The sequence below is a fragment of the Mycobacterium sp. NTMscope_Eco_3 genome, from assembly GCF_976985685.1.
Window position 1 is genome coordinate 3,883,864 of sequence record NZ_CDRJYZ010000001.1, and the last position, 229,158, is coordinate 4,113,021.

At 67.2% G+C, this 229,158-nt stretch carries 210 protein-coding genes, 2 tRNA genes, 1 other RNA gene and 3 pseudogenes (2 of these 216 cut by a window edge); 105 read left to right on the forward strand and 111 right to left on the reverse strand.

The features are described 5' to 3' along the window. Both AC0KTM_RS17825 and nrdF read right to left on the reverse strand, forming a co-directional pair. Positions 1-270, reverse strand: partial view of a DUF3349 domain-containing protein gene (locus AC0KTM_RS17825; protein ID WP_225326589.1) — the 5' portion only. Its footprint begins 81 nt before the window's first position; the window shows 270 of its 351 coding nt (coding positions 1-270); it begins with the start codon at positions 268-270; the stop codon falls past the left edge of the window. A 132-nt stretch (positions 271-402) separates the two neighbouring features. Further along, the gene (gene nrdF / locus AC0KTM_RS17830) at positions 403-1,377 is read right to left on the reverse strand and encodes a class 1b ribonucleoside-diphosphate reductase subunit beta (RefSeq protein ID WP_225326518.1); all 975 of its coding nucleotides are present in this window, start codon (positions 1,375-1,377) and stop codon (positions 403-405) included. Positions 1,378-1,586: 209 nt separating this feature from the next. Here nrdF and AC0KTM_RS17835 point away from each other — a divergent pair, with 209 nt between their 5' ends. Further along, positions 1,587-2,033 carry an SRPBCC family protein gene (locus tag AC0KTM_RS17835; protein WP_238956564.1) on the forward strand — a complete coding sequence of 149 codons (447 nt, stop codon included), beginning with the start codon at positions 1,587-1,589 and terminating at the stop codon, positions 2,031-2,033. Beyond that, positions 2,017-2,553 carry a TetR family transcriptional regulator gene (locus tag AC0KTM_RS17840; RefSeq protein WP_238956565.1) on the forward strand — a complete coding sequence of 179 codons (537 nt, stop codon included), beginning with the start codon at positions 2,017-2,019 and terminating at the stop codon, positions 2,551-2,553. The genes AC0KTM_RS17835 and AC0KTM_RS17840 overlap by 17 nt, the downstream gene beginning before the upstream one ends. 14 nt (positions 2,554-2,567) lie before the next feature. Here AC0KTM_RS17840 and AC0KTM_RS17845 read toward each other — a convergent pair whose 3' ends face one another. The 4 genes from AC0KTM_RS17845 to AC0KTM_RS17860 form a co-directional block, all read right to left on the reverse strand. Next, positions 2,568-3,026, reverse strand: a complete 459-nt coding sequence (locus tag AC0KTM_RS17845) for a universal stress protein (RefSeq protein ID WP_225326515.1) — start codon at positions 3,024-3,026, stop codon at positions 2,568-2,570. A 52-nt stretch (positions 3,027-3,078) separates the two neighbouring features. Next, positions 3,079-4,632 carry a flavin-containing monooxygenase gene (locus AC0KTM_RS17850; protein WP_238956566.1) on the reverse strand — a complete coding sequence of 518 codons (1,554 nt, stop codon included), beginning with the start codon at positions 4,630-4,632 and terminating at the stop codon, positions 3,079-3,081. A 152-nt stretch (positions 4,633-4,784) separates the two neighbouring features. Beyond that, positions 4,785-5,513: a TetR/AcrR family transcriptional regulator gene (locus AC0KTM_RS17855; RefSeq protein ID WP_255640590.1), complete on the reverse strand. Its 729-nt coding sequence runs from the start codon at positions 5,511-5,513 to the stop codon at positions 4,785-4,787. A 73-nt stretch (positions 5,514-5,586) separates the two neighbouring features. Then, the gene (locus AC0KTM_RS17860) at positions 5,587-6,417 is read right to left on the reverse strand and encodes a DUF6597 domain-containing transcriptional factor (RefSeq protein ID WP_472416290.1); all 831 of its coding nucleotides are present in this window, start codon (positions 6,415-6,417) and stop codon (positions 5,587-5,589) included. Positions 6,418-6,444: 27 nt separating this feature from the next. On the opposite strand from AC0KTM_RS17860, the gene AC0KTM_RS17865 reads away from it, so the two are divergent. Continuing rightward, complete coding sequence (locus tag AC0KTM_RS17865; protein ID WP_238956567.1) at positions 6,445-6,912, forward strand: VOC family protein; 468 nt, start codon at positions 6,445-6,447, stop codon at positions 6,910-6,912. A 27-nt stretch (positions 6,913-6,939) separates the two neighbouring features. Here the strand turns inward: AC0KTM_RS17865 and nrdE are convergent, their stop codons facing one another. From nrdE to AC0KTM_RS17885, 4 genes are all read right to left on the reverse strand, one after another. After that, positions 6,940-9,057, reverse strand: a complete 2,118-nt coding sequence (gene nrdE / locus AC0KTM_RS17870; RefSeq protein ID WP_472417500.1) for a class 1b ribonucleoside-diphosphate reductase subunit alpha — start codon at positions 9,055-9,057, stop codon at positions 6,940-6,942. Between the two features lie 17 nt (positions 9,058-9,074). Next, positions 9,075-9,518, reverse strand: coding sequence for a class Ib ribonucleoside-diphosphate reductase assembly flavoprotein NrdI (nrdI, locus tag AC0KTM_RS17875; RefSeq protein ID WP_225326510.1), 444 nt, complete (start codon positions 9,516-9,518; stop codon positions 9,075-9,077). Between the two features lie 32 nt (positions 9,519-9,550). Further along, the gene (locus AC0KTM_RS17880) at positions 9,551-9,790 is read right to left on the reverse strand and encodes a redoxin NrdH (RefSeq protein ID WP_064936759.1); all 240 of its coding nucleotides are present in this window, start codon (positions 9,788-9,790) and stop codon (positions 9,551-9,553) included. Positions 9,791-10,316: 526 nt separating this feature from the next. Beyond that, the gene (locus AC0KTM_RS17885) at positions 10,317-10,871 is read right to left on the reverse strand and encodes an NAD(P)H-dependent oxidoreductase (protein ID WP_225341130.1); all 555 of its coding nucleotides are present in this window, start codon (positions 10,869-10,871) and stop codon (positions 10,317-10,319) included. A gap of 92 nt (positions 10,872-10,963) precedes the next feature. Here AC0KTM_RS17885 and AC0KTM_RS17890 point away from each other — a divergent pair, with 92 nt between their 5' ends. Both AC0KTM_RS17890 and AC0KTM_RS17895 read left to right on the forward strand, forming a co-directional pair. Further along, positions 10,964-11,578: a TetR/AcrR family transcriptional regulator gene (locus tag AC0KTM_RS17890; protein ID WP_225326508.1), complete on the forward strand. Its 615-nt coding sequence runs from the start codon at positions 10,964-10,966 to the stop codon at positions 11,576-11,578. Positions 11,579-11,586: 8 nt separating this feature from the next. Further along, complete coding sequence (locus AC0KTM_RS17895; RefSeq protein WP_472417502.1) at positions 11,587-12,630, forward strand: DNA polymerase IV; 1,044 nt, start codon at positions 11,587-11,589, stop codon at positions 12,628-12,630. Here the strand turns inward: AC0KTM_RS17895 and AC0KTM_RS17900 are convergent. Together AC0KTM_RS17900 and AC0KTM_RS17905 are read right to left on the reverse strand one after the other, a co-directional pair. Beyond that, a complete protein-coding gene (locus AC0KTM_RS17900) occupies positions 12,565-13,506 on the reverse strand; it encodes an SDR family oxidoreductase (RefSeq protein ID WP_225326507.1) in 942 nt (313 codons plus the stop codon). The genes AC0KTM_RS17895 and AC0KTM_RS17900 overlap by 66 nt on opposite strands. Before the next feature lie 37 nt (positions 13,507-13,543). Further along, complete coding sequence (locus AC0KTM_RS17905) at positions 13,544-14,179, reverse strand: TetR/AcrR family transcriptional regulator (protein WP_225326506.1); 636 nt, start codon at positions 14,177-14,179, stop codon at positions 13,544-13,546. 114 nt (positions 14,180-14,293) lie between these two features. On the opposite strand from AC0KTM_RS17905, the gene AC0KTM_RS17910 reads away from it, so the two are divergent. Further along, positions 14,294-15,772 carry a cytochrome P450 gene (locus AC0KTM_RS17910; protein WP_225326505.1) on the forward strand — a complete coding sequence of 493 codons (1,479 nt, stop codon included), beginning with the start codon at positions 14,294-14,296 and terminating at the stop codon, positions 15,770-15,772. A gap of 115 nt (positions 15,773-15,887) precedes the next feature. On the opposite strand, the gene AC0KTM_RS17915 is transcribed toward AC0KTM_RS17910, so the two are convergent. Then, complete coding sequence (locus AC0KTM_RS17915) at positions 15,888-16,382, reverse strand: 2-isopropylmalate synthase (protein ID WP_225326504.1); 495 nt, start codon at positions 16,380-16,382, stop codon at positions 15,888-15,890. Between the two features lie 295 nt (positions 16,383-16,677). On the opposite strand from AC0KTM_RS17915, the gene AC0KTM_RS17920 reads away from it, so the two are divergent. After that, positions 16,678-16,866, forward strand: a complete 189-nt coding sequence (locus AC0KTM_RS17920; RefSeq protein WP_225326503.1) for a hypothetical protein — start codon at positions 16,678-16,680, stop codon at positions 16,864-16,866. Between the two features lie 369 nt (positions 16,867-17,235). Continuing rightward, entirely contained in the window at positions 17,236-17,442 is a 207-nt protein-coding gene (locus tag AC0KTM_RS17925) for a hypothetical protein (protein ID WP_225326502.1), read from the forward strand. Positions 17,443-17,491: 49 nt separating this feature from the next. On the opposite strand, the gene AC0KTM_RS17930 is transcribed toward AC0KTM_RS17925, so the two are convergent. The 3 genes from AC0KTM_RS17930 to AC0KTM_RS17940 all read right to left on the reverse strand — a co-directional run bounded on the left by AC0KTM_RS17930 (position 17,492) and on the right by AC0KTM_RS17940 (position 21,286). Further along, the gene (locus tag AC0KTM_RS17930) at positions 17,492-18,484 is read right to left on the reverse strand and encodes an anti-sigma factor RsbA family regulatory protein (protein ID WP_472416292.1); all 993 of its coding nucleotides are present in this window, start codon (positions 18,482-18,484) and stop codon (positions 17,492-17,494) included. A 131-nt stretch (positions 18,485-18,615) separates the two neighbouring features. Next, entirely contained in the window at positions 18,616-20,070 is a 1,455-nt protein-coding gene (locus tag AC0KTM_RS17935; protein WP_472416294.1) for a FadR/GntR family transcriptional regulator, read from the reverse strand. A gap of 22 nt (positions 20,071-20,092) precedes the next feature. Next, positions 20,093-21,286, reverse strand: a complete 1,194-nt coding sequence (locus tag AC0KTM_RS17940) for a thiolase family protein (protein ID WP_472416296.1) — start codon at positions 21,284-21,286, stop codon at positions 20,093-20,095. Positions 21,287-21,348: 62 nt separating this feature from the next. Here AC0KTM_RS17940 and AC0KTM_RS17945 point away from each other — a divergent pair, with 62 nt between their 5' ends. Beyond that, positions 21,349-21,684 carry a Zn-ribbon domain-containing OB-fold protein gene (locus AC0KTM_RS17945; protein WP_238956570.1) on the forward strand — a complete coding sequence of 112 codons (336 nt, stop codon included), beginning with the start codon at positions 21,349-21,351 and terminating at the stop codon, positions 21,682-21,684. Between the two features lie 12 nt (positions 21,685-21,696). Here the strand turns inward: AC0KTM_RS17945 and AC0KTM_RS17950 are convergent, their stop codons facing one another. Next, positions 21,697-23,874 (reverse strand): acyl-CoA dehydrogenase, encoded by a 2,178-nt coding sequence (locus tag AC0KTM_RS17950; RefSeq protein WP_238956571.1) that lies wholly within the window; start codon positions 23,872-23,874, stop codon positions 21,697-21,699. Between the two features lie 167 nt (positions 23,875-24,041). Next, entirely contained in the window at positions 24,042-24,809 is a 768-nt protein-coding gene (locus tag AC0KTM_RS17955; protein ID WP_225326497.1) for an SDR family NAD(P)-dependent oxidoreductase, read from the reverse strand. A gap of 113 nt (positions 24,810-24,922) precedes the next feature. Between AC0KTM_RS17955 and AC0KTM_RS17960 the strand changes: the two genes are divergently transcribed. The 3 genes from AC0KTM_RS17960 to AC0KTM_RS17970 all read left to right on the forward strand — a co-directional run bounded on the left by AC0KTM_RS17960 (position 24,923) and on the right by AC0KTM_RS17970 (position 28,735). After that, positions 24,923-26,452, forward strand: coding sequence for an ATP-dependent DNA ligase (locus AC0KTM_RS17960; RefSeq protein WP_472416298.1), 1,530 nt, complete (start codon positions 24,923-24,925; stop codon positions 26,450-26,452). Positions 26,453-26,531: 79 nt separating this feature from the next. Further along, complete coding sequence (locus tag AC0KTM_RS17965) at positions 26,532-28,058, forward strand: Hsp70 family protein (protein ID WP_472416300.1); 1,527 nt, start codon at positions 26,532-26,534, stop codon at positions 28,056-28,058. 14 nt (positions 28,059-28,072) lie between these two features. Next, positions 28,073-28,735 (forward strand): nitroreductase family protein, encoded by a 663-nt coding sequence (locus tag AC0KTM_RS17970; protein ID WP_472417504.1) that lies wholly within the window; start codon positions 28,073-28,075, stop codon positions 28,733-28,735. A 3-nt stretch (positions 28,736-28,738) separates the two neighbouring features. On the opposite strand, the gene AC0KTM_RS17975 is transcribed toward AC0KTM_RS17970, so the two are convergent. Beyond that, positions 28,739-29,704 carry an LLM class F420-dependent oxidoreductase gene (locus AC0KTM_RS17975; protein WP_225326494.1) on the reverse strand — a complete coding sequence of 322 codons (966 nt, stop codon included), beginning with the start codon at positions 29,702-29,704 and terminating at the stop codon, positions 28,739-28,741. Positions 29,705-29,976: 272 nt separating this feature from the next. Between AC0KTM_RS17975 and AC0KTM_RS17980 the strand changes: the two genes are divergently transcribed. Genes AC0KTM_RS17980 through AC0KTM_RS17995 form a run of 4 tightly spaced genes read left to right on the forward strand, consistent with a single transcriptional unit; the run spans position 29,977 to position 34,402 of the window. Further along, positions 29,977-31,185, forward strand: a complete 1,209-nt coding sequence (locus AC0KTM_RS17980; protein WP_225326585.1) for an acetyl-CoA C-acetyltransferase — start codon at positions 29,977-29,979, stop codon at positions 31,183-31,185. Beyond that, entirely contained in the window at positions 31,182-31,964 is a 783-nt protein-coding gene (locus AC0KTM_RS17985) for an enoyl-CoA hydratase/isomerase family protein (RefSeq protein WP_225326493.1), read from the forward strand. Before AC0KTM_RS17980 ends, AC0KTM_RS17985 begins: the two co-directional genes overlap by 4 nt. Further along, complete coding sequence (locus tag AC0KTM_RS17990) at positions 31,961-33,106, forward strand: CaiB/BaiF CoA transferase family protein (protein ID WP_225326492.1); 1,146 nt, start codon at positions 31,961-31,963, stop codon at positions 33,104-33,106. The genes AC0KTM_RS17985 and AC0KTM_RS17990 overlap by 4 nt, the downstream gene beginning before the upstream one ends. Continuing rightward, entirely contained in the window at positions 33,107-34,402 is a 1,296-nt protein-coding gene (locus tag AC0KTM_RS17995) for an acyl-CoA dehydrogenase family protein (RefSeq protein WP_225326491.1), read from the forward strand. On the opposite strand, the gene AC0KTM_RS18000 is transcribed toward AC0KTM_RS17995, so the two are convergent. Then, positions 34,399-35,073, reverse strand: coding sequence for an MspA family porin (locus AC0KTM_RS18000; protein WP_225326490.1), 675 nt, complete (start codon positions 35,071-35,073; stop codon positions 34,399-34,401). The genes AC0KTM_RS17995 and AC0KTM_RS18000 overlap by 4 nt on opposite strands. A 242-nt stretch (positions 35,074-35,315) precedes the next feature. Here AC0KTM_RS18000 and AC0KTM_RS18005 point away from each other — a divergent pair, with 242 nt between their 5' ends. Next, entirely contained in the window at positions 35,316-35,510 is a 195-nt protein-coding gene (locus AC0KTM_RS18005; protein ID WP_225326489.1) for a hypothetical protein, read from the forward strand. 12 nt (positions 35,511-35,522) lie between these two features. Here AC0KTM_RS18005 and AC0KTM_RS18010 read toward each other — a convergent pair whose 3' ends face one another. The 4 genes from AC0KTM_RS18010 to AC0KTM_RS18025 form a co-directional block, all read right to left on the reverse strand. After that, positions 35,523-36,482, reverse strand: a complete 960-nt coding sequence (locus tag AC0KTM_RS18010) for a phosphotransferase family protein (protein WP_472416303.1) — start codon at positions 36,480-36,482, stop codon at positions 35,523-35,525. Further along, positions 36,482-37,279: an SDR family NAD(P)-dependent oxidoreductase gene (locus AC0KTM_RS18015; RefSeq protein WP_225326487.1), complete on the reverse strand. Its 798-nt coding sequence runs from the start codon at positions 37,277-37,279 to the stop codon at positions 36,482-36,484. The genes AC0KTM_RS18010 and AC0KTM_RS18015 overlap by 1 nt, the downstream gene beginning before the upstream one ends. 61 nt (positions 37,280-37,340) lie before the next feature. After that, positions 37,341-37,781: a DoxX family protein gene (locus tag AC0KTM_RS18020; protein ID WP_225326486.1), complete on the reverse strand. Its 441-nt coding sequence runs from the start codon at positions 37,779-37,781 to the stop codon at positions 37,341-37,343. Further along, positions 37,778-38,785 carry an alpha/beta fold hydrolase gene (locus AC0KTM_RS18025; RefSeq protein ID WP_225326485.1) on the reverse strand — a complete coding sequence of 336 codons (1,008 nt, stop codon included), beginning with the start codon at positions 38,783-38,785 and terminating at the stop codon, positions 37,778-37,780. Before AC0KTM_RS18025 ends, AC0KTM_RS18020 begins: the two co-directional genes overlap by 4 nt. Position 38,786: 1 nt before the next feature. Between AC0KTM_RS18025 and AC0KTM_RS18030 the strand changes: the two genes are divergently transcribed. The 7 genes and pseudogenes from AC0KTM_RS18030 (at position 38,787) to AC0KTM_RS18060 (ending at position 46,873) form a co-directional block, all read left to right on the forward strand. Next, complete coding sequence (locus tag AC0KTM_RS18030) at positions 38,787-39,110, forward strand: DMT family transporter (RefSeq protein ID WP_225326584.1); 324 nt, start codon at positions 38,787-38,789, stop codon at positions 39,108-39,110. Positions 39,111-39,154: 44 nt separating this feature from the next. Further along, positions 39,155-39,808, forward strand: a pseudogene (locus tag AC0KTM_RS18035) (hypothetical protein); the annotation flags it as partial. 16 nt (positions 39,809-39,824) lie between these two features. Next, positions 39,825-40,010: a hypothetical protein gene (locus AC0KTM_RS18040; RefSeq protein ID WP_225326484.1), complete on the forward strand. Its 186-nt coding sequence runs from the start codon at positions 39,825-39,827 to the stop codon at positions 40,008-40,010. 70 nt (positions 40,011-40,080) lie between these two features. Then, positions 40,081-40,506: a hypothetical protein gene (locus tag AC0KTM_RS18045; protein WP_225326483.1), complete on the forward strand. Its 426-nt coding sequence runs from the start codon at positions 40,081-40,083 to the stop codon at positions 40,504-40,506. Between the two features lie 192 nt (positions 40,507-40,698). Further along, positions 40,699-41,097, forward strand: coding sequence for an MmpS family transport accessory protein (locus AC0KTM_RS18050; protein WP_225326582.1), 399 nt, complete (start codon positions 40,699-40,701; stop codon positions 41,095-41,097). Continuing rightward, on the forward strand, positions 41,094-43,922 hold the full coding sequence (locus tag AC0KTM_RS18055; RefSeq protein WP_225326482.1) for an MMPL/RND family transporter: 2,829 nt from the start codon (positions 41,094-41,096) through the stop codon (positions 43,920-43,922). The genes AC0KTM_RS18050 and AC0KTM_RS18055 overlap by 4 nt, the downstream gene beginning before the upstream one ends. A gap of 143 nt (positions 43,923-44,065) precedes the next feature. Beyond that, positions 44,066-46,873, forward strand: a complete 2,808-nt coding sequence (locus AC0KTM_RS18060; protein WP_308011530.1) for a DUF2232 domain-containing protein — start codon at positions 44,066-44,068, stop codon at positions 46,871-46,873. Positions 46,874-46,885: 12 nt separating this feature from the next. Here the strand turns inward: AC0KTM_RS18060 and eno are convergent, their stop codons facing one another. The 11 genes from eno to AC0KTM_RS18115 form a co-directional block, all read right to left on the reverse strand. Further along, on the reverse strand, positions 46,886-48,169 hold the full coding sequence (gene eno / locus AC0KTM_RS18065; protein WP_472416305.1) for a phosphopyruvate hydratase: 1,284 nt from the start codon (positions 48,167-48,169) through the stop codon (positions 46,886-46,888). A 193-nt stretch (positions 48,170-48,362) separates the two neighbouring features. After that, on the reverse strand, positions 48,363-48,914 hold the full coding sequence (locus AC0KTM_RS18070; RefSeq protein WP_225326480.1) for a carboxymuconolactone decarboxylase family protein: 552 nt from the start codon (positions 48,912-48,914) through the stop codon (positions 48,363-48,365). Then, positions 48,911-49,756, reverse strand: coding sequence for a TauD/TfdA dioxygenase family protein (locus AC0KTM_RS18075; RefSeq protein ID WP_225326479.1), 846 nt, complete (start codon positions 49,754-49,756; stop codon positions 48,911-48,913). The genes AC0KTM_RS18070 and AC0KTM_RS18075 overlap by 4 nt, the downstream gene beginning before the upstream one ends. 27 nt (positions 49,757-49,783) lie before the next feature. Next, complete coding sequence (locus AC0KTM_RS18080) at positions 49,784-50,122, reverse strand: hypothetical protein (RefSeq protein ID WP_225326478.1); 339 nt, start codon at positions 50,120-50,122, stop codon at positions 49,784-49,786. Continuing rightward, complete coding sequence (locus AC0KTM_RS18085) at positions 50,119-51,381, reverse strand: aromatic ring-hydroxylating oxygenase subunit alpha (protein ID WP_225326477.1); 1,263 nt, start codon at positions 51,379-51,381, stop codon at positions 50,119-50,121. The genes AC0KTM_RS18080 and AC0KTM_RS18085 overlap by 4 nt, the downstream gene beginning before the upstream one ends. Positions 51,382-51,395: 14 nt before the next feature. Continuing rightward, positions 51,396-52,139, reverse strand: coding sequence for an SDR family NAD(P)-dependent oxidoreductase (locus AC0KTM_RS18090; RefSeq protein ID WP_225326580.1), 744 nt, complete (start codon positions 52,137-52,139; stop codon positions 51,396-51,398). Positions 52,140-52,171: 32 nt separating this feature from the next. Beyond that, a complete protein-coding gene (locus AC0KTM_RS18095; RefSeq protein WP_472417506.1) occupies positions 52,172-53,248 on the reverse strand; it encodes a 2Fe-2S iron-sulfur cluster-binding protein in 1,077 nt (358 codons plus the stop codon). A 117-nt stretch (positions 53,249-53,365) separates the two neighbouring features. Then, complete coding sequence (locus AC0KTM_RS18100) at positions 53,366-53,818, reverse strand: MarR family winged helix-turn-helix transcriptional regulator (RefSeq protein WP_225326475.1); 453 nt, start codon at positions 53,816-53,818, stop codon at positions 53,366-53,368. A gap of 11 nt (positions 53,819-53,829) precedes the next feature. After that, entirely contained in the window at positions 53,830-55,083 is a 1,254-nt protein-coding gene (locus AC0KTM_RS18105) for a metal-dependent hydrolase family protein (RefSeq protein ID WP_472416307.1), read from the reverse strand. Next, positions 55,080-55,418 carry a hypothetical protein gene (locus AC0KTM_RS18110; protein ID WP_225326473.1) on the reverse strand — a complete coding sequence of 113 codons (339 nt, stop codon included), beginning with the start codon at positions 55,416-55,418 and terminating at the stop codon, positions 55,080-55,082. The genes AC0KTM_RS18105 and AC0KTM_RS18110 overlap by 4 nt, the downstream gene beginning before the upstream one ends. Beyond that, positions 55,415-56,683, reverse strand: coding sequence for an aromatic ring-hydroxylating oxygenase subunit alpha (locus AC0KTM_RS18115; RefSeq protein ID WP_225326472.1), 1,269 nt, complete (start codon positions 56,681-56,683; stop codon positions 55,415-55,417). Before AC0KTM_RS18115 ends, AC0KTM_RS18110 begins: the two co-directional genes overlap by 4 nt. A gap of 186 nt (positions 56,684-56,869) precedes the next feature. Between AC0KTM_RS18115 and AC0KTM_RS18120 the strand changes: the two genes are divergently transcribed. After that, positions 56,870-58,315, forward strand: a complete 1,446-nt coding sequence (locus AC0KTM_RS18120) for an aldehyde dehydrogenase (RefSeq protein WP_472416309.1) — start codon at positions 56,870-56,872, stop codon at positions 58,313-58,315. A gap of 44 nt (positions 58,316-58,359) precedes the next feature. Here AC0KTM_RS18120 and AC0KTM_RS18125 read toward each other — a convergent pair whose 3' ends face one another. Further along, positions 58,360-58,593, reverse strand: a complete 234-nt coding sequence (locus AC0KTM_RS18125; RefSeq protein WP_225326470.1) for a hypothetical protein — start codon at positions 58,591-58,593, stop codon at positions 58,360-58,362. A gap of 210 nt (positions 58,594-58,803) precedes the next feature. Here AC0KTM_RS18125 and AC0KTM_RS18130 point away from each other — a divergent pair, with 210 nt between their 5' ends. Both AC0KTM_RS18130 and AC0KTM_RS18135 read left to right on the forward strand, forming a co-directional pair. Beyond that, positions 58,804-60,438, forward strand: a complete 1,635-nt coding sequence (locus AC0KTM_RS18130) for a fatty acyl-AMP ligase (protein WP_225326469.1) — start codon at positions 58,804-58,806, stop codon at positions 60,436-60,438. A 168-nt stretch (positions 60,439-60,606) separates the two neighbouring features. Further along, the gene (locus tag AC0KTM_RS18135; protein WP_225326468.1) at positions 60,607-61,047 is read left to right on the forward strand and encodes a DUF5994 family protein; all 441 of its coding nucleotides are present in this window, start codon (positions 60,607-60,609) and stop codon (positions 61,045-61,047) included. Here the strand turns inward: AC0KTM_RS18135 and AC0KTM_RS18140 are convergent. From AC0KTM_RS18140 to AC0KTM_RS18150, 3 genes are all read right to left on the reverse strand, one after another. Beyond that, a complete protein-coding gene (locus AC0KTM_RS18140; protein WP_225326579.1) occupies positions 61,044-61,238 on the reverse strand; it encodes a long chain fatty acid-CoA synthetase Faa4p in 195 nt (64 codons plus the stop codon). The genes AC0KTM_RS18135 and AC0KTM_RS18140 overlap by 4 nt on opposite strands. Before the next feature lie 205 nt (positions 61,239-61,443). Continuing rightward, positions 61,444-61,821 (reverse strand): type II toxin-antitoxin system death-on-curing family toxin, encoded by a 378-nt coding sequence (locus tag AC0KTM_RS18145; protein WP_472416311.1) that lies wholly within the window; start codon positions 61,819-61,821, stop codon positions 61,444-61,446. After that, entirely contained in the window at positions 61,818-62,024 is a 207-nt protein-coding gene (locus AC0KTM_RS18150) for a hypothetical protein (protein ID WP_026071253.1), read from the reverse strand. Before AC0KTM_RS18150 ends, AC0KTM_RS18145 begins: the two co-directional genes overlap by 4 nt. Before the next feature lie 102 nt (positions 62,025-62,126). Between AC0KTM_RS18150 and AC0KTM_RS18155 the strand changes: the two genes are divergently transcribed. Further along, positions 62,127-62,342, forward strand: a complete 216-nt coding sequence (locus AC0KTM_RS18155) for a hypothetical protein (RefSeq protein ID WP_009954684.1) — start codon at positions 62,127-62,129, stop codon at positions 62,340-62,342. A 41-nt stretch (positions 62,343-62,383) separates the two neighbouring features. On the opposite strand, the gene AC0KTM_RS18160 is transcribed toward AC0KTM_RS18155, so the two are convergent. From AC0KTM_RS18160 to pgm, 3 genes are all read right to left on the reverse strand, one after another. Next, positions 62,384-62,456 (reverse strand) — tRNA-Ala (locus AC0KTM_RS18160). A gap of 40 nt (positions 62,457-62,496) precedes the next feature. Then, entirely contained in the window at positions 62,497-63,699 is a 1,203-nt protein-coding gene (locus tag AC0KTM_RS18165) for an MFS transporter (RefSeq protein ID WP_308011529.1), read from the reverse strand. A gap of 71 nt (positions 63,700-63,770) precedes the next feature. Beyond that, a complete protein-coding gene (gene pgm, locus AC0KTM_RS18170) occupies positions 63,771-65,402 on the reverse strand; it encodes a phosphoglucomutase (alpha-D-glucose-1,6-bisphosphate-dependent) (protein ID WP_472416313.1) in 1,632 nt (543 codons plus the stop codon). Positions 65,403-65,504: 102 nt separating this feature from the next. Between pgm and crcB (AC0KTM_RS18175) the strand changes: the two genes are divergently transcribed. After that, entirely contained in the window at positions 65,505-65,903 is a 399-nt protein-coding gene (gene crcB, locus AC0KTM_RS18175; protein WP_225326464.1) for a fluoride efflux transporter CrcB, read from the forward strand. Then, positions 65,900-66,283 carry a fluoride efflux transporter CrcB gene (gene crcB, locus AC0KTM_RS18180; RefSeq protein WP_472416315.1) on the forward strand — a complete coding sequence of 128 codons (384 nt, stop codon included), beginning with the start codon at positions 65,900-65,902 and terminating at the stop codon, positions 66,281-66,283. The genes crcB (AC0KTM_RS18175) and crcB (AC0KTM_RS18180) overlap by 4 nt, the downstream gene beginning before the upstream one ends. On the opposite strand, the gene AC0KTM_RS18185 is transcribed toward crcB (AC0KTM_RS18180), so the two are convergent. Genes AC0KTM_RS18185 through AC0KTM_RS18195 form a run of 3 tightly spaced genes read right to left on the reverse strand, consistent with a single transcriptional unit; the run spans position 66,284 to position 68,172 of the window. Beyond that, positions 66,284-66,901 (reverse strand): GNAT family N-acetyltransferase, encoded by a 618-nt coding sequence (locus AC0KTM_RS18185; RefSeq protein WP_225326462.1) that lies wholly within the window; start codon positions 66,899-66,901, stop codon positions 66,284-66,286. A 40-nt stretch (positions 66,902-66,941) separates the two neighbouring features. Next, entirely contained in the window at positions 66,942-67,811 is an 870-nt protein-coding gene (locus AC0KTM_RS18190) for an LLM class F420-dependent oxidoreductase (RefSeq protein WP_225326461.1), read from the reverse strand. Between the two features lie 31 nt (positions 67,812-67,842). Further along, complete coding sequence (locus tag AC0KTM_RS18195) at positions 67,843-68,172, reverse strand: DUF488 domain-containing protein (protein ID WP_238956582.1); 330 nt, start codon at positions 68,170-68,172, stop codon at positions 67,843-67,845. A gap of 82 nt (positions 68,173-68,254) precedes the next feature. Between AC0KTM_RS18195 and AC0KTM_RS18200 the strand changes: the two genes are divergently transcribed. Further along, positions 68,255-69,529 (forward strand): HNH endonuclease, encoded by a 1,275-nt coding sequence (locus tag AC0KTM_RS18200; RefSeq protein ID WP_225326459.1) that lies wholly within the window; start codon positions 68,255-68,257, stop codon positions 69,527-69,529. Positions 69,530-69,532: 3 nt separating this feature from the next. On the opposite strand, the gene AC0KTM_RS18205 is transcribed toward AC0KTM_RS18200, so the two are convergent. After that, positions 69,533-70,453, reverse strand: a complete 921-nt coding sequence (locus AC0KTM_RS18205) for an HpcH/HpaI aldolase/citrate lyase family protein (RefSeq protein ID WP_238956583.1) — start codon at positions 70,451-70,453, stop codon at positions 69,533-69,535. A gap of 339 nt (positions 70,454-70,792) precedes the next feature. Between AC0KTM_RS18205 and AC0KTM_RS18210 the strand changes: the two genes are divergently transcribed. The 3 genes from AC0KTM_RS18210 (at position 70,793) to AC0KTM_RS18220 (ending at position 73,354) form a co-directional block, all read left to right on the forward strand. Then, positions 70,793-71,065: a WGxxGxxG family protein gene (locus tag AC0KTM_RS18210; RefSeq protein WP_225326457.1), complete on the forward strand. Its 273-nt coding sequence runs from the start codon at positions 70,793-70,795 to the stop codon at positions 71,063-71,065. A gap of 238 nt (positions 71,066-71,303) precedes the next feature. Further along, positions 71,304-71,870, forward strand: a complete 567-nt coding sequence (locus tag AC0KTM_RS18215; RefSeq protein ID WP_225326456.1) for a hemerythrin domain-containing protein — start codon at positions 71,304-71,306, stop codon at positions 71,868-71,870. 20 nt (positions 71,871-71,890) lie between these two features. Further along, complete coding sequence (locus AC0KTM_RS18220) at positions 71,891-73,354, forward strand: protein adenylyltransferase SelO (protein WP_238956584.1); 1,464 nt, start codon at positions 71,891-71,893, stop codon at positions 73,352-73,354. Between the two features lie 2 nt (positions 73,355-73,356). Here the strand turns inward: AC0KTM_RS18220 and AC0KTM_RS18225 are convergent, their stop codons facing one another. The 4 genes from AC0KTM_RS18225 to AC0KTM_RS18240 are packed head-to-tail and all read right to left on the reverse strand — an operon-like array spanning position 73,357 to position 75,564. Continuing rightward, a complete protein-coding gene (locus AC0KTM_RS18225; protein WP_472416317.1) occupies positions 73,357-74,184 on the reverse strand; it encodes an LLM class F420-dependent oxidoreductase in 828 nt (275 codons plus the stop codon). A 39-nt stretch (positions 74,185-74,223) separates the two neighbouring features. Beyond that, complete coding sequence (locus AC0KTM_RS18230) at positions 74,224-74,622, reverse strand: DUF4267 domain-containing protein (protein WP_238956586.1); 399 nt, start codon at positions 74,620-74,622, stop codon at positions 74,224-74,226. Positions 74,623-74,680: 58 nt separating this feature from the next. Continuing rightward, on the reverse strand, positions 74,681-74,953 hold the full coding sequence (locus AC0KTM_RS18235) for a hypothetical protein (RefSeq protein WP_238956587.1): 273 nt from the start codon (positions 74,951-74,953) through the stop codon (positions 74,681-74,683). 14 nt (positions 74,954-74,967) lie between these two features. Continuing rightward, on the reverse strand, positions 74,968-75,564 hold the full coding sequence (locus AC0KTM_RS18240; protein WP_238956588.1) for a TetR/AcrR family transcriptional regulator: 597 nt from the start codon (positions 75,562-75,564) through the stop codon (positions 74,968-74,970). A 97-nt stretch (positions 75,565-75,661) separates the two neighbouring features. Here AC0KTM_RS18240 and AC0KTM_RS18245 point away from each other — a divergent pair, with 97 nt between their 5' ends. Next, positions 75,662-76,666 (forward strand): oxygenase MpaB family protein, encoded by a 1,005-nt coding sequence (locus AC0KTM_RS18245; RefSeq protein ID WP_238956589.1) that lies wholly within the window; start codon positions 75,662-75,664, stop codon positions 76,664-76,666. Here AC0KTM_RS18245 and AC0KTM_RS18250 read toward each other — a convergent pair. Next, on the reverse strand, positions 76,647-76,991 hold the full coding sequence (locus AC0KTM_RS18250; protein ID WP_225326449.1) for a DUF732 domain-containing protein: 345 nt from the start codon (positions 76,989-76,991) through the stop codon (positions 76,647-76,649). The genes AC0KTM_RS18245 and AC0KTM_RS18250 overlap by 20 nt on opposite strands. A 105-nt stretch (positions 76,992-77,096) precedes the next feature. On the opposite strand from AC0KTM_RS18250, the gene AC0KTM_RS18255 reads away from it, so the two are divergent. The 4 genes from AC0KTM_RS18255 (at position 77,097) to AC0KTM_RS18270 (ending at position 80,472) form a co-directional block, all read left to right on the forward strand. Further along, positions 77,097-78,554: a phospholipase D-like domain-containing protein gene (locus AC0KTM_RS18255; protein ID WP_238956590.1), complete on the forward strand. Its 1,458-nt coding sequence runs from the start codon at positions 77,097-77,099 to the stop codon at positions 78,552-78,554. A gap of 80 nt (positions 78,555-78,634) precedes the next feature. Then, positions 78,635-79,498: a phytanoyl-CoA dioxygenase family protein gene (locus tag AC0KTM_RS18260; RefSeq protein ID WP_225326447.1), complete on the forward strand. Its 864-nt coding sequence runs from the start codon at positions 78,635-78,637 to the stop codon at positions 79,496-79,498. Positions 79,499-79,551: 53 nt separating this feature from the next. Then, entirely contained in the window at positions 79,552-80,058 is a 507-nt protein-coding gene (locus tag AC0KTM_RS18265; RefSeq protein WP_238956591.1) for a DUF2505 domain-containing protein, read from the forward strand. Between the two features lie 33 nt (positions 80,059-80,091). After that, complete coding sequence (locus AC0KTM_RS18270; protein ID WP_238956592.1) at positions 80,092-80,472, forward strand: DUF732 domain-containing protein; 381 nt, start codon at positions 80,092-80,094, stop codon at positions 80,470-80,472. A 16-nt stretch (positions 80,473-80,488) separates the two neighbouring features. Here AC0KTM_RS18270 and AC0KTM_RS18275 read toward each other — a convergent pair whose 3' ends face one another. From AC0KTM_RS18275 to AC0KTM_RS18310, 8 genes are all read right to left on the reverse strand, one after another. Beyond that, entirely contained in the window at positions 80,489-80,821 is a 333-nt protein-coding gene (locus tag AC0KTM_RS18275; RefSeq protein ID WP_308011528.1) for a hypothetical protein, read from the reverse strand. A gap of 58 nt (positions 80,822-80,879) precedes the next feature. Beyond that, positions 80,880-82,592: a TNT domain-containing protein gene (locus AC0KTM_RS18280; RefSeq protein ID WP_238956593.1), complete on the reverse strand. Its 1,713-nt coding sequence runs from the start codon at positions 82,590-82,592 to the stop codon at positions 80,880-80,882. Between the two features lie 9 nt (positions 82,593-82,601). Continuing rightward, the gene (locus tag AC0KTM_RS18285; protein WP_225326442.1) at positions 82,602-82,904 is read right to left on the reverse strand and encodes an RNA 2'-phosphotransferase; all 303 of its coding nucleotides are present in this window, start codon (positions 82,902-82,904) and stop codon (positions 82,602-82,604) included. Positions 82,905-82,984: 80 nt separating this feature from the next. Next, positions 82,985-84,505: an adenylate/guanylate cyclase domain-containing protein gene (locus AC0KTM_RS18290; protein WP_238956594.1), complete on the reverse strand. Its 1,521-nt coding sequence runs from the start codon at positions 84,503-84,505 to the stop codon at positions 82,985-82,987. Positions 84,506-84,558: 53 nt separating this feature from the next. Next, positions 84,559-85,416, reverse strand: a complete 858-nt coding sequence (locus AC0KTM_RS18295) for a TIGR03619 family F420-dependent LLM class oxidoreductase (RefSeq protein WP_472416319.1) — start codon at positions 85,414-85,416, stop codon at positions 84,559-84,561. Further along, entirely contained in the window at positions 85,413-86,243 is an 831-nt protein-coding gene (locus tag AC0KTM_RS18300; protein WP_472416321.1) for a TauD/TfdA dioxygenase family protein, read from the reverse strand. The genes AC0KTM_RS18295 and AC0KTM_RS18300 overlap by 4 nt, the downstream gene beginning before the upstream one ends. A 3-nt stretch (positions 86,244-86,246) precedes the next feature. Beyond that, positions 86,247-86,570, reverse strand: a complete 324-nt coding sequence (locus tag AC0KTM_RS18305; protein ID WP_225326438.1) for a hypothetical protein — start codon at positions 86,568-86,570, stop codon at positions 86,247-86,249. Continuing rightward, positions 86,567-87,850 carry an aromatic ring-hydroxylating oxygenase subunit alpha gene (locus tag AC0KTM_RS18310; RefSeq protein WP_225326437.1) on the reverse strand — a complete coding sequence of 428 codons (1,284 nt, stop codon included), beginning with the start codon at positions 87,848-87,850 and terminating at the stop codon, positions 86,567-86,569. Before AC0KTM_RS18310 ends, AC0KTM_RS18305 begins: the two co-directional genes overlap by 4 nt. A 96-nt stretch (positions 87,851-87,946) precedes the next feature. Between AC0KTM_RS18310 and AC0KTM_RS18315 the strand changes: the two genes are divergently transcribed. Then, the gene (locus AC0KTM_RS18315; protein WP_225326436.1) at positions 87,947-88,867 is read left to right on the forward strand and encodes a LysR family transcriptional regulator; all 921 of its coding nucleotides are present in this window, start codon (positions 87,947-87,949) and stop codon (positions 88,865-88,867) included. 76 nt (positions 88,868-88,943) lie between these two features. Then, positions 88,944-91,499: an ATP-binding cassette domain-containing protein gene (locus AC0KTM_RS18320; protein WP_472416323.1), complete on the forward strand. Its 2,556-nt coding sequence runs from the start codon at positions 88,944-88,946 to the stop codon at positions 91,497-91,499. 7 nt (positions 91,500-91,506) lie between these two features. Here the strand turns inward: AC0KTM_RS18320 and AC0KTM_RS18325 are convergent, their stop codons facing one another. Together AC0KTM_RS18325 and AC0KTM_RS18330 are read right to left on the reverse strand one after the other, a co-directional pair. Continuing rightward, positions 91,507-94,629, reverse strand: a complete 3,123-nt coding sequence (locus AC0KTM_RS18325; protein WP_472416325.1) for a Kelch repeat-containing protein — start codon at positions 94,627-94,629, stop codon at positions 91,507-91,509. Between the two features lie 132 nt (positions 94,630-94,761). After that, positions 94,762-96,939 carry an acyltransferase family protein gene (locus AC0KTM_RS18330; protein WP_472416327.1) on the reverse strand — a complete coding sequence of 726 codons (2,178 nt, stop codon included), beginning with the start codon at positions 96,937-96,939 and terminating at the stop codon, positions 94,762-94,764. A gap of 316 nt (positions 96,940-97,255) precedes the next feature. Between AC0KTM_RS18330 and AC0KTM_RS18335 the strand changes: the two are divergent. From AC0KTM_RS18335 to AC0KTM_RS18345, 3 genes and pseudogenes are all read left to right on the forward strand, one after another. Further along, positions 97,256-97,563, forward strand: a pseudogene (locus AC0KTM_RS18335) (nitroreductase/quinone reductase family protein). A gap of 117 nt (positions 97,564-97,680) precedes the next feature. Then, positions 97,681-98,142 carry a DUF1942 domain-containing protein gene (locus AC0KTM_RS18340; RefSeq protein ID WP_472416329.1) on the forward strand — a complete coding sequence of 154 codons (462 nt, stop codon included), beginning with the start codon at positions 97,681-97,683 and terminating at the stop codon, positions 98,140-98,142. Between the two features lie 145 nt (positions 98,143-98,287). Continuing rightward, complete coding sequence (locus AC0KTM_RS18345; protein ID WP_472416331.1) at positions 98,288-98,746, forward strand: GAF domain-containing protein; 459 nt, start codon at positions 98,288-98,290, stop codon at positions 98,744-98,746. 116 nt (positions 98,747-98,862) lie between these two features. Here AC0KTM_RS18345 and ssrA read toward each other — a convergent pair. The 11 genes from ssrA to prfB form a co-directional block, all read right to left on the reverse strand. Next, positions 98,863-99,230: a transfer-messenger RNA gene (gene ssrA, locus AC0KTM_RS18350) on the reverse strand. An 88-nt stretch (positions 99,231-99,318) separates the two neighbouring features. Further along, positions 99,319-100,113 (reverse strand): maleylpyruvate isomerase family mycothiol-dependent enzyme, encoded by a 795-nt coding sequence (locus AC0KTM_RS18355; protein WP_472417509.1) that lies wholly within the window; start codon positions 100,111-100,113, stop codon positions 99,319-99,321. Then, positions 99,999-101,222 carry a tetratricopeptide repeat protein gene (locus AC0KTM_RS18360; RefSeq protein WP_472416333.1) on the reverse strand — a complete coding sequence of 408 codons (1,224 nt, stop codon included), beginning with the start codon at positions 101,220-101,222 and terminating at the stop codon, positions 99,999-100,001. Before AC0KTM_RS18360 ends, AC0KTM_RS18355 begins: the two co-directional genes overlap by 115 nt. A gap of 6 nt (positions 101,223-101,228) precedes the next feature. Beyond that, positions 101,229-102,476 (reverse strand): AAA family ATPase, encoded by a 1,248-nt coding sequence (locus AC0KTM_RS18365; protein WP_225326429.1) that lies wholly within the window; start codon positions 102,474-102,476, stop codon positions 101,229-101,231. 61 nt (positions 102,477-102,537) lie between these two features. Continuing rightward, the gene (locus AC0KTM_RS18370; protein WP_238957357.1) at positions 102,538-103,281 is read right to left on the reverse strand and encodes a DMT family transporter; all 744 of its coding nucleotides are present in this window, start codon (positions 103,279-103,281) and stop codon (positions 102,538-102,540) included. A gap of 95 nt (positions 103,282-103,376) precedes the next feature. Further along, positions 103,377-103,886, reverse strand: a complete 510-nt coding sequence (gene smpB / locus AC0KTM_RS18375; RefSeq protein WP_225326428.1) for an SsrA-binding protein SmpB — start codon at positions 103,884-103,886, stop codon at positions 103,377-103,379. Between the two features lie 2 nt (positions 103,887-103,888). Further along, complete coding sequence (gene ftsX / locus AC0KTM_RS18380; RefSeq protein ID WP_225326427.1) at positions 103,889-104,782, reverse strand: permease-like cell division protein FtsX; 894 nt, start codon at positions 104,780-104,782, stop codon at positions 103,889-103,891. Then, positions 104,783-105,472 (reverse strand): cell division ATP-binding protein FtsE, encoded by a 690-nt coding sequence (gene ftsE / locus AC0KTM_RS18385; RefSeq protein WP_225326576.1) that lies wholly within the window; start codon positions 105,470-105,472, stop codon positions 104,783-104,785. A 43-nt stretch (positions 105,473-105,515) separates the two neighbouring features. Next, complete coding sequence (locus AC0KTM_RS18390) at positions 105,516-106,004, reverse strand: hypothetical protein (RefSeq protein ID WP_225326426.1); 489 nt, start codon at positions 106,002-106,004, stop codon at positions 105,516-105,518. Then, on the reverse strand, positions 106,001-106,987 hold the full coding sequence (locus tag AC0KTM_RS18395; RefSeq protein ID WP_225326425.1) for a mechanosensitive ion channel family protein: 987 nt from the start codon (positions 106,985-106,987) through the stop codon (positions 106,001-106,003). Before AC0KTM_RS18395 ends, AC0KTM_RS18390 begins: the two co-directional genes overlap by 4 nt. Continuing rightward, positions 106,977-108,089 (reverse strand): peptide chain release factor 2, encoded by a 1,113-nt coding sequence (gene prfB, locus AC0KTM_RS18400; protein ID WP_225326424.1) that lies wholly within the window; start codon positions 108,087-108,089, stop codon positions 106,977-106,979. The genes AC0KTM_RS18395 and prfB overlap by 11 nt, the downstream gene beginning before the upstream one ends. Positions 108,090-108,250: 161 nt before the next feature. On the opposite strand from prfB, the gene AC0KTM_RS18405 reads away from it, so the two are divergent. The 7 genes from AC0KTM_RS18405 to AC0KTM_RS18435 all read left to right on the forward strand — a co-directional run bounded on the left by AC0KTM_RS18405 (position 108,251) and on the right by AC0KTM_RS18435 (position 117,262). Continuing rightward, positions 108,251-109,618, forward strand: a complete 1,368-nt coding sequence (locus tag AC0KTM_RS18405) for an FAD-dependent oxidoreductase (RefSeq protein WP_225326423.1) — start codon at positions 108,251-108,253, stop codon at positions 109,616-109,618. A gap of 47 nt (positions 109,619-109,665) precedes the next feature. Beyond that, positions 109,666-110,082 carry a pyridoxamine 5'-phosphate oxidase family protein gene (locus AC0KTM_RS18410; RefSeq protein WP_238956601.1) on the forward strand — a complete coding sequence of 139 codons (417 nt, stop codon included), beginning with the start codon at positions 109,666-109,668 and terminating at the stop codon, positions 110,080-110,082. Positions 110,083-110,753: 671 nt separating this feature from the next. After that, on the forward strand, positions 110,754-113,075 hold the full coding sequence (locus AC0KTM_RS18415) for a nitric-oxide reductase large subunit (RefSeq protein ID WP_472416336.1): 2,322 nt from the start codon (positions 110,754-110,756) through the stop codon (positions 113,073-113,075). Between the two features lie 3 nt (positions 113,076-113,078). Next, positions 113,079-113,705: a hypothetical protein gene (locus AC0KTM_RS18420; protein ID WP_225326420.1), complete on the forward strand. Its 627-nt coding sequence runs from the start codon at positions 113,079-113,081 to the stop codon at positions 113,703-113,705. Then, entirely contained in the window at positions 113,702-114,499 is a 798-nt protein-coding gene (locus AC0KTM_RS18425) for a slipin family protein (RefSeq protein WP_238956604.1), read from the forward strand. The genes AC0KTM_RS18420 and AC0KTM_RS18425 overlap by 4 nt, the downstream gene beginning before the upstream one ends. A gap of 450 nt (positions 114,500-114,949) precedes the next feature. Then, the gene (locus AC0KTM_RS18430; protein ID WP_225326418.1) at positions 114,950-116,125 is read left to right on the forward strand and encodes a PPE family protein; all 1,176 of its coding nucleotides are present in this window, start codon (positions 114,950-114,952) and stop codon (positions 116,123-116,125) included. 48 nt (positions 116,126-116,173) lie between these two features. After that, positions 116,174-117,262: a PPE family protein gene (locus AC0KTM_RS18435; protein WP_225326417.1), complete on the forward strand. Its 1,089-nt coding sequence runs from the start codon at positions 116,174-116,176 to the stop codon at positions 117,260-117,262. A 7-nt stretch (positions 117,263-117,269) separates the two neighbouring features. Here the strand turns inward: AC0KTM_RS18435 and AC0KTM_RS18440 are convergent, their stop codons facing one another. Then, positions 117,270-117,617, reverse strand: coding sequence for a hypothetical protein (locus tag AC0KTM_RS18440; protein ID WP_225326416.1), 348 nt, complete (start codon positions 117,615-117,617; stop codon positions 117,270-117,272). Between the two features lie 33 nt (positions 117,618-117,650). Between AC0KTM_RS18440 and hisN the strand changes: the two genes are divergently transcribed. The 29 genes from hisN (at position 117,651) to nuoN (ending at position 148,416) form a co-directional block, all read left to right on the forward strand. Continuing rightward, positions 117,651-118,433 carry a histidinol-phosphatase gene (hisN, locus tag AC0KTM_RS18445; RefSeq protein ID WP_225326415.1) on the forward strand — a complete coding sequence of 261 codons (783 nt, stop codon included), beginning with the start codon at positions 117,651-117,653 and terminating at the stop codon, positions 118,431-118,433. Between the two features lie 81 nt (positions 118,434-118,514). Then, the gene (locus AC0KTM_RS18450) at positions 118,515-119,912 is read left to right on the forward strand and encodes an acyl-CoA dehydrogenase family protein (RefSeq protein ID WP_225326414.1); all 1,398 of its coding nucleotides are present in this window, start codon (positions 118,515-118,517) and stop codon (positions 119,910-119,912) included. Positions 119,913-119,954: 42 nt separating this feature from the next. Further along, on the forward strand, positions 119,955-121,160 hold the full coding sequence (locus AC0KTM_RS18455) for an acyl-CoA dehydrogenase family protein (RefSeq protein WP_225326413.1): 1,206 nt from the start codon (positions 119,955-119,957) through the stop codon (positions 121,158-121,160). 54 nt (positions 121,161-121,214) lie between these two features. Then, positions 121,215-122,213, forward strand: a complete 999-nt coding sequence (locus tag AC0KTM_RS18460) for an acrylyl-CoA reductase family protein (protein ID WP_472416338.1) — start codon at positions 121,215-121,217, stop codon at positions 122,211-122,213. Between the two features lie 22 nt (positions 122,214-122,235). After that, entirely contained in the window at positions 122,236-123,207 is a 972-nt protein-coding gene (locus AC0KTM_RS18465; protein ID WP_225326411.1) for an NADPH:quinone oxidoreductase family protein, read from the forward strand. A 153-nt stretch (positions 123,208-123,360) separates the two neighbouring features. After that, positions 123,361-124,455, forward strand: a complete 1,095-nt coding sequence (locus AC0KTM_RS18470) for a homogentisate 1,2-dioxygenase (RefSeq protein ID WP_238956609.1) — start codon at positions 123,361-123,363, stop codon at positions 124,453-124,455. Further along, positions 124,455-125,642, forward strand: coding sequence for an alpha/beta hydrolase family protein (locus tag AC0KTM_RS18475; RefSeq protein WP_225326409.1), 1,188 nt, complete (start codon positions 124,455-124,457; stop codon positions 125,640-125,642). Before AC0KTM_RS18470 ends, AC0KTM_RS18475 begins: the two co-directional genes overlap by 1 nt. A 74-nt stretch (positions 125,643-125,716) precedes the next feature. Continuing rightward, positions 125,717-126,922: a CaiB/BaiF CoA transferase family protein gene (locus tag AC0KTM_RS18480; RefSeq protein ID WP_472417511.1), complete on the forward strand. Its 1,206-nt coding sequence runs from the start codon at positions 125,717-125,719 to the stop codon at positions 126,920-126,922. Then, positions 126,919-127,827: a hydroxymethylglutaryl-CoA lyase gene (locus tag AC0KTM_RS18485; RefSeq protein WP_472416340.1), complete on the forward strand. Its 909-nt coding sequence runs from the start codon at positions 126,919-126,921 to the stop codon at positions 127,825-127,827. Before AC0KTM_RS18480 ends, AC0KTM_RS18485 begins: the two co-directional genes overlap by 4 nt. A 14-nt stretch (positions 127,828-127,841) precedes the next feature. Next, positions 127,842-128,465 (forward strand): TetR/AcrR family transcriptional regulator, encoded by a 624-nt coding sequence (locus AC0KTM_RS18490; protein WP_225326407.1) that lies wholly within the window; start codon positions 127,842-127,844, stop codon positions 128,463-128,465. Positions 128,466-128,475: 10 nt separating this feature from the next. Beyond that, positions 128,476-129,714 (forward strand): acyl-CoA dehydrogenase family protein, encoded by a 1,239-nt coding sequence (locus tag AC0KTM_RS18495; RefSeq protein WP_238956612.1) that lies wholly within the window; start codon positions 128,476-128,478, stop codon positions 129,712-129,714. Next, a complete protein-coding gene (locus tag AC0KTM_RS18500) occupies positions 129,711-131,096 on the forward strand; it encodes a phosphotransferase family protein (RefSeq protein ID WP_472416342.1) in 1,386 nt (461 codons plus the stop codon). The genes AC0KTM_RS18495 and AC0KTM_RS18500 overlap by 4 nt, the downstream gene beginning before the upstream one ends. A gap of 10 nt (positions 131,097-131,106) precedes the next feature. Next, positions 131,107-131,520, forward strand: coding sequence for a nuclear transport factor 2 family protein (locus AC0KTM_RS18505; RefSeq protein ID WP_225326404.1), 414 nt, complete (start codon positions 131,107-131,109; stop codon positions 131,518-131,520). A gap of 32 nt (positions 131,521-131,552) precedes the next feature. After that, positions 131,553-132,089, forward strand: a complete 537-nt coding sequence (locus tag AC0KTM_RS18510; RefSeq protein ID WP_225326403.1) for a YceI family protein — start codon at positions 131,553-131,555, stop codon at positions 132,087-132,089. 53 nt (positions 132,090-132,142) lie between these two features. Further along, positions 132,143-132,556, forward strand: coding sequence for an Rv3143 family two-component system response regulator (locus tag AC0KTM_RS18515; RefSeq protein WP_225326402.1), 414 nt, complete (start codon positions 132,143-132,145; stop codon positions 132,554-132,556). 306 nt (positions 132,557-132,862) lie between these two features. Continuing rightward, positions 132,863-133,240: an NADH-quinone oxidoreductase subunit A gene (locus tag AC0KTM_RS18520; protein ID WP_225326574.1), complete on the forward strand. Its 378-nt coding sequence runs from the start codon at positions 132,863-132,865 to the stop codon at positions 133,238-133,240. Between the two features lie 8 nt (positions 133,241-133,248). Beyond that, complete coding sequence (locus tag AC0KTM_RS18525; RefSeq protein ID WP_225326401.1) at positions 133,249-133,803, forward strand: NuoB/complex I 20 kDa subunit family protein; 555 nt, start codon at positions 133,249-133,251, stop codon at positions 133,801-133,803. Continuing rightward, the gene (locus tag AC0KTM_RS18530; RefSeq protein WP_225326400.1) at positions 133,800-134,507 is read left to right on the forward strand and encodes an NADH-quinone oxidoreductase subunit C; all 708 of its coding nucleotides are present in this window, start codon (positions 133,800-133,802) and stop codon (positions 134,505-134,507) included. Before AC0KTM_RS18525 ends, AC0KTM_RS18530 begins: the two co-directional genes overlap by 4 nt. Further along, complete coding sequence (nuoD, locus tag AC0KTM_RS18535; RefSeq protein WP_225326399.1) at positions 134,507-135,832, forward strand: NADH dehydrogenase (quinone) subunit D; 1,326 nt, start codon at positions 134,507-134,509, stop codon at positions 135,830-135,832. The genes AC0KTM_RS18530 and nuoD overlap by 1 nt, the downstream gene beginning before the upstream one ends. Continuing rightward, on the forward strand, positions 135,829-136,587 hold the full coding sequence (gene nuoE / locus AC0KTM_RS18540) for an NADH-quinone oxidoreductase subunit NuoE (RefSeq protein WP_225326398.1): 759 nt from the start codon (positions 135,829-135,831) through the stop codon (positions 136,585-136,587). Before nuoD ends, nuoE begins: the two co-directional genes overlap by 4 nt. After that, positions 136,584-137,924, forward strand: a complete 1,341-nt coding sequence (gene nuoF / locus AC0KTM_RS18545; RefSeq protein ID WP_472416345.1) for an NADH-quinone oxidoreductase subunit NuoF — start codon at positions 136,584-136,586, stop codon at positions 137,922-137,924. The genes nuoE and nuoF overlap by 4 nt, the downstream gene beginning before the upstream one ends. Before the next feature lie 7 nt (positions 137,925-137,931). Beyond that, positions 137,932-140,349, forward strand: coding sequence for an NADH-quinone oxidoreductase subunit G (locus tag AC0KTM_RS18550; protein WP_472416347.1), 2,418 nt, complete (start codon positions 137,932-137,934; stop codon positions 140,347-140,349). An 8-nt stretch (positions 140,350-140,357) separates the two neighbouring features. Continuing rightward, the gene (nuoH, locus tag AC0KTM_RS18555) at positions 140,358-141,629 is read left to right on the forward strand and encodes an NADH-quinone oxidoreductase subunit NuoH (RefSeq protein ID WP_472417513.1); all 1,272 of its coding nucleotides are present in this window, start codon (positions 140,358-140,360) and stop codon (positions 141,627-141,629) included. Beyond that, on the forward strand, positions 141,622-142,167 hold the full coding sequence (nuoI, locus tag AC0KTM_RS18560; protein WP_225326395.1) for an NADH-quinone oxidoreductase subunit NuoI: 546 nt from the start codon (positions 141,622-141,624) through the stop codon (positions 142,165-142,167). The genes nuoH and nuoI overlap by 8 nt, the downstream gene beginning before the upstream one ends. Further along, positions 142,164-142,988 (forward strand): NADH-quinone oxidoreductase subunit J, encoded by an 825-nt coding sequence (locus AC0KTM_RS18565; RefSeq protein WP_472416349.1) that lies wholly within the window; start codon positions 142,164-142,166, stop codon positions 142,986-142,988. Before nuoI ends, AC0KTM_RS18565 begins: the two co-directional genes overlap by 4 nt. Further along, on the forward strand, positions 142,985-143,284 hold the full coding sequence (gene nuoK / locus AC0KTM_RS18570) for an NADH-quinone oxidoreductase subunit NuoK (RefSeq protein ID WP_008259456.1): 300 nt from the start codon (positions 142,985-142,987) through the stop codon (positions 143,282-143,284). The genes AC0KTM_RS18565 and nuoK overlap by 4 nt, the downstream gene beginning before the upstream one ends. A 10-nt stretch (positions 143,285-143,294) precedes the next feature. After that, entirely contained in the window at positions 143,295-145,190 is a 1,896-nt protein-coding gene (gene nuoL, locus AC0KTM_RS18575) for an NADH-quinone oxidoreductase subunit L (protein ID WP_472416351.1), read from the forward strand. Between the two features lie 5 nt (positions 145,191-145,195). Then, positions 145,196-146,830 carry an NADH-quinone oxidoreductase subunit M gene (locus AC0KTM_RS18580; protein WP_238957361.1) on the forward strand — a complete coding sequence of 545 codons (1,635 nt, stop codon included), beginning with the start codon at positions 145,196-145,198 and terminating at the stop codon, positions 146,828-146,830. After that, positions 146,827-148,416, forward strand: a complete 1,590-nt coding sequence (nuoN, locus tag AC0KTM_RS18585; protein ID WP_238956619.1) for an NADH-quinone oxidoreductase subunit NuoN — start codon at positions 146,827-146,829, stop codon at positions 148,414-148,416. Before AC0KTM_RS18580 ends, nuoN begins: the two co-directional genes overlap by 4 nt. Before the next feature lie 19 nt (positions 148,417-148,435). Here the strand turns inward: nuoN and AC0KTM_RS18590 are convergent, their stop codons facing one another. From AC0KTM_RS18590 to AC0KTM_RS18620, 7 genes are all read right to left on the reverse strand, one after another. Further along, entirely contained in the window at positions 148,436-148,903 is a 468-nt protein-coding gene (locus tag AC0KTM_RS18590; protein WP_238956620.1) for a hypothetical protein, read from the reverse strand. After that, positions 148,896-150,158: a DUF58 domain-containing protein gene (locus AC0KTM_RS18595; RefSeq protein WP_238956621.1), complete on the reverse strand. Its 1,263-nt coding sequence runs from the start codon at positions 150,156-150,158 to the stop codon at positions 148,896-148,898. The genes AC0KTM_RS18590 and AC0KTM_RS18595 overlap by 8 nt, the downstream gene beginning before the upstream one ends. 7 nt (positions 150,159-150,165) lie before the next feature. Then, positions 150,166-151,143 (reverse strand): AAA family ATPase, encoded by a 978-nt coding sequence (locus tag AC0KTM_RS18600; RefSeq protein ID WP_225326389.1) that lies wholly within the window; start codon positions 151,141-151,143, stop codon positions 150,166-150,168. 19 nt (positions 151,144-151,162) lie between these two features. Beyond that, positions 151,163-151,645, reverse strand: a complete 483-nt coding sequence (locus AC0KTM_RS18605; RefSeq protein WP_225326388.1) for a hypothetical protein — start codon at positions 151,643-151,645, stop codon at positions 151,163-151,165. Further along, entirely contained in the window at positions 151,642-152,589 is a 948-nt protein-coding gene (locus AC0KTM_RS18610; RefSeq protein WP_472416354.1) for a DUF4129 domain-containing protein, read from the reverse strand. Before AC0KTM_RS18610 ends, AC0KTM_RS18605 begins: the two co-directional genes overlap by 4 nt. Before the next feature lie 157 nt (positions 152,590-152,746). Beyond that, complete coding sequence (locus AC0KTM_RS18615; RefSeq protein WP_472416355.1) at positions 152,747-153,613, reverse strand: SDR family NAD(P)-dependent oxidoreductase; 867 nt, start codon at positions 153,611-153,613, stop codon at positions 152,747-152,749. Then, positions 153,610-154,212: a TetR/AcrR family transcriptional regulator gene (locus tag AC0KTM_RS18620; RefSeq protein ID WP_225326385.1), complete on the reverse strand. Its 603-nt coding sequence runs from the start codon at positions 154,210-154,212 to the stop codon at positions 153,610-153,612. Before AC0KTM_RS18620 ends, AC0KTM_RS18615 begins: the two co-directional genes overlap by 4 nt. Before the next feature lie 59 nt (positions 154,213-154,271). Here AC0KTM_RS18620 and AC0KTM_RS18625 point away from each other — a divergent pair, with 59 nt between their 5' ends. From AC0KTM_RS18625 to AC0KTM_RS18635, 3 genes are all read left to right on the forward strand, one after another. Then, positions 154,272-155,408: a phosphotransferase family protein gene (locus AC0KTM_RS18625; RefSeq protein WP_238956624.1), complete on the forward strand. Its 1,137-nt coding sequence runs from the start codon at positions 154,272-154,274 to the stop codon at positions 155,406-155,408. Next, positions 155,409-156,524, forward strand: a complete 1,116-nt coding sequence (locus tag AC0KTM_RS18630) for an Rv3169 family protein (RefSeq protein ID WP_238956625.1) — start codon at positions 155,409-155,411, stop codon at positions 156,522-156,524. A gap of 118 nt (positions 156,525-156,642) precedes the next feature. Next, a complete protein-coding gene (locus AC0KTM_RS18635) occupies positions 156,643-157,989 on the forward strand; it encodes a flavin monoamine oxidase family protein (protein ID WP_225326382.1) in 1,347 nt (448 codons plus the stop codon). Here the strand turns inward: AC0KTM_RS18635 and AC0KTM_RS18640 are convergent. Continuing rightward, positions 157,984-158,949, reverse strand: coding sequence for an alpha/beta fold hydrolase (locus AC0KTM_RS18640; RefSeq protein WP_225326381.1), 966 nt, complete (start codon positions 158,947-158,949; stop codon positions 157,984-157,986). The genes AC0KTM_RS18635 and AC0KTM_RS18640 overlap by 6 nt on opposite strands. 119 nt (positions 158,950-159,068) lie before the next feature. On the opposite strand from AC0KTM_RS18640, the gene AC0KTM_RS18645 reads away from it, so the two are divergent. Continuing rightward, positions 159,069-160,424, forward strand: coding sequence for a flavin monoamine oxidase family protein (locus AC0KTM_RS18645; protein WP_238956626.1), 1,356 nt, complete (start codon positions 159,069-159,071; stop codon positions 160,422-160,424). 11 nt (positions 160,425-160,435) lie between these two features. Here the strand turns inward: AC0KTM_RS18645 and AC0KTM_RS18650 are convergent, their stop codons facing one another. From AC0KTM_RS18650 to AC0KTM_RS18660, 3 genes are all read right to left on the reverse strand, one after another. Then, positions 160,436-161,527, reverse strand: a complete 1,092-nt coding sequence (locus tag AC0KTM_RS18650; RefSeq protein ID WP_472416357.1) for a helix-turn-helix domain-containing protein — start codon at positions 161,525-161,527, stop codon at positions 160,436-160,438. After that, on the reverse strand, positions 161,524-162,711 hold the full coding sequence (locus AC0KTM_RS18655) for a glycosyltransferase (RefSeq protein WP_472416359.1): 1,188 nt from the start codon (positions 162,709-162,711) through the stop codon (positions 161,524-161,526). The genes AC0KTM_RS18650 and AC0KTM_RS18655 overlap by 4 nt, the downstream gene beginning before the upstream one ends. 145 nt (positions 162,712-162,856) lie before the next feature. Continuing rightward, on the reverse strand, positions 162,857-163,615 hold the full coding sequence (locus AC0KTM_RS18660; protein WP_472416361.1) for an STAS domain-containing protein: 759 nt from the start codon (positions 163,613-163,615) through the stop codon (positions 162,857-162,859). A 216-nt stretch (positions 163,616-163,831) separates the two neighbouring features. Here AC0KTM_RS18660 and AC0KTM_RS18665 point away from each other — a divergent pair, with 216 nt between their 5' ends. Together AC0KTM_RS18665 and AC0KTM_RS18670 are read left to right on the forward strand one after the other, a co-directional pair. After that, entirely contained in the window at positions 163,832-165,937 is a 2,106-nt protein-coding gene (locus tag AC0KTM_RS18665) for a catalase (RefSeq protein WP_238956630.1), read from the forward strand. A gap of 72 nt (positions 165,938-166,009) precedes the next feature. Continuing rightward, the gene (locus AC0KTM_RS18670) at positions 166,010-166,267 is read left to right on the forward strand and encodes a DUF7218 family protein (RefSeq protein WP_008259505.1); all 258 of its coding nucleotides are present in this window, start codon (positions 166,010-166,012) and stop codon (positions 166,265-166,267) included. Here the strand turns inward: AC0KTM_RS18670 and AC0KTM_RS18675 are convergent. After that, positions 166,261-166,839 (reverse strand): nucleotidyltransferase family protein, encoded by a 579-nt coding sequence (locus tag AC0KTM_RS18675; RefSeq protein ID WP_225326375.1) that lies wholly within the window; start codon positions 166,837-166,839, stop codon positions 166,261-166,263. The two genes, AC0KTM_RS18670 and AC0KTM_RS18675, sit on opposite strands and share 7 nt — an antisense overlap. A gap of 186 nt (positions 166,840-167,025) precedes the next feature. Here AC0KTM_RS18675 and AC0KTM_RS18680 point away from each other — a divergent pair, with 186 nt between their 5' ends. The 3 genes from AC0KTM_RS18680 (at position 167,026) to AC0KTM_RS18690 (ending at position 169,593) form a co-directional block, all read left to right on the forward strand. Beyond that, positions 167,026-167,979, forward strand: a complete 954-nt coding sequence (locus tag AC0KTM_RS18680) for an acyl-CoA dehydrogenase family protein (RefSeq protein WP_472416364.1) — start codon at positions 167,026-167,028, stop codon at positions 167,977-167,979. Beyond that, the gene (locus tag AC0KTM_RS18685; protein WP_472416366.1) at positions 167,976-168,758 is read left to right on the forward strand and encodes a PIG-L deacetylase family protein; all 783 of its coding nucleotides are present in this window, start codon (positions 167,976-167,978) and stop codon (positions 168,756-168,758) included. The genes AC0KTM_RS18680 and AC0KTM_RS18685 overlap by 4 nt, the downstream gene beginning before the upstream one ends. Positions 168,759-168,828: 70 nt before the next feature. Beyond that, positions 168,829-169,593 (forward strand): endonuclease/exonuclease/phosphatase family protein, encoded by a 765-nt coding sequence (locus AC0KTM_RS18690; RefSeq protein WP_238956635.1) that lies wholly within the window; start codon positions 168,829-168,831, stop codon positions 169,591-169,593. Positions 169,594-169,642: 49 nt separating this feature from the next. On the opposite strand, the gene mbp1 is transcribed toward AC0KTM_RS18690, so the two are convergent. Beyond that, positions 169,643-169,879, reverse strand: coding sequence for a microaggregate-binding protein 1 (gene mbp1 / locus AC0KTM_RS18695; RefSeq protein ID WP_225326371.1), 237 nt, complete (start codon positions 169,877-169,879; stop codon positions 169,643-169,645). Between the two features lie 177 nt (positions 169,880-170,056). Between mbp1 and AC0KTM_RS18700 the strand changes: the two genes are divergently transcribed. The 4 genes from AC0KTM_RS18700 (at position 170,057) to AC0KTM_RS18715 (ending at position 174,810) form a co-directional block, all read left to right on the forward strand. Then, positions 170,057-170,863, forward strand: a complete 807-nt coding sequence (locus AC0KTM_RS18700; protein ID WP_238956636.1) for an SDR family oxidoreductase — start codon at positions 170,057-170,059, stop codon at positions 170,861-170,863. A 336-nt stretch (positions 170,864-171,199) separates the two neighbouring features. Then, the gene (locus AC0KTM_RS18705) at positions 171,200-171,598 is read left to right on the forward strand and encodes a heme-binding protein (protein WP_225326369.1); all 399 of its coding nucleotides are present in this window, start codon (positions 171,200-171,202) and stop codon (positions 171,596-171,598) included. A gap of 141 nt (positions 171,599-171,739) precedes the next feature. Then, positions 171,740-172,795, forward strand: a complete 1,056-nt coding sequence (locus tag AC0KTM_RS18710) for a DNA topoisomerase IB (protein WP_472416368.1) — start codon at positions 171,740-171,742, stop codon at positions 172,793-172,795. A 221-nt stretch (positions 172,796-173,016) separates the two neighbouring features. After that, positions 173,017-174,810 carry a thiamine pyrophosphate-requiring protein gene (locus AC0KTM_RS18715; protein WP_225326367.1) on the forward strand — a complete coding sequence of 598 codons (1,794 nt, stop codon included), beginning with the start codon at positions 173,017-173,019 and terminating at the stop codon, positions 174,808-174,810. A 20-nt stretch (positions 174,811-174,830) separates the two neighbouring features. Here the strand turns inward: AC0KTM_RS18715 and AC0KTM_RS18720 are convergent, their stop codons facing one another. Both AC0KTM_RS18720 and AC0KTM_RS18725 read right to left on the reverse strand, forming a co-directional pair. Then, the gene (locus tag AC0KTM_RS18720) at positions 174,831-175,490 is read right to left on the reverse strand and encodes a UdgX family uracil-DNA binding protein (protein WP_225326366.1); all 660 of its coding nucleotides are present in this window, start codon (positions 175,488-175,490) and stop codon (positions 174,831-174,833) included. Between the two features lie 67 nt (positions 175,491-175,557). Beyond that, on the reverse strand, positions 175,558-176,118 hold the full coding sequence (locus tag AC0KTM_RS18725) for a hemerythrin domain-containing protein (protein ID WP_225326365.1): 561 nt from the start codon (positions 176,116-176,118) through the stop codon (positions 175,558-175,560). A gap of 215 nt (positions 176,119-176,333) precedes the next feature. Between AC0KTM_RS18725 and AC0KTM_RS18730 the strand changes: the two genes are divergently transcribed. Next, positions 176,334-177,362 carry a sensor domain-containing protein gene (locus AC0KTM_RS18730; protein WP_238956638.1) on the forward strand — a complete coding sequence of 343 codons (1,029 nt, stop codon included), beginning with the start codon at positions 176,334-176,336 and terminating at the stop codon, positions 177,360-177,362. Positions 177,363-177,402: 40 nt separating this feature from the next. After that, positions 177,403-178,374, forward strand: coding sequence for an aldo/keto reductase (locus tag AC0KTM_RS18735; RefSeq protein WP_238956639.1), 972 nt, complete (start codon positions 177,403-177,405; stop codon positions 178,372-178,374). A 9-nt stretch (positions 178,375-178,383) separates the two neighbouring features. Here the strand turns inward: AC0KTM_RS18735 and AC0KTM_RS18740 are convergent, their stop codons facing one another. The 5 genes from AC0KTM_RS18740 to AC0KTM_RS18760 all read right to left on the reverse strand — a co-directional run bounded on the left by AC0KTM_RS18740 (position 178,384) and on the right by AC0KTM_RS18760 (position 185,300). Continuing rightward, positions 178,384-179,151, reverse strand: a complete 768-nt coding sequence (locus tag AC0KTM_RS18740; protein ID WP_225326571.1) for an SDR family oxidoreductase — start codon at positions 179,149-179,151, stop codon at positions 178,384-178,386. A gap of 92 nt (positions 179,152-179,243) precedes the next feature. Next, on the reverse strand, positions 179,244-181,037 hold the full coding sequence (locus AC0KTM_RS18745; RefSeq protein WP_308011527.1) for a sensor domain-containing diguanylate cyclase: 1,794 nt from the start codon (positions 181,035-181,037) through the stop codon (positions 179,244-179,246). Positions 181,038-181,101: 64 nt separating this feature from the next. After that, positions 181,102-183,252 carry a glycogen debranching protein GlgX gene (glgX, locus tag AC0KTM_RS18750; protein WP_472416370.1) on the reverse strand — a complete coding sequence of 717 codons (2,151 nt, stop codon included), beginning with the start codon at positions 183,250-183,252 and terminating at the stop codon, positions 181,102-181,104. A gap of 92 nt (positions 183,253-183,344) precedes the next feature. After that, positions 183,345-184,526, reverse strand: coding sequence for a zinc-dependent alcohol dehydrogenase (locus AC0KTM_RS18755; RefSeq protein WP_238956642.1), 1,182 nt, complete (start codon positions 184,524-184,526; stop codon positions 183,345-183,347). Positions 184,527-184,592: 66 nt separating this feature from the next. Next, positions 184,593-185,300, reverse strand: a complete 708-nt coding sequence (locus tag AC0KTM_RS18760) for a GAF and ANTAR domain-containing protein (protein WP_238956643.1) — start codon at positions 185,298-185,300, stop codon at positions 184,593-184,595. Between the two features lie 308 nt (positions 185,301-185,608). On the opposite strand from AC0KTM_RS18760, the gene AC0KTM_RS18765 reads away from it, so the two are divergent. Beyond that, entirely contained in the window at positions 185,609-186,919 is a 1,311-nt protein-coding gene (locus AC0KTM_RS18765; protein WP_472416372.1) for an NAD(P)/FAD-dependent oxidoreductase, read from the forward strand. A 2-nt stretch (positions 186,920-186,921) separates the two neighbouring features. Here the strand turns inward: AC0KTM_RS18765 and AC0KTM_RS18770 are convergent, their stop codons facing one another. Together AC0KTM_RS18770 and AC0KTM_RS18775 are read right to left on the reverse strand one after the other, a co-directional pair. Next, positions 186,922-187,458, reverse strand: coding sequence for a DUF1360 domain-containing protein (locus AC0KTM_RS18770; RefSeq protein WP_225326357.1), 537 nt, complete (start codon positions 187,456-187,458; stop codon positions 186,922-186,924). An 85-nt stretch (positions 187,459-187,543) separates the two neighbouring features. Continuing rightward, the gene (locus AC0KTM_RS18775) at positions 187,544-187,927 is read right to left on the reverse strand and encodes a MerR family transcriptional regulator (protein WP_225326356.1); all 384 of its coding nucleotides are present in this window, start codon (positions 187,925-187,927) and stop codon (positions 187,544-187,546) included. A gap of 141 nt (positions 187,928-188,068) precedes the next feature. On the opposite strand from AC0KTM_RS18775, the gene AC0KTM_RS18780 reads away from it, so the two are divergent. The 4 genes from AC0KTM_RS18780 (at position 188,069) to AC0KTM_RS18795 (ending at position 191,263) form a co-directional block, all read left to right on the forward strand. Continuing rightward, the gene (locus tag AC0KTM_RS18780; protein WP_225326355.1) at positions 188,069-188,518 is read left to right on the forward strand and encodes an Hsp20/alpha crystallin family protein; all 450 of its coding nucleotides are present in this window, start codon (positions 188,069-188,071) and stop codon (positions 188,516-188,518) included. 101 nt (positions 188,519-188,619) lie between these two features. After that, positions 188,620-189,309 (forward strand): PAS and ANTAR domain-containing protein, encoded by a 690-nt coding sequence (locus tag AC0KTM_RS18785; protein ID WP_225326354.1) that lies wholly within the window; start codon positions 188,620-188,622, stop codon positions 189,307-189,309. A gap of 138 nt (positions 189,310-189,447) precedes the next feature. Beyond that, on the forward strand, positions 189,448-190,605 hold the full coding sequence (gene macS / locus AC0KTM_RS18790) for a MacS family sensor histidine kinase (RefSeq protein ID WP_225326353.1): 1,158 nt from the start codon (positions 189,448-189,450) through the stop codon (positions 190,603-190,605). Continuing rightward, positions 190,598-191,263 (forward strand): response regulator, encoded by a 666-nt coding sequence (locus tag AC0KTM_RS18795; RefSeq protein WP_238956647.1) that lies wholly within the window; start codon positions 190,598-190,600, stop codon positions 191,261-191,263. The genes macS and AC0KTM_RS18795 overlap by 8 nt, the downstream gene beginning before the upstream one ends. Here AC0KTM_RS18795 and AC0KTM_RS18800 read toward each other — a convergent pair. The 3 genes and pseudogenes from AC0KTM_RS18800 to AC0KTM_RS18810 form a co-directional block, all read right to left on the reverse strand. Next, positions 191,227-192,575, reverse strand: a pseudogene (locus AC0KTM_RS18800) (acyltransferase family protein). The gene AC0KTM_RS18795 and the pseudogene AC0KTM_RS18800 sit on opposite strands and share 37 nt — an antisense overlap. A gap of 127 nt (positions 192,576-192,702) precedes the next feature. Then, positions 192,703-192,993: a YiaA/YiaB family inner membrane protein gene (locus tag AC0KTM_RS18805; RefSeq protein WP_225326350.1), complete on the reverse strand. Its 291-nt coding sequence runs from the start codon at positions 192,991-192,993 to the stop codon at positions 192,703-192,705. A gap of 48 nt (positions 192,994-193,041) precedes the next feature. Next, positions 193,042-194,322 carry a hypothetical protein gene (locus tag AC0KTM_RS18810; protein ID WP_472416375.1) on the reverse strand — a complete coding sequence of 427 codons (1,281 nt, stop codon included), beginning with the start codon at positions 194,320-194,322 and terminating at the stop codon, positions 193,042-193,044. 95 nt (positions 194,323-194,417) lie between these two features. Here AC0KTM_RS18810 and AC0KTM_RS18815 point away from each other — a divergent pair, with 95 nt between their 5' ends. After that, entirely contained in the window at positions 194,418-195,476 is a 1,059-nt protein-coding gene (locus tag AC0KTM_RS18815) for a hypothetical protein (RefSeq protein WP_238956649.1), read from the forward strand. 14 nt (positions 195,477-195,490) lie between these two features. Here the strand turns inward: AC0KTM_RS18815 and AC0KTM_RS18820 are convergent, their stop codons facing one another. The 5 genes from AC0KTM_RS18820 to AC0KTM_RS18840 form a co-directional block, all read right to left on the reverse strand. Beyond that, entirely contained in the window at positions 195,491-196,567 is a 1,077-nt protein-coding gene (locus tag AC0KTM_RS18820; RefSeq protein ID WP_472416377.1) for a PDR/VanB family oxidoreductase, read from the reverse strand. An 8-nt stretch (positions 196,568-196,575) separates the two neighbouring features. Then, entirely contained in the window at positions 196,576-197,499 is a 924-nt protein-coding gene (locus tag AC0KTM_RS18825; RefSeq protein ID WP_472416379.1) for an alpha/beta fold hydrolase, read from the reverse strand. A gap of 17 nt (positions 197,500-197,516) precedes the next feature. Further along, positions 197,517-198,425, reverse strand: coding sequence for a metal-dependent hydrolase (locus AC0KTM_RS18830; RefSeq protein WP_225326570.1), 909 nt, complete (start codon positions 198,423-198,425; stop codon positions 197,517-197,519). Positions 198,426-198,445: 20 nt separating this feature from the next. Then, the gene (locus AC0KTM_RS18835; protein WP_225326345.1) at positions 198,446-201,694 is read right to left on the reverse strand and encodes a thioester reductase domain-containing protein; all 3,249 of its coding nucleotides are present in this window, start codon (positions 201,692-201,694) and stop codon (positions 198,446-198,448) included. 441 nt (positions 201,695-202,135) lie between these two features. Further along, positions 202,136-203,167, reverse strand: coding sequence for a diacylglycerol/lipid kinase family protein (locus AC0KTM_RS18840; RefSeq protein ID WP_225326344.1), 1,032 nt, complete (start codon positions 203,165-203,167; stop codon positions 202,136-202,138). 186 nt (positions 203,168-203,353) lie between these two features. Between AC0KTM_RS18840 and AC0KTM_RS18845 the strand changes: the two genes are divergently transcribed. Beyond that, positions 203,354-204,235 (forward strand): oxidoreductase, encoded by an 882-nt coding sequence (locus AC0KTM_RS18845; protein WP_225326343.1) that lies wholly within the window; start codon positions 203,354-203,356, stop codon positions 204,233-204,235. Between the two features lie 105 nt (positions 204,236-204,340). Beyond that, positions 204,341-205,261, forward strand: coding sequence for a DMT family transporter (locus tag AC0KTM_RS18850; protein ID WP_225326342.1), 921 nt, complete (start codon positions 204,341-204,343; stop codon positions 205,259-205,261). Between the two features lie 12 nt (positions 205,262-205,273). On the opposite strand, the gene AC0KTM_RS18855 is transcribed toward AC0KTM_RS18850, so the two are convergent. The 5 genes from AC0KTM_RS18855 to AC0KTM_RS18875 form a co-directional block, all read right to left on the reverse strand. Beyond that, positions 205,274-220,516 (reverse strand): amino acid adenylation domain-containing protein, encoded by a 15,243-nt coding sequence (locus AC0KTM_RS18855; protein WP_472416382.1) that lies wholly within the window; start codon positions 220,514-220,516, stop codon positions 205,274-205,276. Continuing rightward, positions 220,516-222,063, reverse strand: a complete 1,548-nt coding sequence (locus AC0KTM_RS18860) for a DHA2 family efflux MFS transporter permease subunit (RefSeq protein WP_225326341.1) — start codon at positions 222,061-222,063, stop codon at positions 220,516-220,518. The genes AC0KTM_RS18855 and AC0KTM_RS18860 overlap by 1 nt, the downstream gene beginning before the upstream one ends. 26 nt (positions 222,064-222,089) lie before the next feature. After that, the gene (locus AC0KTM_RS18865; RefSeq protein WP_225326340.1) at positions 222,090-223,028 is read right to left on the reverse strand and encodes a methionyl-tRNA formyltransferase; all 939 of its coding nucleotides are present in this window, start codon (positions 223,026-223,028) and stop codon (positions 222,090-222,092) included. A gap of 213 nt (positions 223,029-223,241) precedes the next feature. After that, a complete protein-coding gene (locus tag AC0KTM_RS18870) occupies positions 223,242-224,549 on the reverse strand; it encodes an MCE family protein (RefSeq protein WP_472416384.1) in 1,308 nt (435 codons plus the stop codon). Between the two features lie 323 nt (positions 224,550-224,872). Further along, positions 224,873-226,165, reverse strand: a complete 1,293-nt coding sequence (locus AC0KTM_RS18875; protein ID WP_238956654.1) for an MCE family protein — start codon at positions 226,163-226,165, stop codon at positions 224,873-224,875. Between the two features lie 307 nt (positions 226,166-226,472). On the opposite strand from AC0KTM_RS18875, the gene AC0KTM_RS18880 reads away from it, so the two are divergent. Together AC0KTM_RS18880 and AC0KTM_RS18885 are read left to right on the forward strand one after the other, a co-directional pair. After that, positions 226,473-227,009, forward strand: a complete 537-nt coding sequence (locus AC0KTM_RS18880) for a hypothetical protein (RefSeq protein ID WP_225326338.1) — start codon at positions 226,473-226,475, stop codon at positions 227,007-227,009. Between the two features lie 20 nt (positions 227,010-227,029). Continuing rightward, complete coding sequence (locus AC0KTM_RS18885; protein ID WP_225326337.1) at positions 227,030-227,518, forward strand: glutathione peroxidase; 489 nt, start codon at positions 227,030-227,032, stop codon at positions 227,516-227,518. 11 nt (positions 227,519-227,529) lie between these two features. Here the strand turns inward: AC0KTM_RS18885 and AC0KTM_RS18890 are convergent, their stop codons facing one another. The 3 genes from AC0KTM_RS18890 to AC0KTM_RS18900 all read right to left on the reverse strand — a co-directional run. Then, positions 227,530-228,309, reverse strand: coding sequence for an RsiV family protein (locus AC0KTM_RS18890; RefSeq protein ID WP_225326336.1), 780 nt, complete (start codon positions 228,307-228,309; stop codon positions 227,530-227,532). A gap of 164 nt (positions 228,310-228,473) precedes the next feature. After that, positions 228,474-228,550 (reverse strand) — tRNA-Met (locus AC0KTM_RS18895). Positions 228,551-228,623: 73 nt separating this feature from the next. Beyond that, on the reverse strand, positions 228,624-229,158 hold the 3' portion of the coding sequence (locus AC0KTM_RS18900) for a cupin domain-containing protein (protein ID WP_225326335.1). The gene runs 2 nt beyond the window's last position; only the last 535 of its 537 coding nucleotides appear in the window; its start codon straddles the right edge of the window (only 1 of its three bases is visible, at position 229,158); the stop codon is at positions 228,624-228,626.

Here is a 229,158-nt window from a genome sequence, read left to right on the forward strand (position 1 = left end):
GCCCGCCAGCGGCCAACCCGCGGCGGCCAGCCGGGCCGCCACCCGCGCGATGTTCTCCGGACCGGCGTCGTAGTGGGTCATGTCGGAGATGAAATCGGCGATCACGTCGCGGTTGATCTCGTCGCCCGGCTTGGTTTCCTCGTCAATCGCGTCGACGACTTCCTTGATCTGGTCCTCGGTCAGGGGCGTGCTGCGCAGCAGCTCCAACAGCGGGACGCGATCGGGTCCGGGGACGCCGTCGGGGTAGCCGCATTGCAGCCACTGGATCACCGAACGGAAAAAAGCGGCCGTAGAGGATGGGGTAATCGCCACGCCCACCAGTGTCCCGGCTATTCGGTCGCCGGCGCCACCGGGCCGCCGCGCCCCGGCCACAATTCACGCGGCGTTCACAAACCGCTCAGCTCAGAAGTCCCAGTCCTCGTCCTCGGTGACGACGGCCTTGCCGATCACGTACGACGAGCCCGAACCGGAGAAGAAGTCGTGGTTCTCGTCGGCGTTGGGTGAGAGCGCCGAGAGGATCGCCGGGTTCACGTCCGTCTCGTCGCGCGGGAACAGCGCCTCGTAGCCGAGGTTCATCAGCGCCTTGTTGGCGTTGTAGCGCAGGAACTTCTTGACGTCCTCGGTGAGCCCGACCTCGTCGTAGAGGTCCTGGGTGTATTCCACCTCGTTGTCGTAGAGCTCGAAGAGCAATTCGTAGGTGTAGTCCTTGAGCTCCTGCTTGCGTGCGTCGTCGACCAGCGCCAGGCCGCGCTGGTACTTGTAGCCGATGTAGTAGCCGTGGACGGCCTCGTCGCGGATGATCAGCCGGATCATGTCGGCGGTGTTGGTCAGCTTGGCCCGGCTCGACCAGTACATCGGCAGGTAGAAGCCGGAGTAGAAGAGGAAGCTCTCCAGCAGCGTGGAGGCGACCTTGCGCTTGAGCGGTTCGTCGCCCTTGTAGTACTGCATGACGATCTCGGCCTTGCGCTGCAGGTTGGGGTTCTCCTCCGACCAGCGGAACGCGTCGTCGATCTCGGCCGTCGAGCACAGCGTGGAGAAGATGTTGCTGTAGCTGCGCGCGTGCACCGACTCCATGAACGCGATGTTGGTGTAGACGGCCTCCTCGTGCGGGGTCAGCGCGTCGGGAATGAGGCTGACCGCCCCGACCGTGCCCTGGATGGTGTCCAGCAACGTCAGGCCGGTGAACACCCGCATGGTCATCTGCTTTTCGTGGGCGGTCAGGGTGCCCCACGACGGCAGGTCGTTGGACACCGGCACCTTCTCGGGCAACCAGAAGTTGCCGGTGAGCCGGTCCCACACCTCCGCGTCCTTTTCGTCCTGCAGCCGGTTCCAGTTGATCGCCGAAACGCGGTCAATCAGCTTCATGTTCTCGGTCACCAGAACCCCGCTTCACACGCCGTTTTGCCTGAGGGACGTCAGGCTCCAGACACTACCCCTGGGGTACGACAACCGAGCGCAACACAAGAAGTTGTGTTTGTGCGTGTCGCGGACGCCCGCGGGCCGCCGGATTTACTTCCTTCTCCAGTATGCGCGCGTCGGCCGGCGCGGCGTGGGCAAAACCGGGCACAAGATGTACCATTTGGTACATGATTACCGAAGACAGCGTCGAGATCGACGCGCCGGCGCACCTGGTATGGAAGGTCTTCAGCGACGTCGAGCGCTGGCCCGAATGGACGGCGTCGGTGACGTCGCTGGCCGCGGTGGACGGGCCCGGCCTCGCCGTCGGCGGGCGGTTCGCGATCAAACAGCCACGCATGTCGAAGTTGGTGTGGACGATCACCGAACTCGACCCGGGGACGTCCTGGACGTGGGTGCAGCGCGCTCCCGGCGCGACGGCCAGCGCCCGCCACGACGTGATCCCCCAGCCGGGCGGGGGCACCCTGGTGCGCCAGCGCATCGACCAGAACGGCGTGCTCGGCGCCCTCGTCGGACGGCTCATGCGATCGATGACCCAGCGATACCTCAAACTCGAGGCCGAAGGCCTCAAGGCCCGCTCCGAGCAACTCAGCCGCGCCGATGGCGCGCACCCCTGACACCGAGCGGCGCCGCCAACTCCTCGATGCCCTCGTCACCGAGTTCGCCGCCGGTGGCATCGGCGACCGGTCGCTGCGCGCGGTGGCCGACGCGGTCGGCACGAGCCACCGAATGTTGTTGCACCACTTCGGTTCTCGTGAAGACATGCTTGTGGCGATCGTCGAGGAGGTCGAGCGCCGCCAGATGGGGCTGCTGGCCGAACTGCCCACCGACCCGGCCGAGAGCTTCGCCGCCATGTGGGCAGATCTCCGTCGGCCCGAACTGCGACAGTTCGAGCGTCTCTTCTTCGAGTGTTACGCCCGCGCCGCCCAGGGCGAAAAGCCTTTTGCCGCAATGGTTCCCGGCGCCGTCGACGGGTGGCTGGAAGAGGCCGCGACCGTCGCCGGCGCCGCGTCCGACCCCGCCCTGGCCAGGTTGGGATTGGCCGTAATCCGCGGCCTGCTACTGGATCTCGTGGCCACCGACGACGCCGCCGGCGTCGACGCGGCCGCGCGCGCCTTCACGGAGCTGCTCAACTGATTCGAAGCGATGGTTCAGTTGGCGGTGTGGACGATCAGGACATCGGTCTTGACCCTGCGGGAGACCTCGGACGGGACCGATCCCAGCAGCCGCCCGGCGACGCTGTTGAGCCCGACGTTGCCCACCACCATCAGGTCGGCGCCGACCTCCTCGGCCAGCTGCACCAGCACGTTGATCGGGGCACCCACGATCGACCGCTCCTCCACGTTCCTGGCCCCCGCTTGGTGCGCCCGTTCCTTGGCGTTCTGCAGGATCGCGTAGTACGGGGCCTCCCCAACCGTCCGATAGTCCTGGCCGTGGTCGCTCCCCGGCGGGATGGCGTAGCGGCCGCGTTCCTGGGGGACGGGGAGATGCGCCGTCACAACGATCAGTTTCGCGCCGTGATCCGCGGCGATCGCCGCTGCGCGATCCACCGCGCGCAGCGACGAGTCCGAGCCATCGGTGCCGACCACGACGGTCTGATAGGCGCTCATTTCCCTGAAACTGTAACGCCGGGCGGCGGCCAAAACCCCCAAACGGTGTGGTTCAACTTCGCACGGGGGCCGCGTGCCTGCCCGTGCTGACGCCGTAGAACTGGTATTCCGCAGGCTTGACCGAGCGGGTCGCCCGCCAGTACTCCCAGGTGTAGCCGCCCCACAGCACGGTGTTCTTGCCGTGCTCGTCCAGATACCAGCTGCTGCAGCCGCCGCTGTTCCACACCGACGGGCCCAGCCTGCGCTGCAGCTCGTCGTTGAACGCGTCCTGGGCGGCGCGGGTCGGGGCGAGCGCCTGCGCGCCCAGCTTGTCGCAGGTGGCGATCGCGTCGGCGACGTAACGGATTTGGGACTCGATCATGAACACCACCGAGTTGTGCCCCAGCCCGGTGTTGGGGCCCAGCAGAAAGAACAGGTTGGGCACATCGGCGACGGTGATCCCGCGGTGGGCGCCGATGCCCTCGCGATTCCAGCGGTCCACCAGATCCTCGCCGTGCAGGCCCTTGATCTGGACGTAGGTGTAGGAGTCGGTGACGTGAAAACCGGTGGCGTACACGATGACATCGGCTTTCCGGTGCGTGCCGTCGACGGTGACGATGCCGTCGGACGTGATCCGCGAAATGTGGTCGGTGACCAGTTCGGTCTTCGGGTCGGCCACCGCCCCGTAATAGGTGGAGGAGTTCAGGATTCGCTTGCACCCGACGCGGTAGTTGGGAATCAGCTTGCGGCGCAACTCCCGATCCTTGACCGATCGACGAATGTTGTACTTGCAGTACGCCTCGATGAACTTGAGCAGGTTGGGCCGCTTGGTCATTCCGAAGGCCAGCGCCTCCTGGCCCCAGTAGATGGCCAGTCGCACCAGCGCCCGCAGGCCGGGCACGTTCTCCATGGCGCGGCGCACCGCCGGCGGGATCTCGGGGTTCGAGCGCGGCACCACCCACGGCGGGGTGCGTTGGTAGAGCTGAAGTTCGGCGACCTGCCCGACGATCTCCGGCACGATCTGGATCGCGCTGGCGCCGGTCCCGATCACCGCCACCCGCTTGCCGGTCAGGTCGATGCTGTGGTCCCACTCCGCGGAATGGAAAGCGGCACCGGCGAATTCGTCGCGACCCTCGATGTCGGGCATGGACGGGATGTGCAGCGCGCCGGCACCCGAAATCAGGAACTGCGCGACGTATTCACGCCCGTCGGCGGTGAACACGTGCCAGCGGTGCTCCTCATCGTCCCAGTGCGCCCGGTCCACCAACGAGTTGAACTCCATGTAGCGGCGCAGCCCGTACTTCTCCGTGACCCCCTTGAGGTAGTCCCAGATCTCGGGCTGATAGGAGAACGGGTTCTTCCAGTCCGGCTTGGGCTCGAACGAAAACGAATACAGGTGCGACGGGATGTCGCAGGCGCACCCGGGATAGCTGTTGTCACGCCAGGTGCCGCCGATGTCGTCGGCCTTTTCCAGGATGACGAAGCCCACCCCCTGCTTCTGCAGCGCGATGGCCATCCCCAGGCCGGAGAACCCGGTCCCGATGATGACGGCGCGGGTGTGGACGGGCTTCGGGGCCTTGGCCGCGGGGACGGGTGCGGTCTCGGTGTGTGTCACGACGTCGGTCACGGTCGATCGGTCTTTCTCGTCGGGCCAGTCTCGGGTCGGCGCTCGCTGGCATCCTCGGCCGTAGCCGCCCCGCTGGCGCAGATACCCAGTACCCAGGGTATCGGTTGGGACGAGTGTTGACGATCGCCAGGGCGATGTCAACGTGCCAAAGGTCAGCCCGCGGCGCGGTTGGCCGGGACCACGCTGTGGATCGGCTGGTCAGGGTCCATGCGGATGCCGAGCGCCTCGGCGGTGCCGACGATGACCCCCATCATGATCGTCGTGAGGTGGGCCACGAATTGCTCGCGCGGCATGCGAAGAGGGCTGTCGGGGTCGGGACCCAGCCACCACTCGGTGGCCGACGCGGCCGAGCCGAACGCCGCATGCCCGGCCAGCTCGACGGCCGCGTGGTCCAGCTCCATCTCGCGGAGCTCGTTGTCGAACATGTCGGCCACGGCCAGGGTGATACCTCGGCCCTCGTTGAGGATCTGTGGGCTTGCCGCGGAACGGCCCTGGATGAAGACCCGCAGCACGTTGGGGTGCTTGTCGACCAGGTTGGCGTACTCCTCGACGGCGCGCCGGATCACCTCGCGAGCCGAGTCGGTCTTCAGGTCGATGGATGGAAAGATCGCCGTCCACAACATGTCGCGCAGCCGCTCCCCGATCGCCTGGAACAGGTCGGACTTGTCGTGAAAATGCCGGTAGATCTTCGGTTTGGCGGTGCCGGCCTCTTCGGCGATTTCCCGCACGGACAGTTCGGGTCCGAGCCGGTCGATGGCGCGGAACGCCGCGTCGACGATGTCGCTGCGCACTTTCTTGCGGTGCTCGCGCCAGCGTTCGCTGCGCGCGTCGACCTTGGCCCCCGGCTTGGCGGCCGGGTGGGGCCTAGAGGGTCGAGGCATTCTCACCACGAAACGCACTTTACCCCGTCGCGGCTTCTGACCTGGGCAGACTGGCGGGACGAGGACACCGCGGTTAACGGTGCCGCTGGGCGTACTCCCCGGGGCTGCAGCCGAGCATCGACCGGAACTCGTTGGTGAAGTGCGCCTGGTCGTACCAGCCGAGGCGGACGGCCAGCTCGGCGAAGTCGACGCGACGATCGCTCTCGATCGCCAACGCAGCTTGCTGCAGGCGGTAACGGCACAGCACCCATTTGACCGGCACACCGACGTAGCGCCGGAACACGCGCTGAGTGGTTCGCGCGCTCCACGGCGAGCAAGTCATCACTTGTTCCACGCGGTGCAAAGCGTCGTCGTCGTGCATCCGCCGTAGCAGCGCCGTGAGGGCCTCGTAGGTCGGGTCGGAGACCGTTGCGGCGCCGATCGCCGTGTCCAGTTGCGCGGCGGCGAGCTCGATGTCGTCATCGAAAAGCATTGGACCGCTGAACAAGTCATCGTCGACTCGAACGATTCGGCCGGTCAGCGCAGCCGCGTCGCGTCCGAATCGGGCGGCGAACCCGCCGGCGCGGAAACGCGCACCGACAACCGCACCGCGCCCCGACAACGTGATGGTGAAGACCCTCTCGACGACACCGTGTACCAGGGTGGCGGGCAAAGCGAATCCATGGCGCGGGGAGTCGGTGCCCCACTCGTGGCTGAGGTTGATCGACGGGAAAGTGATCACTTGGCTTTCACGCGGCGGCTGGCCGGTCAGATCCCAGCACACCGACCAAAAATGCTCGACGAATTTGGCGGCGGCCTCCGACGGCGCTTGGCGACGGAGGTCGAACGCCGTTGCGCTCCCCGCGCGCCCGACCACGCCCGGCTGTGGACCAATCGCCTGTGGCGCGTTTTTCCAAGCCTGCACATCACGAATCTAGCCAAGCTGGTTGCCATGACTGAGCAACCGATTCCCGAGGGCTACACGAGTTTGACCCCGTTCTTGGTCGTCGATGGCGCCGAAGCCGCCATCAACTTTTACGTCGACGTCTTCGGTGCGACACTCGTCGAGAAGATGGCCGGGCCGAATGACACGATCGCGCACGCGGAGCTGGACTTCGGCCACGGCAGGTTGCAACTGGCCGATCCCAACCCCGGCTATCACCTCGAAGCCCCCGGCCGGACAGAATCGGTGACCCATTCGATGGCGTTGTACTGCACCGACGTCGACGACGTGTTGGCGCGGGCCCAGAGGGCGGGCGCGACGGTACGCGAGGCGGCCCAGACCTTCGTCACCGGCGACCGGTTCGGCTCAATCGTCGACCCCTTCGGGCACCGCTGGTCGATCATGACGAGGGTCGAAGACATCGATGCCGCCGAGCGCGAACACCGGCTTGCCGGCTGGGGCGCCGACAACCTCTAAAGCACTCCCCGAGAGTGCGTCGGTGCCCTACAGCATGCAGGACACGCAGCCCTCGACCTCTGTTCCCTCCAACGCCAGCTGGCGCAAGCGGATGTAGTACAGCGTCTTGATTCCCTTGCGCCAGGCGTAGATCTGCGCCTTGTTCACGTCGCGGGTGGTGGCGGTGTCCTTGAAGAACAGCGTCAGCGACAGTCCCTGATCCACGTGCTGCGTCGCCGCGGCGTAGGTGTCGATGATCTTCTCGTAGCCGATCTCGTAGGCGTCCTGGTAGTACTCCAGGTTGTCGTTGGTCAGATACGGCGCCGGGTAGTAGACGCGGCCGATCTTGCCTTCCTTGCGGATCTCGATCTTGCTCGCCACCGGATGGATCGAGCTGGTCGAGTGGTTGATGTAGCTGATCGACCCCGTCGGCGGGACGGCCTGCACGTTCTGGTTGTAGATGCCGTGCGTCTGCACCGACTCCTTCAGCCGCCGCCAATCGTCTTGCGTCGGAATGCGAATGCCCGCCTCGGCGAAGATCTCCCGGACCCGCGGGGTGGCCGGCTCCCACACCTGTTCGGTGTACTTGTCGAAGAACTCACCCGAGGCGTACTTCGACTTCTCGAAGCCACCGAACTTGCTTCCCCGTTCGATCGCAATGCGATTCGACGCGCGCAGCGCGTGGTAGAGCACGGTGTAGAAGTAGATGTTGGTGAAGTCGACGCCCTCTTCTGAGCCATAGTGGATGCGCTCGCGGGCCAGGTAGCCGTGCAGGTTCATCTGGCCGAGCCCGATTGCGTGGGACTCGTTGTTGCCCTGCTCGATTGAGGGCACCGAGGTGATGTGCGTCTGATCGCTCACCGCCGTCAGCGCGCGGATCGCCACCTCGATGGTCTGCGCGAAGTCGGGCGAGTCCATCGTCTTGGCGATGTTCAGCGACCCCAGGTTGCACGAAATGTCCTTGCCCACTTTGGCATACGACAAGTCGTCGTTGAACACCGACGGCGTGGAGACCTGCAGGATCTCCGAGCACAGGTTCGAGTGGGTGATCTTGCCGTCGATCGGGTTGGCCCGGTTCACCGTGTCCTCGAACATGATGTACGGGTAGCCGGATTCGAACTGCAGCTCGGCCAGCGTCTGGAAGAACTCGCGCGCTTTGATTTTGGTCTTGCGAATGCGGGCATCGTCGACCATCTCGTAGTACTTCTCGGTGACCGAGATGTCGGCGAACGGCAGACCGTAGACACGCTCGACGTCATACGGCGAGAACAGGTACATGTCCTCGTTCTTCTTGGCCAGCTCGAAGGTGATGTCCGGGATCACCACGCCCAGGCTCAGCGTCTTGATGCGGATCTTCTCGTCGGCGTTCTCGCGCTTGGTGTCCAGGAACCGGTAGATGTCCGGGTGGTGCGCGTGCAGGTACACCGCGCCCGCGCCCTGGCGGGCACCGAGCTGGTTGGCGTAGGAGAACGAGTCCTCGAGCAGCTTCATGATCGGGATGACGCCCGAGGACTGGTTCTCGATGTTCTTGATCGGGGCGCCGTGCTCGCGAATGTTGCTCAGCAGCAACGCAACTCCCCCGCCACGCTTGGACAGCTGCAGCGCGGAGTTGATCGATCGCCCGATGGACTCCATGTTGTCTTCGATGCGCAGCAGAAAGCAGCTCACCGGTTCCCCGCGCTGCTTTTTGCCCGAGTTCAAAAACGTCGGGGTGGCCGGCTGGAAACGGCCGTCGATGATCTCGTCGACGAGCTTTTCGGCCAGGATGGTGTCACCGGAGGCCAGCGTCAGCGCCACCATGACGACGCGGTCCTCGAAGCGCTCGAGGTAACGCTTCCCGTCGAACGTCTTCAGTGTGTAGGAGGTGTAGTACTTGAACGCCCCCAGGAACGTCGGGAAACGGAACTTCTTGGCGTAGGCCCGGTCCAGCAGCGTCTTGACGAAGTTGCGACTGTACTGGTCGAGGACCTCGCGCTCGTAATAGTTCTCCTTGATCAGGTAGTCGAGCTTCTCGTCCTGATTGTGGAAGAACACCGTGTTCTGGTTGACGTGCTGCAGGAAGTACTGGTGCGCGGCCTCGCGGTCCTTGTCGAACTGGATCTTGCCGTCCGCGTCGTACAGATTCAGCATCGCGTTGAGCGCGTGATAGTCCGTCTCCCCCGGCAACGCGTGGGCTCCGGTGGTTACAGGCTCTGCAGCGACGGTTGTTGACACGTCTGTTCCTTCCAGAAATCGGCTAAGCCCGCGCGGACGGCATCCACGTCGTCCTGGGTTCCCATTAGTTCGAAGCGGTAGAGGTACGGAACGCCGCACTTGCGCGAGATCACGTCACCCGCGTAGGCGAATTCGGCGCCGAAGTTGTTGTTGCCCGCGGCGATGACGCCGCGGATCAACGAACGGTTGTGTTCATTGTTCAAAAAGGCGATGACCTGTTTGGGGACATAGCCGCCGGCGTTGAGGTCAGGAGTCGCCCGGCCGCCGCCGTAGGTGGGCAGCACCAGGACGTAGGGCTGGTCCACCTCGATACGGCCGTGCAGCGGTATCCGCGTGGCGGGAATCCCCAGCTTCTCCACGAAGCGGTGGGTGTTCTCCGACACGGAGGAGAAATAGACCAGGTTGCGCCCCATGGTGCCGCAACCTCCTTACCTAACGTCTTGCCTTACGCGCTGAGTTCCACCGCGGCGAGCGCCTTGATGCGATCGGGCCGGAATCCCGACCAGTGGTCGTTGCCCGCCACCACGACGGGAGCCTGCAGGTAGCCCAGCGCCATCACGTAATCACGCGCCTCGGAGTCCAACGTGATGTCGACCTTGTCGTAGACGATGCCCTGCTTGTCCAGCGCCTTGTAGGTGGCGCTGCACTGCACGCATGCCGGCTTGGTGTACACGGTGATGCTCATAGAATGCCGCTCCTTTGCGGAAGAGGGGGACCCAATGGACTGGCAACTACTTTTGGACTGCGTCTTTGCTAGGTTCAGCGATCCGGCAGGCGCCCAGATTCCCGTCGTGCGGCGACCAGTGCCGAAGACCTGTCTTCGACCACTTCGCGCCGATTTCGGGGGTTCACCGAGCCTGGCTGGCTTGGCGATCCTGGGATCCGCCGGTGCATCGAAACACTACACCTAGTGGCTGACAAGATGTCGAGATACAAGATGTTCTGAATAACATTTCTGAAATTCCCTGGTCGTAAGGCCTGTGTCGAACAAATTCAGACACCCGCCCCGGCGTGTCGCAGATCACACGCCGAGACGAAGGCGCCTCCGTGTATGGGTATAGCAGCGGCCACCGACAACCCGGTTTCGCCCCGCCGCCCGCGGCGCGCACACCGACAGCTAGCAAAGCCGCCAGACGACGCTGGCGGCTTTGGCTATTCGGCAACGACAACCTCGCTGGTCGCCTCCCGGCCGGCTTGTCGACTTCGGCCAATCAGCCGGCTTCGGCGGCGAGCTTGCCCACCACATCGCGCACGTTCGCCGAGAGCTCGGCATCCTCGGCGGGGGCCCTGCCTTCCAGCGTGGTGAACGGCACGGACAGTTTGATCGACTCGACGACCCGCGCGCCGGCGATGCCGAAGGACTTGCGGGTCTCGTCGTGCGCCCACACCCCGCCGTACCGGCCGAAGGATCCCCCGATGACCGCCAGCGGCTTGCCTTTCAGCGCGCCGTCGCCAAAGGGGCGCGACAGCCAGTCGATCGCGTTCTTGACGACCGCCGGAATGCTGCCGTTGTACTCGGGGGTGACCACCAGAGCGGCGTCGGCGTCGGCCGCCGCGGCGCGCAACGCGGCCACCGGAGCCAGCGGCGGCGCGTCGGCGTTCATCGCGTCGTCGATCTCCTCGTTGTAGAACGGCAGGTCACCGAGCCCTTCGAAGAGCGTGACGGTGACGCCGTCGGTGGCGACGGCCCGCGCCAATTCGGCGATCTGACGGTTGATCGACGCCGCCCGCAGGCTTCCCACTAACGCCAAGATTGTGATTGCCACTTCTCGCAGTTCCCTTCGGTCGTTGGTATACATCCTCGCACGACCTAAACGGACTGTGGTCCGATTTATTCCGTGAGCGTTAAAGTGCAGGGGTGAGCGACGTCGAACGGTCGGGCGAGCTGCCCGTGTGCATCCCGCAGCTGCCGGCGCGGGAGCGCGGCGACGCCGTGCGCAACCGCGCGCTGCTGCTGGATGCGGCGCGCCGCCTGGTCGCCGAGCGCGGGGCCGACGCCGTCACCATGGACGACGTCGCCGCGGCCGCCGGCGTCGGCAAGGGCACGCTGTTCCGCCGGTTCGGCAGCCGGGCCGGCCTGATGATGGTGCTGCTCGACGAGGACGAACGGGCCAGCCAGGAGGCGTTCCTGTTCGGTCCGCCGCCGCTGGGGCCGGATGCCCCGCCGTTGGATCGGCTCGTGGCCTTCGGCCGGGAACGGATGTGCTTCGCCCACACCCACCGCGCGCTGCTGTCCGCGGCCAACCGCGACCCGCGGACTCGTCACGCGCCGGCGGCCGCCGTCCTGCGCAGGCACGTGCGCGTGGTGCTGGCCTCGGCGAAGACCACCGGCGACCTCGATGCCCAGACCGACGCATTGCTCGCGTTGCTGGACGTGGATTACGTCGAGCATCAGCTGACCGAGCGCGGTCACACCCTGGCGACGTTGGGCGACGCGTGGGAAAGCCTGGCGCGCAAGCTCTGCGGGCGGTGAACGCCGGAATGCCCACCGCGGCACGGGATTGGGTCCTGCACGTGGACCTCGATCAGTTCCTGGCCTCGGTCGAGTTGCGCCGTCGCCCCGAGCTGGCCGGGCTGCCCGTCATCGTCGGCGGCAACGGCGATCCGAGCGAACCGCGCAAGGTCGTCACCTGCGCCTCCTACGAGGCCCGGGAATTGGGTGTCCGCGCGGGCATGCCGCTACGCGCCGCCGCCCGCCGCTGCCCCGAGGCGACCTTCCTCCCCTCGGACCCCGCCGCGTACGACGCGGCATCGGGGCAAGTGATGGGCCTGCTGCGGGATCTGGGACATCCGGTGGAGGTGTGGGGCTGGGACGAGGCCTACGTCGCGGTCCACGCCGAGGACCCCACCGAGGCGGCACAACGCATCCGCAGCGTCATCTCCTCGGAAACCGGGCTGTCCTGCTCGGTGGGCATCAGCGACAACAAGCAGCGCGCCAAGGTCGCCACCGGTTTTGCCAAGCCGGACGGCATCTTCGTGCTCACCGATGCGAATTGGATGACGCTGATGGCCGACCGTCCGGTCGACGCGCTGTGGGGCGTGGGTCCCAAGACGGCGAAAAAGCTTGCGGACCTTGAGATCACGACGGTGTGGCAACTGGCCGGCAGCGACGCCGAGTTGTTGACGGCCACGTTCGGGGCGCGCACCGGGCTGTGGCTGCTCCTGCTGGCCAAGGGCGGCGGCGACAGCCACGTCAGCGCCGAGCCGTGGGTGCCGCGCTCGCGCAGCCACGTCGTCACCTTTCCCCGCGACCTCACCGATCGCGCCGAAATGGACGCGGCCGTAACGGGTTTGGCCGAGCAAGCGCTGGACGACGTGCTGGCCGAAGCGCGGGTGGTGACGCGGGTGGCGGTTACCGTGCGGACCGCAACCTTCTACACCCGCACCAAGATTCGCAAACTCGACGCGCCCACCACCGATCGCGACACGATCGTCGCCGCGGCGTTGCGCGTCCTGGATTTATTCTCCCTCGACCGGCCGGTCCGCTTGCTCGGGGTGCGGCTGGAGTTGCTCATGCCGGACTAGCGGCGCCGGGTTGGGCGGGGCGGGCCGCAGCGCGCGGGTGAAGATCACGTTCACCTGGCGCATCGCGACGCTATAGGGCCACCACGCAAGCCTTTTGAACGCGTAGAGCGCCCGGATGTCGGCCGAGGTGTAGATCAGGTATCGGTTCTTGGTGACCCCGGCCAGGATCTTCTCGGCGGCCTTCTCCGGCGACACGGCGTGGCCGGCGAATCGCCGTATCCAGCGGGCGACGTTGGGGTCCTCGCGGTCCACGCCGGCGATCTCCACGGTCCCTACCAGCGGCGTGTTCACCGCGCCGGGAACCACGACCGACACCCCGATGCGGTGGCGGGCCAGGTCGAAGCGCAGCACCTCCGAGACGCCGCGCAGTCCGTACTTGCTGGCGCTGTAGGCGGCGTGCCAGGGCAAAGCGACCAGCCCGGCCGCCGAGGACACGTTGACCAGATGGCCGCCCCGCTTGGCCGCCACCATCGGCGGCACGAAGGTCTCGATGACGTGGATCGGACCCATCAGGTTGATGGCGACCATCTTGCTCCACTGCTGGTGGGTCAGCCGGTCGACGGTGCCCCAGGCTGATACGCCGGCGATGTTGAGCACCAGGTCCATGGGCGGATGCGCGGCGTGGATGTCCGCGCCGAACGCGGCCACCTGGTCGTAGTCGGCGATGTCCAGCGACCGATGCTCGGGGACCTCCGCGCCCAGGGCGCGGGCGTCGGCCACGGTCAATTCCAGACCCTCGGAGTCGCGGTCGGTCAGATAGAGCTCGGCGCCATGGGCGGCGAGCCGCAACGCCGTGGCGCGGCCGATGCCGCTGGCCGCCCCGGTGACAAAGCACCGCTTCCCCGCGAAATACCGCCCGGATGCCTTCTTCGCCATGGCGCTGACGATACCGCCGGTACCACCCAGACCGGCTCTAGGGACGACCGGCCCACAGCGCGTGCAGCCACAACTGCTCGAGCACGCGTACCCGTCGGTCACGATCGCTGTCGGATCCGGTCAGAATCGGGTCGCCGGTCAACACCAGCGCGGTGGTACCGGTCAGGGTGCGGATCAGCGTCGGAAGATCGTCGCTGATCGGTCGGGCGGTCCCGGCCTTCATCTCGGCCTCGACGATGGCGACGATCTGCGCCAGCACCACCTCGAATTGCTGGTCGAGCAGATCGCGGATCTCGACGTCGGTGTGGCGGGCCTCGTTGCAGGCGGTCACCACCGGATCGTTGTGCTCGTAGACGGCGGCGGCGCTGCCGACCATCCGTTTGGCGAACTCCTCGGGCGACTCGCCCGCCTGGCGCGGCGCGAAGTACTGCGTGAGTTCCTCGAGCTCTTCGGTGGCCTCGGCCATCAGCTGTGCCAGCACCGCGTACTTGGAGTCGAAATAGAAGTAGAAGCCGGATCGGGCCACCCCGGCCCGCAGGCTGATCGTGCTGACCGACAACTCGGCGAACGGCTTTTCCTGCAGCAGTTCGCGCACGGCCTCCACGATCGCCTGGCGTTGCTTGTCGCCACGCCGACGTGCGCCCGGCTCCGGATTGGCGGGGTGGCTGCTCACTCCCTGACCTTGCACCACGCCGCGTAAAAAGCAAACTTGACAGCCGTCAAGTTTTTCAGCGAAGGTATTAAACAGTGACCGCTGTCACCCCGAGGGCACGCTAAAGGAGCGTCTATGACCGCCACCATCAGCACTCCGCACTACCTGCTGGATCAGGCGCGGCGCCGATTCACCCCGACGCTCAACACCATCCCGGGCATGGGGGCGATCGAGAAGCGTCTGCTCGCCCACGAATGGGACACCAAAGTCCTGGCGGAACCGCCCGCCGGCAGCGACCTCAAGCCCGTGATGGGCGATGCCGGGCTCCCGATCCTCGGCCACATCATCGAACTGTTCCGCGGCGGCCCGGACTATGCGTTGTACCTCTACCGCAACAAGGGTCCGCTGATCTACCTGGACTCGCCGATCATGCCCGCGGTCACGGCGCTGGGGCCCGACGCCACCCAGGCCGTGTTCTCCAACCGCAACAAGGACTTCTCGCAGAAGGGTTGGCACCCGGTGATCGGGCCGTTCTTCAACCGCGGGCTGATGATGCTGGACTTCGACGAGCACATGTACCACCGGCGGATCATGCAGGAGGCGTTCACCCGTAGCCGCCTGACCGGTTACGTCGAGCACATCGACCGCGTCGCGACCGACATCGTCGCCAGCTGGCCGACCAACGATGCGCGATTCCTGTTCCACCCGGCGATGAAGGAACTCACCCTCGACATCGCGTCCTTGGTGTTCATGGGGCACGAGCCGGGGTCCGACCACGACCTCGTCACCAAGGTCAACCAGGCGTTCACCACCACGACCCGGGCCGGTGGGGCGATCATCCGGCAGCCGATCCCGCCGTTCAAGTGGTGGCGCGGTCTGCGCGCCCGCCAGCTGCTCGAGGACTACTTCAATGAGCGCGTCAAGGAGCGCCGCAACGCCACCGGCAACGACATGCTCACGGTGTTGTGCCACACCGAGGACGACGACGGCAACAGCTTCACCGACGAAGACATCGTCAACCACATGATCTTCTTGATGATGGCCGCCCACGACACCTCCACGTCGACGACCACCACGATGGTCTACAACATGGCCGCCAACCCGGAGTGGCAGGAGCGGGCGCGCGAGGAGTCGGCCCGGCTTGGTGACGGGCCACTCGACATCGAGTCGCTGGAGAAGCTGGAAACGCTCGAACTGATCATGAACGAGTCGCTGCGCATGGTGACGCCACTGCCGTTCAACATGCGGATGGCGGTGCGCGACACCGAGCTGCTGGGCCATTACATCCCGGCCGGAACCAACATCACCATCTGGCCCGGCATGAATCACCGGCTGCCCGAATTGTGGACGGAGCCAGACAAATTCGATCCCGAGCGGTTCGCCGAGCCACGCTCGGAGCACAAGAATCACCGCTACGCCTTCGCGCCGTTCGGCGGCGGTGCGCACAAGTGCATCGGCATGGTGTTCGGTCAGCTGGAGGTCAAGACCGTGGTGCACCGGCTGCTGCGCCGCTACCGCGTCGAGCTGGCCCGGCCGGGTTACCAGCCGCGCTGGGACTACGGCGGCATGCCGATTCCGATGGACGGCATGCCGATCGTGCTGCGCCCGCTGTAGAACGTCCTCGACGGCGTGCCACCTTCACCGCCGTCGCGGTAGAGGCCGGGTTTCATTTGCGCTACCACCGGCGCTAGCGCAAATGAAACTCACCTTTTGTTGATAGCGCGCGGCATCAGTCGACCGCGAGCAGCCTGTTGGCGCAGGCGATCACCGCGCGCAGCGCCGACTGCGTCGGATCGTCCGAGAGGCCCATCGCCCACTCGGCGCGGGCACCGTTGCTGCCGCGGATGAAAGTGGCTGTGCCGGTGGGTGATTGCATCTGATGGAACTTCACGATTTCGACGGTGACTCCGCGCTCGTGCAGCATCGCGGTCAGGGCCGCAATCGGGCCGCCGGCGGCGGCGGTTGCCGTGCTGATGCGATCGCCCAGGGCGATCACCGCCCGGAAGTTGCGCGCCTGCGGGCCAGGTCTCGAGGCGTCGGTGCACTCCCATTGGCCTAGCCGCAGGGGTCCGGTGCCGCGTCCGTAGGCCGCGACGAATGCCTCCCAGGGCATGGCATCGGCCTGCTCTCGCAGACCGCGGGGCAACGAGACGCCGAAGCGATTGCCAAACCACGCGGTGGCCCGGTCGAGATGTTGGAGCTGATTCCGCTCGGGAAAAGTCATGGTGCCGGTCTTCTCTAGTCAGCTGGTGCGACCGACGGCAGTAGCTTCCGACCCACAGCGGGGGGTCGGTCCGGTTCAGACCCCGCTGCGGGTGCTAGCTACTACGAAACGCGCGAGAAGACGCATGAGCGACGACAATAGACCCCTTCGCGCCGCTCCTGCAACTCCCATACGACCGTACAAAAAAATATAGAAAATAGATCGGATTTTTTGGTTTACGTGCGTACAACAACGGTTATTGAACACGTGTGGTGCAGACATCGGGCCATGCGCCCCTCACACGAAAGGCACGATCATGAAGGCGGAAGGCACCAAGAAGACCCTCAAAACTGCCGTCGCGGCCGTCGGGCTGGCCGCGGTGTTAGCCGTACCGGGATGCGCGACGACGGTCACCGGCGGCGCCGGAGGCTCGGGCCTCATCGGCGGAGCCGGCGGGTCCGGTGTGGGCGGCATCGGCGGACTCATAGGAAGCCTCGGCCTTTAAGCCTTTTGACAAGCGGCCCCGCTGGGCCGCTGCATTGTCGGCGGCATCCAGCGGTCGCTTGCATTTCGTCCGGATATCCCGGATGACACACTAATTCGCGACCGACTTCGTACTACTCGCACGTCACAACTGCGACGCGAATTAATGGCGTCCAATCGACATATTCTGCCATTAATCGATGGCGGTCGCGGTGTGGCTTCGCCCCCAATGACGTTGTGGCGCTGCGCTATTGACATGATCCCGGGCACGATAGCCGGGACCTTTCTACGAAACAAATTAACTCTTTACGTACGTCTAATAACCGTTATAACATCCGTTCTGCAGCGCGGTGTACGCGCCGTCACACCTCCCGCGAGAAAGGATCCCGTTGTGAACTCAATGAAGACAAAGAAGGCCATTAAAGCCGCCGCGGCGACCGCCGGATTTGTCGTGGTGTTGTTCGCGCCTACCGGGTGCTTGGTGACGGGGACCACCGCCGGGGTCGGCGGCGGCACTACCGGCGGCACGCTCGGCGGCACCCTCGGAGGAACGGTCGGCGGGATCATCGGCGGGATCACCGGGGGCCTCGGCCTGTAACCGATGACGACAAGCGACCCGCTGGATCCCCTTGCCGGCGGGTCGCTTGTTACCCCGCCGGACTGGCCGCCGACTCGAAGCGCAGATACGCCTGAATCGTCGTACCGGTCCTCGTGGTGTGCGTGCGCACCAAATCCGAAATGGCGTTGACCAAGTACAGGCCGCGGCTGGCGGGGCCGCACGGACCCGGGTCGAGGCGGCCCACCAGCGGATCGTCGAGCTGTCCGGTGTCGCGGGCCTCGCACACCAGATATCCGTCGTCTTTCCAGAAGGCCAACCGGCAGGCGCCCCCGGTGTACATCAGGCTATTGGTGGCCAACTCGGTGGCGACCAACTGCAGATCCTCGATGCACTCCTGGGAAAGCCCCATCCACCCCGCATAGTCGACGGCGAACGAGCGGGCGGGCCGAAGATCCGCTGACTTCCTCACCATGTAGGTGACGGCGCCGGGATTCGCGGCCAACGGCTGGTTGCAACGCTGCAGCACTTCGTTCGGCGCGTAGTCCGGGCTGCGATGCAGCGCACCGCTTTTCCACAACAACGGGTGCGTCGCCCGCGCGTCCGCGAGGACCCCGTCGTCGATCACGCTCGCGTCGTAGAGGCACAGACTTGTCGCCGGGTATGCGTCCATCGCCGTGTTGACCAGCGCTTCGTGCTCGATGCAGGCGACGAACTCCTCCTCGGTGCGGCCCGGCCACGCGAGCTGGCTGACGATCCGCACCCGCCGATCCGGGTGCTCGTCGATGAACGCGCCCTCCATCGCCATGAACCGGCTCGGGTTCCGGGCGGCCTCGGTGACGTCGGTCATATACACGTCGGCGGGCAACGCCTCGCCGTCGTACAACTCGCCCTGCAGCAGGGCCAGGGTCTCGGGAGGCACGGCGAGCAGCACCGCCTCGCCTGACGCCAAACCGTCGCCGACGAAGCGGCCCACCAAGTCCAAAAACTCCTGCTGAGAGTGATAAATCAGTGCGGAGTGGACGAAACCGTATTGTCTGGTTTCGGTATCCGCCGTCACTTCAGCGCTCTCGCTTTCGATCACTTGCGCCAACCCCCTGCTGGATCGGCTGTCGCCCATCCCCCCTTCCAGTACCCAAGACGGGCCTTCGCTATGCCGCGCAACAGATCACATTTGCGCGCACACCTGCGGGGGGGCGACATCGGGCGGCGCGATCACAGCCACCAGGAGGCGGCGGCATCGAGGTGACGGCGGAGGCGATAGCAGGCGACGCTCTCGTCGGCGGCCTCCACCGCCTCGACAATGCGCAAGTGAGCGTGGTGCACGGCCAGCACGTCCGACCAGGTGGGCAGCGCCTGCCCGGTGCTCGACCAATGCCGGCGGAACAACTCGACGATGATCCGGAGGAACAGGTCGAGCAGCGCGTTGCCGGCTAGCTGCGCCAACCCGACGTGAAAATTGAACTCCTCCGCGATCGCCCGCCGGACGTCGTCAGGCGTCGGCTGCGCGGCGTCCGGCAGCCGTGACCGATGCGTGGCGAGGAATGCCGCCACCTCGGGCTCGTCGAGCCGCTTGGCGACCTTGGCGACGTTGTCGATCTCGATGGCGTCGCGGACGCCCCGTAGGTCTTCGCGGCTCGGGTCGCGGTACTGCAGGTACAAAGCGATCGTGTCGATGCTGGCCTGGGCAGCGGGTTCGGCGATGACGAGTCCGCCGCCGGGTCCGCGGCGCATGTGGGCGATCGAGTGGTATTCGAGCAGGCGCACCGCCTCGCGGAACACCGCGCGGCTCACCCGGTAGCGCTCCAGCAGGGCCGCCTCGGTGCCGAAGACCGACCCGACGTGCCAGCCGCTGGCGGCGATGTCGTCGCCGATGGTGACGGCCAGCATCTCGGCCAGCTTGCCGCGGGGCACCTCGGAATCGAGACGCCGCCGCCTACGCCCGCGGACCCTGTCGCCGGGATGGTGCCGTTGCAGCCAGCCCGTCACCGCCTCGACGTGTCGCTCGGACAGCGTCTTGGCGCGCGCGGAATCACCGGCCGTGACGGCGGCGACGATCTTGGCGTGGTGGGCGTGCAGGTGGTCGACCGCCTCGATGGCCTCGGTCGCCGAGTCCGTTCGCGACGCCAGGGCATAGCGCGTGGTGAGGCGCATCAGGACGTCGATAAACAGTTGCAGCACCGGGTTTTTCGATTGCTCGGCCAGCGCGATGTGGAACTCGTCGCGCGGCGCCGGTAATCCCGGCTTCCACTTTTCCTCGGCCTGCAACACCGCCCGCAGCCGCGCGATGCCGGCTTCGTCGATGCGCTCGGCGGCGAGCGAGGCCGCCAGCGGCTCGAGCACCAGACGCGCGTTGAGCAGATCGTCCAGCGTCGTGCCCAGGTATTCGAGATAGATGACGACGGCGCGGGTGGCGGGTCCGGCGTCGGGCTCGCAGATGTACAAGCCCCCGTTGGGGCCGCGGCGCATCCGGGCGACCTGGTGGTGCTCGACCAGGCGAATGGCCTCGCGCAGCACCGATCGGCTCACGCCGAAACGCTGTTGCAGGGCGAGTTCGGATCCCAGCGATTCGCCGACGGCCCAGCCGCGGCGGACGATGTCCGCCTCGATGTCCCGGGCGAGGATCGACGCCAGTTTGTCCGCGTGGCCGGCTTTCGGGTCCTCACTCATCTGAGCTCAATCACGCTGTGGCTCAACAGGTCAGCAGCATGCACCCCGCGACGGGCCCACCGCCGACGGAAACCACGCCGACTTCCGGGCGGCGGGCGACCTGCCGCTCCCCCGCATCGCCGCGCAACTGCAGGCACCCTTCGTGCAACGCCCAGTAGCCGTGCATGCGCCCCGCCGAGAGTTGGCCGCCGTAGGTGTTCAACGGCAACTTGCCGTCGCGGGCGATCCGCTCGCCGCCTTCGACGAAGGGTCCGGCCTCGCCGTCCCCACAGACGCCGAGGGCCTCCAGCCATGCCAGCGTGAGATAGGTGAATCCGTCGTACAACTGGGCGACCTCGAGATCGGCCGGCCGCAACTGCGTCCGCGACCACATCTGCGCCGCGGCATCCGACATCGCCATCTTCGGGTAGTCGTCGCGGTGAAACCAGCCACCGGCGCCGTCGGACCCACCGATCGCCTCCACTTTCACCGCGCGGTGCGGACAGTCGGCGGCGTATTCGGCATGGGACACCACCACCGCGATCGACCCGTCGATCGGGACGTCGCAGTCCAGCAGGCCTAGCGGGGTGGATACCAGCCGCGCTCCCAGGTAGTCGGCCATCGTCATCGGGTCGCGGTACACCGCAAGGGGATTCAGCGCGGCGTTGCGCCTGCCGTTGAGGGCTACCCACCCGAGCTGCTCCTTGGTGGTCCCGTACAGCTCCATGTGGCGACGGCAATTGAGCGCCAGCCAGTTGGCGGCCGAATAGGCCTGCGCCGCAACCAGATCGTTGACGTCGTCCATCGCGCCGACGGCGGGCTTCGGCTCGCCTTCGGGTGTCTCGAACATCCGCGCCAAGGGAGGGGCGGGAGCGTTCTTCTCCTGCTTGACCGGGACGGTGCCGCCGAGCATTTGAATCGTCCGGTACACCACCACGTGCCGGGCGCGGCGTTCGGCGACCGCGCGGCAGGCCGACATCACGGGCGACAGCAGTCCGCCGGTGCCGAACCCGGACCCGCAATCCGCTGCCTCGATCCGCAGTTGGGCGTTGACGTCCTCAGCGGGTGTGTCGCCCAGCGTGGCGATGCCGTCGATGTCGGTCGCGGTTAATCCCGCGTCCTCGATGGCCGCGCGCACCGCCTCCATGGTCAGGTCCAGGCCCGGGATGCCGGTGCGGCGGCCGATCCGTGAGATCCCGATGCCGGACAAGATCGCGTCTTTTTCGAAATGCGTCATGTACACCGCCCGTCAGACCACACCGTCGCCGCGTCGAATCAATTGAGTGTACTGTATTCGTCGTGTCAGACGGGGCGCTGCTCATCGAGTACTGCGACGACTGCGCGCGCTGGGTCCATCCGGCGAGCGGCGAATGCCGCGAGTGCGGGGCCTCGTTGGTCGCGCGCGCGGTGTCCGGGCGCGGCACGGTGTTCACCTACACGGTCAACCACCACCCGTACAACCCGGAGATCCCCACCCCCTACGTCATCGCCATCGTGGAGCTGGCCGAACAGAGTGGCCTGCGGGTGGCGGCCAATATCGTTGGCTGCGAACCCGATTCGGTGACCTGCGGGATGCCGGTCGCCCTCCGGGCGGAGCGGAGCGGCGCCGGTGCGCCGCAGTTCGCGCCGGTTTGATATCAGCGCAGGCTAGTTGATCAGCGGGTCGCGCGGCATGCCGAGGATCCGCTCGGCGATCTGATTGCGGGTCACCTCCGAGGTGCCGCCGGCGATCGCCATGCCGCGGGCTCCCATCATGAGCCGGCCGGCCAGGGCGCCGGGCCCGTCGAGCAGTGTGACCTCGGGACCCAGTAGCGCCGCCATGATCGCGGCGCCTTCCACCATGTGCTCGGCCAGCTTCAGCTTGGTGACGTTGCCCTCGGGGCCCGGGCCCGTCCCCTCGACGCTGCGCGCGGCGCGCCGTAGGTTCAGCAGGCGCAGCGCGGTCTCGCCGGCGAGATAGTTCCCGACCCGAACGTGCCCGCCCGCCAACCGATCCGGTCGTTCCTGGGTCAGCTGCACCAGTTGCGCGGCCAGCCCCTCGTAGAACGACCCGCTGCCACCGATGCTGACCCGCTCGTTGCCCAGCGTGGCGCGGGCGACCGTCCAGCCGGAGTTGGGCTCCCCGACAACGTCCTCGTCGGGCACGAACAGGTCATTGAAGAAGACCTCGTTGAAGTCCGAGCCACCGGTGATCTGTCGCAGCGGCCGCACCTCCACCTCGGGCGCTTTCATGTCGACGATCACCGTGGTGATGCCGGCGTGCTTGGGGGCGTCGGGGTCGGTGCGCACGGTGGCCAGGCCGCGCGCGCAGTAGTGCGCACCGCTGGTCCACACCTTCTGGCCGTTGATCTTCCAGCCACCGTCGACCCGAGTGGCGCGCGTCTTGATGGACGCCGCGTCCGAGCCGGCGTCGGGCTCGGAGAACAGCTGGCACCAGATTTCGTCCTTGCGCAGCGCCTTCTCCACGAATCGTTCGATCTGCCAAGGCGTTCCGTGCTGGATGAGGGTCAGGATCACCCAGCCGGTGATTCCGTAGTCGGGCCGCTTGATACCGGCCGCGCGGAACTCCTCCTCGATGACCAGTTGCTCGACGGCGTCGGCCGCGCGTCCCCATGGCTTGGGCCAGTGCGGCATCACGTAGCCGGTCTCGATCAGCTTGTCGCGCTGGGCGTCCTTGTCCAGGGCGGCGATCTCGGCGGCGTCGGCGCGCACGCCGGCGCGGAGCTCTTCGGCTTCGGGCGGCAGGTCGAGGCTGTTTTCGCGGACGGCGCCGGCGGCGGTGCGCTCGAAGACGTCGGCCGCCGGCGCGTCACCACCGAACAGCGCCGTGGTCACGACGGCACGCCGCAGGTGCAGGTGCGCGTCGTGTTCCCAGGTGAAGCCGATGCCGCCGTGCACCTGGATGTTGAGTTCGGCGTTGCGGACGTAAGCCGGGAACGCCAGCGCCGCGGCCGTCGCGGCGATCAGGCGGAACTGCGTTTCGTCCTCCGAGGTGTCCTCGCCGGCCGCGCGGGCGGCGTCCCAGACGGCGGCGATCCCGGACTCCGCACCGACCAGCATGTTGGCGCAGTGATGTTTGACCGCTTGGAATGTGGCGATGGTGCGCCCGAATTGCTGGCGCACCTTGGCGTAGTCGACGGCCGCATCGACGCAGTCGGACGCACCGCCCACCGCCTCGGCGGCCAGCAGGGTTCGCGCCCGGGCCAGCGCCGATTGCCGCGCTCCCGACAAGATGTCGCCGTCGGCCACCCGCACGTCCTGCAGGCGAACCCGCCCGGATCGCCGTGTCGGATCGAAGTTTTCCGGCACCTCGACCGAAACGCCGTCGCGGTCGCGCTCGAGCACGAGCACGTCGTCGCCGGCGGCGATCATCAGCAGCTCGGCGAGCCCGGCTCCCAACACGATTCCGGCCTCACCGGTCGCGACGCCGTTGTCGATCCGCACCTCGCCGCTTAGGCCAACGCCCGCGGTGACCGTTCCGTCGATCAGGCCGGGCAGGAGTCGCGACTTCTGTTCGGCCGCACCGTCTTTGGCGATCACCGCCGACGCGATCACCGTCGGCACGAAGGGCCCGGGCGCTACCGCGCGACCGAGTTCTTCGATCACCACCACCAGTTCGGGCAGCCCGTAGCCGGAGCCGCCGTACTCTTCGTCGACGTGCAGGCCGAGCCAGCCCAATTCGACCAGGTTCTGCCAGAATCCGGGCCGGGGCTCGTCGGTGGCGTCGAGCAGCGACCGCGCCGCCCAGCGCGCCTTCTGCGCGGTCAAGAACCCGCGAGCCACCTCGGCGAGTTCACGATGGTCGTCGGTTAATGCGATACCCATGAGGGCCCTCCTCGCGCCGCATGCCAGCCGGGTGATTGCCCCGCTCCCCCTCGGACCGCTGCGCGGCCCCGCGGAGCTGAAGCTGGGTGCCTGCCCCGCTTCGAGGGGAAGCGGGGCGGCTGGCTAAAGAGTGTACTTAATGCGGGGAGGGCCCCGGCGGGGGGCGTCTACTTGGGCGCGAACCGCTGCCCGGCGTCCAGCCGCAGGCACTGGCCGTTGAGCATCGGGTTGTCCACGATGGCGGCCACCAGCTTGGCGTACTCCTCGGGACGGCCCAGACGCTTCGGGAAGGCCGCGTCCTTGGTCAGCGCCGCCGCGAATTCATCCGGGATGCCCTGGGTCAGGCCCGTCGCGAACAGGCTCGGGGCGATCCCCAGCACCCGGATGCCCACCGAACCCAGGTCACGGGCCATGGTCAGGCACATGCCGGCGATCCCCGCCTTGGCGGCGGTGTAGGCGACCTGCCCGATCTGGCCTTCGAAGGCCGCGATCGACGCGGTGTTGATGATGACGCCGCGCTCCCCGGTGTCGGGGTCTTCGGGCTCGTTCTTCGCCATGTGCGCGGCGGCCAGCCGGCTGATGTTGAAGGTGGCGATGAGGTTGAGGTCGATCACCGACTGGAAGGATTCGAGGTCGTGCGGGCCGGACTTGGTCAGCGTCCGCTTGGCGATACCGCCACCGGCGGTGGTGATCACGACATGCAGCCCGCCGAGCTTGTCGACCGCGGACTGCAGGGTCTCCTCGGTGCCGGTGAAGTCGGTGACGTCGACGGGGTAGAAGGTGCCGCCGATGCCGTCGGCCACCGTCTTACCGTCGGAGCCTTCGCGGTCGAGCACCGCGACATCCGCGCCGCGATCGTGCAGCAGCTCGGCGCTGGCCCGACCCATTCCCGACGCGCCGCCGATGACGACGACCTTCTTCCCTTTGATCTCCATCCGGACCTCCCATTTGTAGGCTTGTCAGAATCCATGCAATCTGTAACGTTACGTAGGCACGCTAGCGTGTCCGCTCCGGACGCTTGTCACCGAGCCATGCCAAGCTGGCAACCGTGCTCCTCCTCGACGTGGCTAAGGCGTCAACCGACGTCGGAAGCACGTCGTCGCGGCTGAGAAAAGTCGCCCATATCGCCGACCTGCTGGCGCGGGCCGCACCCGATGCCGCCCTGGTCGCGATTGTCGTGTCCTGGCTGTCCGGCGAGTTGCGGCAACGCCAGATCGGGGTCGGTTGGGCGGCGTTGCGTTCGCGCCCGCCGCCGGCCGGTAACGCCACGCTGACCGTGTGCGGCGTCGACGCCACCTTCTCCGAGATCGGCGCCGTGTCCGGCAAGGGCGCGCAGGCTCGCCGGGCCGCGCTCCTGGCCGCGTTGTTCGCCGCCGCCACCGAAACCGAGCAGACGTTTCTGCTGCGGCTGCTCGGCGGCGAACTGCGCCAGGGCGCGCTGGCCGGAATCATGGCCGACGCCGTGGCCAAGGCCGCCGGGCTCCCCGCCCCCGCGGTGCAGCGGGCCGCGATGCTGGGCGGCGACCTGCCCGCGGTCGCCGCGGCGGCCCTGTCCGGCGAACCCGCCGCCTTGGAGGCCTTCACCCTGCGGGTCGGCCGGCCGGTCGGCCCCATGCTGGCGCAGACCGCGCCCAGCGTGGCCGAGGCGATCGGACGCCACGGCGGGCGGGCGATTTTCGAAGCCAAGCTGGACGGGGCGCGAGTACAGATTCACCGCGCGGGCGACCAGGTCACCGTCTACACCCGAAGCCTCGACGATGTCACCGCCCGGCTTCCCGAGGTGGTAGAGGCGACGCTGGCGCTGCCGGTGGACGACCTCATCGCCGACGGCGAGGCGATCGCGCTGCGGCCGGACAACCGGCCGCAGCGCTTCCAGGTCACCGCCTCCCGGTTCGGCCGCTCGGTCGATGTCGCCGCGGCCGTTGCCGCGCAACCACTTTCGGTGTTCTTCTTCGACATCCTGCACCGCGACGGCGTTGACCTGCTCGACGCGCCGACCACCGACCGGCTGGCCGCCCTCGACGCGCTGGTGCCGCCCGCGCAGCGGGTCGATCGGCTGCTCACGTCCGACCCCGTGGAGGCGGGCGCCTTCCTGGACGCGACGCTGGCCGCCGGCCACGAAGGCGTGATGGCCAAGGCGCCGGGCGCTCCGTATCAGGCCGGTCGTCGCGGGGCGGGGTGGCTGAAGGTCAAGCCGGTGCACACCCTGGATCTGGTGGTGCTCGCCGTGGAGTGGGGGTCGGGGCGCCGCCGCGGCAAGCTCTCCAATATCCATCTGGGCGCCCGTGACCCGGCCACGGGCGAATTCATCATGGTGGGAAAGACTTTCAAGGGCATGACCGACGCCATGTTGGACTGGCAGACGGCCCGGTTCAGCGAACTGGCGATCGGCGGGACGGACGGCTACGTCGTGCACGTAAGACCCGAGCAGGTGGTCGAGGTGGCCCTGGACGGCGTGCAGAAATCGTCGCGCTACCCCGGTGGGCTGGCGCTGCGGTTCGCCCGCGTGGTGCGGTACCGCGACGACAAGAGCCCCGCCGAGGCCGACACCATCGACGCCGTGCGCGCGCTGTACTAGACGGGAGCTTCTACAGGCGCTGGACGCGCCGAACGAAAAGGTCGTGCCCAAGCCCGCGGCGCGGTTCTAAACTTGCGCGATGAGAGTCGGCATCGACTTTGGCACCACCCACACCGTCGTCGCGGCCGTCGACCGAGGCAACTATCCCGTCGTCTCCTTCGATGGCGTGGACGCGTGGCCGTCGATCATCGCGGCCAATGCCGACGGCGAGTTGCGCTACGGCGCCGACGCCGCCGCCGTTCGGCACGATCCGGGGTGGTCGGTGCTGCGCTCGTTCAAGCGTCTGCTCAACGACGCCGGCCCGCAGACCGAGGTCAGCCTGGCCGGCCGCGACTACCGCCTCGCCGATCTGCTCACCGGCTTCCTGGCCCAGCTCAAAACCGACCTGCAGCGGCACTCCAACGCCACCCTGTCCACCGGCGAACCGATCGAAGCCGCGATCAGCGTGCCGGCCAACGCCTCGAGCGCCCAGCGCCTCCTCACCCTGGATGCCTACGTCGCCGCGGGCTTCCGCGTCGTCGCCCTGCTCAACGAGCCGTCCGCGGCCAGCCTGGAATACGCCCATCGGTACCGCTCCACCATCACCGCCAAACGCGAACACGTCCTCATCTACGACCTCGGCGGCGGCACGTTCGACGCCTCGCTGCTCAAGATGACCGGGCACGCGAACGAGGTCGTCATCAGCGAGGGCATCCAGCGCCTGGGCGGTGACGACTTCGACGAGGCGATCGTCGAGCTGGTGCTGGCCGGCGCCGGCCTGCCCAGCATCGACGCCGCCACACGCGACCTGCTCGCCGAGGAATGCGCCACCCGCAAGGAGGCGGTCGGGCCGCAGACGCGACGCTTCCTGGTGGACCTCTCCCCCGTCGATCGTCCCCCGTTCTCCTGCCCCATCGACGACGTCTACACGGTGTGTGCGCCGCTGGTCGATCAGACGATGGAGCTGCTCGACCGGGTCCTGCGTGACCCGGCCGGCGGCCGCAAGGACGTGGACCTCTCGGAGGTGGCGGGCATCTACGTCGTCGGGGGCGCGGGCGGTTTCCCGCTGGTGTCGCGGATGCTGCGCAACACTTTCGGCGAGAAGCGGGTCAAGCGCTCCCCGCACCCCTTCGCCGCCACGGCCATCGGCCTTGCCGTCTTCCTCGACAAGGAATCGGGTTTCGCGCTCTCCGAACGCTTTTCGAGAAACTTCGGCGTCTTCCGGGAGGCCGAAGCCGGCGCCGGGGTCGTCTTCGACCCGATCGTGTCCAAGGACGTCTCGCTCCCGGACGACGGCCGATCCCCGCTGGTGGTGAAGCGCAGATATCGCGCGGCGCACAACATCGGGCACTTCCGGTTCGTGGAATGCAGCCGCCTGGTCAACGGGCGGCCCGACGGCGACGTCACGCCGTATGACCCGGTGCTGTTTCCGTTCGACCCGGCCCTGCGCGACCGGGACGACCTTGGGCGTCAGCCGGTCGGCCGCTGGTCGGAGGGGCGGGACGGCCCCGACGTCGAGGAGCGCTACGTCATCGCCCCCAGCGGGGCGGTGGAAGTGACGCTGACGACGCACCCGGCCGGGTTCGAGCGCACCTTCCGCCTGGAGCGGTGCGCGTCGGCGAGTTGATGAGCCACCCCGGCATGCACCTGTACGACGTGATGCGAACGACGTTCGCCGCAAGGGAATTCACCGACGATCCGCTGCCCGACGAGGTGCTGGAGCGCATCTTCGACAACGCCCGCTTCGCTCCCAGCGGCGGCAACCGGCAGGGCGCCCACGTCACCGTGGTCCGCGACGCAGCGGTGCGGCGCCGGCTGGCCGAACTCGGGATGCCCGCCGCACGCCGTTACTTCGCGCAGCTGCAGGCGGGGGAAAACCCCTGGAACTCAATCCATCCCAGCAGGGTGCCGCAAGACGTCATCGACGAGACGCAGATCCCCGACACGTTCGTCGCGCCGATCGCGAAAGCGCCTGTAGTCCTGGTGGTTTCGGTGGATCTGTCCGTCGTCGCCGCCCTCGATCAAGGCCTGGACCGCGTGGGCATCGCCGGCGGGGCCTCGGTTTATCCCCTGATTTGGAACATCTTGCTCGCCGCGCGCAGCGAGGGCTACGGCGGCACCATCACGACGATGGCCATCGCGGCCGAAGACGACGTCCGCGGGCTGCTGGGGATCCCCGATCAACACGCGGTCGCGGCGGTGGTGCCGCTCGGCAAACCGGTGCGGCAGCTGAGGAAGCTGCGGCGCCGGCCGGTCGCGGAGTTCATCACCCGTGATCGATTCGACGGCCCGCCGTTCGGCTGAGGTTTAGCCGGTTTCGCCGCGCAGCTCGGGCAACACGGCTTGCTGCCATGCCGCGAAGAACCCGTCCATGTCGGGGCCGATCTGCTGCACGTAGATCTCGTCGATGTCGGCGTCGATGTACTGGCGCACCTGCGCGATGTGCTTCTCGGGATCCGGGCCGCAGGCGACGCTCTCGGCGACCGTCTCCGGTGGCACCAGCGACATGAGGGCGGCAAAATCCTTGGGCCGCGGCAGGATCTGGGAGGTCTGGCCGGGCAACCCCTCATTGCCCCACAACCGATGCGCCGTCTTCAGCGCGGCATCGGGGTCATGATCCCAGCAGACCTTGGTGCCCGCCTGCACCGGCTTGTCGCCGCCGCCGGCCTCCCGGAATTGCTTGACCAGCTCGCCGTCGGGCATGGCGATGCTGTACCCGTCGCCGATGCGCGCGGCCAGCTCCACGGCCTGGGGCCCGAACGCGGAGACGTAGATCGGTACCGGCTGCTCGGGCCTCGTATAGACCCGCGCTTCCTGCACCTCGTAATGCTTTCCGTGGTGACTCACCTCGCCACCCTGGTGCAGCTTGCGGATGACGTCGACCGCCTCCTCCAGCATCTCGAGGCGCACACCGGCGGACGGCCATGGATCGCCCAGAATGTGCTCGTTGAGGGCCTCACCGCTGCCCACTCCCAGCACGAAGCGCCCTTCGAGTTGCACCGCCGCGGTCGCCGACGCCTGCGCAATGATCGCCGGGTGGATCCGCACGGTCGGGCAGGTGACGGCGGTGCTGACGGGAAGCGACGTCGCCTCCGACAGGGCACCGATCACTCCCCACACGAACGGGCTTTGGCCCTGCTCGTCGTTCCAGGGGTGATAGTGGTCAGAGATCCACAGCGCGTCGAAGCCGGCGTCCTCGGCACGCTTGGCCTGGTCGATGAGCTCCTTGGGGCCGAATTGCTCGCAGCTGAGAAAGTATCCGATCGTGGTCATGGCGCCCGGCTACCCGCTAAACGCCCGCTTATGCACGCCGATGCGTCGCGTCGCGAATAGCGCCGCGGCCCAAGGGCTTTACGCTCGCGGCGGCGCTGGCGCAACATCCGCCTCTTGGTCACGCCCCGCCACGACAGTGCCGATTGCCCGCGCCCTCGCGAAAATAGCTTCGCCAATTCGGAGAAGGTGGTTCTCCACACCCGAGAGACGAATTACGATCGCTGGTGACCTGAGCCGACCCACGACGATCGGAGTCCGCCATCGACGCCTGGATTCTCGACGCGGTACGCACGCCCCGCGGGCGGGGCCGCCCGGACGGTGGACTGCACGCGGTTCACCCGCAGGCCCTGTTCGCCCGCTGCCTCACCGCGTTGGCGGAACGGGCCGACTTCGATCCGGTCGACGTCGATGACGTGATCGCCGGGAACGGCATCCTCAGCGGGGACCACGGCGACGACATCGCCCGCCTGTCGGTCCTGTTGGCGGGCTGGCCGGAGGCCGTGCCGGGGATGACGTTGAGCCGGTTCTGCGGGTCGGGCCAGCAGGCCGTCACCGTCGCGGCGTCGGGCATCGCCGCCGGCAGTGAGGATTTGGTGATCGCCGGCGGCGTCGAGTCGATGTCGCGGTGGGGGGTGACGGCCGGAGTCCCGACGATCGACGGCAACAACCCCGATCTTCGTGCGGCGTACCCGACCGTCCCGCAAGGCATTTCGGCCGATCTGATCGCCACGCTGGAGGGATTCGGCCGCGAGGTCGTCGACGCCTACGCCGCGCAGAGCCAGAGCCGCGCCGCGGTGGCCATCGAGGAGCGGCGCTTCGATCGTTCCCTGGTCGACGTGACCACCCCCGACGGCCGCGTGGAGCGCGACGAGCACCCCCGCCCGGGCACCACCGCCGAGACGCTGTCGCGCCTCAAGCCGGCCTTCGAGGCGATGGGAACCGCCCGCGCCGACGGCGAGCAACGCACGTTCGACGAGATCTGCCTCGAGCGCTATCCCGGCCTCGACCACATCGAACACGTGCACCACGCGGGCAATTCGTCCGGCGTGGTCGACGGCGCCGCCGCCGTGCTCCTCGCCTCCTCCAACTGGATGCACACCCACCGGGCGACCCCGCGGGCGCAGATCCGGGCCACGGCGGCCATCGGCAGCGAACCGATCATCATGCTCACCGCGCCCGCCCCCGCGGCCCAGCGATGCCTGGAACGCGCCGGCATGACCGCGGCCGACATCGATCTGTGGGAGATCAACGAGGCCTTCGCCGCGGTCCCGCTCAAGACGATGCGCGATCTCGACATCGATCCCGACGTGGTCAACGTCAACGGCGGCGCGATCGCCCTCGGTCACCCGATCGGCGCCACCGGCGCCATGCTGATCGGCACGGTTCTCGATGAACTTGAACGTCGCGATCTGACAACGGGACTGGTGACCATGTGCACCGGCGGCGGGATGGGCACGGCGACGATCATCGAGCGGGTGTGACCATGCCCGCCACGCTGGAACTCGACCGGCCCGCCGACGGTGTCGCCGTCCTGCGTCTGAATCGCCCGCAGCGGCTCAACGCCATCAACGAGGCGATGCAGACCGAATTGCGTGCTCTCCTCGCGGATTTGGCCGGCGACGCCGCGGTGCGCGCCGTGGTGCTGACCGGCGCCGGACGCGGGTTTTGCGCGGGCATCGACGTGCGCGACTTCGGGCCGTCGATGCCCGAGGCCACCGCGCCGGCGCTGGAGCGGATGCGCTTCCAGGAGAGGATGGCCGCCCTCGCCGAGGCGGTGCGTGCCGTGCCGCAGCCCGTCATCGCCGCCGTCAACGGGCCCTGTGTCGGTGCGGGCCTGGCGCTGTGCCTGGCCGCGGACATCCGAATCTGCTCGGCCGCCGCTACTTTCGGCAATGCCGCGATCCTGCTGGGGCTCTCGGGCGCCGAGATGGGCATGAGCTATCACCTGCCGCGCATCGTCGGCACCAGCGTGGCCGCCGATTGGATGCTCACCGGCCGCACGGTGTCGGCCGCCGAAGCCGATCGGCGCGGGCTGGTCAGCGAGGTCGTCGAGCCAAACGCACTGGCCGGCCGCGCGGTGGAGTTGGCCTCGTTGATCGCAGGCCACGCCCCGCTCGGAGCGCAACTGACCAAGCGAGCCCTGCAGGTCAACACCGACGCCGCGAGCTTCGAGTCGGCGCTGGAACTGGAGAACCGCAATCAGGTGATCACTCACGCGACCGACGAGGCGGCCGAACGCCGCAAGAAGTGGTCCTCATGACCGGACCCCTGCGCGGCGTCCGCATCGTCATGATGGGCGGTCTGGGGCCGGCACCGTTTTGCGGAATGCTGTTGGGCGACTTGGGCGCCGACGTCATCCGCGTCGACGCCCTGGCCGGCGTCGACGGCCCGCTGCCGATCGACTACACGGTCCGCCGCGGCCAGCGGTCACTGGCCGCCGACGTGAAGGATCCCCGTGGCCGGGACCTGGTTCACCGTTTGGCCGCCGGCGCCGACGCCTTCGTCGACGTGTACCGCCCGGGAGTGGCCGAACGCCTGGGCATCGGGCCGGACGCGCTGACCGAGCGCAACCCGCGCCTGGTCTACGCCCGCATGACCGGGTACGGGCAAGACGGCCCGCTGGCCGGTCACGCCGGTCACGACATCAACTACCTGGCCCTCACGGGCGCGTTGCACGCCATCGGCACCGCCGAATCGCCGGTCCCGCCGCTGAATCTGATCGGCGACTATGGCGGCGGCGGAATGCTTTTGGCGGTCGGCTTGCTCAGCGCGATCCTCGAGGCGCGCGAGTCCGGTGTGGGTCAGGTGCTCGACGTGGCGATGGTCGACGGCGTGGCGGCGCTGTTGGCGCCCTACTTCGGCATGCTGCCGGCCGGCACCTGGCGCGACGAACGCGAAGCCAACCTGCTCGACGGCGCCGCGCACTTCTACGGCGTCTACGCCACGGCCGACGGCGGTCACGTCGCCGTCGGCGCCATGGAGCCGAAGTTCTACGCCGAACTGTGCGATCGCCTCGGCGTCACCGTGCCCCATGACGACGACGCGCCGGCCGCCTGGGCCGCGCACCGCGCCACGCTGGCCGCCCGTTTCGCCGAGAAACCCCGCGACGAGTGGGAGCGGATCCTCGACACGCCGGGATGCTGTGCAACGCCGGTGCTTTCGCTGTCCGAGGCGCCGCGGCATCCGCACCACGTCGCGCGGCAGACCTTCGTCGAACTCGACGGCATCACCCAGCCCGCCCCGGCGCCGCGCTTCTCCCGCACGCGCCCGGCTACGCCGTCGGCCCCCGCGCTGCCGGGCGACCATACGCAAGCGCTGCTGCGCGAGGCCGGATTGGACACGCACACCATCGCCGAACTCGTCGACTCCGGCGTGGTGGCACAGAGCAAGAGGAGACGCTGAATGTCGTGGGACTTCTCCACCGACCCGGAATGGGCCGAGCAACTGGAATGGGTCGAAGGCTTCGTCCGTGAAGAATGCGAGCCGATCGACCTGATTGTCAAGGAGTCTCACGACCTGGGCGATCCGGTGCGCCAGGCGCTGATCCCGCCGCTGCAGGAGATCGTCAAGGAGCGCGGGCTGTGGGCCACGCACCTCGGCCCGCACCTGGGCGGTCCGGGCTACGGCCAGGTGAAACTCGCGCTGCTCAACGAGATTCTCGGGCGTTCGGAATGCGCGCCGATCGTCTTCGGCTCACAAGCGCCCGACTCCGGCAACAGCGAAATCCTGGCGCACTACGGCACACCCGAGCTCAAGGCGCGCTACCTCGAGCCGCTGCTGGACAACCGCATCATTTCCTGTTTCTCGATGACCGAGCCGCAGGGCGGCGCCGACCCGAAGGTGTTTCGCACCACCGCGGTGCAAGACGGTGATCACTGGATCATCAACGGGGAGAAGTGGTTCTCGTCGTTCGCCTCCATGGCGTCATTCCTCATCGTGATGGCGATGACCGACCCCGACGCGCCGCCGTACGAGCGCTACTCGATGTTCGTCGTTCCCGGAGACACCCCCGGCATCAACGTGCTGCGCGACGTGGGACTGGGCTACCAGCCCCCGGGCGGCGGACGCGAGGGTTATGTTCGTTACGAAAACGTGCGCGTCCCAGCCGATCACATGTTGGGCCCGCGCGGCGGGGCCTTCGTCGTCGCGCAGACCCGCCTGGGCGGCGGGCGCATTCACCACGCGATGCGCACCGTGGGGTTGGTCCGCCGCATCTTCGACATGATCTGCGAGCGCGCGGCGTCGCGCTACACCCAGGGCGAGGTGCTGGCCAACAAGCAACTCGTGCAGGAGATGGTCGCGGACTCGTGGATGGAGATCGAGGCCTTCCGGCTGCTGACCCTGCAAACCGCTTGGAAGATCGATCAATTCAACGACTACAAGGCCGTCCGGGCCGACATCTCGGCGGTCAAGGCGATGATGCAGAAGGTGCTGCACGACGTCTCCTCGCGGGCGCTCCAGTTGCACGGGTCGCTGGGCACCACCCACGAGATGCCCTTCGTGCAGTACCTGGTGGAGTCGTTCGTGCTCGGGCTGGCCGACGGTCCGACCGAGGTGCACAAGGTCACGCTGGCCCGGCTGTTGCTGAAGGACCGCAAGCCCGCGCCCGACCTGTTTCCCTCCGAGCATTTGCTGCGGCTGCGCGCGGCGGCGGAGGCGAAGTTCGCCGACAAGCTAGCGGGTATCCCCCGCGGCTAAACCGCTTTCGTGACGCCCACGTAGGACAGCACCACGTCGGAGAGGTCGGTCTGGCGGGTCAACACCGCATAGGAGCGGATGAACGACTGGCCCACACAGCCGTCGATCTTGACGTGGAAATTGCTGATCATCACCCAGGGATTCGCGCCCCTGAACTGCTTCTTGATCACCGGCACCACGATCACCAGCCCGGGCTTGAGTCCCACGCTCATCGCGCCGTTGATGGGCGTCGAGACGAATGGCAGCAGGGCCGGCAGCGTGCCGGTGGTGTCGAAGGTCGGGGTGACACCCGGGATGATGCCGGCGCCGCCCTCCATGATCACACCGTTGGAGGTGCTCATGTCGATCCCGCAGCCGATCTGGTAGCCCACCTCGAGGACGCCGTGGGGCTCTTCGGATCCTCCTCTGAGCGAACCGACGAAGATGCCACCGGACACGTATTCGCGCGACGAGATCGCGGTGGTCAACGGTGCCACGGGAACCTGCATTTCGTCCCGTGCGCCCACTCCCAGGGTCCACCCGTCAGGGGTGTTGAGGATCGCGGGGGGATTCGAGGGCACCACGCCCCCGCCCGGGGCCGCCGCGTCGGGAGGAGCGGGGCCCAGTTGGGGTTCGGAATCGGCCGCGGGCGCCGCGATCACCGAGATGGCGAGGCAAACGGCGATAGCCATGGCACGACGGACGACGCTGGCTACCGGCCTCACGGACGAAACCGTACGCAGGGTCCGGTTCGGGACACGAAATTTGCTGGCCGGCAATCCACATTTGTTGCTCGTTCGTGACTGTTATGCAATGTAGAATCGGCAGTAGCGTCTCGACAATCTCCAGTATTCGCCTGAATGACGGAGAGGTGGCGATGATTTCTCGCAGGTGCGCTCGCCTACTGGTCGCGGGTTCAATGACCCTTGCAGCGTTGACCGGCGGCACCGGCACGGCGCTCGCTTCTCCGGACCCCGGCCAGCAGCCCGACATCCCGGCGATCGACGAATGGCCGATCCAGTTCCCGACCACGTTGACGAACCCGTTCGACGATGATGAAAACGAACTGTCGACCACCGGCGGCGGTGTCGGAATGGTCTGCCAAAATCTCGGGGCCCACTGCGGCTGATCAGCTACCCCGTCAGTCCAGCACCGAGTCTGCGCGCGCCAGCAACCGCGGCAAAGTGGCTGCCATCGCTTCCAATTCGGCCCGCGGCGATCGCCTTCGGCGATTGTGCTTGACGATCAGCGACCATGTCGCCACCGATTTGTAGCACGCCAACGCGGTGAACCAGCCCAAATCGGGGACCTCGCAACCTAACTCGCGCCGATAGAGCTCGGCGAGTTCGGCGGTCGGCGGCGCCGTGCCGTCCGGCACCGGAACCCTGCGGTAGGTGTCCGGGTCGCAGTTGATCAGGAACCAGCCCGCATCGATGCGCGGATCGCCGATCGACCAGATCTCCCAATCGATGACCGCGTTGACCCGCGTCCCGGTGGCGAGCAGATTGCCCAGCCGAAAGTCGCCGTGTACCACGCGGGGCGCCATCGCGCCTGGCGCGCAATCCAATAGGGCGTCGCGCACCGTCGGCCAGCCGGGCGCCAGCGCCGGGTCGACGGTGCGCAGCGTGTCGGACCAGCGGTGGACTTCGACGACCGGGTCGACGACGGGTTCATCGCCCAGCCCGAGCTCGTTCGGCGAAAGGCGGTGCAGCGCGGCCATGGCCCGGCACGCATTCCGGTACCGGTCAGTCAGGCCGTCCAAGGGCGTGCATCCGTCGAAGAGTGGTTCGACACAGTCGCCGTCGACCCGGGACATGACATATAGCGGCGGCGCGTCCGGGGGATTTCCCGGGTCCTCCCGCAGCACGTCGGGAACCGGAACACTGGTCGCGGCAAGGGCTTTGAGGACGCGCGCCTGGCGCAGCACGTCGCGATGTGCGACGGGTTCCACGCCCGGCGGAGCGACCTTGACCACCACGCGCCTGCCATCCAGGTCGCCGCCGAACGTCAGGCTCGAGGCGCCCCCGGACAGTGGGGCGACGTCCGTGACGCCCGCATCGGCGAGGCGAGCGCGCAGTTCCGCCAGATCGAGCTCGGCCATCAACCCGCCGGTGCGGTCCAGCCGACTTCGGCGAGGAAGGGCTGGGTGTGGGCGATGCGCCCGGTCAGGGTCTTGGGATCGCCCGTGCACAACCGGAACGCGGTTTCGGTGATCAGGGCGATGTCTTCAGTGTCGGTCTTGGCCAGGTCGAGGGTGCCGGCGCCGGGGGTGGCGACGGGGTTGGACGGGGCGGCGGCGTTGACGGCGATCCCGTCGTCGTACAGCTCTGCCGCAAGGCTTTTCGTCAACCGATTGAGCGCGGCCTTGGCCGTCCCGTAGATGCCGAAGCCTGCGGTCCGGTCGAACTCGGAGAACGGCGGTCCGGCCGGCAGGTCGCCGCCCACCGAGGTGAGGTTCAGGATCCAGCCGCGCCCGCGCTCGCGCATCGCGGGGATGGCCAGCTGGCACAGATGCAGCGGGCCGAGCACGTGCATCTCCATCATCAGCCGGGCGCGCCGCTCGGGAAACCCGTCGAGGGGCCGCAGGAAGGTCACGGCGGCGTTGTTCACCAGCATGTCCGGTGCGCCGACGGCGCCGGCCACCTCGGCGAAAAGCCGTTCGCGGTCCTCGGCTTGGGACAGATCCGCTTGCACCGCAATGGCTTTCCCGCCGGCGGCCACGATCTCGTCGCGCGTCTGGCTCAGCGAGCCTTGGTATTTGGGGTCGGGGTCCATCGTGCGGGCGGTCAGCGCCACCGTGGCTCCGCGTTCGGCCAGCCGCGCGGCAATCGCCTTGCCCAGGCCCCGGCTGCTTCCGGTGACGAGAGCCACCATCCCGTCACAGCGCCGCACGCTCATCGTCGACCTCCTCCGCAGCCGCCCAGCGTCGGAAACGGCTTCTCCGTATCAGAGAATGCCATTATCGCCGGGTGAGGGGAAGCCTCCTGCCGCGCAGCGCGTCGATCGAATAGGCGCCCCCGCCGGTGAACACCAGCAGGAAGAACGCGAAGCAGAAGAGGATCGACAGCGCTCCGCCGTTGCCACCCGGTGGGTCGGCGACGGGCCAGAGGGCCAGGGGCTGATGGATCCAGAAGTAGGCGACCGCCATTTCCCCCGACGCGATGAACGCGGCGGTGCGCGTGAACATCCCGGCGGCGACGAGCAGACCGGCGACGATCTCGATCAGTCCGGCATACCAGCCGGGCCAGGACCCGAACTCCACGACGACCGGCGAGTGGACGGGCCAATTGAGGAGGCTCCTCGACCCGTAGGCGGCGAAGAGCAGACCGTAGACGAGGCGAAACGCGCTCAGCACGGCCGGAGCGTGACGGGCCAGGCGGCGGTCGAGGCCCTTCGTCACGATCCGCACACCACGGTCGCGGTCCAGTCCAGCAGTCGCCGCCACAGCCGGTGTCTGCTCGACGCCATGTTGTGGCAGTGCGCGCTGTCGGCCAACACCACGGTGGTGATGTCGGGGCAACTCCGGTACAGGCCCGCCTCGGCGCGGGGATCCGGTGAGACATCGACGACGCCGAAACCGAGAAGCACCGGGACATCGATCCGCGCCGCGTGCTCCGACACGACACCGGGGATCATCGCCGTGCCGAACACCCGCGGCACGACGGACTTGGCGGTGACGGAGTCGGCGGCGACGACGGCCGCGGGAACGTCGTCGAGGTGAAACCAGCTCTGCAGATGCTCGCGGGGGCCCTCGAAATACGGCTGCGGCAAGGCGGCGAGGATCTCCTGGGCGAGCTCGGCGCGCCCTTGCGGGGACCCGGCGCGGGCGATGAACGCCGCATCCAGGTTCAGCGGCGCGACGTGCTGATTGGTGCATCCGAGAATCGCCATGCCGGAGTAGCTGGGGTACAGCGCTTGCTGGGTGAGGGCGAGGTATCCGCCCAGCGAATGCGCCACGGCCACCGGCGGCGCGTGGACGCCGATGGTGTCAGGCAGAGCGCGGACGGCACGGGCCAGCGCGGCGGCGATGTCGGCGAAATCGAAATCACGGACCGGTTGTGAGCTTGCGCCGGTGCCCAAGGGATCGATCGTCACGACCGCGTAGCCGTCCTCGGTGGCGAATTCGGCGAAGCTGTACCCGTCATGGCCGGGAATGTCGAGGTCCCAGTACTCGCGGCTGTAGGTGCCCCCCGGCAAGCAGACGAGCACCGCGGTCGTCGCGCGTGTGCGCGCGGGGTAATAGGTCGCCGCCAGAGCTGCCCGTTCGCCGATCGCGTCGCTGACGTCAAGGCTCAACACGTGAGCGGGAAACGCCATCGCACGCAACTCCTTTCCGAACGGCCGCCGCGCCAGGGTGATCAGTCTGTCAGGTTCGCCTTGCGCGCGGCTAGCGTTGTCGGGCATGTTGACCTACCTGTACCTGCTCGGCGCGATCTTCGCGGAAGTGGTGGCGACCAGCCTGCTCAAGAGCACCGAAGGTTTCTCCCGACTCTGGCCGACCGTGGTGTGCCTGACCGGTTACGCCATCTCGTTCGCGCTGTTGGCGGTGTCGATTTCGCGCGGCATGCAGACCGACGTCGCCTACGCGTTGTGGTCGGCCATCGGCACGGCGCTCATCGTGCTGATCGCCGTGCTGTTCCTGGGATCGTCGCTGTCGCCGACCAAGGTCGTCGGTGTCGGTCTGATCATCGCCGGCGTCGTCACGCTGAATTTGAGTGGCGCCCACTGAGGGCGGCAGCCAAGATCGGCCCAACGACTCGTGGCAGGAGAACAGTGATATTCCGATTCCGTGGCCTTGTCCTCGTCCCGTTGACCGTGGCGCTGGCAATGCTGCTCGCTCCGTGCGCCTCGGCCGACGCCTACACCGACGAACTGGTGGCCAGGTTCAACTCCGAGACGCATGTGGTGACCGACCCCGGGGCGAGGCCGCCGCTGCAGAACGTCGACGAACTGAATCGACAGATCCTCGCCGGCCCGTGGGCGTGGAGCGGCCAGGCGCCGATCTGGGTGGCGGCGGTGGCGCCCGGTAACAGCGGTGTGACCACCGCGGATGCCATCCACGCCGTCATGTTGGGGCGGGATCCGAAATTCAGCGGGGTGATCGTCGTCATCGACTCGCACGGCTATCACGTGCGTGCCTACCAGGTGCCCAAGGTCATTGCGGACAGCGTCGATGGATTGATGAATCAGTCGGCCGCCGATCATGGACCCGACCCGTACGCGACGACGAGTGCGTTCGTCAGCAAGCTGGCCGGTATCCGCGTCCCCGCCGACGCGCCGGTGGCAACCTCGCCCGTCGCCCACGAGAAGCACGACGACTGGGCCTGGCTGAAGGTGATGCTGGTCATTTCCGGCATCGCCGTGGCGATGGCCGGACTGCTCTGGTTCGTCGTGCGCCGAAATCGCAAGCACCGCAATGCCATCGACAAGTGAGGTTTTCCGAATGAGTACGGACAAGATCAATCGCGGCATCCTGCTCGCCATGGTGCTGATCGGGGCGATCGCCTACGGCCTGCTGTACAGCCACGCCTCGATCATCTTCAAGCTACTCGTGCCGCTCGCCCTGCTCTTCCTGCTGGGATTGGTCGTCCGCGACGTGATCAAGGACCGCGACTCCGGAAAACATTGACGCCCCTGTTCATTGGCTGGGGTAGCGTTCTTCACGAGTTTCGTTGGTCCGAGGCAGCAAGGACTGGAGAATGAGTTCAGCGTTATATGGTCTGCTGACCGCCGTCAGCCTCGCGCTGGCGTTGATCGTGGCGGCCGTCGCTGCCGTGCACGTAAACCGCTTGGAGCGCCGTACGACCACTCCGGTCAGCGAAGAAATCGGGAGCGCCAAAGCGGTTCTGCACAAGGTGCGTAAAGGCGAACCGATGTCGCAGGACGAGTTGGACTACGCAAAGCAAGTGGTTGCCGACCGCGGATCGTTGATGACCCTGTGCATCCCCGGCGCGTTGTTCATGTTGAGCTGCTTTTTCGTCTTCGGCAGCCTCTATCACCTGCATGGAGCGACGCCGTCCGAGCGGACCTTCCTCGGAGTGATCCCCATGCTGACCTCGACGAACCTGGCGATTCAGATTCGCCGCAGCGCCCGGTTGCGGCGGCGGCTGAAGAAAGTGGCCTGAGGCAAGACAAGACCGGGTTGCGGTGTTCCTGGCCTTTGCACCATGATGTGTCAATTGAGCACATGACCGTCTACTATTTGACGGGCGCGAGGGCGAGAGCGGAGGGCACAAACACGATGTCCGGTCCGGGTCGCGAGAGGTGATCGAGTGAGCCCTCGTTCAGCCGGCAGGACTGCGCTGGCGCGGATCTGGATGCCGTTGGTCGCCGTCGTCGCGATCGGCATGGGTCTGCTGTGCATGTACAAGGTGCATCAGTTCTCCGAACCGGAGCCGGTCATCACCGTCAACGGTCCGCAGGCACCCGAGGAGTTCAATCTCAAGCGGATCACCTATGAGGTGTTCGGCTCCGCCGGGCAAGGCGGGAAGCTCGTCTACGTCGACATCGACGGCCATCCGCATCAGGTAGACATCACGACCCTGCCGTGGACCCACACGGAGACCACCACGCTCACGGTGGCGTCCGGCAGCATCTCGGTGCACGTTCATGGCGGTCAGGTCGGGTGTCGAATGCTGGTGGACGGCGTTATCCGCGACGAACAATCGGGCGACCATCAGGACGCCGACGTCCAGTGCAGGGTGAAGTCGGCATGACCGGGCATCGCCTCGACGAGCCCCGGGTCAAGCGTCCTTTCATCCCCAAAATGGTCCGCGCCCTTGCGATTCCGATCATCTTCTTCTGGGGCCTTCTTGCGGTCACCACGAATACCTTTATGCCCCAAGTGGAACGGGTCGCAGAAGAGCTCGCCGGGCCGATGGTCCCGCACTACGCACCCTCGCAGCGGTCGCTGCTGCACATCGGCGAAAAGTTCCACGAATCCGACTCGACGAACTTGACCATGGTCGTGTTCGAGGCGAACCGGCGACTGGGCGACCAGGATCACCGCTACTACGACGATTTGATGCACCGCCTGCAGAACGACACCAAGCACGTGCAATACGTGATGGATTTGTGGGGCAAACCATTCACCGCGGCCGGGGCGCAAAGCGTCGATGGCAAGTGCACCTATGTGCTGCTTCGGCTCGCCGGCGACATCGGCCAGATTCAGGCCAACCAGTCCGTGGACGCCGTGCGCGACATCATCAAAAAGGATACGCCGCCACCCGGGCTCAAGGTCTACGTCAGCGGCGCGGCCCCCCTGGCCGCCGACACCCTCGCCATCGCCAATGCCAGCCTGAACAACGTCACGATCGTCACGATCATCCTCATCGTCGTGATGCTGCTGCTGGTGTACCGAACCCCGTCAACCCTGCTGGTGCCCTTGCTCGGCGTCCTCATCGAAATGCTGGTCGCCAAGGGGGTTGTCTCGACCCTCGGCCATTACGGATACATCGAATTGTCGTCGTTCGCGGTGAACATCGTCATCGCGCTGACCCTGGGGGCGGGGACCGACTACGGCATCTTCCTGATGGGCCGATATCACGAGGCGCGACAGGCCGGCGAAAGCCGGGAGGATAGTTTCTACATCGCCTATAAGGGCGTGGCGCCCATCATCATCGGGTCTGGGCTGACGATCGCCGGCGCCTGCTACTGCTTGACGTTCGCGCGGCTGAACTACTTCCACACCATGGGACCGGCGGTCGCGATCACCATGTTGTTCACCATCGCCGCGGCGATGACGTTGGGTCCGGCGGTGTTGACCGTCGGCAGCCTCTTCGGGATGTTCGATCCGAGAACCAACGTCCACGGGCGGCTCTATCGGCGCATCGGCGCGAGCGTCGTGCGTTGGCCGGTGCCGATCCTGGTGGCCAGTTCCGCCGTCGTCATGCTCGGCGCGATCTTTGTGCCGAGCTACCGGCAGAACTACGACGACCGGCAGTACCAACCGGCCGGTGCGCCTGCGAATCTCGGCTTCCAGGCCGCCGATCGGCATTTCCCGAAGAGCAAGCTGTTCTCCGAGATGTTGATGGTCGAGACCGATCACGATATGCGCAACTCGGCCGACTTCATCTCGTTGGACCGGGTCGCCAGGGCCCTGATCCGGCTGCATGGCGTGGCGATGGTGCAAGGGATGACGCGGCCCTTGGGCCGTGCGCTCGAGCACGCCAGCATTCCCTACCTGTTCACCACGCAGGGCAGCGGCAACGGCCAACAACTCCCGTTCAACAGGGAGCAGAATTCCAACACCGATGCGCAGGCCGAGATCCAGGCGCACTCAGTCGCGGTGTTGCGAAAGGAGATCGGCTTTTTCCAGAAGGTCTCCGACGAACTGCACCAGACGGTGCTCACCGTCGAGGACCTGAAAAGGGTCAGCAACGAGATGAACGAGGAAGTCTCGAATCTGGACGATTTCTTCCGTCCGATCAAGAGCTACTTCTATTGGGAGAAGCACTGTTTCGACATCCCCATCTGCTGGGCGTTCCGATCGTTGTGGGACACGATCGATCACATCGACCACCTGGCCGAAGATATCGACAAAGCCGAAATTTCCCTCGCAGAAGTGGATAAGGCCTTCCCGCAGATCATCGCCCAACTGAAGGCCACCGCTGACGACACCGAGGCGCTGCAATTGAAGTTGGTCAACAGTTACGGGTCGGCGGATCTGCAGTCCATCCAAACCGACCAGACGTTCGACGACCTGATCAACGTCGGCAACGACTTCGACAAGTCCCGCAGCGACGACTTCTTCTACATCCCGCACGAGGCCTTCGACAACGAGGACCTCAAGGCCGGCATGAAGCTGATGATGTCGCCCGACGGCAAGGCCGCCCGCTTCATCGTCACCCACGAGGGCGACGCGATGGGCCCCGAGGGGGTGGAGCATGTCGAACAGTTCCCCGACGCGATCAAGACGCTCCTGAAAGAGACGTCGCTGGCCGGCGCCCGGGTCTACATCGGGGGCTCGGGCTCCAACGACAAGGACATCAAGCAGTACGCGATGTCGGATCTGCTGATCGCGGCGATCGCGGCATTCGTGCTGATCTTCTTGATCATGATGTTCATCACCCGAAGTCTGGTGGCGGCCTTGGTGATTCCCGGCACGGTGGCCTTCTCCTACGCCGGGGCGTTCGGCCTGTCCATCCTCTTTTGGCAGCACCTCGTCGGATTGCACCTGCACTGGCTCGTCCTACCGCTGACGTTCATCATCCTGGTGGCCGTCGGGTCGGACTACAACCTGCTGCTGATCAACAGGGTCAAGGAGGAACTGCACGGCGGCATTCACACGGGTCTCATCCGCGCGCTCGGCAGCACCGGGGGCGTGGTGACGTCCGCGGGTCTGGTGTTCGCGTTCACCATGCTGGCCATGCTCACCAGCGATCTGCGAACCATCGGTCAGGTGGGCTCCACCGTGTGCATCGGCCTGCTGCTCGACACCCTGATCGTGCGTTCGTTCGTCGTGCCGTGCATCCTGCGCATCCTCGGACCGTGGTTCTGGTGGCCGACGCTGGTGCGTACTCACCCGCTGCCGCAGCGCTGAGCCCCACCGACAAGCGCTACCTGAAAATCTGATAAGAGAGCGCATTTGACGACGGGCATAATCGTGGCGTGACAGCCACCGCGGCGATCGCGCCGTCACGGACTCCATCGCTACGGCCCAATGAACTGGCGCAGGCGTCGGTGATGGGTGCCCTGTGCGCGGCGATCGCGATCGTTGCGGTCGTCCTCCCGCACGCGGGGGGGCTGGGTTTGCTGGGAGCCGTGCCGATGGGCCTGCTCGCCTATCGCTACCGGATCCGGGTGCTGATCACCGCGACGGTCGCCGCCGGTGTGATCGGCTTCCTGGTAGTCGGCTTGAGCGGATTCATGACGGTTCTGCTCTGCGCCTACGTCGGCGGGCTGGCCGGAATCGTGAAGCGCCGCAACCGCGGCACGCCGACGGTGATCGCCGTGTCCCTCGTCGCCGGTGTCGTCGTCGGTGTCGCGGTGGTCATCGCCCTGACCGTCCTGGCGCGGTTCCGGCACCTGGTGTTCGGCGCGATCGCCGCCACGGCGGACGGAGTCGCGGCGGTCATGGCGCGGGTTCCACACCTACAGGCGCCGGCGCAGGAGTTCAAGCGGTTCTTCGCCGAAGCGTTGAATTACTGGCAGTGGCTGGTTGTCGGATACGCCGCCATCGCGATCACGGTCGCTTCGGTGATTGGTTGGTGGGCGCTGTCACGCGTGCTGCAGCGGCTGCGCGGCGTTCCCGATGTTCACAAACTGGACGCCCTGCCCGAAAGCGGACCGATTGGGCCGGTGCCGGTGCGGCTGGACGAGGTGCGCTTCCGCTACCCGCACGCTGACCATGACGCGCTGCGTGCGGTCAGCCTGGACGTGCGGGCAGGCGAATACGTCGCGGTCACCGGCGCCAACGGCTCGGGGAAAACCACGCTGACGCTGATACTGACCGGCCGCGAACCGACATCGGGCACTGTCGAACGCCCCGGCGCGGTGGGGCTCGGTCAGCTCGGTGGCACCGCGCTGGTGATGCAGCACTCGGAAAGCCAGGTGCTGGGCACGCGGGTCGCCGACGATGTGGTCTGGGGGCTGCCGCCCGGCAAGACCACGGACGTGGACCGGCTACTGAGGGAGGTCGGCCTCGACGGCTTCGCCGAACGCGACACCGGTGGCCTGTCCGGCGGTGAATTGCAGCGGCTGTCGGTGGCCGCCGCGCTGGCGCGCGAACCGTCGCTGATCATCGCCGACGAGGTCACCGCCATGGTCGATCAGAAGGGCCGGGACGCATTGCTGGCCGTGCTGTCCGGCCTGACCGACCGTTACGGCACAACCCTGGTCTACGTCACCCACTACAGCGATGAGGCCGAATCCGCCGACCGCACAATCGATCTCAGCGCCTCGCTGGATAACACCGCCATGGTCGAGACCGCGGCCGCGCCGGCGCCGACCGTAGCGGTGGGCCGGCATTCCCACGCGCCGCTGCTCGAACTCGTGGGTGTCGGCCACGAATACGGCACTGGCACCCCCTGGGCGAACACCGCGCTCCGCGATGTCAGCTTCGCGGTCCACGAGGGCGACGGGCTGCTGATCCACGGCGGCAATGGCTCCGGAAAGTCCACGCTGGCGTGGATCATGGCAGGATTGACGAAACCGACGACCGGTACCTGTCTGCTTGACGGGCGCCCCGTCGCTGAGCAGGTCGGCATGGTCGCACTCAAGTTCCAGGCAGCCCGGCTGCAATTGATGCGCAGCCGGGTAGACCTGGAAGTGGCCTCTGCGGCTGGCTTTTCGCCTGACGATCACGACCGGGTGACCGCGGCGCTGGCGGTCGTCGGCTTGGATGCCGCGCTGACCAAGCGGCGGATTGACCAGCTCAGCGGCGGCCAGATGCGCCGCGTGGTCCTGGCCGGGTTGCTGGCACGGTCGCCGCGGATGTTGATACTCGACGAGCCACTGGCGGGGCTGGACGCCGCCAGCCAGCGCGGTCTTGTCCAGCTGCTCGCGGACCGGCGGCGGGACACGGGCCTGACCGTGGTGGTCATTTCGCATGACTTCGCCGGGCTGGAAGAGCTGTGCCCGCGCATCGTGCACCTCAGTGACGGTTCGCTTGAACCGGCATCCGGTGCGGCCCAACGCGATACGCCGGCCACGACGTTGCCGGCCAAGCGCGCGGCCCGTCGCCCGCCTCGCCCCGTTGTACTGCTGCGCCCGGTGCCCGGGCGATCCGCCGTGCACGGGCTCTGGGCCGGCACCAAACTGATTACCGTTTTTGGTATTTCGGTGTTGTTGGCATTCTTCCCAGGCTGGGTGGCGATCGCACTGGCGGCCGCGCTCCTGCTGGCGGGCGTGTGGATAGCACATATTCCCCGAGGCGTGCTGCCGTCAGTGCCGCGCTGGCTTTGGATCGTGCTGGCCATCGTCGGCATCACTGCGACATTGGCCGGCGGGAGCCCGGTGATCCACTTGGGCACCGCCTCCATCGGCCTCGGCGGCCTGTTGGACTTCCTGCGCGTCACCGCGATGTCGGTCGTGTTACTCGGCCTCGGCGCGATGGTGTCGTGGACCACCAATATCGCCGAAATCGCGCCCGCGGTGGCCGCGTTGGGTCGCCGGTTGCGGCCATTGCGGATCCCCATCGACGACTGGTCGGCCGCCTTGGCTCTCGCACTGCGCACCTTCCCGATGCTGATCGACGAATTCCGGGTACTCCAAGCCGCTCGCCGGTTGCGACCCAAACACACACCGCGGACCCGCAGGGCCCGCGTGAGGCGACGAGCGGTAGAGGTGATCGATCTGATCGTCGCGGTCATCACCGTGACACTGCGCCGCGCCGACGAGATGGGCGATGCGATCACCGCCCGTGGCGGAGCTGGCCAGATCTCGGCGGCCGTGTCGCGGCCGAAACTGAATGATTGGATAGCACTTTCGATCGTGTCGGTGGTCTGCGGGGCCGCGGTGGCGATCGAGCTGGCGATGTTCGCCGGCCGCTGAACCGGGATGCGCTCAGAACCGCACCAGTGCCGGCACGTCCGCCAGTGCGCAGTCTGGGATGCCTTCAGCTGCACGCAGCAGGAAGTTGAGCTTCTCGATGCGCTCACCCGAGCGCGGCGCGCCATTCTTCTGAAATGGCGCCCCCAACCCCACCGCCAGGTCCATCACCACATCGTCGATGACACCACCCGACCGCCCCGAGGGGATCGCCAAAATAGCGTTCCGCGTGGCGTATTCGAAGCAGTCCAGCGCCTCGGCGATGGTCCCGACCTGGTTGGGCTTCAAAATGAAGCCGTCAACGGCCGACGTCTCGACGGCCCGCTGCAAGCGGTCGCGGTTGGTGACGATCAGGTCGTCCCCCAGAATGATCGAACGGTTGACCGTCTGCACCGCTTTGGAGAATCCGGCCCAGTCATCCCCGTCGAGCAGGTCTTCGATGAACAGCATCGGGAATTCCGTCGACAGTTCCCGCGCATGGTCGATCAGTGCCGCCGCGGTGACCCTCTCGCCGTTGAATGCGTATGTCGCAGAGCTGCTGTCGTATACCTCGCTGGACGCACAGTCGAGCGCGAACGCGACAACGTCGGCGCAGCCGGCGCGCTCGACCGCGTCGACCAACATTTCCAGGACGACGTGCGGATCGCTGGACGGCGCGACGTATCCGTAGGACGACGCCAGCGTCGGTGTGCGGCCGAGTCGCACGGCAAGCACCTCGCCGAGCATTGCGAACACGCTCACACCCGTCTCCACCGCCGCGGTGACGGAGTCCGCACGATACGGCACGACCAGGAATTCGCTGAACGTCTGACAGACATCCCCATAATGACCGCCGTTGATCATGTTGAAGCTGGGCACCGGGACGGTGGTGGGGGGCTTGAGTCCGAGCAGAGCGCCGACGTAAGTGTAGGCGGGCATGCCCGCGGCCGCGGCGGCCGCGCGCAGCAACGCGATCGACGTGGAGTAGATCGCGTTGCCGCCGAGTCGGTGTTTGTCCGGCGTGCCGTCGAGCTCGATCATGATTCTGTCGAGGGACCGCGGATCGTCGAGTTCCGCGCCGAACAGGACGGGAGCGATTTCGTCGGTGACGGCGGCGATCGCGCGGTGCACGCTGAGCCCGTTGTAGTGCGTTCGGTCGCCGTCACGCAGGACGAACGCCTCGTGCGAGCCGACGGACGTGCCGGTCGGTGACGCGCCGCGGCCGACATGACCGGTGTCAGTGGTGATTTCAACCTCGACCAGCGGCCGAGCCTTGCAGTCCAGCAGCTGACGGGCGATGACGGACGCGATCTTCATCATCGACCCCCCGCACGGCACAAAGTTGAGGTCTATTCGAGAGCTCCAGCGTAAGGCGGGTCCGCTGAGAGATAGCTGAGAAGATAGCACCGACCATGAGACGGTTCGCGAACGCGAGAGCGCATGGGCCGGCGCTTTCGCAAGTCGCCTATTACGTGAGTCAGCCCGCGCGCCACATTCGGGGTGAGGCCGAGCTCTACCGTGCCTCGTCTTGGACGCCAAACGTGTTGACGGCCAAGGCCAGCAGCAGGTAGCCACCGATGGTGAATATCAGATCCATGCATTGCTGCTGGGTGAACAGGCGGCACAGTTCATCCCAGGTCGTTTCGCCGATCGTGCTGTCACCCGTGAGGTCGTCGACGGCCCGGATCACGGCTTGGTCGGTCGGGTCGGCGCAGCGGCCGGACCGGATGTCGTCGATCTCGGATTCGGACAGGCCCGCCCGCGCGGCGATGGGAAGGTGGTGCGACCACAGGTAGCCGCACTTGCTTTGATGCACCACGCGAAGCAGCGCGACTTCTCGCACCCGAGGCGACAGCGTCGAGCGGGTCAGCAGGTAGGCATTGAACGGCAGGTAGGACGCCGTCAGGTCGGGGTGGCGGACCAGCGTCGACAAAACATTGCCCGCACCAACGGGATTGGCCCGCTCGACCGGGATCAGGGATGCCAACGCTTCCCGGGCGCGCTCGTCCCACTCGTCGGCGGGCAACGGTGTCAGACGCAGCGGATGCTGGTCGGCTGCCGTCATTCGATCGGCTCGTCGCCGAGCACGGTGGTGCGCAGCATCTCGCGCTGGGAGTTCGGGTCGTACGGGGCCGCACGGTGCAGCACCCCGCGGTTGTCCCAGATGACGGTGTCCCCGACCGACCAGTTATGGCTGTAGACCTTCTCGGGCGCGGTCGCGCGGTCCAGGAGTTCATCCAACAGTGCCCGGCCCGCGTCGAGATCCATGCCGACGACGTAATCCGCGGAGGCGCCCAGCACGAGTGATTTGCGGCCGCTGCGGTGTGTCCACACCAGCGGATGCTCATGCGTACGCCGAGATCGCCAGCGCTGCACCTGTTCCGGTGAAGGGTCGGGATACACGCGGCGCTGGGACGCTTCCAGTGAGTGCACCACACGCAAGGCGCCGAACCGCTCCTTCTCCTCATCGGTCAGGGCGTCGTACGCGGCGTAGCTGTTGGCGAACTCCGTCTCCCCGCCCCATTCGGCCACCTGCACCGCCGAGAGCACCGTGGCCTTCTGGGGGCATTCCTCACCCAGCGGCGTGCAGCCGTCGATGTGCCAGTCGAAGGTCGCCTTCAGGTAGGCGGCTGAGGCGTTCTTGGACTTGTCCAGGGTGATCGGGTAGATGCCGGGTACCGGATGGTGACCGTCGGAGGAGTGATCGACTCCACCGAGGCGACGGCAGAAGCCGACCTGGGCCGCCGGGTCGAGGTGCAGCCCACGGAAGACCAGAACCCCGTTGTCTTCCAACGCATCCAACACCGCGGCACCGACCGAGTCGTCGTCGGCCAGCGCGGTGGGCTCGAGGCCCGCGACTTCGGCGCCGACGGACTCGGTGAGTTTCGTGATGGTCAGCAGACCCATGGTCGGACCTTTCGGAGAAGGGATGAATCAGGGCACCGGCCAGCCGGTCCGGGTCATGACCGCGTCGGCGGCGTCGACCGGGGCCGGTTGATGCATGATCTCGACCGCCATGGCGACCATGATCAGCGAATAGATCATGTGCAACAGGTTCAGCGCGTCGTCCGGCAGGTTGTCGAGCGGAAACTTGTCGCAGTAGTCGATGGCCTCTTCGAGGCGGGGGAAGAACGCGTCGTAGAAGCCAAGCAGCTCCGGCATCGACGCACCGACCCGGGCGTTCCAGCGCTCGGTCTCGGTTGCCAGGCACCAGGTTTGGGCGTAGTCCTCCAGCTCGGCGAATGCGCTGGGCAACATGGGATGCATGGTCACACCCCCACCGGATCCTGTTCGCGGCGATAGGCTTCGACCCAGTCGACGACGACCTTGTGCAGGTGGCGCACCAAGATCTCTTGGTCGTTGAGGGGGAAGTCGTCGACGATGCCGTACTCCAGCGCCGCCTGCGTACCACCCAGCATCCCGGCGTCTTGCAGCGCAAACTCTTTGAGCACCACCGCGGCGACCTCGTGTTCGATGCGTTCCCGCACGGTGCTCGCCGGGTGGAAGTAGGTGTATGCCTCGAACCGGTGCGTGTTGTGCGAGGTGGGCCAGTACCGGTACAGCAGATACCACCCGCCGTAGATCAGAATCTCGATGTTCGGGAAGATCTGGAAGTTGCTGATCCCCCAGGGCTCGATCCCTCCCGGGTTGAGGCCGGCCGGCAGCTCGCCGATGTCCGGGGTCCGCCACGGCCCCACCAGACCGCTGCGGGTGGCCCGCTCGATCGGGTACATGTATTCCGGCGGCAACAGCCAGCGGCGCCGTCCGGCGGTGGAGACCAACCGGTGCGGGCCGTCGAGTTGGAAATGCCCGCAGGTGAATCCGGCGTTGGGGTCGCGCACCTCCGACGGCACCTGTTGTGAGTGCAGCGAGGGCACGTGGTAGTACTCCTGGAAGGCGTCGGCGAAGATCTTCCAGTTGCTGTTGTTGTGGGCCACCCAGTCGTAGCGTTCGGTCAGCTTGCCGAATGGATAGTCGTCGAGGCCGGTGATCATCGGGCCGAGGAACTCGCGCAGGCTCTGGCGCGGTTCGCTGTCGAAGTTGATGAAGACGAAGCCGTTCCACACGTCGCAGTGCACCGAACGCAATCCGTACTTTCCCGGATCGAGGTCGAAGAACTCCGATTCCTGCTGCACGAACTTCAGCTCGCCCTGCAGGTCGTAGCGCCAACCGTGGTACTTGCAGGTGAACTGCCGGCACGTCCCGCGGGTCTCTTCACCGGGAAAGTCGTTCCACACCAGTTTGTTTCCGCGGTGCCGGCACACGTTGTAGAAGGCGCGGATTCGCTCGTCTTTGCCTTTGACCACGATCACCGACGCCCCGACGACTTCGATCTCTTTGGTCAGATAGCTGCCGACGCGGGGCAATTCCTCCACCCGGGCGACGTTGAGCCACGCCCGCTTGAAGATCGCTTCCCGCTCGAGTTCGTAGAACTCCGGTGACGTCGAATCTCTGAAAGAGACGGGCCCGGTTCCCAATTCGGGGTAGTGCTCGGTCCAGGAGCCTTCCGGCGGCCGGCCTGATCTGGTCATCGCATCCCTCACTATCACATCACCGATCCGCCATTGACACCCAAGACCTGACCGGTGATGTACCTTGCTTCTTCCGAACATAAAAATCCCACCGCCGCCGCGATATCGGCCCCGGTTCCCAGGTAGCCCAACGGGATATTGCTGGCGATCTGCTCGTTGGAGGGCAGGTACCCGGCGGCCTGGCCCTGGTGCTGCATCGGTGTCTCGATGCCCGAGGGTGGAATGTTGTTGACGGTGATCCCGTGCGGCGCGTATTCGCGGGCCAGTGACTTGGTCAACGTGATCACGCCCCCTTTGGACGCCGCATAGTGGGCGGCGAACGGGGATCCGCGCTGGGCGCTCGACGACGAGATCATCACGATCCTCCCCCAGTTCGCCTCCACCATGTCGGGGAGCGCGACCTGGCAGCAATGAAACGTGCCGGTCAGGTTGACATCGATGATCCGCGACCAGGATTCGGCGGTGATGTCCAGGAAGGGCGAAAACCCGAACATCCCGGCGCTGGTCACCAGGACCGTCACCGGCCCCAGTTCGCTGCGCACCTTCGCGAATGCCTGCTCCACAGCGGACCGGTCGGTGACGTCCGCGCCCACCGCGAGCGCGGTCGCGCCTTCGGCGCGCAGGTCGTCCGTGACACGTTGCGCCGCATGCTCATTGAGATCGAGGACGGCCACTTTGAGGCCGCGCCGACCCAATTCGTGACAAGTCGCCTCCCCCATGCCTGAGGCGCCGCCGGTCACCACCGCCACCCGCGTCATCGCAACCGCTCCACCGTCGACCGCCTTTTCGCTCATTCGTAGACCACCCGCACCGTGGGACTGGTCGGCACCGCCTGGCACGTCAGCACCCAGCCTTCGTCGACCTCGTCCTGGTCGAGCGCATCGTTGTTGATCATCCGGGCACTGCCCTGCGTCAGGCGGCCCATACACGTTCCACACGAACCGATTTCACACGAGGACGGCGCCCGCAGCCCCGCCATGCGGGCCGTCTGCAGCAACGTATTGCCCGCGTAGTACGGCGCGGTGGTCGTCGATCCGTCCAGCACGATGGTGACCTCGTCGGTGACCGCGTCGGCGTCGGGCGGCGCCGCCGCGGTCACATCGGTCACGTCGAAGTGCTCGATGTGCAGGCGGTCGGCTGGCACCCCCGCCCCACCCAGGGCGGCCCGCACCGTCTCCATGAACTCGTTCGGCCCACAGACGTAAAAGTCGGCGCCGTCGGTGTTCTCGAGGAACGCGGCGATGTCCGCTTGGGTGGCGAAGCCGGTTTGGTCGTCGAGATGGTGGTGCAGGACGAAGCGGTCTGCGTGCTGTCTTTCCAGCGCCTGCAGGGCCTCATCGAAGATCACCGCGTCACGATTCCGGTTGGCGTAGAACAACCGCGCGCTGCGCGTGCCGGACGCCAGCGCGGTGCGCAGCAGCGAGAACACCGGCGTGATGCCGCTTCCGCCGGCGAACGCGACCAGCTCTCGGTCGGTGTCGTTCAAGACGAAGCGACCCTGCGGCGGTAGGGCGTACAGCTGGTCGCCGGGTGCGGCGGTGTCGTTGAGCCAGTTCGACACCGCGCCGTCGCGGTCGCGTTTGACCGTGATGCGCAGGTCTTCGCCGACGGCGGGGGACGACGACATCGAGTAGCAGCGCCGGTACTCGCGTCCGTCGATGCTGACCAGCAGCGTCAGGAATTGTCCGGCTTGGTAGCCGAACTGTGCCGCACTGCCCTGCGGAACATCGACAACGATCGACACGGCGTCGCGGGTTTCGCGCACCACCTGCTTGATCCGCAGCGGCACAAAACCGTCCGGTACATCAGCCATGTCGACACCCCCGGGTCCGGCGCTCAGCGTCGCCGGACCGGCGTCCGTTGCCATGCGGTTCTCTCCCATCCCCGCCAGAGTATCAACTACTTGCGATTAGTCTCAAGTACTAGATATTCATCGTCCGGCGCCGCGGCCCGAAGGTGCGCGCGGGCGCCGTCGTAGCAGGTGTCAACCCTCGACGTGATCGTCGAACAGCTCATGGCCGGTGCCCTTTTCGACCACGCGGCCCAGCAGTTCGCGCAGGGTCCGCTGCTCGTCCTCGGTCAGCACGCCGAACACCTCCTGGTGTGCGGCGATCGCGTCATTGACGACCGTCTCGGCGACTTTGCGGCCTTCCCCGGTCAGGTAGGCCCGCAGGATGCGCGCGTGTTGGGGGTCCTGTTTTCTTTCCACCAGGGCGCGGCGCTCCAAGGCGGTGAGCGCGAGCTGAACGCCCTGCGGGCTGATCAGCAGCCGGCGGGCCAATTCGGCGCCGGACAACCCGGGTTCGTTGGCCAATTGGCGCAGCACACCGATCTGGGCAGTGCTCACACCGTGTTCCCGCATCGCCTCGTTGATGGTGGTCAGGGAGTAATAGAAGGCCTGTTTGAGCAGCCACAGGATGTTGTCGGTGAGTTCCATAGCTGCCTCCGTCAGGCCGCGGGGTTCTTGTAGATCTGTCCGTTCTTCATGACAAAGCGGACGTCGAGCGTCCTGGCGATGTCATCGAACGGGTCCCCCGGCACGGCGATGATGTCGGCAAGATAGCCGGGCGCCAGCCTGCCCAACTCGTCGTCGGCGTCGATCAGCTCGGCGGCCACCACCGTGGCCGCGCGGATTGCCTGTGCGGGAGTCATGCCCCGCGCAACCAGTGCGCCCAGTTCTTTGGCGTTTTGGCCGTGCGGGATGGCCGGCGCGTCGGTACCACACGCGATCCGGACGCCCGCGTCAATCGCCTTGGGCAGCATGGCCTTTGCGCGTGGGAACACCTCGAGCGCTTTCTTGCGCAGCTCCGGTGCGATGCGGTCGATGGCCATGGCCTCGGTCAGGTATGTGGTCGAGACCAGGAAGGTGCCGTGGTCGACCATCATCTGGATCGTTTCGTCACTGGCCAAGAAGCCGTGCTCGATGCAGTCGATCCCGGCACGGATGCAGGCTTGTACGGCGGTGTCTCCGACGGCGTGTGCGGCCACGCGGACTCCGGCGCGGTGGGCTTCGTCGGCGATCGCGGCGAACTCGGCATCGGAGTACTGCTGCGCGCCGGGGGCGGTGCTGTGCGACATCACCCCGCCCGAGGCGGAGACCTTGATCAGCTTGGCGCCATGCCGGATTTGGTAACGCACGCAGGCGATCACGTCGGGAACGCCGTTGGCGATGCCCTCGGCCACCGACAGCGGCATGACCCCGGGAGCCAACCGCTGAAAGACCGTCGGGTCCAGGTGCCCGCCGTACGGGGTGACGGCATGGCCGGCGGGATAGATGCGCGGCCCGATGTGCCAGCCCTGGTCGATGGCGCGCTGCAGCGCCACGTCGAGCAGATACCCGCCGGTCTTGACCATCAGCCCGAGATTGCGCACCGTGGTGAACCCGGCGTCCAGGGTGGTGCGCGCGTTGACCGCACCGCGCAACGTGCGATAGGCGGGGTCGTCCTGCACGCCATGCATGGGCGACGGCAGGCCCTCCGGTCCGCCGGGGCCGCCGATGAGCAGGTTGAGTTCCATGTCCATCAGGCCCGGCAGCAGAGTCATGTCGCCGAGGTCGACGATGGTGGCCGAATCCGGCAGGGGCTCTTCGGGATTGATCGCACCGATGCGTTCGCCTTCGACCACGATCACCGCCGGAGCGTGGATCTGCCCCGTGACGACGTCGGCCCACCGCGCCGCCCGCAGGACGGTCGCCTCGGTCATGGAACCGGCTCGGACACGCAGTCCAGGGTCGAAGCGCCCGAGTCGGGGACGCGGGGTTGCTTCCAGCACTCCACCGGGAACGACACCATGATCATGGAGTAGAGCAGGTGCATCAAATTCAATACGTCGTCCGGCAAGTCGTCGAGAGAGAACTTGTCGCAGAACGACAATGCTTCCTCGGCGCGCGGGGTGATCGCGTCGTAGAAGGCCTTCATTTCGACCATCGAACTGGCGAGCCTCTTGGCGTAGCGTTCGGGTTCGCTGGCCAGGCACCACTCGGCGAACGGTTCGAGGTCGGCGAACTCGGCGGGCAGCATCGTCGGCATCGCGTTCACACCCCCGCGCTCGTCGTCCGGCGATAGTCATCGATCCAGGCCGCGGTCTCCTTGTGCAGGTGCCGGATCAGGACCTCCTGGTCGCAGAGCAAGAACTCGTCGATCACCTCGGATTCGAGCATCGTCTGGGTCGCCTCCAGCGTGTTGGCGTCCTGCAGCCCGTATTCCTTGAACGACACCGCCGCCAGTTCCTGGGCCACCCGCTCGCGGGGGGTGCGCGGCGCCGGGAAGTACAGCGTGCCCTCGAAGAGGTGACTGTTGTAAGTCGTCGGCCAGTAGTGGTAGGTCAGATACCAGCCCTGGCCCCAGAACAGGATGACGAAGTTCGGGAACAGCTGGAACGAATCCAGCCCCCACGGATCACATTTCGCCGGGTTGAGCCCCTCGGGCATCGGGCCCAGATCGGGCTTGTCCCACGGCCCGAACAGCCCGCTCTGGCAGATGTCCTCCATCGGTTTGCGCATCTCGTCCGCCATTTCCCAGGCGCGCACCCCCGAAGTGCTGACCAGCCGGTGCGGCCCGTCCAGCCGGTAGTGCGGGGCCTCAAAACCCGCCTCGGCGGCCGCCTTCGAGTACGCGGTCGGTGACTGGTTCGCGTGCAACACGGGCGCGTGATAGAACTCCTGGAACGCGTCCATGTAAAGCTTCCAGTTCGCCTTGACTTCAGAGCGATAGCACCAGCGCGAGATCATCTTGTCGAACGGGTAGCCTTCCAGCCCGGTGATCATGGGTCCGAGGAACTCTCGCAGCGACTGCTCGGGCTTCTTGGCGAAGTTGACGAAGATGAACCCTTCCCACACGTCGCAGTGCACCGGCACCAGCCCGTAGCGACCCTTGTCGAGGTCGAAGAATTCCTCCTCCTGCTGCACGAAGGTGAGGTTGCCGTCCAGGTCGTAGCGCCAACCGTGGTATTTGCAGGTGAACTGCCGGCACACTCCGCTCGTTTCTTCCTGCGGCAGGTCGTTCCACACCAGCTTGTTGCCGCGATGCCGGCACACGTTGTGATAAGCCTTGATATCGCCAGATGTCGTGCGAACCAGGATGATTGAGGTGTTGACGACCTTCAGTTCCCGGGTGAGGTAACTACCCTTGCGCGGAAGCTGTTCAACGCGACCGACATTCAGCCAGGCCCGCTTGAAGATGGCGTCGCGTTCCAACTCGTAGATCTCGGGGCTGATCGAGTCCTCGTAGGACACCGGCGCGGTGCCCAATTCCGGGTAGTGCTGAGTCCAGCTTCCCTCCGGCGGTTTAGGAAATCGAGGCATGATCGCTCCTTATGCAGTCCAATCTCACCGAAACCTCAGGTGTCAGCCGCTCGCCGCGGCACTGCCCGCGCGAAAACAACCACCTGCGCACCGGTTTCACCCATCCCTGAGAGCTCCGTCAGGGCCGACGGTATATCCTCGACTCACCAATAGCAAGTAGTTGATACTGGCCCTCGGGAGGCGCGGATGGACCACAACCCCGCACTGCAAATCGCCGCAAGCGACGGGGCACGGCCGCCCGCCGGCGTCCTGCGCGTCATCTCGCCGCACACCGAGGAACCCATCGCCGAGGTCAATGCGGCGGGATCCGACGACGTCGACGCGGCGGTGGCCGGCGCGCGGGCGGCCTTCGGGCCCTGGGGCCGCAGCGAGCCGGCGGAGCGGATCGCTGCGCTCCGGCGCCTGGCCGACATCTACGACGGACGCCGCGCGGAGATGGCCACGACGATCACGGCCGAGATCGGCGCCCCGATCAGCTTCGCCCAGCGCGCCCAGGTCGGCCTGCCGGCGTTCATGATGCGCGCGTTCTGCGACCTGGCCGAAAGGCATCCGTGGCAGGAGACGAGGCCCGGGTTCTTCGGGAGCGACGTGCACGTCCGCAAGGAACCCGTCGGCGTCGTCGCGGCGATCGTGCCGTGGAACATGCCCCAGTTCCTCATCGTCACCAAACTGGTGCCCGCGCTGCTGGCCGGCTGCACCGTCGTGCTCAAGCCTGCCCCCGAAAGCCCGTTGGATGCACTGCTTTTGGGCGAGATGATCACCGAAGCCGGCCTGCCGCCGGGCGTGGTCAGCGTCCTGCCGGGCGACGGTGCGCTGGGCGCCTACCTCGTCGCCCACCGTGGCGTGGACAAGGTGTCGTTCACCGGCTCCACCACGGCGGGGCGCGCCGTGGCCGCATCCTGTGCGGTCAACCTCACCAAGGTCAGCCTGGAACTCGGCGGCAAGTCCGCCGCCGTGGTCCTCGACGACGCATCGCCGGACAAGGTGGCCGCCGGGGTGCGCTCCGCGAGCCTGTCCAACAGCGGCCAGATCTGCAATGCGCTCACCCGGGTGCTGGTCCCGCAGGGGCGCCACGACGAGTACGTCGACGCGCTCGCGGCCGAGATGGCCGGCCTTCGCGTCGGCGATCCCAACGATCCCGACACCCAGCTCGGTCCGTTGGTGTCCCGGCGCCAGCAGCAGCGCGTTCGCGACTACATCCAGATCGGCCAGGACGAGGGCGCACGCGTCGTCGTCGGCGGCACCGACATGCCCGACGGGCTCGACCGCGGCTGGTATGTCCGGCCCACGCTGTTCGCGGCGGCCGACAACACCATGCGCATCGCCCGGGAAGAGATCTTCGGGCCCGTCATCACCGTCATCCCCTACCGCGATGACGAGGAGGCGCTGGCGATCGCCAACGATTCCGATTACGGCCTGGCGGGATCGGTGTGGAGCGACGACACCGACCGCGCGCTGGCGATGGCCACCCGCATCCACACCGGGACCGTCGGCGTCAACCAGGGGTACACGATGGATCCCTTCGCGCCCTTCGGCGGGGTCAAGGCAAGCGGCTACGGACGCGAGCTCGGGCCCGAAGGCCTCGACAGCTACCTGGACACGAAATCGATCGCGATCGCCGCGGGATCCTAGAATCCGTTGCCGCCCTTGGCGTTTGGCACGGATCTAAGGCATTGTCATGCCGCTTTGGCGTATCTGCGAACCACGTCGTCCTCGCCGAACGTGCTGGTGCGCTGTTGGCCGTTGTCGTCGCGGCTGAAAAATGTCCATTGCCGCGGACCGCTCTGCGGACCACTGATCATTTTCACGGTCAGGCGCAATTCCGTGGGGCGCCGCGTGCCGATGACGTCGCCGACCCGGATCTGCGACGGGTGAATCTCGGGTGCGTCGGACCAATTCTGTGTGGACATGATGTCCATCCTCCCTTGTTCCCACCAGCCTATCCGCAGTTCCGCGTTTCTCGCGGGCGGATCAGCTTGCCGCGGCCGTCGCCCTTACCCGGACGGGCGGCGCGCCCTCTGGGGAGACGCGCCTGAGGTCAGTAGCATGTCCTCGGCACCTCATACGTCCCGAGATGACCAAAACAGGCCTGTAGCTGGCCTGACGCAGGGGAGGTGGCGGTGAGCAGATTCGTTGATGCGATGCTGTGCGCTGCGGAGACGAGTACCCACGGCCTGGTGACCGGCGAGCCCGGTTCGCCAGTTCGGTCCACCTGGACCGAAGTTCATCAGAGCGCCCGGCGGGTAGCCGGCGGATTGGCGGCGCTCCGGGTCGGCGCGGGCGATCGGGTCGGTGTGCTGGCCGGCGCCCCGGCGGAAGTCGCGCCGATCGCGCAGGGTGTGTGGCTGCGCGGCGCGTGTCTGACGATGCTGCATCAACCGACGCCACGCACCGATCTGCAGGCGTGGGTCCGCGACACCCTGGCGGTCATCACGATGATCGAGGCGACCGTCGTGATCGTGTCGGAGCCGTTCATGGCCGCCGTGGACGTGTTGGCCGAGCACGACGTCGCGGTGGTGACGATGGCCGAGCTGTTGAGCGCCGCACCGACCGCTGTCGTCGACAGCGGTGAGGACGATCTGGCGCTTCTGCAGTTGACGTCGGGCTCGACGGATTGTCCCAAAGCAGTGATGATCACTCATGCGAACGTGATCGCCAACGCCGAGGCGATGTTCGTCGGTGCCCGGTACGACCTGGATACCGATGTGATCGTGAGCTGGTTACCTCTTTTCCACGACATGGGAATGACCGGATTTTTAACGGTGCCAATGCTATTCGGTGCCGAGTTGGTCAAGATCACGCCGATCGACTTCCTGTCCGATATCTTGTTGTGGCCCAAGTTGATCGATAAGTACCGAGCGACCATGACCGCGGCACCGAATTTTGCCTACGCGTTGCTGGCCAAGCGGTTACGGCGGCACGCAAAGCCCGGTGATTTTGATCTGTCGTCGTTGCGGTGGGCGTTATCGGGTTCCGAACAGGTCGAACCGGCCGACGTGGAGGAACTGTGTTTGGCCGGCGCGCCGTTCGGACTGCGTCCAGAAGCGATCTTGCCCGCCTACGGAATGGCCGAAACAACTGTGGCAGTGTCATTTTCGGAGTGTGGCCGTGGACTCGTCGTCGATGAGGTGGACGGCGACATGCTGGCGGTGCTGCGGCGCGCAGTGCCCGCCTCCACCGGCCGCACCCGTCGGCTCGCGTCGCTGGGGCCGCTGCTGAACGGCATACAGGCACGCATCGTCGATGAGGACGGCGCCCTTCTGGCGCCTCGAGGTGTGGGAGTCATCGAGTTGCGGGGTGATCCGGTCACGTCCGGGTATGTCACGACGGCCGGTTTTGTGGCCGCTCAAGACAATCAGGGGTGGTTGAACACGGGCGATCTGGGTTACCTCACCGAGCAGGGCCACGTGGTCGTCTGCGGTCGGGCCAAAGACGTCATCATCATGGCCGGACGCAACATCTACCCCGGTGATGTCGAACGTGCTGCCGGGCGGGTCGTCGGCGTGCGCGCCGGGTGTGTGGCGGCCGTGCGGCTCGATGCCGGCCATTCGCGGGAATCGTTTGCCGTTGCGGTGGAGTCGAACGACGTCGACGATCCCGCGCAGGTGCGGCGCATCAAGCACGAGGTCGCTCACGAAGTCGTCACCGAAGTCGCGGCTCGGCCACGCAGCGTGGTGGTGCTGGCTCCAGGGGCGATTCCCAAGACGCCGTCCGGCAAGCTGCGTCGCGGTTACGCGCTGCCCCTGGTCACCTGACCGCGCTCCTATAGCGAGCAAACCTCGATGGTGGGGTAGCGTCGAAGGTGAGCCGTTTCGTTGTCCGCGGAATTCCACCGCAATGGGCGCAGTGAACACCCAAGGGCAATGTGATTCCTCCACTCGCACGCGACCGCGGACGAGCGATGCCGAACTTAGGAACAATCTGTGTATCGCACGTTGAGCCGACGCACGGCCGTCCCCGTCCGGGTCTCGGTAGCCCACCAGTTGGGCGGCGACATCGACGGAGCGTGGTGGCCACGCGCGGACCGCATCACCAACGAATTGCCCGGCCTTGTCGCGGCACTGACACCCCTGCTCGGCGACATCTGCTCTGTCAACGTCAACTGGCCGGCCCTACAACGGCCGCCCGATTTCAACTGGCACGGATGGGAACACAAGCGCCAGCACGTGATGACGTTCATCGGCAGCGAGGAGCGGGTGAACCTTTTGATCGTTCCTTATGCGACGTACAGCGGGCTTGCGCTGATGGTGCTGCGCCGCGCGGCCGGGCTGCCCGTCGAGGGCAAGGACCGCGACAAACCCGCATTTGTCACCGCCGGCTCGATCCTGCAGGCCGCCCGACAACAACGCGCCCTCGACTGTTAAGCGATTTCGCTGACGACGTAGACGGCGACATAACCGATCGGGATACCGGTCCAGGTTGCAATGCATTCGCGCGCGGCCAGTTCCACCGCGGCCCGACTGGTCGTGCGGGTGGTCCGGCCGATTTCGGGAACGCTGATCGCCCATCCGTCGGCGTCGCGGGTGACTTCGATGTCGAAGCACTGACCGACCATCGGACATTTCACGCGGGGGGCGACCCGCTGTCGACGGACGCTACGCGGCGCTTGTCGGCGCAGCAGAGTGGGCTGAACAGGCATGGCTGCTTTCCTGAGTCGCAATCGAACCGCGGGCTAGATTAATGCGCCCCAAGACGAAAACCTAATCGGCGGATCGCCGCCGCATAACGGCGTTGCCCGAAGCCGGCGTGGTTCGCAGCGGTCACGGGTGGCTCCAGCCGCGCAGTTGTGCCGCAATGTCGTCGAGACCGGCCATCGCACCGGTGGCCACCCGGATCACCAAATCGAAGCGATCGTCCTCGGGCGCACTGATCCACTGGGCGTTGATTGCCAGGAACGTCCGGCAGGCCGCCCACCCGAGTCGCTTGTTCCGGTCCACCAGCGCGTGATTCCGTGTCAGCGAATGCAGCAGTGCGGCGGCCTTGACGTGCAGATCCGGGTAGGCGTCCTGGCCAAAGATGGAGGCTCGAGGACGCGCCAGAGCGGATTCAAGCAAGCCGTAATCCCGGACAATGACGTCCACTCCGACGGCTTTTCGGGCAATTTCCAGAAGATCCTCGAGGTCCAGATAGTCCGTCATGCGTCCTTGAGGCGCTCCAGAACACCTGCCTCCTCGCGAAGCACGCGCTGCAGCGCATCGGCGACCTTGGCCTTGTGCGCCCGCCGGGCGATGTACTCGTCGATGGCCGACAGCGCGACGGCCTGCATCGATCGGCCTTCCGCACTGGCCTGCCTGCGCAGCGCTTCCGCCTGCTGTTCACTGGGCCGAAGAGTCATTCCCATAGCCGAATGATACCGGACTGATACCACGGCGCGCCTAGTAATGTGTGATGCAGGCCACATCTGCGCGTGATATGTTGCGGGCGTCACAACCAAGGAGATTTCATGGTGGGCGTGAATCGTACGAACAAGGCCATGGTCACGCCTCGTTCCGGCGCGGCGGTCAATTCGCACCGGCTGTTCATGGCGTTTCTGGCCGTCACGATATTCATCAGCGCGGTCGCCGGCGTCGTCGCCGCGGCGTCGACGGGGCACGAGACCGCCGCGCTCGTCATCGCGCTCGTGGCCGGCGGGAGTTTCATGACCGCCGCATTCTGCTAGACCCGCGACGTCGATTGGCGCGATGCGCCCAGTTATTTCGGTGGAGCTAAGGGGACTCGAACCCCTGACCCCCACACTGCCAGTGTGGTGCGCTACCAGCTGCGCCATAGCCCCAAGTCGTGCTCATCGAAGCTACACCACCGGTAACCGTCCTTCAAAGTTGCTGCTCAGGAAGATTCAACGTGTGCGGAGACGGCAAGGGGTCGGGCTCCGGAACGGGCACCGTCCGGGTCTCCGGCGCCACCACCCAGCCCACCGCGGCGATCAGCAAAACGATGCCGCTGATGATGAAACCCCAGCCGTAGCTCAGCCGCTCGGCGACCCAACCGAGCGTCACGGATCCGACGATCGCGCCCAGGTCGGACATCATCTGAACGGCCGCCACCGGACTGCCCGCGCGCGCCTCGCTGCCCAGGATGTCGGCGACGGCGGCCTGCATCGGCGACATGTAGATGCCCGTCACCGCCCCCACCACCACCGCGGCGACCAGAAACCTCGGCAATGACGACGCCGCGCCCAAGAAGATGGTCGCCGCGCCGGACAACGCCAGGCCCACGATCATCAACGTGCGCCGTCCCATCCGGTCGGACAGGTAGCCACTGGGGATCATGGCCAACGCGTTGCCCCCGGCGAACGCCGCGAGCGCAATGCCGATGACGCCGACGCCGCGGCCCATGACGTCGGTGATGAACAAGGGGACCAGGGCGACACGAAGGCCGAACGCCGACCAACCGGTCGCGAAATTGGCCCCGAGCGAGGACCAATAGGCGCGCACGCGCAACGCCTCTCGCATCGTCACCGTCGACCGCGTCGGCGGCCCCGGGGCGGCCAGGGCCGAATTCCGCAAGCCGAAAAACAGCACCACCGCCACACCGAGCAGCGCGACGCCGTACACGATGAACGGCGCGGTGAGCCCCCAACCGGCCGCCAGGGCGCCGACGGCCGGGCCGCCCACGGCCCCGACCATGAACGACGTGGTGAAAAGGCCCGCGACCCGTCCGCGGGCGTCGGGCGGGCTGATATGGATCATCAGTCCCAGCGCCGAAACATAAAACATTGTCGATCCGATTCCGCTGATGACGCGGAAAGCCATCAATTGCCAGTAAGCCTGGGAAAACGCACACGCGCCGGTGGAGACCGCGACGATCACCATCCCGCCGATGTAGATCCGCCGCTCCCCCAGCCGCTGCACCAGCTGCCCGCTGACCGGCGCAAAACACAGGCGGGCCAACGAAAAGACGGTGACCAAGAAGGTCACCGCCTTGATGCTGACGCCGAAACTGCGGGCGAAAGACGGCAGCGCCGGCGAAATGACCCCGTAACCCAGGGCAACCATGATATTTGCCCAGCTAAGGATCCAAACTTCGCGCGGCAGGCGGGTCGAACGCGGCGCGCGTCCCCCCGGGCGGGTAATGCGGGGGGAAAGGGTCACCCGATGACTTTATTAACTACCTCGCGCGCAGTTTCTTGCACCTCCGCTAAATGCCCTTCTCCGTTGAAAGATTCCGCATAAATCTTGTACACGTCCTCGGTTCCCGACGGTCGCGCGGCAAACCACGCGTTGGCCGTTGTCACCTTCAATCCGCCCTTGCCCGGCGCAGCGGTCAGCTTGGCGGTGATGGGCTCCCCCGCCAGTTCCGTTGCCGTCACCTCGTCGGCCGACAGCTTGGCCAGCCGGGCCTTTTGCTCGCGATCGGCCGGCGCGTCGACCCGCGCGTAGAACGGCGTGCCGTATTGGGCGGTCAACCGTTCATAGCGCTGCGAGGGACTCGACCCCGTGACCGCCAAGATCTCGGAGGCCAGCAAGGCCAGGATGATGCCGTCCTTGTCGGTGGTCCACACGGAGCCGTCACGCCGCAGGAACGACGCCCCGGCCGATTCCTCGCCGCCGAAGCCGATGCCACCCTCGATCAGGCCGTCGACGAACCACTTGAAGCCGACCGGCACCTCGATGAGCTTGCGGCCGATGCCGGCGACCACCCGGTCGATCATCGACGAACTGACCGCGGTCTTGCCGACCGCGATGCCGCCCGGCCACGACGGCCGCTGCGTGTAGAGATATTCGATGGCCACCGCCAGGTAGTGGTTCGGATTGAGGAGCCCCGCGTCGGGGGTGACGATGCCGTGGCGGTCGGAGTCGGCATCGTTGCCCGTGGCGATCTGGTAGCGGCCGGGGTTGTCGGACATCGCGCGGATGAGTCCCGCCATGGCGTCGGGCGAGCTGCAGTCCATCCGGATTTTGCCGTCGTGGTCGAGCGTCATGAACCGCCACGTCGCGTCGACCAGCGGATTGACCACGGTCAGATCCAGGCGATGCCGCGCGGCGATCTCGCCCCAATAGTCCACGCTCGCCCCGCCCAGCGGGTCGGCGCCGATCCGCACCCCGGCCGCGCGGATGGCATCGATGTCGACCACGTTGGGCAGGTCGTCGACATAGTTGCCGAGGTAATCGTGGCGCTGCGCTTCCTGCAGTGCGCGGGCCAGCGGAATGCGCTTGACGCCCGACCCGTCGCGCAGAATCTCGTTGGCGCGCTTGGCGATTGCGTTGGTTGCGTCGGTGTCGGCCGGGCCGCCGTTGGGCGGGTTGTATTTGATGCCCCCGTCCGAAGGCGGGTTGTGTGACGGCGTCACGACGATTCCGTCGGCCAGCGCGTCGGTGCGGCCGCGGTTGTAGGTGAGGATGGCGTGGCTGACCGCCGGGGTCGGCGTGTACCGGTCGCGGGAGTCGATCATGGCGACGACGTCGTTGGCGGCCAGCACCTCCAGCGCCGAGACCCAGGCCGGCTCGGACAGGCCGTGCGTGTCCCGTCCGATGAACAACGGGCCCGTTGTGCCGCGCTCGGCCCGGTACTCGACGATGGCCTGGGTGATCGCCAGGATGTGCGCCTCGTTGAATGCGCCATTGAGTGCCGACCCGCGGTGTCCCGACGTGCCGAATGCCACCTGCTGCGCGACGTCGCCGGGATCGGGCTGAAGCGAGTAATAGGCCGTCACCAGGTGGGGCAGATCGACAAGGTCTTCGGGTTGGGCCGGCTGACCGGCGCGAGGGTTGGCCACCATGGTTACCAATTCTGCCCGTGTCCGAGTCCCCCCGGCCTGCGCCGGTCGGTACTCCCGCCATACGCTGCGTAGCGCACCGGCAAACGAAGGGAATCGACGCCAGTGGCGCAACGGGACTATCGCGAATTGGCCGCGGTGTTTGCCGGTGGGGCGCTGGGCTCCCTGGCCCGTGCCGCACTGAGCGCCCTCGCCGGCGGCGACCCAGGGAGCTGGCCGTGGCCGACGTTCACGGTCAACGTCGTGGGGGCCTTTCTGGTGGGTTATTTCACGACCCGACTGTTGGAGCGGTTGCCGACGTCGAGCTATCGGCGCCCCTTGCTCGGCACCGGATTGTGCGGTGGCTTAACCACTTTCTCCACGATGCAGGTGGAGACGGTGCGGATGATCGAGCACGGCCATTGCGGGTTGGCCGCCGGCTACACCGTCACCAGCATCGTGCTCGGGCTGCTGGCGGTGCACCTGGCCACCAAGTTGGTGCGCCGGGTGCGGGTGCGTCAATGACCGCCGCCGCGGCGACGACGGCGCTGGTCTGGCTGGGCGTCGCGCTCATCGGCGGCATCGGATCGGTGCTGCGCTTTGTCATCGACCGTGCGGTGGCGCGCCGGGTGTCCCGGCCGTTCCCGTTCGGTACCCTCGTCGTAAACATCAGCGGCGCAGCGCTTCTCGGCTTCCTCGGCGGTCTGGCGCTGAACAAGGAGGCGGCCCTGCTGGCTGGCACGGCCTTCGTCGGCGCCTACACCACGTTTTCGACCTGGATGCTGGAGACGCAGCGACTCGGCGAGGAGCGCCAACTGCGCTCCTCGCTCGCCAACATCGTCTTCAGCGTCGTGCTGGGCGTAGCGGCGGCGTTCATCTGGCAGCGCCTTGCCGAGCTGATCTAGTCAGGCGCGCGGGACGTCGTCGGGGGTGCGCGGCAGCACGTACAGCGCCATGCGGCGATTCGCCATGTCATGCTCGCCGAGGAATGCGCAGCCACCACGCTCACAGAACTTGCGCGCCAACGCATTGCGGTGGTCGGGATCGAACATGATTCGGCGACACCGCGGGTCGAGGGTGAAGATGCCGCCCACCAAATGCGGCAGCAGGTACCCGACGTGTCCCCGCTGGATGTAATCCAGGTCGGCGACCGCGACGTGCAAACCCAGGTCGTGAGGATCGTGATTGTAGCGAGTGGCGATGGAATCCTTTGCCGCTCTGTATAGCTCGATATATGCGCGGTCCACCGCGTCGTGCATCGCCAGGAAGGGACGAGAAAAGTCACCCTGAAGTTGCGCCCGCAGGTAGCGATGCCACCGCGCCACCGGCCAGTGCGACTCCCAGGCTTCGATCAGGTGCGGGCGGCTCATCCACTCGGAGATCATGTCGGCGTCGGCACCCGGGTCGGCAAGTCGCAAACCGTACGGCTCGGGTAGGTCCGGGATGGGGGGCGGCGGGACGCTACGGATCTCCTCGGGAAGGTCGGTCAGTTCCCGCGGGAGGATGGGTTCGGCGTCACTCATTTCTGCGCCTGAGCCTACGACGCTGCTGGTCGAACGCGCTTCAGCGGGGGACCATCCACTTCTGCGCCAGCGCGGAAACCCACTCGACTGCCGCCTCGGGCTTGTCCGGGGGCGCCTCGACGAGAACCAATTCGTCGATGCCCAACTCGGCGAGGGCGACGATCTCACCCACGCTCGGGTCGCGCAGCGCCACCGAGAGTCGCAGCCGGGTATGGTCCCGGCCCGATTCCGCGCACAGTTGTTCCAGCTTGGCGATCCGATCGCGCACCGCTGCCGGGCCGTCGAGATTGAACCCGTACCAGCCGTCGCCCCACATCGCCACGCGCCCCAGTGCCGCATCGCTATTGCCCCCAACCACAATGGGGATACGACGATCGCGCAGCGGCTTGGGATTAACCCGAATGGAGTCGAAACGGACGGCCTGCCCCTCAAACGAGGCGATGTCATCACGCCACAATGTGCGCATCGCGCCAACGTATTCGGCGGTGCGCGCACCACGATGCGCGAACGGCACTCCGAGTGCGGCGAATTCTTCCCGGGACCATCCGACGCCCACTCCCAGCGTCAGCCGCCCACCACTCAGCCGGTCCAAACTGGCGGCCTGCTTGGCGACCAGCACCGGATTGTGTTCGGGCAGCAGGAGCACGCCCGTCGCTACGCCGATCCGGGATGAGGCGGCAGCGGCGAAGCTCAGCGCGATCATCGGGTCAAGCCAATCCGCTTGGGCGGGAACGGCAATGACGCCGTCGTCGGAATAGGGATAGCGCGAAGCGGGTCGGTCTACCATGACGACGTGCTCCCCTACCCAAAGGGTGGCGAAGCCGCACTCATCCGCAGTTGACGCGACGGCATCGATCACCGCGCGGTCGGCGCCGGCGCCGATCCCGAGCGCATGCAATCCCAAACGCATCGCACGATCGTCTCACGGTGAGAACTGGCGATCACCGGCTTTTCAGCAGCTTCGCCAGGACGGCCGCCTGGCTGATGTCAACCTCGCGAGTCGCGGTGACCAACGTGACCGGACCCCGCTTGGCTAGCTTGCGGAGCTCCTCCAGCGCGGCGCTGTCGCGCAGTTCCGCCTTGTAGCGCGAAGCGAATTCGTCGAACCGTTCGGCCCGGTGTCGGTACCACTCGCGGAGGTCCTTCGATGGCGCGACCTCCTTGCACCAGATACCCACCCGCGGGTCGTCCTTGCGCATGCCGCGCGGCCAGACCCGATCGACCAGCACGCGCTGACCCTCGTCAGCGCCGACGTCGTCGTAGACCCGCACGACTCAGATCCGCCCTCTGGGGCTCACATGCCCAGAGTAGCCATGGGCCCGCTTGTCAGTGGGCACAATTACTATCGAAAGTATGTTCGAGGAATTGACCGCCGTCGATCCGGCAGCCGACGAATCGTCGCTGGTAGAGCGCATCGCCGAGCTGGAGACGCTCAAGTCCGCGGCGGCCGCCGGCCAGGCCCGGGCGGCGGCCGCTCTGGACGCGGCGCGTCGAGCCACCGAAGCGGCCACCGGGGTGCCCGCCGCGCGCCGCGGACGCGGCGTGGCAAGCGAGGTTGCCCTGGCGCGACGGGACTCCCCCGCGCGGGGCGGCCGGCATCTGGGTTTCGCCAAAGCCCTGGTGCACGAGATGCCGCATACGCTGGCCGCGCTGGAATGCGGGGCCCTGTCGGAGTGGCGGGCGACGCTGATCGTGCGCGAGAGCGCATGCCTGGACGTCGAGGACCGCCGCGCCTTGGACGCGGAAATGTGTGCCGACCCGGCGAGCCTGAGCGGCATGGGCGATGCGCGAGTGGCCGCGGCCGCAAAGGCGATCGCCTACCGGCTCGATCCGCATGCCGTCGTCGAGCGGGCGGCCAAGGCCGAGAACGACCGCACCGTCACCATTCGGCCGGCGCCCGACACGATGACCTATGTCTCGGCGTTATTGCCGGTGGCTCAGGGGGTTTCGGTGTATGCGGCGCTGCGCCGCGAAGCAGACACTTGCGGTGACGGGCGCCCGCGCGGGCAGGTGATGGCGGACACCTTGGTGGAAAGGGTGACCGGCCGCTGCGCACCGGTCCCCACCCCGGTCGCGGTCAACCTGGTGCTGTCCGACGAAACGCTGCTTGGCGGTGGCGATGTGCCGGCCGATATCTCCGGCTACGGTCCCGTTCCCGCGGCGGTCGCCCGCAGCATGGTCGCCGCGGCCGCCGCCGATCGACGTTCGCGAGCGACTCTGCGCAGGCTCTACGCGCATCCCCAGGCCGGGGCGCTGGTGGCGATGGAATCACGGGCACGACTCTTCCCGCAGGGCCTGGCCGCGTTCATCGGGCTCCGCGATCAACACTGCCGCACTCCCTACTGCGACGCGCCGATCAGGCACCGCGACCACGCGCAGCCGTGGGCCGTCGGCGGCCCGACCACCGCGGACAACGGCCTCGGATTGTGCGAGCACTGCAACTACGTCAAGGAAAATGCGGGGTGGCGGGTGCGCACGAGCGTCGACGAAAACCATACCCATACAGCACTTTTTACGACGCCCACGGGCAAAACCTACCGTTCGACGGCGCCGCCGCGCGGCCCCACCATCACGATGAGCAAGCTCGAAGTCCGCGTCGGCGTCGCGCTCGCGCGACATGCGGCGTAGCGCTCAGTAGTGATAGGTGTCCGACGGCGCGGGTGAGTGATCGCGTTCTTCCTCGTCGATGTCCAAGGCCTCGATGCCGTACGCGCGAGCCAGCTCGAGAATCTTGGTCGCGCGCGCGATGCGGGGCAGATCAGAGCCGTTGCGGATCTCTCCCCCGTCACGTTCGAACTCGGCGAAAAACTCTTTCGCCCAAGATATTTCGTCCTGCGACGGGGATAGACCTTCATTGACGACGGCGCACTGGTCGGGCGTCAGGCAGATCTTGCCGGTCATCCCGAACTGGGTGGAGACCGCCGTGGCCTCGATCAGTTTCAGCGGATTGGAGCCGATGGTGGGGCCGTCGATCGCGCTGGGCAGGTCGGCGGCCTTGGAGGCGATGGTGAAGCGGGATCGCGTGTAGGCCAGGGTCGCCGGGTCGTCCCCGAAACCGGTGTCGCGGCGGAAGTCCCCGATGCCGAACGCCAGCCGGAAGGTTCCCTTGGTCGCCGCGATCTCGGTGATGCGCTCGAGGCCCCGCGCCGTTTCGACCAGGGCCACGATCGGCACATCGGGGAGCCGTTTCGCGGTCTCGGTGACGTGGTCGACCGATTCGACCATCGCCAGCATCACCCCGCCGACCGGCGTCGCGGCAAGGGCGGCCAGGTCGTCCGCCCACCAGGGGGTGCCGAAGCCGTTGATGCGGACCCAGTCGACGTTGCCGGCGCCCAGCCAACTCACCACGTTGTCGCGTGCGGTGTGCTTGTCCTTGGGCGCGACGGCGTCCTCGATATCGAAAACGACGATATCGGCGCGGGAGTGCACCGCGGACTGGAACCGGTCGGCATGCGTGCCGTTGACCAGGAGCCAGCTCCGGGCCAGTACCGGGTCGATGCGAGAGCCGATGTCTTCGGATTCGGCGGCGCTGCTGTTGACCTGTTCGTCCATATCGGCTGATCTGTCGTCTTCTCGTGGTTTCAAATGGTGGACGTGTGTCCTTAACCGTAGCGATGTCCCGGAACAATCGGTCGGGCAAGCCCCGCGGACGCCATGGCGACTCGGCCGCGGCGCCGGCCGAGTTCCTGACCGGAGCGGCGAATCACTGGACCGGCCAGCAAACGAAACCGGCCCGCGGTCGCGTTTCCCGGTGGCAGCGCGGGGTAGCCGTCCCCTTGGACGTCGCGACCGTTGTCGCACGTCTTTCTGCGGAGACTAGAGCACCCTGGTCTCCAAATGTATCTCGATCAGCCGTCTGGCCTTCGACCGAGAAAATCCATAGGAGTAAATATGCGTAGGACCATCGCCATCGTTTCAACCACTGGGGCGCTGTTGTTGGGAGGAGCCGGTGTCGCCAATGCCGCCGGCCCGAGTGCTCCGGCGCCGTCGCCCGCTACAACGACGTTGGCGGACCACAACGACGATCAGCACAGCGACAACAGCGGGCTGTGGGGCCTCGTTGGCCTGCTCGGTCTGGGTGGGCTCGCCGGACTGATGCGCCGGAAGGACACCGCTGCCGGCACCGGCGTCGGACCGGTCTCCCCTCGCGACCGCGGCGTCTAACCCTTCGTCTCACCCAGATGTCCGTCGGGCGCTGCGCGCCTGACGGGGATTTGGGTGGACACCGGTCCGGTATCGAAATACGTTGTTCCCCAACGTCTTCCGGTTTTGGCGCGTCCCGCGGAATGCGTCCCGCACTGCGGGGTGCCGTTTGGCCGCGTGCGCAGCGGGTATACGTCGCGAAGCCGCACACAGCCCAGCGTGCGTTTCACAACTCCCGAATTCACTGGAGGTATCGGCGATGGCCGACATGATTATCCAGTCGCCCGACGAGGTCGTCGCGTTCCTGAAAGCACAGCACAACCTCATCGAGGACATGTTTGACCAGGTGTTGCACGCCACGGATCCGAAAGCGCGTGAGGAGCCGTTCGCGGCGCTGCGCCAATTGCTGGCGGTACACGAAACCGCCGAGGAAATGATCGTGCATCCGCGCGCACGCAAGGAGGCCGACGACGGCGAAGCCCTCGTCGACGCCCGCCTGAAGGAAGAGCATGAGGCCAAGGAGCTGCTGTCACAGATCGAGCAGCTCGACGTCACCTCGCAGCGGTTCATCGACGAACTCACCAAACTGCGCGAAGCCGTGCTCGAGCACGCCAAGCAGGAGGAGACCGAGGAATTCCCGGTCCTCACGCAACAGCTCGACACCGACGATCTCAAGCGGATGGGAACGGCGGTGCGCGCCGCCGAGGCCATCGCCCCAACCCACCCCCACCCGGGCGTGGAGTCGGCAAAGCTGAATTTCGCGCTCGGCCCGTTTGCCTCCATGCTCGATCGCGCCCGCGACCTCATCGGGCAAGCCATCGGTTGAATTTCCGTAGGCTCGGTCAAATGAGCGTTGCCCCGGATACCACCGTTGCCCTGCAGGACCGGTTTTTCCGTGAATTGCCGGAAATGGCGGTCCGCTGGCAAGCCGAGACGTTTCCCGAGTTGCGGTTGCTCGTGCTCAACGACCGGCTCGCCGAAGGGCTTGGGCTCGACGCCGCCTGGCTGCGCGGCGACGACGGGCTGCGCTTCCTGACGGGCAACCGGGTGCCCAGCGGGGCCGCCCCCGTCGCGCAGGCCTACGCGGGGCATCAGTTCGGCGGCTTCGTCCCGCGATTAGGCGATGGGCGTGCGCTGCTGCTCGGCGAGCTCGTCGGCACCGACGGGCGGCTGCGCGACATCCACCTGAAAGGTTCTGGCGCCACGCCGTTCGCCCGCGGCGGGGACGGCCTGGCGGCGGTGGGACCAATGCTGCGCGAATACATCGTCAGCGAGGCGATGCACGCTCTGGGCGTGCCGACGACACGAGCCTTGGCAGTGGTCGGCACCGGGCGGCCGGTTTATCGCGAAACCACACTGCCGGGGGCGGTGCTCACCCGGGTGGCCAGCAGCCACCTGCGGGTGGGCAGCTTTCAATACGCGGCGGCCACCGGCAACAAGGAGCTGCTACGCCGCCTCGCCGACCACGCGATCGCCCGCCACCATCCCGGCGCGGCCGAGGCCGAACGCCCCTACCTGGCGCTGTTTGAAGCGGTCGTCGCGGTCCAGGCCGCGCTGATCGCCCGCTGGATGCTGGTCGGATTCGTTCATGGCGTGATGAACACCGACAACACGACGATCTCGGGCGAAACGATCGACTACGGACCATGCGCCTTCATCGAGGCCTACGACCCCGACACGGTCTACAGCTCGATCGATTTCTGGGGCCGCTACGCCTACGGCAACCAGCCGGCCATCGCCGGCTGGAACCTCGCGCGCTTCGCCGAGACACTCCTTCCGCTGCTCTCGGACAGCACCGAGGAAGCCATCGCACTGGCGGAGCAGTCGTTCGGGGTGTTCCAAGCCCGCTATGACGCGGTGTGGGCCTCCGGGATGCGCGCCAAACTCGGCCTCTCCGCCGGCGTCGACGCCGAATTCGCGACGGCGTTGGTCGAGGAATTGCTCGTGCTGCTCAAGCAGAATCACGTCGATTACACGTCGTTCTTCCGCCGGCTCGGCCGGGCGGCGAATGGTGATGCCGAGCCCGCGCGCGGACTGTTCATGGACCTGGCCGGCTTTGACGACTGGTTGGCGCGCTGGACGGCCCTGGGTCCCGACGCCGACGCGATGGACCGCGCCAACCCGATCTACATTCCGCGTAACCATCTGGTCGAGGAGGCCCTCACCGCGGCGACGGACGGCGACCTCGGCCCCTTCGAGCGGCTCCTGGCGGCGGTGACCGAGCCGTATGCAGAGCGACCCGGTTTGGAGCGTTACGCCAGCCCCGCCCCCGAAGACTTCGGCAAGTACCAAACCTTCTGCGGCACTTAGCTTTACGCTAGCTTGCCGAACTCGGCGTGCAACGCGTCGAGGCGTTGCAGCGTCTGATCCCGCGGCTCCGTCGGCAGGTTCACCAAGAGGTGTTGCAATCCCAGATCTCGGTAGCCCTCGAGCTCTGCCGCCGTGGCTGCGCCGCCATGGAAGTGGATCACCGGCACGTTCTGGCCGACCAGCTCGCGCAGCTGGTCCAGCTGAGGCGATAGCTCTTGCACCGAGCCCGTCATCGAGAGCCAACCCGCGTTGAGCCGCGCGATACGTTTGAAGCCCGCGGGTCCACAGCCCAGGTACAGCGGCGGATACGGTTGCTGCACGGGCTTGGGCCAGCTGTAGATGGGGTCGAAGTTCACGAATTTCCCATGGAATTCCGCTTTTTCGTTCGTCCAGATCTGGATCATCGCGTCCAGGCGCTCGTCGACCACGCGTCCCCGCACCGCGGGATCGACACCGTGGTTGGCGATCTCTTCGCGCAGCCATCCCACGCCCACGCCGAAGCGAAATCGTCCCTGCGACACCAGGTCCAGCGACGCCACCTCTTTCGCGGTGTGGATCGGATCGCGCTGCGGCACCAACGCGATGCCGGTGCCCACAACGAGCCTCTCGGTGACCGCCGCCGCGGCCGTCAGCGCGACAAACGGATCCAGCGTGCGGAAGTACTTCCGCGGAATCGGGCCGCCACTGGGGTACGGAGTTTTCGCGTCGACCGGGATGTGCGAGTGCTCGGCAAGAAAGAGCGATTCAAACCCGCGCTGCTCGAGCGCCCTCCCCAGGTCCGCCGGACCAATGCCCTCGTCGGTAACAAACGTCAGCACACCGAAGCCCATGCCGCTCAGTCAACCGCATCTGCGCTCGGATGTCAGCATTCAGGCAGGCGCTGGCGCCTCGCCCGTCCGCTTGGTCGGACGCACCGCGCCCCACAGCCCGGTGGCGATCCCGACGGCGGCGCCGCCCAGGCCGATCAGTTGCTGCGAGGGCTTCAACTCGCGGTGCACGCTCATCCCGCCGACCAGGTCGGCCGCATCGGCCCCGGCGGAGGCCAGGAACCAGCCGCGGGTGTTTTTCCCGCGCAGCGCCGCGGCCGCGAGCAGGGCACCGATCAGCGCATCGCGATAACCCATCGACCGCAGCAACAGTCGCGCCGTCGGCGTCGGCTCGTCCGGGTCGCCCCACAACTTGTTTGCGCGCAGAGGATCAACGAGAAACGAAATGCCGGAGGCGAGCCGAATGGTGCCCGCGGAGAGGCCGAACCGGTCGATTGACATGGTCTGAGAGCCTAGGAGCAAACGGCCGTCTCGCGCACGCATTCGATCCGAAAGTCGGTCATGGCGTCGGGCACGCATCGGCGATCTGCAGCGCGGCAGGCCACAGCACCGTGGCGACCCCGAACGCGATGGCATCGGCGGCGGCGGGCGACACCACTTCTATCCTTGCCTGAATTCGCTGAGTCTGTTCGGGGTGAATAACGGTCCAGGCGAACCCAATACAGAGGTAGGGAATCGCCAGCCACACGGCGAGTTCGATCAGCGCGCCGACGCTGACCTTGTGCCCCAGGATGCGCCGAACGGGGTCCATCGCATGTTCGATTTGGCCCATCACCGCACTCCCCGCTACCACAACACCAGCTTCAGAGCGTAATCGACGACGGCGTCGAGATCACTGCCCAAATGACCTGCGAGCCACTGCTGGGCGAGCTCGGCCATCGCGCCGGTATACATCGCCGCGGCGACCTCGGCGGCCACCGGATCGGAACCCGGGTTGAGACGCCAGCCCTCGGTCAGCACACCCTGGCGCAACATGTCCTGAGTGGCGCGGCGCCGGGCGGCCAGCACCGGGTTGGTGCGCGCATCGGTGAACAGCACGCGGCCGCGGCGCGGATCGGCCGAGGAGAACCCCAGCACGGCCGCGATGCCGGCGCGGGTCCGGGCCCGCAGCGATTCCCCCGCCTCGTCGATGGCGGCCGCGATCACTTCGCCGAGCTGCTCGCTCACCCGGTCGTAGACCGCGCCGAGCAGATCGTCGGTGTCACCGAAGCTCTCGTAGAAGTACCGGGTGTTCAATCCGCATTCCCGGCAGACCGAGCGCACCGAGACGGCCGCCTCCCCGGCGCTGCCGAACAGGCGGTACGCGGCCTCGACCAGCAGCGCACGACGCTCGGCGCGGCGGTCCTTGAGCGGTACACCGGCCCAGCGGGTGGGACTCGACATCCCTACAGCGTAGGTCGACGCGGCGTGGGTCTTGTCACGCCTGTAACCAAAACATATTCTGGTTACAGTCGTGACCAGAAATCCGAGGGAGTGATTTGTGTTCCTGCCACACCAGATAGTCGGGCAGTTGATCAACAAGCGGTTGGACGACACCATGCGGCGGCATTTCTTCCGCGGCATGGAGTTCGCCGCGCCCGTCGGCGATCCGGGCTGGTTCGGTCCCGACAGCGCCGTGTGGCGCGTGCATTCGCACCTGCCCGCGTTGATCTTCGGCCTGTATTGCGCCGCCTTCATGGAGTCCCTGGACCCGTCGATCTACTGGATGGGCATGCACCATTCGCGACTGATCAAGCGCGACAGCAACGGAAACCCGATATCGCGGGTGCCGCAGATCGACCCCGAAGGCGCCGCGACGCGGTTGGGCCACTCGGTCGCGTTCTTCATCGGCACGGCGTACGGGTCGACGGAAACCGCCGAGCGCCTGGCGGCGTCGGTGCGCGCGATGCACCACACCATCAAGGGCACTCGTCCCGACGGAGCCCGCTACGACGCCGACGATCCCGAGTGGCTGCGATGGAACTATGCGACGGTCGTCTGGGGGCTGGCCACCGCGCACGAGCTGTATCACCCAATGCCGTTGCGCGGCAAGAAACTCGACCGCTACTACGGTGAGTTCGTCCGGGTCGGACATGCCCTGGGTGGCACCGATCTGCCGACGACCAAGGCCGAGACGCTCGAGTGCCTGGAGTCGTACTTGCCGAAATTGGCTGTCACCCATGGGAAAGCGATGGGCACCGGCCCCAACGTCGCCATGCCGCAGGCCGCCGTCGACTGGGCCATTCGCGACACGATGCCGAAATGGGCTAAGCAACTCCTTCAGCACCGTGACTGCAACATCATCGAACGCACCGCCCGTCGTGCCGCGGTGTGGTCGATCATCAACGGGATCAACGCCGCGTCGGGCCCGGCTCCGGAGTTTCGGCAGGCGCAGGCCCGGGTCAAGGGGGGCACCACCGTCTCCCACACCGCGCCGACCTACGTGCCCGGCACCGATCAGGTCCGCACCCGCTCCGAGGTGGAGCTCAGCTTCCAGTCGGGCTAGTCGCCTGGCCGACCGGTTGCCCCAGGTGCTGGGGGCAATAGGCGCTCGCCGCGATCATGGTGAACTGGGCGGCGCCGTCCACCGTGAATCCTGGATTGCTCGACGACACGTTGTGGATGACGTCGACCTGGGGATGGCCCTCGTCCATCAGCTCGCATGCCCTTTTGCCCACCCCCACGGCGGTGGCCGGGCTTTCATAGGTGATGCCGGCCTTGTTCAGCGCGGCTAAAAAGCTCGCATCGGAGGCCGAGTCGCCGGCCGGATCGGCGTGCGCAGGCGTGGCCACACCGATGAGGGCGACGAAACTCGTGAGCACTGCAGTCATGCGCATGGCTCCATCCTCATATAGGGCCGCCTGGGCGAAGGGCCTGGGTGTGGTACACAGTGGCTATGTCCGCGCTGACCCATCAACGTCGTTGAGAGCCCCGGCGTGCAGGACGACCGACTGCTGACGCCCGGCCAGACGTGCTGGCGCACGGCACGCGCCGAAAGGTTCGCCCCCATCGTCGACGCGGCGGACTACTTCAAACACGTCAAGGCGGCGATGCTGCGCGCCCGCCACCGGATCATGTTGATCGGCTGGGATTTCGACTCCCGGGTGACCTTCGAGCGCGGCCACAAGACGCTGCCCGGCCCGAACCAGCTGGGCACCTTCCTTTATTGGATGCTGTGGAAACGGCCGGGTCTGGATATCTATCTGCTGAAGTCCAATTTGCGCCTGCTCCCGGCGTTCGATGGCCTGTGGTTCGGACTTGCCCCGGTATCGCTGGTGAACCAGATCAGCAGCAAGCGAATGCATTTCGCCATCGACGGCGTCCACCCGCTCGGCTCGGTGCATCACCAGAAGATCGTCGTCGTCGACGACGCGGTGGCGTTCTGCGGCGGCATCGACCTCACCCTCGACCGATGGGACACCCGCTCCCATGAGCATGTCAACCGTCAGCGCCGCACGGGGAGCCGCAGCTACGGGCCGCGGCACGACGTCGGGGCCGCGGTCGACGGCGAGGCGGCGCGGGCCGTCGGCGAGCAAGCGTTGGCGCGGTGGAAGACGGCGACGAAACAAGCGTTGGCACCCGTTGAGGCACGGCACAGCGCGTGGCCCGGCAAGCTGGAACCGACACTGCGCAACGTGGACGTCGGGATCGCGCTCACCCTGCCCGAACTGGAGGATCGCCCCGAGGTCCGCGAGGTCGAGGCGCTCAACCTCGCCGCCATAGCGGCGGCCCGCGACACCATTTACGTGGAGAACCAATACCTGGCGTCGCGCACCATCGCCGAAGCTTTGGCTGCGCGACTACGGGAAGCCGACGGCCCGGAGATCGTCATCGTGCTTGCCCGTAAGGGCAACAACCCGCTCGAGCGGGGAACGATGGACAGCGCACGCCACCGCCTGCTTCAACAGCTGTGGGAGGCCGACGAGCATGACCGGTTGGGTGTCTACTGGCCGGTGACCGACCGCGGCGCGCCGATCTACATCCACTCCAAGGTGCTGGTGGTCGACGATCGGCTGCTGCGGATCGGGTCATCGAATTTCAACAACCGGTCGATGGGGTTCGACAGCGAATGCGATGTGGCCATCGAGGCGCGACCGGCCCATTCCGATGATGATGATGTGCGCCGCGAAATCGTCTCCGTGCGAAACGGTTTGGTGGCCGAGCACCTGGGTGTGCCGCCGGGCGAGCTCGAAGGGGCGGTAGCCGAACACCGATCGGTACACACGGCCATCGAGGCGCTTCGAGGCGACGGCAAAACCTTGCAGCCCTTCACCGAGCGCACCGTGGCCGATGAGGCGGGCCCGCTGGCCGAGAACGAGCTGATGGATCCCGACCACGTGCCACGGTCGCTGGGCCGAAGCGTGCAACGCTTCATCACCGGGCTTCGGGGTTAACACGCGGGCGATTGGGTGTGAGTCGAGCCGGACTCGGCCTAGTCTGGGCAGAAGTGCCAGTGGACTAAGGACGAGCACCAATGAGCATCGACGACGAATCCGTCACCACATTGGAGGACCTTCGGGGCGACCTGGCGCAGCGCTACAGGCGGACGCCGACGGGCGGAAGCTCGGTCGACAGCGCGGTCGTCGAGGCCGACATGGCCGCGCTCGACCGCGACGGGTACGTCATTTGGGAGAATCTGCTCAGCGCCGAGGAATGCGGGCACATCCGTGAGACCGTGCGGCCTTGGCTCGGGCACACCGGACGGAACTCTTTCGAGGGCCGGCGTACCCAGCGGATCTACAGCGTGCTGAGCAGGACGCGGGTGTGCGACCGGCTGGTCGACCATCCCCGCGTACTCGCCGCTCTCGACCGGTTGCTGATGCCCAATTATCTGCTTTCGGCGTTGCAGGCCATCAACATTCAGCCCGGCGAGACTGCGCAACTGGCCCACCATGACGACGGCTTCTACCCGATTCCGCGCCCGCGGGCGCCGTTGGCGGCCGCCACGATCTGGGCGATCGACGACTTCACCGCCGACAACGGCGCCACGGTCCTGTACCCGGGCAGCCATCGCTGGGGTAAGCGCAGGCCGGACGCTGAGGACCAGGCGTTGCCCGTCGTCATGCCCGCCGGTTCGTGCGTCTTCTTCGTCGGCACCCTGTGGCATGGCGGAGGCGCCAACAACACTGCCCACGAGCGGCTTGCGATCACCGCTCAATACTGTGAACCGTGGCTGCGGCCGATGGAAGCCTATACGTTGTCGGTGTCGCGCGAGATCGCGCGCACCGTCTCCGATGACATCCGCCGCATGCTCGGCTACAGCATCCACCCGCCGTTCGTCGGCAATGTTGATGGCTTGCATCCGTTGCGGCTGTTGGGATCTGAGTCCGAGTCTTAGGTCCGAGACAGCACCCACCGCCTCGGGTCATCCGCCTCTGCAAGAATGGTTTGATGTCGCGCTCCTTCGACGTGTTGACCGAGTCGCCCGCCAGTGTCGAGCAAATTCATGCCGCGTTCGGCCGCGAGGACTATTGGCTGGCCCGCATCGCCGCCGGCGCCGCCGACACCACCTTGGATTCACTGGTGGCCGACCCCGGCGGCACCGTCACGGTGCGTACGACCCAACGCCTAGGTCGTCAGATCCTGCCCGGGCTGGTCGCCAAATTCGTTACCGGTGAAGTGAAGATCGTGCAGACCGAGATGTGGCGTCCCGACGGTGACGGCCAGGTGCGTGGGCGGGTCACCGTGTCCGCCTCGGGCGGATTGGGATCAGGCCATGCGGATACGTGGCTGGCGCCGACAGATGACAGCGGCTCGCAACTGCGCGCCGCCTTTCAGGTGAACGTCAAAATCCCATTGGTGGCCGGCAAACTCGAGAAATCGATCGGCGCCGGATTGGCAGAGGGCATCCCCGAGATGCTGCGCTTCACCACTACGTGGATCGCCGAAAACACGTAAAACTTCGCTACACAGCATTTACGCTCCCTGACCATGGACCCGAGAGCGTCGGCCTGCATCGGCCACGGCATGATCCTCAAGACCTTGTCTCAGTCGGCCCTGATCGCCGCGGCGCTGACCGGGCTGGTGTCGCTCGCGCCGACAGCCCACGCGGACCCCGATCCCATCTCCGTCGGCGCCTATCTGCACACCCTGAACGTGCTGCATGTGCCGTACGACAATCCGGGCAGGATGGTCGATATCGGGAACAGCGTCTGTCAGCAAGCGCGCGGCGGCACCGACTTCGACACGATCTACCCGACGGTGGCGAGCAATGGCTACGCGGCCGCGCAAGCGGGCCAGATCATGGGGGCTGCCGTCGGGACATTCTGTCCTGACATGGAGGCCACGTTTGATCGCTGGACCAATAGCTAGGCGGGGTCTGCTGGTGTCATAGCGCTTCGCCAATGTCCGGGAGTAATGAAATGTCTTCTGGCTGACCATTATGGAAGATCGCTGCGAGGTCACGCACCCGCCTCTTCGCCCAGTCAACATCGAATTGACTCAAAATTTGATACTCGTATTTGAAACGTTCCGCTCGGTCTCCCACTTGTTTTGCCGCTTGGCTCGTAACCACGCCCTCGGTGTACCAGTAGAGAAGGTCATCGAGGCTGCCTACCCGGTCGAAGCCGAGTTTTCCGCGCTCGTAGAAAGTGAAGTGATATGTGCCGTCGTCGGCACAGAAAATGTTCAAGCCATCGGTCGTTCTGAACCCAACCGGCATGGGACGGACCCCGAGCCTTTCCGACAAACGATCGATTTCACTTTGAAGTGCCGCAGATTTATCGTCCGAGGCGCGGTCCGTATTCATCAAGGAACCCCCTGTCGACGAGTTCTTTTACGCTCACTTCCACGCCATCCGGACCCAAGATCATGTATTGAAGGCTGCCGGGCGACGGCGTCTGGCCATAATACGGCTGCACTGGACCTTCTACGACTTGCCAGCCCGGCGGCAGCGGTTGTCCCGTCACCATGTATCGGTTGTAATCGCCCCCAACAGATTCTGGCGCCAAGGCGCGATCGGCGAACGGCGTGCCATCCGGCGCAAGGTACCGGCCGTATTCGGATCCGAACCTGTCGATGATGGCACCCTCAGGCAGCCGCGCGGGCTGGGGTTCATAGCCTAACGGGAAGCCATCGTTCAATGGGTAGCTCCGCGATGTCGGGGTGCCGAACTGGGACGCAAAGTCGTCCCAGGTCATCCCGCCCGTGGGGTTCCATCCGCGCACAACCGCCAAAGGCGCACCGCCTTCGGTGACGACTTCAGCCGGGAGCCCCGCTCTAACCATTGCTCCTTCGCCGCCAAAGAGCATCGTGGGCAGCGTAGTGGCCACGTCGGAGGTCTCGCCGCCCAAATAGTAGGCGAGACTTGGGGAGTCCATTGCGCTCTTGATTTCCGTTAGCGCGGTGCCCACGGGGTTCAGGGCCGTCGTGGCGGTGCCTTTGAGCATCTGCTCCCATGACTTGAGCACACTTGGAGCTCCGGGACCTCCCTGCCCGAAAAGGTTTTTGATCCCTTGCTCGGTAGCGAACCAACGGTCACTAAAGCCTTCGGAAAATCCCGGTGGCGGCGGGGCCTTCGGCTCGGGGGGAACGTAGTTGGGCATCCCATTGTCAATCCACTGCTGTGTCTGGCTCACAACGTCATTCAGCCGCGCCTCGATCTGATTCGGCGGCACACCGTCGCGAATCATGGTCTGGCGCGCAATCGCCTTGAAACTCTCCACATCTGCGGAGTTCAGCCGCGGCGGCGGGACACCGCCGCGCCCGGGTGCGGCAGGTCCAGCAGGCAACAGCATGTCTTGCAGCGACAACGGCTTGCCCACGGCGCCGGCGGGAAGCGGCGGGCCTTTCGGCGAGGCACCGTCCGGCCCAGCGTCTGCGGGACCGGCCGGCAACAGCATGTCTTGCAACGTCCGTGGGTTGCGCCCTGCCGCCGGATTGGGCGGACCTTGCCCCGGCGCGCCACCACTTGGCGCCTGACCGCTGGCATCCAGTGGGACTTCGCCCACGGCAAAGCGGACGGCAGCGGCAAGCTCGTGGTCGGCGCTGTGGGCGTGCACGTTCAACGCAATGAGCTGATCCTGCAGTAGCTGTTGCTGGGCGGCAAATTCTACGGGATCGTGCCCAATCCACGTGTCGCCCACGTCGATTCGCCAATCCGGCGTGATGGTCCAGCCATTGGCCTCAGCGGTCCGCTCGATGTCCTCGAGTTCGCGCTTGCATGCGCTCACATCCCCCTCGGCGCGTGCCACCGCCGCGGCTACCTGCCGGGACTCCTGACCGTCGGCCTCGATGTCACGCCGAGCCCTACCGAGGTCAGCGCGAAACGCCTCTCCGGCTTCCCCTTTCCAGCCGCTGAGAACGTTATGCACCTGCTGGAGGTTCTCCCCCAACAGCTGCAAGGTGTTGGCGCGTCCGTTGGCGGTCTCGAACACCTTCTGGATCGCGCCGAGATCCCAACGCTTGACGTCATTGGGGGTCAGCTGCCCCACTCGTGACCCCTACTCCCGCACCGACCGGAAAGCTCGCGCCGACTCGTCCTCGTTGGTGAGGTAGCCGAGCATCGCCTCGGCGACGTGCGACCCCAGGCCGTCCACCTGCAGCTGGTGATGGTCGTGGCGGGCCTGCCAGCGCGCCGCGAGCTCACCCAGCGCCAGCTCCGAGGATCCGATCCAGCCCGGCGCGGCCGCCGCCAGGCCGTCCTCATGGCTGAAGAAATCCAACGCGGCCTCGCCGATCGCATTGAACATGTCGTTGCTGCCCACGTGCAGTGCGGCGGGATCGACCTTCAATCCATCTGCCACGAATGTTCCCTTCCGCTCGCCGGGATTGCGGTCCGAATCTTAATTTGCTGCGTAGGACCGCGCACTTCACCTCTTGGGGGTCAACACGCTGACCAGCGCATTGGGTCAACTGTGAAGACCTGCACCGCGGCAGATTTGCCCTTCAACGTGTGGGGCCCTCGATCGACGAGGCCGGAAGGTCGCGAAGCCAGCGCGTCGACACACGACTGGGTGAGCAGGATCGCGTCGCCCGTGGCCTTGGTGAGCTGCTCGACGCGCGCAGCGACGTTGACGGTGTCACCGATCAGCGTGAACTCGAGCTTGCCGCCACCGCCGATGGTGCCGGCGATCACCACCCCGGTGTTGATCCCGATGCCGATCCGCATTGCGCCACCGAAGCGCTCCGCAACGAGCCGCTGGATCCCGACGGCGACGTATACCGCGGCATCAGCATGTCCCGCAAGGTCGTTCGGTGCGCCGAATACGGCGAGGGCTCCGTCGCCAAGGAACTTGTTGACGTGCCCACCGGCGTGGACGACGGCGGGCACGACGATCTCGAACAGCGAGTTGAGCCGGGCGACGGTGTCCTCGGCGGTATTGGCTTCGGCGAACGGGGTGAAATCGCGAATGTCGATGAACATCACGGTCACCTCGCGGCGCTCACCAGTAAACACGTCGTCGCCCTGTTCGAGCAGCCGCGCCGCTAGCGCCGGATCGACGTAGGTGCCGAACGCGCCCTGAAGCCGTTGCCGCTCAGCCAAACCCGCCTGCATGCGGTTGAACGACGCGGACAGGGCGCCGAGGTCGTCGTCCTGGACGACAGGTAGGCGCTGGCTATAGTCGCCTGCCGCAACGCGTTCGGCACCCTTGGCGAGGTCGCGTATGGGTTGCATTGATCTAGAGAATCCGAAACCGACGGTCACCGGTACCGCGAAGGCAACCGCCATCGCACCCCCGATCAGGATCGAAAGGATGGGGGCGGCACTGACATTGGCCATTCCGGCGAGCAATGCTCCGCCGGCGGCGTACGCGAACGTGGCGGCAACCACCGACACGTTCGATCGCCCGGCGAAAGTCGGGCGGGCGCGTGGCAGCGAATCGCCAAGTTCCGTGTCACCGGCGAGGGCGATCCGGGCTGGGCGGAACGCTCCTTCCACGATGTTGTGATAGGCGACCAGCTGGATCGCCGCTACCACGACAGCGGCCACGATCCCGTATTGCACCAGCCGCGTCCCACGCGCCCCGACCATCACACCGACGACGACCGCCAGCGTGGCGCCCCAGACAGCGGCGCCCCAGATCGCTCGCACGGTCGCCCTGCGAGCGTAGACATAGGTGCCCTCCAGCGCTGCCGCCCGATCGACGTGGTGGCCAGCAGCCCACTGCTCCGCGGGGCGCACCCACCGGCGACCCGGAAGAATGAAGATGCACGCAAGCACCACTACCGCGCCGATGGTGACGGTTCCGACCTCGATGTAGCGACCGGACTTCTCGAACACGACGACCGGCAGCGATATGAATACGGAGTAGATCGGGAGCGAAATGAAAAACGCAAGCGCCCAACACGCCAGGAGATAACGCGGACCAAACCGATCCCACGTCCACTGAATGAAGCGGTCCATGTCAGGAGATTAAGCGTCTCCCACCTGCGAAGTGGCCGTTCTGATATTGCCGGTCAGAACGCCTTGGCGTGCAACTCGGCCAGCGCGTGAATCTGCTCGAGGCAGTGCTCGAGTGAATGGTGGATGAACCTGGCCGACAACGTGGTGGTCCCGGCTGCGGCGATGGAGTGCAGCGCGTCTTCGGTTTTCGCCGGCTCCCCCACCGGGTCCAGTGGCTGGTCGGCGGGCAAGACGATCTCGAAGCCGTCCGGCAGCTCTCGTGCCCGCAGCCACTCGGCGGCGGTGGCAATGGACACGTAGTACGGGCACCAGCCGTCGGCGAGCGTGAGCGCACGGCGCAACGAGCGCTTGGTGCGCCCGCCGACCCAGATCGGCATATGTGGCTGCAGCGCACAGGGATCGATGGTGAGCCCGCCGAACGAGTAGTACTCGCCCTCATACACCGGCTCATTGGTGGGCAACGCCGCCCGCAGCGCCTTCAGGGCATCATCGGCACGAGCACCCCGGTCGTCGAACGGCGCGCCCAGCAGGTCGAATTCCTCCTTGAGGCTCCCGACACCGACGCCGAGAATCACCCGGCCGCCGCTGACGTGATCCAATGTGCCATAACGCTTTACGATCGCGAGCGGGTGGTGATAACCGAGCACCAGCGTCATCGTGACGAGCCGGATCTGGCTGGTGCGTGCCGACACGTAGCCGAGGGTGGCCAGCGGGTCCCAGTACCGGGAGCCGCGGCGGGCGGCCTCGGCCGACGGTATGCCGATGTGCTCGCTGCAGGTGAGGTGGTGATAGCCAAGGCCGTCCGCCGTCTCGGCGACGCGACCAATGTCTTCGATGGTGGCCGTCTGCTCCCACGTCAAGGCTGCGCCGGCGACGTTCGTGACGACGGGTGTCGCGATGCCGAGTTTCAATCCAGCGGCTCTTCACCCGCAAGGACGGTGCGGTGCATGAGCCGACCGCTGTCGGCGGCATACGGCAGCGCCCGGTGCATGGTCCCGGTGTTGTCCCACATCAGAAGGTCGCCCAGCTGCCACTCGTGGCGATAGACGTAGCGCGGCTGAGTCGCCCAGTCACGAAGTCGCGCAAGCAATGCGCGGCTTTCTTCCACCGGCAGGTCGATCACGTAGTCCGCCGTCGCACCGAGTAGCAACGACTTGCGCCCGGATTGGTGGGTCCACACAATCGGGCAGGATTTTGTGGGCGATTTCTGCCAGAACGCGATCTCCTCGTAGCTCATCTCGGGCCGCACGTAGTACTGCGAGCGCTCCGCACTATGAACCACACGAAGCCCGGCGATCGCCTCCTTGTCGGCCTCCGGCAAATCCTCGTAGGCCGCGTAGGTATTGCAGAATTCGGTCTGACCGCCGGAGTCCGACAGCTTCATGGCCCGCAACAGCGTGGCCAAATTCGGATAGGGCTGCAGGGAGCCGTCGAAATGCCAGAACAGCGAGCCTTTCAGGTACTCGGCCCGCTGATTGACGTTCGTGTCGAGCGAGATCTTGTAGATCCCGCCCTCCCCCTCGTTCTGCACAATGCTGCCAAGGGTTTTCGCGATAGTGACCTGCTGCTCGTCGCTGATCTGCAGTCCACGAAAGAAGACCACCCCTCGCTGCTCGAGGATCGCGCGGATCGCGCCGGCGTCGCGACCACTGAGCAGCGTGTCCAGATCGGTCTTTATCTCGCTGCCGATCAACGGTGTGCAGTCGATGACGTCGAGTCGTGTGGTGGACAGTCCCATGCGTCAGCTCAATCTCGTGAGAATCGTGGTCGCCGAATGCTTTACCCGCGGCTGCCTCCACAGCTCCACCGCCAACGAGACCGTGATCAACGAGTACAGCAGATTGCGCAGGTTCGCGACGTCCTCGGGCAGCGGTTCGGAATAGTCGAACTTGTCGATGTAGGCGACCGCCTCCTCGGCGTGCGGAAACACCTCGTCGTAGAACGCCTGTATCTCGGCCATGGAGCTGTTCACCCGCTTCACGTAGCGCTCATGCCCATCTTCGATGGCCCACTCGGGCACCAGGTGCTCGATCGCCGAGAACTCCTGCGGCAAACGGGTGTTCATCGGCCGGCCTTTGCCCTCTCGCCGGCCGCCACGTAGTCACCCACCACCTTGTGCAGGTGACGCAGCAGGATCTCCTCGTCATTCATCGTGAAGTGCGTGAGTGCGCCACTGTTGAGCATCGCCTGTAGTCCTTCAGAGGGGCTGGCGTCCTCCAGGATGATGTCGTTGAGGAAAGTCACCGTGAGCTCCTGTCCCAGCCGTTCTTTGTGCGTCTTGGGCGGCTGGTAGAACATCTCGACTTCGAAGATGTGCGAGTGCGGGCCCGTCGGCCAGTGCGTGTGGGTGCTGTAACCGGACGAACCGAAGATCACCACGAAGTTGGGGAAGAACTGGAACGAGTCGAAGCCGTACTTCTCCGAACGAGTGGGATTGAGTCCCGGCGGCATCGGACCGCGGTCGGTGCGCTTGTTCCACGGACCGGCCGCGCTCGCTTCCATCACGCACTCAATGGGTTTGGAGTAAGGCGTCTTTTGTGACGGCTCGCCGGCGAAGGAGAACATCCGGTGCGGACCCTTCAGCTGGTAGGCCAGCGCATCGGTAAACGGGTTCGGCTGGTCGAAGGCGTCTCGGGCCTCCGCGGTGAGAGCGCCGAACGACGACGCGTGCAGATACGGCCCGTGGTAACTTTCGGCGAATCCGTCGACGAAAATCTTCCAGTTGCACTGCAATTCGACTTTGAACCGATACACCTGGTGTGGCCCCGCAAACGGATAGCCTTCGATGCCGTGGGCCAATTCGCCGAGGTAGGACCGCAGCGGCTCGGTGTTGTGCGGGTCGAGGTTGACAAAGATGAACCCTTCCCACACCTCACACTGGATCGCCGGCACGCGGCAACTCTCGGCGTCGAAGTCGAGCAGCAGATCCTTGCGGGTGGCTGCGTGCAGCGAGCCATCGAGCTTGTAGCGCCAGCCGTGGAATCGGCAGTACAGCACCGGGGCGCGACCCTGCACCTCCTCGAACGGGTCGTCCTCCCACAGCATCTTGTTGCCGCGGTGCGGACAGATGTTGTGGAAGGCGCGGATCACGTTGTCCTTGCCCCGAACGATGATGATCGACGTGTCGAGGAACCTCAGCTCACGGGTGAAGTAGCTTCCCGACTTCGGCACTCGCTCGACCCGTCCGACGTAGAGCCAGGTCTTCTTGAAGATGTGCTCGCGTTCCTTCTCGTAGAACTCTTTTGAGACGCAGTCCTCGAGTGACACTGGGCCACGGCCTAATTCGGGATAGGCGTCCGTCCAGTGCCCGCTTGACGGTTTCGTCACCAAGACGTCCTGACTCATCGGGCCCTCCTCCGCCTCTCGGCCGAAGGTAGCACTTGACCAAATGCGCAAATAGGCCTTCAATTGCAACACCCTGTTGCAATTTTGGAACACCACGTGGAGCAAAACCTGCCGTTCGACCTCGACGCCTTGCTGGTATTCGGCAAGGTGGTCGAGTGCCGCAGCCTGTCAAAGGCGGCAACGCTGCTCGGCATGCCCAAGTCCACCGTCAGCCGCAAGCTCAGCAAGCTCGAAACGGACCTCGGGATCAAGCTGCTGCGCAAGAACACGCATCAGCTCACCGTCACCGACCTGGGCGAGAAGATCTACAGCCACGGCGTGAACATCCTGGCCGAAGCCAACGGGGTGCGAGCGCTGGTGGAAGGCAGCAAGCTCGAGCCGCAGGGCGAGTTGCGCGTTGCCATCCCGGTCTTCGTCGGCATCGACTACGCGTCACGGGTCGGCGCCAGATTTTTGCAGCAGTACCCACACTCTCGGCTGGATATCCGCTTGGTGGACAACGACGTTCATCCCGTCCACGACGGGTACGACGTGGTTTTCGGCACGGGACCTCTGCAAGACTCGACGCTGATCGCGCGCAAGGTCTTCAGCCTCGAACTCTTCCTTTGTGCATCGCCCGAGTTCATCCGCTCACTACCCGAACCCATCACGTCCCCCACACAGTTGGAGACCGTGCCGTTCATCGACTGCGGAGTCAGCGAGGCACCGCGCAAGCTCACCATGGCAAAGAACAAGCGGCGCCATGAGCTCGCACCGATGGTTCGGGCACGCGCCAACAACTTCCAGGTGTGCAAGCAGTACATCCTGCACGGACTCGGTGTCGGCGCGATGCCAAGCCAGATCATCGTCACCACCGAGTTGCGGGACGGCAGCATCGTGCCGGTGCTGCCCGACTGGCGCCTCGAGCACCTGGATGTCTACATGATTCATCCCTTCCAGCTTTCGTTCTCCACGTTGATCAGCGCGTTTTACGACACGGCGTGCGACATCATCACCGAGAACACCGCGCGCAGCTGAGGCGGCGAGACCGTCCATCTGCACCTATAAAGCGAAAAAGTGAGCGTTTGCTGGCGGCGAGTCCAATACTTATGTGATGAGTAGGCCTGCACCGCCCGTGCTGACGGTTCAATCGGAGTGGTCACAGCGCAGCTTCGCGCCGGGCCACGATGTGGTGGTCGGAAGTGACCTCCGTGCCGACATGCGCGTTGCCCATCCACTGATCGCCCGCGCCCACCTGCTGCTGCGCTTCGACGGGTCCAAATGGATCGCGATCGACAACGGTTCGCCCTCCGGCGTTTTCGTCAATGGTCACCGGGTACGGGTGGTCGACGTCCACGACCGTCAGAGCATCAACCTCGCGAGGCCGGACGGGCCGCGCCTGAGCTTTGGGATCGGTCGGCACGACGGGGCGGTCGGCCAACTACCACCCACCCTCGAGGCGGCACCGGTGATCGCGCCGCCGGGCGGCCCGAGGCCTTCTCGTCCGGAACCGCCACGGCGGCCCGGCATCTCGCCGCCCCACATCGCGCGACCGCAGCCCGCCCCGCCGCGCTATCCGCCGCCCGGCCGGCCACCGCGTCCTCCCTACCCGGCACCGCAGCCGGTCGGCCCGCCGCGGCCGGCGGGACACCAGCCGCTCACCGAAATAGGGGCAGAAACGCTCGAAGCCTCGGGGTTCGACAGTGCCAACCTCCGGCGCGCCGTGCAGCGGTCACGATCGAAGCTCGGGGCGCCTCCCGCGGGGGCCGCCATCATCGGTCGCGCAGAAGACAGCGACATCGTCATCTCGGACGTCCTGGCATCGCGCCATCACGCCTACTTGGTGCCGAGCCCCACCGGCATGGAGATCCATGACGCGCAAAGCATCAACGGGACTTTCGTCAACGGCACCCGCATCTTGTCGGCGCCGCTGACCGAAGGTGACGTGGTCACGATCGGCAACGTCGACCTCGTTTTCAATGGCGAAATCCTGCTCCGCCGCGCCGAAGCGGCCACCCGCACCGGCGGGCTGGAGGTGCGGGAGGTCGACTTTCAGGTCGACAACAAGCGGCTGATCCAAAAGGTCTCCCTGACCGCCCGGCCCGGGACGCTGACCGCGCTCATCGGCGGGTCGGGAGCGGGCAAAAGCACGTTGTCCCGGCTGATCGCCGGCGCCACCTGTCCGACGTCCGGCTCGATCACCTTCGAGGGCCACGACATTCACGCCCAGTTCGCGTCGTTGCGCAGCCGGATCGGGATGGTGCCCCAAGACGACGTCGTGCACCGCCAGCTCACGGTGACCCAGGCGCTGAACTACGCGGCCGAGTTGCGGCTGCCGACCGACACCAGCAAGTCCGACCGCGCACAGGTCGTCGCGCAGGTCATCGAGGAACTCGGGTTGTCCAAGCACGCCGACACCCGGGTCGACAAGCTGTCCGGCGGGCAGCGCAAACGCGCCTCGGTGGCCCTGGAGCTGCTCACCGGGCCGTCACTGCTGATCCTCGACGAGCCCACGTCGGGCCTGGACCCCGCGCTGGACCTGCAGGTCATGACGATGCTGCGGCAACTCGCCGACGCCGGCCGCGTCGTGCTGGTGGTGACGCACTCGCTGAGCTACCTCGATCTGTGCGACCAGGTGTTGCTGATGGCTCCGGGCGGCAAGACCGCGTACTGCGGGCCGCCCGACGACATCGAAGCCACCATGGGAACCACCAACTGGGCCAAGATCTTTGGGATGGTGGGCGCGGACCCCGACGAAGCCAACCGTCGATTCCTGGCCCAAGCCAAACCGCCGCCTCCCGTACCCGACGCGGACAAGCCGGCCGATCTCGGTGCCCCGGCGCGCTCCAGCACCTGGCGTCAGTTCTCGACGATCGCCCGCCGCCAGATCCGGCTGATCGTCGCCGACCGCGCCTATTTCATCTTCCTGGCGCTGCTGCCGTTCGTGATGGGCGCGCTGTCGCTGACCGTCCCCGGCTCGACGGGGTTCCGCGTGGCCGACCCGAACGGCGACGGGTCCGACGAACCCGGATCGGTGTTGATGCTGCTGACCATGGCCGCCGTCTTCATGGGCACCGCTCTGACGATCCGCGACCTCATCGGCGAGCGCCCCATCTTCCGCCGCGAACAGGCGGTCGGCCTGTCGACCAAGGCCTATCTGCTCGCGAAGATGGCGGTCTTCTTCGTGTTCGCCGTCGTCCAATCGGCGATCGCGACCACCATCACCATTCTGGGCAAAGGAGCGCCGACCCGGCCGGCGCTGCTCCTGGGCAGCGCCACGCTCGAGCTGTACGTCGCCACCGCCGCCATGTGCGTGGCCGCGGCGATGATCGGCCTCGTCCTGTCCTCCCTGGCGCGGTCGAACGAGCAGATCATGCCGCTGCTGGTGGTGTCCCTCATGTTGCAGCTGGTCCTCTGCGGTGGGATGGTCCCGGTCACCAACCGGGTCGGGCTGGATCAGATGTCGTGGGCGGTGCCCTCCCGTTGGGGGTACGCGGCGCAGGCTTCGACCGTCGACTTGTGGACGATCGAGCCCGGGCCGCTCGCGCCGAAAGACCGCCACTTCAAACACACGGTGGGGACATGGCTGTTCGACGTCGGCATGCTCGTGTTGTTGACGGTCGTGTACGCGGGCGTCGTGGGGTGGCGCAGCCGGCTCAAGCGCCATTGATCCGTCGCTAGACGAAGTCCAAGGCCTCGACCGTCGCGACGGGGCCTTCGTGGGTGGGCCGGTTCGCGCCGCCAATGCAGTACACGGTGTTGCCGACCGTCGCGACCGCCTCGGCGTGACGCGGAGTCGGCAGCGGGGGCAGCGTGGTCCACTTCGCTTCGGCGATGTCGTACATTTCGGCCACTCCCAACACCTGCGTTGGTTCCTCACCACCGACCGCCACGATTCGGCCATCGATGAACGTGGCGCCGTAACTTCCACGCGGAGTTGGCATGTCCACCAACTTGGTCCAGGTGCCGGCTTGGGGGTCGAACCGTTCGAACGCCGCGGAGTTCTTGTCGGAGGACAGGAATCTCCCGCCGACCGTGTACATGTAGGTGCCATCGGACGCCGCAGCCAGGTGTTCGCGCGGGGTGGGCATGTTGGCCGCGTCGTGCCACGAGCTGCCGTCGAAGACCTCGGTCTGGCCGACGAGCTGCTTGGCGTTCTGTCCGCCGGCGACGACCAGCTTGTCACCGACCACCGCGGCGGCCGGTGCCGCCCGAGCGTGGGTGAGGCCGGCCAACTCCACCCAATGGCCGCCCCGCAACGCGAACACCTTGGTGGACGCCTGCGTGAGATCGCTGCTGGCACCCCCGAGTACCACGACCTCGCCGCGATAGGCGGCCGCCGCGGCGTGGTGGAGCGGGACGGGCAAGGGGGGTTGTGCTTGCCAGGCGCCGGTGCGCGGGTCATAGCTTTCGACCGTCTGCAGCGCGGCGCCGTCGCGCAGTCCGCCCATGATCCAGATCTTGTTGTCGAGCACGGTCCAGGCGGTCATCAGCCTGGGCGTCGGTGCGTCCGGCAGGGAACGCCACTGCGCGACCGGCTGGGTTAGGCGCGCCGGCAACTGCAACGCTTCGGCCGTCGAGGTCACCTGGCCGTCGCCGACGGCCGTCGACCCGCCGATGGCGTAGATCGATTTCCCCACCGCATCGACCGCCATGCCGTGGCGCGCAGTTCCCATGTCCGGCAAGGCTTCCCACGTCTTCGTTGACAGATCGAGCACCGCCACGCTCTTGAGGACTTGCCCGGCCGCCTGTCCCCCCGCGGCGACCAGGCGCCGATCGGCGATCGCCACGCCGAAGTCACTGCGCGGCTGGGGAAGGTCGGGCAATTTCGTCCAGGTCTTCGCGGCAGGGTCATACGCCTCGACCGCCACCAGGTCGGTGTTCCCGTTGGTTCCGCCGACGGTGTACACCAGCTTTCCGTCCGACGCGCCGGCCAGCATCTGTCGCGGGGTCGGGATGGGGGTGCCGAGGGTCCAGGTGTTGCCGTCGAAGATCTCGGTGGAGTTCAGCAGCGCTCCGTTTGCGTCGACACCGCCCGTGACGATGATGCGGTCGCCCACCACGGCCGCCGCCGCTGCCGCTCGGGGCTGCAACATGTGGGGCAGCTCGACCCAATGACTGTTGACCACACGCCAAACCTGGTCGCTGGCAACCTTTTGCGCGCCCGCGCCGCGCCAACCGCCGAGCACAATCGGGTTTCCCTGCCACGTCACGGACATGGCCTGTTGAACCGGCACCGGGAGGTCGTCGCCGCTCTTCCAGCCGTCGATGACGGGGTCGTACCCCTCGTGGTTCGCGACGACCGCGTGGTCGCTTCCGATTCCGCCAAAAATCCAGATCGTGCCGTCGGCCTGGGTGGTGGCCGCAGCGTCGCGCGCAATGCGCGCGTTGGTGATCGGCTGCCACTTCACCGATGCCTGGCCCGGCCGGCTCGCGGCGGCCGCGGGGTGCCGCTTGCCGTGGGTCAGCAGCACGTAGACGCCGCTGCCCAGCACCAACACAGCCACCACGATCCCCACGGCGATCAACGCCGCCGTAACGCGGTTTCGCTTCGCTTGCGACGGCTTGGGCCACGCCACGGCTCCGGTCGCCAATGCGCGCGGCGTGCCCGGACCTCGGTCGGTAGAACTCGTCGGCGCGATGGCGTCGGTGACACTTGTCGGTTGGGGGATCGCTTGGGTGGGCTCGGAGGTGGTCGGGCCGCGCGCGGCAGCGGGTGCGCGTCCCGGTTGCCGGCCGGCCGGTGGTGACGGCGGAAGCGGTGGCGTCGAGGTGGTGCGATTGCCCAGCGCGTTCATCAGCGAGGTGGCGCTTTCCGGGCCGGCAATCCGTGGGCCCGGTTTGGCAATCCTCGGCGGTCTCGGCACCGGCCGCACGGTGTGTCCCGGACCCGCACCGGCGGCGGTGATCGCCATGGAATCGGGCTTTAATCCGTTGCGCCGCAGGCTCTCCTGCAATCCGCGGCCGAACTCCGCCGCCGAGGCCGGCCGCTCAGCCGGGTCGATCCGCATCGCTTTCTCGACCGCCGAACACACCGCGTCGGGGATCCCATTGGGGCGCAGGTCCGGGACCCGCGTGCTCCTGATCCGGGTGTACTGCGCGAGCAGGTCTTCGCCGCTGCGGCGCTCGTATGCAGGGTTGCCGGCAATGAGGGCATAGAGCGTGGCACCCAGCGAGTAAACATCGGTCTCGACCGTCGCCGGATCGCCGGTCATCACCTCGGGTGCGAGGAAATCGACTGTGCCAGAGAACAACCCGGACGCCGTTTCGTATCCCCCGGCGACGTGTGCCGTCCCGAAGTCGGTGAGTTGCGGTTCGCCGTAGTCGTTGACGAGAACGTTCGCGGGCTTGATATCGCGGTGCAAAGTGCCGGACAGGTGGGCGGTTTCGAGCGCCCCACACAATTTCACACCGATCCGCATGGCTTCGGGCCAGGCGATCGGCCCCTCCCGCTGCACCCGGAGGCCCAGGGAACCGGCGGCGCAGTACGACATCACGATGTAAGGCCGGCCGCCCGCGGTGACGCCGACGCGCAGGATGTTGACGATGTTCGGATGCCCCGAGAGCCCACCCATGGCGTAGCCCTCGCGGAGAAACCGTTCGCGGCTCTCGTCGTCGACGAATGTCGGCAACACTTTGATGGCGACGTTTCGCCCGAGCGCAGTCTCGTGACAGCGATACACCACGCCGGCGGCGCCTCGGGCGATCTGGCGCGCGTTGTCGAATCCGGCGGCAGCCAACTCCGCGACGATGTCGCTCGGTCCCGGCGCCCGGGGGCGAGCCTTGGGTCTTTCAGCCATTTCGTGGCCTCAACTTCCCAGGCAACTGATGAATCGAGTTAAGGGTAGCGAACATGAGCGCACCCGCTGAACGGTTCCGGCCAGGATCGTCGCAAAGCCTCGGGCCTGAGGCAGGGCTCGCAGAACCGTGCGTCAGCCGGGCAGAAGCGCGCGATCAGCCAGCGAGCCCATCACCGGCGCCAACTCCCGGGCGTATTCGAATGTCAGATGATTGGCGTCGTGGAACACCACGGTGTTGCCCACGATGACCGGGCATCGGTCCAAGGTGCAGAACAGCTCGGTGAGGTCGGCATACTGTCCGCCGCCGGCTTTGGTAGCGGCCGCCTCGGCGGCGATGCCCGGATCGTTCACCGCCGTCGATCTCGGCGGCGCGCATGCCGTGGCGTCATCGAGGTGACCGGACAGGCAGGTCGGCACCAATGCGTGCGGATCCGGGGCCGGCCCGAGCACCAGCACCTTCGCACCGGTGCCGCGCAGCTGCTGGACGAGTCGGGTCAGGCTGCCGAGCCAGGCGGAGTCGTATGACGTGACACCCGCCGGGAAGTCGTAACGGTCACCGTATTTCCGCCACAGGCTCAACACGACCAACTGTGGGTGCTGGTTGCGCAGGCGGGCGACGACCAGATCGCGCCACTTGTCGCACTCGGTGAATTCCCGCCGCAGGAACGGGTTGATGATGGGCAGGTCCAGCATCGGGCAGCCGCCCTTGGTCAGGGTCTCCAGCCGCCAGTGCCGCTGCCCGGTGACCTGCTGGAATGCAGGGATCCACATCGCTGCGGTCGAGTCACCGACCAGGGCGACGCTGGTCTTCGAGGCTCTGTCGCCGCTGATGCACTCGGGCTGGTCGGCCTCCAGGAAATTCCGCAGGCAACCCTTGAAGTAGGCGGTCGGGTTTTGGGCCGCCGCACTGCTGATCGACGGGTTGAGATTCGACGGAACTGCCTTGAGGTCGGCGGACACCGCGACCATCGTCTGCACTTGCGCGATCGTGTACTGCACCGCCGCGTCGTACGCGTCGATGCTGTCGCCCGCCGGTGGAATCGGCCCGCTGACTTTCAGCGCCGCCGCCGGGGCTCCGTGCCCGACGGGGGCGGGGATCGCTACCAGCAACGCCGCACCCACGCATACCGCCACCGCGGTCGCGACACCACCGAGCAACAGACTGCGGAGCGCAGACCGGCGCACGGAAGCGGCGAAGCGGAGCGGGTTTTCGACGAAGCGCAGTGTGAGCACGGCCAGGCCGCCGGATATCGCGACCGTCGCCAGCCTGCCCACCAGCCCCAGCGGATGGCCCAGCAACGGCGGCGCGAGCAACAACACCGGCCAGTGCCAGAGGTACCACGAGTACGAAATCCGGCCGATGGCTCCTATCGGCGACCACGCCAAAAGATGCCCGCACCCCCGGGTGGGGTCGACACAGCCCGCGCCGATCACGAGCGCGGTGCCGAGCACGGGCAACAGAGCGGCCGTGCCCGGATAGGGCGTGGTCACGCTCAAGACGGTGCAACCCAGCAGGATCAGTGCCAGGCCTGCCCATCCCACGATCGCGGCGGGCAGCGCCGCCAGCCGGCGCCACTGGGCGGTCGTCAGGGCCACCAGGCCGCCCACGGCCAACTCCCACGCCCGGGTGGGCAGTGAAAAGAACGCGACGGAAGGCACGATCGGAGTCGCCAGCAGCGACGCGGCAAACGACACGGCCGCGACCAGCCCAAGGGCGAACAAATAAGGCCGCTCGGACGACGGGGCCGTGTCGCGCTGACGCAGCCGCCGGATGACCCAAGCCGTACCGATGATGACGGCCGGCCACACCAGGTAGAACTGCTCCTCTACACCCAGGGACCAGTAGTGCTGGAACGGCGACGGCGGCGTGTAAGCAAGTTGGTAGTCGATGCCGTGAAAGACGAACCAGTAGTTGCCGATATACAGCGCGCTGGCGCCGCCGTCAGCGATGACGCCCTCAGCTTGCAACGGAGGCAACAGGATCGCCGAGGCGATCGCGGTGACAACTCCCACCGCGGCCGATGCCGGCAGCAGCCGGCGGGCTCGCGCCCCGTAGAACCGGCCCAGGCGGACGGTTCCCGCAGTGCTCACCTCGCGGAAAAGCATTCCGGTGATGAGGAAACCGGAGATGACGAAAAACACGTCTACGCCGGTGAACCCACCACCCATCCCGGGCACGTCGGCATGAAAGAGCACGACGGCCAACACCGCAACGGCACGCAGGCCTTCGAGGTCTTGGCGAAATGCCAGCTTCGGCGGCCGCAGGTCCCGTACTTCCGTGCCGGGGCGGACGCTCTCAACGTCTGCCATGGTCACCAACTGGGTGGACGGAAGACTTTCGCCGAACAATCATGGCTGCGAGGGCGCAGCGATGATCGTTATTCGAGAATGGCAGATACATTCGAATCGCGACGGCGGCAGCAATTTGTCGATGCTTGCGCCAATTACCGTCTGCCCCCCTTTGAGCTAACCGTCCCTTCAGCCCGAGGTGACTATAGCCATGTCGGCAGACAAGTGCGGATATTCGTCCGAATTGCCTCGCGCTTCGAGGAAGCCCTGGAGCAGACCGACGCTATCGAGCAAGACTGGCAGCTATGAGTTCCGTAGAAGACAAGGTGCTCCCCGGCTGCTCCGGGTGCACGACACGGTATATCGGAAGACAAACGGTTGGATCGGTCACCGCACACTATGGATACCGAGCCTGCTGCTGCATACGCCCCCGGCTGGTACCACAACCTGAAAGCCAATCCCAACGTCGAGATCAACGTCGGCCCACGGCGTTTCGCCGTCACCGCCCGACCGGTGCTGCCCGACGACCCTGACTACTCGCGGCTATGGCAAGTCGTCAACAAGAACAACCAAAGCCGCTACGTCGAATATCAGAAGCGGACGTCGCGTCCCATCCCCATCGTCGTCCTGGAGCCGAAAGGTTAGATCGTTCAACCTGACGTCGTCGAGCAGGTTTGAAACCCGCAAGTCTGGATACGCCCCGCGATATCGAGCAAGCGGCTAGCGCTTCTTGACTGCAGGGACCTAGGGAAGGAGTTCGGCATGATGCTCTCTACGGTTGCCAGGAAAACGGCGGCGGCTGCCGCCGGCATCGCGACGGCAGGAATCCTGATGGCCACACCGGCATGGGCGGACCCCCAAGTCGTGGCATTCGGCCAGTCTGCAGAGATTCCCAGCGCAAACGGCGCAGAAGCCATCAACTACACCGTGAACAACCTGCAGCCCAGCGGACACAACGACGGCATCTGGTACTCCGACGTCACGGCCACAGGTGTGCGGGGTAACGCGACTCCGGTCATTGCCGACTTCAACGCGCGTGCCGTCAACAGCTCGACCTATGCCGTCATGAAGGGGCACGAAGTCGACGGCCTTCCCAACCAGCCGATCGCACCGGGCGCCCAGGCAACCGGGCGGCTTTACTTCGACGTTCGGGGCGGCACGGCCCCGGACAGCGTTGTCTACCGGGATGCCGCCGGCGTCGACAAGGTCGTCTGGAAGAGCTGACGACGCGCAAACGCGGTAAGCGACAACACAGCTGAGTTGCGTCCCGACGCAGCCACTTCGGTCCTAGCGCACCGAGCATCTGTGCTCGGCGATCGGCGCACGCCTGGACGGGTCGCCGGCGCTAGATCAGGGCACGATGTTTGTCATGGTCGCCGTCTACCGCGCGCCGATGCGTTCCCGCAACGATGCCGTCGATCCACAAGCTGCCATCGATCGCGCTCGGCGGCTCGGCCTGTGCGGCTTCGGGCAATACGTGGACCGCTCGGGCGAACAGGAGCGGCTCGTCCATCGGATCGCCCGATTCGCCGAGCTCGACGACGGCTCGTTTGTATGGACCCGCGACACCGACGGGTGGTTCTGGTTGGGCCGCATCTGCGGGCCGTACTTCTATGACGCCGACGAAACGGCCGCGGCAGTGGATTTGGTGCACGTACGACCGTGCGAGTGGCTGTCGTCACCGATGCCGGAGCAGGATGTGCCATCCGCTGTCATTGCCACATTCCACCGCGGTGGACGGAACTTTCAGGAAATCCACCACCGATCGATCGATGAGCAGACACGAAGGATTTGGGATGCTCGCAGGAATCAGCCTGCAGACGACTAGCCGAACCTTGTAAACCGCGAACGGCTTAAGCGCTACGACCTGTGCCGAAATGTGCCTACAAAGAAAGCAGGCCCGAGAGAATACTCGCTCTGGCCTGCTAACTAGTAGATCTTCAGTTGTGGAGCTGCCGGGAATCGAACCCGGGTCCTACGGCATTCCCTCAAGACTTCTCCGTGCGCAGTTCGCTATGCCTCTACTCGGATCTCCCGGTCACGCGAACAAGCCGAGATGACGATCCCAGTCGCTGTTGGTGTCCCGATAAGTCCCGCGACCGGACTCATCGGTGGATCCCTCTAGCTGACGCCAGGCTCCGGGTCGAGGGCTTTCCCGGTCTGACGGACTAGCTGTCGCTTAGGCAGCGAGAGCGTAGTCGCGCTGATGTGAATCGGCGCTTATCTGTTTGCAACGACGCTCACGGTGGTCGGTTGCCTGCACCGGCACGCTTCCCTTGATTCGATGCGCGAAGTCGAAACCGTTCAGCCCCTCGCATCCCGCCGACTTTCGGCAGGAATATCAATGGTACCCGCCTACCAACCAGCGGCAACGGGATTATCTTCCCCGCCGGGCGGCGATCAGATCACAAAGTTGAGGTGCTCGACGATCTGGGTGGCGACGTCCTGGTCGCCGCCGAGTTCGACGTCCTGGGCGCGCGCCGGGCACATGGGGCGCCCGCCGGCGAGCCTGGTGAACTGCAGCCCGTCCAGCCGGATTGTCGTGGTGGGTTCCCGTCCCGCGAAGTCGTCGACGACGGCGGCGCGGCCGTCGACGCTGACCCGGATGGTGCGGGCCAGCGGGCCGGTCAGCTCGAACTGGACGCGCGAACCCTCGGGAGCCTTGGCCAGCCTGCCCACGACGTAGCCCATCGTGGCGGCGATCTCGTCGACGGCCAGCGATGCCGCGGGGCCGGCGAGCTCGTCGTCGGTGGGCGGGCGCTCCAAGGCCACGCGGATGTCTTGCTCGTGCATCCAGCAGTCGAACACCCGGATCCGCATGAATCGGCCGTAGGTGTCCGGCCCCGTGGGAGTCGCCGTCACCGCGTCCCACTCCTCATCGGACAGGGCCGTCAGGGCCGCGCGCCGGTCGTCGGTGATCGCCCTGAAGCTTTCCAGCACATCGGCGTCCGCGTGCGCGCCCAGATGGCGAACCCAGCACTCGTTCATCGCCCCGATGTCGTTGCGCACGTGCTCCAGGGTCGAGACGTCGATATCCGGCTGGGGCGCGGCGATGCCGGCAAGGAAGGACTCGGTGCCGATCATGTGGGACACCAACGCTTTGACGTCCCAGCCCGGCAGCGGACTCGCGGCCCGCCATTGCGCCTCGGACAACCCGGCCAACAGCGCGTCGAGGTCATCCCAGACGGTGAACAGACCGGAGAGCACGGCGGACTTGTCGAGCTTGGTGACGGGGCGATCGGCCATGGCCAGGATCGTAAGCTGCCTACTTCCTGATGAAGAGACCGATCCGCATTATTACCAGGGCTGCGACGGCCAGCACCCCCCCCCACGGCGATCATCCCTGGGGGCCACGGACAAACGGTGACCCATGCCCCCGCGACGACCACTACGCCTGCATGGGCGAGGCGAAGCGCGAAGAAGTACTGCTCGCGCAGGACCGCAATGAACACTTGACGCGGGATCGCGCGGAGCAACCACCGCAGCACGGCGACCAAGATCGCGGTGAGCAGTCCGACCAGCACTCGCAACGCCGCAGTCGAGCGCCCTTCGTCGTAGACCCCTGCGGTGACGGCGAGGAGCACACTGAGAACACAGGCTCCAATAGTCACGAGGGTGAGCACTTTTCGGAGAACGACTCCGATATTCCTGCGGCTCAGCTCCCCGTACTCCGGATCGCTCCCCGCAGCGCCGAGGAACCCTTGCAGTGCGCGTCCAAACTTGAAGTGCCCCAATCGATGAACGGCCAGGTCGTTCAGCGCCTCGGCATTCGCGGGATCCAGCTGCAGCGCCGCCCGATACGCAGCCTCGGACTCGTTCCGCAGGCCCATGTCATCCAGGATCGAGCCGCGCCGAATGAGCGCTTCGACGTTTTGCGGATCCAGCCGTAGCGCACGGTCGATGACGTCCAGCGCCGAGCGCAACTGCCGCGCCCCCTGCAACAACAGCGCGTAAAGCCGCAGTGGTGCAGGTTCATTCGGATGAGAAGTGACCGCTCGCCACGCCATCCACAGGCCGTCATCACGGCGCCCCAAGCCGTAGAGCGACAGCGCATACAACCGCATTGCGAACTCGTTGTCGGGTGCGCCGGACAAGGCGGCATAGGCGCTGCGCGCGGCGGGCCAATAATTGCCAAGAGCGAGTTCGGCACGAGAGTAGGACGCGAGCAGGGCGGGGTCGTTGGGGTTTTGTGACAGTGACCGGCCCAGGATCTCACGCGCGCTTTCGTATTTTCTGGCGTCAATGTAGGCGTCTGCGACCCGGATGGCCTCGTCGATCCGCCCGAGTCCAGGCTCCGAAGTCATCGGAGGTCACCGAAACTTTTTGCGCCGCAGATACTTCGCCAGCTCGTCATAGGTACCGTCGTTGTTCGCGAATTCGACGACATTGCGGGCGGTCTCGAACCACGGCCCGGTACTTGGCCGGATCTGCGCGATGGCGGTGTCGATGTCGGCCATGGCCACCGGCCGAACCTGCCCGCTGCGCATCGAATCGGCCATCGCCAGTTGCGTGGCCGTCTCACAGACGTAGGCCAGGTCGGCACCCGAGAAATTTTCGGTCCGGTTGGCGATCGACTTGAGATCGATGCCCGCGATGGGCCGATCTTGCAGGTGTGAACGCACAATCCCGGCCCTCGCCCCGGTGTCGGGTAGCCCGACGAAGATCATCCGATCGAATCGGCCGGGCCGCCGTAGAGCGGGATCGACATCCCAGGGAGCGTTGGTGGCGCCCAGGACATACACCCCGTCGTTGGCCGAGCCGGCCGAATCCATCTCCTCCAGCAGGGCGTTGACCACGGGGCGCATCCCGGAGCTACCACTCAGCGCGGAGCGCCGATGCCCCAACGCGTCCACCTCATCGAAGAACAGGACGCAAGGTGCGTTGCGACGAGCGGTGTCGAAGACGGCGCGGATGCTGCGTTCGGATTCGCCAAACCAGTGGTGCAGGACGTCCGCGATTCCCACCTGATAGAAGCTCGCTCCCAGCTCACCAGAAACCGCTTTGGCGATGAAAGTTTTACCGCAACCCGGTGGCCCGTACAGCAACAACCCGCCGCGCGCGGACACCTTGAACGCCTTCATCAGCTCGGGGTTGCGGATCGGGCCGAGCAACGAGAGGTCCAGCTGGCGTTTGACTTCATCCATGCCCGCGACATCGTCCAGCCGGACACGAACGCGCTGCACCACGTCGAAGTCGTCCTCGTTGACCACGTCAGGAGGTTGCTCGACGAATGCGGGCTCGATGATGTCGGCGACTTCCTGTTCGGCGCTCGACCAGTCGAAGCCCTCGCTGGCGGCAGGCTGTTCCGCAACCGGTGCCGACGCTTCGGTCGGTGGCGCCGCCAGCGCCGCACTGCACCGCTGCAGGAGGGCCAGCGCGTTCGCGTTGCCCGGCTCCTGCGTCAATGCCGTGCTGCAATGGCCCAGCGCCTCGGCATAGCGGCCTTTGTCCGCGAGCAAGCCGGCCAGATGCATCCGCAGCTCGATCACATCGGGGCTCTTGTCCACCGCGTTCGACAGCTCTCGAATGACAGGGTCCTCGGTATCAAACGCGGCCAACGTCGTCTCCCCGGGCGGTGATATGTGCCAACGGCCCAATATTAGGCCGCATCACAACCGTCTAGGCCGAGGCGATCATGGCCACGGACCCCATGGCGAGCACCATGCCGATCCCCTGCCAGCGGGTCACCCGCTCGCGCAGCACGACCATCGCCAGGACGACCGTCGCCGCCGGATACAGCGAGATCAGGATGCTGGCCAACGACAGCAGCCAGGTGTGCAGGGCCGCCAGCATGGTGATGTTGGCGAAAATGTCCAGCACGGCGACGGCCACCGCCAACCGCAGCGGCTTACCGCGTGGCATCTTCAGGTTCTGGCTGGTTGCGGCCATCGCGAAGATCACCAGGCTGGCCGCCACCCGGGCGAAGAACAGGGGCCACAGCTTGCAGACGTGGGGCGCCTGATGCAGGAACACCAGGTTCAGTCCCATCGCCGAGCCCGCAACGACTGTGAGCCAGGCCACTTTCGGCGTGAACCGATACGGGGTGCCCTCGACGGGGGCCTCGCGGCTGACCAGCATGACCGCTCCCAGCGCCAGCACGACGCCCACCAGGGCCGCCTGCCCCGGCCGCTCCCCCAACGCCATACCGACCGCGACGGGCACCGCGGCGTTCAGCACGGCGGCCAACGGTGAGACGACCGAGATCGGTCCCGAACCCAGCGCCGCGAAGAACGCCCACATGCCGAAGGCCATGCCGATTCCGTACAGGGTTCCCCACACAACGGCACCGACATGAATAGGGCCACCGACGAAGATGGCCATCGCGCCCAGCAACACGGTCTCGATCGGATAGGCGACCAGCATGACGCGCAGCGCGGCCACCCGCCGAGCTGCGACACCGCCCACAAAATCGCTGACACCGTACGTAACGGCCGACAGCTGGGCGTAAGCGGCGCCGATCAGGTCATGCCCTTTGCTCGGCGCCCAAGTTCACGAACCACTTCGCGCTGCGCATCGCGCTGGGCCAGGTCCTGGCGTTTGTCGTAAGCCCTTTTGCCGCGCGCAAGGGCCAGTTCGACCTTGACCTTGCCCTCGGAGAAATACAGAGACAGCGGCATCAAGGCGAGGTTACCATCTCGAATCTTGCCGACCAGCCTGTCGATTTGTTGCCGATGTAACAACAACTTTCGGTTGCGCCGCGGATCATGATTGGTCCAGCTACCGTGCTGATACTCGGCAATGTACAAGTTGCGCAACCAAACTTCGCCGTCGTCGATCGTTGCGAACGCGTCAGCTAACGAGGCCTGGCCTTCGCGCAGGCTTTTGACCTCGGTGCCTTGCAACGCCACCCCGGCCTCGAACGTTTCGATGATCGAATAGTTGTGCCGCGCTTTACGATTGGTGGCCACAACTTGTTTGCTGCCGCCTTTGCCGCCCGCCGCCTTCGCCCGGCCGGATCCCTTGACCACAGCTACCGCCGGATATAGAGGCGCAAGGTCGCGTACGACGTCAGGGCCGCCATCGACACACCGAGCAGAAACAGCCACGGCGAGATATAGAGGATGTCGGCGTAGTCGACCTTGGCGATCAAGTGGGCTTGATAGAACTGGCTCAGCGCGTTGTCCAGGAACAACGCCCGCACCAGCATCAGGCCGATGACCGCGATGGCGACACCGATGGACGCGGCCAGCATCGCCTCCACCAGGAAGGGCAACTGGGTGTACCACCGGCTGGCGCCCACCAATCGCATGATCCCGATCTCGGTGCGGCGGGTGTAGGCCGCGACCTGCACCATGTTGGCAATCAACAGGATTGCCCCGACGGCCTGCACCAGCGCGACGGCGAACGCGGCATCTCGCAACCCGTCCAGCACCGCGAACAGCCGGTCGATGAGATCTTTTTCGTTGAGGATGCTGCGCACGCCGGGCTGCCCCTGCATCGCGGCATCGAATTCCGCATGCTGTTCGGGGTTGTTCAGCTTGACGATGAACGATGCGGGAAACGAGTCCTTCCCCGCGACATCCTTGAACTCCGGGAACTTCTTGATGGCGTCGTTGTAGGCGTCCTGCCGGTTGACGAACCGCACCGACTTGACGTCCTGTCGCGCATCGACCTTGTCGCGCAGCGCCTTACACGGAGCGGACACGCATGTCGCGTCGTTGGCCGAGATGTCGTCGGTAAGGAAGACCTGCGTCTCGACGCGGTCGAGATAGATCTCCCGGGAATTGTCGGCCAGCCGGACCACCAGCAGACCGCCGCCGAACAGCCCGATCGAGATGGCGGTCGTCAGGATCATCGCGGCCGTCATCGTGACGTTGCGGCGAAGCCCGGTCAGAACCTCATTGAGCAGGAAGCCAAAGCGCACTTAGCGGTCCATCCCGTAGATGCCGCGCTGCTCGTCGCGCACCAGCCTGCCCAACGACAGCTCAACGACGCGCTGGCGCATCGAGTCGACGATGTGATGGTCGTGCGTCGCCATCAACACCGTCGTCCCGGTGCGGTTGATCCGCTCCAACAAATCCATGATGTCCTTACTGGTATCTGGGTCGAGGTTGCCCGTCGGCTCGTCCGCCAGCAGTACCAGCGGCCGGTTGACGAACGCGCGGGCGATCGCCACCCGCTGCTGTTCACCACCGGACAACTCGTGGGGCAGCCGATTGGCCTTGCCGGACAGGCCGACGGTTTCGAGCACGTCGGGCACCACCCGGTTGATCGCCTCGGTTCGTTTGCCGATCACCTCCAGGGCGAACGCGACGTTCTCGTAGACCGTCTTTTGCTGCAGCAGGCGGAAGTCCTGGAAAACGCAGCCGATGACCTGGCGCAGCCGCGGGATGTGCCGGCCGCGCAGCTTGTTGACGTGGAACTTCGACACCCGGACATCGCCGGCCGACGGCGTTTCCGCGCCCAGCAGCAGGCGCATGAACGTCGACTTGCCCGAGCCCGACGGGCCGATCAGGAAGACGAATTCACCCTTGTCGATCTTGACGTTGACGTCTTCCAGCGCCGGGCGCGCCGACGCTTTGTACTTCTTGCTGACGTGGTCCAGGGTGATCATCACGGCACGCCAGTGTAGCGGTGATCTTCGCTGGCAGGCGAAGTCAACGGGCCGGGGGCGGCGTCGTGGGGGTCGGACCGGGACCGGGCTGCGGTTGCTCGGGCGTCGGCGTGGGGGGCGTCGTGCTGGGCGGGCAGAACGGCGCCGGGAGTATGCACGGCAGCTGCGGCATCTGGAACGGCGGCGTGGTGGTGGTCGTGGTCACCGGGGGCGGCGGCGGTGGTGGAGGCGGCGGCGTGGTCGTCGGGGTCGGCGTGTAGGTGACGGTGGCCGGCGGCTGCTGCAGGCGGCTGCGCGGCACCCACGTGTAGTTGGGGTCGGGCACGAACCCCGGCGGCACCACTTGCTGGGCCGGTGGCTTGGGCGCCGGTTCCGGGCGGTAGGTGTCGTAGGTCCACCACACCGCGAAGAAGACGATGATCAGCACGAGGGTCGACGTGCGCATCCGCCCGCCGAAGACGTAATTCGGCCAGCGATTGTCGGCATCCGTGTCGTCGCCGCGCTTCTCGAGGATGTTCAGGGTGAACTTCAACGCTTGTGCCCCGCACCTTGGATTTCATCGTCGGTTTGCTGTTCGGCGGCCTGGGCGGCCGGGACGGAGGGGTCCTCGACGAGCCCCACCCGCGCGTCCGCCGCCGTCACGATTCCGACGCGGGCCAGCGCCCTGATGACCAGGACGCGCAGCTGCCGGCCGACCTCGAACTGCTTGCCGGGCAAGGTCCGGGCCACCAGACGCAGCGTGACGGTGTCGACCGCGATGCTTTCGACACCCATCACGGTGGGCGCATCCAACAGCAATTCCCCCAGCACGGGGTTGTCCATCGCGCGGTCGCATTCCTGGTGTAGGACGTCGTTGACCCTGTTCAGGTCGGCGCTGGTCGACACCGGGATGTCCACCACCGCGCGCGCCCAATCCTTGGACAGGTTGACCACCTTGACGATCTGCCCATTCGGAATGGTCAACACCTCGCCATCCGGCGAGCGCAGCCGGGTCACTCGCAACGTCACGTTCTCGACCGTGCCGCTGGCCTCCGTGGCGGCAACGACGGTGAGGGTGACGAGATCCCCGAAGCCGTACTGCCTCTCCATCAGGATGAAGAAGCCGGACAGCAGGTCTTTCACCAACTGCTGGGCGCCGAAACCCAGCGCGGCGCCGACCACGGTGGCCGGCGCGACCAGTCCCCCCACCGAAAACTGCAGCACGTCGGCGATCTGCATCATGACCCAGATGCCGATGATGACGATTGACACCCAGGAGATCACCGACGCCACGGCTTGGCGGTGCTTGGAGGCTTCCGAGCGCACCAGCGCGTCGCTTTCGGCGAAGCCGAGGTTGAGCTGGCGGGTCACCTGCTGCGCCACCCAGTTGACGAACCGGGCCGCCAGCACCGCGGCGATCAGCACCATGGCGATCCGCAGACCCCTGGTGATGATCCACTCGCCGATCTCGCCCCGCCAGAAGTCGTGCCAGCGGTGCGTCATCGAGGCCGCGAGAATACTTGTGTTATTCGTCATCTTTTCGGTTGCGCCAACGGATTCCCGCTTCCAGGAATCCGTCGATGTCTCCATCCAGGACGGCCGCAGGGTTGCCGACCTCGTATTCGGTCCGCAGATCCTTGACCATCTGATAGGGGTGCAGCACGTAGGAGCGCATCTGGTTGCCCCACGAACTGCCACCTTCGCCTTTTAACGCGTCCAGTTCGGCGCGTTCTTCAGATCTCTTGCGCTCCAACAATTTTGCCTGAAGCACTCGCATCGCCGAGATCTTGTTCTGCAACTGCGATTTTTCGTTCTGGCAAGTTACGACGATACCCGTTGGGATGTGGGTTAAACGTACCGCGGAGTCGGTGGTGTTCACCGATTGGCCGCCGGGGCCACTCGAGCGGTAAACGTCAACGCGCACATCGCCTTCCGGAATGTCGATGTGATCGGTGGTCTCCACCACCGGCAGCACCTCGACTTCGGCGAACGAGGTCTGACGCCGGCTCTGGTTGTCAAATGGGCTGATTCGCACCAGCCGATGCGTACCCTGCTCCACCGACAGCGTGCCGTAGGCGAACGGCGCATGCACGGCGAACGTCGCGCTCTTGATGCCGGCCTCTTCGGCGTAGGAGGTGTCGAACAGCTCGACGGGATACTTGTGCTGCTCAGCCCACCGGATGTACATCCGCATCAGCATCTCGGCCCAGTCGGCGGCGTCCACCCCACCGGCCCCGGAGCGGATCGTGACCAGCGCCTCACGCTCGTCGTACTCGCCCGAGAGCAGGGTGCGCACCTCGGTGGCCTCGATCTCGGCCTGCAACGCCTTCAGCTCGGCGTCGGCCTCGACGAGCGCGTCAGCGGCGCCTTCGCCCTCCTCGGCGGCCAGCTCGTAGAGCACCGGCAGATCGTCCAGCCGCCCCCGCAGCTCTTCGATCCGGCGTAGTTCGCCCTGCGCGTGAGACAACTCGCTGGTCACCCGCTGGGCGCGGGCTTGGTCGTCCCACAACTGAGGATCGGACGCCTCGTGTTCGAGCTTCTCGATGCGGGCGCGCAGACCGTCCACATCGAGCACCCGCTCCACCGTGGTCAGGGTGGAGTCGAGGGCGGCGATGTCGGCTTGACGGTCGGGTTCCACAGCCGACAACGTTACCGGGGGCCTCCAACCTGCTCGGCCACCGGCGAGTGCTGAGGTCACGACCAGCGGTCATGCGTTTAGAGTCGAGTCACGATCATGTGCCCTGCTCGCGCGCGACAGCCCCTCTGCGCGCTGAACCGGGCCCGAATAGAAGGTCGAGAATGCGCCCATACCACGTTGCAATCGTCGGCTCCGGACCGTCGGGGTTTTTCGCCGCGTCATCCTTGCTGAAGGCGGCCGACGGATCCGAGGACATCGATGTCGCCGTCGACATGCTCGAGATGCTTCCCACCCCGTGGGGGCTGGTGCGCTCCGGCGTCGCCCCCGACCACCCGAAGATCAAGTCGATCAGTAAGCAATTCGAGAAGACGGCCCAAGACCCGCGCTTCCGTTTCTTCGGCAACATCGCAGTCGGCGAGCACGTGCAAGCCAGTGAGCTGGCCGAGCGCTACGACGCCGTCGTCTATGCCGTCGGGGCGCAGTCCGACCGCGCGCTGAACATCCCAGGCGAGGAGTTGCCGGGCAGTATTGCCGCCGTCGATTTCGTGGGCTGGTACAACGCGCACCCGAACTTCGAGGAGGCCACGCCCGACCTGTCGGGCGCGCGGGCCGTGGTCGTCGGCAACGGCAACGTCGCCCTCGACGTCGCGCGCATCCTGGTCACCGATCCCGACGTGCTGGGCCAGACCGACATCGCCGACCACGCGCTGGAGTCGTTGCGGCCGTGCGGAGTCGACGAAGTGGTGGTCATCGGTCGGCGTGGGCCGCTGCAGACCGCCTTCACCACGCTCGAACTTCGCGAGCTGGGCGAGCTGGAGAACGTCGACGTGATCGTCGATCCGGCCCAGCTCGAAGGCGTGAGCGACGAGGATGCCGCCGCTGCCGGCAAGACGGCCAAGCAGAACATCAATGTGCTGCGTGATTACGCGAAGCGCCCCCCGCGCCCGGGGCATCGCCGGATCGTGCTGCGCTTCATGACCTCGCCGATCGAGATCAAAGGCGAGGGCCGGGTGGAACGGATCGTGCTCGGCCGCAACGAGCTGACCACCGACGCCGACGGGCGGGTTTCCGCCAGCGACACCGGCGAGCGCGAGGAGCTGCCGGTCCAGCTGGTGGTGCGCTCGGTCGGTTACCGCGGCGTGCCCACCCCTGGGCTGCCGTTCGACGAGAAGACCGCGACGATCCCCAATAGTGGTGGCCGGGTCGACGGGAGCCGCAACGAATACGTGGTCGGGTGGATCAAGCGCGGGCCGACCGGCGTCATCGGCACCAACAAGAAGGACTCCCAGGACACCGTGGACACGCTGCTCGCCGACCTGGCCCGCGGCGACGACAGTGGTCTGGCGGATTTCCCGGACAACCACGCGGACCGGCTGGCGGACTGGCTGGCATCGCGCCAACCCAAACTGGTCACCTCGGCGCACTGGGAGCTCATCGACGCTCATGAGCGGGCGGCCGGGGAGCCGCACGGGCGCCCCCGCATCAAGCTGCCGAGTTTGGCCAAGTTGCTTCGGGTCAGCCACGGTTAGATCGCCGGCCCTACTCAACGCCGGCAATTCTCCGTAGCGTTGGGGTCGTGCGTAGCGACGAACCGGTGAGCGTGCTTACTGAAGACGAGAACTGGAATCTGTTGGGCAGCGTGACGCTGGGCCGGCTTGTCACCAACTTCGCCGGTGAGCCCGAGATCTTTCCGGTCAACTTCGTGGCGCAAGACCGGACCGTGCTGTTCCGGACCGCCGAGGGCACCAAGTTGTTCTCGGCCGTGGCGAACCACGCGGTGGTTTTCGAGGTGGACGACCACAACCTCGTCGAGGGCTGGAGTGTCATCGTCCGCGGTCGCGCTCGGCTGCTGAAAACCGACGCGGACATTCACAAGGCCGACCGCGCGCAGTTACTGCCCTGGACAGCCATACCCAAGCCGCACTATGTGCGGATCACCCCGACCGAAGTCACCGGCCGTCATTTCCGGTTCGGTCCGGAGCCCGAATCATAGGTTGCCGCAGCGGATCGCGAGCACGCAGTGCCCCGCGCCGGCTGAGATCGACACCGCTCGCAGTGCGGCTCCGCGCCGCCTCGCTTCCTCGAACGCACGCCACAACACCGTGCCGTTGTCCACTTCGACGACAACGCTGCTGACCTGCGCGGTGCAGACCGTGACCGCCGACCTCGATCAGCTTGAAACCCGTTTTGCCCCAAGGGATGTCCGTCTTCTACCTTGACCGGTTCGGGCGCGGCATCGACGGCCCGATGCGCGTCGGCCAACGCGGCGCGCGGATCGATGACGCAGACCAGTCGCGGCGGGGTGTCGCGGCTGACCGCCTCTCGATCGCCCACCGCCGCATGACGTGCCCGCCCGGGATACGTCGACTCCTACCGACAATTGCCGGAGCTGGATATATGTTGCTCATCGCGACTTCCTCCGTTGAACCATCGGGCATTCGCTATACCATTCGCCCTTAGGCTATTGCCCGTAAACCGCTCTCCCCCAATGGAATTGGGTCTAGAAATAGGCGCCATTCGACCCTATTGGCCGCGAAACTCCGGGAATTGACTGTTGCCATCGCGACGCGGGCAACCGAATACTGGGTGCGGACGAAAACCGGGTTTGTTTGACATGCGAGACAGCGGGCACCACAGCCATCACCGAGACGGGAGACCTCGCGCATGACCGCTCAACCGACATCCGCCCAACAGCCGTCGTCTCAACCCCTGGTCGGTAAAGGCTGGGTCCAGGGCGTCGCCCTCGTCATGATCTTCGGCTTCTTGGTGATGGGCATTCTGGCCTACCGCACCTATTCGGCGTCGATGCCGATGCCGGACAAAGTCGTCAGCGAATCCGGTCAGTTGCTGTTCACCGGCGAGGACATCACCCGTGGCCAGGAGCTCTACCAGGCGCGCGGGCTGATGGAATACGGCTCGGTGCTGGGCCACGGCGGCTACCTGGGGCCTGACTACACCGCCGAATATCTGCGCGCGGCGACGCAGGACGTCACCGATCAACTGCGAGCGCAGGGTGTCACCGATCCGCATGATCGGGTGGTCACCGAGTTCCGCACCAACCGCTACAACCCGGCCACCAAGACGTTGGTGTTCACCGATCGCCAGGCCGCGGCCTTCGACCACATTCAGAGCCGGTATGCCGCGTACTTCGGGGAGAACTCGACGAAATACGGCCTGCTGCCCCACATGATCACCGACAAGGCGCAAATCCGTGACCTGACGGGGTTCTTCGCCTGGACGGCGTGGGCCGCGGCGGCCGAGCGCCCGGGGCATAAGTACTCCTACACCAACAACTGGCCCGCCGAGCCACGAGTCGACAACGGCCCCACCGCCTCGGTGATCGTCTGGTCGGCGCTGTCGCTGATCACCTTGCTGGGTGGCATCGGCGTGATGTTCGCCGTGTACGGCCGGTGGAGCCAGAAGGTGGGTTGGCACAGCGCCGAGTCGTCCACCCTGTCCTTCCGTCAGCCCGGCGAAGTGGGCCTGACGCCGGCGCAGCGCGCCTGCATCTGGTTCTTCGCCGTCGTCTCAGTGCTGTTCCTGGCGCAAACGCTGCTGGGCGCGGCCGCCGAGCACTACCGGGCCGACTTGTCCACGTTCTTCGGCTTGGACCTGGCCCGGATATTGCCCTACAACCTGGCCCGCACTTGGCATCTGCAGCTGGCGCTGTTCTGGACCGCGGCGGCGTTTCTCGCCGGCGGCATCTTCCTGGTGCCGTTCATCGCGCGCCGGGAGCCCAAACGACAGGCCCTGCTGGCCTACGTGTTGCTCGGTGCGGTGGCGCTGGTGGTGTTCGGCTCGCTGATCACCGAGGCGCTGTCCATCTACGGCGTGATCCCCCCCGGCGGGCTCTTCTCCCAGCAGTGGGAATACCTCGACCTGCCGCGTCTGTGGCAGATCCTGCTGATTATCGGGATGTTCGTGTGGATCGCGATCATCTGGCGCGGCATGCGCGCGCGGCTCAAGGGCGAATCGAAGATGAACATGCCCTGGCTGTTCTTCTTCTCCGGGCTGGCGATCCCCGTGTTTTACACCGTGGGCCTGCTGGCCGGCAGCGGCACTCACTACACCGTCGCCGACTTCTGGCGGTTCTGGGTGGTGCACCTGTGGGTCGAGGACTTCCTCGAGCTGTTCACCACCGTGATGGTGGCCTACATGTTCGTGCTGCTGGGCGTGGTGCGCGAACGCATCGCGCTCGGGGTGATCTTCTTGGACGTCATCCTGTACTCCGCGGGCGGCGTCATCGGCACCATGCACCACCTGTACTTCTCGGGCACGCCGGTGGAGCACATGGCGCTGGGCGCGTTCTTCTCGGCGGCCGAGGTGATTCCGTTGACCTTCCTGACCGTCGAGGCGTGGGCGTTCCTGCAGCTGGGGGCGCGTCAGCAGTCCGGCGACGCCAACCCCTTCCCGCATCGCTGGGCGGTCATGTTCCTTGTCGCGGTGGGCTTCTGGAACTTCCTGGGGGCGGGCATCTTCGGATTCCTGATCAACCTACCGGTGGTGTCGTACTACCAGATCGGCACCGCGCTGACGGCCAACCACGGACACGCGGCGATGATGGGTGTTTACGGCATGCTTGCCGTCGGCCTGGCCATGTTCGCGTTCCGGTATGTGATCCCGGCCGACAAATGGCCCGAGAAGCTGGCCCGAATTTCGTTCTGGGGATTGAATATCGGCTTGGCATGGATGGTGTTCGCCACCCTACTGCCGCTGGGTGTGCTGCAGCTTTTCCACTCGGTCAACGACGGTTACTTCGAAGCGCGATCGCTGGGCTACATCACCAAACCCGGCAATGCGGTGCTCGAATGGCTGCGGATGCCGGGCGACATCATCCTGATCGTCGGCGGTGTGCTGCCCTTCGTCTGGATCGCCTGGACCGCGCTGCGCAACTTCCGCTCGGGTACCACGCTGGAGGAAATGCCCGAACACCCGCTCTACACCGAGGCCGCGGCCGACGAGGCCCAAGTCCCGGTGAAGGACTGACCGATGACTGCTCCGGCGACCTCGGTATGGCTGATCGCCGGGTATTCCCTGGCCCTGTTGGCCGTCGGCTGGAGTTTCGACGTCATGGCACGACGGGCATCAGCGCACGCGGCGCGCTGGCGCACAGGGCAATTCACCTACCGGCCCGACCATGACGCATGGATCTGCCCGCAGGACCATTGGCTGTGGCCGACGTCGTTCGATCCGAAGCATCGGGTCATGCGATATCGCGCATCACCGGTGGTCTGTAACAGCTGCCCCGTCAAATCCGGCTGCACCACGTCCGAGCACGGTCGCGAGATAAGCCGCGAGGTCGACCCGTGGCCGCATTCGGACGCCGGCCGGTTTCACCGCGGAATCGCCTGCTGCGTGGCCGCATTGGGGATCGTCTTACCGCTGGCCACATTGATCGCCAACCACTCGGCCGCGGACGCGCTGGTCCTGACGGCGACCGTGCTGCTCGTCGCGCTGCTCGGAGCACCGCTCGTCCGCCACCTGTGGAGCACTCCCTCCAACGCCCCCGAACACCTTCCGCACCGCACCGCGATCGAGGACCAGGTGGCCGCGGCGATCGACCGCTATTCCACGCACTGGGGCGGCTGGAAAAGCAAGGAGGACAATACGACATGACCACGCTGGTGATCGGCCTCATCGCCGCCGGGATCGTTGTGCTGGTGGTACTCGCGACCTGGTCGCTGGCGGTGCTACGTGAATACGAACGCGGTGTGGTGTTCCGGATGGGGCATGTACGTCCGCTGTACGCCCCGGGTCTGCGGCTCCTTATCCCGCTTCTGGACAAGATGATTCGCGTCGACCAACGCCTGGTCACGCTGACCATTCCGCCGCAGGAGGTGATCACCCGCGACAACGTGCCGGCCCGTGTCAACGCCGTCGTGATGTTCCAGGTGACCGATCCGCTGAAAGCGATTCTGGCGGTGGAGAATTACGCGGTCGCCACCTCGCAGATCGCGCAGACCACCCTGCGTTCGCTGCTGGGCCGGGCGGACCTGGACACGTTGCTCGCGCATCGCGAGGACCTCAACAGCGATCTGCGCACGATCATCGAGAAGCAGACCGAACCGTGGGGTGTTCAGGTCCGTGTCGTGGAGATCAAGGACGTCGAGATCCCCGAGTCGATGCAGCGGGCGATGGCCCGCGAGGCCGAGGCCGAACGCGAACGCCGCGCCAAGGTCATCAACGCGCGCGGCGAGCTGCAGGCCTCGGAGGAGCTGCGCGAGGCCGCCGAGACCCTCTCGAAGAGCCCGGCCTCGCTGCAGTTGCGGTACCTGCAGACGCTGCTGGAGCTGGGGGCGGATCAGAACTCGACCGTCGTCTTCCCCTTGCCGGTCGACATCATCACGCCGTTCCTGCGGAATCCGGAGATGCTGCGGGGCGTGGTCGACAATTTCAACCGCCGCGGATGACGACCGGTCCGACGCCGGAGTTAGCCCAAATATCAAGCGCGTCAATTACTTTCACTATTCAGCACGCGTAGATCAAGCGCTGAGTTTGGTTAACGGAGAGTGAACGCCAGGCAAACGCAATCTTAATTCTGCCTGGTCGGAGCCGGGAAATGAGCAAAAGCCCGCACGCGTCGGCGGCACCTGCGACCTTTGAAGAGCCCGAAAACCCGAAGGTCACTCGCGATGCCCTGTGCGAACGGTCCGCCCACTCGATAAGTACCGCGCTGCCCGCTAGGCACGCGCGGAGCGATCGTGTGCGGCCGTCCCATCCTCCGGCGCGAGCGTGAGCTTTGCCGGCTTGCAGAGCCGGTTTGGCAGCGGCCCACCACCCACTTTGATCAACGCCGGTGCGGCGACGCCGGCGCCAGCGGCGTTTGTCCGCAAACCGCACTTTGAGGGGATGTCTCCACCATGGATTGGGCTTTTCTTCCACCAGAAATCAACTCCGCCCGGATGTATACGGGGCCCGGAATGGGCTCGCTGTTGGCCGCGGCGGGAAGCTGGGACGCGCTGTCGGCCGAGCTGAGTTCGGCCGCCGAAGGCTACGAATCGGCACTCTCGGGCCTGGACCTGCAATGGCGCGGTCCCGCAGCGCAGGCGATGGCGTTCGCGGCCGCCCGCTACGCGGAATGGCTACAAGCGACCGCCGAGCAGACCCGGCAGACGGCCATGCAGGCGCGGACGGCCGCGGCCGCCTATGAGCAGGCCTACGCGATGACGGTGCCCCCACCGGTGGTCACCGCCAACCGCGCGCTGCTGGCGTCGCTGGTGGCGACGAACATCGTCGGCCAGAACACCGCGGCCATCGCGGACACCGAGGCGCAGTACGCCGACTATTGGGCCCAGGACGCCGCCGCCATGTCCGGCTACTCCGTGTCCTCGGCGGCCGCGACCCGGTTGCCGCAGTTTGCGCCCGCGAACAACTCCACCAACGAGTCCGGGGTGGGCGCCCAGAAGGCCGCCGTGACCGCGGCCAACACCAACGCTGCCGCCAACAAGGCCGTCACGCAGAGTTTTTCACCGTTGTCCACGCAGCAAACGGGCAACACCTACAACTACTACGGCGACATCTATGACTTGTCCGATACGACAGCGGCGGCCGGCGGCAGACCGTTCTTTGCGGCCCTCGACGCCATTCAGGGCACCGGCGTCGGCTTCAGCGCTCCCTACAACATGGAGCAGTTCGTATCCGGCATCATCGGGGCCGAGAACAATTTGGGCATTCTCGCCAAACCCTTGGCCGCTGCCCCTGCCCTCGCGGCCCCCGCGCTCAGCAGCACCACAACGAGTCTCGGCGGGGGTCTCGGCGGAGGGCTGGGCAACGTCACAGCGACCCTCTCGCACGCCGGATCGATCGGGCCGATGTCCGTGCCGGCAAGCTGGGCCGCGCCCACGAGCACCCATATCTCGCCGTTGGAACCGGCCGGTTTCACCACGCTGCCGGGAACCGAGGAGCCGGTAGCGTCCGGTTATCCCGGCTACCCCGGCATGCCAGGTGGCGGCGCCTCGCGATCCGTCGGAGCGGGTGTCCCGCCCCGCTACGGCGTGCGGCTCACGGTGATGCCACGCCCGCCGGCTGCCGGGTGACGTGCCGCGAGCAGAGTCGCTGCACGCAGCTGATAGCGCTGTAAGACAATGGATTTTGGCCTTCTTCCACCAGAGGTGAACTCTGGCCGCATGTACGCGGGCCCCGGCTCGGGCTCGTTGTTGGCCGCCGCGGGAAGCTGGGACTCACTGGCGGCCGAGTTGAGCATCACGGCCGCCGTGTACGAATCGGTGCTGTCTGGCCTGACGGGCCTGTCCTGGTACGGGCCCGCCTCCCAGGCGATGGCGGCCAGCGCCGCCCCTTACGTGGGATGGCTGCACGCGACCGCCGAGCGCGCACAGCAGACGGCCATCCAGGCCAGGGCGGCGGCAGCAGCCTACGAGCTGGCGCGCGCCATGACCGTGCCCCCGCCCGCGGTCGCGGCCAACCGCACCCAATTGGCGACGCTGGTGGCAACGAACTTCTTCGGGCAGAACACCGCCGCGATCGCGGCGAACGAGGCCCAGTACGCCGAATACTGGGCCCAGGACGCCTCCGCGATGTACAGCTATTCCGCCAGTTCTGCTGCAACGGTGCAGTTTTCGCCGTTCTCTGCCCCGCGCCAAGCGACCACTCAGGATGGGGTGACAGCGCAGCAGGACGCCGTCACGCAAGCTACCGCCAATGCCGCGAACTCGAATGCGGGCCCGGGCTCGCAGCTGTTCGCGTTTTCCAGAAGAGACGGATTCGCGCGAATCCTGGACACCATCCAGGGGGCCCAGGTCGCGTTCCGATCAATCTTCACCACGGAGGGGTTCAACGCCGGAATCATCCAGGCCGACAAGAACTTGGGCATCTTGCCGAACCTCGCGGCGGTTCCGGCCGCGCTCCCGAAGGTCCCCGCGTTCAGCGGTGCCGCCTCCGGTCTGGGGAACGTCAATGCGGTGCTCGCCCGCGCCGGCCGGATCGGCTCGATGTCAGTGCCCGCGGGGTGGGCCGCCGCGGCCGGGGGCCCCGCCACGGCGGTGCCCGGCGGCGGCTTGTCCGGCCTGCCGGCGACCGAGGCGATAGCCCGCACCGGGCCCGCCACCGCCGGCATTCCCGGAATACCTGGGGGGAGAGTCTCGCGGGCCGCGCTTGTGGTGCCCCGCTACGGCGTTCGCATCACGGTCATGACACGCCCACCCGCGGCCGGCTGAGGCGCGCCTAGCCCGGCGGTGGCTCCTGCGGCGCGGGTGGTTCCGGCGGTGCGAATTTCCAGTTGTCCGGATTCTTCGACGAATACAGCACCGGAAACAGTTGACCAATGGTCGGCCATTGATTCACGTCGACGGCCATGCGCTGATAAACCGCGTGTTCGTTGACCGAGGGGCCGTTGATCACCCCGGCGATGGTGACGAACTGCTCGCCGGTCGCATCGGGCCGCGGGCTGATTCCGGTCACCAGCAGGGTGCCGCTCAGCAGCTCACCGCGGGGGCCGCGCGGGACGAACCGCTGGACCAGAAATACCGCCAGCACCGCGACCAGCAGGAGCAGCAGTCCGAATTCCCACACCCCGCCATGGTAGGGCCGTGATAAGACTGCGCCATGGGTTCCGACGATCTGGCGCTGGCACTGGCGCTGGCCGACCGCGCAGACTCGTTGACCTCCTCCCGCTTCGGGGCGCTGGACCTGCGCGTCGACACCAAACCGGACCTGACGCCGGTGACCGATGCCGACCGCGCCGTCGAAACCGAGCTGCGCGAGGTGCTCGCGCGCGAACGGCCGGATGACAGCATCGTCGGCGAAGAATTCGGCGGAGACACCGCCTTCACTGGGCGGCAGTGGATCATCGACCCGATCGACGGCACCAAGAACTTCGTCCGCGGCGTGCCGGTATGGGCGACTTTGATCGCGTTGCTGCACGACGGCGTCCCCGTCGTCGGCGTGGTGAGCGCCCCGGCGCTGCAGCGCCGGTGGTGGGCCGCGCAGGGCCATGGCGCGTTCGTCGCGGTCAACGGCGCATCACCCCGTCGGATATCGGTTTCCTCAGTGGCGCAACTGAATTCGGCCAGCCTGTCGTTCTCCAGTCTGTCCGGGTGGGCGCAGCTCGGCGTGCGGGACCGCTTCATCGCACTGACCGATGCGGTGTGGCGGGTGCGCGCGTTCGGCGACTTCTTGTCCTATTGCCTGGTGGCCGAGGGGGCGGTCGACATCGCCGCCGAACCGGAAGTGTCGGTATGGGATCTCGCCGCGCTGGACATCCTGGTGCGCGAAGCGGGCGGGACGCTGACGGCGCTCGACGGCACCGCGGGCCCGCATCACGGCAGCGCCGTGGCCACCAACGGCCTGCTGCAGCGGCAGGTGCTCGGCAGCCTCACTGTGAATTAGTTAACAGGTGTTCTCTGTGATCTTACTCCGGAGTAAGATTGGCTCTATCCGCTTGCCCGACAAACCTGAGGCCGCTGACCCATGACCGATTCCGGTTCACCACAAACAACCTCCCGCTCCCGCGCGAAACGGCGCGACCATAAGTCCGCGGTCGGCTTGCAACCGCACAAACGCACCGGCGTCGACATCGCCATCGCGCTCATCACCCCGCTCGTCGGTCAGGAATTCCTGGACAAATACCGGCTGCGCGACCCGCTCAACCGCGCCCTGGGCTACGGCACGAAGACGATCTTCTCAACGGCCGCCACGACCTCTCGTCAGTTCAAGCGGGTCCAGAATGTGCGCACCGGGCCGACCCGACTCAAGTCGAGCGGCAAGGACTATTTCGACCTGACGCCCGACGACGAGCAGAAGATGATCGTCGAGACGCTCGACGAATTCGCCGAAGAAGTGCTGCGGCCCGCGGCGCACGACGCCGACGAGGCGGCCACCTACCCCCGTGACCTGATCGCCAAGGCCGCCGAACTGGGCATCACGGCGATCAACATTCCCGAGGATTTCGACGGCATCGCCGCGCACCGCTCCAGCGTGACCAACGTGCTGGTCGCCGAGGCACTCGCCTACGGCGACATGGGTTTGGCGTTGCCGCTGCTGGCGCCGGGAGGCGTGGCCTCCGCGCTGACCCATTGGGGCAGCGCCGATCAGCAGGCCACCTACCTGCCGGAGTTCGCCGGCGAGAACGTGCCGCAGGCCTGCGTGGCCATCGCTGAACCGCAACCGCTCTTCGACCCCACCCGGCTGAAGACGACCGCGGTGCGCACCCCGAGTGGCTACCGCCTCGACGGGGTGAAGTCGTTGGTGCCGGCCGCGGCCGACGCCGAGCTTTTCATCGTCGGCGCCCAGCTCGACGGCAAGCCGGCCCTGTTCATCGTCGAATCGTCGGCGAAAGGCCTCACCGTGAAAGCCGACCCCAGCATGGGGCTCCGCGCGGCGGCCCTGGGCCACGTCGAGCTCTCCGGGGTGTCGGTCCCGCTGGGCGCGCGGCTCGGCGAGGACGACGCGTCGGATCAGGATTACTCCGAGGCGATCGCGCTGTCCCGGCTGGGCTGGGCGGCGCTGACGGTCGGCACGTCGCACGCCGTCCTCGACTACGTCGTCCCCTACGTGAAGGAACGCGAGGCCTTCGGCGAGCCGATCGCGCATCGCCAGGCGGTGGCCTTCATGTGCGCCAACATCGCCATCGAATTGGACGGGCTGCGGCTGATCACCTGGCGCGGCGCGGCACGCGCCGAGCAGGGCCTGCCGTTCATCCGCGAGGCGGCGCTGGCCAAGCGGCTCGGCGCCGACAAGGGCATGCAGATCGGACTGGACGGTGTTCAGCTGCTCGGCGGCCACGGCTACACCAAGGAGCACCCGGTCGAGCGTTGGTACCGCGACCTGCGGGCCATCGGCGTCGCCGAGGGTGTCGTGGTCATCTAGCAGTCACTAAGTCGTTAACCCATTCGAGCTGAAAGTTCAATCATGGCAATCAATCTGGAACTTCCCCGCAAGATGCAAGCGGTGACGACCAAGACGCATCAGGGCGCCGCTGAGTTGATGCGGCCGATCGCCCGCAAGTACGACCTCAAGGAGCACGCGTACCCGGTCGAGCTCGACACCCTGTTCAGCCTCTTCGAAGGCGCTTCGGAGTCATTCGAATTCGCCGGAGCGAACGCACTGGGCGGCGAGGACGAAGAGCGGGACAAGAACCACAACGGCGCCAACATGGCCGCACTGCTCCAGACCCTAGAAGCCAGCTGGGGCGACCTCGCGATGATGCTCTCGGTCCCTTACCAGGGGCTGGGCAACGCCGCCATTTCCGCGGTCGCCAACGACGAGCAGCTGCAACGCCTCGGCAAGGTCTGGGCGGCGATGGCGATCACCGAACCCGGCTTCGGGTCGGACTCGGCGGCGGTCGCGACGACCGCCACCCTGGACGGCGACGAGTACGTGATCAACGGCGAGAAGATCTTCGTTACCGCCGGGTCGCGCGCCACCCACATCGTGGTGTGGGCGACGCTGGACAAGTCACAGGGCCGCGCGGCGATCAAGTCGTTCGTCGTGCCGCGCGAGCACCCCGGGGTCACGGTCGAGCGGCTCGAGCACAAGCTGGGCATCAAGGGTTCCGACACCGCCGCCATCCGGTTCGACAATGTCCGCATCCCGAAGGAAAACTTGCTCGGCAATCCCGAAATCGAGGTCGGCAAGGGCTTTGCCGGTGTCATGGAGACCTTCGACAACACCCGCCCCATCGTCGCCGCCATGGCCGTTGGGGTGGGCCGCGCGGCGCTGGAGGAAATTCGCAAGATCCTCACCGACGCCGGCGTGGAGATCTCCTACGACCGGCCGTCGCACGCCCAGAGCGCTGCGGCGGCGGAGTTCTTGCGGATGGAAGCCGACTGGGAGGCCAGCTACCTGCTGTCGTTGCGGGCGGCCTGGCAGGCCGACAACAAGATCCCCAACTCCAAAGAAGCGTCGATGAGCAAGGCCAAGGCCGGCCGGATGGTCACCGACGTCACCCTCAAGTCCGTCGAATTGGCCGGCACCGCAGGTTATTCCGAGCAGACCCTGCTAGAGAAGTGGGCGCGCGACTCCAAGATCCTGGACATCTTCGAGGGCACCCAACAGATCCAGCAGCTGGTGGTCGCCCGCCGACTGCTCGGCCTGTCGTCGGCCGAGCTCAGGTAACGCCCCCGTCCAGCCCACTCGCGGGTTTTCACGCGGTGAGGTTAGCGTCGAGGAATGGACACGTTTCACGCGCTTGTCGCGCGCCAACATGGTGACCGGATCACCGCATCGGTCGAGACACTTCGTCCCGACGACCTGCCGCCCGGGGACGTGACGATCCGGGTCCTGTATTCGAGCGTCAACTACAAAGACGCCCTGGCCTTGACGCCCGGCGGCGGCGTGGTGCGCAACTATCCCGTGGTGCCCGGCATCGACCTGACCGGCGAGGTCGTGGAGTCGACGTCGGCCGACTTCGCCGTCGGCGACAACGTGCTGGCCCACGGCTATTTGATCGGCACCGGCCACCACGGCGGCTACGCGGAGTACGCACGGTTACCGGCCGACCAGGTGGTGGCGCTCGGCGCGTTGAGTCCACACGAGGGCGCGGCGATCGGAACCGCGGGCTTCACCGCGGCGATGAGCGTGCAGGCGCTGATCGACTGGGGCGTTGCGCCCGACGCCGGCGCCATCGTGGTCACCGGGGCCACCGGCGGTGTCGGCTCGGTCAGCGTGGACCTGCTGGCGGCCGCCGGGTACCGCGTCGTCGCCTCGACCGGCAAGGCCGACGCCGCCGAGCGGCTGAAAGCCCTTGGCGCCGCGGAGGTTATCGGCCGCCTACCCGCCGATCCCGACGCCAAGCCGCGCGCGCTCGGCAAGGCGCGCTGGGCCGGCGGGGTGGATTGTGTGGGTGGGGCGACGCTCGCCGACGTGCTCAGCACCATCGACTACGGCGGCGCGGTGGCGGCCAGCGGTCTCACCGGGGGTCCGGCCCTGCACACCACGGTGATGCCGTTCATCCTGCGCGGTGTCGCGCTGCTGGGAATGGACTCGGTGCTCATGCCCATCGGGCGGCGGCGCGCGCTGTGGGCCCGGCTGGGTGATTCGTTGCGGCCGCGTCACCTCGACTCGCTGGTCAGCGATGTCGACGTGAAGGACGTGGTCGGGGTGATCGATCAGGTGCGCGCCGGCAAGTTCTCCGGCCGGGCCGTGGTGCGGGTCGCAGGCGGTTTTTGAGCCGGCAGTAGGCTCTGCTGGCATGCGCGCGGTACGGGTGACTCGGCTCGATGGTCCAGACGCGGTCGAGTTGGCCGACATCGACGAACCGACGGGCGACGGGGTCGTCGTCGACGTGCACGCCGCCGGGGTGGCGTTCCCGGACGCGCTGCTCACCCGCGGCCTATACCAATACCGCCCGGAGTTGCCGTTCGTGCTCGGCGCCGAGATCGCCGGCGTGGTCCGGTCGGCGCCCGAGGGCGCGCACGTGCGTCCCGGCGACCGGGTCGTCGGCCTCACGATGCTGTCCGGCGGCATGGCCGAGGTCGCGATCTTGGCCCCGGACCGGGTGTTCAAGCTGCCCGACAACGTGAGCTTCGAGGCCGGCGCCGGCCTGCTCTTCAATGACCTGACCGTGTACTTCTCGCTCACCGTGCGGGGCCGGCTGCAGCGCGGTGAGACGGTGCTCGTCCACGGCGCGGCCGGCGGCATCGGGACCTCGGCGCTGCGGCTGGCGCCGGCGCTGGGGGCCTCGCGCACCATCGCCGTCGTCAGCACGCAGGACAAGGCCGACATCGCCACGGCCGCCGGCGCGACGGACGTGGTGCTGGCCGACGGGTTCAAGGACGCGGTCAAGGAGCTGACCCACGGCCGCGGCGTCGACATCGTCGTCGATCCGGTCGGCGGTGACCGGTTCACCGATTCCCTGCGCTCGCTCGCCCCCGGGGGACGGCTTCTGGTCGTCGGATTCACCGGCGGGGAAATCCCCACCGTCAAGGTCAACCGATTGCTGCTCAACAACATTGACGTCGTCGGCGTCGGTTGGGGCGCGTGGGCGGGGACGCATCCGGGCGCGCTGGCCGAGCAGTGGGCCGGACTCGAGCGGCTGCTCACCTCCGGGGAGCTGGCCCCGCCCGAGCCGGCGACCTATCCGCTGGCGGAGGCCGCGGCCGCGGTCGCCTCGCTGGAGAACCGCACCGCCAAGGGCAAGGTCGTGCTGCGCGTCCGGGGTTGACGGAGACGCCTGTGGCGACTGTGACTCACGCGGGACGGGGACGACGACGGCCTCGCGACAACGCCGATGCCGCCCTTGTGTCCGACCAAAACAAAAAGTAATGTCACTTTCAGTTTTGTGACCGCCGAGCTTGGCCCATCGGAGGAGCCGTCCATGGAATCCTTTGTGCACCTGCGGAAAGGCCGAACGCCACGCCGCCTGCATGCCGACCTCGACGGGCTCAAGGACGACGAGCTGGGCCGCGGCGGATTCACCGGCCGCACCGCCAACCTCTATCGGCGCAACGATCCCACCGCCTACCGATCGGTCGGCCCGCTGCGCCCCCTCGACGTGCTGTCCAGTGAGCTCAAGCCGGCTGACGCCACGGACGCGGGCGGCGGGCCGCTGCTGATGTTCAGCAACGACGACTGCCGAATTCTGTTGAGCCGCCGCCAAGAGCCGATGCCGTTCTATGCCCGTCACGTCGACGGCGACCTGCTGTGCTTCGTTCACCAGGGCAGCGGCCTGGCCGAGACCGAGTTCGGGCCGCTGCGCTACCGGGAGGGCGACTGGCTGTACATCCCGAAGGCATGCACCTGGCGCCAGCTGCCCGACACCGCGACGACGATGCTGATGATCGAGGCCAGCGACGAGTTTCGGATACCGCCACCCGGCGCGCTGGGCCGCCACTTCCCCTTCGACCCGTCGCAGGTGGTCATCCCCGAGCCGGCCCCCGCCGACGAGGGCGATTCCGGCGGCGAGTACGAGGTCCGGCTCATCCATGATGGCGGCCCGACAACGCTGTTCTACCAACATAATCCGCTCGACGTCGAGGGATGGCGCGGTGACAACTTCGCGTTCACGTTCAACATCGCCGACTACAACGTCGTCACCTCCGACAGCGTCCACCTGCCGCCGACCGTGCACCTGTTCATGCAAGCCACCGGCGTCTACGTGATGAACTTCCTGCCCAAGCCCGCCGAAGGCATCCCGGGCACCGAGCGCACACCGTGGTATCACCGCAACGTCGACTACGACGAGATCGCCTTCTTCCACGGTGGCTCGCTCTATGGCATCCCGATGCCGCCCGGCCTGATTTCGCATGCGCCGCAAGGGGTTCACCACGGCGCACCGGAGAAGGCGCGCGAGCGGGCGCGCCGCAAGTTCGACGAGTACTCCCGCGTCGACTGGCAGGTGATCGCCATCGACACCCGCCGGCGGCTGACCCCGTCGGCCGAGGTACTGGCCCACGACCTAGGACAACATTGATGACCCGCGCCGTTAAGCACGAGTACGACCGCATCCCCTATCTCGTTGCCTTCCAGAACAATTCGGGTGTCCGGGACGTCTACGGCGGCCTGGCCGAGATCACCGTGCTGGAAAGCTACCTGCTCAAGCCGAAGGACAAGCCGTCGGACACGGTGCTGGTGTTCATGCACCCGATCGGCGGCGGCGCCTACCTGCCGATGATCAATGCCCTGGCCCGGGCCGGTCATCACGTCATCTACTGCAACAGCCGCTTCCGCGGCACCGACTCGGCGCTGCTGATGGAGAAGGTGGTCGAGGATCTCGGCGAGTGCATCAAGGACGCCAAGAAACGCCTGGGCTACTCCAAGGTGGTGCTCGCCGGATGGAGCGGCGGCGGTTCACTGTCGGTGTTCTACCAGCAGCAGGCGCAGAATCCGACCATCACGTCCAGCCCGACCGGTGACGGACCCGACCTGACCAAACTCGACCTGCCCCCGGCCGACGGCATCATGCTGCTGGCCGCGCACATCAGCCGGCACGGCACGCTGACCGAATGGCTGGACGCGTCGATCCTCGACGAATCCGACCCCACCCAGCGCGATCCCGAGCTTGACCTGTACAACCCCGACAATCCGAACCAGCCGCCCTACAGCCAAGAATTCCTGGCCCGGTACCGGCAGGCGCAGATCGACCGCAACCGTCGTATCACCGCGTGGGTCAAGGAAAAACTGGCCGAGCTGAAGGCCGCCGGCCGGCCGGACGACGAGTTCGGGTTCGTCGTGCACGGCACCATGGCCGACCCGCGGTGGCTGGACCCGACCGTCGATCCCAACGAACGCGCCCCGGGGACGTGCTACCTGGGGGATCCTCAAGTGGTGAACATGAGCCCCGTCGGGTTGGCCCGATTCTCCACGTTGCGCGGCTGGCTCTCGCAGTGGAGCTACGACGACGCCCGCGGCGACGCGGTCACCTGCGGGCCCGACATCGCGATCCCGGCGCTGGTGATCGGTAACCTCGCCGATGACGCCTGCACGCCCAGCCACACCCGCCGGCTCTTCCAAGCGATCGGGCACCCCGACAAGGAGATGCACGAAATTCCCGGCGCCACACACTATTACGCGGGACCCGACCAGCGCGAGGCGCTGCGCACGGCCGTCACCATCGTCACCGACTGGCTGGTCCGGCACGACTTTGCGAGCGCCGAGTGACTACTTCCGCCGGCGACGATGCAGAGCGCAGCGATGAGGCGGGGGCACCTCCCGCTTGCGGGGGAGAGCGGCGCATCGATGTAGCGGGTCCGCTCGACGGCGTCCGGGTCCTCGAACTCGGCACGTTGATCGCCGGCCCGTTCGCCGGCCGGCTGCTGGGCGACATGGGGGCCGACGTCATCAAGGTGGAACTGCCCAAGGCCCCGGACCCATTGCGCACCTGGGGCCAGGCCGAAGTCGATGGGCAGCACGTCTTTTGGACGGTGCACGCGCGCAACAAGAGGGCCATCACCCTCGACCTGCGCCACCCCCGGGGGCGCGAACTGTTCTGTGAGCTCGTCGAGAAATCCGACATCGTGGTGGAGAACTTCCGCCCCGGCACGCTGGAAAAATGGAACCTGGGCTACGACGTGCTCAGTCAACGCAATCCGGGCATCATCCTGGTGCGCGTGTCCGGCTACGGGCAGACCGGACCCGACGCCTCCAAAGCCGGCTACGCCTCGGTCGCCGAGGCGGCCAGCGGACTGCGACACCTCAACGGTTTCCCCGGCGGCCCGCCGCCGCGGCTGGCGCTCTCGCTCGGTGACAGCCTGGCCGGCATGTTCGGCGCCCAGGGCGCGCTTGCCGCGCTGTACCGCCGCAGCATCACCGGGCGCGGCCAGGTGGTCGACGTCGCGCTCACCGAATCCTGTTTGGCCGTCCAGGAATCCACGATCCCCGACTACGATGTCGGCGGTGTGGTGCGCGGACCGTCGGGCACCCGGCTGGAGGGCATCGCCCCGTCCAACATCTACCGCAGCGCCGACGGCTCGTGGGTGGTGATCGCCGCCAACCAGGACACCGTCTTCGCCCGGCTGTGCAAGGCCATGGGGCGCCCGGAGCTGGCCACCGACGACCGGTTCGCCACGCATGTCGCACGCGGCCGCAACCAGGACGAGCTCGACAACATCATCGGCTGCTGGGCCGCCGCACGCCAACCGGGCGAGATCATCGAAACCCTTTCCGCGGCAGGCGTGATTGCGGGGCCGATCAACACGGTCGCCGAGGTCGTCAACGACCCGCAGCTGCGGGCCCGCGACATGCTGGTCGAGCACTACGACCAGCGGCTGCAACGCAATGTCCTCGGGCCCGGCATCGTTCCCGTGCTCTCGGAATCTCCGGGCCGGCTGCGCAACGCCGGTCCCGCGCGACCCGGCCAACACAACGACGACGTCTACACCGGGTTGCTGGGCAGGACCGCCGAGGAGCTCGAGGAGCTGCGCGCCGAGGAGGTACTGTGACCACCCAGCACGTCGATATTCGCGAGGTCTCTCTGCGCGACGGTCTACAGATCGAGACGCCAATCCCGTTGCCGGCCAAGCTCGAACTGCTGGCCGCGGTCGCGGCCACCGGGGTCCGCCAGGTGGAGGCCACCGCGTTCGTCTCCCCGACGAAGGTGCCGTCGATGGCCGACGCCGCCGAGCTCGCCGCCCATCTGCACGACTACCCCGACATCGAATTCTCCGCGCTGGTCGCCAGCCCCAACGGGGCCAAGCGGGCCGTCGCCGCGGGTCTGCGCTCCATCGAGTACGTGGTGGCCGCCGACGACACGTTCAGCCAGGCCAATGTCGGGCGCACCAGCGCCGAGGCCACCAAGGCGATCGACGAGATCGTCGCCATCGCGCACGACGGCCCCGCCCCCCGGGTCACCGTCGAAGTGGTGATCGCCACCGCGTGGGATTCGCCGTTCGAAGGTCCCACCCCGCCGCAGCGGGTGCTCGACATCGCCGCGGCCGCGCGCGAGCGCGGCGCCGACCGCCTGTCGATCGCCGACACGATCGGCACCGCCACCCCGGGCCGCGTGAGTTCGCTGATCGCCCAACTGCGTCCGGTCATCGGGGACATGCCGCTGGGCGGTCATTTCCACAACACCCGCGGCTCCGGGCTGGCCAGCGCGTACGCGGCGGTCAGCTCCGGGGTGACCCGGCTGGACGCCTCGGTCGGCGGCCTGGGCGGCTGCCCGTTCGCGCCGGGCGCCACGGGCAACATCGCCACCGAGGATCTGGTGTACCTGCTGCGCGATAGCGGTATCGGCGTCGACGTCGACCTGGATGCCGCCATCGCCGCGGCCGCCGTGGCGAAGTCGTTGGTGGGCCACGATCTGCCGAGCGCCCTGTTGCGCGCCGGCGACCGACCGAGACATTGAGTGCGGGGGAACTGATGTCCGCCCCGGAGGCAACCCGCGAGCTGACCGCCAAAGGCCGCCAAACCAGGCAGGCCCTCGAGCAGGCCGCCCGTAAGCTGTTCGCCGAACGGGGCTTTCACGGCACCACGTTGGCCGACATCACGTCGGCCGCCGGGAAATCGCCGGCGGTGTTCTACCGCTACTTCACCGACAAGGAAGATTTGTTGGCGGCGCTGGCGGAATCGTTCCTGCATGAGGTGGTCACACCGTCGGGGTTGAGCGTTCACCTGCCGGACTCCCCCGACGACGACGCGTTCTTCACCTCGGTGGTCACCGGTTACTGGAACATGTTCAAACAGAACATCGGCATCATGATCGCGGTGGCCCAGCTGGCCGCCACCCAGCAGCGCTTCGCCGCCGTGCAAAACGAATTCCGGCGCTTCGGCATGGATCTCGTGGCGGCCTCGGTGCGCCGCGCCCAGGATCAGGGATACGGCGCCGAGCTGCATCCCCAGCACACCGCGGCGGCCATCGCCTTGCTCTTCGAGAACTTCACCACCGTCTTCGTCGGCCCCTCCAACCTCGGCATCAAGATCAGCGACAAGGACGCCATCGCCACCCTGTCGACGATCTGGAAGAAAACTCTGTACGGCGCGTAAGGAGATACTTGTGGATTTCACGCTGCCCGAACACCTTCCGGGTGTGCTCGCCGAGATGGACGAGTTCATCGAGGCGGAGATCAAACCGCTGGAACGCGAGAACATCCAGTATTTCGACCAGCGCCGCGAGCACGCGCGCACCGATTGGGACAACGACGGCATCCCGACCCGCGAGTGGGAGGACCTGCTCGCCGAGATGCGCAGGCGCGCCGACAGGGCGGGCTGGCTGCGCTACGGCTTGCCGGCCTCGCTGGGCGGCCGTGACGGCAGCAACGTCGACATGGCCGTCATCCGGGAACACCTGGCGCACAAGGGCCTTGGCCTGCACAACGATCTGCAGAACGAGTCGTCGATCGTCGGGAATTTCCCGCAGGTGATCATGATGGAGCGCTTCGGCACCGATGAGCAGCGCCGGGTGTGGTCGGAGGCGCTGATCACCGGGGAGCGTTCGATGGCGTTCGGGCTGACCGAGCCGAAGCACGGCTCGGACGCCACCTGGCTCGAAACACGCGCCGAACGTGACGGCGACAGCTGGGTGATCAACGGCTCCAAGCGATTCAACACCGGCGTGCACCGCGCAACCCACGATCTGGTCTTCGCACGCACCTCCGGTGAGCCCGGGGGCGCGCGCGGCATCACGGCGTTCCTGGTGCCGACCGATACACCCGGATTCAACGTTCCCTACTACTGGTGGACGTTCAACATGCCCACCGACCACGGCGAGGTCGAGCTGACCGACGTTCGGGTGCCCGCGGACGCGGTGCTCGGCGAGGTGGATCGCGGCCTGGAGGTGGCGCAAACCTTCCTGCACGAGAACAGGATTCGACAGGCCGCCAGCAGCCTGGGCGCCGCGCAGTACTGCATCGACCGCGCCGCGGAATACGCCGGCGGCCGAACGGTGTTCGGCAAGCCGCTGTCGGTCAACCAGGCCGTGCAATGGCCGCTGGCCGAATTGCAGACCGAGGCGCAGATGGTGCGCCTGCTGGTCCAATACGCCGCCTGGCATTTGGACCGCGACCACCACATGGAGGTCTCCGACAAGGTGTCGATGGCGAATTACCGCGCCAACCGGCTGGTCTGCGACGCCGCCGATCGCGCCATGCAGATCTTCGGCGGGCTCGGGTACAGCCGGCACGAACCGTTCGAGCACATCTACCGACACCACCGTCGTTACCGGATCACCGAGGGCGCCGAAGAGATCCAGATTCGCCGGGTGGCGCAGCGGCTGTTCAAATTCGGCCGAAAATGATGCACGACGAGACGGCCGAGCTGACGGCCAAACTCGCCGCCGTGCTCACGTCGGCCATCGGCGCCGACACGGCGGTCGAGAACCTGCGCGCGCTGACGGGCGGCGCCAGCCGGACCACCTGGGCTTTCGAGGCCGTCACCGGCGGGCAACGCCGCTCGCTGATCTTTCGCACCGGGCCGCCCGACGACGTGCATGCCGGCATGGAACTCGAGGCCCGGTCACAGGCCGCCGCCGCGGCCGCGGGCGCGCCGGTCCCCCACGTCCTGATCGCCGACAATTCGCCTGCCGCACTGGGCAATCCGTTTCTGATCTGCGACGAGATCAAGGGCGAGACCATCGTGCGGCGCATCCAACGCCAGCTCGACGCCGCCGACGGGCAGGCGGGCCGCGCCCGATTGCTGCAGCAGTGCGCGCGGGCGGCGGCCGCCATTCACCGCGCCGACCCCCACGTTGCCGGGATCACCCACGAGGACCAACTCGACGAATGGCGCCAGCGCCTCGACGACATGGGCGACACCACCGCCACCTTCGAATGGGCGTTTCGCTGGCTGGGCGCCCACCGGCCCGAACCGTCGCCGACGGTGCTGGTGCACGGCGACTTCCGGATGGGCAACCTCATCGTCGACGGATCGAACCTTGCCGCGGTGCTGGATTGGGAGCTCGTGCACGTCGGCCAGGCGTACGAAGACCTGGCGTGGTTCTGCATCCGGGCCTGGCGATTCGGCGCCCCGGCCGGCCTCGGCGCCGGCGGCCTCGGCAGCATCGAGAGCTTCCTGCGGGCCTACGAGCAGGCCAGCGCAACTACCGTCGACCGGGTGGCGTTTCACTGGTGGCTGGTGCTGGCCACGCTGCGCTGGGGTGTCATCTGCCGATTCCAGGCGGAACGGCATCTGAGCGGCCAGCACCGTTCGGTCGAGCTGGCCACCATCGGGCGGCGCGTCTGCGAGACGGAGTGGGACCTGCTCAACCTGCTCGCGCCCGCCGACGATGCGCGCCGCGCGGCGGCGCGAGGAGGAGGCGGGCAATCGGGGCCGGGCCGCGCCGTGATCGGCGCGCACGGCCGCCCGCTGGCGGCCGAACTCGTGGCCGCGGTGGCCGAATTCCTGGAGACCGACGTGCGGTCGGCGACCGACGGCCAGGTCAACTTTCACGCCAGGGTGGCGGCCAACGCGTTGCGCATCGTCGAGCGCGAACTGCTCGACGACAACGAGGCCGAATCCCGCGCGGCGCTGTCCGGGTTGGGCGTCGCCGACGAGGAACAGCTTGCCGCCGCGATCCGGTCCGGCGAGATGGACGCCCGAGCGGCCGACGTCACGGCCTGCCTGCGAACCCTGGTACGGCGCCGGCTCGCCGTCGCCCACCCCGGATACGACAGCGAATAGGAGCCGTGCCATGCCCGCTTCCCGCGCAGAAGCGGTCGTCGAGGCCGCCAACCGCCTGTTCACCGCGATCGAGCGAAGCGATGTCGCGGCGGTCGAGGCGATGTGGAGCGACGACATCGCGGTGTGGCGCGTCGGCTCGCGCCGCGACCCCCTCCAAACAGACGACAAGGCCCGGGCGATGCGGGTCATCGGCTGGTTCATCGGCGCGACCACGCAGCGCCGCTACGAGATTCTCGACCGGCAGTTCTTCGATGACGGCTCGGCTCAAGGCTTCGTCCAGCAGCACGTCCTGCACGCCACCGGGCATGCGGGGCAATCGATCTCGCTGCGGGTCTGCATCGTGATCAGGGTGGGCAGTCACGGCCTCATCGAACGCATCGACGAATATTTCGATCCCGCCGGGATCGCGCCGTTGATGGATTGAGGCTAGATTCGCCACAAGGCATGGGGGTGACGATGACGACTTTGGAGACACTGCTTCACGATCCCGACATGGCCGGCGCGTGGAACCTGGTTCCGGATCGCTCGGCCATCACGTTCAAGGTCGGCAACATGTGGGGGCTGGTGAACGTCAAAGGCCGCTTCACCGACTTCACCGGTGACGGCCAACTGACCGGCCAGGGAGCGGTTTTCGGGCGCGTCGACATCCGGGCCGCATCACTGGACACCGGGATCGGCCTTCGCGACAAACACCTGCGGTCGCCCGACTTCTTCGACGTCGACCGGTTCGGGGAGATCAACGTCGTCGTCACCGCGCTGCACCCGACGACGGGCAAGGCGGCCGACGTTCGGGCCAACTTCACCATCAAGGGCATCACCGCGGAGCTGCCGCTGCCCGTCACGATCTCCGAGCTCGACGACGGCTCGATCCGGATCGCCGGCGAAACCACCCTCGATCGGGGCCGTTTCGACCTGGGTTGGAACCGGCTCGGCATGATGAGCTCGACGGTGACCGCGGCGGCGGAGGCCATCTTCGTGCGCGAATCGCATTGAGATTTCCGCGGGCACCCCGCTAAACCCGCGGCGACCCCAGTAGCATCTGCACCGTGGCCGACTCCACCCCCCAATCCAGCGTCGCCCTGCGGATCCTCGTCTACAGCAGCAACGCCCACACCCGCGAACGGGTGATGCGCGCGCTGGGCAAGCAGCTGCACCCGGATTTGCCCGAGTTGAGCTACGTCGAGGTGGCGACCGGCCCGATGGTGGTGCGGACAATGGACCAGGGCGGCATCGACTTGGCCATCCTGGACGGCGAAGCCACCCCGACGGGCGGCATGGGAATCGCGAAACAGCTCAAGGACGAACTCGAGACCTGCCCGCCGCTGGTCGTGCTCACCGGGCGTCCCGACGATGCGTGGTTGGCGTCCTGGTCGCGCGCCGAGGGCGCGGTGCCGCACCCCATCGACCCCATCCTGCTGGGCCGCACCGTCCTCAATTTGCTGCGAACCCCGGTTCGCTGACCCACGCGAAGCCGCGCCCTGCCGCGGCTTTTGCCCTCCGGTGACCGCCTGCGGCGGTCCTGACCGCGTGGGCGCCGCCTCCCGCCGTTGATCCCGGCGCGCGTCCCGAACGCGTCGCCTCCCGAGTTCGCGCAGCACAGCACGCGCGCGGTGGCCCAATACTGCAAAACGCCCACCCCGGGCAAGCGCACCGCACGCCGCGACGCTATGTTGAAGATCACTGTGACGGGCTTCAGACCCAGTTCGTCACAGCAGCCCGGTTACCGCCTGGCCGCCGCAGGCGGCTCGTACGGATCATGGAGCGAATTGAACGTCTACATACCCATCCTGGTGCTCGGTGCGATTGCCGCCGCCTTTGCCGTGGGCTCGGTGGTGATCGCGAGCCTGGCCGGCCCGTCACGTTTCAACAAGTCGAAGATGGCGGCGTACGAGTGTGGAATCGAACCCACCGCGACCCCGGTGAGCGGCCCACAGGCGACGGCGGGACAGCGGTTTCCGGTGAAGTACTACCTGACCGCGATGCTTTTTATCGTCTTCGACATCGAGATCGTGTTCCTGTATCCGTGGGCGGTCAGCTACGACGCGCTGGGCACGTTCGCTCTGGTCGAAATGGTGGTGTTCATGCTCACGGTTTTCGTGGCCTACGCCTATGTGTGGCGCCGCGGCGGCCTGACGTGGGATTGAGGTAAGACGTGGGTCTTGAGGAACAGCTGCCCGGCGGGATTCTGCTGTCCACGGTCGAGAAGGTGGCGGGCTACGTCCGCAAGAACTCGCTGTGGCCGGCGACGTTCGGGTTGGCCTGCTGCGCCATCGAGATGATGGCAACCGCCGGGCCAAGATTCGACATCGCGCGGTTCGGCATGGAGCGCTTCTCGGCCACCCCGCGGCAGGCCGACCTGATGATCGTCGCCGGGCGGGTCAGCCAGAAGATGGCACCGGTGCTGCGCCAGATCTATGACCAGATGGCCGAGCCGAAATGGGTGCTGGCCATGGGCGTGTGCGCGTCGTCGGGCGGAATGTTCAACAACTACGCGGTGGTCCAGGGCGTGGATCACGTGGTCCCGGTGGACATCTACCTGCCCGGATGCCCGCCGCGACCGGAGATGCTGCTGTACGCAATCCTGAAGCTGCACGAGAAGATTCAGGACATGCCGCTGGGCGTCAACCGCGAAGACGCCATCGCCGAAGCCGAACAGGCGGCGCTGTCGGCCCGGCCCACCATCGAGATGCGCGGACTGCTGCGATGAGCTCGCCGGACCAGGACCCGAAAGAAGCAATCAGCGGCGCCGACGAAGAAGTCATCGACGTGCGCCGCGGCATGTTCGGCGTCAACGGCTCCGGTGACACGTCCGGCTACGGGCGGCTGGTGCGCGAAGTCCTGCTTCCGGGCAGCAGCCCGCGGCCCTACGGCGGCTATTTCGACGAGCTGGTCGACGGCCTGGCCGAGGCGCTGAAAAAGGGCGGCGTCGAATTCACCGACGCGATAGAAAAAGTCGTGGTGTACCGCGACGAGCTCACCCTGCACGTGCGCCGCGAGGCGCTGCCGCAGGTCGCCCAGCGCCTTCGCGACGAACCGCAACTGCGTTTCGAAATGTGCCTGGGGGTCAGCGGGGTGCACTACCCGCACGAGGCGGGCCGCGAGCTGCACGCGGTGTACCCGCTGCAGTCGATCACGCACACCCGCCGCGTCCGCCTGGAAGTGTCTGCGCCCGACGGTGATCCACACATCCCGTCGCTGTTCGGCATCTATCCGACGACCGACTGGCACGAGCGTGAGACCTATGACTTCTTCGGCATCATCTTCGACGGTCACCCGTCGCTGACCCGCATCGAAATGCCCGACGACTGGCACGGACATCCGCAGCGCAAGGACTACCCCCTCGGCGGGATTCCCGTCGAATACAAAGGCGCACAGATACCCCCGCCCGACGAGCGGAGAGCGTACAACTGATGAGCACCACCACAGAATCGACGCACGACGGCGCCGGCGAGACACTCGTGGTCGCCGGCGGCCAGGACTGGGACAAGGTCGTCGAAGCCGCCCGCAATGCCGATCCCGGCGAACGCATCGTCGTCAACATGGGTCCCCAGCACCCGTCCACGCACGGGGTGCTGCGGCTGATCCTGGAGATCGAGGGCGAGACGGTCACCGACGCACGCTGCGGGATCGGGTACTTGCACACCGGTATCGAAAAGAACCTCGAATACCGCTACTGGACCCAGGGCGTCACCTTCGTGACCCGGATGGATTACCTCGCACCGTTTTTCAACGAGACCGCCTACTGCCTGGGTGTGGAGAAACTGCTCGGCATCACCGACCAGATACCCGAGCGCGTCGACGTCATCCGCGTGTTGATGATGGAGCTCAACCGGATTTCGTCGCACCTGGTGGCCCTGGCCACCGGCGGCATGGAACTGGGCGCCATGACCCCGATGTTCGTCGGCTTCCGGGGCCGCGAGATCGTCCTGACCCTGTTCGAATCGATCACCGGCTTGCGCATGAACAGCGGCTACATCCGGCCCGGCGGCGTGGCCCAAGACCTGCCGCCCAACGCGCAGACCGAGATCGCCGAGGCCCTCGAGCCGCTGCGCCAAGTGCTGCGCGAAATGAGCGGTCTGCTCAACGAGAACGCCATCTGGAAGGCCCGCACCCAGGACGTCGGCTACCTGGACTTGACGGGGTGCATGGCGCTGGGCATCACCGGACCGATCCTGCGCGCCACCGGGCTCCCGCACGATCTGCGCAAGAGCGAACCGTACTGCGGATACGAAAACTACGAATTCGACGTAATCACCGAGGACACGTGTGATGCTTACGGGCGCTACATGATTCGTGTGAACGAGATGTGGGAGTCGATCAAGATCGTCGAGCAGTGTCTGGACAAGTTGAAGCCGGGCCCGACCATGGTTGAGGACCGCAAGATCGCCTGGCCGGCCGACTTGAAGGTGGGACCCGACGGCATGGGCAACTCGCCGGAGCACATCGCCAAGATCATGGGCGGCTCGATGGAGGCCCTGATCCACCACTTCAAACTGGTCACCGAGGGCATCAGGGTCCCTCCCGGCCAGGTGTACACCGCGGTCGAGTCGCCGCGCGGGGAACTCGGCGTGCACATGGTCAGCGACGGCGGCACCCGGCCCTACCGGGTGCATTACCGAGACCCCTCGTTCACCAACCTGCAGTCGGTCGCCGCGATGTGCGAGGGCGGGATGGTCGCCGACCTGATCACCTCGGTCGCCAGCATCGACCCGGTCATGGGCGGGGTGGACCGGTGACCGGCCCGCAGGGACAGCCGGTCTTCCTCCGGCTCGGCCCGCCGCCCGACGAGCCCAACGCGTTCGTGGTCGAGGGCGCGCCCACGTCGTATCCGCCCGAGGTGCGGGCCCGGCTCGAGGTCGACGCCAAGGAGATCATGGGCCGCTACCCCGAGAAGCGCTCGGCGCTGCTGCCGTTGCTGCACCTGGTGCAGGCTCAGGACTCCTACCTGACACCGGCGGGCCTGGAGTTCTGCGGCGAGCAGCTCGGACTCAGCGGGGCCGAGGTGTCGGCGGTGGCGAGCTTCTACACCATGTATCGCCGCGGCCCAACCGGCGATTACCTGGTGGGCGTCTGCACCAACACGTTGTGCGCCGTCATGGGCGGCGACGCCATTTTCGATGCCCTGAAAGAACATCTGGGCATCGGCAACGACGAGACGACCCCCGACGGATCGGTCACCCTGCAACACATCGAATGCAATGCCGCCTGCGACTACGCGCCCGTGGTGATGGTGAACTGGGAGTTCTTCGACAACCAGACCTGCGAGTCGGCGCGCGAACTCGTCGACTCGCTGCGTTCCGGTCAGCCCAAGCCCCCCACCCGCGGTGCGCCGCTGTGCGCCTTCCGGGAGACGTCGCGCATCCTGGCCGGCTTGCCCGACGAGCGGCCCGACCAGGGGCAGGGCGGCGCCGGTGCCGCGACCCTGGCCGGCCTGAAGGTAGCCAAGGAACACGGCATGGCTGCGCCCAGCGCGCCGGAAGGCCAGCAATGACAACCACTTCCGAGTCGTCGGGCGCCACGCCGCTCACTCCGGTGCTCAGTCGCTTCTGGGACGACCCCGAGTCCTGGACGCTGCAGACCTACCGCCGCCACGGCGGCTACGAGGCGATGAAGAAGGCGCTGGGGATGGAGCCCGACGCGGTGATCGGGTTGGTGAAGGATTCCGGGCTGCGTGGGCGCGGCGGCGCCGGCTTCTCGACCGGGACCAAGTGGTCGTTCATCCCGCAGGGCGACACCGGCGCGGCCGCCAAACCGCACTACCTGGTGGTCAACGCCGACGAGTCCGAACCTGGTACGTGCAAAGACATTCCGCTGATGCTGGCGACACCGCACGTCCTCGTCGAGGGCGTCATCATCGCCGCCTACGCGATCCGGGCCAACCACGCGTTCATCTATGTGCGCGGCGAGGTGCTGCCGGTGCTGCGCCGCCTGCAGAACGCGGTGGCCGAGGCCTACGCCGCGGGCTATTTGGGGCGTGACATCAACGGCTCGGGGTTCGATCTGGAGCTGGTGGTGCACGCCGGCGCCGGTGCGTACATCTGCGGCGAGGAAACCGCGCTGCTGGATTCGCTGGAGGGCCGACGCGGCCAGCCGCGGCTGCGCCCGCCGTTCCCCGCGGTGGCCGGCCTGTACGGCTGCCCGACGGTGATCAACAACGTCGAGACCATCGCGAGCGTGCCGTCGATCATCGGCAACGGCGTGGACTGGTTCCGCTCGATGGGAAGCGAGAAGTCCCCCGGCTTCACGTTGTATTCGCTGTCCGGGCACGTCACCCGCCCCGGGCAGTACGAGGCCCCGCTGGGAATCACGTTGCGGGAGTTGCTCGCCTACGCCGGCGGGGTGCGGGCCGGTCACCGACTCAAGTTCTGGACGCCCGGCGGCTCGTCCACCCCGCTGCTGACCGACGAGCATCTCGACGTCCCACTGGACTACGAGGGCGTGGGCGGCGCCGGCTCGATGCTGGGCACCAAGGCGCTGGAGATCTTCGACGAAACCACCTGCGTGGTGCGTGCGGTGCAGCGCTGGACGTACTTCTACAAGCACGAATCATGCGGCAAATGCACGCCGTGCCGCGAGGGCACCTTCTGGCTGGACAAGATCTACGAGCGGCTGGAGGCCGGCACCGGCACGCCCGAGGACCTCGACAAGCTGCTGGACATTTCCGACTCCATCTTGGGTAAAGCGTTCTGCGCCTTGGGCGATGGCGCCGCCAGCCCCGTCATGTCGTCGATCCAGTACTTCCGCGACGAGTACGTCGCCCATGTCGAGGGCGGCGGATGCCCGTTCGATCCACGAGACTCCATGCTGACGGCGAACGGAAAGGCATGACGAGCTGATGACGAGCCTTGCCAAAACCGAGACCGGCAACGAGGCGCGCCCGCCTGAGATGGTGACACTGACCATCGACGACATCGAAATCAGCGTTCCCAAGGGCACTTTGGTGATCCGCGCCGCCGAATTGATGGGCATCCAGATCCCACGGTTCTGCGACCACCCGCTGCTCGAGCCGGTCGGCGCCTGCCGGCAGTGCCTGGTCGAGGTCGAGGGCCAACGCAAGCCGATGGCCTCGTGCACCACCGTGGCCACCGACGACATGGTGGTACGCACCCAGCTCACCTCCGAGGCCGCCGACAAGGCGCAGCACGGCGTGATGGAGCTGCTGCTGATCAACCATCCGCTCGACTGCCCGATGTGCGACAAGGGCGGCGAATGCCCGCTGCAGAACCAGGCAATGTCCAACGGGCGGGCCGATTCTCGCTTCACCGACGACAAGCGCACCTTCGCCAAGCCGATCAACATCTCCTCGCAGGTGCTGTTGGACCGCGAGCGCTGCATCCTGTGCGCGCGCTGCACGCGATTCTCCGAACAGATCGCCGGCGACCCCTTCATCGACATGCAGGAGCGGGGCGCGCTGCAGCAGGTCGGCATCTACGCCAATGAGCCGTTCGACTCGTACTTCTCGGGCAACACGGTGCAGATCTGCCCGGTGGGCGCGCTGACCGGGACCGCCTACCGGTTCCGGGCGCGACCTTTCGATCTGGTCTCCAGCCCGAGCGTCTGCGAACACTGCGCCTCCGGGTGCGCACAGCGCACCGATCACCGCCGCGGCAAGGTGCTGCGCCGGCTGGCCGGCGACGACCCGGAAGTCAACGAGGAGTGGAATTGCGACAAGGGCCGGTGGGCGTTCAATTACGCAACCCAGCCCGACGTGATCACCACTCCCCTGGTTCGCGATGCCGACGGCTCGCTGCAACCGGCGTCGTGGTCGCACGCGATCGCCGTCGCGACGCAGGGCCTCGAAGCCGCGCGCGGGCGCGCCGGGGTGCTCGTCGGCGGCCGGGCGACCTTGGAGGACGCCTACGCATACTCCAAGTTCGCGCGAATCGTCCTGGACAGCAACGACATCGACTTCCGGGCCCGCTCGAGCTCGGCCGAAGAGGCCGACTTCTTGGCGGCGCGCATCGCCGGCAGGCCGATCGCCGTCAGCTACGCCGACCTGGAATCGGCTCCGGTGGTCGTGCTGGTCGGGTTCGAGCCCGAGGACGAGTCGCCCATCGTGTTCCTGCGGCTGCGCAAGGCTGCCCGCAAACACGGGTTGCCGGTCTTCGCGGTGGCGCCGTTCGCCAGCCGGGCGCTGGACAAGATGTCCGGCCGGCTGATCAAGACCGTGCCCGGCGCCGAAGCCTCGGCGCTGGACGGCCTAGCCACCGGCGAGGTGGGCGACCTGCTGTCCACCCCGGGCGCGGTCATCATGGTCGGCGAACGTCTGGCCACCGTGCCCGGCGGATTGTCCGCGGCGGCCCGGCTCGCCGACACCACCGGCGCTCGCCTTGCCTGGGTGCCGCGACGGGCCGGTGAGCGGGGTGCGCTGGACGCCGGTGCGCTGCCCGGGTTGCTACCCGGCGGGCGCCCGGTGGACGACGACACCGCCCGGGCCCAGGTCGCGCAGGCGTGGAACGTGTCCGAATTGCCTTCCGGCCGTGGGCGTGACGTCCACGGCATCCTGAGCGCCGCGACCGACGGAACGCTGGGCGCGCTGCTGGTGGGCGGTGTCGAGCCCGACGACTTCGCCGACCCGCAAGCGGTGCTGGCGGCGCTGGACGGCGCCGGCTTCGTGGTCAGCCTGGAGGTGCGGCACAGCGCGGTCACCGAACGCGCCGATGTGGTGTTCCCCGTCGCGTCGACGACACAGAAGGCTGGCGCGTTCGTCAACTGGGAAGGCCGCTTCCGGCCGTTCGAGGCCGCGCTGCGCGGCACCGCCCAGCAGGCCGGACAGTCCGACCACCAGGTGCTCGACGCGCTGGCCGACGAGATGGGCGTCTATCTGGGAATGTCGGACGTCGACACTGCCCGCCAGGAAATGGCCGCGCTACGGCACTGGGACGGCAAGCGCGCCGCGAACCCGGCCGTCGCCGCCCCGGACCCTGTCCAGCCCGGCGCGGGACAAGCGGTGTTGGCCGGCTGGCGGATGTTGCTGGACAACGCCCGAATGCAAGACGGTGAGCCACATCTGGCGGGAACCGCGCGCAAACCCGTGGTGCGGCTGTCCGCGGAGACCGCCGCAGAGATCGGCGCCGCCGACGGCGACGCGGTGACCGTCAGCACGTCACGCGGATCCGTCAGCCTGCCGCTGGTCGTCACCGACATGCCCGACCGGGTGGTGTGGCTCCCGCTGAACTCGTCGGCGTCGGCGGTGCACCGCCAGCTCGGCGTCACCCTGGGCAGCACAGTGAACATCGGAGTGGGAAAGTGACTACCGGCTTGACCGCCTTCGGGCACGACACCTGGTGGCTGGTGCTCGGCAAGGCGCTGGCGATCTTCGTGTTCCTCATGCTCAACGTGCTGGTCGCGATTCTGCTCGAACGCAAGATCCTCGGCTGGATGCAGCGGCGCCCCGGACCCAACCGCGCCGGCCCCTGGGGCGTCCTGCAGAGCCTGGCCGACGGAATCAAGTTGGCGCTCAAGGAAACCATCACCCCCGGCGGTGTCGACAAGTTCGTCTACTTCGCGGCGCCGGTCATCTCCACGATCCCGGCGTTCACCGCGTTCGCGTTCATTCCGTTCGGCCCCGTGGTGTCGGTGTTCGGCCACCGCACGCCGCTGCAGCTGACCGACCTCCCGGTCGCGGTGCTGTTCATCCTGGGGCTGTCCGCGATCGGCGTGTACGGAATCGTGTTGGGCGGCTGGGCATCCGGGTCGACCTACCCACTGCTGGGCGGGGTGCGCTCCACCGCCCAGGTCATCTCCTACGAGGTGGCGATGGGGCTGTCGTTCGCGGCGGTGTTCCTCTACGCCGGCTCCATGTCGACGTCACAGATCGTCTCCGCGCAGGACCACGTCTGGTACGTGTTCCTGCTGCTGCCGTCGTTCGTGATCTATCTGATCTCGATGGTCGGTGAAACCAACCGGGCGCCATTCGATTTGCCCGAGGCCGAGGGTGAACTGGTCGCGGGATTCCACACCGAGTACTCGTCGCTGAAGTTCGCGATGTTCATGCTGGCCGAGTACGTCAACATGATGACGGTCTCCTCGCTCGCCACCATCTTGTTCTTCGGTGGCTGGCACGCGCCGTGGCCACTGAACATGTGGGCGGGCGCCAACACCGGGTGGTGGCCGGTGCTCTGGTTCGCCGCCAAGATGTGGACGTTCTTGTTCATCTACTTCTGGCTGCGGGCCTCGCTGCCCCGGCTGCGCTACGACCAGTTCATGGGACTGGGCTGGAAGCTGCTGATCCCGGCCTCGCTGGTCTGGGTGCTGATCGCGGCGGTGGTCCGCACGCTGCGCAACCAGGGGTATGCGCACTGGACCCCGGTGCTGGTGGTCAGCAGCGTCGTGTTCGCCACGGCGCTCGTGCTGTTGCTGCGAAAACCGTTCAGCGCGCCGGGTATTCGCGCGTTGGAGCGCCAGCTGCGGCGCGACGCGAAGAAACTGCCCGCCGCATCGATCTCCACACCGGTATTCCCGACACCGCCGCTGCCGGCGACGACCCAGAAGTCGTTGGCGGCTGCGAGCAAGGAGAAAGCACGTGGCTAAATTCTTGGACGCCATCGCCGGATTCGGCGTGACGTTCGGATCGATGTTCAAAAAGAATGTCACCGAGGAGTATCCCGAAAAGCCGGGCCCGGTCATGCCGCGCTACCACGGCCGTCACCAGCTCAACCGTTATCCGGACGGCCTGGAGAAATGCATCGGCTGCGAGCTGTGCGCGTGGGCGTGCCCGGCGGACGCGATCTACGTCGAGGGCGCCGACAACACCGAGGAACTCAGGTATTCGCCCGGGGAACGCTACGGCCGGGTGTATCAGATCAACTATCTGCGCTGCATCGGCTGCGGCCTGTGCATCGAGGCCTGCCCGACCCGGGCGCTGACGATGACCAACGACTACGAGATGGCCGACGACAACCGCGCCGACCTGATCTATGAGAAGGACCGGCTGCTGGCGCCGCTGCTGCAAGACATGCTCGCGCCGCCGCACCCCAGGACCGACGGCGCCACCGACAAGGACTACTACCAGGGCAACGTGACCGCGCACGGGCTGCGGGACACCCGGCACGCCGGGGACTCCCGGTGACCGGTTTCGCGGGCCACGCCGTCACGTCAGTTCTGGCATCCAGCTTCGCCCACGACACCATCACCCGAACCTCCACCGGCGAAGCGGTGACGTTCTGGGTGCTGGGCGCGCTGGCCGTGCTCGGTGCGCTCGGCGTCGTGGTGGCGGTCAACGCCGTGTACTCGGCGATGTTCCTGGCGATGACGATGATCGTCCTCGCGGTGTTCTACATGATCCAGGACGCGTTGTTCTTGGGCGTCGTTCAGGTCGTGGTCTACACCGGCGCGGTGATGATGCTGTTTTTGTTCGTGCTGATGCTCATCGGCGTGGACTCGGCGGAATCGCTGCGGGAGACGCTGCGGGGGCAGCGCGTCGCCGCGGTGGCCGCCGGTGTCGGGTTCGGCATCCTGCTCATCGCCGCCATCGGCAACGTGTCCACGGGCGGTTTCGCCGGACTGACCACCGCGAACGCCGCCGGCAACGTGGAAGGGCTGGCGGCGCTGATCTTTTCGCGCTACCTCTGGGCGTTCGAGCTCACCAGCGCGCTGCTCATCACGGCGGCGGTCGGGGCCATGGTGCTGGCGCACCGCGAGCGCTTCGAGCGCCGCAAGACACAACGAGAGCTCTCCCAGGAACGATTCCAGCCCGGCGGCCACCCCACCCCGCTGCCCAGCCCCGGCGTCTACGCCCGCCACAACGCCGTCGACGTGGCCGCGCTGCTGCCGGACGGCTCGTACTCGAAGCTGTCGGTGTCGCCGATGCTGCAGAGCCGCGGCGCCGACGGCAAGAAGACCCCGTCCCCCGAGGGGAGCCCGAGTTTGTCACAAGGCGGTGCGTCGTGAATCCCGCGAATTACCTGTACCTTTCGGCGCTGCTGTTCACCATCGGGGCCGCCGGCGTGTTGTTGCGCCGCAACGCCATCGTCATGTTCATGTGCGTCGAGCTGATGCTCAACGCGGTCAACCTCGCGTTCGTCACGTTCGCGCGGATGCACGGCCACCTGGACGGGCAAATGATCGCGTTCTTCACGATGGTGGTGGCCGCCTGCGAAGTGGTCATCGGCCTGGCCATCATCATGACCATTTTCCGTGCCCGCAAATCGGCGTCCGTCGACGACGCGAATCTACTCAAAGGCTGAAGACGCCAAGATGACTCAATACACCTGGCTGCTGGTGGCGCTGCCGTTGGCGGGTGCCACGATCCTGCTGTTCGGCGGGCGGCGCACCGACCGGTGGGGGCACTGGCTGGGCTGCGCTACCGCCCTCGCGGCATTCGGCCTGGGCCTGAGCCTGCTGGGCGAGTTGCTCGGCCGCGCCGCCGACGACCGCGTCATCCACCAAAAGGTGTTCAGCTGGATCCCGGTCGGCCAGCTCCAGGTCGACCTGGGGATGCAGATCGACCAGCTGTCGGTGTGTTTCGTGTTGCTGATCTCCGGGGTCGGCTCGCTGATCCACATCTATTCGGTCGCCTACATGGCCGAAGACCCGGACCGCCGAAGGTTTTTCGGCTACCTCAACCTGTTCCTCGCCTCGATGCTGCTACTCGTCGTCGCCGACAACTACGTGGTGCTCTACGTCGGCTGGGAAGGGGTGGGCCTGGCGTCCTACCTGCTGATCGGGTTCTGGTACCACAAGCCGACGGCGGCCACGGCCGCCAAGAAGGCTTTCGTGATGAACCGGGTCGGCGACGCCGGGCTGGCGCTGGGAATGTTCTTGATGTTCAGCACTTTCGGCACGCTGTCCTACGCCGGGGTGTTCGCCGGGGCTAAGGCCACGGGGCCTGAAAATTCCAGCGCGCTGACCGCCATGGGATTGTTGCTGCTGCTCGGCGCCTGCGCCAAGTCCGCCCAGGTACCGCTGCAGGCCTGGCTGGGCGACGCCATGGAGGGCCCCACCCCGGTGTCCGCGTTGATCCACGCCGCCACCATGGTGACCGCCGGGGTGTATCTGATCGTGCGGTCCAACCCGCTGTACAACCTGTCGCCCGACGCCCAACTGGCAGTGGTCATCGTGGGTGCGGTCACGTTGCTGCTCGGGGCCTTCATCGGCTGCGCCAAGGACGACATCAAGCGGGCGCTGGCGGCGTCGACGATGAGCCAGATCGGCTACATGGTGCTGGCCGCCGGCCTGGGTCCGGCCGGCTACGCGTTCGCGATCATGCATCTGCTCACCCACGGGTTCTTCAAGGCCGGGCTGTTCCTCGGATCCGGCGCGGTCATCCACGCGATGGACGAAGAACAGGACATGCGCCGCTACGGCGGCCTGCGCGCGGCGCTGCCGATCACGTTCGCGACGTTCGGCCTGGGATACCTGGCGATCATCGGTGTGCCGCCGTTCGCGGGTTACTTCTCCAAGGACGCCATCATCGAGGCGGCGCTGGCCGCCGGCGGCGTTCGAGGTTACGTGCTGGGCGGGGCGGCGCTGCTGGGTGCGGGCGTCACCGCGTTCTACATGACCCGCGTGATGCTGATGACCTTCTTCGGTAAGAAGCGCTGGGGTCCTGGCACCCACCCGCACGAGGCGCCCGCCCTGATGACGTGGCCCATGATCCTGCTGGCGGTCGGCTCGGTGTTCTCCGGTGGCCTGCTGGCGGTCGGCGGGACCTTGGCGCGCTGGCTCGAGCCGGTCGTCGGGAAACACGAGGAAGTGACCCACGCCTTCCCGGCCTGGGTCAGCAGCGCCCTGGCGCTGGGTGTGGTCGTCGTCGGGATCGCGGTGGCCTACCGGCTTTATGCCACCGCGCCCATCCCCCGGGTGGCTCCGCTGTCGGTCTCCCCCCTGACGACCGCCGTCCGCAAGGACTTCTACGGCGATGCCTTCAACGAGGAGGTGTTCATGCGCCCCGGCGCGCAACTGACCCACGCGCTTGTCGAAGTCGACAACGCGGGCGTCGACGGCTCGGTCAACGCGCTGGCGGCGCTGGTGAGCCAGACGTCAAATCGCCTGCGGGGACTGCAAACCGGCTTCGCCCGCAACTACGCATTGTCCATGCTGACGGGCGCCGTGCTGGTGGTCGCGATGATCCTGGCGGTGAAACTGTGGTGAACTCGCTGAATTCGGTTCCGTGGCTCAGCGTGCTGTGGCTGGTCCCGCTCGCCGGCTCCGTGCTGATCATCCTGATGCCGCCCGGGCTGCGACAGCTCGCCAAGTGGACCGGACTGATCTTCGGCGTCCTGACCCTCGCGGTCGCGGTCGTCGTCACCCTCGGGTTCAAAACCGGGGGCGCGCCGTACCAGTTCGTCGAAAAGCACCAGTGGATCCCGGCTTTCGGCGCCGGCTACACCCTGGGCGTGGACGGCATCGCGGTGGTGCTGGTGCTGCTGACCGCGGTGCTGATCCCGGTGCTGCAGGTGGCCGGCTGGAACGACGGTGGCGAACGCACGCAAGACGATGGTGACGACCTGCTGCGCCCGGCTTCGCCGAGCTTGCAATCGTCACGCGGTGTGCACGCCTACATCGCGCTGACGCTGGCCATCGAATCCATGGTGCTGATCTCGGTGATCGCGCTGGACGTGCTGCTGTTCTACGTGTTCTTCGAAGCGATGCTCATTCCGATGTACTTCCTGATCGGCGGCTTCGGCGGGGGGCCGGGCCGCTCACGCGCGGCCGTGAAGTTCTTGCTGTACAACCTGTTCGGCGGGCTGATCATGCTGGCCGCGGTGATCGGGCTGTACGTGGTGACCTCGCAGCACGGGTCGGGCACGTTCGACTTCCGTGAGATCGTCGCCGGTGTCGCCTCCGGACGCTACGGGGCGGACTCCGCGGTGTTCAAGGCGCTGTTCCTGGGCTTCATGTTCGCGTTCGCGATCAAGGCCCCGCTGTGGCCGTTCCACCGCTGGCTGCCCGACGCCGCGGTCGAGGCCACCCCGGCGACCGCGGTGCTGATGATGGCGGTGATGGACAAGGTCGGCACCTTCGGCATGTTGCGCTACTGCCTGCAGCTGTTTCCCGACGCCTCAACGTATTTCCGTCCGCTGATCGTCGTGCTGGCGGTCATCGGGGTGGTCTACGGGGCGGTCGTCGCCATCGGTCAGACCGACATCATGCGCCTGATCGCCTACACGTCGATCTCGCACTTCGGGTTCATCATCCTGGGCATCTTCGTGATGACCAGCCAGGGCCAGAGCGGGTCGACGCTGTACATGCTCAACCACGGGCTGTCCACGGCGGCGGTCTTCCTGATCGCCGGCTTCCTGATATCGCGGCACGGCAGCCGGGCGATCGCCGACTACGGCGGCGTGCAGAAGGTGGCGCCCATCCTGGCGGGTACCTTCCTGGTCTCGGCCATGGCCACCCTGTCACTGCCCGGCCTGGCCCCGTTCATCAGCGAATTCCTGGTCCTGCTGGGGACTTTCAACCGGTATTGGCTGGCCGCCGGATTCGGCGTCACCGCGCTGGTGCTGTCGGCCGTATATATGTTGTGGCTCTACCAGCGCGTGATGACCGGGCCGGTGGCCGCCGGCAACGAGAAGATCGGCGACCTGAGGGCGCGCGAATTGGTCGTCGTCGCACCGTTGATCGCGCTGCTGCTCGTGCTCGGGATCTATCCCAAGCCCGTGCTCGACATCATCAATCCCGCCGTCGAGAACACCATGACCACCATCGGCCAGCACGACCCCAAACCGACTGTGCCGGTGGGAAATCCCAGGCCAGCCGAAGCCCGGACCGCTGAAGGACCGCGATGACCCTCCCCACCCCCAGCATCCAGTACTTCCTGCTGTCCCCCACCCTCATCGTGTTCGGCATCGCCGTGGTGGGGGTCCTCGCTGAAGCGTTCCTGCCCAGGCGCATTCGCTACAGCGGCCAAGTGACGCTTGCCCTCGGCGGTTTGATCGCGGCGTTCGTCGCCGTCATCGCCGTGAGCCGCTCGATCAAGAGCTCCGGGCGGGCCGCGGTGCTGGGCGCCATGGCCATCGACCGGCCGACGCTGTACCTGCAGGGCACCGTGCTGCTGGTCGCGGTGATGGCGGTCATCTTCATCGCCGAACGCACCCAAACCAAAGCGGAAAGCAGGGTTTCGGTCGCGGCCGGCTCCGGCGGCACGGGAGGCCTGGACTCGTTCACCCCGCAGGCGTCCGCGGTGCCCGACAGCGACGCCGAGCGGGCGGCCGAGCGGGCGGGTGCCGCCCAGACGGAGCTCTTCCCGCTGGCGATGCTCTCGGTCGGCGGCATGATGGTCTTCCCGGCGTCCAATGACCTGCTGACCATGTTCGTCGCGCTGGAAGTGTTGTCCCTGCCGCTGTACCTGATGTGCGGCCTGGCCCGTCACCGCCGCCTGCTGTCACAGGAAGCGGCCATGAAGTACTTTCTGCTGGGCGCGTTTTCGTCGGCGTTCTTCCTTTACGGGGTGGCGCTGCTGTATGGCGCGACCGGCACGCTGCTGCTGACCGGTATCCGGGATGCGCTGGCCGCGCGCGGCGACAGCTCGCTGGCGCTGGTCGGTGTCGCGCTGCTGTCGGTCGGCCTGCTGTTCAAGGTCGGCGCCGTGCCGTTCCACTCGTGGATTCCCGACGTGTATCAGGGCGCCCCCACCCCCATCACGGGGTTCATGGCGGCGGCCACCAAGGTCGCGGCTTTCGGTGCGCTGCTTCGGGTGATCTACGTCGCGCTGCCGCCGCTGCACGATCAGTGGCGGCCGGTGCTGTGGGCGATTTCCATCCTGACCATGGCGGTGGGGACCATCACCGCGGTGAACCAGACCGACGTCAAACGGATGCTGGCCTACTCGTCGGTCGCCCACGTCGGATTCATCCTCACCGGCGTCATCGCCGACAACCACGCCGGCCTGTCCTCCACGTTGTTCTATTTGCTCGCCTACAGCTTCAGCACCGTGGGCGCGTTCGCCATCGTGGGCCTGATCCGCGACGACGACGGTGTCGAGGACGCCGCGCTGTCGCACTGGGCCGGGCTGGGACAGCGCTCACCCATTGTGGGCGTGATGTTTTCGATGTTCTTATTGGCTTTCGCCGGCATCCCGCTGACCAGTGGGTTCGTCAGTAAACTCGCCGTGTTCAAGGCCGCTGCCCAGGGGGGCGCCGCGCCCCTGGTGATCGTCGGTGTGGTCGCCAGCGGCGTCGCCGCCTACTTCTACGTGCGGGTGATCGTGTCGATGTTCTTCACCGAGGCAACCGAGGACACCCCGCACGTGGTGGCCCCGGGCATCCTGAGCAAGGCCGCGATCGCGGTCTGCGCCGCGGTCACAGTGGTGCTGGGCATCTTCCCGCAGCCACTGCTCGACCTGGCCGATCACGCCGCGCATCTGCTGCACTGAGCAAGCGTCGGGGCCGCGGTCAGGCCAGGAACGGCCGGATCGCCAACAGGTAGATCACCAGCGCCCCCAGCGGGGCGGCCAGCGGCAGCCACGGCAACTGCAGCGGAAACGACGTCGCGGCCAGGCCGGCGAACGTAAACCCCACGGCGGCAACGGCCGTCGGCCAGCTGCTCAGCACCACCGGGGCGGCCGCGCCGACCGCATGGCGGCACACCAGGTAGGCGGCCGCACACAACCCGGAGAGCGCGACGAACACGAGCGGCGGATCGGACAGCACGACCGTCGCGACCGCCAGCAGCACGGCAACCGTCGCGGCGGAACGGAAGACCGTCCCCACAGCGACCCCAATCAGCGCCGCCACCCACGCGGCCACCGCGAACCCGTGCGAACCGCCGGCCGCCGCCAACCCCACCATGAGCACACCGAACCCGGTCGCGAACGCGGGCGCCCCCACCCGCGCCAGCGCCCCCGTGCCACCGCTATCCACGAAGCCTCCCGCGCACCCGGCGGCGGCGATCGGGCAGCACACCCATCGACTGCTCGAGACCGCTGTCGCCTCGCCACGACACGATGTCCACACCGATGGTGGCCATGTCGCGATACATCGCGGAGCGCTGCAGCGCCCACATCCGATCGACCAACGGATCCTGGTCGTCCTCGAAGGGCGAACTGTCGAGGATGTCCACGGCCAACACGACATGGCCCCGCTTCCGCAAATCGATGAGGGCGAGCGCGAATTCGGTGTCGAGCAGCGTGGAGAACGCGATGACGATCGCCCCGGCCGGGACCGCCGCGCGGGGCGCCAATGTGCCGGTGGTGCGTTCGAATCGGTCGCCCGCGCCGAGCACGGTGTCGAGCACCCGATAAAACTGGCGCTGCCCGATGTCGGCGCCGAGCCAGCGCGGACGGTTGCCCCCGAGCGCGACGATCCCGGCCCGATCACCGTGCCGCAACGCGGTCTGCACCACTTGCGCCGCGCCCCGCACGACCCGCTCGGTCGCCGCGGTCGCCGGTCCCGCCGGCTGCCGGTACCCGTCGATCAGCACCACCACATCGGCCGCGCGGTCGGTCAACCGCTCGGTGACATGTAGCTGGCCGCGGCGCGCGCTCACCGGCCAATTCACCGCGCGCAGTTGGTCTCCGGGCACGTAGGGGCGAATGTCGGCGTATTCCACGCCGGGGCCGATGTGCCGGGTCAGGTGTGCGCCCAGCCGGTCGAGGAGTTCGGTCTGCGGGATGGGCGTCGCCTGCGGCGGCGTCAGCGGAAACACGATGACCTCCGCGGCGTCGACGAGGGCCGTGCCGGTGAGCAGCCCACCCCGGGCGGTCGCGTCGAGGCGGGCCGCGATCGAGTACCGGCCCCACCGCTGCGCCGTCGCCGTGACCGTGATCTGCTGGCCCCCATCGGAATCGGGGATCTCGAGATCCATCCCCTCGACGTCCGGGATCGTGAGCCGGACGGCCGACAGCCCTTCCTCTTCGTCGGTGATCCACACCCGTAGGTGCGCCTGTTCGTTTTCGAAGCATCGCTGCGCGTCGGGCGCGCCGTGCACGCGAATTGCCGGCACCGGCCGCTGCCAGCTGATCGAACACAGCACGCCGAGCAGCGGCGCCGCGAACGCGATCAGCTGCCACCGGGCGCCGATGACGGCCGCGGCCATCGCAAACCCCGCGCAGGTGGCGATCGCCCGCGTCAATCCCGATGCACGCCAGTGGAACTCGACCCCGTGGCTTTGCGTCACGCCGGACTCATCCCGTCTCCTGCGGGCTGGCGCCGGTGCGCGGTACCGGCAGCCGGTGCAACAGCTCACCGATGACGTCGGCTCCCTGGATCTTTCGCACCCACATTTCCGGGCGCAGGGTGATGCGGTGCGCGACCGCCGCGGTGGCGAGTGCCTTGACGTCCTCGGGGATCACGTAGTCGCGGCCGAGCAGCAGCGCGCGGGCGCGGGCGAGCTGCACCAGATCGAGTTCGGCGCGGGGGCTGGCGCCGACCGCGACCTGCGGATGGTGCCGCGTCGCGTTGGCCAGTGAGACCACGTAATGCAGGACGTCTTCGTGCACGGTCACCTGCTCGACCGATTCCCGCATCGCCAGCAGGTCGTGCGCGTCCACGACCTGATTGACCGTCGGCTCGGCCGACCCGCGTTCGAGGCGACGGCGCAACATCGAGGTCTCGTCGCGCTCGTTGAGATACCGCAGTTCGAGCCGGATCGCGAACCGATCGAGCTGCGCCTCGGGCAGCGGGTACGTGCCCTCGTACTCGATCGGGTTGTCGGTGGCCAGCACGATGAAAGGCCTTGACAGTTGGTGTGTTTCGCCGTCGATGCTGACCTGGCGTTCGGCCATCGCCTCCAGCAGCGCCGCCTGCGTTTTCGGCGGCGTGCGGTTGATCTCGTCGGCGAGCAACAGGTTGGTGAAGATCGGTCCGGGCCGGAACGCGAAGCGGCCCGATTGCATGTCGTAGATCGTCGACCCGAGCAGGTCCGCCGGCAACAGATCGGGGGTGAACTGCACACGGGTGAATTGCAGGCCCAGCGCGGCCGCGAAGGATCTCGCGATCAGCGTCTTGCCGAGGCCCGGCAGGTCCTCGATGAGGATGTGGCCGCGGGCGAGAACCGCGGTGAGGATGAGCTTGAGCGCGGAGCGCTTTCCCACCACCACGCGTTCGATCTCGTCGAGAATCGCCTCGCAGTGTGCGGTCGTGGTTGCCGCCGGCAGCGTCATGTCTGAATCGCGCCTTCCGTCATACCTGTTCCAACTTTCGCAGGATCTCTTCCAAGGCCGCCCTGCCCGGCCCCGGTTGGCGGTCGCCGTTGCGGATGACGTTGTTGGGGTTGACCCATTCCCACAATTCGACACCGAAGAGCATTCGACCGGTCGCGTGGAACGCCGCGGGATCCTTGGCTTGCCGTTGGCCCGTGGCGATTTCATACCGTCGGGCCAGCATCGGGCGCAGATGCCGATCCCAGTCGGCCCGGGTGGCCTCCGCCCAGCGGATCGTCGTCTCGGTGGTGGAAAGCCAGCGGCGCAACGAATCCCCGAGGTCGTCGGCGTCCGCCTCGGCCCCGGTTTGGTGCCCGCGTCCCAGGGTGCGCCGCATGCTGAGCAGCACCAGGGCCAGCCCAATGCCGGAGGCAGCCAACACGAATCGGCGGTCATGCTGCGTCAGCGCCAGCACCTCGATACCGATGATGAGGCAAATACCCAGGGCCGTGGTCTTTTTCATGCCGCGCTCCGCGCTCCCAGTTCGTCGAGGACCAGGCGAAGCACGTGCACGGCCACGTCGCGGTGACCTTCGTTCATCACGTGCGGACTGAACCGCGCCTCGGTGAACAGGTTCACCAGTTGTACTGCGTTATCGGCGTGCAGGGCACGGTGTTCGACCGCACGGGCCAACACCTCGGACGGGGTGTCGAAGTCCTGGGGCACGGCGCCGGGAACATGTGCGAGTTCGCGTTCCATTGCGGCGTAGCACGCGATGATCGCCTCGCGCGGTTCGCGGCGCAGGTCCGTCATCTCGGCCAGTCCACGCTCGGCCGCCCGCGCCAGTGACTTCGAACGCGCCGCGGCCGCCGGGGGTTCGGCCGGCTCGTCGGCGATGCGGGGCGCCACCGGGCGCCACCGTCGCCTCGCCGCGGCGACCGTTCCGGCGACGGTCACCAACAGCATCGCGGCCGTGCTGGCGAGCAGCACGCCGAGCATGTTCTGCGAGCCGTCGCGCGGCCGCTGCCGATGCTGCTGGTGCGGTGGTGGCGAGCCCGCATGCGACGGCGGCGGGGCCCCCGTCTCGGACGCCGACGGCGCCGGCCCGATGCCGTGAGGCCCCACGAGGCGGGTCAGCAAGATCACGATCAGCAGCCAGACCACGATCACCCCGAGGCCGATCAGCAACACGCGCCAACTCGGTCGGCCCCTTCCGGTGCCCAGCATGTCGGACAGTGCACCCGCGGACGGCGCGGGCGCACGCGGGTCCCGCAACCGCGCGACGACCGCAATCGCGACCAATGCCAGCATCGCCGCCAAAATCGCGACCACGAGCACCATCGCCGCCCGGCCCCCCGACTCGCTGCGGACCGCATGCTGCGGAGCCGGGAGATACCCGCGCAGGGCGGCCGCGACCACGAGTAGGAGAACGATCAGGGCCACGACCCGCCCTGTCGGCTTGTCCATACCAGGCATGGGGCACACCACTCAACCGGTTGCCTGCCGCCGTTGCGGCACTGGCTTTGCTCATACTTGCACGTCAGACGGCCCTAGGGCCAGGACTGGGGCCGAGGCACAAGCTGCACGCCGTGATCATCAACGCGGTCACGGCCACCACCCCGGCTTAGTCCAGCGCGAACGGCCGGAAACTGCCGTCGAGCACCTGCAGGTGACCGATGGTGCGTCCGGTGACCTTGGCAGGGTCGACAAGGGCCAATTCCACTGCCGCGCGGGCGAATTCGTCCGCCGAGGCGGTGTCGTCGAAGTTGCGGGCATAGTAGGAGAGGCCCGGCGTGAGGATCGGTTTGGACGGCGAGAGCGCGTTGACCGCGATGTTGTGGTCGGTGAGATCGAATGCCGCGCACTGGGTCAGATGCTCGAGCGCGGCCTTGGATCCGCCGTACCCGGGCAGCACTCCGCCGCTGCGGTCGGCGTAGGGGCCGTCACCGGGCAGTCGCGACGCCACCGAGGTGATGTTGATGATCGAGCCGCCACCCGCCTCGATCATGTCGGGGCACACCATTTGCATCAGCTCGTAAGCCGCAAAGACCGCGATGTCGAAATGCCGGCGATACGCGTGCAAGGGTGTGCTGACGAACCCCGGCCAGCCGGGCTTGGCGCCGCTGGGCTTTGCGGGTTTCGCGCGCGGCTCGGCGCCGGGCACCGGTGGGCGTCCCGGCGCGGTGAAGGCCGCATTGTTGACCAGAATCGCGATGGGGCCCAACGCGTCTCGCGCCGATGCCACCAACCGGGCGATCTCGTCACGGTCGGTCAAATCGGCCCGCACCGCGACGGCACGTCCGCCCGCCGCCTCGATGTCGGCGACCGTCTCACCGATGGTTCCCGGCAGCCGCTCATCCCAGACCTCTTCGGTGCGCCCGCCGACGGCCACCGCGGCCCCCTCGGCGGCCAGCGCCAGCGCGATCGCCCGGCCCAGGCCGCGGCTGGCGCCGGTGACGATCGCGGCGCGCCCCGCGAGCCGGCCCGTCATCGACGCACCCCGTGCACGACGATGGCCGTGGTCTGTTCCACCCACGCATCGTCGAGCGCTTCTTCCGGGCGCAGCAGCATCCGCAGCATCGTCGCTCCCCCGATCAACTCGATCAACCGGTCCGGATCCACATCGGGATGGGCTTCGCCCCGGTCAACCGCCTCACGCAGCCGCAGCCGCACCGCGGTGAACAAGTCCACGAATCTCGACATCACCCGCGCGTTGAGCGCGGGATCGGCCGTCATGTCGGCGACCAGGCCGGGCAGCGCGGCGCGCACCACCGGGGTGGTGAACACGTCGCGGGTGGCCTCGATCATCATCCGCATGTCGGCGGCGATATCCCCCGCCGGCGCCTCCAGCGCGGTGGGAGCCACCGGGAAGGCCGCCTCGTGCACCAGTTCGGCCTTGCTCGACCATCGCCGGTACAGCGCCGATTTCGTGGTGCCGGCCCGCTCGGCGACCGCGGCCAGACTGATATTTGAATAGCCCGTTTGGACAAGCAGTTCCGCGGTCGCCGATAGGATGGCCGAGTCGATACGCGGATCGCGCGGGCGGCCGGCGCCGGGGGCCTTGTCAAGGCCGGACGGGTCTGCTTTCATAACGCTACCTACCGTATCGTAATTGCCGCGAAAAAGTCCCAAAGGACGGAGGCACTCCCGTGGCCACTGAACCGGCAGTCGACAACGTCGACCGACTGCAGCGCTCCAGCCGCGACGTCACCACCTTGCCGGCGGTGATGTCGCGCTGGCTTTCTACCGTACTGCCCGACGGCGCAAAACCCGAGGTGACCGTGGAAAGCGGCGTGGATTCGACGGGCATGTCGTCGGAGACCATCATCTTGACCGTCCGCTGGCAGCAGGACGGACAGCCGACCCAGCAGAAGCTCGTGACGCGGGTGGCGCCCACCGCCGAGGACGTGCAGGTCTTCCCGACCTACCGCCTCGACCATCAGTTCGACGTCATCCGCAAGGTCGGCGAACTGACCGACGTGCCGGTCCCCCGGGTGCGCTGGCTGGAGAACACCGGCGACGTCCTCGGCACCCCCTTCTTCGTGATGGACTACGTCGACGGTGAGGTGCCGCCCGACGTCATGCCCTACACGTTCGGCGGCAACTGGTTTGCCGACGCGCCCGCCGAGCGGCAGCGCGAACTACAGGACGCGACCGTCGGAGTACTCGCCGCGTTGCACTCGATTCCGAACGCGCAGAATACATTTGGCTTCCTCACCGAGGGACTGAGCGGCGACACCGCGCTGCGCAAGCACTTCAACTGGGTGCGGTCCTGGTATGACTTCGCGGTGCCCGACATCGGGCGATCGCCGCTTTTGGAACGCACCTTCAACTGGCTGGAAGCCAACTGGCCCGCCGAGGCGGCCGCCGCCGAACCGGTGCTGCTGTGGGGTGACGCGCGCGTCGGCAACGTGCTGTACCAGGACTTCGCGCCGGTGGCGGTGCTGGACTGGGAGATGGTGACGCTGGGCCCGCGTGAGCTCGACGTGGCGTGGATGATATTCGCGCACATGGTGTTTCAAGAACTCGCCGGGCTGGCGACGCTGCCGGGGCTGCCGGAGGTGATGCGCGAGGACGACGTGCGCGCTACCTACGCGCGCCTGACCGGCGTCGAAATCGGCGACCTGCACTGGTTTTACGTGTATTCGGGCGTGATGTGGGCGTGCGTGTTCATGCGCACCGGCGCGCGACGGGTGCACTTCGGCGAAACCGAAAAGCCCGACGATGTCGAATCGCTGTTCTACCACGCCGGATTGATGAAACGTCTTATCGGAGAGGACCAGTAAATGCTCGGACCGCTCGACGAGTTCCCGGTACATCAGATTCCCCAGCCGATCGCGTGGCCGGGATCCTCGGACCGCAACTTCTACGACCGCTCCTACTTCAACGCCCACGACCGCACCGGGAACATCTTCGTGATCAGCGGCATCGGTTACTACCCCAACCTCGGGGTCAAGGACGCGTTCCTGCTCGTGCGGCGCGGGGACACGCAGACCGCCGTGCACGTTTCGGACGCCATCGATCAGGACCGCCTCAACCAGCACGTCAACGGTTACCGGATCGAGGTCATCGAGCCGCTGAACAAGCTGCGGCTGGTCCTCGACGAAACCGAAGGCATCGCAGCCGATCTCACCTGGAAGGGGCTGTTCGATGTCGTCCAGGAACAGCCGCACATCCTGCGTTCCGGCAACCGGGTCACGCTGGACGCGCAGCGTTTCGCCCAGCTCGGCAGCTGGAGCGGGCACATCGTCGTCGACGGCGAGGAAATCACCGTCGACCCCAACACCTGGCTGGGCAGCCGCGACCGGTCCTGGGGCATCCGTCCGATCGGCGAGGCCGAGCCCGCGGGGCGGCCCGCCGATCCGCCCTTCGAGGGCATGTGGTGGCTGTACGTGCCGATGGCGTTCGACGAGTTCGCGATCGTGCTGATCATCCAGGAGGAGCCCAACGGGTTCCGCTCGCTCAACGACTGCACCCGGATCTGGCGAGACGGCCGCGTCGAGCAGCTGGGCTGGCCGCGGGTCAAGATCCACTACCGCTCCGGCACCCGCATCCCGACCGGCGCGACGATCGAGGCCACCACCCCCGACGGCACCGGCGTCCACTTCGACGTGGAGTCCAAGCTGCCGGTCCCCATTCACGTCGGCGGCGGCTACGGCGGCGACTCCGACTGGATCCACGGCATGTGGAAGGGCGAGAAGTTCGCCGAGCGGCTGACCTACGACATGACCGACCCGGCGATCATCGCCCGCGCGGGGTTCGGCGTGATCGACCACGTCGGCCGGGCGGTGTGCCGCGACGGCGACAAGCCCCCGGTCGAGGGCTGGGGCCTCTACGAGCACGGCGCGCTTGGCCGCCACGACCCGTCGGGATTCAAAGACTGGCTCACGGTCGCGCCTTAGCCGGTATGCGAAACGCCGACCCGTTCGACGGTTCTCGGCTCATTCGCGCAACCAGCGCAGGCTCGCGGGCTTCACAATTTCGCCCTGCAAATCGCAGAAATGCGGTTCACTAGAGCGCGTGTCAAAGCCGCCCCGGATCGTCGACGTCGTCGTGGTCGGAGCGGGCTTTGCCGGGCTCGCCGCCGCACGCGAGCTGACCCGGCAGGGCCACGACGTGGTGGTCTTCGAGGGCCGCGACCGGGTCGGTGGACGGTCGCTGACTGGCAGCGTCGCCGGATTGCCGGCCGATCTGGGCGGCACGTTCGTCGGGCCGACCCAAGACGCCGTGCTGGCGATGGCGGCCGAACTCGACGTTCCCACGATTCCCACGCACCACGACGGCAAGAACCTGATCCACTGGCGCGGCTGGACGCACGCGTATCGCGGCACGATTCCCAAGCTGTCCCTGACCGGCCTGCTGGACATCGGCCGGCTGCGCTGGCAGTTTGACAGGATTGCCCGCGGGGTCCCGCTGGCGGCCCCGTGGGACGCCCGGCGGGCGCGCGAACTCGACGGCGTGTCGCTCGGCGGCTGGCTGCGCTCGGTGCGGGCGACGGCCTCGTCGCGCGACCTGCTGGCGATCGTGGCGCGGGTGACCTGGGGGTGCGAACCCGACGACGTGTCGATGCTGCACGCGGCCCGCTACGCGCACGCGGCCGGCGGCCTGGACCGGCTGCTCGACGTCGAGGACGGCGCCCAGCAGGACCGCTTTCCCGGCGGCACGCAACAGATCGCCGAGGCCGCGGCCGCCGAGCTGGACACGCGGGTGGTGCTGGGCGCGCCGGTGCGGCGCATCGAACGCCACGGCGCGGGCGTGACCGTCACGACCGATGTCGGCGAAACCGAGGCCGGCTTCGTCATCGTCGCGATCCCGCCGGCCCATCGCGCCTCGATCGAGTTCACTCCCCCGCTGCCCGCCGAGTACGAGCAACTCGCCCGGCATTGGCCGCAGGGCCGGCTCAGCAAGGCGTATGCGGCCTATTCCACGCCGTTTTGGCGGGCCAACGGATTCTCCGGGCAGGCGCTGTCCGACCAGGGCCCCGTTTTCATCACGTTCGACGTCAGCCCGCATCCGGACGGTCCGGGCATTCTCATGGGTTTCGTCGACGCCCGCGCGTTCGACTCGCTGCCCGGCGATCAGCGCCGCCGCGACGTGTTACGTTGTTTTGCAACGCTTTTCGGCGACGACGCACTCAAGCCTCTCGACTACGTCGATCATCGTTGGGGCGCAGAGGAATTCGCGCCCGGCGGCCCGACCGCGGCGGTGCCGCCAGGGTCGTGGATGCGATTCGGGCGGTGGCTGCGCGAACCGGTCGGCCCGATCCACTGGGCCGGCACCGAAACCGCCGACGAGTGGACGGGCTTCCTCGACGGGGCGATCAGGTCCGGCCAGCGGGCGGCCGCCGAGGTCACCGCGCTGCTATGAACTGATCCGGCTGGTCGCGGCGTTGTGGATGGCCGCTTCGGCCAGCGCGCGCAGCTGGCGGCTCACCTCGCGGGGGTGCTCCAGCATCGAGCAGTGCCCCCCGGGTAGCTCTACCAGGCCGATCAGGTTGGGCGCGTCACGTGCGATCCTGCGGGACTGGCCGATCGGTGTCAGCCGGTCGCGTTCGCTGCCGATGACCAGCGTGGGCACCGTCAGCCCGCTGAGGTCGAGATAGCGCGACCCCACCGACGCGACCAGCGCCCGCGCGCATCCGGCCCGCCCCAGCGGCGACGTCTTCTCGAAGAGCTCGTAGACGATCCGCGCGATGCTCGGGTCGGCGTCGCGCCCGGTCGCGAGCATCGCAACCACATAACGGCTCGGGATGCGGGCCGCCCCCGGGACGGGAAACCCCCCGAACGCGCCGATCAGGGCCCGCCCCGCGAGCACCCGCGCCGGCGACAACCCGTGCGGGACAGCGAGCAGTTGCACGTTGCGGATCAGGTCACCGGTCGTGGTGTTGATCAGCGCGACGGCGTCGGCGCGCCGCGCGACCTTGTGCCGGTAACGCTCCGACCATGCGGCGATGGTCATGCCGCCCATCGAGTGACCGGCCAGCACCGCCCGCTCGTGCGGCGCCAGCGTCGCATCCAGCACCGAATCCAGGTCGGACGCAAGGTGTTTGAGGCTGTAACCCTTGGCCCGCGGCACGCCACTTCGGCCGTGCCCGCGATGATCGAACGCGATCACCCGGTAGTCGCCGGCCAGCTCGGCGATCTGGTAGGCCCACGCGCGGATCGCGCAGGTGATGCCGTGCGCCAGGACAATCGGATAACCGTCGGGAGGCCCGAACACCTCCGCATGCAGCCGGGTGCCGTCGGCCGCGCGGACCGACACGGTCTCACTCGGCGGCAGCCGTTCGGGGAAGGGGTCAATTGCGCGTACCGACCGTCGAGCACTCATCGCCGCTCCCCCCTCGAACGCGGCCCCGTCGCCGCAGCTAAGGATGAGACGATTTTATCCCGATATTCGGCGGGGATTTGGGAAATCCGGCAAACGGTTCTTATGAGACGCTTAGACCCGTGTCTTGGTTGTCGCGGCGGGCGTTTCTCGCGGCCACCGCGGGCGTCGTCGGCGCCGGGATGGCGTCCGCGTGCGCGCCGAAGCATCCGCCGTCCGAGGACATCGACTCGGTCCTCGTCGTCGGCGCCGGACTGGCGGGATTGTCCGCCGCCCGCAGCCTCGACGACGCCGGGCGGGCGGTGCGCGTCATCGAGGCCCGCGACCGCATCGGTGGCAGGGTGTGCACCGACCGCGGCTGGGGGACGCCCCTGGAGCTGGGCGCGTCGTGGATCCACGGCGCGACGGGCAACCCGCTGACCGAACTGGCGCGACGGGCGGGGGCCCGGCTGGTCGCCACCGACTATTACGGGTGGGCCGAGCTCGTGGCCGATCCCGCTCTGCGGCCGGCCGATTACCGCAGCGCCACCTGGCGCGCGTTCGTGGAACGAGCCCGCGACCAAGCCGGCGCCGGCAGCCTGGGCGACGCCGTCAAGGCCGCCGCCACCGCCGCGAGGCTTTCCCCGTCCGATCGAGCCCAACTGGCGTTCTACCTCACCACCGAGGTCGAGGACGAATACGCCGCCGACGCGGATCAGCTGTCGGCCGGCACCTTCGATAAGGGTGACTACTCCGGCGGCGACCAGGACGTGATCACGAACGGCTATGACGCCCTGCCGAAGTCGCTCGCCGACGGGCTCGCGATCGAGCTCAACGAACCGGTGACCGCGATCGTGCACGGTGAGGACGCCGTCGTCGTGCGGACCAAGCACAACGCATACCGGGGACCGGCCGCGATTGTCACCGTTCCCCTCGGCGTGCTGAAAACCGGTGCGATCGCCTTTGATCCAGCTCTGCCCGATGGGCACGCCCGGGCGATCGACGCGCTGGGCTTCGGCGTCTTGTCCAAAAGCTTCTTCCGCTTCGATCAACGAACGTGGAAGGCGGACAACGCCTTCTACCAATACCTCGGGCCCGACGGCGGCCTGTGGTCGCAATGGTTCACCGTGGCCAGCGATGTGGCGCCGGTGGCGGTCGCCCTCAACGGCGGCACCCGCGGCCGATTCGTGGAGTCGCGCTCGCCCCAGGATCTGTTGGCCAGCGCGGCACCGATCGCGCGCCGGCTCTTCGGTGAGCACATCGCGCTGACCGACGTGCGGACGTCCAACTGGAGCGTCGATCCGTATGCGCTCGGCGCCTATTCGTTTCACCCGCCCGGCTCCGGTCCCGACGACCGGTGCCGGCTACAGCAGCCGATCAGCGACCGGCTCTATCTGGCGGGCGAGGCGGTCGGCGTGGATAATCCGGCCACGGCGGCCGGCGCCGTGCTCAGTGGCCGCTATGCCGCGAACCAGCTGCTGCGCCGGTTGAGTGGTTGACCGCGCGGGCGTCACGCCGGGGTCTGTTGCCGCAGCGTGGTGTGGGGGCTTTGCCCGTAGGTCTGCCGGTAGAGCACGGCGAAGCGCCCGGTGTGCGCGAACCCCCACCGCCGGGCGATCTCGGTGACGGTCGAGGCGCCCGCCGTCGCCGCGATCAGCTCTTGGTGGGCGCGGCGAAGCCGGACCCGACGCATGTACTCGGTCGGTGTGGTGTCGAGCCGGCGGCGGAACAGGTACTGGACCGCCCGTGGGGTCAGATGCACGGCGGCCGCGACGTCGTTGATGCCGATGTCCTCGGTGGTGTGGCGGTGGATGAAAGACACCGCCTCCTTGAGCGTTTCGGGCAGCGCGAGGCCGCTGGCCGGATCCTGCTCGGTCAGGTTGGACGGATAGCACTCGAGCAACGCGCCGGCCAGCAGGTTGGCCATGCCCGCGGCGATCATCGGTTGCTGGGCGGTGTCGGAACAGGCCAACGTCGTCAACACGTAGTCGAGCGCTCGATGCCAGGCCCGCACGGCGGCACGCGAACGCGGACGCCATTTCAGGAACTGGGTCTGTTGCGACAGCGCCGTGTGCCATTCGGCGGCGACCGCGTGCAGCACCTCCGCCGCGAGGACAACCACATCGAAACGCGCGCCGTTGCAGTGCAATACACAGGACATACCGTGCGTGACGAGAATCGGGAAGTCCGCGGTCGCCGAGGGGCCGCCCGCGACGCTCAGCGATCCCGCGCGCGGTTGTATGACGACAACGGTGTCGGCCGCCGGGATCTCGAGCGTCAACCGACCCTGGATGGCCACCTCGTCCACCGTCATCGACCCGGTGTCCCGGCGCCGATGCGACACCGCGCAGTGGCCGGTGAAGCCGGAGAGCCGCCAGCCCGGCCGATAGGCGCCGGCGAAAAGCCGGCGCGCCGCCTGCACATCGCTGCTACGAAACTGCTTGTATTCCACCGCGACTGGTTGGACCCCGTGATCCGGGTCGGCGCCGAGCTCGGGCCGGCCTGGACAGTACTCGGCCCGATCCTCCTCGACCGCTGCGCCCGCAGGACTGACGAACTCCCCGGACGGTAAGCCGGCGGTCCCGCGGGTCGCGGTAGTCATGGCCGGCTCAGAGGAAGGACTGTGGGCACCCTCGTCACTGCCCGGTCGTGCGCCCCCAGGCTCTGGTAAACGTTCAGCGCGTCGAGCGCGATCCGGTCCCACCCGAAGCGTGACTGTGCGCGGCTCCGTCCGGCCGCGCCCATGCTTTCGCACTGAAAGTGCTGGGCGAGGAGCCTTCTCAGCGCGGCGGCCAGGCCGACGGGATTTTCCGGAGGCAGTACGATACCGGTGATGTCGTCGAGGACGACGTCGGCCAGCGCGCCCACGGTCGCGGCGACCACCACCACGCCACTGGCCATGGCCTGCAGCGCGGTCGAGGGGCGCAGCGGTTGACGAGGCGTGCACACCATGACGTCGGCGGACCGCACCCACATCGGCATTTCGCTGCCGGGGATCGTGCCCGCGAAGCGGACACGGTCGGCGACCCCGAATTCCTTGGCGAGATACTGCAACTGGGCTCGCGCGTCATCGTGCACGGTGTTCGTCGCGTCGGTTTCCGCGATGACCAACTCGGCCCCCGGGACCCGGTACAGCGCACTGATCGCGATATCAAAACCGTTATGCTGCAGCGGGTTCGGCGCCACACACAGGACGCGTTGCAGCCCGTTGCGGACAATTTCCGGACCGGCCGGCGTGTAACGCTCGGAGTCCACGCCGCAGGTCAACGCGGACACCCGCGCGCGGCTGTGGCGCAGTTGGGCCAGCATGTCGACCTCGGCGCTGCTCTCGCCGGTCGCCCACATCGCGCTGCGCGCCAGCAGCGGCTCGATACGCTCGCGTTCGCTCTTTGGCGGTGCGGCCACGGCACGGTCGCGCGCCGTCGCGGCCAGGCCCAAGAACGTCTGCACGACCGGGACACACCGACGTCGTGCGGCCAGTTGCGCGGCCAGGCCACCCAGCCACCCGTACGCATGCACGACGTCGGGATGTTCCTTTGACCAGACGCGCTCCAGTTTCGCCGCCCATTCCCCGACGTAGGGCAGCACGTCGACGGCGGAGGCCGCCGCGCGCGGGCCGACCGGAACCGACACACGGCGGCAGCCGCCGATGGCTGCCTTCGCGCGCCGTCGACCGCTTTGGCGCAGGCAGACCGTCGCGTCATGCCCCTGCGCCGTCAGCGCGACACCCAGCTGCTCGGGGTCCTCCCCGACCACGTCGTCGCCGCTGACAATTGCGATCTTCAACCGCGGTTCCTCCCCGCACGTCGTCCGTCCCCCGGCATCACGTGGCATACCTCTTGTGGGCGTCCGCGAAACGAACAAGATCGCGACTTCGTTTGGTGGCCGGGGTTTCGTCTGCTGGCCCCGAGTGAAACGCTCGGAGGCGGTATCAGAGCTGGTTTTCCCGGCCGACCAATGCCCAGACGGTTTTGCCCGACGATGTGGGGGCCGCGCCCCACGCGCGCGACACCGCGGAGACGATGGCCAGTCCGGAGACGACGTCGGCACCGCGCTCGGGAGCCTCGCGCCGGCCGGGCAGCTGGGGACTGTCGTCCGCGACCGCAACGGTGACGGTGTCTCGATAGCTCTCGACGATCAACACCGGCGCACTCTCGGTGTGGTCGAGAGCGTTCTCGACGAAGACGGTCGCCACCGTGGCCGCGACCGCGACCACTTCGCGGATGTCCCATCTGGTAAGGCGGTCGGTGACCACGCCACGTGCATGGTCGATGCTGTCGCAGGATCGCGCAAGCTCGGTGCGCGCCCGTCGCCGGACCTTGCGGGATTGATCGTGCACTGCGTCCAGCGCGAGCCGCCGGGTGGAATGGATCGGCACATATCGGGCGACGCCGGCCGTCGCGATCGCCCGGCGCACCGCCGGCTGTCCGCACACCAGCAATATCGGGACGTCCGGCCACACGCTGACATGCCAACGAGCGCTCTTGAACACCGTCCAGGCCGAAATGGATGAAGCGCGCAAACGATCGACATCAACAATCACCGCATGCGGCTCGTCGATCGCTGCCGTGATCACGGCATCGCGGACCGCGAGATAGGTCTCGCTGTCGAGCACGCCTTCCATCGTCAGGATTGGTACGCTTTGAGGGGTTTCCCTCTCGATCCAGATAGCCGGCGGATGGACATTCATCGGATGTCGCTCCGGTGGAGCTTCCGGGCCGCCCGATTTCCGCCGTTTTCGTCAGCCGCCGCAATCACCACTGCCGTCTACCCGCATCGATGGCAGGCAACCCTCGAAGCCATGGACCGGTGCCGGATTCGGGCCGTTTTACCCGGGTTTGACGGTGGTACTCCACACCGTTGAGCGACCGTTGAGCGGCCCAGCAAATCACCCAGAAAGGCAGTCATGGCTACCGACCCCAATCCCAAGCAGCGCGACCTGGAGTCCGCCCGGTTCCGTCGGGACACCGGATACCTGACGACCCAACAGGGTGTGCGCGTCGACCACACCGACGATTCGCTGTCGGTCGGTGAGCGGGGGCCGACGCTGCTGGAGGATTTTCACGCGCGCGAGAAGATCACCCATTTCGACCACGAGCGCATCCCGGAGCGCGTGGTGCACGCGCGGGGTGCCGGCGCCTACGGCTATTTCGAACCGTATGACGACTCGCTGGCGCAGTACACCGCGGCGAAATTCTTGACGACGCCGGGCCTGCAAACCCCGGTGTTCGTGCGATTCTCCACGGTGGCCGGCTCCCGAGGGTCGGCCGACACCGTGCGCGACGTGCGCGGCTTCGCCACCAAGTTCTACACCGAACAAGGCAATTACGACCTGGTGGGCAACAACTTCCCGGTGTTCTTCATCCAGGACGGGATCAAGTTCCCCGACTTCGTGCACGCGGTGAAACCCGAGCCGCACAACGAGATTCCGCAGGCGCAGTCGGCACACGACACACTTTGGGATTTCGTGGCGCTGCAGCCCGAGACGCTGCACACCATCATGTGGCTGATGTCGGACCGGGCCCTACCGCGCAGCTACCGCATGATGCAGGGCTTCGGCGTGCACACCTTCCGGCTGGTAAACGACCGCGGCGAGGGAACTTTTGTGAAGTTCCACTGGAAGCCGCGGCTCGGCGTGCACTCGCTGATCTGGGACGAATGCCAGAAGATCGCCGGCAAAGACCCCGACTACAACCGACGCGACCTGTGGGAGGCCATCGAGTCGGGCCAGTACCCGGAATGGGAGCTCGGCGTCCAGCTCGTGCCCGAGGAGGACGAGTTCAAATTCGATTTCGATCTTCTCGACGCGACGAAAATCATTCCCGAGGAACAGGTTCCGGTTCGTCCGGTGGGGAAGATGGTGTTGAACCGCAACCCGGACAACTTCTTCGCCGAGACCGAGCAGGTCGCGTTCCACACGGCGAACGTGGTGCCGGGCATCGACTTCACCAATGATCCGCTGCTGCAGTTCCGCAACTTCTCCTACCTGGACACCCAGCTGATCCGGCTGGGCGGCCCCAACTTCGCCCAGCTGCCGATCAACCGTCCGGTGGCCGAGGTCCGCACCAACCAGCACGACGGTTACGGACAGCACGCGATTCCGCAGGGCCGCTCCAGCTACTACAAGAACACCATCGGCGGCGGCTGCCCCGCGCTGGCCGACGAGAACGTATTCCGGCACTACACCCAGCGGCTCGACGGGCAGACCATGCGCAAGCGGGCCGAGTCCTTCGAGAATCACTACAGCCAGGCGCGAATGTTCTGGAAGAGCATGACGCGCGTGGAAGCCGAACACATCGTCGCCGCGTTCGCCTTCGAGCTCGGCAAGGTGGAGATACCCGAGATCCGTTCGGCGGTGGTCGCACAGCTCGCCCGGGTCGACGGCGAACTGGCCGCCCAGGTGGCCGCGAAGCTGGGACTTCCCGCGCCGCCCGAGGAGCAGGTCGACGACGCGGTGGCCGCCTCACCGGCGCTGTCACAAGTCACCGACGCGGGCGACACCATCGAATCGCGCAAGGTCGCGGTGCTGGCCGCCGACGGCGTCGATGTGGTGGGAACACAGCGCTTTATCGAGCTGATGGGACAGCGCGGCGCGGTGGTCGAGGTGTTGGCCCCGGTGGCCGGCGGCACGTTGGAGGGCGGATCCGGCGGCGAACTGCCCGTCGACCGTTCCTTCACGACGATGGCGTCGGTGCTCTACGACGCGGTCGTGGTGGCGTGCGGGCCGCGGTCGATAGCGACGCTGTCCAACGACGGGTATGCGGTGCACTTCGTGACCGAGGCCTACAAGCATCTCAAGCCCATCGGCGCGTACGGCGCCGGCGTCGACCTGCTGCGCACCGCCGGCATCACCAACCGCCTCGCCGAGGACACCGACGTGCTCAACGACCAATCCGTCATCACCACCACGGCCGCCGCCGACGAGTTGCCCGACCGCTTCGTCGAGGAATTCGCCGGCGCGCTCGCTCAACACCGTTGCTGGCAGCGTCGCACCGACCCGGTTCCGGCCTAGCGCCGGTGTTTTCCCCGCGGTCGGGGCGGGCATAACTGAAAAGGCGTCTCACCGTGGACAGGAGGATGGATCATGCCGCGTTCGTCGATCAAGAACGAGAAGCTGTACCAGGATCTGCGCAAGAAGGGTGACTCCAAGGAGAAGGCCGCGCGGATTTCGAATGCGGCCGCCGGCCGGGGCAAGTCCTCGGTGGGTCGCAAGGGCGGCAAGTCCGGGTCTTACCAGGACTGGACCGTTCCCGAACTGAAGAAGCGGGCCAAAGAGCTTGGCATGTCAGGCTATTCGAGCCTGACGAAGGACAAGCTGGTGGCCAAGCTGCGTAATCACTGACGCGTCAGCCCGAGCCGGTCGGCCAGCACCAAGAAGGCGACCGCGTAATCGTTTTCGGCGGTCTGCGCGGCGATGCGCCGCCAGTCCAGGCGTTCGCGCACCGCGCGCACGGCCGGCAGCAATCTGGCGAAGTCGCAGTGATGCTCCCCCAGGGAGCGCAGCTGCTGGACAAGCACCATGGTGGGCGGCAGCACCGGCATGCTGATCGCCAGGACCTCCTGCTGTTCGGCCTGATCCAGCGTGTCGGCATCGACCGGTACGCCGTTGATGCGATGCAGGACATCGACCAGCGTGTCGCCGGTGCGGGCCTTGAACAACCAATCCTCCGGGGGCCGTTCGACGACGAACCCGGCATTGGTGAGGGTGGCCACGGCCGTCTCCACGTCGGCCTCGGCCACCACGAGGTCCACATCGTGACTGGGTTCCGGTGCGCCGTAAGCCCATAACGCGTAGCTGCCCGCCAGGGCGAAACGCGGCCCATGCTCCTTGAGCGCCGAGGCGGCGCCCTTCAGCGCCTCTCGCAACCGCGAGGCGCAGCTGGTTGCGTCGGCATGTGCGTCGAGGGGTGCCATGGTGCATTAGGTGATACCCCGCCGGCGCCACGGACAACCTGCCGACGGACGATCGTAAGGCCGTTTAACTTCCGGCCAATGGGGAAAACGTCCCGTTATGTCAACCGCGGTGCCACGTTCATATGATGCTGCGACCGGTGTGATTCCGGCCGTGCGATCGGGGGCATCCCCGGCGGGGGGTCCGGCGTGACGGCGGGGCTCATCGAACATTGGCTCGAGTCCGGACGACTCGATCTGCCTCTTCCCGCGTCGGGGCGCACGGCCGAACGCTGGCAGCGGCTGGCGCGGCTGGCCGAGGACAACATCGTCGCGGCCAGGATCGCCGAGTCCCACGTCGATGCCGTCGCGATCCTGCACGAGTTGGGCGGCAAGCCCCCCGACCCGGGTCAGCTGTGGGGCGTGTGGGCCGCCGAAGCCCCGGACACGGCGCTGACGGCCACCGACACCGACGGCGCGTTCACCTTGAACGGCACCAAGGTGTGGTGCGCGGGCGCCGGGTTTTGCACGCACGCGCTGGTGACCGCACGGCTCGGGGACGGGACGCAAGGCCTGTTCGCGGTGACCGTGACCGACCCGGCCGTCAAGGCGTTGCCCAGCACCTGGTGGAACGCGGGGATGGCCGGCAGCGACACCAGGCCGGTCCTGTTCACCAACGCCCAGGCCGTCGCCGTGGGCGACCCCGGGGACTACCTGGATCGACCGGGATTCTGGCACGGCGCAATCGGTGTCGCCGCCTGTTGGCTCGGCGGCGCACGCCGGGTCGCCGACCCGCTATATCGCTGCGCCGCAAGCCAATCCGCCGACGCGTACTCGCTGGCACACTTGGGTGCCGTGGACGCCGCGCTGGCCGCCAGCGACGCGATCCTCGCCGAGGCCGCGGTCCAGGTCGACGCCGATCCGTTCGACCGCTCCGGAACCGCGCAACTGCTGGCGCGCCGCGTCCGCACGATCGTGGAACACGCTGTCGACGAAGCGATTACGCGCACCGGCCGCGCCCTGGGCCCGGGCCCGCTGTGCCAGGACGGGCGGCACGCTCAACGGGTCGCGGACCTGAGCATCTACATCCGGCAGAGCCACGCGGAGCGAGACCTGGCCGAACTCGGGCAGCTGGCGGGCAAGCAGGCGATGAGGGCGCCGTGAAAACCGTGCCGGCGGGCAACTGCGCGTTTGCCCCCGATCCGCTGACCCATGGCGGCACCCCGGTGCCGTTGTGGCTGGCCGCCTTCACCGAACGGCCGCTGCCCACACTGGATTTGGCGGAGTGCCGACGGCTGATCGTCGTTGCCCCGCACCCCGACGACGAAACCCTCGGCCTGGGTGCGATGACCACGCAACTGACCGCGAGGGGGGTTGACGTTCACGTGGTCTCGGTCAGCGACGGCGGCGCCGCCCAACCCGGAGTGTCGGTCTCCGACCGGCTTCGCATGGCGACCATTCGCAGATACGAAATGGGCCGGGCGGCCAGACATTTGAATGTCCCCAGCCCGATCTCGCTGGGGTTTCCCGACGGTGAGCTGACGGATCACGAGAACAGCCTGGCCGACACGCTGGTGCAGATGCTCGCCGATGGCGGTCCGGCGACCTGGTGCGCAGCGACCTGGCGGGGCGACGGGCATCCCGACCACGAAGCCGTGGGGCGCGCGGCCTCGGACGCGTGCGCCCGCACCGGCGCGACGCTGCTGGAATATCCGGTGCTGATGTGGCATTGGGCGCATCTCGCCGATCCGGCGGTGCCGTGGACCCGAGCCTATTCGGTGCCATCTCCCAGCTGGGCGATGGGTCGCAAACGCCGTGCGGCGCAATGCTATCGAAGTCAACTCGAGCCCACCGATGGGGAATCCTCGCCCATATTGCCGAGTTTCGTGCTCGCGCGGCTGCTCGCGGTGGGCTCCGCCGTGGGAGAAGTCGTATTTCGGTGATCCACGCACCGACCCGCTGCGGGAATGCCGCGGTGCGTGCCCGAGCGGGAAAGTGGGTAGGCGAAAACCTATGCGCGTGGCGACCTTCAACATCCTGCACGGCCGCACGGTCGGGAACGGCGTCGACGTTGCGCGCCTGCGCGATTGCGTGCGCCGCCTCGATCCGGACGTGCTCAGCTTGCAGGAGGTCGACTGCGATCAACCACGCTCCGAGCGGGCCGACCTGACCGCTGCCGCCGCCGAGGCCATGGGCGCGGTGGAGCACCGGTTCGTCGCGGCGATTTCCGGTACCCCGGGCGCCACCTGGATGGCCGCCACCGGCCGCGAACAGCCGGGGACCGCCGCGTACGGGATCGCCCTGCTGTCCCGATACCCCGTGGCCAGTTGGCAGGTGTTGCGGCTCCCCCGCATCCCGATGCGCTTTCCGATGTACCTGCCCGGCCCCAACCGGGTGATGATCGTCGATGAGGAGCCGCGCGCGGCGGTCATCGCCCGGCTGCGCACCCCGATGGGCGGTCTGACGGTGGCCAACACGCACCTGTCGTTCGTTCCGGGCTGGAACCGGCGCCAGCTGCTGCGGGTGATTCACGACCTGCGCGGCTTCCCGGGCCCACGGTTGCTGACCGGCGACTTGAACATGACGCCGAAAACCGTTCGTCGCTGGTCGGGCATGCGGGCGCTGGCCGTCGCCGAAACGTTTCCCGCCGATCACCCCAACCGCCAGCTCGACCACATCTTGACCGACGACCCCCGGCTGCGCGGCGGCCCGGTCGAGGCCAGCCCGATGCCGATTTCCGATCACCGCCCGCTGGTGGTCGACCTGCAGCGGGTGTGAGTCGGGGGCCCGGCCCGAGAAACGGACCGGACCCCCTGACTGAAGCTGCCTACTGGTTTTTCTTCTGGCGCTCTTCGGCCGCGTCCGCACCGGCGCGCGCCGACTCGGCTTCGGCTTCCTTCTTGCCCGCGTCGCGTTGGGCGTCGGCTTTGTCTTGCTGAGCCTGGCCCTCGTCGACAAGGTCGTCGCGACCGAGCACGGTCCCCCCGACCTCCTTGGCCTTGCCCTTCACGCCCTCGACGGCGCCCTGCACCGCTTCCTGCGGCCCGCTCTTCTGGTCTCCCATGGGTTGACCTTCCTCTCGGTGGTGAGTGAGCTTGCGCTCGATGGCACCTAGGGCGTTCCCGCCGCAAGCTTCATCAAACGGCCCGTCCCGCGTTGCCTTCCGCACGCACATATCAGGCCGGGCAATCGGTTTGAAACGGGTTTTACCGGGTAGTACTAGCCGGCGGCGCGAAGGGGGGTGAGGGCGGTGTCCACCATCGCCGTGATCGGGGCGACCGGTACGGCCGGATCCCGCGTCGTCGCCCGGCTGAGGTCGCGCGACGTCGCGGTGGTTGAGATCTCACGCGAGCAGGGCATCGATCTGTTCAGCGGGCCGGACCTCTGCGAGGCGCTCAAGGGGGTCGACGTCGCGATCGACGTATCCGATCCGGTGCCGCCCGAACCCGTCGACGTCAGCCAAGCGCTGGCCACCGCCTCCCACAACATCGTGGGCGCGTGTGCCACACAGGACGTGCAGCGCCTGGTGGTGCCGACGATCGCGGGCATCGACGACCCGGAATTCGACGGCATCCCCTACTACGAAGGCAAACGGGCGGCGAAGAACATCCTGCTCGACGGCCCGGTACCGACCACGATCGTCAAGTCCACGCAGTGGTATGAATGCGCCACCCATTGCGATGCGGTGAGCTGCGACGGTGACGAGGTGATCGTCGAGGACTGGCTGATCCAGCCGATCGCCGCCGACACCGTCGCCGACGTCCTGGTGGAGGCGGCGCTGGGACAGTCGCACACGCCGCGCACCATCACCGGCCCGCACCCCATCCGCCTGCCCGAGCTGACGTCGAAATTGCTTGCCCAGCAAGGCGATAGCCGGCAGGTGCGGGCCGTCCGGCCCGCGGTGGCCGCGCTCGCCAACGGGGTACTGTTGGCGTCCGGTCACGCGGTGGTCGTCGGTCCCGACGTCGACACGTGGCTGCAGACCTTGGCGCCGCCCAGCATCGATGGGCATCAGGTCGCCGACGGCGAAGAGCCCAGCGGGAGCTGAGGTCACAGCAGCAACGCGCAACTGACAACGATCATCCCGACGGTGACCTCTCGCCCTGGTATCGCGGGGACGTCTCGTCAGCGCATCCGCGAATAACGATTGCGTCACGATCGACATCACGATTGGTTAAGAACGGGTGCGTTCTCTTAGAAATTTGCGGACCGCTTCACCGTTCACTTAGCAAAGACGGTCGCGAGCGCCCTCAACGGCCCCAAGCGCGCCCCGACGTTCGTCGTCAGCGAACATCGCCACCGTTTGCCTCGGCTACTTTAGATTTCGAGGATCGGGAGCCTCAGTCGAGAGAAAACCATTTCGCTTCGAAGGACAACAATCATCATGAAAATCAGCAGTATTGTCGCGCGCCGTCGAATGGCCGGAATCAGCGCCGGCTGCCTGCTCGGGGGGATGGCCATGGGCATCGTCGGCGCGCCGTCGGCGTCCGCAGCACCCGACTGCAGCCCCGAGGGTGTGAACTCCACCGTCTCCTCGGTGCAGGGATCCGCCGAGCAGTATCTGGCGGCGCACCCGGGGGCGAACCAGGTGGTGACGGCCGCCTACGGCCAGCCGCGGCCCGAAGCTGCATCAAGCCTGCGCAGCTACTTCACCGGACACCCGCAGGAGTACTACGACCTGCGCGGCATCCTGGCCCCGATCGGCGACACCGAACGGCAGTGCAACGTCACCGCCCTGCCGCCGAACCTGGAGTCGGCCTACCACGAGTTCATGGCCGGCTGATCCAGCCCACGAGACGACCCGCCACAACGTTGTGGCGGGTCGTTTCCGCGTTGAACCGTGACGGTCCGTGTGAACGCCTTTGCCGGCGGGTACTTCTGGCGAATAGTGATGCGGCCGGCGGACGGAACTGGAGGGCCGAGGATGCGACTGCGTCGCAGCGTGCTGAGCAAGCCGGGAATCGCGCGCAAGCGCCGCGGAAAGGGCTTCTCCTACTACGAGCCAAGCGGCAAGCCGGTTTCCGATCCGGAAACCCTGCAGCGCATCAAGGATCTCGTCATTCCGCCGGCGTGGAAGAAGGTGTGGATCTCGCCGTTTCCCAACGGTCACATCCAGGCCGTCGGCGTCGACGCCGCCGGCCGCCGCCAGTACCTCTACCACTCCGCCTGGCAGGCCGAACGCGCCGAGGAGAAGTTCGACCGGGTGCTGGAACTGTCGACGCGGCTACCGGCATGGCGCGCCGAGATCGCCAAAGACCTTGCGCGCCAGGGCTTGACCCGGAAGCGGGTGTTGGCGCTCGCGCTGCGGCTGCTCGATCGCGGCTACTTCCGCGCCGGCGGCGAGCAATACGCCGAGGAACACGAGTCCTACGGTTTGTCCACGCTGCTGTGTGAACATGTGGTAATCCGGAGTGACGCCGTCGAATTCGACTTTCCCGCCAAGAGCGGGGTCCGGCGCACCGTGGAGATCGAGGACGCCGACGTTGTCCGGGCGGTGCGCTCGCTGATGCGCAGGCCCAACCGCACCGAGCGATTGCTGGTGTGCCGCACCGCTTCCGGGTGGCTCGACGTGCGCGCCGACGACCTCAACGCCCGATTCAAGGAGCTGGCCGGCGACGACTACACCGTCAAGGACCTGCGAACGTGGCACGGCACGGTGCTGGCGGCGGCGGCCTTCGCCGACGCCGACCCGGCGGTGTCGGGCCGGGTCGCCAAGCGCGTCGAGGCCGCCGTGATGAAAGAGGTGGCCGAGGAGCTGGGCAACACGCCGGCGGTGGCGCGCGGTTCCTATGTGGATCCCCGCGTCGTCACCGGCTATGAGCAGGGCCTGACCATCGCCGCGGCGGTGCGCCGCGCCGAGCGCGCCCGCAAGCCCGACGTGGCCCAGGAGATTCTGGACAAGGCCACCCGGATGCTGATCCGGCGCGTAGCCAAGAGCGACAACGCCAACGGCTCGTTCACCCTGCGTAAGACGGCATGAACTGTTCCCCACCGCCAGCTGTTAACTGGCTGTGAGTCAGCTGGCCGGCTCGTGAAGGGGAATAACAACACCGTTTGCGGGTAACCCCGCACCTGTGGGAAGTGCCAAAGCCGCCCATGCGCGGCTGTCTGCCGTAGCCACGCCTGCCTGCAGGTGGTTCAACCAACAGCCACACACGCCCACCCGCCAGCACTGAAGAACCGTCTGCCCAGGAGGGAAACATGTCCAAACAAGAGGTCTCCGACTACCTGCTGGAGCGGTTGCGGGCGTGGGGCGTCGAGCACGTGTTCGGCTATCCCGGCGACGGCATCAACGGGCTCCTCGCCGCGTGGGGGCGGGCCGACAACAAACCCCAGTTCATCCAGTCGCGCCACGAGGAGATGAGCGCCTTCGAGGCGGTCGGCTACGCGAAATTCACCGGCCGGGTGGGAGTGTGCGCGGCGACGTCGGGCCCCGGCGCGGTCCACCTGCTCAACGGCCTCTACGACGCCAAACTCGACCACGTGCCGGTGGTGGCGATCGTCGGTCAAACCAACCGCAGCGCCATGGGCGGGAACTACCAGCAGGAGGTCGACCTGCTGAACCTGTTCAAGGACGTCGCCAGCGATTACGTCCAAATGGTCACCGTCCCCGAGCAATTGCCCAACGTCCTGGACCGCGCAATCCGCATCGCGATGACCCAGCGGGCGCCGACGGCGTTGATCATCCCCAGCGACGTCCAAGAGCTGCCGTACTCCCCGCCGGAGCACGCGTTCAAGATGGTGCCCTCCAGCCTGGGCATCGAATACCCGGACATCGCCCCGGACGACACCGCCATCGCGCGCGCCGCCGACGTCCTCAACGCCGGCAAGAAGGTCGCCATGCTGGTGGGTACCGGTGCGCGCGGGGCCCGCGAAGAGCTGGCCGAGGTCGCCGACCTGCTCGGCGCGGGCGCGGCCAAGGCGCTGTTGGGCAAGGACGTCCTGTCGGACGAATTGCCTTGGGTCACAGGGTCTATCGGGCTGCTTGGGACACGGCCGAGCTACGAGCTGATGATGGGCTGCGACACGCTGCTCACGGTGGGATCCAGCTTCCCCTACACGCAGTTCCTGCCCCAGTTCGACCAGTGCCGGGCGGTGCAGATCGACGTCGACGGGCGAATGATCGGGATGCGCTACCCGTACGAGGTCAACCTGGTCGCTGATGCGAAGTCCGCACTGCGGGCCCTGATTCCGCACCTGCGCCGCAAGGAGGACCGGTCGTGGCGGGAGGGCGTCGAGAAGAACGTGGCGCGTTGGTGGGAGACCATGGACAAGGAAGCGATGGTCAGCGCCGATCCGATCAACCCGATGCGGCTGTTCTCCGAGCTGTCCCCGCAGCTGCCTGAGAATGCCATCGTCACAGCCGATTCCGGCTCGTCGGCCAACTGGTACGCGCGCAACCTGCGCTTCCGCGGCGACATGCGCGGCTCGCTGTCGGGCACGCTGGCGACGATGGGGCCCGGGGTTCCCTACGGCATCGGTGCGAAATTCGGCAATCCCGACCGGCCCGTCATCGTGTTCGCCGGTGACGGCGCCATGCAGATGAACGGCATGGCCGAGCTGATCACGATCAAGCGCTACTGGAGCGAATGGAAAGACCCCCGCCTGATCATCGCGATCCTGCACAACAACGACCTCAACCAGGTCACCTGGGAAATGCGCGCCATGGCGGGCGCGCCGAAATTCGCGGAGTCCCAAAACCTTCCCGACGTCGACTTCGCCGCCTTCGCTGCCAGCCTGGGTCTCAACGCCATGGCCATCAAGGATCCCGACGAATTGTCGGACGCGTGGCGCAATGCCCTGTCGGCCGACCGTCCCACCGTGCTGGACGTATTCACCGATCCCGACATGCCGCCCATCCCGCCGCACGCCACCTGGGAGCAGTTCAAGTCGGCCACCGCGGCGGTGTTGTCCGGCGACGAGGACCGTGTGGGCTTCGTCAAGGTCGGCCTGAAAACCAAGATGCAGGAATTCATGCCGCACAAGAAGAGCTGACCCGGCGGTCGGCCGCCCGGTCAGGCCAGCCCGGAACGCGCGCTGCGCAGGTCGTCGACGAACGACCGGTAGACCTCGTCGTGCCGGTCGCTGCGGTCCCGCAACACCGACGACGGGTGCACCGTGGCCACCACGATCGGCTCGGGCGTCATCGCGATGTCGACGGACGACGGGAGCTTCAGCTCGCGTCCGCGCTGCACCGAAACCCGAAAAGTGGTGCCCAGCAACGATTGAGCGGCCGTTGCTCCCAGGCACACGATGACCTCGGGTTGCACGGCCTCGATCTCGGCGATCAGCCAGGGCCGGCAGGCGACGACTTCGGTGCGGCCCGGCTTCTGGTGGATGCGCCGTTTGCCGCCCTTGCGGGTGAACTTGAAATGCTTGACGGCGTTGGTCTGATAGGTCAGCACCGGGTCGATGCCGGCGTCTTCGAGCGCCCGGGCGAGCAGTCGCCCCGCCGGGCCGACGAACGGCTCACCGGCGCGGTCCTCCTGGTCGCCGGGCTGCTCGCCCACCAACATGATCGGCGCTCCCGGATGCCCGTTACCGAATACGGTTTGGGTGGCGTCTTCGAAAAGCGAACAGCCATGGCATGTTTCGGCCGCGCTGCGCAGCGCGTCGATGCCCCGCTCCTCGGGGAGGTAGCGGGCGGCGCCGGGGGCCTTCGATGTGGCGGTCATGTGAATGCCGTGGCGTGGGTACCCCCGCTCCCCCACTGAGCGGGGGTACCCAGCCCCGGGTGGCTCGTCAGCCCTTCCCGATGATGGCGTCGCGGGCGCGGTCCAGCATCGCGGCGAACGGACCCGCGGCCAGGTTGGCCACCTGGGATTCCACCCCGGCGTGCGGCCGGGTGGGGGCGATGGCTTCGGCGAGCTGCGCGGCGCGGCCCATCCGTTCCAGCTCGTCGGCGCTCAATTCCTCGCCCAGCTTGGCGAATTCGTCGTGCTCCTCGTGCTCGGCGTGGTCGATCACCGCGTCGCGCAGCGTGGTCAGCTCGCGGGTGAATTCCTCGCTGTCGACGTCGAGTTTTTCCAGCCGCTGCAGAACCGTCTTGGCCTCGTGCTCTTCGTGCAGCCGCTTGCCCACCACGGCGGTGCCGTTGGCGATCTTGCGCTTGGCTCGCGGGTGAACGATCTCTTCCTCCGCGGTCTCGTGCACGGCGAGCAGTCGCCGAAGCTCGACGAAAGCCTTCTCCCGCGCCTGTCCGGACGCCGCCAGCGTTTCGGCGAACCTCGCCTTGATCTGCTCGTGCTGACTGAGGAGAAAGTCGACCACGTCGGTGGGCGACGTGATGGCGGTGCGTGCCATGGTGTCCCTCCCATCTTCCTTGGTTCGACGCGCAGGGCTGTTGCGCGCTCACCGAAGCGGCTACCCGGCGAAATCGGCCGTCAAACGGGTGTGGCCGCGCCCCGGTGGGGTATGTGCTCAGCATCGCCAGGCCGCGCCTGGGGCGCGTGGGTTCGGGCACGGTCCCTGGCCGTCGGCTACATTTCGGGCAGGTTCGGCCGCGAAGGAGGCACGGCGTGACCAACCCGCAGGACCCGTATTGGCAGAACCCGCTGAGCTACGACCCGCTCGGCCGGATGCCGCCGTCAGTCCCGCCGATGGAGCCGATCGAGCCGATCGAGCCGCCGGCGGAACCACCCGCGTTCACGCCGCCGCCCGCGCCCCCGCCGTACCGCCCGGCCGTCAACACGTTGGCCACGCTGTCACTGATTTTCGCGTTCGTGTTCGCGCCCGCCGGAGCGGTCCTGGGACACCTCGGGTTGGCGCGAATCCGGCGGACCGGCGAACTCGGCCGTGACCGCGCCCTGGTGGGTGTGACGCTGTCGTACGTGTTCATCCTGCTCGCGGTCGTCGCGCTGGCCGGGTGGGCGACGCTGGGCGGCTCCACCTCGTCACACCGGGCGGCGCGCGAGACCACCACGTCCAGCGGTCCCCCGCCGCCCACCGTCCCGCCGGACACCATCACCACGCTGCTGCCCGGGTTGGACGCGCTGAGGAACATCACCGCCGACGCGAACCTGGAGGTCGGGCCGACGTGGAACAGCCCCGGCCGCTCGGCGCAGGACGGCAGCATCAACCGCCCGGAATGCTGGGGAAGCATCGCCGCCGGGAGCCCGGACGCCTACACCCCCGGCTCCTTCACCGGTTATCACGCGGGCGAATTCACCGACACGCGCAGCATGCTGAAGTCGATCCAAGTCATCCAGGGCGTGGCGGCGTTCCGCGATCCGGCCGGGGCGCAGTCACAGCTAAACACGCTGCTGTCCGGATGGCGCCAGTGCGGCGGATCGACCGTCACCGTGACGGCGTCCGGGGGGCAGCCGATCGCGATGGCGGTGAGCGCTCCCGCCGACGCCGGCAACGGCATCACCACACTGGACTTGACGCCCAAGGGAATACAGGTGCGCTCGGCGCGGGCGGTCGCGGCCAAGGCCAACGTCGTCATCGACCTGAACGTGTCCGCCAGCGGCAGCACGGACAGCGAGCGGCCCCGGGTGGCCGCGGTCACCATCGCCAACTACATCCTCGGCAAGATCCCCGGCTGACCGGCTCCGCCGCTCTTGCGATCGCCACTACGCTGAGCGGATGAAGTATGTCGACGTCGACGGGGTCGGACGCGTCAGCCGGATCGGCTTGGGCACCTGGCAGTTCGGCTCGCGCGAATGGGGTTACGGGGACAGCTATGCCACCGGCGCCGCGGGCAACATCGTGCGGCGCGCCCGCGCCTTGGGGGTGACGCTGTTCGACACCGCCGAGGTTTACGGGCTGGGCAAGAGCGAGCGGATCCTGGGCGAGGCGCTCGGGGACGAACGCGCCGAGGTGGCGGTGGCCAGCAAGATCATGCCGGTCGCCCCCTTCCCGGCCGTGGTCAGGCAACGCGCGCGAGCCAGCGCCCGGCGGCTGGGGCTGGATCGCATCCCGCTCTACCAGGTCCACCAACCCAACCCGGTGGTGCCGGACTCGGTAATCATGCCCGGGATGCGAGATCTGCTGGACCGCGGCACGATCGGGGCGGCGGGCGTCTCGAACTATTCGCTGCAGCGGTGGCAGAAGGCCGACGCCGCGCTGGGCCGGCCGGTGATCAGCAATCAGGTGCATTTCTCGCTCGCCTACCCGAAAGCGCTCAAGAACCTGGTGCCGTTCGCCGAACGGGAGAACCGCATCGTGATCGCCTACAGCCCACTGGAACAGGGGCTGCTGGGCGGCAAGTACGGCGTCGACAACCGCCCCGGCGGCGTTCGCGCGATGAACTCGTTGTTCGGCACCGAGAACCTGCGCCGCGTCGAGCCGCTGCTGCAGGTGTTGCGCGACGTCGCAACGCAAGTCGGCGCCAAGCCGGCACAGGTGGCGCTGGCCTGGTTGATCAGTTACCCGGGCGTGGTGGCCATTCCGGGCGCGTCCAGCGTCGAGCAGCTCGAGTTCAACGTCGCCGCCGCCGACATCGAGCTACCCACGGAATCCCGCGACGCGCTCACCGAGGCGGCGCTGGCGTTCCGGCCGACGTCGGCGGCGCGTTTCCTCACCGACCTCGCGCGGGAAAAGCTCGGCCGCAGCTAGTCCGGCTGATCAGGACTGGTTGGCTTCCGCGAACGCCGCGGGGCTGGCCGGGGCGCCGCGCGCAACCACGAGCGGCATCGACGTCGAGGCGTTGGTGCGCAGGATGGTGTGCACGACGTCGATCAGGTCGTCGACGGGCATCAACTTGCCGGGCATGCAACCGCGCGACGACCACAGCGGGACCGCCTTCATGGCGAGGTCCATATCCCAGTCGGCGTTCATTCCCGTTGCCGCGTCGCCCTCTCCGCCGGCGCACTCCCCGACGATCAGGTTGGTGAAGCCGACGTCGGAGTGTTCGGCCCGCCACGCCTCGACCAGCCGTTCCAGGGCGGCCTTGCTGACGCCGTACGCGCCCAGGCCCGGCCACGGCGGCCCGAAGGTGCCGGCGTCGGAGGACAGGTACACCGCCTTGCCGGCCGACGCGGTCAAGTGCGGCATCGCCGCGGCCGTCACCAGCGACGCGCCGATGACGTTGGTGTCGAAGACGCGCCGCCACGTGTCGGCGTCGGTGTCCACCATGCGGACGAGCGGCCCGACGGCGGGGGTGTAGACGAGGTTGTCGATCCCACCGAGGGCGTCGGCGGCCCGACCGATCGCCGACCGGCAGGACGCCTCGTCGGTGACATCGCATTCGATGGCGATCGCGTTCGGGCCGGCATCCTTGGCCGCGGACTCGATGCGCTGCAGACGCCGGGCAAGAAGCGCGACCTGATCGCCGCGCTGCGCGAGACCGACCCCGATGCAACGGCCCAGCCCACTCGAAGCGCCGACCACCACTGTCCTTGACATATTCGCCCTCTCTTGTAACGCGAGACGCTGTCGCGAGAAACCTACCGGATGCGACTCGTCCGGTGGCGATCACTCGCTATTTACGTCGCCTCGACGGTGTTCCGGTCGCCCGACTTGGCCCGGTACATGGCCTCGTCGGCGCGCGCGGTGACCGCGTCGACGGACTCGGCGGGACGGGCAAGCGTGGCACCGATGCTCAGGGTCGCGCCGATCGTGTCGCCGGAGACGGCGATGGGTTCGGCGACGCGACGGCGGATCTTCTCGGCGATCTGGGCGAGTTCGTCGGCGCTGCGGACGCCGGGCAACAGGATCAGCATTTCGTCGCCGCCGGTGCGCCCGACCGTGTCCCCGCGGCGAACGCTCGCCCGGATCCGCGCCGCCACGGTCGCGAGTACGACGTCGCCCGTCCCGTGTCCCCACCGGTCGTTGATCGCCTTGAAGCGGTCGACGTCGCAAAACAGGACACCGACATGGGTGCCCGCGGGCTGCGGTTGCCGCAGCGCGGCCTCCAGCCGGGCCAGGGCCTCGGCCCGGTTCACCAAACCGGTGAGGGTGTCGAACCGCGCCAACCGTTCCAGTCGCTGTTCGGCCTCGACCTGATCGTCGACCACCCGCAACGCCGCGATCAGCCCGTCGGTGTCGCCCCGGGCATCGGTGTAGGGCTTCCCGTGACCGTCGACCCAGTGGTATTCGCCGTCGAGGGCACACACCCGGAAGCGTTGGAGCACCTGTTCGCCGCCCGCGATACGGCGGAGGGCGGTTTGGAGGTTGTCGCGATCCTCGGGGTGGATGCGGCCGGCGAAATCCGGGCCGGTCCACCGGGACAGCGGGCCACCCAGCGCGGGTTCCACCGACGGGGAGACCCACGCGACCTCGCCGCCGCGGAAGTGCACGATGATGTCGACGGCGTTGTCCGCGAGAAGGCGATAGCGCATCTCGGCCTCGGCGCGTTGCTTGCTGGCCACCTCCTTGGCGATCAGCAAGTGCTGCTCGCGCTGGCTGAAGTAGAAGGTCACCGCCCCGACGACCGCGGTTCCCAACAGGATCGAGAAGGTCCACTGCGCGTTGTCGTCCGGGCCGAGCTCCACGAAGATCGGCCTCGCCACGGCCACGACGAGCGGAAAGCCGGCCAGGATCCCGAGCAACCGAACCAACGAGGAACGGTCCGGTCGGGCGAGCAGCCACGCGAGCGGAAACCGGTCGGCGCGCGCCAGCGCGGTGGCCGCGACGAGCAGCAACAGGGCCACGGCCGTCAGGAACGCCTGGCCCTTCGACGGCGAAACGCCCACCAGCGCCAAGGCGTCGAACAGGTAGGCCCCCGCCGTGACGAACGGGATGGCCGCACTGCCCGCCAGGCACAGGGGCCAGACCACGCGGGTCGACCGATCCACCCGGATCAGCGCGATGACGGTCGCCAAGGGCAGCGCCGACAACGCCGTCTGAACGCTCGGGCGCCCCGGCCAGGACCACTCGTGCATGCCGACGGCCTCGCCGAACCAGATCCTGTCCACGGTGAACGAGCCGAGGCTCGCGTACTCCGCGAGGACGACGACCGCGAAGGCGGCCGCGGCGGCGGCCAAACCCCGTCCGGCCCAAATCCGTTCGCGCGACGGACTCCCCCATTGCACCAGGATCGCCGCGCTCAGCGCGGCCAGCCACAGCGCGGTCCACGGCATCATCTGCGGCCAGGTCGGATAGATCCGCGTCAACCGCTCGATGCCGGCCGTCCAGCCCACCCACGTCAGCGCGGCGACCACGAGCACCAACAGCGCGGCCGCCCGCCCGGAGGTGTTCATCGCCGATTCCAGACGCGCGCCGGGACCGGGCCTGTCCATCGGCTGTCCCTCTCGTTCCCGGCGGTCGACACGCGGCATCGACATCGTGCGGAAGAAAAATAGCCGATGCGGCCTTGTCGGCGAGAGTAATTCGCCGGATCCGCTAGGCCGAGGGAAGTCCCCGCAGCACCACCGCGGTGTGGGCCTCCACGTTGAGCTTGCCCGCGCCGGGCACCTCGTCGGCGGGCGTGGTCTCTTCGGGCCCGGTGTACACCACGACCTGCCAGGAGGAACCGAATTCCTTTGGCGGAAGGGTGAATTCGATCGGCTCGTAGTGGGCGTTGAAACACAGCAGGAACGAGTCGTCCAGTACCCGTTGGCCCCGCTCGTCGCGGCCGGCGATGCCGTGGCCGTTGAGGAACACCGCGACCGACTTGGCGAAACTCGCGCCCCAGTCCTCGTCGGTCATCTCCGCACCCTCGGGGGTGAACCAGGAGATATCAGGCACGCTGTCCTGGCCGCGCCGGCGCACCGGCTTGCCGGAAAAGAACCGGCGCCTGCGGAACACCGGGTGCTCGGCGCGCAGCGCCGACACCGTCCGGGTGAACTCCAGCAGGCCCGCATCGGCGGCGCCCCAATCGATCCAGGTGAGCTCGTTGTCCTGGCAATAGCCGTTGTTGTTGCCGTTTTGGGTGCGTCCGAGTTCGTCGCCGTGACAGATCATCGGCACGCCCTGGGACAACAGCAAAGTGGTCAGGAAGTTGCGCTGCTGGCGGGCGCGCAGGGCGTTGACTTGCTCGTCGTCGGTGGGCCCCTCCGCCCCGCAGTTCCACGACCGGTTGTGGCTTTCGCCGTCGTTGTTGTCCTCGCCGTTGGCCTCGTTGTGCTTCTCGTTGTAGGACACCAGGTCGCGCAGCGTGAACCCGTCGTGGGCGATGACGAAGTTGATCGACGCCACCGGCCGGCGCGCGGTGTGCTCATAGAGGTCGGCCGATCCGGACAGCCGGTAGGCGAACTCGTCGAGGGTGGCGGGCTCGCCGCGCCAGAAGTCGCGGACCGTGTCGCGGTACTTGCCGTTCCATTCCGTCCACTGCGGCGGGAAGTTGCCCACCTGATAGCCGCCCGGCCCGACGTCCCACGGTTCGGCGATCAGCTTGACCTGGCTGACGGTCGGATCCTGTTGCACGAGTTCGAAAAACGTCGACAGCCGGTCGACGTCGTAGAACTCGCGGGCCAGCGTCGAGGCCAGGTCGAAGCGGAAACCGTCGACATGCATCTCGGTCACCCAGTAGCGCAGGGAATCCATGATCAGCTGCAGCGCGTGCGGATGCCCGACGTTGAGGCTGTTGCCCGTGCCGGTGTAGTCCATGTAGTACTGCTTGTCGTCGTCGACCAGCCGGTAGTAGGCGGCGTTGTCGATGCCGCGCATCGACAACGTGGGGCCGAGGTGGTTGCCCTCGGCCGTGTGGTTGTAGACCACGTCGAGGATGACCTCGATGCCGGCCTCGTGCAGCGACCGCACCATGGCCTTGAACTCCTGGACCTGCCCGCCCGGCGTGGTGGCGCCGGAGTACTTGAAGTCGGGCGCGAAGAATCCGATCGTGTTGTAGCCCCAGTAGTTGGACAGACCCTTGTCGACCAGGGTGGAGTCGTTGGCGAAGTGGTGCACCGGCATCAGTTCGATGGCCGTGATGCCGAGACCCTTGAGGTGGTCGATGATCACCGGGTGCGCCACCGCGGCGTAGGTGCCGCGCAGCTGTTCGGGGATGTCCGGGTGGGTCTGGGTCAGGCCCTTCACGTGGGCCTCGTAGATGACGGTGTCGGCGTAGTGGCGATCCGGTGGGCGGTCGTTGCCCCAGTCGAAGTAGGGGTTGATCACGACCGACTTGGGCATGCTGTCCGCCGAGTCGTCGTCGTTGCGGCTGTCGGGGTCGCCGAAGTTATAGCTGAAGAGCGATTGATTCCACTCGAACGAGCCGTCAATGGCTTTGGAATACGGGTCCACCAGCAGCTTGTTCGGGTTGCATCGGTGTCCGGCCTGCGGGTCGTACGGTCCGTGCACGCGGTAGCCGTAGCGCTGGCCGGGTTCGATGTTGGGGATATAGGCGTGCCAGATGAAGCCGTCGACCTCGGGCAAGGTGATGCGGCTCTCGGTGCCCTCGGCGTCGAACAGGCACAGCTCCACCCGCTCGGCCACCTCGCTGAACACCGCGAAATTGGTGCCCGCCCCGTCGTACGACGCGCCCAGCGGATAGGCCCTACCCGGCCACACCTCTCCGGTCGGCGTGGGGGCTGCGGCCTCTGCGGGAGTCATGGCGCATCAATACCCCGCCGGCGTGGCGGTCAAACTCCCGGGCCGCCCGCCGGGCCGGTGTCACTACGCGGAAAGCCTTGTGGCAGAGTCAATCACGGATTGAGTATGACCTTCACCGCTCCGTCCTGCTTCTTCTGGAAGATCTCGTAGGCGTGCGGGGCCTCATCGAGCGGAAGCACGTGGGTGGCGAAGGTGTCGACGCCAAGCGGGTCGTCGTCGGTCAGCAGCGGCATGATGTCGTCGACCCAGCGTTTCACGTTGGCCTGGCCCATCCGCAGGGTCACCTGCTTGTCGAAGAGGGTGAGCATCGGAAGCGGGTCCGCCATTCCGCCGTACACGCCGATCAGCGAGATCGTTCCCCCGCGCCGCACGATGTCGATGGCCGAGTACAGGGCGGACAGCCGGTCCACCCCGGCGGTTTGCATGAGCCGCTTGGCCAGCGCGTCCGGCAACAGCCCGGTGGCCTGCTGCGCCAGTTTGGCGGTCGGCGAACCGTGCGCCTCCATGCCCACCGCTTCGATGACGGAGTCGGATCCACGTCCGTCGGTCAGGTCGCGGATCGCGTCACCGAGCGACGAGTCGAGCCGGCCCACATCGATGGTGTGGATGCCGCGTTGCGCGGCGCGGCCCAGCCGTTCGGGAACCAGGTCGACGGCGATGACGCGGTAACCGAGGTGGTCGGCGATGCGGGCGGCCATGTCTCCGATGGGGCCCAGACCGAGCACGGTGACCGTGCCACCCTCCGGGATGTCGGCGTACGCGACCGCCTGCCAGGCGGTGGGTAGCACGTCGGACAGATAGACGAATCGCGAATCAGGCGGCCCCACAGGGACTTTGATGTGGGTGAACTGGGCCTGGGGAACGCGCAACAGCTCGGCTTGCCCGCCGGGGACTTCGCCGTAGAGCTCCGAGTAGCCGAACAGCGCCGCCCCCATGCCCTGGTCGCGCACCTGGGTGGTCTCGCACTGGGTATAAAGCTGTTGGCCGCACATGTAGCAACTGCCGCAAGAGATTTGGAAGGGAATGACGACCCGGTCCCCCACCCGAAGGTCGCCCGTTTCGGCGCCGACCTCCCGCACGATGCCCATCGGTTCGTGGCCGAGGATGTCCCCCGGCTTCATGAAGGCCCCGAGAACCTCGTAGAGGTGCAGGTCGGACCCGCAAATGTTGGTGGAGGTGACTTCGATGATGGCATCGGTGGGCTGCTCGATCTTGGGGTCGGGCACCGAATCCACCCGCACATCGCGCTTGCCGTGCCACGTGACAGCCTTCATGGCAAGGGCGCATACCCGCCTGCCACCCGTCGAAACGGCGGCGCCGGACGCCCGCATGGGTCGTGGTCAGTGCCAGCGGCACTGGAGCGGATGTTCGCTCTCGATGAGCGCCCGAGCGATTTCGATCAGCTTGATATTGGATTGTTGCGAAACCCGGGTCAGCAACTGGAACGCTGCGACGGAGTCGATGCCGAAGCGCTCCATGATGACCCCCTTCGCCTGCCCGATGATGTCGCGCGACGCCAGGGCGCTACGGAATTGGTCTTGGCGGCGCATCATCGACCATCCCAGGGCGATGTGCGTGGCGAAAACCGTGCCGATCTCCACCGACTCCTCGGTGAAAGCGTGCGGGCGGTCGGCGTAGAAGTTCAGCGCCGCCATGCTGCCGCCGTCGATGAACAACTCGAACGACAGGATGGAGCGGATCGGGGTCTGTTCGAGCGCCAGCCGGCGGTAGCGCAGCCAGCGCCGTTCGGAGCTCAGGTCGGCGATGTGCATCATGTGGTGCTCCCAGGCGGCGGTCAGGCACGGCCCTTCGCCGGAGCTGTCCTGGATGGCGTCCAGGACCATCGGGTAGCGGTGCGTCGCGGCCACGTTGCTGACCGATGCGTCCTTCTCGGCCAGGGTGATCCCCGCGTACTGTGATCCGGCCACGTGGTGGACCCCGTTGTCGAGGAGTTCGTGCAGACCGGCCGCGATGCCGCGTTGTTCACGCTCCAGGTTGGCCACCAGCTCCACCAGTTGATTGACGATCGTGGCGCTGCCGTCTCGCATCACATCACCCCCGGAACCGTCATGGCCCGCAGAGCCCTTCCTGATAGGCGTCGCGCCGGCATCTGCCAACGCGCGAACGCCACCGCTCAACGAGAAGTCTATGAGCCATCCAACGAAGCGCAAGGCACGATAACGAAACCGGTGGGACGACGGCGGTGGCCGGGGCCTCCGAAAGGGAAGAGGCCCGGGCCGCTTCTGAGTGCCCGCTTCCTCGAAACACCTTGCTGATCAAGTGTTTTCGCGATCGTCTGCTGGCTTCCGAAGGCGCGAGGACTCCTTGCCGCGGAAGTCCGCCTACACTCGGGTCGGTGACCTCCATTGCGATTGTGGGAAGCGGCTTCACCGGATTCACCTGCGCCCGCCATCTGGCGCGAATTCTGCGCCGGCGGCACGCACCCGTCGACATCACGATCATTTCTCCGGTCGACTACATGCTTTACACCCCGTTGCTGCCCGACGTGGCCGGCGGTGTCGTCGATGCCCGCTTTGTCGCTATCCCACTGGCCAATTCGCTGCGGGGCGTGCATGCGGTGCGCGGGCGCGTCGACGGGGTCGACTTCGCGCAACAGACGCTGACGTACTGCGATCCCGAGGAACGCAGCCATTCCATGTCCTGGGACCGGCTGGTGCTCACGCCGGGATCGGTGACGCGGTTGTTCGACGTCCCGGGCCTCGCACGACATGCGCGCGGGTTGAAGACCACCGCCGAGGCCCTCTACCTGCGGGACCACTTCATCGAGCAGCTGGAGCTGGCCAACATCGACGACGATCCCCGGGTGGCCGCCGCCCGGCGCACCGTCGTGGTGGTCGGCGCCTCCTACTCGGGCACCGAGTTGGTGGTGCAGCTGCGGGCCTTGGCCGACGCGGCGGCCAAACAGATGGGCTTCAACCCGGCCGAAGTGCGGTTCCTGCTTTTGGACCTGGCCGAGCAGGTGATGCCCGAGGTGGGCAAGAAGCTCGGCGAGGCGGCGATGAAGGTGTTACGGCGGCGCGGCATCGACGTCCGGCTCGGTGTCACGCTCAAGCAGGCGCACGCCGATCACGTTGTGCTGAGCGATGATTCGCGCATCGACACGCACACGATCGCCTGGGTGACGGGGGTGACGGGTGCCCCGTTGATCCAAGACCTGGGTTTGCCGACCGAGAAGGGCCGGCTCACGGTGCAGCCCGATCTACAGGTGCCCGGTCACCCCGAGGTGTTCGCGGCCGGTGACGCGGCGGCGGTTCCCGACCTCACCCAGCCCGGCAAGGTCACGCCGCCGACCGCCCAACACGCCACCCGGCAGGGCAAGGTGCTGGCCCGCAACGTCGCCGCCAGCCTCGGTTACGGCAGCTTCAAGGACTACAAGCACCGCAACCTGGGCCTGGTGGTCGATCTGGGGCCCCGAAAAGCGGTGGCCAACCCGCTCAACATCCATCTGTCCGGGCTGCCGGCCAAGGTCGTGACGAGGTCCTACCACCTGTACGCGATCCCCCGCGGCGTCAACCGGTGGGCGGTGTCGCTGGCCTACCTGACCGACATGCTGTTCAACCGCTCCGTCGTGTCCATCGGGTTGTCCTCCGAGGACGACGCACAATTCACGGCCAGCGAGGGCATCCCGATGCCCAAGACGAGCTGATCTCAGCCTTCGGCGGACTGCTGGGCCATCGCGTAGGCGAGTTGAAGAAAATCCGCCCCGGCCAGTGCGCTGAAGACGCCCGCGATCAGCCGGGTGAACCGGGGTACGAACACCAGGCCGATGGCAAATCCGGTGGCGACCCACATGTCCAGGCAGAACGGGCAGGTCAACAGCTCGCCCAGGCTGTGCCGGAGCTGACTGTGCTCCCGAACCTCCTCCTGGACCTCGGCGGGGCCGCCCGTGCCCGCGTAATGCGTGAACGGGGCGCGTAGGGGGCTGGTCACCGCGTCTTTGGTCAAGGTTCGCGAGAGCTTGTGGGTGCCCAGGGTGAGGATGATCAGATCCTGGATCCGCCAGCGCGTCGGCAAGGTGCGCCCGCTCGCGACCGCGGCCGCCGTCGCCACGGACACCACGACGGCGTAGACGACCAGGACCACCAGGTAGCCGCCCAACGGCCGGGGGTTGTCGCCGCGGTAGGCGTCGGCTTCGTGCCGCGCGCCGTCCACCACCTGAGCGCCGGTTTCGGTCAGATCTCCCATTGCGTCTCCTTCAAGACTCGTTCGCCGCGCTTCAAGGCACAGCGGGGTGAGTACCCGACGGAGGTGGGCGCAATCTGCGACCGGTTCAGGGCCTGGTCGCGCCGCGTTCGCCGGGGCCGGCGGCGGCCTTCGGCGCCTTCGCGGCTTCGCGCAATGTGCGATTGGTGGAGCGCAGGTCGGTGTTGGCGGCCGACAGCGTCTCGTTGTCGTCTTCGAGATCGAGGATGCGCGCGATGCCGGCCAGGTTGACCCCGGCCTCGACCAGCCCGCTGATGCGCCGCAGCCGCGTCAGGTCGTCGGCGCTGTAACGGCGGGTTCCCCCTTGACTTCTCGCGGGCGTCAGCAATCCATAGCGTTCGTAGAGCCGCAACGATTGCACCGGAATCCCGGACAGTTCGGCGGCCACCGAGATGCCGTACACCCCGTGGTCGGACGCCGGAGCCCCGGCCTCGCCGCGGTGCTCGACCATCGCACATCCCCTCAGCTGATTCACTTGAAAATCTGTTTAGCATACTTGCGTCAATATGTCGATGGTGCTATACCGAATCTATGTCATTAGACATAGGAAATTACCGGACCACCGCGTAGATCGGAGTGAGAGGTGACTACCATGCTGATGCGTTCAGATCCCTTCCGTGAGCTCGACCGCTTTGCCCACCAGGTGCTCGGTACGGCCGCCCGGCCGGCGGTGATGCCGATGGACGCCTGGCGCGAAGGCGAGAAGTTCGTCGTCGAGTTCGACCTGCCCGGCATCGATGCCGACTCACTGGACATCGACATCGAGCGCAATGTGGTAACCGTGCGGGCAGAACGACCGGCCCTCGACCCCAACCGCGAGATGCTGGCCACCGAGCGGCCACGCGGCGTGTTCAGCCGCCAGCTGGTGCTCGGCGAAAACCTCGACACCGACAAGATCCAGGCGTCCTACGCCGAAGGCGTGCTGAGTCTGCACATCCCGGTGGCCGAGAAGGCCAAGCCGCGCAAGATCGCCGTCGGTCGCGGCGACGCTCCCCGGGCCGTCGCCGACGGCGCCGGCCATCGCGAAGTCATCAACGCCTGACCGGATAGCGGGCCGGGCGGCGGCACCCACGGCACGCGCTCGCGTGCCGGCCCCGCGGCCGCCGCCCGCCCTCGGCTGCGTGCACCGAGCTAGGAGCCACCGTGGAAGCGACATGGGAACTCAACGGCGAAACGGCCAGCGTCGAGCAGGCCTTGTCCGGCGGCGACGCCCAACCCGCGGGCTGGTTTCGGTTCTACTTCACCGATCAGCGGTGGGAATGGTCGGAACAGGTGCAGCGGATGCACGGCTACGAGCCGGGCAGCGTCGTTCCCACCACCGAGCTGGTGCTCTCACACAAGCATCCCGATGACCGCGGACAGGTCGCGGCGACCATCGATCAGCTCGTGAACACCCGCCAGGCGTTCAGCACCCGCCACCGGATCATCGACACCGCCGGCAACGTACGCCAGGTCGTCGTGGTCGGCGATCGGCTCTACGACGACGACGGCGGCGTGATCGGAACGCACGGGTTCTACATCGACATCTCCGCGCCGAACGGGCACGTGAACGAGGAGGCCGTCAGCGCGAAACTCGCTGAGATCAACGAGAATCGGGCCGGCATCGAACGCGCCAAGGGAATGCTGATGCTGGTCTACGGCCTCAGCGACAGCGCGGCCTTCGAGTTGCTCAGATGGCTGTCGCAGGAGGCGAACGTCAAGTTGCGGACGCTCGCCGAGCAGATCGCTCAGGACTTCCGCGGCGCCGGCCTGCCGCTCAACACCCAATCGGAATTCGACCACCTGCTCCTGACCGCGCACCGCCGCGTCCGTCCCGCCGACAAGCGTCAGTAAGGAGCTGCAGGGCAAGGCAATTCGTTGTCAGGGATCGCGCAGCGGAGCGATCCAGTGCACCCGGGTGCCGCCCTCCCTCTCGCGGCGCCGTCTAGGTCTCCACGATCGCGCCGTCGGTTCGTCGGCGCGAGGCCATTTATGCTGATCACGATGCCGAACCAGGATCCCGATCCCACGACGCCGCTGTGGCGCGCAGCGCAGGTTTTCCGGCTGCTGAGTTGCGTTTATGCCGCCGGCTTTCAAATCGGGATCAATCCCGATCTGCGCCGACCCGCGCTGGGGTGGATCCTGTTCGCGCTCCTGATCGGCTGGAGCGCGGCGTGTGCCGTCGGCTACCTGCGGGGGTTCGGCCGAAGACCGTCCTGGGTGCTCGCCGAGATCGTGATCGCGGTCTTGCTCATGTGGTCGAACACCGTCGTCGCGACGCCGCACTGGGCGGCCGAGAACCAGACCTGGCCGACGACGTTGTGGGCGAGCAATCCCACGATTTCCGCCGCGATCCAGTTCGGCCCCGGCGGGGGGATGCTCACAGGTCTGGCGGTGATGGCCACCAATTTCGCGGTCAAGGACTACCTCGCCCTTAACCTGGGGCACAACGCCACCGTCATCATCGAGCTGGCCATCGGCATGGCGATCGGTATGGCCGCGCAGACCGCTCGACGTGCGCACGCCGAACTGCAACGGGCGGCCCGGTTGAGCGCCGCGGTGCAAGAACGCGAGCGGCTGTCCCGCGAGGTGCACGACGGCGCCATCCAGGTGCTGGCGCTGGTCGCCAAAAAGGGCCATGAAATCGGCGGCGCGACAGCGGAACTCGCCGACCTGGCGAGCGAGCAAGAGCGTGCGCTGCGCCGGTGGGTGGCGTGCGCCGACCTGGATCCGGAGGCCGACGGCGCGACGATCGATCTGCGCACGCTGCTGCGTTGCCGGGCGTCCGACCGGGTGTCGATCAGCCTGCCGGCGACTCCGGTGTCGCTGGGGCGCCGGGTAGGGACCGAGCTCGACGCCGCGGTGGGCAATGCGCTGGACAACGCCGGGGCCCATGCGGGCCCGGAGGCGCGCGCGTACGTACTCGTGGAGGACCTCGGCGATTCCGTCGTAGTCAGTGTGCGCGACGACGGCGTGGGCATCGCCGACGGTCGACTCGAGGAAGCGGCGCGTCAGGGACGCCTGGGCGTCTCCCAGTCGATCGTGGGGCGGTTGACGTCGCTGGGCGGCACCGCGCAACTGCGCAGCGCCCCTGGCGAGGGGACCGAGTGGGAGTTGTGCGTGCCGCGCGGGGAGGGACGGCATGGCTGAGGATGTGACGCCGGCGACGGTGATGGTGGTCGACGACCATCCCATCTGGCGTGACGCGGTCGCGCGCGACCTGGCCGAGGGCGGATTCACCGTGGTGGCCACGGCCGATGGGGTGGCCGCCGCGGGGCGGCGGGCGGGCGTGGTCAAACCCGACGTGGTGGTGATGGATATGCAACTGCCCGACGGGAATGGCGCACAGGCCACCGCCGCGGTGCTCGCGGTGTCGCCGTCGACGCGGGTGCTGGTGCTGTCGGCCTCCGACGAACGTGACGACGTCTTGGAGGCCGTCAAAGCTGGTGCGACGGGATATCTGGTCAAGAGCGCCTCGAAACCCGAACTGGCACAGGCTGTGACGGCGACGGCCGCGGGCCGGGCCGTGTTCACCCCGGGCCTGGCCGGACTGGTGTTGGGTGAATACCGGCGTATCGCGCAAAGCAAGGACGACGGCCCCGCCCGTCCCAGCCTGACCGAACGCGAGACGGAGGTGTTACGCTACGTCGCAAAAGGGCTGTCCGCCAAGCAGATCGCCGCCCGGCTGTCGTTGAGCCACCGCACGGTCGAAAACCACGTGCAGGCGACATTTCGAAAGCTTCAGGTCGCGAACCGGGTGGAATTGGCGCGCTATGCGATCGAGCATGGCCTGGACTCCGAACCGTGACCCGCTTTTAGCGGGGTGCCCCGCCGGTCTCGTGGGCCATCGCCCGCGCGGCGACGAGTGCGGCCACGACCACGGCCATGCACACCAGCCCGTCGTCCTTGAGGCCCCACCTGATCGCGGCCAGGATCGCGACACCGGCCACGCACAGCAGCGCGCCGACGACCGCGCCCCGCCCGCGCGAGGTGACGGTCCCGGCGCCGTCCCAGCCGGCCAGCGGGTTGTTTTCGAGCGGCCGCAACGCGACGAACAGCACGGCCACTGCGAGGACCACGATGACCACCTGCGCGACGCTGATGGCGAGGAAGTCCGGCTGGCCCGGAAACCGCGGGCAGTCAAGGTAACCGAAGAGCAGATGCACGCCCAGCAGCACCGGCATGTGCCACAGGTAGAGGGTCATCGCCCCGGAGTTGCCGATTGCGGTCCACCACCACACCCGTGGCCGCTGCGCCCAGCGCGCGATCGCCGGTGCGCCCGCGATCGCCAAGGCGCTCAAGATGATTGCGTGCCCCGCCAACAGCAGCGACGGCGGGCTGGTGTTGGAGAGGTGGTGATCCCCGGTGCCGACCATGCTGATCTGGTACGGACCCCAGCGCACCAGTGCGACGTCGACGGCGAAGAAGGCGCCGGCCACGGCCAGCGCGGCGCGACCGCTGAGTAGCCGGCGGCGGTAGGCGACCCCGAACATGGCGGGGATGAGCCAGACGGCGAGGTTGAGGTAGCCCAGGGGCATCGCCGCCGGCCAGTGCAGCCGGATCAGGTCGATCACCGCGATCGCTCCGTAGACCGCGGCCACCCCCGCGGCGAGGCGCCGCGCCGTGGTGATGCGATACAGCATCGGCATGGCGGCCAGCACCAGGACGTAGGCGCCCAGGAACCACAGCAGCTGCGTGCTGACGCCGGCAATCGGCTCGTAAATATGTTGGGGCAGCGCCCGATACAGCACGGTCAGTGCGACCGCCCAGAATGCCAGGTAGTAGAACACCGGCCGGAACAGCCTGGTGCAGCGTTTCATCAGCCAGTCTCCCCAGTTGGTGCCCGGGGACCAGGAGGACAGGCAGGCCGCGGCGCCGGCGAAGAAGAACAGCGGCATGATCTGAAGCAGCCAGGTCGCTACCTGGAACAGCGTCGAAGTGGTGAGCAGGTTATCCCAGATCAGGACATGGTTTTCGATGACGCTGATGGCCATCACGGTATGGCCGAGCACCACACCGATCAGGGAGGTGATGCGGATGACGTCCAGGACGCGATCACGGTCGGCCGGCGTGCGCACGGCCACCTCGGCGGCGTCGGGAAATCTCGCGAGAGTTGTCATGGGTGTCCTTCTGTGAATAGGGATAGAAGTGTTGCGGCGGAGTCGAAGTCGTGCGATGAAAGAAGCGTTGCCGAGCAGGCCGCCCAGGGCCTGCGCAGTTCTACGCGTTGAGCCTGAGTAGTACTACTCAGCTCGCGGCGCCCAGCGGGTCGTAGTCGGCCAGCAGCCTCTCGATGCGGGCTTCATCGAGTCGGACCCGAACGGTCGCGGCTTCCTGGTGGTCACGGATGACCTTGGCCAGCGTGAACGCGCTCGATACCAGGAAGAGGAAGGTGATGCCGAGGAACAGTCGTTGCCACGCGTCAAGGGGAAGAAAGTAAATCCCGGCCAGCGCGGTCACAAAGCTGATCGCGAAGGCGACGGCGGCCTGAACGAAGAAGGCGGCGGTGGTTTTTGACATGCTGTTGGGAACGGTCATGCCAATAAGCCTGCGACGGCGCACCCTTGGTGGGATCCGTAAGACTACTCAGATTTGGCCGGGCACCCCTGGCGCCCTCGACAGCGACGCCACGGCCAACGCGGCGCACACCCCGAGCATTGCGACAATCACCGTCGCCACCTCCACCACACCGAGGTGGGCATCCACCACCGGTTTGACCACGGCCACCACTGCCAGCGCGGGCATGATCAGCCGCACCCACCAGGCCACGACGCTGTCACCGGGAATTCGTGAATTGGCCTCTGCGACGGCGACATACAACACAACCAGCAATAGCGCCGCCGCGCCGAAAACGACCGCGGCGACCGCGCGAGCCCCGTGCGCGGACAAGACGGCCGCCATCGCCGCGACAAGCACTGCCACCGCCACTCGCAGGCCAGTATTCGGCGTTGCCTCACCAGTGGCCGCCAGGCCAACGGCGACGCGCACCACCGCCCACCCCGAAGCCAACGCGGCCGCCGTCGCCAACGTGACGCCGGCGACGGCCATCCACATCCAACCGGCATCGGCGTAGAACTCCGGAACAGCCTCGGACAGAAATTTGGCGCTCCACCGCCACGGCCCCGCGACACCCTGATGGTCGGCCACCCACAACACCACAGCCGCCCCGGCCATCACCGCGACCGCCAGCGACATCGACCGGCCCGGCCTGCCGATGCGCGCGCCGCGGACCGTGACGAGCTCGACGCCCACCATCCCCAGACCGAAGCCGACGAGTTGGTCGGACAGCTGGTGCGGCGTTGCGGCCGTACCGATGACGACCGCGTCACTGCCCGCGGCGACGCGGGCGGCGACCGCCACGGCGAGGTAGACGCACACGAGCAAACCCGCGACCACGAGCGGCGCCACCACCGAGGCGACGGCCCGGGTCGACGCCCAGCAGACGACGGCACCGACGACGATCGCGGCCACCAGTGCGCCAACCGGCAACCACGAAACAACCTTGGCGGGGTCGTCACCGGATGAAACGTCCACCAGCACAACCGCTCCGAGCGTGATGGCGAACTTGGCCGCCAAGGCGAGGTAGGCAAGCAGCTGAATGGCGCCCGCAGCGAACCCAGCCCTGGGGCCCAGCGTGGCGCCGATCAATTCGGCGGTACTGCGCGCGTGCGGGGCGTACGCGCGCAGTCGCGTCAAGGCATAGATCACCGGAATCACGATCACCGCCCCGAGCAGCGCGCCCAACCCATCCGCCGCCGCAGACGCGATCACGGCCATGCTCAGGCCGGCCGCTCGCCACGTCCCCAGCAGCGGACCCTGCGGCCCAGATTCCGGCTGCGCCGGCGGGCGCAACGATTTCTTCGGCATTGGCTAAGCATGACGCAGCGCCGCGCAATCGAACACCGAACACCAACGCGTTCCGATACGTTGGTAGCCCAGGGTCGAGGTAGGTGGGGCTCAATATGTCTGACACGGTGAAGGTGACCGTCGACCGGGACTCGGTCGCCATGGGCGACGATGTCGACTCCCATCGCGAGTTCTGGGTCTATCCCGCCTCGGCGACCATCGATGACCTGCTGATCGAGATTTCTACCCACTATGTACCGGGAATCGCCGGGCCGGCCGGGTGGTGCGTGTTTCTGGACAACGACGACCGATCGCGCCACCGGGAAATCGGCCTCATCTATAGCCGGGATGACCTCGGCCAGCGGGATCACATCTGCAGGTTGTTGCCCGGAAAAACGACGGTGAGCGATTTGGCAAAACGCGTGGGGTGCCCGGAATTGGGTGTCTATGCGTCCTACCTGACCTTCGACGAAGCGCGACCCTGGAGTCTCGACGAGGTTGAAGGATGCTCCACGTTCACTGGGTGCCGGCCCACCAAGCTGGAATCCGAGGCCGCCGCCGACGCCAACCGCGACTGGGTGCTGATGCGCGAGCTGGACCGACTCGCGCGGAGCGTCGCCGGGGCGCGCCGCGACTGGGTTCGGGCCAATCTGCTTGCGGCGCCGCCGCCGTGGATCGACATCTTCATCGCACGCAACTTCCACTACCTGACCGAATTGCACTGCCCGGCCAGCATGTCAATAGCCGCAAAGCTCCTCGGCGTCGACGGATCCCGGAGCGAGGACTTGGCGGCGCTGGCCCATGCCGACGCGCGCCCCAACGTCGTGACGCTCGCGATGGTGCTGGCCGCCTTCGAATGGGGAACCCAACGCGGCACGTGGCGGGAGGGGGAACGGGCACATTGCAAGGCCTACCTGGAGTTGCTCGCCCATTGCGGCTACCGGCTCTCGCCGATCGAACAGGTCATGGCCGGCCACATCAGCGTCGAGCAGCTCAAATTCGGCGCGGCAGACGCCGCCAGGCTCGATCGGATCCGCCAACTTCGGGACCAGCAATACCAGCTCCGCATGAGCCGCTACTACGCCAAGACCCTCACCGACGAGCAATATCAGGCCGCCATTGGACCCGTGCATGCCGAACTTTCCAGCCTGGGAGAGCTTCCCGGCCCCATGTAGGCGATTCGAAACGGTCAGGCGTCGATGACCACACGCCCGTTTTTCGCCCGGGACACGCAGACCAGCATCTCGTCGTCCCCCTCGGCGGCGCTACCCCGCCGATCGACCTGTCCGGCAAGCACTTTCACCTTGCAGGTGCCGCAGAAGCCTTGCTGGCAGGAATAGGCCGTCGTCGAGTCGCGGTCGAGCATGACGTCCAGCGCCGAACGGTTGGCCGGCACCGTGAGCACCCGCCGCGAACGCGCCAGTTCCAGTTCGAAGGGGACGCCGTCGATCACCGGCGGCGGCCCGAAACGTTCGTAGTGCAGCGGCGCGCCGGCGTGCTCGTCACGCACGGTGCGCACCGATTCCAGCAGCGCCGTGGGGCCACACACGTAGACGGCGGTCGTCGGCCCGGCGTCGGCGAGCAGGTCCGCCGCGGTGGGGATCCGGCCGCGCTCGTCGTCGGCCCACACCGTGACCCGGTCCGGCGCGACCGCCACTACTTCGTCGAGCAGCGGCATGTAGTCCCGGCTGCGCCCGGCATAGACGGCGCGCCAAGCGATTCCGTGCTGCTGCGCGGTCTGGATCATCGGCAGGATGGGCGTCACCCCGATGCCGCCGATCACGAACAACACCTCATGCTCGTCGGTGACGAGATAGAACGCGTTGCGGGGCCCTTCGAACTCGAGCGGGTCCCCCACGGTGAAGGTGTCGTGCATCTCGATCGAGCCACCGCCGCCGTCGGCAATGCGGCGCACGGCGATGCGATAGTCGGTGCGCCGCCCGGGTGGCCCGCACAGCGAATACTGCCGGCGCCGGCCCGACGGGAGCCGAACGTCGATGTGCGCGCCGGGTGTCCAGGACGGCAACAACCCACCGTCCGGGTCGGCCAGCGTCAACGCGACCACATCGGGCGTCAGTTCCTCACGTTTGGTGACTACCGCGGTGGTGGTCCGCTGCACGGGCTGTACCCGGGAGGGCGTCCACCGCGACGCCGACGCCATGCCCCCGAACAGCGTGCCGACCCCGTACAACGCCGTGTACATCCGGTCGCGTTTGCGCCGGCCGTAGAGGTCGGCCGGAATGCTATCCCAAATAGCCCGTGTCACAGCCGTTCTCACGCCCGCCCCATTTCGCGGCGGCCCGCACTCTCCGACGTCAGATTGACCCACTCGCCGGTGAACCCGGCGATGACGTCGGGATGGGAGGTGACCACCCAATGGCCACCCTCGATCGGGACGATCCTGCCGCGGTCGGGAATAGAGCCGGTAAACCGTTGCAGGGCGGGCGATACGAAATAGTCCCGCCGCGCGACGAGCACCTGCACCGGCACCCGGGTCTGCGGCAACTGCCGCACCGGGACGAAGAACGGCGCCGGCATGTTCGCCCGGTACAGGTTCAGCCCGTTGAGGTAGTCCTCGATCGAGCGGGTCGTGGCCGCGCGTTGCCGATCGCTGCTGCGCCCGCGGCCGATACGTTCCACCGCGGCAAAGACTTTCACGGTCGCCCGCGACCGGATCGCCAGCTCCGGCACACCCGGGCACAGGAAGAACCAGATGTAGGAGGAGGCCAGGGCCTGCTTGACGACGTCGAAAACGGCGCGCGGTGTGCGCGGAGACCGCAGGAACCTGCCCGCATAGTTCAGGTGCGGCCCGGAGATCGACGTGAACGAGGCGACCTTGGCCATCACCGAGTCGTCGGTGACCGCCGCCCAGCCCTGGATCGAACCCCAGTCGTGGGCCAACAGGTGAACCTGGCCCACCCCGAGACTGTCGATCACCGCGCCGACATCGGAAACCAGCTGCGGCAGAACGTAACCCGATCGCCCCGTCGGCCTCGACGATTCGCCGGACCCGCGCACGTCATAGGCCACCACGTTGAACCGGTCGGCGAGTTCGTGTGCGACGCCGTCCCACACGCGGTGGTTATCCGGGTAGCCGTGGATCGCCAGAACGGTGGGCCGCCGCGGGTCGATCTCGGTATAGGCGTGGACCGCCAAGGAAACCCCGTCGGAGGCGATCACGGTGCTGGACTGAGTCATCCCGAACGCTCCCGTATTCAGTGCGACGCTCGGGCGGCGGGCGAGCGGGCCAAATAGTCGACCGCGCGTCCCACCCCGCCCAGCTGGGACGGATGGAAACTCGGCGTGTAATAGGCGCCGATGACCCGCAGGAACTGGAATGGCCCCGGCACCAAGCCCCTTCGGGCCGCGCGGAAATAGTCGCGCCAGCGCGGTTTGGTCCCCGGCGGCAGATAGGGGTCGACCGAATACATGAATCGCACGCCGCGGATGAACAGCCACAGCAGCGCGGGCGTCACCAGCAGCTGGGTGCGCACCTGCCGCCAGTACCCGGCGCGCAGATGCTTCATGGTGTCGAACGCGACGGCCTTGTGCTCGACCTCCTCCGCGCCGTGCCAGCGCAGCAAGTCCAGCATCACCGGATCGGTGCCCAGGGCGTCGTGCTGGGGGGTATCCAGGATCCACTCGCCCAGGATCGCGGTGTAGTGCTCGAGCGCCGCCACCATCGAGACCCGTTCGAGCAACCAGCTCTGCCGCCGGCGCCGGCTCCAGTGCGGGCGGTCACCGATGAGTTGGCCGAACAGCCAACGCATCTGGTCGGTGAACGGTGTGACGTCGATGTCGTTGGCCGCGAAGTGCCCGAGCACCCCGGCGTGCGCCTGCGAATGCATGGCCTCCTGGCTGACGAATCCCTGCACGTCGCGCCGCAATTGATCGTCTTTGATCAGCGGCAGGGTGTCCTTGAACGCGTCGACGATGAACTCCTCACCCGCCGGCAGCAGCAGGTGCAGCACGTTGCAGAAGTGGGTGGTGAAGGGCTCGTTCGGCACGTAATAGAACGGGAGCGTCGACCAATCGAAGTCGACGTCACGCGCCTGCAGGACGATGCGCTCGTGATCGAGCGAGGCGTCATGCGGGCCCGCCGCCTTGTCGTCGACGGTGAACATCGTTGCCATCCCTTTCCGTGCTAGGCGCTGCGTTGCGCCTCATCCTCTACCTCAGTGATCAGACGCTCGCTGCGCAAGAACCGGACGAGGTAATCGACCGTCTCGGTCAGGGCCGGCTCGCGCAGGCGGACCGTGGCGAGCCCCCGCCGGTGCCGGTACTGGGTGTTGTCGTAGCGCTTGTCGCGCATCGCCGCGATCTTGCCCGCCGACCGCGTGAGGAAGTCAACCAGCGGATACATCTGGTCGTTCGGCGTGCAGCGGCGGTCCAGCTGCTCGGCGAACGACGGAATGTCGTGGTAGTCAAAGCGATACCCGTAGCGTTCGGACAGGATCCGGGTGATGTCGGTCAGGTTGTAGTAGTCGTCGGCCGTCATATTGAAAACACTGCCCGACTCGTCCGGGAGATCCATCAGCGCGACGATGTGGTCCGCGATCAGGTCCGCCGGCAGCAGGCTGATCTGGTTGAGCGCGTTGACGGCCAGGCCGTGCTCGATCATGAACGCCGTGAGGCGCACCAGGATGTCGTCCTGGCTGCCGAAGCCCGCCCGGGTCGGAGAGATCAGCGAGGGCCGGTAGATGCGGACGTCGAGCCCTTTGCGCTGCGCGGCCAGCGCCAGCTGCTCGCCGACCCACTTGGTTTGCGAGTAGCCGAAGTCCAGCCCGGCCATCTTCTCGTTCGCGTCCCACTCCCCGACCACCGGCTCGGTGCTCCAGCCGTAGATGAAGGTGCTCGAGACCAGGTGGAAAGTCTTGCGGTGGGCGGTCATCGCCAGCCGCAACAGCTCGCGGGTGCCCTCCACGTTGGCGGGCCGCAGGGCGTCGTAGGTCCGCACGTAGTTGACCAGGGCGCCGTTGTGCACGACGGCGTCGACGTCCTCGGCGAGTTGCTGGAAGGCCGCCTCCCCGATGCCCAGCGCGGGCTCGGCGAGATCGCCACAGATCACCCGCACCCGCGCCCGGACCTCGGCCTCCAGCGCCGGCGTCCAGAGCTGAGCGCGGCGCAGCGACGCGACGATGCGGTCCAAGCCGTGCGCCGCGTCCGTGGCGCGCACCAGTGCGTGCACCTTGTAGGACGTCCTGCCGAGCAGGCTGCCCACCAGGAACGGCCCCAGGAACCCGGTCGCGCCGGTCAGCAGGATGTCGGTGGGCGCACCCGCCCGCGCCGGTGCCGGCTCCGGCAGCGGCAGGGCGGCGTCGGCGCGCATCTGGGCGGTCTCGTATGCCTCGTAGTCGGCGGAGATCTGGTCCAGCGCCCGGCGCAGGGCGTCCAGCGGCTGCCCGGATCCCTCCCCGAATTGCCGCATCAGCCCGAAGAATTCGGCCACCGTCAGCCGCTGCAGCAGGCGCGTGTTGACCTCTTCGGCGAGCTCGCCCGCGCCGTGCTCCTCCAGCACGGCCTGCAGGTCGGTGCGCAGTTCGGCCAGCGCCAGCGAATCGATGCCGAGGTCGGCGAACGAGCAGTCCTCGTCGCCGGTGAGGTCGTAGCTCTCGATGAGATTGCGGAACCGCTCCAGCGGGCCCGCACCGACCTCCAGACCCTCGTGGGCCCGGGTGACCGCCGGGTTGACCCAACTAGTGAACGCGGGCAGCGTGCCGTCCAGCCACAGCTGGCGGGTCCGCGCGCGCCGGATCTTGCCCGAGGTGGTCTTGGGGATGCTGCGCGGCGGCGCGAACACGATGGTGTGCGGATCGACGTGGCAGTGCCGCCGGATGGCGCGGGCCAGGGCCTTCGCGTCGGGCAGGTTGTGCTCGTCTCGCACCTCGGCGACCACGACCAACGCCTCCTGCTCGTCGCGCTCGACCGACAGCGCGGCGACGCACCCGCTGCGGACGTGCGCGTCCGAGCGTTCGACGATGGCTTCGATGTCGGAGGGGTAGCAGTTGACACCGCGCACGATGATCAGATCCTTGCTGCGGCCGCAGACGAACAGCTCGCCCTCGTAGAGGAAGCCGAGATCGCCGGTGCGCAGGTAGGTGTGTTCGTCATCGCCGGCTATGCGGGCGCCGAACATCTCCGCGGTGAGCTCCGGGCGGTTCCAGTAGCCGCCGCCCTTGGAGGGCCCGTCCAGCCAGACTTCGCCGACCCGGCCCTCGCCCAGCGCCTTTCGCGATTCGGGTTCGACGATGCGAACCAGCGTGTCGTCGATGGGCTTGCCGCAGCTGACCAACGGCACCTGATTGCTGTTCTCCGGCAACGCCTTTTCGACCCGCGCGACATTCTTTTCCAGCCCCCGCTTGTTCACCGCGATGGTCTGGCGCCCCCGGATCGACACGATCAGCGTGGACTCGGCCATGCCGTAAGCGCCCGTCAGCGCTTCGGGCCGCAGGCCATAGTCGGCGAACCGCTGCCGGAATTGGTCGAAGGTGTTGGCCCGCAACGGTTCCGCCCCCACGACGATGCACTCGAGGCTGCTCAGGTCGACACCGGCGAGCTCGGCGGCGGGCAGCTTGTCCTCACGCAGGCAGTATTCGAGCGCGAAGTTCGGTCCCGGCGTGTGTGTGGCGCGGACGTCGCTGATGAGCCGAAGCCACGACGAGGGCCGTGCGAGGAAGTCCAACGGCGACATCGCATGGGTGGACCCACCCAGCAGCAGGATGAACATGTAGGCCGAGATCAGGCCCATGTCGTGATGCTGCGGAAGCCACGAGGCCAGCACCACGTCGCCGGTGAAGGCGGACCCGTTGGCAATCACGTTGGCGTGGCTGACGATGACGCCCTTGGGGTCGTTCGTCGAGCCCGACGTGTATTGCAGGAAGAGCACGTCCCCCGGGGTGTCCGCCACCGGGGCGCCGCCGAACTCTTGGGCACCGTCGGTGGCGAACCAGGGCAGCTCGGGCAGGGCGGCGTCGGACCAGCCCTGCCCACCGTGCCGCTGGCCGAGCAGCAGCCGGAAGTCGTACTCGAACTGCTTCGTCGACAGCACGGCCCTGGCGCCGCAATCCCGCGCGATGAAGCTGAGCTTGGCCAGCCCGGAATCGAACGACATGGGCAGCGGAGGGCTGACCGGAACGGCGATCACCCCGATGCGCGCGCAGGCATACAGCGCCGCGATCATCTCCAGGCCGGGGGGGTAGACGAGCAACGCCCGCTCACCCGCCTTGAGGCCGGCCTCTTTGGAGAGGTAGGCGGCCAGCTCGCGGGTACGGTCGGCGAAGCCCTGATAGGTGTAGTGCTCGAGTTCGCGCCCGTCGACGTCGACGAAGCGGAAAAGGGTCTGGTCCGGCTTCAGCGCTTCCCACTTGTGCAGGTAATCGATCAGCGTCTCCATCGTAGGAGCGACCCCCTTCCGGTTCGGGCTGAGCCCGGGAACGACTTCCGTCATGAATATAAAACCAATGTAGCGCCGCCGACCGGTGAAGAGCAAAACATTCAGCGCCATTAATGGGCTATGCACAACACATTCACAGCTCTGGCTTAAGCGGCGAAATTAATTCCGCAAATGCTGATCTGCGACGATACGGACTTCAGTATCTCAGTGGTCAGCGACCTGGCGTTATTGCCCGAACAGGCTCCTCAGATACTGACCTACGGATGTACTAATTCGCGTAATTCAGATGCCTATAGTGCGGGCCGTAATAGTCTTTCATCCGCTTGGCCGAGGCGTCAATTCGCAAAGCCATAAAAGCATTTCCGGGGTCGGATTTACCGGGCCTTTTACGCGCGCCGCACGGTGTCGGAACCGGATTGCGGAACTATGACGTGGCGTGCGTCACGACGCCGTCGCGCTGCGCGCCCGGGCGATGCTGGACGGCGCGACCTGCGCGATGCGGATCCGCGGCCCCGCCCGGGCCACGAGCTTCACGATGCCCAGGAAGCGCTCCCCATCGATGATGGGCGACAGCGGCTCGCCCTCGGCTTCGATGATCATCTCGTGGCCGTTGACGTCGCGCAGCCCCTTGCCACGGAGCATGCCGTTGGTGAGGGCGGTGGGAAGCTGCGCTACGATTCTCGAGGGCCGTAGGTATCCGGCCTGAAAGTGCAGCGCGCCGGGTTCGGCCGCCTTCGGGAACAACCGCAGGGGGCCACCGATGCGCAGGTCGATCGCGCCCGCGTGCAGCAGGCTGTGCGTGCGAGACGGGACCTCGTCGCCGTCGATGACGACGCGGGCGCTCGTCGGGGTAAACAGGATCGACGCGTAGTTCGGGGTCTTCACCCGGCTCGGGGCGACCTTGGACGTGATGTAGTCGCCGAAGCTGCGGGCGATCACCCGCGCGACGGCCAGCCGACCGTGGTCGGGGGCCGCGTAGTACCGGTCATAGAAGCGGTTGCCGACACCCCCGGCGGCCAGCCCGAAGCAGAGCCGATGAAACGCCGCGCCGTCGGCGGTTTCGCCGTCGAGCACCAACGTGTCCAGGCGCACCTCGGGCGGAGGTCGATCGGCTTCGGCGGCCGCCGTCAATGCGCGGATGATCGTCTCCGGCCGGCCGCGCACCCGGGCCTTGCGCGCAACGGCGTTCACGCTGCCACCGTTGGAGGGGACGAACGCCGGCCAGCGTTCGGGGTCCGGTTCGCATTGCTCGGTTTCGTTGATCAACCAATGCAGCGCGCCGTCGCCGCCGTCGCCCACCAGGTGGGTGACGCGCGGGCCGATCCGCTTGATGGTGTCGCGGAGATCGTCGATGGATGCGGTCTCGTGCACCTCGCCCCAGGGACCGACGAGGCGACGCAGCTCGTCGATGCGATCGCGGGGAGCGGCACGATTCTTCCGCGCTTTCGGATTGACGATGACGCCTAGAAACATCCGGCGATCCCCCGCGCGTACCTGACAAAACACCGCTGTCGTGCTACCCGCGCCGGTGGGATGTCGCTGGTCATCCCAGGCACGATACCCGGGAGCACCGCCGGACCCCGAACGCGTCCTCGGCGCCACCGCGATGCCGCTCGGCCCCGCGGCGGCGTTCGCGGCTGCGTGGTTAGGGTGTCTGCCATGGCCGATTGGACCGCAGCCCAGCTGCCCTCGTTCGCCGGACGGACCATCATCATCACCGGCGCCAACGCCGGGCTGGGTGAGATCACCGCCCGCGAGTTGGTCCGGGTCGGTGGCCACGTCATCCTGGCCGTCCGCAACACCGACAAGGGTCACGCCGCGGCCGCCCGCATGGCGCGCTCGGCCGCCGGCCGGGTCGAGGTGCGCGAGCTCGATCTGCAAGATCTGGGGTCGGTGCGGCGCTTCGCCGAGGGCATCGAGAAGGTCGACATCCTGGTCAACAACGCGGGCATCATGGCCACCAAACACGCGGTGACCGTCGACGGCTTCGAGGGTCAGATCGGCACCAACCACCTCGGCCATTTCGCGCTGACCAACCTGCTGTTGCCCAAGCTGACCGACCGCGTGGTGACGGTGTCCTCGCTGATGCACCACTTCGGCTATATCAGCCTCAAAGACTTGAACTTTCGGTCCCGGCCGTATTCGGCGTGGCTGTCCTACAGCCAGTCGAAGCTGGCCAATCTGCTGTTCACCAGCGAGCTGCAACGGCGCCTGGACGGCGTCGGTTCGTCGCTGCGCGCCCTGGCCGCCCACCCCGGCTGGTCGCACACGAACCTGCAGGGCAACTCCGGGCGCAAACTCGGCGACGCGGCGGTCCTGGCGGTCGACCGCATCGTGTCCACCGACGCCGATTTCGGCGCCCGCCAGACGCTGTATGCGGTGTCGCAGGATCTGCCGGGCAACACCTTCGTCGGTCCGCGGTTCGGACTGTACGGCCGCACCCAGCCGACGTGGCGCAACTGGCCGGCCAGGCGCGCGGGCACCGCCGCCGCGCTCTGGGAGCTGTCCGAGCGGCTCACCGGAACCACATTCCCGCTCTGAGCGGGCCGGGTCTTTGCGGCCGGACAACCTCGGGCGCGCCGGTCGCCCCGGGCCGCATTAAATTGGTAGTTCAAGCGCAAGCCAGCTGGGTGAGGAGGTTATGCCATGTCCGACGTGCATCTGGCGGCCATTCTTGCCCTGTGCGCCGCGCTGGCATCTGCGATCGGCAACGTCGTGCGTCAGCGGTCCGCGCAGGAGGTCACCGACAGGCGGGTGGGCCACCTGACGTTGTTCGGCATGTTGCTGCGCGACACCCGGTGGTGGCTGGGCGGTTTGGGCGACATCGGCAGTTACCTGCTGCTGGCCGCCGCCCTCGACAAGGGCTCGGTGTTGCTGGTGATGTCGCTGCAGGTGACGGCGCTGCTGTTCGCGCTGCCGATTTACGCGCGGATGAGCCATCACCCGATCACCCGCCGGGAGTGGACCTGGGCGCTACTACTGGCGGTCGCGCTGGCGGTGCTCATCGCGATCGGAGACCCGACCGGCGGTCAGCAGCGGGCGCCGCTGCAGACGTGGCTCGTGGTGGCCGCGGTGATCGGCCCGCTGTTGCTGCTGGGCTTGTTGGGCGCCCGCATCTGGGTGGATCGTCCCGTCGCGGCGCTGCTGCTTGCGGCGGTGGCCGGCTCGCTGCTGGCGGTGTTCGCGGTCCTGATGAAGGGCGTCGTCGACATCCTCGAGCGCCACCCGGGCCAGGTGTGGCGTTCCTTCGAGCTCTACGCGCTGGTGGCCTGCGGGGTGGCCGGCATGATCTATCACCAATCGGCGTATCGGGCCGGCGCGCTCACCGCATCCCTGCCCACGATCATCGTGGCGAAGCCCGTGGTGGGCGGGATCCTCGGGATCGTCGTGCTCGGCGAGACGTTGGCGGCCAGCGGCTGGGAGTGGCTCGCCCTCGCCGCGACGGCGGTGGTGGTGATCGTCGCGACGGTGGGGCTGGCCCGCGGTGAGGCGGCGACCGTGTCGGCCGGCGCGGGGCGCGACGTGAAATCCACCGACACCAAGCTCGAGGCGGGCCTGAGCGGCTGACGGTCCCCGGGGTTAGAGCAGCCCGCACAGCTGCAAGCCGACGACGTACTGGATGATCACTCCCGGCGTGACATGCGGAATGTCCGGATTGTTCTTGTCGGGGCCGACTTTCGCGTCTTGGACCGCGGCGCGGAACCGATCGGTCGAGACGGCGGAATTCCAGGCCGGGTCCGCGGGCTGCAACTGAAGCGCATTCGTCGACATCAACACCGCCAGGATGGAATGCTCGCGCACCCGATCCGGCAGTGCACGCAGCCCGGCCTCGAACCGGCGCAGCCAGTCGCCGAAGTCGTCGATGCGCTCGATCGGATGACCGGCCTCGATCAACCAGTCGACGTACTCGTCGAGCCCGATGCCGTCGTCGTGCTGGTTCATCACGTGATAGGTCTCAAACCCGCTCCCCGATTCCCGGCCGACGCGGGCCCCCAACGTGGCGATCGCCTCGGCGACGAATTCCACGGGCAGCCCGTCATAGTGCGCCCGCTGCCGATTGCCTTGGGCGTCAAGCTGATAGAACGACCGCGGCGCGACACCGGTGGCGACCACGCTGAGCACCATCCGGGTGACCAGGTCCGACAGGTTGAGCTGGCCCGCAAAGGTGGTGTCGGCCAAAATCATTCCGCTGCGGAACACCGCGACCGGCAGCCCGTACAGGTCGTTGGCCTCCCGCAGCAACACCTCACCGGCCCACTTGCTGTTGCCGTAGCCGTTGGCGCGGCTGCCGTCGTTGCGCCGGCTGGAGCTGATGATCCGGATGTCGGCGTCCTCGGTGAACGCCGCCGGCGCGACCTGATCGCCGACGTTGGCCGTCGACACGTAGGTGAAAGGCTTGAGTTTCGCGGTGAGGGCCAACCGGATCAGCTCGGCGGTGCCCGCCACGTTGGGTCCGAACAACTCGCTGTAGGGCAGCGCGCCGTTGACGACGGCCGCGGGATCCACGATCAGATCGACGGATTCGGCCAGCCGGCGCCAGGTTTGCTCGTCGAGGCCCAGGTTCGCCTCGCCCTTGTCGCCCGCGATGACCTCGAGATGGTCGCCGGCCAGCTCGTGGAAATACCGCAGCAGCTGTGGGTCCCCACTGTCGAAGGTCTTCTCCAGGCGGCGGCGCGCCTCCTCGTCGGAGCCGGCGCGCACCAGGCAGATCAGCTTTCCGTCGGCCAGTTCCAGCCGCTCGAGCCACTGCAGCGCCAGATACCGTCCGAGGAATCCCGTTGCCCCGGTGAGCAACACGGTACGTATCTCGGTGCCGGGTCCCGGCAACGACGAAGCCGCGGCCAGCGTCGCGGCGTCGATGAACTTGTCCAGCGTCAAGTCACGGGCATACACCTCGGCGGCCTGCGCGCCGTGGACGGCGACGAAGCGCGGGTCATCGGTGTGTTTGTCCACCTGTTGGCTCAGGGCGGCGACGGTAGGGGCGTTGAACAGGGTCCGCACGCTCAGGTGGGTCTGCAGAGCCTTGTTGAGGGTGGCGACCAGCCGCATCGCGGACAGGGAGTCGCCGCCGAGGTCGAAGAAGGAGTCGTCCATCCCCACGCGGTCCAGGCCCAGAACCTCGGCGTAGGTCTCGGCGAGCAGGTGTTCGAGTTCGTTGCCCGGGGCGCGATAGTCTGCGTCGCGGTAGGTCGGCACCGGCAGCGCGCGGGTGTCGAGCTTGCCGTTGACCGTCAGCGGCAACGCCTCGATCACCACCAGGGCGGCGGGAACCATGTAGGGCGGCAACCCTTCTCGCAGCCGCGCCCGCGCGGTGACCACATCCAGTGCCCCCGGGACCGACTCGGTGACATAGCCCACCAAACGCTTGTCGCCGGGGCGGTCCTCACGCACGATCACGACGGCCTGATCCACCTCGTCCAAACCGCTTAGTGCCGCCTGAATTTCGCCGAGCTCGATGCGGTATCCGCGGATCTTGACCTGCTCGTCGATGCGGCCCAGGTACTGCAACTGTCCATCGGGACGCCAGCGCACCAGATCCCCGGTGCGATACATCCGCTGTCCGGGCTGTCCGAATGGGCACGCCACGAACCGGGACGCGGTCAAGCCCGGCCGCCGCAGATAGCCGGCGCCGAGCCCGCGCCCGGCCACGTACAACTCGCCCACGGTGCCCATCGGCACCGGCCGCAGCCACGGGTCGAGGACGAAGAACGCCGCCCCGGGCACGGGCGCGCCGATCGGTGGCGTCCCCATCCCGGCGCTCAGCGGCGGGCTGACCGCCACGCACATCGTGGTCTCGGTCGGCCCGTAGGCATTGGTCATCACCCGCCCGGGCGCCCACCGATCCACCAGTTCGGCCGAGCACGCCTCGGCGGCCACCACCAACGCCGTGGACCCCAGCACCCGCGGTGACAGCGCCGAGACCGCCGAGGGGGTCTGGTGCAATACGGTGACCTGCTCGTCAATCAGCAAGGCCTGCAGGTCTTCTGGCAACGCGGCCACCGACTCAGGCACGATGACCAACCGCGACCCGTGCAGCAAGGCGCCCCAGATCTCTTCCACCGAGGCGTCGAAGGCATACGAATACCACTGCGACCACACCTGTCCGGGCCCCGAGGGCAACCCGACGTGCAGCGTCCCCAGCAACTGCGTCACATTGGCATGCGTGGTTGCAACGCCTTTGGGCACCCCGGTCGTGCCCGAGGTGTAGATGATGTGGGCGATGTCCTCGCCATCCGGCATCGGCAACCCGGTGCACGGTTGGCGCGTCATCGCGGGGTCATTCATTTCGAGTGCCGGAACCACGAGCCCGGCGAACCGATCGACCAGCCCGGTGGTGGTCACCGCCGCGACCGGGCGCGCGTCGCCGACCATGAACTCGATACGGGCGTCGGGGACCGCCGGATCCATCGGCAGATACGCCGCCCCGGACTTGAGCACCCCCAAAATCGCCACGATCGCCGGCGCCGAGCGTTCGAACAACACCGCCACGCATTCACCGCGGCGGGCACCATGGTCGATCAGCAAGTGCGCCAACCGATTGGCGGCCTCGTCGAGCTCCCGATACGTCATCGAGCCGCCGCCGCAACTGACCGCCACCGCGTCCGGGGTGCGAGCCACCTGTCGGGCGAACAGCTCCGGGACCGACACACCGGCGGTGGGCGCGTCTAACGCCGCCCGATTCCCCAGCGCATCCAAGTGCGCACGTTCGGCGGCGTCGAGAACGTCCACCGACGACAGCCGCAGGGCCGGGTCGGTTGTCATCGCCGCCAACACGCGTTCCAGCCGATCGATGAGGCCCTCAACGGTTTTGGCGTCGAACACGTCGGTGCGGAATTCCACCGCGCCGCCGATGCCCGCGGGCTCGCCGTCCTCGGTGAAGCGTTCGCCGAGGGAAAAGGTCAGATCCATGCGGGCCGTGCGGGTTTCCAGGGGCAGCTGGGTGACCTGCAGGTCGCCCAGGTCCAGGCCCGCGGCGGGGTCGTTGCCGTGCTCGCGGAGGTTCTGCCAGGTCATCGAAACCTGGACCAGCGGGTGGTGGGCCAAAGACCGGATCGGGTTGAGCCTTTCCACCAGCAATTCGAAGGGCACATCCTGGTGTTCGAGGGCCTCCAGGCTGCGGGAGCGGACCTGGGCCAACAGGTCGGCGACCGTGGCGTCCCCGCTGACGTCCACGCGCAGGATCAGGGTGTTGACGAAGAACCCGACCAGCTGATCGAGCGCGGCGTCGGTGCGACCCGCGATGGCGAACCCGACCGAAATGTCGTTGATCGCGGTGAGTTTGGAGAGCAGCGCGGCGAGGGCGGCCTGGATGACCATGAAGCTGGTCGCGTTGTGCGCGCGGGCCAGGGCACGCACCCGCTGCTGCAGCTCCGCCGGCCATTCCACGGCCACGCTCGCACCGCGGTAGTCGGCGACCGGCGGGTAGGGCCGGTCGGTGGGAAGTGGCAGCCGCTCGGGCATCCCCGCCAGCACCTCCTGCCAGTAGGCCAGCTCGACGCCGATGGGGCTGTCGCTGTCCTCGAGGTCGCCGAATTGGGCGCGCTGCCACAGCGTGTAGTCGGCGTATTGCACGGGCAGCGCGGCCCACCCGGGGGCCTGGCCTGCCCGCCGGGCGGCATAGGCCGCTCCCAGGTCGCGCACCAGCGGGGCCACGGACCAGCCGTCGGCCGCGATGTGATGCACGGTGGCGACCAGCACATGCTCATCCTCGGCGAGGCGGAAAAGCTTGGCGAACAAGGGAATCTGGGTACCCAGCGTGAACCGGTGATAGGCGGCGGCGCCGACGGCGTCGTCCAGCCGGGCGGGCGGCCATGCGGTGGCATCGACGACCTCCCAACCGAAGTCCGCGCGCTCGGTCGCCACCACGTCCTGGTAAGGCACGCCGTCGGTGTGCGGAAACACGGTGCGCAGCGCTTCGTGGCGGGCCAGCACGTCGGTCAGCGCCGCAGCCAACGCGTCGGCGTCGAGCCGCCCGCTCAACCGCAGCGCCACCGCCATGTTGTAAACCGGTGAGGCGCCGTGCAATTGGTCGAGGAACCACAGCCGGCTCTGTCCGTAGGACAGCGGAATAACGTCGGGCCGCTCCCCCGCCACCAACGGCTCCAGCCCGGCCTCGCCCGCGCGGACCCGGGGGGCCAACTGGGCGATGTCGGGTGTGTCGAAGAGGGCGCGCACGCCCAGGCGGGTGTTCAGCGTCTTGTTGATCGCGGCGATCAGGCGCATCGCGGTCAGGGAATCCCCGCCCAGGTCGAAGAAGGAGTCGTCGACGCCGACGCGGTCCAGGCCGAGAACTTCGGCGTAGGTGTCGGCCAGGATTTCCTCGATGGCGTTGCCCGGGGCGCGGTATGCGGCGTCGCGGTATTCCGGTGCGGGCAGTGTGCGGGTGTCCAGCTTGCCGGTGACGGTCAGCGGCAACGCGTCGATCGCCACGATCGCGGCAGGCACCAGGTAGGCGGGCAGCCGGGTGGCCAGCTCGGCGCGCGCGACGGCCGGGTCCGCGGTGCCGGTGATGTAGCCGACGAGTCGCAAGGCGCCGTGGCGGTCCTCGCGGGCGATCACCGCCGCGGTCTCCACGCCGTCCAAACCGGCCAGCGCGGTGCGGATTTCGCCGAGCTCGACGCGGTAGCCGCGGATCTTGACCTGCTCGTCGGCGCGCCCCACGTAGTGCAGCTGCCCGTCGGCGCCCCAGCGCACCAGGTCACCGGTGCGGTACATGCGGGCGCCGGGTACTTCCGCGAACGGGCATGCCACGAATCGCGATGCCGTCAGCGCCGCGCGGCGCAGGTATCCGACGCCGACGCCGCGGCCGGCCACATACAACTCGCCGACCACCCCGGGCGGCACCGGGCGCAGCGACTTGTCGAGAACGAACAGCGCCGCACCCGCCACCGGCGCGCCGATGGGCACCGCCGGGGCGCCCGCCTCCAGCGGGGCGCTGATCGTCACGTCCACGGTGGTTTCCGTGGGGCCGTACGCGTTCGTCATCACCCGCCCCGGCGCCCACCGATCCACCAACTCGGTCGGGCAGGCCTCTCCGCCCACGATCAACGCCGCCGATTCCAGACCGTCGAGGGCCAACGCGGCCAAGGCGGATGGGGTCTGGCTCACCACGTCGACCCGTTCGTCGACCAGCAGGGCGCGCAGCTCTTCCGGTGATCCCGCCACCGCCTCGGGCACCACGACCAGCCGCCCGCCGTGCAGCAACGCACCCCAGATCTCGCGGACCGACGCGTCGAACGCATAGGAATGCCACTGCGTCGACACCTTCACCGGTCCGGGTGCGGTCATGCCCGCGTCCAGTCCCCGCATCAACTGTGTGACGTTGTGGTGTGTCACCGCAACACCTTTGGGGACGCCAGTCGTGCCCGAGGTGTAGATGATGTGGGCGATGTTGTCAGCGGCCGGCGCCGGGGGCGCGAAGCCGGGCTGGGCGTCGACCGGCACGTCGACATCGATGACGCGCAGGTCGTAACCTTCGAGCCGGCCGGCCAACTCGGCGGTGGTGAGCGCGGCGATCGGTCCGGCGTCGCCGACAAGGAACCCGATCCGGGCATCGGGCACCGCGGGATCGATGGGCAGGTATGCCGCCCCCGTCTTCAAAACGGCCAGGATGGCCATGATGGCTTCGGTCGAGCGCGAAAGCAGCAGCGCCACACACTGACCCGGCCCCACACCCTGGCCGGCCAGGTGGTGCGCCAACCGATTGGCGGCCCGCTCCAACTCGTCGTAGGTCATCGAGCGGCCCGCACAGGTGATCGCCACCGCGTCGGGCGTTTGATTCGCCTGCGCCGCAAACAGTTCCGGTATCGACACGCCGGCGACGGGCTGGGTCAACGCGGCGCGGTTGCCCATCTCGTCCAGCCGCGCGTATTCGCCTTCGTCGAGCACATCGATGGACGACAACCGGCGGGTGGGATCCGCCGTCATGGCCGCCACCACCCGCTCCAACCGGGCGATCAGCGCCTCAACGCTTTTCGCGTCGAACACATCGGTGCGGAATTCCACCGCCCCGGAAATCCCCGCGGGTTCGCCTGCCTGATTCCACCGTTCGGCCAGCGAGAGGGTCAGGTCCATGCGCGCGGTGTGGGTGTCCAGCGGCATCGGGGTGATATGCAGATCGCCCAAGTCCAGTCCGGCCGCCGGGTCGTGCTGCCCGGGCAGGTTCTGCCATGCCAACGACACCTGGACCAGCGGGGCCTGCGCCATCGATCGGGCCGGATTGAGCCGGTCCACCAACACGTCGAAGGGCACATCCTGGTGCTCGTAGGCGGCGAGACTGCGGGAGCGAACCTGAGCCAGCACGTCGGCGACGGTGGGATCGCCGGCCAGCTCGACCCGTAGTACCAATCTGTTGACGAAGAAGCCCACCAGGTCATCCAGCGCGGGGTCGGGCCGCCCGGCGACCGGGAACCCCACGGCCACATCGTCGGTCGCGCATAGCTTGCCCAGCAGCACCGCGAGCGCGGCCTGCATCACCATGAAGCTCGTCGCGTCGTGCTCACGGGCCAACGCGCGCACCCGCTGCTGCACGTCGGCGGACCACTCCACGGCCGCATTGGCACCCCGATAGTCGGCGACCGCGGGATACGGCCGATCGGTGGGCAGCTCCAGGCGTTCGGGCATCCCGGCCAAAGCCCCTTGCCAGTAGGCCAACTGGTCGGCGATCGGGCCGTCGGTCTCGTCGAACTCACCGAAGCGGGCTCGTTGCCACAACGTGTAGTCGGCGTACTGCACCGCCAGCGGGTTCCAGTCGGGGGCCTGTCCGCCACAGCGGGCGGCGTAGGCCATCCCCAGGTCACGCACCAGCGGGGTGATCGAGGATCCGTCGGCGGCGATATGGTGCACGACGGCCGCCAGCACGTGCTCGTCTTCGGCGAGCTTGAAAAGCTTTGCGCGTAGCGGGGTCTCGGTCGCCAGGTCGAACGCGTGGCGCGCCACGGCGTCGATGGCATCGGCCAGCCGGGCCTGTGTCCACCCGGTGGCATCCGCCACCTCCCAGCCGAGGTCCGCCCGCTCCGGTGACACCACCTCCTGGTATGGCACGCCCTCGATGTGGGGGAAGATCGTGCGCAACGATTCGTGGCGGGCCACGACGTCGCGCAGCGCGGCGCCCAACGCGCCGGCATCGAGTCGCCCGCGTAGCCGCAGCCCCACGGTCATGTTGTAAACCGGTGAGGGCCCGTGCAATTGGCCGAGGAACCACAATCGGCTTTGGGCATACGACAGCGGAATCAAGTCGGGCCGGTCGGCAGCGACCAAGGGCTCGTCCCTCCCCGCGGTTTCGCGGAGTTGCGGCGCGAGCTGGGCGACCGTGGGGGTGTTGAAGAGGGAGCGCACGGTCAGGTCTGTGTGCAACGTTGTGTTGATGGTCGCGATGAGGCGCATCGCGGATAGGGAGTCACCACCGAGGTCGAAGAACGAGTCGTCGACGCCGACGCGGTCGAGTCCGAGCACTTGGGCGTAGACACCGGCGAGGATTTCCTCGACGGCGTTCGACGGAGCGCGATATGCGGTGTCGCGATATTCCGGTATCGGCAGTGCCCGGGCGTCCAGCTTGCCATTGACCGTCAACGGCAGCGCCTCGACGACCACGATCGCCGCCGGCACCATGTAGGCGGGCAACCGCTCACCCAGCTCGGTGCGCGCAGCGGCGGGATCCAGCGCGCCGCTCCCCGATTCGGTGACATACCCGACCAGGCGCTTGTCGCCGGGGCGGTCCTCGCGGACGATCACCACGGCCTGATCCACCGCAGCCAAACCGCCCAGCGCCGACTGGATTTCGCCGAGCTCGATGCGATAGCCGCGGATCTTGACCTGCTCATCGGCGCGGCCCAGATAGCGCAACTGGCCGTCGGCGCCCCAGGACACCAGGTCCCCGGTGCGATACATCCGTTGTCCGGGCTGGCCGAACGGGCATGCCACGAACCGCGACGCCGTCAGCCCCGCCCGGTGCACATACCCCACCCCCACACCACGGCCGGCCACATATAACTCGCCGACCACACCGACTGGCACCGGGCGCAGCCACGCGTCGAGCACGAACAACGCCGCACCCGGGACCGGCACACCGATCGGCACCACCCCGGCGCCGGGCACCAGCGGCACGCTGACCGTCACGCACAACGTGGTTTCCGTCGGGCCGTAAGCATTGGTCATGATCCGGCCGGGCGCCCAGCGGTCCACCATCTCCACCGCGCACGGCTCGGCGGCCACCACCAGCGCCGCGGACTCCAGGCCCTGCGGCGACAACGCCGCCAGCGCGGACGGAGTCTGATGCAGTACGGTGACGCGTTCGCGAACCAGCAAGGCCTGAAAGTGTTCTGGGACGGCAGCCACCGATTCGGGCACCACCAGCAGGCGGCTGCCGTGCAGCAGCGCGCCCCAGATCTCTTCGACCGAGGCGTCGAACGCGTACGAATACCACTGCGACCACACCTGCCCCGGCCCCGACGGCAACCCGATGTGCAGTGACTCCAGCAGCTGGGTCACGTTGTGGTGCGTGGTCGCTACGCCCTTGGGCACACCGGTGGTCCCCGAGGTGTACACGATGTGGGCGATGTCGGCGCCGGCCGGCGGCGGCAGCCCCGCATCGGGCTGGGTGGTAATGCCGGGATCGGCGACGTCGATCACGGTCAGTGCGTGGCCGTCGAACCGCGATGTCAGCTCCGCGGTCGTCACCGCCGCGACGGGCGCGGCGTCGCCGAGCACGAATTCGATGCGCGCGTCGGGCACGGCGGGGTCGATCGGCAGATACGCCGCCCCCGACTTGAGCACCGCCAAGATCGCGACGATTGCCTCCGCCGATCGTCCGAACATCAGCGCCACAGACTGTCCGGGGCGCGCGCCGTGGCCGATTAACAGGTGCGCCAGTCGATTAGACGCCAGATCGAGCTCGCGGTAGGTCCAGGAGACTTGGCCGCAGCTCAGTGCGACGGCGTCCGGTGTGCGAAGCGCCTGTGCGGCGAACAGTTCAGGAATGGAAGCCCCGCCCGCCGCGCGGGCAAGCACCGCCCGATTGCCGAACTCGTCGAAACGCTCGTGCTCGTCCAGCGCGACCATGTCCACCGATGACAGCCGCCGTGACGGGTCGTCGATCATCGCCAGCAGGACTCGCTCAACTCGGTCAGCAAGCGCTGCAACGGTTCCCGCATCGAAAAGATCAGCATCGTATTCGATGCCGAGCGCGAGCTCGCGGCCCGGTGTGGCTTGCAGGGTCAGTGGGTAGTGGGTGGATTCGTGACTGCGGAAGTCGGTGACGGACAGCTCACCGAGCTCCATCGAGGCCGCCGCATCCAGCGGGTAGTTCTCGAAGACGAACAGGGTGTCGAACAGCTGGTCGTGACCGGTGATGCGGTGAATCTCGGTCAGCGCCAGGTGTTCGTGATCCAGAGTCTGCTGAAAGTCGTTGTGCAGCTTGCTCAGTAGGCCGGCGATGGTGGTCTGCGGGGACACGTGCGCCCGCACCGGCACGGTGTTGATCAGCAGGCCCACCATCGATTCGACGCCGGCCACGTCGGCCGTGCGTCCCGAGACCGCGGCGCCGAAGACCACATCGCGCTGCCCGGTCAGCGACATCAACAGCTGCGCCCACGCGGCCCGCAGCACGGTGTTGATGGTGGTGTGGTGGGCCCGCGCCAAGTGGTGCAGCGCCTGAGTGGTCTGTTCGGAGAGCCTGCGCGATTCCAGGCCTTGGCGCCCCAGCCTCTGCCGGTGCGGCGGTCCCACCAGCGTGGGAGTGTCGAAGCCGGCCAGCACTTCTCGCCAGCCGGCATGCGCGGCGTCGAGGTCTCGGCCGGCCTGCCAGGCCACGAACCTCCGGTAGGGCACCGGCGCGGGCAGGTGCTGTGCGTGGTAGGCGGCGAAGATTTCCTGCAGCAGGATCGGCAGGGATGAGCCGTCGAGCACGACGTGGTGGGCGGTGAGCACGAACCGGTAGCGGTCGTGGGCGGTGCGAATAAGCGTCGCCCGGAAGGCGGGCGGGTCGGCCAGTTCGCAGACCGCGGCGCGTTCTGCGGCGGACAACCGTTGGACGCGGTCGTCAAGGTCGGCCTGATCGGTGCCGAGATCGACGTAATGCCAAGGGATCGTGGGGTCGCCGGGGATGATCTGCACGGGCGGGTCGATGTCGGCGCAGAAGCGGGCGGCGAGGTTGGGGTGGCGGCGCACGGCGGTGTGGACCGCCTCGCGCAGCCGCTGCGGGTCGAGGGGACCGGCGATGCCGATTTCGAGCTGGAGCGCGTACAGGTCGACGCCGCCGGCCTGCGCGGCCGCGGCGTGAAAGTACAGCCCCTGCTGCAGCGGGGTCAGCGGCAAGACGTCGGCGACGCGCCCGTGCCGCTCGAAGACATCGATCTGTTGCTGGGTGAGAAGTGCGGGGGCCACGTCCGACGGGGTGAGGCCGCCGCCACCGCGGCGCACGTGCGCGCAGATGCCCCGCAGTGCCTCAAAGCACAACTCGCTCAGGCGTGTTGCGTCCGCGTGATCCAGCACCGACGTCGCCCAGGTCCAGTTGGCGTGCAGCCGTGGTCCGCCCTCGTCGTCCAGGACACCGGCGTCGAGCGTCACGGTGTGGGACAGCGGCACGGGCACCGCCGACGCGACGGCGGTGGCCGACAAGCTGTCGAGGCTTGGCCGCCACACGTCGTCGGAGAGCTCCGCCGTACCGGCGAGTCGTCCCAGGTAATTGAACACGACCGTGGGATCGCAATCATCCAGGCCCGCATCGGGATTGAGGTAGCGCAACAGCCCATAGGTGAGGCCGTCCGGCAGGGCGCGCAGCTGTTCCTTAGCCCCCTTGAGCACCGCTCCCAGGGCGGTGTCACCAGCCGCGACCTGCGCCCAGTCCAGGCCGCCAAGATGCAATGCAACCGGGTACGTGGCGGTGAACCAACCCACCGTGCGCGACAGGTCCACAGTGGCGCTCAGCTCCTGGCGCCCATGGCCTTCCACGTCGATGCCGATCGGTGTGCCGCCGTTGCCGGACAGCTGCGTGACCGCCATGCCGAACGCGATCAGCAAGATATCGTGCGCGCCGACGCGAAACGCGGCGGGCACCTCGCCCAGCAGCATGCGGGTGGTTTCGACATCCAGCTGGGCCGACAGATGGCCGGCATTGGCGTGGGTATCGGTAACGTGAGCCGCCGGCAACGCCGGGGGCGTGGCCGATACCCGCCGCCATGCGTCGGCCTGGGCCACCACCTCGGGGTGGCGCGCGTGCTCGTTCAGCAGCGCCGACCACCGGGCAAACGACGTGCCGCCCGGCGGCAAGACCACCGGCTGACCGCTACGGTGCTGGGCCCACGCGATATTTAAGTCTTCCAACAGGATTCGCCACGAAACCCCGTCGACGGCCAGGTGGTGAATCATCAACACCAGCTGGCCGGTGGTGGACACCCACAGCGCGCTGAGCATGGCCCCGGCGCCCGGGTTCAGCCGCGAGCGCGCGTCGACGAGCGCCTCATCGGACAACACGTCCACCGCCCGCACGCGCCCGGCGGCATCGACCGAACCCGCGTCGAGCACCGACAGCGACCATCCGCCGGCGCCGTCATCGTCGACGCGCAGCCGCAACATGGCGTGCCGGTCCAGCAGCGCTTGCAGGACCGCCACCGCGTCGGCCTCGCCCGCCCCCGCCGGGGCCTGCACGAGCATCGTCTGGTTGAACTGGTCGACCGGGCCGTCGATGTCGTGCAGCCACCGCATGATCGGGGTCGCGGTCACCGGCCCGGTGCCATCGTCGAGAGCGTCGTCGTCGCCGGTGGTCACCGTGGCCACCCGGGCCAGCCGGGCCACCGTCTGCTCGACGAAAACGTCACGCGGACGGCACATCACGCCGGCGGCCCGCGCGCGGGCCACCACCTGCAGCGACATGATGCTGTCGCCGCCCAGATCAAAGAACGAGTCGTCCGCGCCGACCCGCTCCACGCCGAGGACTTGGGCGTAGATGCCGGCCAAGATCTCCTCGACGGCGTCGGCGGGCGCCCGGTAGGCGCCGGCCGTGTATTCCGGCGCGGGCAGGGCCCGGGTGTCCAACTTGCCGTTGGCCGTAAGGGGCAGCGCATCGATCACGACGACCGCGGCGGGCACCATGTAGGCCGGGAGCCGCTCGGCGAGTTGGTCACGGATCGCCACGGGATCGGCCGTCCCGGTGATGTAACCGATCAGACGCGTGTCGCCTCCGTGCCCCTCGCGGGCGATCACGACCGCCTGCCCCACCCCGTCCACCGCCGCCATGGCGCTTTGGACCTCGCCGGGTTCGATGCGATAGCCGCGAACCTTGACCTGCGCGTCGGTCCGCCCGAGGTAACGCAATTGACCGTCCGGATCCCAGCACACGCGGTCGCCGGTGCGATACATCCGCGATCCGGCGCCGCCAAAGGGGTTGGCGACGAAGCGTTCTGCGCTCAAGGCCGCCTGGCCCACGTATCCGCGCGCCAGCGCGGGCCCGCTCAGATAGAGCTCGCCGACCACCCCGATCGGCGCGGGGTTCAGTTGCGCGTCGAGCACCAGCGTGCGCACCCCGGGGATGGCGGCGCCGATGCGGACCGGCTGCCCCGCGGCCAGCGGCGCGCTGCACGTGGCCCAGATGGTGGCCTCGGTCGGGCCGTAGGCGTTGACCATCCGCCGGCCCGTGGCCCAGACGGCCGCCAGCTCGGCGGGGCAGGCCTCGCCGGCGGTGATCACCGTGCCGAGCCCATCCAGTCGCGCCGGATCCAACGACGAGAGCACCGTCGGCGTCAACACGGCGGCGCTCACCCGGTGCGCCCGCAGGAACGCGGCCAACGCGTCACCGGCATAGACGTCGCGCGACGCAACGACCTGCGTTGCCCGTGAGCCGGCCGCCCAGAGCATCTCGAACACCGACGCATCGAAGACCGGGGAAGCCACCATCAGCACCCGCGCGTCCGCACCCAACCCGAACACCGCGCGCTGCGCCGAGGCCACCCCCAACAGGCCGGCGTGCGTGACGGTCACGCCCTTGGGGGTGCCGGTGGACCCCGAGGTGAAGATCACATACGCCGCGCCGTCCACGTCCAGCGGCGCCACCCGATCCGCGTCGGTGATGCGATCCGCGCTTCGCCCGGCCAGCTCCGGGTCGTCCACGCGGAGCACCGGCCGCGCCCCGGCACCGGCCACATCGCCGCTGCCGCAAGCCAATACGCACACGGCCGCCACCGCATCGAGCACCGCGGCGACGCGCTCGACCGGCTGGGCCTGATCCACCGGTACATACATGCCGCCGGCCTTGGCCACCGCCCACCAGGCGACCACCAATTCCGCGGAACGGTCGATCGCCACGCCCACCGCGCGCTCGGGGCCGACGCCGACATCGATCAGCGCCCGCGCCAACCGCGTCGAGGACTCGTCGAGCTCTCGGTACGACAACTCACGGTCACCATCGACGATCGCCACCGCGTCCGGATCGGCGGTCACCGCGGCGGCCAACAGCTCCGGCGCCAAGCCGACCGGGGCATCCACACCGGCGCCGGACCACCTCGACAGCAGCAGATCGCGTTCGCCGCGATCCAGCAGCGGCACCTCCCGCAGCACCACCGATGCGTCCGCCATCAGAAGGCGGTCGAACAGCGACTCCAAACGTGTGATGTGCCGGTCGACCTCGTCGGCGGTGTATCGATCTGGGTTCCAGGCAAACTGAATTCGCGGCGTGCCGCCACCGAGCGGCGGATAGATGTTGATCGCCATGTCTTGGATCGGCAGGGTGGTCAACACATTGCACATGGGCAGCGACGGACCGAACCGCATCGGCTCGGCGAAGTTGAAGACGTTGACCACCTGTCCGAACTCGAGGTTGGTGTCGTGACCGGTCGCGTCGGCGACCAGGTCCGGCCAGCCCCGGAACTGTTGATGCCGCAGGGCACCGATGACGGCCGTGCCGACCCGATCGGTCAGGTCGCCGACGGTGTCGCCGTCATCGACGCCGATGACCAGCGGCACCATGTTGGATACCATGCCCGCGCTTTTCTTCAGCGCCGCGGTGGTCCGCGCCGACACCGGTAGCGACAGCGAAATAGTCTGCCGTCCAGTCGTTTTCGCGACGAACGCCGCCGTTGCCGCGACGACCCTCGCGACGTCGAACTGGTCTTGGCCATTTCCCAGGAGTCCGTGCGTGCACACCAACTCGCGCACCATCGGATGGCGTGGCGCGACGGGGCGTTGCGTTCCCGCCAGGTCGGTGATGTCCAGCGGCCCCCGCACGACGGTCTTCCAGTACTCGGCGTCGGCGGCGCTGCGTGAAGACTGCCGATACTTCCCGTCGGCCTCGGGCAGCAGGGCGAACGCGGAAAAGTCGACTTCGCCGGTGTGGGGCCGGTCTCCCGAGTAGACCGCCGCGACGTGGCGAATGATGTTGTTGGCGCCGTAGCCGTCGACGAGGACGTGGTGGGTACGCAGGTAGAAGTAGGACAGATCGTCGGCGATCCGCAGCAGCGCGAAGTTGATGAGCCGGTCGGCGAGCAGGTCGACGGGCCGGCAGTAGTCGTCTTCCATCCAGCTGTGCGCGGCGCCCGCCGGGTCGGCCGCGGCGCGCAGGTCGACGCAGCACAGGGTCAGCGGGAAAGTGCGGTCGACGATGAAGACCGGCTCGCCGTCCTCGAGGGACAGCCGCGCGCAGGGCGTACCGAACCGCGCGGCCGCCGATTCGCAGGCAACCATGAGCTTGTCGGCGTCGACGTCGTGGTCGATCGCCAGATAACCGGCGAAGTTGTAAGGGATCTCGGGCCGAAGTTGCTGCGCGGCCCATAGTGCCCGCTGGGCGGCGGTCAACGGCCCCAGCGTGTCTGGTTGCGTCCCGTAATTGAGCATCAGGCAACGAACTTTCTCATTGGGCGAGCGCTCGGGCGCTCGTCAGGTTGGCCTCGTCGCGCTGCGTCATCAGCAGTCGCCGGCAGGAACGCCGCGGCGACGATCGCGACCGCCGCCACCGCGGCGGCAACCGCAAATACCAGCGTGTAGGCGTGGACGAGGTGGGCGGACGCGGTGCCGGTGTCCTCGCGGTGGATGAGCTGATTCGTCAACAGCACCGTCATCAGGGCGGCCCCGACCGCCCCGCCGAGCTGATTGTTGACGCTGCGCAGGGTCGCGCCGCGGGCGATCTGATGCGGCGCCAACGGCTGCACGCACGCCGCGGAGAGAGGCGTTGCGACACAGCCCATTCCCATGCCCATGAGCAGCAGGCCGGCCATCAGCGTCGGTGCATAGTCTGCTTGCCGGGCGACTCCGATGGTGAAGATGCCCAATCCCGCTGCGATCAGCGGGAAGCCGGCCAGGACGATCTTGCCCGGCCCGTGTCGGTCCATGACTATTCCGGCCACGGGTGTGGTCAGTACGACGCCCAATCCCATGGCGATCAAGTGCACCCCGGCCTGCATCGGCGTCTGGTGCAGCGCAACCTGGAAATAGCTTGGGACAAGCAACAAGATTCCGACATAGGTGACCGCGAAGATCAGCAATGTCAGGTTGGCCTGCCGGACCACGCGATTCTTCAACAGGCGTAGGTCGATCAGTGGGGCATCCGCCCGACGCCAGGCGTGAAAAACGAAGGCGGCAATCAGTGTCAGGCCGGCTATCGAGGGCAACAGCACATGGGGGTCGGCGAGCGTGCGACGTCCCGGGATGGACGACATCCCGCCCAGCAAGGCCGCCATGCCGGGTGAGAGCAGCAGCACTCCGGTCACGTCGAGCGTTTCCGAGGGCGCGGAACGGTCCTTCGGCAACATCACCGCCGCGACCGCCAGGGCGCTCAGCCCGATCGGCAGGTTGATCAAAAATATCCACTCCCAGCCGCAGGTGCCGATCAACCATCCGCCCAGGATCGGCCCGCCAAGTGGGCCGAGCAGGAACGGAACTGCCCCGATCGCGACCAGGCGGCCGAGTCGCTTGGGACCCGACTCGCGGGTCAAGATCACGAAGCACAGCGGCGTCATGATGCCGCTGCCGATCCCTTGGAGCACACGGAGGCCGACGAGCTGCACGATGTTCGGGGCGATCGCGCAGAGCAAGGAGGCCAGCGTGAACACCAGGACACCGCCCATGAAGAGGCGTTTGGTGCCGAATCGGTCGGCGGCCCAACCGGTGACGGGGACGACGGCGGCGAACGCCAGCATGTAGCCGGCCATCGTCCACGAGACGATCGCCTGGGTAGAGCCGAATTCGGTGACAAAGGTCCGCTGAGCGACGGCGACCGCGGTACCGTCCAGGTTTCCCATCGTGCTGGCCAGACCGCACACCGCGCCGATCCAGAGCAATCTGCCGTCGATCTTGTCCGGGTAATCGGGGGCGTGGGCGTCCGATTGCCCGGCGGGGACGGCGGATATCAATGCAGCGCTAGTGGCCGAAGATGCGTTGTCCATCGCAGCCTTTCAGAACAGGCAACGTGTCAGGGCTGGCTGGTCAGGTAACCGCCTCGCCGGAAGAACTTTCCCCCGCCGCACTCGACTCCGTCCGCAGAGCGGACGCGGGTGATCACCAGCCCGCGGTTGTTGCCCCGATTCGAGTCGGGGCCGCAGACCACCGCGCCGCCCTCCTCCTGGACGATCACCCGGCCCGGCGTGCCACCGTAACCGGCCTCGGAAACGCGCGCCTCGAGGATTTCGATCCGCTCGCCTCGGTAGAAGCTGTAGGCGCGCGGGTAGGGGTCGGACAGCGCGCGCACAAACCGCTCCAGGTCCTCGGCCGCCCAACCCCAGTCGATCAAACTGTCACGCTCCGAACGCTTGTGGAAGTACGTCCGCTCGGCCTTGTTCTGCGGTCGCCAGACCGCAGTGCCGGACTCCAGCGCACCGAGTGCCTCGGCCAGCACTTCCGGGATCAGATCCATGCCGCGCAGCACCAGTTCGGTGCCGGTGTCGTCGGGACCGATCGGCACCGAACGCTGCACGAGAATGTCCCCGGTGTCCAGGCCGTCGTCCATCCGGTGCACCGTCAGCCCGAACTCGGACTCGCCGCTGATCAACGCCCACAGCACGGGCGAAAACCCGGTGAACCTCGGCAACAGCGAGTCGTGGAAGTTCAAGGTTCCGTGCGGCGGCAGGTTGTACAGTTCCGCCGGCATCCGGTAGTACCAACTGTTGACGACGATGACGTCGGGCTCGGCGCGCTTGACCAGATCGATGGTTTCCGCGTCGACCGTCTCGGTCAGATGCAACGGGATGCCGTGGTCACGCGCGAGGTCCTCCACCGGCGCCGACCAGATCGCCTTGTACGATTCCTCGCTGGAAGGGTGGGTGACCGCCAGGGGGACCTCATGGTCCATCTCGGTGAGCGCCTCGAGGGTCCGGTAGCCCCAGGTCTGGAATCCGAAAAAGACGATGCGCATGCGTGAACCCCTTGTAGCTCGTGACGGACGACCAGTGGCTACGCCCCCCTCGATCCAGGCAACGGCGCCCACAACTCAGTGAGCTTACGTTAGCCTTACCTAAGTGCTCCAGCCGGGCGCGTGCACGCGAAATAAGCATCGCGCTTACGGCGCTTCACCAATCCTTGAAAGCGCGAAACCTGGCTTGCGCCAAGCGTTGTCGGGGCTGGGCCGCTAGGGGTTGATGGTGTTGTCGCCGACCTGGCGGCCCCAGACGTACTCGATCGCGTACGGCGATCCGGTGTCCAGGTGGTTGTAGGGCGCGATGCTGTTGCCGGTGTCCATCACCAATTCCGGTGCGGGCCACAGGTCGCGGCTGATCTTCTGCCAGCAACCCGGCGCACCCCCGGGGCCGCCGCGGGCGTTCACCCGCGGCAGGTTCTCGGGCCAGATGTAGGGGTTGGGCGCCCCGCCGACCACCCCGGCGACGCCGCCCACCAGCGACGCGATGACGGGCACCGCAGACACCGGGTTCGCGATCAGTCCGAGCCCGGAGAGCACCTCGGTGTCCATGTTCAGCGAGTAGCCGTTGAACCCGCCTTCGGCAGCGCCCGTGGGGCCCAACGCGTCAACTTCGCTGCGCATCAGGCAATAGATTTCCGGGCTGTAGGTGTCCAGCAGCTGGGCCGTCGGCACCAGATCGGCGGCGCCGCGCGCCAGAAACGGCCCACCCTTCTCGAAGATCTCCGCCCCGGTGCTACCGAACCCCGCCGCCGACAACAACGCCTGATCCAAATCCTTTTGCTGCGCGTTGAATGTGCGCGCGGTGACCACCGCATTGTTCAAAAAGTCGAACAGATCCGGCGCCGCGTCCGCATACGTATCCCCCAACGCCGCCAACTGCTGAATATCCTTGCGCGCCTGCGGCATCCGCGGATTCACCTCATCAAGAACCGCGTTCGCGTTCACCACCGACTGGCCGAACTTGTCCCCCAGCCCGGCCAACGACTGCGCCGCCGCGCTCAACGTCAGATTCAGCTTGACCGGATCGACCTTCTGCGCGATCGAGGTGATCGTCTGAAACAACGTGTTGATCTCGGTGGTCACCGAACGCGCATCGAGCACCGTGTGCGCCGAGATCTTCTGCGCCGACGGATGCTCCGGCGTCGTCAGCGACACATACTTGCCCCCGAACACCGTCGTCGCCTTGATATCAGCATTCACATTCGACGGGATCAGCTTCAGGTACCGCGGATAGACCTCCAGCGTGAACTTCGCCGCCGGCTTCCCATCACGCACCGTCTCGGCGATCTTGCCGACCCGGCCGATCTCCACCCCGTTATAAGTGACCTTCGACCCCGGATCCATCACCAACCCCGCCCGCGACGCCAACATCGTCAGGTTGGTCTTAGCGGTGAAGCCCCCTCGGAACTGGATGTACACCAAGGTGAAGATCACCGCGAGCACCACCACGACGACGAGGGTGATCCACTTGTAGGGCGGCTCCCGCGAGTCGTTGATCTGAACAGGTGAACCTTCCATGGCGTTACACCAGGAGTCCGAAGGTCGGCCGGTATTCCGCGCTCGGCGACAGCCAGGGATGCGGTTGGTTATTCAGATAACCCACCGACGCCACCACTGCCCCTCATGGTCGGTGCCGCGGCCTGACGGCGCTGCGGCAAATCACTCCCCCGACTTACTGTCCGTTACCAGGGGCTCTGTACACAGATGCAATAACGAAGACCAGTGCAATGTACCGCGACGCGGCGGCACGAACAAAGCAACACCGAATACTCGCGCCGAGCGCGGCGGACCACCGATCATGCCGGCGCGCGAATGATGGTTCCCGGCAACTCTTTCGCGCGCTAGGGGTTGATCGTGTTGTCGCCGACCTGACGGCCCCAGACGTACTCGATCGCGTACGGCGATCCGGTGTCCAGGTGGTTGTAGGGCGCAAGGCTGTTGCCGGTGTCCATCACCAATTCCGGTGCGGGCCACAGATCGCGGGTGACCCGCTGCCAGCAACCCGGCGCACCCCCGGGGCCGCCGCGGGCGTTCACCCGCGGCAGGTTCTCGGGCCAGACGTAGGGGTTGGGCGCCCCGCCGACCACCCCGGCGATGCCGCCGAGGAGCGAGGCGAGGACGGGGACGGTGGCGACCGGGTTGAGCAACAGACCTAAGCCCGAGGTGACCTCGGTGTCCATGTTCAGCGAGTAGCCGTTGAAGCCGCCCTCGGAGGCGCCGGTGATGGGCACGATGTCGTGGTAGTTGTGCAGGGTGCAATAAAGTTCGGGGCTGTAGGTGTCCAGCAGCTGGGCCGTCGGCACCAGATCGGCGGCGCCGCGCGCCAGAAACGGCCCACCCTTCTCGAAGATCTCCGCCCCGGTGCTACCGAACCCCGCCGCCGACAACAACGCCTGATCCAAATCCTTTTGCTGCGCGTTGAATGTGCGCGCGGTGACCACCGCGTTGTTCAAGAAGTCGAACAGATCCGGCGACGCGTCGGCATAGGTGTCCCCCAACGCCGCCAACTGCTGAATATCCTTGCGCGCCTGCGGCATCCGCGGATTCACCTCATCAAGAACCGCGTTCGCGTTCACCACCGACTGGCCGAACTTGTCCCCCAGCCCGGCCAACGACTGCGCCGCCGCGCTCAACGTCAGATTCAGCTTGACCGGATCGACCTTCTGCGCGATCGAGGTGATCGTCTGAAACAACGTGTTGATCTCGGTGGTCACCGAACGCGCATCGAGCACGGTGTGCGCCGAGATCTTCTGCGCCGACGGGTTGGCCGGCGTCGTCAGCGACACATACTTGCCGCCGAACACCGTCGTCGCCTTGATATCAGCATTCACATTCGACGGGATCAGCTTCAGGTACCGCGGATAGACCTCCAGCGTGAACTTCGCCGCCGGCTTCCCGTCACGCACCGTCTCGGTGATCTTGCCGACCCGGCCGATCTCCACCCCGTTATAAGTGACCTTCGACCCCGGATCCATCACCAACCCCGCCCGCGACGCCAACATCGTCAGGTTGGTCGTGGGGGTGAAGGCGCCCCGGAACTGCCCATACACCAAGGCCAAAATCACCGCGAGCACGAGCAGCGTGACGAGGGCGATCCACTTGTAGGGCGGTGTTCGTTGCGAGTTGATCTGCACGGGTGAACCGGGACTTCGCTGTTCCGACACCACCGTCGCCGCCCCTCACGTTCGCGCCACGCGCCTTCCCGGTGCTGTGGCGAACCGCGTCCCCCGGGTCAGAGCCGATACCAGGGGCCCTTGCAACAAGGTTCACTGAAATGTACCGCGACGGCCCCGCTTGTGCGAACCGTCATTAACAAATTCGTCTGACGCCTTTTGCAGCGCGCTCAATTTTACGAGACGCGACGGCGCGACCCGTCTCCGGTAGCGGCACGCCCGTCCACGTCCGGGTCTACGCTCGGATAGCGGTCAGGAAAGGGGCGCAATGCTCGCAGCGTTCGGATTCGAATCCCTGGGTGTGGTCGTCGGGGACATGTATTTCGTCGACCCGTCCCCGCTCGAAGGTCAGGAAACCCCGGAGCGGGGAGTCAGACTGGAACTGCGCCTCGTCGACCGGGCCGAGCCGCAGGGCTCGATCTATGCCGGCGTCCCGATCGCCTTTACCCGCCCGGTGTGGCGGGTGGACCTATTCGGATCGGCGGAAAGCCCGCCGGGGACGCTGGACCGGGCCCATCACCACCCGCGTTTCGACGGTTGGGAACCCGGACGCCGGCACTTCGTGCCCGAGCTGTCGGCCGACCCGGTGTCGTGGTTGGCCGAGCAGTTGGCCGACCCGTCCGCCGTGCTGGCCCGGGCCGGCGTCGACGCCGACGAGGTCAGCGAGGCCGACAAGAAGGGGCTCGCCGCCGCGGCGCCGGAGATCGTCGCCGCGGTGCAGCGGCTGCTCGACGGGGTGCGGGACGGGGAGCTGGCCCCGGCCCCCGCCGAGCCGGTTGCGGCCGCCCGTACCGGCTGGCTCTGATCTGCGTTAGCGTCGTCGGCGTGACCCTCAAAGACATCGCCCTTACCACCCTTGACGGCCGGCCCACCACGCTTGCCGAATTGTCCGGCGGCGCAACGCTGGTCGTCAACGTCGCCTCCAAATGCGGTCTGACCCCGCAGTACACCGCCCTCGAGAAGCTGGCCACGGACTATGGCGAGCGCGGCCTGACGGTCGTCGGCGTGCCCTGCAACCAGTTCATGGGCCAGGAACCGGGCACGGCCGACGAGATCCAGGAGTTCTGCTCGAGGACCTACGGGGTGACGTTCCCGTTGTTGGCGAAGACCGACGTCAACGGCGACGACCGGCACCCGCTGTACGCCGAGTTGACCAAAGCCTCCGATGCCGAGGGCCAGGCCGGAGACATCCAGTGGAACTTCGAGAAGTTCCTCCTCGCACCCGACGGCGCGGTGGTCCAGCGCTTCCGGCCCCGCACCGAGCCCGACGCCCCCGAGGTCATCAGCGCCATCGAGGCCGTGCTGCCGCGGTAGATCTGCGCTCGCTAAGCGAGCATCGGGTCGATCGCGGAGCGCGGCACCAGCACCTGAGTGGCGTCGGGCAGCATGCGACCTTGGTCGAAAAAGAAGATCACACCGTCGTTCGTGACGGCGAAATTCTGGTAGTTCGCGGGGTCGTAGGCGGCGGCCGGCGCGATCGTCACCGGCGGTGCCGTCTGCGTCGGGCTCGCGGGCGGTGCGGTCTGCGGCTGGTTCCCCGGCGGGGTCTGCGCCGGGTTCGCGGGCGGCGCGGCCTGCTTCTGCAGCTCGCTCTGCACGACGGGCGCGACGGTCTGCAGCGGGTCGTCGACGCGCCACAAGGGCGTGTTGTTCTTGTCGTCTGAGGCTGCGGTCCACACGATCGCCTTGCGATAGGTCTGGTCCCAGTTGAACGACTTGAACGTCGTCTTGGGGGCGCCGGTGTTCTCGACGACCTTGAACACCACGGCCTCGGTGCCGCGCGGCGGTATCGCCGACCCGTAGTTCGTCGACGAAATAGTCAGCTGGTAGGGCTGGTCGCGGGGTGCGGAGGATTTGGCGGCACTGACGAAATCGTCGCGCTCCTTGGCGATGAACTCCGCCACGGACTTCTCGTCGGGGTAGTTCACCGGGAAGCTGATGTTGACGTTGTAGCCGGGGTCGGCCATCTGGATCTGGCATGCCTGGCCGGTGTTGGCACCCTTGAGTTCGGCGCAGTAGTCCTTCGGCGGCGCGGCAGCGGCGACGCCAGCCGGGCCGAAGAGGACGAGGGCCGTGGCGGACGCTGCCACCTTGAAGCTGCGCATGTGGGATCTCCTCCGACAACTCGCGGTACCGATGCGACGGACGGAGGTAAAGATAGGCCATCGCGCGCCTCGCGAACACATTCCCAACGGATCATTCGCTTTGCGAACGCGTCCCACCCGGCATGAAAACGGCCCCCGGAGCCATCTCCGGGGGCCGTTTTACCTGGTAGCGGGGACAGGATTCGAACCTGCGACCTCTGGGTTATGAGCCCAGCGAGCTACCGAGCTGCTCCACCCCGCGTTGGTGAATGCCAGGTTACCGAACCGGTGTCACGGCGACCAAATCGCGCGCTCAGCGGGGCGGGCGGCCTCGTTCAGTGTGACGGCGGGTTCAGTCCATATCGCTGGGCGATGTCGTCCATCCACTCCGGTGACCCGTAGGTCAGCCCGTATTTGTCGGCGAGTTCGCCGAACTCGGGCAACTCGTGCAGCGGCTTGCCGGCCGGGTCGTCGGCGTGCTCGAGGAGCAGCTCACCGAGTTCACGGAAATAGTTCTCGAACCCGCCCGGGGTGATGACTTCGATGATGCGGCCCGGCTCGCTGCCGGCGTTCCACATCGCGTGCATCTGCCCGCGGGGCTTGGTGATGTAGCCGCCGGGCCCGAGGACGACCTCACTGTCGTCCGAGCGGAAGCCGATCTCGCCAGCCAGCACGATCGAATGCTCGTCCTCGCGGGTGTGCCGGTGCGCGGCGGTGAGCAGGCCGACCGCAAACGGGTGCTCGACGATGGACACCTCGCCGCCGTTGGTCTTGCCGGACAGCTTGAAGACGGCCCCAAACCCAGGCAGGGCAACGTAATCGCCCTCCCCCGGCTGCACGACCGTGACCCCGATTTCGTTCGCGCCGCTC

Excerpts from the sequence above, each read along its gene's own strand:
- AC0KTM_RS17835 (WP_238956564.1), top strand. The coding sequence starts at position 1,587 with ATGATTACCGAAGACAGCGTCGAGATCGACGCGCCGGCGCACCTGGTA.
- AC0KTM_RS17840 (WP_238956565.1), top strand. The coding sequence starts at position 2,017 with ATGGCGCGCACCCCTGACACCGAGCGGCGCCGCCAACTCCTCGATGCC.
- AC0KTM_RS17845 (WP_225326515.1), bottom strand. The coding sequence starts at position 3,026 with ATGAGCGCCTATCAGACCGTCGTGGTCGGCACCGATGGCTCGGACTCG.
- AC0KTM_RS17855 (WP_255640590.1), bottom strand. The coding sequence starts at position 5,513 with ATGCCTCGACCCTCTAGGCCCCACCCGGCCGCCAAGCCGGGGGCCAAG.
- AC0KTM_RS17865 (WP_238956567.1), top strand. The coding sequence starts at position 6,445 with ATGACTGAGCAACCGATTCCCGAGGGCTACACGAGTTTGACCCCGTTC.
- nrdI (WP_225326510.1), bottom strand. The coding sequence starts at position 9,518 with ATGGGGCGCAACCTGGTCTATTTCTCCTCCGTGTCGGAGAACACCCAC.
- AC0KTM_RS17880 (WP_064936759.1), bottom strand. The coding sequence starts at position 9,790 with ATGAGCATCACCGTGTACACCAAGCCGGCATGCGTGCAGTGCAGCGCC.
- AC0KTM_RS17895 (WP_472417502.1), top strand. The coding sequence starts at position 11,587 with ATGCCCACCGCGGCACGGGATTGGGTCCTGCACGTGGACCTCGATCAG.
- AC0KTM_RS17900 (WP_225326507.1), bottom strand. The coding sequence starts at position 13,506 with ATGGCGAAGAAGGCATCCGGGCGGTATTTCGCGGGGAAGCGGTGCTTT.
- AC0KTM_RS17910 (WP_225326505.1), top strand. The coding sequence starts at position 14,294 with ATGACCGCCACCATCAGCACTCCGCACTACCTGCTGGATCAGGCGCGG.
- AC0KTM_RS17915 (WP_225326504.1), bottom strand. The coding sequence starts at position 16,382 with ATGACTTTTCCCGAGCGGAATCAGCTCCAACATCTCGACCGGGCCACC.
- AC0KTM_RS17920 (WP_225326503.1), top strand. The coding sequence starts at position 16,678 with ATGAAGGCGGAAGGCACCAAGAAGACCCTCAAAACTGCCGTCGCGGCC.
- AC0KTM_RS17935 (WP_472416294.1), bottom strand. The coding sequence starts at position 20,070 with ATGAGTGAGGACCCGAAAGCCGGCCACGCGGACAAACTGGCGTCGATC.
- AC0KTM_RS17940 (WP_472416296.1), bottom strand. The coding sequence starts at position 21,286 with ATGACGCATTTCGAAAAAGACGCGATCTTGTCCGGCATCGGGATCTCA.
- AC0KTM_RS17950 (WP_238956571.1), bottom strand. The coding sequence starts at position 23,874 with ATGGGTATCGCATTAACCGACGACCATCGTGAACTCGCCGAGGTGGCT.
- AC0KTM_RS17955 (WP_225326497.1), bottom strand. The coding sequence starts at position 24,809 with ATGGAGATCAAAGGGAAGAAGGTCGTCGTCATCGGCGGCGCGTCGGGA.
- AC0KTM_RS17965 (WP_472416300.1), top strand. The coding sequence starts at position 26,532 with ATGAGAGTCGGCATCGACTTTGGCACCACCCACACCGTCGTCGCGGCC.
- AC0KTM_RS17970 (WP_472417504.1), top strand. The coding sequence starts at position 28,073 with ATGCACCTGTACGACGTGATGCGAACGACGTTCGCCGCAAGGGAATTC.
- AC0KTM_RS17975 (WP_225326494.1), bottom strand. The coding sequence starts at position 29,704 with ATGACCACGATCGGATACTTTCTCAGCTGCGAGCAATTCGGCCCCAAG.
- AC0KTM_RS17990 (WP_225326492.1), top strand. The coding sequence starts at position 31,961 with ATGACCGGACCCCTGCGCGGCGTCCGCATCGTCATGATGGGCGGTCTG.
- AC0KTM_RS17995 (WP_225326491.1), top strand. The coding sequence starts at position 33,107 with ATGTCGTGGGACTTCTCCACCGACCCGGAATGGGCCGAGCAACTGGAA.
- AC0KTM_RS18000 (WP_225326490.1), bottom strand. The coding sequence starts at position 35,073 with ATGGCTATCGCCGTTTGCCTCGCCATCTCGGTGATCGCGGCGCCCGCG.
- AC0KTM_RS18010 (WP_472416303.1), bottom strand. The coding sequence starts at position 36,482 with ATGGCCGAGCTCGATCTGGCGGAACTGCGCGCTCGCCTCGCCGATGCG.
- AC0KTM_RS18015 (WP_225326487.1), bottom strand. The coding sequence starts at position 37,279 with ATGAGCGTGCGGCGCTGTGACGGGATGGTGGCTCTCGTCACCGGAAGC.
- AC0KTM_RS18025 (WP_225326485.1), bottom strand. The coding sequence starts at position 38,785 with ATGCCCGACAACGCTAGCCGCGCGCAAGGCGAACCTGACAGACTGATC.
- AC0KTM_RS18040 (WP_225326484.1), top strand. The coding sequence starts at position 39,825 with ATGAGTACGGACAAGATCAATCGCGGCATCCTGCTCGCCATGGTGCTG.
- AC0KTM_RS18045 (WP_225326483.1), top strand. The coding sequence starts at position 40,081 with ATGAGTTCAGCGTTATATGGTCTGCTGACCGCCGTCAGCCTCGCGCTG.
- AC0KTM_RS18050 (WP_225326582.1), top strand. The coding sequence starts at position 40,699 with ATGCCGTTGGTCGCCGTCGTCGCGATCGGCATGGGTCTGCTGTGCATG.
- AC0KTM_RS18055 (WP_225326482.1), top strand. The coding sequence starts at position 41,094 with ATGACCGGGCATCGCCTCGACGAGCCCCGGGTCAAGCGTCCTTTCATC.
- AC0KTM_RS18060 (WP_308011530.1), top strand. The coding sequence starts at position 44,066 with ATGGGTGCCCTGTGCGCGGCGATCGCGATCGTTGCGGTCGTCCTCCCG.
- eno (WP_472416305.1), bottom strand. The coding sequence starts at position 48,169 with ATGATGAAGATCGCGTCCGTCATCGCCCGTCAGCTGCTGGACTGCAAG.
- AC0KTM_RS18070 (WP_225326480.1), bottom strand. The coding sequence starts at position 48,914 with ATGACGGCAGCCGACCAGCATCCGCTGCGTCTGACACCGTTGCCCGCC.
- AC0KTM_RS18075 (WP_225326479.1), bottom strand. The coding sequence starts at position 49,756 with ATGGGTCTGCTGACCATCACGAAACTCACCGAGTCCGTCGGCGCCGAA.
- AC0KTM_RS18085 (WP_225326477.1), bottom strand. The coding sequence starts at position 51,381 with ATGACCAGATCAGGCCGGCCGCCGGAAGGCTCCTGGACCGAGCACTAC.
- AC0KTM_RS18090 (WP_225326580.1), bottom strand. The coding sequence starts at position 52,139 with ATGACGCGGGTGGCGGTGGTGACCGGCGGCGCCTCAGGCATGGGGGAG.
- AC0KTM_RS18095 (WP_472417506.1), bottom strand. The coding sequence starts at position 53,248 with ATGGCAACGGACGCCGGTCCGGCGACGCTGAGCGCCGGACCCGGGGGT.
- AC0KTM_RS18100 (WP_225326475.1), bottom strand. The coding sequence starts at position 53,818 with ATGGAACTCACCGACAACATCCTGTGGCTGCTCAAACAGGCCTTCTAT.
- AC0KTM_RS18105 (WP_472416307.1), bottom strand. The coding sequence starts at position 55,083 with ATGACCGAGGCGACCGTCCTGCGGGCGGCGCGGTGGGCCGACGTCGTC.
- AC0KTM_RS18115 (WP_225326472.1), bottom strand. The coding sequence starts at position 56,683 with ATGCCTCGATTTCCTAAACCGCCGGAGGGAAGCTGGACTCAGCACTAC.
- AC0KTM_RS18120 (WP_472416309.1), top strand. The coding sequence starts at position 56,870 with ATGGACCACAACCCCGCACTGCAAATCGCCGCAAGCGACGGGGCACGG.
- AC0KTM_RS18125 (WP_225326470.1), bottom strand. The coding sequence starts at position 58,593 with ATGTCCACACAGAATTGGTCCGACGCACCCGAGATTCACCCGTCGCAG.
- AC0KTM_RS18140 (WP_225326579.1), bottom strand. The coding sequence starts at position 61,238 with ATGGTCGGTCAGTGCTTCGACATCGAAGTCACCCGCGACGCCGACGGA.
- AC0KTM_RS18145 (WP_472416311.1), bottom strand. The coding sequence starts at position 61,821 with ATGACGGACTATCTGGACCTCGAGGATCTTCTGGAAATTGCCCGAAAA.
- AC0KTM_RS18150 (WP_026071253.1), bottom strand. The coding sequence starts at position 62,024 with ATGGGAATGACTCTTCGGCCCAGTGAACAGCAGGCGGAAGCGCTGCGC.
- AC0KTM_RS18155 (WP_009954684.1), top strand. The coding sequence starts at position 62,127 with ATGGTGGGCGTGAATCGTACGAACAAGGCCATGGTCACGCCTCGTTCC.
- pgm (WP_472416313.1), bottom strand. The coding sequence starts at position 65,402 with ATGGTGGCCAACCCTCGCGCCGGTCAGCCGGCCCAACCCGAAGACCTT.
- crcB (WP_472416315.1), top strand. The coding sequence starts at position 65,900 with ATGACCGCCGCCGCGGCGACGACGGCGCTGGTCTGGCTGGGCGTCGCG.
- AC0KTM_RS18185 (WP_225326462.1), bottom strand. The coding sequence starts at position 66,901 with ATGAGTGACGCCGAACCCATCCTCCCGCGGGAACTGACCGACCTTCCC.
- AC0KTM_RS18190 (WP_225326461.1), bottom strand. The coding sequence starts at position 67,811 with ATGCGTTTGGGATTGCATGCGCTCGGGATCGGCGCCGGCGCCGACCGC.
- AC0KTM_RS18200 (WP_225326459.1), top strand. The coding sequence starts at position 68,255 with ATGTTCGAGGAATTGACCGCCGTCGATCCGGCAGCCGACGAATCGTCG.
- AC0KTM_RS18205 (WP_238956583.1), bottom strand. The coding sequence starts at position 70,453 with ATGGACGAACAGGTCAACAGCAGCGCCGCCGAATCCGAAGACATCGGC.
- AC0KTM_RS18210 (WP_225326457.1), top strand. The coding sequence starts at position 70,793 with ATGCGTAGGACCATCGCCATCGTTTCAACCACTGGGGCGCTGTTGTTG.
- AC0KTM_RS18215 (WP_225326456.1), top strand. The coding sequence starts at position 71,304 with ATGGCCGACATGATTATCCAGTCGCCCGACGAGGTCGTCGCGTTCCTG.
- AC0KTM_RS18220 (WP_238956584.1), top strand. The coding sequence starts at position 71,891 with ATGAGCGTTGCCCCGGATACCACCGTTGCCCTGCAGGACCGGTTTTTC.
- AC0KTM_RS18225 (WP_472416317.1), bottom strand. The coding sequence starts at position 74,184 with ATGGGCTTCGGTGTGCTGACGTTTGTTACCGACGAGGGCATTGGTCCG.
- AC0KTM_RS18230 (WP_238956586.1), bottom strand. The coding sequence starts at position 74,622 with ATGTCAATCGACCGGTTCGGCCTCTCCGCGGGCACCATTCGGCTCGCC.
- AC0KTM_RS18235 (WP_238956587.1), bottom strand. The coding sequence starts at position 74,953 with ATGGGCCAAATCGAACATGCGATGGACCCCGTTCGGCGCATCCTGGGG.
- AC0KTM_RS18240 (WP_238956588.1), bottom strand. The coding sequence starts at position 75,564 with ATGTCGAGTCCCACCCGCTGGGCCGGTGTACCGCTCAAGGACCGCCGC.
- AC0KTM_RS18250 (WP_225326449.1), bottom strand. The coding sequence starts at position 76,991 with ATGACTGCAGTGCTCACGAGTTTCGTCGCCCTCATCGGTGTGGCCACG.
- AC0KTM_RS18260 (WP_225326447.1), top strand. The coding sequence starts at position 78,635 with ATGAGCATCGACGACGAATCCGTCACCACATTGGAGGACCTTCGGGGC.
- AC0KTM_RS18265 (WP_238956591.1), top strand. The coding sequence starts at position 79,552 with ATGTCGCGCTCCTTCGACGTGTTGACCGAGTCGCCCGCCAGTGTCGAG.
- AC0KTM_RS18270 (WP_238956592.1), top strand. The coding sequence starts at position 80,092 with ATGGACCCGAGAGCGTCGGCCTGCATCGGCCACGGCATGATCCTCAAG.
- AC0KTM_RS18275 (WP_308011528.1), bottom strand. The coding sequence starts at position 80,821 with ATGCCGGTTGGGTTCAGAACGACCGATGGCTTGAACATTTTCTGTGCC.
- AC0KTM_RS18290 (WP_238956594.1), bottom strand. The coding sequence starts at position 84,505 with ATGGACCGCTTCATTCAGTGGACGTGGGATCGGTTTGGTCCGCGTTAT.
- AC0KTM_RS18300 (WP_472416321.1), bottom strand. The coding sequence starts at position 86,243 with ATGGGACTGTCCACCACACGACTCGACGTCATCGACTGCACACCGTTG.
- AC0KTM_RS18305 (WP_225326438.1), bottom strand. The coding sequence starts at position 86,570 with ATGAACACCCGTTTGCCGCAGGAGTTCTCGGCGATCGAGCACCTGGTG.
- AC0KTM_RS18310 (WP_225326437.1), bottom strand. The coding sequence starts at position 87,850 with ATGAGTCAGGACGTCTTGGTGACGAAACCGTCAAGCGGGCACTGGACG.
- AC0KTM_RS18320 (WP_472416323.1), top strand. The coding sequence starts at position 88,944 with ATGAGTAGGCCTGCACCGCCCGTGCTGACGGTTCAATCGGAGTGGTCA.
- AC0KTM_RS18325 (WP_472416325.1), bottom strand. The coding sequence starts at position 94,629 with ATGGCTGAAAGACCCAAGGCTCGCCCCCGGGCGCCGGGACCGAGCGAC.
- AC0KTM_RS18330 (WP_472416327.1), bottom strand. The coding sequence starts at position 96,939 with ATGGCAGACGTTGAGAGCGTCCGCCCCGGCACGGAAGTACGGGACCTG.
- AC0KTM_RS18340 (WP_472416329.1), top strand. The coding sequence starts at position 97,681 with ATGATGCTCTCTACGGTTGCCAGGAAAACGGCGGCGGCTGCCGCCGGC.
- AC0KTM_RS18345 (WP_472416331.1), top strand. The coding sequence starts at position 98,288 with ATGGTCGCCGTCTACCGCGCGCCGATGCGTTCCCGCAACGATGCCGTC.
- AC0KTM_RS18360 (WP_472416333.1), bottom strand. The coding sequence starts at position 101,222 with ATGACTTCGGAGCCTGGACTCGGGCGGATCGACGAGGCCATCCGGGTC.
- AC0KTM_RS18370 (WP_238957357.1), bottom strand. The coding sequence starts at position 103,281 with ATGCTGGTCGCCTATCCGATCGAGACCGTGTTGCTGGGCGCGATGGCC.
- ftsE (WP_225326576.1), bottom strand. The coding sequence starts at position 105,472 with ATGATCACCCTGGACCACGTCAGCAAGAAGTACAAAGCGTCGGCGCGC.
- AC0KTM_RS18395 (WP_225326425.1), bottom strand. The coding sequence starts at position 106,987 with ATGACGAATAACACAAGTATTCTCGCGGCCTCGATGACGCACCGCTGG.
- AC0KTM_RS18405 (WP_225326423.1), top strand. The coding sequence starts at position 108,251 with ATGCGCCCATACCACGTTGCAATCGTCGGCTCCGGACCGTCGGGGTTT.
- AC0KTM_RS18415 (WP_472416336.1), top strand. The coding sequence starts at position 110,754 with ATGACCGCTCAACCGACATCCGCCCAACAGCCGTCGTCTCAACCCCTG.
- AC0KTM_RS18420 (WP_225326420.1), top strand. The coding sequence starts at position 113,079 with ATGACTGCTCCGGCGACCTCGGTATGGCTGATCGCCGGGTATTCCCTG.
- AC0KTM_RS18425 (WP_238956604.1), top strand. The coding sequence starts at position 113,702 with ATGACCACGCTGGTGATCGGCCTCATCGCCGCCGGGATCGTTGTGCTG.
- AC0KTM_RS18430 (WP_225326418.1), top strand. The coding sequence starts at position 114,950 with ATGGATTGGGCTTTTCTTCCACCAGAAATCAACTCCGCCCGGATGTAT.
- AC0KTM_RS18435 (WP_225326417.1), top strand. The coding sequence starts at position 116,174 with ATGGATTTTGGCCTTCTTCCACCAGAGGTGAACTCTGGCCGCATGTAC.
- hisN (WP_225326415.1), top strand. The coding sequence starts at position 117,651 with ATGGGTTCCGACGATCTGGCGCTGGCACTGGCGCTGGCCGACCGCGCA.
- AC0KTM_RS18450 (WP_225326414.1), top strand. The coding sequence starts at position 118,515 with ATGACCGATTCCGGTTCACCACAAACAACCTCCCGCTCCCGCGCGAAA.
- AC0KTM_RS18455 (WP_225326413.1), top strand. The coding sequence starts at position 119,955 with ATGGCAATCAATCTGGAACTTCCCCGCAAGATGCAAGCGGTGACGACC.
- AC0KTM_RS18460 (WP_472416338.1), top strand. The coding sequence starts at position 121,215 with ATGGACACGTTTCACGCGCTTGTCGCGCGCCAACATGGTGACCGGATC.
- AC0KTM_RS18465 (WP_225326411.1), top strand. The coding sequence starts at position 122,236 with ATGCGCGCGGTACGGGTGACTCGGCTCGATGGTCCAGACGCGGTCGAG.
- AC0KTM_RS18470 (WP_238956609.1), top strand. The coding sequence starts at position 123,361 with ATGGAATCCTTTGTGCACCTGCGGAAAGGCCGAACGCCACGCCGCCTG.
- AC0KTM_RS18475 (WP_225326409.1), top strand. The coding sequence starts at position 124,455 with ATGACCCGCGCCGTTAAGCACGAGTACGACCGCATCCCCTATCTCGTT.
- AC0KTM_RS18490 (WP_225326407.1), top strand. The coding sequence starts at position 127,842 with ATGTCCGCCCCGGAGGCAACCCGCGAGCTGACCGCCAAAGGCCGCCAA.
- AC0KTM_RS18500 (WP_472416342.1), top strand. The coding sequence starts at position 129,711 with ATGATGCACGACGAGACGGCCGAGCTGACGGCCAAACTCGCCGCCGTG.
- AC0KTM_RS18505 (WP_225326404.1), top strand. The coding sequence starts at position 131,107 with ATGCCCGCTTCCCGCGCAGAAGCGGTCGTCGAGGCCGCCAACCGCCTG.
- AC0KTM_RS18510 (WP_225326403.1), top strand. The coding sequence starts at position 131,553 with ATGACGACTTTGGAGACACTGCTTCACGATCCCGACATGGCCGGCGCG.
- AC0KTM_RS18530 (WP_225326400.1), top strand. The coding sequence starts at position 133,800 with ATGAGCTCGCCGGACCAGGACCCGAAAGAAGCAATCAGCGGCGCCGAC.
- nuoD (WP_225326399.1), top strand. The coding sequence starts at position 134,507 with ATGAGCACCACCACAGAATCGACGCACGACGGCGCCGGCGAGACACTC.
- nuoF (WP_472416345.1), top strand. The coding sequence starts at position 136,584 with ATGACAACCACTTCCGAGTCGTCGGGCGCCACGCCGCTCACTCCGGTG.
- AC0KTM_RS18550 (WP_472416347.1), top strand. The coding sequence starts at position 137,932 with ATGACGAGCCTTGCCAAAACCGAGACCGGCAACGAGGCGCGCCCGCCT.
- nuoL (WP_472416351.1), top strand. The coding sequence starts at position 143,295 with ATGACTCAATACACCTGGCTGCTGGTGGCGCTGCCGTTGGCGGGTGCC.
- nuoN (WP_238956619.1), top strand. The coding sequence starts at position 146,827 with ATGACCCTCCCCACCCCCAGCATCCAGTACTTCCTGCTGTCCCCCACC.
- AC0KTM_RS18600 (WP_225326389.1), bottom strand. The coding sequence starts at position 151,143 with ATGACGCTGCCGGCGGCAACCACGACCGCACACTGCGAGGCGATTCTC.
- AC0KTM_RS18605 (WP_225326388.1), bottom strand. The coding sequence starts at position 151,645 with ATGAAAAAGACCACGGCCCTGGGTATTTGCCTCATCATCGGTATCGAG.
- AC0KTM_RS18610 (WP_472416354.1), bottom strand. The coding sequence starts at position 152,589 with ATGGACAAGCCGACAGGGCGGGTCGTGGCCCTGATCGTTCTCCTACTC.
- AC0KTM_RS18615 (WP_472416355.1), bottom strand. The coding sequence starts at position 153,613 with ATGACGGGCCGGCTCGCGGGGCGCGCCGCGATCGTCACCGGCGCCAGC.
- AC0KTM_RS18620 (WP_225326385.1), bottom strand. The coding sequence starts at position 154,212 with ATGAAAGCAGACCCGTCCGGCCTTGACAAGGCCCCCGGCGCCGGCCGC.
- AC0KTM_RS18630 (WP_238956625.1), top strand. The coding sequence starts at position 155,409 with ATGCTCGGACCGCTCGACGAGTTCCCGGTACATCAGATTCCCCAGCCG.
- AC0KTM_RS18640 (WP_225326381.1), bottom strand. The coding sequence starts at position 158,949 with ATGAGTGCTCGACGGTCGGTACGCGCAATTGACCCCTTCCCCGAACGG.
- AC0KTM_RS18650 (WP_472416357.1), bottom strand. The coding sequence starts at position 161,527 with ATGACTACCGCGACCCGCGGGACCGCCGGCTTACCGTCCGGGGAGTTC.
- AC0KTM_RS18660 (WP_472416361.1), bottom strand. The coding sequence starts at position 163,615 with ATGAATGTCCATCCGCCGGCTATCTGGATCGAGAGGGAAACCCCTCAA.
- AC0KTM_RS18665 (WP_238956630.1), top strand. The coding sequence starts at position 163,832 with ATGGCTACCGACCCCAATCCCAAGCAGCGCGACCTGGAGTCCGCCCGG.
- AC0KTM_RS18670 (WP_008259505.1), top strand. The coding sequence starts at position 166,010 with ATGCCGCGTTCGTCGATCAAGAACGAGAAGCTGTACCAGGATCTGCGC.
- AC0KTM_RS18675 (WP_225326375.1), bottom strand. The coding sequence starts at position 166,839 with ATGGCACCCCTCGACGCACATGCCGACGCAACCAGCTGCGCCTCGCGG.
- AC0KTM_RS18690 (WP_238956635.1), top strand. The coding sequence starts at position 168,829 with ATGCGCGTGGCGACCTTCAACATCCTGCACGGCCGCACGGTCGGGAAC.
- mbp1 (WP_225326371.1), bottom strand. The coding sequence starts at position 169,879 with ATGGGAGACCAGAAGAGCGGGCCGCAGGAAGCGGTGCAGGGCGCCGTC.
- AC0KTM_RS18705 (WP_225326369.1), top strand. The coding sequence starts at position 171,200 with ATGAAAATCAGCAGTATTGTCGCGCGCCGTCGAATGGCCGGAATCAGC.
- AC0KTM_RS18710 (WP_472416368.1), top strand. The coding sequence starts at position 171,740 with ATGCGACTGCGTCGCAGCGTGCTGAGCAAGCCGGGAATCGCGCGCAAG.
- AC0KTM_RS18715 (WP_225326367.1), top strand. The coding sequence starts at position 173,017 with ATGTCCAAACAAGAGGTCTCCGACTACCTGCTGGAGCGGTTGCGGGCG.
- AC0KTM_RS18720 (WP_225326366.1), bottom strand. The coding sequence starts at position 175,490 with ATGACCGCCACATCGAAGGCCCCCGGCGCCGCCCGCTACCTCCCCGAG.
- AC0KTM_RS18725 (WP_225326365.1), bottom strand. The coding sequence starts at position 176,118 with ATGGCACGCACCGCCATCACGTCGCCCACCGACGTGGTCGACTTTCTC.
- AC0KTM_RS18735 (WP_238956639.1), top strand. The coding sequence starts at position 177,403 with ATGAAGTATGTCGACGTCGACGGGGTCGGACGCGTCAGCCGGATCGGC.
- AC0KTM_RS18745 (WP_308011527.1), bottom strand. The coding sequence starts at position 181,037 with ATGCCGCGTGTCGACCGCCGGGAACGAGAGGGACAGCCGATGGACAGG.
- glgX (WP_472416370.1), bottom strand. The coding sequence starts at position 183,252 with ATGACTCCCGCAGAGGCCGCAGCCCCCACGCCGACCGGAGAGGTGTGG.
- AC0KTM_RS18755 (WP_238956642.1), bottom strand. The coding sequence starts at position 184,526 with ATGAAGGCTGTCACGTGGCACGGCAAGCGCGATGTGCGGGTGGATTCG.
- AC0KTM_RS18760 (WP_238956643.1), bottom strand. The coding sequence starts at position 185,300 with ATGCGAGACGGCAGCGCCACGATCGTCAATCAACTGGTGGAGCTGGTG.
- AC0KTM_RS18770 (WP_225326357.1), bottom strand. The coding sequence starts at position 187,458 with ATGGGAGATCTGACCGAAACCGGCGCTCAGGTGGTGGACGGCGCGCGG.
- AC0KTM_RS18775 (WP_225326356.1), bottom strand. The coding sequence starts at position 187,927 with ATGGTCGAGCACCGCGGCGAGGCCGGGGCTCCGGCGTCCGACCACGGG.
- AC0KTM_RS18780 (WP_225326355.1), top strand. The coding sequence starts at position 188,069 with ATGCTGATGCGTTCAGATCCCTTCCGTGAGCTCGACCGCTTTGCCCAC.
- macS (WP_225326353.1), top strand. The coding sequence starts at position 189,448 with ATGCTGATCACGATGCCGAACCAGGATCCCGATCCCACGACGCCGCTG.
- AC0KTM_RS18795 (WP_238956647.1), top strand. The coding sequence starts at position 190,598 with ATGGCTGAGGATGTGACGCCGGCGACGGTGATGGTGGTCGACGACCAT.
- AC0KTM_RS18805 (WP_225326350.1), bottom strand. The coding sequence starts at position 192,993 with ATGACCGTTCCCAACAGCATGTCAAAAACCACCGCCGCCTTCTTCGTT.
- AC0KTM_RS18810 (WP_472416375.1), bottom strand. The coding sequence starts at position 194,322 with ATGCCGAAGAAATCGTTGCGCCCGCCGGCGCAGCCGGAATCTGGGCCG.
- AC0KTM_RS18815 (WP_238956649.1), top strand. The coding sequence starts at position 194,418 with ATGTCTGACACGGTGAAGGTGACCGTCGACCGGGACTCGGTCGCCATG.
- AC0KTM_RS18825 (WP_472416379.1), bottom strand. The coding sequence starts at position 197,499 with ATGACTCAGTCCAGCACCGTGATCGCCTCCGACGGGGTTTCCTTGGCG.
- AC0KTM_RS18830 (WP_225326570.1), bottom strand. The coding sequence starts at position 198,425 with ATGTTCACCGTCGACGACAAGGCGGCGGGCCCGCATGACGCCTCGCTC.
- AC0KTM_RS18835 (WP_225326345.1), bottom strand. The coding sequence starts at position 201,694 with ATGGAGACGCTGATCGATTACCTGCACAAGTGGGAAGCGCTGAAGCCG.
- AC0KTM_RS18840 (WP_225326344.1), bottom strand. The coding sequence starts at position 203,167 with ATGTTTCTAGGCGTCATCGTCAATCCGAAAGCGCGGAAGAATCGTGCC.
- AC0KTM_RS18845 (WP_225326343.1), top strand. The coding sequence starts at position 203,354 with ATGGCCGATTGGACCGCAGCCCAGCTGCCCTCGTTCGCCGGACGGACC.
- AC0KTM_RS18850 (WP_225326342.1), top strand. The coding sequence starts at position 204,341 with ATGTCCGACGTGCATCTGGCGGCCATTCTTGCCCTGTGCGCCGCGCTG.
- AC0KTM_RS18855 (WP_472416382.1), bottom strand. The coding sequence starts at position 220,516 with ATGCTCAATTACGGGACGCAACCAGACACGCTGGGGCCGTTGACCGCC.
- AC0KTM_RS18860 (WP_225326341.1), bottom strand. The coding sequence starts at position 222,063 with ATGGACAACGCATCTTCGGCCACTAGCGCTGCATTGATATCCGCCGTC.
- AC0KTM_RS18865 (WP_225326340.1), bottom strand. The coding sequence starts at position 223,028 with ATGCGCATCGTCTTTTTCGGATTCCAGACCTGGGGCTACCGGACCCTC.
- AC0KTM_RS18870 (WP_472416384.1), bottom strand. The coding sequence starts at position 224,549 with ATGGAAGGTTCACCTGTTCAGATCAACGACTCGCGGGAGCCGCCCTAC.
- AC0KTM_RS18880 (WP_225326338.1), top strand. The coding sequence starts at position 226,473 with ATGCTCGCAGCGTTCGGATTCGAATCCCTGGGTGTGGTCGTCGGGGAC.
- AC0KTM_RS18890 (WP_225326336.1), bottom strand. The coding sequence starts at position 228,309 with ATGCGCAGCTTCAAGGTGGCAGCGTCCGCCACGGCCCTCGTCCTCTTC.